Origin of the sequence: Mycoplasmoides pirum ATCC 25960 (assembly GCF_000685905.1) — a bacterium.
In the GTDB taxonomy this organism is placed as follows: Bacteria; Bacillota_I; Bacilli_A; order Mycoplasmatales; family Mycoplasmoidaceae; genus Mycoplasmoides; species Mycoplasmoides pirum.
The window spans coordinates 1-219280 of record NZ_JMKZ01000002.1 but is presented as its reverse complement, the minus strand read 5'-3'; the positions used below and the strand labels follow the sequence as shown (position 1 = coordinate 219280).

Annotated in this window: 185 protein-coding genes, 3 tRNA genes, 1 other RNA gene, 2 pseudogenes and 1 riboswitch; of the genes and pseudogenes, 169 read left to right on the top strand and 22 right to left on the bottom strand. The window is 24.4% G+C overall.

Translation table 4 applies throughout. The features are described 5' to 3' along the window. Positions 1–86: 86 nt before the first annotated feature. Together T397_RS0103605 and T397_RS0103600 are read right to left on the bottom strand one after the other, a co-directional pair. Complete coding sequence (locus T397_RS0103605) at positions 87–548, bottom strand: glycosyltransferase (protein ID WP_244874357.1); 462 nt, start codon at positions 546–548, stop codon at positions 87–89. Between the two features lie 31 nt (positions 549–579). Then, on the bottom strand, positions 580–1185 hold the full coding sequence (locus T397_RS0103600; protein WP_027124267.1) for a glycosyltransferase: 606 nt from the start codon (positions 1183–1185) through the stop codon (positions 580–582). 80 nt (positions 1186–1265) lie between these two features. On the opposite strand from T397_RS0103600, the gene T397_RS0103595 reads away from it, so the two are divergent. Further along, positions 1266–2417 (top strand): glycosyltransferase, encoded by a 1152-nt coding sequence (locus tag T397_RS0103595; RefSeq protein WP_027124266.1) that lies wholly within the window; start codon positions 1266–1268, stop codon positions 2415–2417. A 9-nt stretch (positions 2418–2426) separates the two neighbouring features. Here the strand turns inward: T397_RS0103595 and T397_RS0103590 are convergent, their stop codons facing one another. Next, entirely contained in the window at positions 2427–3455 is a 1029-nt protein-coding gene (locus T397_RS0103590) for a glycosyltransferase family A protein (RefSeq protein WP_027124265.1), read from the bottom strand. 78 nt (positions 3456–3533) lie between these two features. Here T397_RS0103590 and T397_RS0103585 point away from each other — a divergent pair, with 78 nt between their 5' ends. Next, positions 3534–4667: a glycosyltransferase family 4 protein gene (locus T397_RS0103585; protein ID WP_027124264.1), complete on the top strand. Its 1134-nt coding sequence runs from the start codon at positions 3534–3536 to the stop codon at positions 4665–4667. A 1-nt stretch (position 4668) separates the two neighbouring features. On the opposite strand, the gene T397_RS0103580 is transcribed toward T397_RS0103585, so the two are convergent. After that, the gene (locus tag T397_RS0103580; RefSeq protein WP_162150125.1) at positions 4669–5730 is read right to left on the bottom strand and encodes a glycosyltransferase family 2 protein; all 1062 of its coding nucleotides are present in this window, start codon (positions 5728–5730) and stop codon (positions 4669–4671) included. Positions 5731–5910: 180 nt separating this feature from the next. Between T397_RS0103580 and T397_RS0103575 the strand changes: the two genes are divergently transcribed. From T397_RS0103575 to mtnN, 11 genes are all read left to right on the top strand, one after another. Then, complete coding sequence (locus T397_RS0103575; protein ID WP_027124262.1) at positions 5911–7659, top strand: hypothetical protein; 1749 nt, start codon at positions 5911–5913, stop codon at positions 7657–7659. Between the two features lie 94 nt (positions 7660–7753). Then, entirely contained in the window at positions 7754–8596 is an 843-nt protein-coding gene (locus T397_RS0103570) for a DUF5378 family protein (RefSeq protein ID WP_027124261.1), read from the top strand. Between the two features lie 162 nt (positions 8597–8758). Further along, a complete protein-coding gene (locus tag T397_RS0103565; RefSeq protein WP_027124260.1) occupies positions 8759–10342 on the top strand; it encodes an IgG-blocking protein M in 1584 nt (527 codons plus the stop codon). A 175-nt stretch (positions 10343–10517) separates the two neighbouring features. Next, positions 10518–10787, top strand: a complete 270-nt coding sequence (rpsO, locus tag T397_RS0103560; protein WP_027124259.1) for a 30S ribosomal protein S15 — start codon at positions 10518–10520, stop codon at positions 10785–10787. Positions 10788–10864: 77 nt separating this feature from the next. Beyond that, entirely contained in the window at positions 10865–12649 is a 1785-nt protein-coding gene (locus T397_RS0103555; RefSeq protein ID WP_052663121.1) for a ribonuclease J, read from the top strand. A gap of 32 nt (positions 12650–12681) precedes the next feature. Then, positions 12682–14691 (top strand): FtsK/SpoIIIE domain-containing protein, encoded by a 2010-nt coding sequence (locus T397_RS0103550; RefSeq protein ID WP_027124257.1) that lies wholly within the window; start codon positions 12682–12684, stop codon positions 14689–14691. 8 nt (positions 14692–14699) lie between these two features. Continuing rightward, positions 14700–17279: a hypothetical protein gene (locus T397_RS0103545; RefSeq protein WP_027124256.1), complete on the top strand. Its 2580-nt coding sequence runs from the start codon at positions 14700–14702 to the stop codon at positions 17277–17279. A 15-nt stretch (positions 17280–17294) separates the two neighbouring features. After that, complete coding sequence (gene uvrA, locus T397_RS0103540; RefSeq protein ID WP_027124255.1) at positions 17295–20177, top strand: excinuclease ABC subunit UvrA; 2883 nt, start codon at positions 17295–17297, stop codon at positions 20175–20177. Beyond that, positions 20164–20736, top strand: a complete 573-nt coding sequence (locus tag T397_RS0103535) for an NUDIX domain-containing protein (protein ID WP_027124254.1) — start codon at positions 20164–20166, stop codon at positions 20734–20736. Before uvrA ends, T397_RS0103535 begins: the two co-directional genes overlap by 14 nt. A gap of 58 nt (positions 20737–20794) precedes the next feature. Next, entirely contained in the window at positions 20795–22156 is a 1362-nt protein-coding gene (locus tag T397_RS04110) for a DEAD/DEAH box helicase (protein WP_052663120.1), read from the top strand. Next, positions 22134–22877 carry a 5'-methylthioadenosine/S-adenosylhomocysteine nucleosidase gene (gene mtnN / locus T397_RS0103525; RefSeq protein WP_027124253.1) on the top strand — a complete coding sequence of 248 codons (744 nt, stop codon included), beginning with the start codon at positions 22134–22136 and terminating at the stop codon, positions 22875–22877. Before T397_RS04110 ends, mtnN begins: the two co-directional genes overlap by 23 nt. Here the strand turns inward: mtnN and T397_RS0103520 are convergent. After that, positions 22860–23684, bottom strand: coding sequence for a phosphotransferase (locus tag T397_RS0103520; protein WP_027124252.1), 825 nt, complete (start codon positions 23682–23684; stop codon positions 22860–22862). The genes mtnN and T397_RS0103520 overlap by 18 nt on opposite strands. A 94-nt stretch (positions 23685–23778) precedes the next feature. On the opposite strand from T397_RS0103520, the gene hisS reads away from it, so the two are divergent. The 4 genes from hisS (at position 23779) to T397_RS0103500 (ending at position 30805) form a co-directional block, all read left to right on the top strand. Continuing rightward, a complete protein-coding gene (gene hisS / locus T397_RS0103515) occupies positions 23779–25068 on the top strand; it encodes a histidine--tRNA ligase (protein ID WP_027124251.1) in 1290 nt (429 codons plus the stop codon). Further along, positions 25040–26791 carry an aspartate--tRNA ligase gene (aspS, locus tag T397_RS0103510; RefSeq protein ID WP_036448952.1) on the top strand — a complete coding sequence of 584 codons (1752 nt, stop codon included), beginning with the start codon at positions 25040–25042 and terminating at the stop codon, positions 26789–26791. Before hisS ends, aspS begins: the two co-directional genes overlap by 29 nt. Before the next feature lie 96 nt (positions 26792–26887). Further along, positions 26888–29056 carry an MFS transporter gene (locus T397_RS0103505; protein ID WP_027124249.1) on the top strand — a complete coding sequence of 723 codons (2169 nt, stop codon included), beginning with the start codon at positions 26888–26890 and terminating at the stop codon, positions 29054–29056. Between the two features lie 12 nt (positions 29057–29068). Beyond that, entirely contained in the window at positions 29069–30805 is a 1737-nt protein-coding gene (locus tag T397_RS0103500; protein ID WP_027124248.1) for an amidohydrolase, read from the top strand. 52 nt (positions 30806–30857) lie between these two features. On the opposite strand, the gene rpsT is transcribed toward T397_RS0103500, so the two are convergent. Then, a complete protein-coding gene (rpsT, locus tag T397_RS0103495; protein WP_027124247.1) occupies positions 30858–31100 on the bottom strand; it encodes a 30S ribosomal protein S20 in 243 nt (80 codons plus the stop codon). A gap of 148 nt (positions 31101–31248) precedes the next feature. Here rpsT and T397_RS04370 point away from each other — a divergent pair, with 148 nt between their 5' ends. The 5 genes from T397_RS04370 to T397_RS0103470 all read left to right on the top strand — a co-directional run bounded on the left by T397_RS04370 (position 31249) and on the right by T397_RS0103470 (position 39285). Then, entirely contained in the window at positions 31249–32352 is a 1104-nt protein-coding gene (locus tag T397_RS04370; RefSeq protein WP_155947937.1) for a DUF5385 family protein, read from the top strand. A gap of 7 nt (positions 32353–32359) precedes the next feature. Then, positions 32360–33298 (top strand): methionyl-tRNA formyltransferase, encoded by a 939-nt coding sequence (fmt, locus tag T397_RS0103485; RefSeq protein WP_027124246.1) that lies wholly within the window; start codon positions 32360–32362, stop codon positions 33296–33298. Continuing rightward, positions 33298–35574, top strand: coding sequence for a DUF2779 domain-containing protein (locus T397_RS04270; protein ID WP_027124245.1), 2277 nt, complete (start codon positions 33298–33300; stop codon positions 35572–35574). The genes fmt and T397_RS04270 overlap by 1 nt, the downstream gene beginning before the upstream one ends. A 126-nt stretch (positions 35575–35700) precedes the next feature. Beyond that, positions 35701–38814: a hypothetical protein gene (locus T397_RS0103475; protein WP_027124244.1), complete on the top strand. Its 3114-nt coding sequence runs from the start codon at positions 35701–35703 to the stop codon at positions 38812–38814. 129 nt (positions 38815–38943) lie between these two features. Next, entirely contained in the window at positions 38944–39285 is a 342-nt protein-coding gene (locus T397_RS0103470) for a hypothetical protein (RefSeq protein WP_027124243.1), read from the top strand. Here the strand turns inward: T397_RS0103470 and pip are convergent. Then, positions 39263–40222: a prolyl aminopeptidase gene (gene pip / locus T397_RS0103465; protein ID WP_027124242.1), complete on the bottom strand. Its 960-nt coding sequence runs from the start codon at positions 40220–40222 to the stop codon at positions 39263–39265. The genes T397_RS0103470 and pip overlap by 23 nt on opposite strands. Before the next feature lie 78 nt (positions 40223–40300). Here pip and T397_RS0103460 point away from each other — a divergent pair, with 78 nt between their 5' ends. From T397_RS0103460 to coaD, 13 genes are all read left to right on the top strand, one after another. Further along, positions 40301–40741 carry an OsmC family protein gene (locus T397_RS0103460; protein ID WP_027124241.1) on the top strand — a complete coding sequence of 147 codons (441 nt, stop codon included), beginning with the start codon at positions 40301–40303 and terminating at the stop codon, positions 40739–40741. Positions 40742–40757: 16 nt separating this feature from the next. Next, positions 40758–42092 carry a hypothetical protein gene (locus tag T397_RS0103455; protein WP_027124240.1) on the top strand — a complete coding sequence of 445 codons (1335 nt, stop codon included), beginning with the start codon at positions 40758–40760 and terminating at the stop codon, positions 42090–42092. Between the two features lie 155 nt (positions 42093–42247). After that, positions 42248–43222, top strand: a complete 975-nt coding sequence (locus T397_RS04095) for a glycosyltransferase family 2 protein (RefSeq protein ID WP_081794322.1) — start codon at positions 42248–42250, stop codon at positions 43220–43222. After that, complete coding sequence (gene efp / locus T397_RS0103445; RefSeq protein ID WP_027124239.1) at positions 43215–43784, top strand: elongation factor P; 570 nt, start codon at positions 43215–43217, stop codon at positions 43782–43784. The genes T397_RS04095 and efp overlap by 8 nt, the downstream gene beginning before the upstream one ends. A gap of 1 nt (position 43785) precedes the next feature. Then, positions 43786–44127, top strand: a complete 342-nt coding sequence (locus tag T397_RS0103440) for a hypothetical protein (protein WP_027124238.1) — start codon at positions 43786–43788, stop codon at positions 44125–44127. Between the two features lie 3 nt (positions 44128–44130). Next, a complete protein-coding gene (locus T397_RS0103435) occupies positions 44131–44526 on the top strand; it encodes a DUF1948 domain-containing protein (protein ID WP_027124237.1) in 396 nt (131 codons plus the stop codon). Positions 44527–44566: 40 nt separating this feature from the next. Then, on the top strand, positions 44567–45262 hold the full coding sequence (locus T397_RS0103430) for a DUF5453 family protein (RefSeq protein ID WP_027124236.1): 696 nt from the start codon (positions 44567–44569) through the stop codon (positions 45260–45262). 3 nt (positions 45263–45265) lie between these two features. After that, positions 45266–46036, top strand: a complete 771-nt coding sequence (locus tag T397_RS0103425) for a type III pantothenate kinase (protein WP_027124235.1) — start codon at positions 45266–45268, stop codon at positions 46034–46036. Positions 46037–46424: 388 nt separating this feature from the next. Beyond that, a complete protein-coding gene (locus tag T397_RS04265; protein ID WP_027124234.1) occupies positions 46425–48038 on the top strand; it encodes a leucine-rich repeat domain-containing protein in 1614 nt (537 codons plus the stop codon). A gap of 182 nt (positions 48039–48220) precedes the next feature. Continuing rightward, positions 48221–48367 (top strand): 50S ribosomal protein L33, encoded by a 147-nt coding sequence (gene rpmG, locus T397_RS04340; protein WP_081794321.1) that lies wholly within the window; start codon positions 48221–48223, stop codon positions 48365–48367. Then, entirely contained in the window at positions 48367–48768 is a 402-nt protein-coding gene (gene secE, locus T397_RS04085) for a preprotein translocase subunit SecE (RefSeq protein WP_052663119.1), read from the top strand. The genes rpmG and secE overlap by 1 nt, the downstream gene beginning before the upstream one ends. Before the next feature lie 19 nt (positions 48769–48787). Next, entirely contained in the window at positions 48788–49699 is a 912-nt protein-coding gene (gene nusG, locus T397_RS0103410) for a transcription termination/antitermination protein NusG (protein ID WP_027124233.1), read from the top strand. Continuing rightward, positions 49699–50154 (top strand): pantetheine-phosphate adenylyltransferase, encoded by a 456-nt coding sequence (gene coaD, locus T397_RS0103405; protein WP_027124232.1) that lies wholly within the window; start codon positions 49699–49701, stop codon positions 50152–50154. The genes nusG and coaD overlap by 1 nt, the downstream gene beginning before the upstream one ends. Here the strand turns inward: coaD and T397_RS0103400 are convergent. After that, positions 50147–50839 (bottom strand): MBL fold metallo-hydrolase, encoded by a 693-nt coding sequence (locus T397_RS0103400; RefSeq protein ID WP_027124231.1) that lies wholly within the window; start codon positions 50837–50839, stop codon positions 50147–50149. The two genes, coaD and T397_RS0103400, sit on opposite strands and share 8 nt — an antisense overlap. 180 nt (positions 50840–51019) lie before the next feature. Here T397_RS0103400 and asnS point away from each other — a divergent pair, with 180 nt between their 5' ends. The 5 genes from asnS to galE are packed head-to-tail and all read left to right on the top strand — an operon-like array spanning position 51020 to position 55532. Further along, positions 51020–52417 carry an asparagine--tRNA ligase gene (asnS, locus tag T397_RS0103395; RefSeq protein ID WP_052663118.1) on the top strand — a complete coding sequence of 466 codons (1398 nt, stop codon included), beginning with the start codon at positions 51020–51022 and terminating at the stop codon, positions 52415–52417. Positions 52418–52423: 6 nt separating this feature from the next. Then, positions 52424–53068: a CDP-diacylglycerol--glycerol-3-phosphate 3-phosphatidyltransferase gene (pgsA, locus tag T397_RS0103390; RefSeq protein ID WP_052663117.1), complete on the top strand. Its 645-nt coding sequence runs from the start codon at positions 52424–52426 to the stop codon at positions 53066–53068. A 54-nt stretch (positions 53069–53122) separates the two neighbouring features. After that, positions 53123–53665 (top strand): CinA family protein, encoded by a 543-nt coding sequence (locus tag T397_RS0103385; RefSeq protein WP_027124228.1) that lies wholly within the window; start codon positions 53123–53125, stop codon positions 53663–53665. 43 nt (positions 53666–53708) lie between these two features. Continuing rightward, positions 53709–54530, top strand: a complete 822-nt coding sequence (locus tag T397_RS0103380) for a hypothetical protein (protein WP_027124227.1) — start codon at positions 53709–53711, stop codon at positions 54528–54530. A gap of 15 nt (positions 54531–54545) precedes the next feature. Beyond that, on the top strand, positions 54546–55532 hold the full coding sequence (galE, locus tag T397_RS0103375) for a UDP-glucose 4-epimerase GalE (RefSeq protein WP_027124226.1): 987 nt from the start codon (positions 54546–54548) through the stop codon (positions 55530–55532). Between the two features lie 15 nt (positions 55533–55547). On the opposite strand, the gene T397_RS04080 is transcribed toward galE, so the two are convergent. Next, positions 55548–56276, bottom strand: coding sequence for a DUF1600 domain-containing protein (locus tag T397_RS04080; RefSeq protein ID WP_052663116.1), 729 nt, complete (start codon positions 56274–56276; stop codon positions 55548–55550). A 132-nt stretch (positions 56277–56408) separates the two neighbouring features. Here T397_RS04080 and upp point away from each other — a divergent pair, with 132 nt between their 5' ends. From upp to T397_RS0103170, 40 genes and pseudogenes are all read left to right on the top strand, one after another. Further along, positions 56409–57029, top strand: coding sequence for a uracil phosphoribosyltransferase (gene upp / locus T397_RS0103365; RefSeq protein ID WP_027124225.1), 621 nt, complete (start codon positions 56409–56411; stop codon positions 57027–57029). A 13-nt stretch (positions 57030–57042) separates the two neighbouring features. Further along, on the top strand, positions 57043–58266 hold the full coding sequence (locus tag T397_RS0103360) for a DUF31 family putative serine protease (RefSeq protein ID WP_027124290.1): 1224 nt from the start codon (positions 57043–57045) through the stop codon (positions 58264–58266). A gap of 81 nt (positions 58267–58347) precedes the next feature. Continuing rightward, a complete protein-coding gene (locus tag T397_RS0103355; RefSeq protein WP_027124223.1) occupies positions 58348–59697 on the top strand; it encodes a DUF5378 family protein in 1350 nt (449 codons plus the stop codon). Continuing rightward, positions 59687–60925, top strand: coding sequence for a serine hydroxymethyltransferase (gene glyA / locus T397_RS0103350; protein WP_027124222.1), 1239 nt, complete (start codon positions 59687–59689; stop codon positions 60923–60925). Before T397_RS0103355 ends, glyA begins: the two co-directional genes overlap by 11 nt. Positions 60926–61122: 197 nt before the next feature. Then, positions 61123–61425 (top strand): 30S ribosomal protein S10, encoded by a 303-nt coding sequence (gene rpsJ / locus T397_RS0103345; protein ID WP_027124221.1) that lies wholly within the window; start codon positions 61123–61125, stop codon positions 61423–61425. Between the two features lie 34 nt (positions 61426–61459). After that, positions 61460–62209: a 50S ribosomal protein L3 gene (gene rplC, locus T397_RS04365; RefSeq protein ID WP_027124220.1), complete on the top strand. Its 750-nt coding sequence runs from the start codon at positions 61460–61462 to the stop codon at positions 62207–62209. Continuing rightward, complete coding sequence (rplD, locus tag T397_RS04360) at positions 62202–62837, top strand: 50S ribosomal protein L4 (protein WP_027124219.1); 636 nt, start codon at positions 62202–62204, stop codon at positions 62835–62837. Before rplC ends, rplD begins: the two co-directional genes overlap by 8 nt. A gap of 2 nt (positions 62838–62839) precedes the next feature. Continuing rightward, a complete protein-coding gene (gene rplW / locus T397_RS0103330) occupies positions 62840–63172 on the top strand; it encodes a 50S ribosomal protein L23 (RefSeq protein ID WP_027124218.1) in 333 nt (110 codons plus the stop codon). A 6-nt stretch (positions 63173–63178) separates the two neighbouring features. Then, complete coding sequence (gene rplB, locus T397_RS0103325; protein WP_027124217.1) at positions 63179–64021, top strand: 50S ribosomal protein L2; 843 nt, start codon at positions 63179–63181, stop codon at positions 64019–64021. Positions 64022–64036: 15 nt separating this feature from the next. After that, complete coding sequence (gene rpsS / locus T397_RS0103320) at positions 64037–64300, top strand: 30S ribosomal protein S19 (RefSeq protein WP_027124216.1); 264 nt, start codon at positions 64037–64039, stop codon at positions 64298–64300. A gap of 20 nt (positions 64301–64320) precedes the next feature. After that, positions 64321–64743 carry a 50S ribosomal protein L22 gene (gene rplV / locus T397_RS0103315; protein WP_027124215.1) on the top strand — a complete coding sequence of 141 codons (423 nt, stop codon included), beginning with the start codon at positions 64321–64323 and terminating at the stop codon, positions 64741–64743. A gap of 4 nt (positions 64744–64747) precedes the next feature. Continuing rightward, positions 64748–65542, top strand: coding sequence for a 30S ribosomal protein S3 (rpsC, locus tag T397_RS04075; protein ID WP_052663115.1), 795 nt, complete (start codon positions 64748–64750; stop codon positions 65540–65542). 2 nt (positions 65543–65544) lie between these two features. Next, on the top strand, positions 65545–65961 hold the full coding sequence (rplP, locus tag T397_RS0103305; RefSeq protein WP_027124214.1) for a 50S ribosomal protein L16: 417 nt from the start codon (positions 65545–65547) through the stop codon (positions 65959–65961). A gap of 1 nt (position 65962) precedes the next feature. Continuing rightward, positions 65963–66139, top strand: a pseudogene (rpmC, locus tag T397_RS04455) (50S ribosomal protein L29); the annotation flags it as partial. Positions 66140–66460: 321 nt separating this feature from the next. Further along, positions 66461–66718 (top strand): 30S ribosomal protein S17, encoded by a 258-nt coding sequence (gene rpsQ, locus T397_RS0103295; protein ID WP_027124212.1) that lies wholly within the window; start codon positions 66461–66463, stop codon positions 66716–66718. Positions 66719–66729: 11 nt separating this feature from the next. Beyond that, the gene (gene rplN / locus T397_RS0103290) at positions 66730–67098 is read left to right on the top strand and encodes a 50S ribosomal protein L14 (RefSeq protein ID WP_027124211.1); all 369 of its coding nucleotides are present in this window, start codon (positions 66730–66732) and stop codon (positions 67096–67098) included. 13 nt (positions 67099–67111) lie between these two features. Then, positions 67112–67447, top strand: coding sequence for a 50S ribosomal protein L24 (rplX, locus tag T397_RS0103285; RefSeq protein WP_027124210.1), 336 nt, complete (start codon positions 67112–67114; stop codon positions 67445–67447). Continuing rightward, on the top strand, positions 67447–68004 hold the full coding sequence (gene rplE, locus T397_RS0103280) for a 50S ribosomal protein L5 (RefSeq protein WP_027124209.1): 558 nt from the start codon (positions 67447–67449) through the stop codon (positions 68002–68004). Before rplX ends, rplE begins: the two co-directional genes overlap by 1 nt. 3 nt (positions 68005–68007) lie before the next feature. Then, positions 68008–68193 (top strand): type Z 30S ribosomal protein S14, encoded by a 186-nt coding sequence (locus tag T397_RS0103275; RefSeq protein WP_027124208.1) that lies wholly within the window; start codon positions 68008–68010, stop codon positions 68191–68193. 15 nt (positions 68194–68208) lie between these two features. Then, positions 68209–68613, top strand: coding sequence for a 30S ribosomal protein S8 (gene rpsH / locus T397_RS0103270; RefSeq protein WP_027124207.1), 405 nt, complete (start codon positions 68209–68211; stop codon positions 68611–68613). Between the two features lie 12 nt (positions 68614–68625). Further along, entirely contained in the window at positions 68626–69183 is a 558-nt protein-coding gene (gene rplF, locus T397_RS0103265; RefSeq protein ID WP_027124206.1) for a 50S ribosomal protein L6, read from the top strand. A gap of 24 nt (positions 69184–69207) precedes the next feature. Then, complete coding sequence (gene rplR, locus T397_RS0103260; RefSeq protein ID WP_027124205.1) at positions 69208–69567, top strand: 50S ribosomal protein L18; 360 nt, start codon at positions 69208–69210, stop codon at positions 69565–69567. 15 nt (positions 69568–69582) lie between these two features. Continuing rightward, positions 69583–70179: a 30S ribosomal protein S5 gene (gene rpsE / locus T397_RS0103255; protein WP_027124204.1), complete on the top strand. Its 597-nt coding sequence runs from the start codon at positions 69583–69585 to the stop codon at positions 70177–70179. A gap of 17 nt (positions 70180–70196) precedes the next feature. Further along, positions 70197–70688: a 50S ribosomal protein L15 gene (rplO, locus tag T397_RS0103250; protein WP_027124203.1), complete on the top strand. Its 492-nt coding sequence runs from the start codon at positions 70197–70199 to the stop codon at positions 70686–70688. A gap of 8 nt (positions 70689–70696) precedes the next feature. After that, entirely contained in the window at positions 70697–72154 is a 1458-nt protein-coding gene (gene secY / locus T397_RS04070; RefSeq protein ID WP_081794319.1) for a preprotein translocase subunit SecY, read from the top strand. After that, positions 72148–72804, top strand: a complete 657-nt coding sequence (locus tag T397_RS0103240) for an adenylate kinase family protein (protein WP_036448945.1) — start codon at positions 72148–72150, stop codon at positions 72802–72804. The genes secY and T397_RS0103240 overlap by 7 nt, the downstream gene beginning before the upstream one ends. A 9-nt stretch (positions 72805–72813) precedes the next feature. Next, positions 72814–73560, top strand: coding sequence for a type I methionyl aminopeptidase (gene map / locus T397_RS0103235; RefSeq protein ID WP_027124201.1), 747 nt, complete (start codon positions 72814–72816; stop codon positions 73558–73560). Positions 73561–73566: 6 nt separating this feature from the next. Next, positions 73567–73782, top strand: coding sequence for a translation initiation factor IF-1 (infA, locus tag T397_RS0103230; RefSeq protein ID WP_027124200.1), 216 nt, complete (start codon positions 73567–73569; stop codon positions 73780–73782). A gap of 26 nt (positions 73783–73808) precedes the next feature. Beyond that, a complete protein-coding gene (gene rpmJ, locus T397_RS0103225; protein ID WP_027124199.1) occupies positions 73809–73922 on the top strand; it encodes a 50S ribosomal protein L36 in 114 nt (37 codons plus the stop codon). Positions 73923–73936: 14 nt separating this feature from the next. Next, entirely contained in the window at positions 73937–74311 is a 375-nt protein-coding gene (gene rpsM, locus T397_RS0103220) for a 30S ribosomal protein S13 (protein WP_027124198.1), read from the top strand. Positions 74312–74325: 14 nt separating this feature from the next. Further along, positions 74326–74691 (top strand): 30S ribosomal protein S11, encoded by a 366-nt coding sequence (rpsK, locus tag T397_RS0103215; RefSeq protein ID WP_027124197.1) that lies wholly within the window; start codon positions 74326–74328, stop codon positions 74689–74691. Positions 74692–74706: 15 nt separating this feature from the next. Further along, the gene (locus tag T397_RS0103210; protein WP_027124196.1) at positions 74707–75684 is read left to right on the top strand and encodes a DNA-directed RNA polymerase subunit alpha; all 978 of its coding nucleotides are present in this window, start codon (positions 74707–74709) and stop codon (positions 75682–75684) included. Positions 75685–75696: 12 nt separating this feature from the next. Beyond that, positions 75697–76056: pseudogene (rplQ, locus tag T397_RS0103205) on the top strand (50S ribosomal protein L17); the annotation flags it as partial. A 401-nt stretch (positions 76057–76457) separates the two neighbouring features. Beyond that, the gene (locus T397_RS0103200) at positions 76458–79136 is read left to right on the top strand and encodes an MG321/MPN456 family lipoprotein (RefSeq protein ID WP_027124194.1); all 2679 of its coding nucleotides are present in this window, start codon (positions 76458–76460) and stop codon (positions 79134–79136) included. An 18-nt stretch (positions 79137–79154) separates the two neighbouring features. Then, a complete protein-coding gene (locus T397_RS0103195) occupies positions 79155–80378 on the top strand; it encodes an ABC transporter permease (protein WP_027124193.1) in 1224 nt (407 codons plus the stop codon). Continuing rightward, the gene (locus tag T397_RS0103190) at positions 80371–81522 is read left to right on the top strand and encodes an ABC transporter permease (protein WP_052663114.1); all 1152 of its coding nucleotides are present in this window, start codon (positions 80371–80373) and stop codon (positions 81520–81522) included. The genes T397_RS0103195 and T397_RS0103190 overlap by 8 nt, the downstream gene beginning before the upstream one ends. Positions 81523–81524: 2 nt before the next feature. Further along, positions 81525–82814, top strand: coding sequence for an ABC transporter ATP-binding protein (locus T397_RS04065; protein WP_081794318.1), 1290 nt, complete (start codon positions 81525–81527; stop codon positions 82812–82814). A gap of 2 nt (positions 82815–82816) precedes the next feature. Then, positions 82817–85357, top strand: coding sequence for an ATP-binding cassette domain-containing protein (locus T397_RS04490; protein WP_027124191.1), 2541 nt, complete (start codon positions 82817–82819; stop codon positions 85355–85357). 67 nt (positions 85358–85424) lie between these two features. Then, positions 85425–85967, top strand: a complete 543-nt coding sequence (locus T397_RS0103175) for a hypothetical protein (protein WP_155947934.1) — start codon at positions 85425–85427, stop codon at positions 85965–85967. Positions 85968–86431: 464 nt separating this feature from the next. Continuing rightward, positions 86432–89263, top strand: a complete 2832-nt coding sequence (locus T397_RS0103170) for a cation-translocating P-type ATPase (protein WP_027124189.1) — start codon at positions 86432–86434, stop codon at positions 89261–89263. Positions 89264–89267: 4 nt separating this feature from the next. Here T397_RS0103170 and def read toward each other — a convergent pair whose 3' ends face one another. After that, complete coding sequence (gene def, locus T397_RS0103165) at positions 89268–89840, bottom strand: peptide deformylase (protein ID WP_027124188.1); 573 nt, start codon at positions 89838–89840, stop codon at positions 89268–89270. A gap of 65 nt (positions 89841–89905) precedes the next feature. Between def and gmk the strand changes: the two genes are divergently transcribed. The 6 genes from gmk (at position 89906) to T397_RS0103135 (ending at position 95442) form a co-directional block, all read left to right on the top strand. Beyond that, positions 89906–90475: a guanylate kinase gene (gene gmk, locus T397_RS0103160; RefSeq protein ID WP_238315399.1), complete on the top strand. Its 570-nt coding sequence runs from the start codon at positions 89906–89908 to the stop codon at positions 90473–90475. Between the two features lie 101 nt (positions 90476–90576). Then, positions 90577–91362, top strand: coding sequence for a PP2C family protein-serine/threonine phosphatase (locus T397_RS0103155; protein WP_027124186.1), 786 nt, complete (start codon positions 90577–90579; stop codon positions 91360–91362). Continuing rightward, positions 91352–92533 (top strand): serine/threonine-protein kinase, encoded by a 1182-nt coding sequence (locus tag T397_RS0103150; RefSeq protein ID WP_027124185.1) that lies wholly within the window; start codon positions 91352–91354, stop codon positions 92531–92533. Before T397_RS0103155 ends, T397_RS0103150 begins: the two co-directional genes overlap by 11 nt. A gap of 2 nt (positions 92534–92535) precedes the next feature. Then, positions 92536–93396 carry a ribosome small subunit-dependent GTPase A gene (gene rsgA / locus T397_RS0103145; RefSeq protein WP_027124184.1) on the top strand — a complete coding sequence of 287 codons (861 nt, stop codon included), beginning with the start codon at positions 92536–92538 and terminating at the stop codon, positions 93394–93396. A 59-nt stretch (positions 93397–93455) separates the two neighbouring features. Beyond that, positions 93456–94739 (top strand): glucose-6-phosphate isomerase, encoded by a 1284-nt coding sequence (locus tag T397_RS0103140; RefSeq protein ID WP_036448940.1) that lies wholly within the window; start codon positions 93456–93458, stop codon positions 94737–94739. Between the two features lie 4 nt (positions 94740–94743). Continuing rightward, entirely contained in the window at positions 94744–95442 is a 699-nt protein-coding gene (locus tag T397_RS0103135; protein WP_027124182.1) for a beta/alpha barrel domain-containing protein, read from the top strand. Here T397_RS0103135 and T397_RS0103130 read toward each other — a convergent pair. Continuing rightward, positions 95439–95939, bottom strand: a complete 501-nt coding sequence (locus tag T397_RS0103130) for an NAD(P)H-dependent oxidoreductase (RefSeq protein ID WP_027124181.1) — start codon at positions 95937–95939, stop codon at positions 95439–95441. The genes T397_RS0103135 and T397_RS0103130 overlap by 4 nt on opposite strands. 110 nt (positions 95940–96049) lie before the next feature. On the opposite strand from T397_RS0103130, the gene ispG reads away from it, so the two are divergent. The 5 genes from ispG (at position 96050) to T397_RS0103105 (ending at position 102056) form a co-directional block, all read left to right on the top strand. Further along, a complete protein-coding gene (gene ispG, locus T397_RS0103125) occupies positions 96050–97138 on the top strand; it encodes a flavodoxin-dependent (E)-4-hydroxy-3-methylbut-2-enyl-diphosphate synthase (RefSeq protein ID WP_036448935.1) in 1089 nt (362 codons plus the stop codon). After that, positions 97107–98960, top strand: a complete 1854-nt coding sequence (locus T397_RS0103120; RefSeq protein ID WP_027124179.1) for a M3 family metallopeptidase — start codon at positions 97107–97109, stop codon at positions 98958–98960. Before ispG ends, T397_RS0103120 begins: the two co-directional genes overlap by 32 nt. 271 nt (positions 98961–99231) lie before the next feature. Beyond that, on the top strand, positions 99232–100809 hold the full coding sequence (locus tag T397_RS04060; RefSeq protein ID WP_052663113.1) for an HDIG domain-containing metalloprotein: 1578 nt from the start codon (positions 99232–99234) through the stop codon (positions 100807–100809). Positions 100810–100823: 14 nt separating this feature from the next. Further along, on the top strand, positions 100824–101114 hold the full coding sequence (locus tag T397_RS0103110; RefSeq protein ID WP_027124178.1) for a hypothetical protein: 291 nt from the start codon (positions 100824–100826) through the stop codon (positions 101112–101114). 117 nt (positions 101115–101231) lie between these two features. Further along, positions 101232–102056, top strand: a complete 825-nt coding sequence (locus T397_RS0103105; protein ID WP_027124177.1) for a hypothetical protein — start codon at positions 101232–101234, stop codon at positions 102054–102056. Here the strand turns inward: T397_RS0103105 and T397_RS0103100 are convergent. Beyond that, positions 102049–104184, bottom strand: coding sequence for a Z1 domain-containing protein (locus tag T397_RS0103100; protein ID WP_027124176.1), 2136 nt, complete (start codon positions 104182–104184; stop codon positions 102049–102051). The two genes, T397_RS0103105 and T397_RS0103100, sit on opposite strands and share 8 nt — an antisense overlap. Positions 104185–104198: 14 nt before the next feature. Then, on the bottom strand, positions 104199–105722 hold the full coding sequence (locus tag T397_RS0103095; protein ID WP_027124175.1) for a hypothetical protein: 1524 nt from the start codon (positions 105720–105722) through the stop codon (positions 104199–104201). A gap of 202 nt (positions 105723–105924) precedes the next feature. Between T397_RS0103095 and T397_RS0103090 the strand changes: the two genes are divergently transcribed. The 3 genes from T397_RS0103090 to whiA all read left to right on the top strand — a co-directional run bounded on the left by T397_RS0103090 (position 105925) and on the right by whiA (position 108152). Continuing rightward, on the top strand, positions 105925–106155 hold the full coding sequence (locus T397_RS0103090; RefSeq protein WP_027124174.1) for a hypothetical protein: 231 nt from the start codon (positions 105925–105927) through the stop codon (positions 106153–106155). Between the two features lie 132 nt (positions 106156–106287). Beyond that, positions 106288–107226: a thioredoxin-disulfide reductase gene (gene trxB / locus T397_RS0103085; RefSeq protein ID WP_027124173.1), complete on the top strand. Its 939-nt coding sequence runs from the start codon at positions 106288–106290 to the stop codon at positions 107224–107226. A 2-nt stretch (positions 107227–107228) separates the two neighbouring features. Then, positions 107229–108152, top strand: a complete 924-nt coding sequence (gene whiA / locus T397_RS0103080; protein ID WP_027124172.1) for a DNA-binding protein WhiA — start codon at positions 107229–107231, stop codon at positions 108150–108152. Here the strand turns inward: whiA and T397_RS0103075 are convergent, their stop codons facing one another. Beyond that, complete coding sequence (locus T397_RS0103075) at positions 108153–108455, bottom strand: hypothetical protein (RefSeq protein ID WP_027124171.1); 303 nt, start codon at positions 108453–108455, stop codon at positions 108153–108155. 97 nt (positions 108456–108552) lie between these two features. On the opposite strand from T397_RS0103075, the gene secG reads away from it, so the two are divergent. From secG to T397_RS0103060, 3 genes are read left to right on the top strand one after another with little or no spacing between them, the layout of a single operon-like run. Continuing rightward, the gene (secG, locus tag T397_RS0103070) at positions 108553–108789 is read left to right on the top strand and encodes a preprotein translocase subunit SecG (RefSeq protein WP_027124170.1); all 237 of its coding nucleotides are present in this window, start codon (positions 108553–108555) and stop codon (positions 108787–108789) included. A 22-nt stretch (positions 108790–108811) separates the two neighbouring features. Beyond that, positions 108812–110962 carry a ribonuclease R gene (rnr, locus tag T397_RS0103065; protein ID WP_027124169.1) on the top strand — a complete coding sequence of 717 codons (2151 nt, stop codon included), beginning with the start codon at positions 108812–108814 and terminating at the stop codon, positions 110960–110962. A gap of 15 nt (positions 110963–110977) precedes the next feature. Further along, positions 110978–112795, top strand: coding sequence for a hypothetical protein (locus T397_RS0103060; RefSeq protein WP_027124168.1), 1818 nt, complete (start codon positions 110978–110980; stop codon positions 112793–112795). A gap of 4 nt (positions 112796–112799) precedes the next feature. Here the strand turns inward: T397_RS0103060 and T397_RS0103055 are convergent, their stop codons facing one another. Beyond that, positions 112800–114209, bottom strand: a complete 1410-nt coding sequence (locus T397_RS0103055) for an SDR family NAD(P)-dependent oxidoreductase (RefSeq protein ID WP_027124167.1) — start codon at positions 114207–114209, stop codon at positions 112800–112802. Positions 114210–114312: 103 nt separating this feature from the next. On the opposite strand from T397_RS0103055, the gene deoD reads away from it, so the two are divergent. The 7 genes from deoD to gpmI are packed head-to-tail and all read left to right on the top strand — an operon-like array spanning position 114313 to position 121353. After that, positions 114313–115029, top strand: coding sequence for a purine-nucleoside phosphorylase (gene deoD / locus T397_RS0103050; protein ID WP_027124166.1), 717 nt, complete (start codon positions 114313–114315; stop codon positions 115027–115029). A gap of 9 nt (positions 115030–115038) precedes the next feature. Further along, positions 115039–115710 carry a deoxyribose-phosphate aldolase gene (deoC, locus tag T397_RS0103045; protein WP_027124165.1) on the top strand — a complete coding sequence of 224 codons (672 nt, stop codon included), beginning with the start codon at positions 115039–115041 and terminating at the stop codon, positions 115708–115710. 16 nt (positions 115711–115726) lie between these two features. After that, a complete protein-coding gene (locus tag T397_RS0103040; protein WP_027124164.1) occupies positions 115727–116986 on the top strand; it encodes a thymidine phosphorylase in 1260 nt (419 codons plus the stop codon). A 17-nt stretch (positions 116987–117003) separates the two neighbouring features. Next, positions 117004–117405: a cytidine deaminase gene (gene cdd / locus T397_RS0103035; RefSeq protein WP_027124163.1), complete on the top strand. Its 402-nt coding sequence runs from the start codon at positions 117004–117006 to the stop codon at positions 117403–117405. Between the two features lie 18 nt (positions 117406–117423). Further along, on the top strand, positions 117424–119058 hold the full coding sequence (locus tag T397_RS0103030) for a phospho-sugar mutase (RefSeq protein ID WP_036448923.1): 1635 nt from the start codon (positions 117424–117426) through the stop codon (positions 119056–119058). 10 nt (positions 119059–119068) lie between these two features. After that, positions 119069–119818 (top strand): triose-phosphate isomerase, encoded by a 750-nt coding sequence (gene tpiA / locus T397_RS0103025; protein WP_027124161.1) that lies wholly within the window; start codon positions 119069–119071, stop codon positions 119816–119818. Between the two features lie 5 nt (positions 119819–119823). After that, the gene (gene gpmI / locus T397_RS0103020) at positions 119824–121353 is read left to right on the top strand and encodes a 2,3-bisphosphoglycerate-independent phosphoglycerate mutase (protein ID WP_027124160.1); all 1530 of its coding nucleotides are present in this window, start codon (positions 119824–119826) and stop codon (positions 121351–121353) included. A 2-nt stretch (positions 121354–121355) separates the two neighbouring features. Here the strand turns inward: gpmI and T397_RS0103015 are convergent, their stop codons facing one another. Further along, the gene (locus tag T397_RS0103015; protein WP_027124159.1) at positions 121356–121874 is read right to left on the bottom strand and encodes a hypothetical protein; all 519 of its coding nucleotides are present in this window, start codon (positions 121872–121874) and stop codon (positions 121356–121358) included. Positions 121875–121929: 55 nt separating this feature from the next. On the opposite strand from T397_RS0103015, the gene T397_RS0103010 reads away from it, so the two are divergent. Then, positions 121930–122334, top strand: coding sequence for an HIT family protein (locus T397_RS0103010; protein ID WP_027124158.1), 405 nt, complete (start codon positions 121930–121932; stop codon positions 122332–122334). On the opposite strand, the gene T397_RS0103005 is transcribed toward T397_RS0103010, so the two are convergent. After that, entirely contained in the window at positions 122331–123305 is a 975-nt protein-coding gene (locus T397_RS0103005) for an NAD(P)/FAD-dependent oxidoreductase (RefSeq protein ID WP_027124157.1), read from the bottom strand. The two genes, T397_RS0103010 and T397_RS0103005, sit on opposite strands and share 4 nt — an antisense overlap. Before the next feature lie 145 nt (positions 123306–123450). Between T397_RS0103005 and T397_RS0103000 the strand changes: the two genes are divergently transcribed. The 4 genes from T397_RS0103000 to T397_RS0102990 all read left to right on the top strand — a co-directional run bounded on the left by T397_RS0103000 (position 123451) and on the right by T397_RS0102990 (position 128739). Beyond that, positions 123451–125142 (top strand): hypothetical protein, encoded by a 1692-nt coding sequence (locus T397_RS0103000; protein ID WP_027124156.1) that lies wholly within the window; start codon positions 123451–123453, stop codon positions 125140–125142. A 27-nt stretch (positions 125143–125169) separates the two neighbouring features. After that, positions 125170–125264: signal recognition particle sRNA small type (gene ffs, locus T397_RS04325), an RNA gene on the top strand. A gap of 139 nt (positions 125265–125403) precedes the next feature. Then, the gene (locus tag T397_RS0102995; RefSeq protein ID WP_027124155.1) at positions 125404–127875 is read left to right on the top strand and encodes a hypothetical protein; all 2472 of its coding nucleotides are present in this window, start codon (positions 125404–125406) and stop codon (positions 127873–127875) included. Between the two features lie 24 nt (positions 127876–127899). After that, positions 127900–128739 carry an alpha/beta fold hydrolase gene (locus T397_RS0102990; protein ID WP_027124154.1) on the top strand — a complete coding sequence of 280 codons (840 nt, stop codon included), beginning with the start codon at positions 127900–127902 and terminating at the stop codon, positions 128737–128739. On the opposite strand, the gene T397_RS0102985 is transcribed toward T397_RS0102990, so the two are convergent. Together T397_RS0102985 and T397_RS0102980 are read right to left on the bottom strand one after the other, a co-directional pair. Then, positions 128713–129696, bottom strand: a complete 984-nt coding sequence (locus tag T397_RS0102985) for an undecaprenyl phosphate translocase family protein (protein WP_027124153.1) — start codon at positions 129694–129696, stop codon at positions 128713–128715. The two genes, T397_RS0102990 and T397_RS0102985, sit on opposite strands and share 27 nt — an antisense overlap. Continuing rightward, the gene (locus T397_RS0102980; protein ID WP_027124152.1) at positions 129686–130480 is read right to left on the bottom strand and encodes an alpha/beta fold hydrolase; all 795 of its coding nucleotides are present in this window, start codon (positions 130478–130480) and stop codon (positions 129686–129688) included. Before T397_RS0102980 ends, T397_RS0102985 begins: the two co-directional genes overlap by 11 nt. A gap of 128 nt (positions 130481–130608) precedes the next feature. Between T397_RS0102980 and T397_RS0102975 the strand changes: the two genes are divergently transcribed. From T397_RS0102975 to T397_RS04035, 29 genes are all read left to right on the top strand, one after another. Next, positions 130609–131166: a YbhB/YbcL family Raf kinase inhibitor-like protein gene (locus tag T397_RS0102975; RefSeq protein WP_027124151.1), complete on the top strand. Its 558-nt coding sequence runs from the start codon at positions 130609–130611 to the stop codon at positions 131164–131166. A 195-nt stretch (positions 131167–131361) separates the two neighbouring features. Further along, positions 131362–135570, top strand: coding sequence for a DNA-directed RNA polymerase subunit beta (gene rpoB / locus T397_RS0102970; protein ID WP_036448988.1), 4209 nt, complete (start codon positions 131362–131364; stop codon positions 135568–135570). Between the two features lie 22 nt (positions 135571–135592). Continuing rightward, entirely contained in the window at positions 135593–139456 is a 3864-nt protein-coding gene (gene rpoC, locus T397_RS0102965) for a DNA-directed RNA polymerase subunit beta' (RefSeq protein ID WP_052663111.1), read from the top strand. 1 nt (position 139457) lies between these two features. Beyond that, the gene (gene sufC, locus T397_RS0102960) at positions 139458–140282 is read left to right on the top strand and encodes a Fe-S cluster assembly ATPase SufC (protein ID WP_036448919.1); all 825 of its coding nucleotides are present in this window, start codon (positions 139458–139460) and stop codon (positions 140280–140282) included. Then, on the top strand, positions 140275–140892 hold the full coding sequence (locus tag T397_RS04055) for a SufD family Fe-S cluster assembly protein (RefSeq protein ID WP_052663110.1): 618 nt from the start codon (positions 140275–140277) through the stop codon (positions 140890–140892). Before sufC ends, T397_RS04055 begins: the two co-directional genes overlap by 8 nt. Before the next feature lie 3 nt (positions 140893–140895). After that, positions 140896–142122 (top strand): aminotransferase class V-fold PLP-dependent enzyme, encoded by a 1227-nt coding sequence (locus T397_RS0102950; RefSeq protein WP_027124147.1) that lies wholly within the window; start codon positions 140896–140898, stop codon positions 142120–142122. Continuing rightward, on the top strand, positions 142106–142558 hold the full coding sequence (locus T397_RS0102945) for an iron-sulfur cluster assembly scaffold protein (RefSeq protein WP_036448916.1): 453 nt from the start codon (positions 142106–142108) through the stop codon (positions 142556–142558). Before T397_RS0102950 ends, T397_RS0102945 begins: the two co-directional genes overlap by 17 nt. 2 nt (positions 142559–142560) lie before the next feature. Further along, positions 142561–143967, top strand: coding sequence for a Fe-S cluster assembly protein SufB (sufB, locus tag T397_RS0102940; protein WP_027124145.1), 1407 nt, complete (start codon positions 142561–142563; stop codon positions 143965–143967). Between the two features lie 369 nt (positions 143968–144336). Continuing rightward, on the top strand, positions 144337–146673 hold the full coding sequence (locus T397_RS0102935) for an EAGR box-containing protein (protein WP_027124144.1): 2337 nt from the start codon (positions 144337–144339) through the stop codon (positions 146671–146673). Between the two features lie 161 nt (positions 146674–146834). Then, a complete protein-coding gene (locus T397_RS0102930) occupies positions 146835–150533 on the top strand; it encodes a DUF3713 domain-containing protein (protein WP_027124143.1) in 3699 nt (1232 codons plus the stop codon). 24 nt (positions 150534–150557) lie between these two features. After that, the gene (locus T397_RS0102925) at positions 150558–154364 is read left to right on the top strand and encodes a DUF3713 domain-containing protein (protein WP_027124142.1); all 3807 of its coding nucleotides are present in this window, start codon (positions 150558–150560) and stop codon (positions 154362–154364) included. Positions 154365–154426: 62 nt separating this feature from the next. Beyond that, positions 154427–157516 (top strand): cation-translocating P-type ATPase, encoded by a 3090-nt coding sequence (locus tag T397_RS0102920; protein WP_052663109.1) that lies wholly within the window; start codon positions 154427–154429, stop codon positions 157514–157516. A gap of 77 nt (positions 157517–157593) precedes the next feature. Beyond that, positions 157594–159336 carry an MATE family efflux transporter gene (locus T397_RS04050; RefSeq protein ID WP_052663108.1) on the top strand — a complete coding sequence of 581 codons (1743 nt, stop codon included), beginning with the start codon at positions 157594–157596 and terminating at the stop codon, positions 159334–159336. 89 nt (positions 159337–159425) lie between these two features. Then, the gene (locus T397_RS04485; RefSeq protein WP_265736610.1) at positions 159426–159560 is read left to right on the top strand and encodes a hypothetical protein; all 135 of its coding nucleotides are present in this window, start codon (positions 159426–159428) and stop codon (positions 159558–159560) included. 30 nt (positions 159561–159590) lie between these two features. Beyond that, positions 159591–161012, top strand: coding sequence for a proline--tRNA ligase (gene proS, locus T397_RS0102905; RefSeq protein ID WP_036448913.1), 1422 nt, complete (start codon positions 159591–159593; stop codon positions 161010–161012). Between the two features lie 138 nt (positions 161013–161150). Further along, entirely contained in the window at positions 161151–162503 is a 1353-nt protein-coding gene (gene eno / locus T397_RS0102900; RefSeq protein ID WP_162150126.1) for a phosphopyruvate hydratase, read from the top strand. 232 nt (positions 162504–162735) lie between these two features. After that, on the top strand, positions 162736–164907 hold the full coding sequence (locus T397_RS04045; RefSeq protein WP_036448911.1) for a hypothetical protein: 2172 nt from the start codon (positions 162736–162738) through the stop codon (positions 164905–164907). Positions 164908–164982: 75 nt separating this feature from the next. Further along, positions 164983–166341, top strand: a complete 1359-nt coding sequence (locus tag T397_RS0102890; protein WP_027124138.1) for a DEAD/DEAH box helicase — start codon at positions 164983–164985, stop codon at positions 166339–166341. Between the two features lie 175 nt (positions 166342–166516). Continuing rightward, on the top strand, positions 166517–169564 hold the full coding sequence (locus tag T397_RS0102885) for an EAGR box-containing protein (RefSeq protein ID WP_027124137.1): 3048 nt from the start codon (positions 166517–166519) through the stop codon (positions 169562–169564). A 125-nt stretch (positions 169565–169689) separates the two neighbouring features. Further along, on the top strand, positions 169690–171339 hold the full coding sequence (locus T397_RS0102880) for an ABC transporter ATP-binding protein (RefSeq protein WP_052663107.1): 1650 nt from the start codon (positions 169690–169692) through the stop codon (positions 171337–171339). A gap of 12 nt (positions 171340–171351) precedes the next feature. Further along, positions 171352–173211: an ABC transporter permease gene (locus tag T397_RS04040; protein ID WP_052663106.1), complete on the top strand. Its 1860-nt coding sequence runs from the start codon at positions 171352–171354 to the stop codon at positions 173209–173211. A gap of 4 nt (positions 173212–173215) precedes the next feature. After that, positions 173216–174151 (top strand): ABC transporter permease, encoded by a 936-nt coding sequence (locus T397_RS0102870; RefSeq protein WP_027124135.1) that lies wholly within the window; start codon positions 173216–173218, stop codon positions 174149–174151. An 18-nt stretch (positions 174152–174169) separates the two neighbouring features. Then, positions 174170–175342 carry an acetate kinase gene (locus T397_RS0102865; protein ID WP_027124134.1) on the top strand — a complete coding sequence of 391 codons (1173 nt, stop codon included), beginning with the start codon at positions 174170–174172 and terminating at the stop codon, positions 175340–175342. Positions 175343–175353: 11 nt separating this feature from the next. Beyond that, a complete protein-coding gene (locus T397_RS0102860; protein WP_027124133.1) occupies positions 175354–176226 on the top strand; it encodes a hypothetical protein in 873 nt (290 codons plus the stop codon). Positions 176227–176252: 26 nt separating this feature from the next. Continuing rightward, complete coding sequence (locus T397_RS0102855) at positions 176253–177995, top strand: hypothetical protein (RefSeq protein ID WP_027124132.1); 1743 nt, start codon at positions 176253–176255, stop codon at positions 177993–177995. 44 nt (positions 177996–178039) lie between these two features. Next, positions 178040–181423, top strand: coding sequence for an AAA domain-containing protein (locus T397_RS0102850; RefSeq protein ID WP_027124131.1), 3384 nt, complete (start codon positions 178040–178042; stop codon positions 181421–181423). 3 nt (positions 181424–181426) lie between these two features. Next, the gene (locus tag T397_RS0102845) at positions 181427–182233 is read left to right on the top strand and encodes a hypothetical protein (RefSeq protein ID WP_027124130.1); all 807 of its coding nucleotides are present in this window, start codon (positions 181427–181429) and stop codon (positions 182231–182233) included. A gap of 199 nt (positions 182234–182432) precedes the next feature. Beyond that, positions 182433–184028, top strand: coding sequence for a BMP family lipoprotein (locus T397_RS0102840; RefSeq protein ID WP_027124129.1), 1596 nt, complete (start codon positions 182433–182435; stop codon positions 184026–184028). Between the two features lie 155 nt (positions 184029–184183). Further along, entirely contained in the window at positions 184184–185890 is a 1707-nt protein-coding gene (locus T397_RS04035; RefSeq protein WP_052663105.1) for a BMP family ABC transporter substrate-binding protein, read from the top strand. Positions 185891–185973: 83 nt separating this feature from the next. Here the strand turns inward: T397_RS04035 and T397_RS0102825 are convergent. Together T397_RS0102825 and T397_RS0102820 are read right to left on the bottom strand one after the other, a co-directional pair. Next, positions 185974–186049: transfer RNA gene (locus T397_RS0102825), tRNA-Arg, on the bottom strand. Between the two features lie 50 nt (positions 186050–186099). Then, the gene (locus T397_RS0102820; RefSeq protein ID WP_027124128.1) at positions 186100–186618 is read right to left on the bottom strand and encodes a GNAT family N-acetyltransferase; all 519 of its coding nucleotides are present in this window, start codon (positions 186616–186618) and stop codon (positions 186100–186102) included. Positions 186619–186679: 61 nt separating this feature from the next. On the opposite strand from T397_RS0102820, the gene T397_RS0102815 reads away from it, so the two are divergent. The 15 genes from T397_RS0102815 (at position 186680) to T397_RS04020 (ending at position 202318) form a co-directional block, all read left to right on the top strand. Then, on the top strand, positions 186680–187531 hold the full coding sequence (locus T397_RS0102815) for an MPN551 family DNA-binding protein (RefSeq protein WP_027124127.1): 852 nt from the start codon (positions 186680–186682) through the stop codon (positions 187529–187531). 6 nt (positions 187532–187537) lie between these two features. Next, complete coding sequence (gene thiI / locus T397_RS0102810) at positions 187538–188728, top strand: tRNA uracil 4-sulfurtransferase ThiI (protein WP_052663104.1); 1191 nt, start codon at positions 187538–187540, stop codon at positions 188726–188728. After that, a complete protein-coding gene (locus T397_RS0102805) occupies positions 188728–189705 on the top strand; it encodes a DHH family phosphoesterase (RefSeq protein ID WP_036448908.1) in 978 nt (325 codons plus the stop codon). Before thiI ends, T397_RS0102805 begins: the two co-directional genes overlap by 1 nt. 2 nt (positions 189706–189707) lie before the next feature. Continuing rightward, a complete protein-coding gene (locus T397_RS0102800; protein ID WP_081794315.1) occupies positions 189708–190517 on the top strand; it encodes a TrmH family RNA methyltransferase in 810 nt (269 codons plus the stop codon). Continuing rightward, on the top strand, positions 190511–191497 hold the full coding sequence (locus tag T397_RS0102795; protein WP_027124123.1) for an RluA family pseudouridine synthase: 987 nt from the start codon (positions 190511–190513) through the stop codon (positions 191495–191497). Before T397_RS0102800 ends, T397_RS0102795 begins: the two co-directional genes overlap by 7 nt. Positions 191498–191627: 130 nt before the next feature. Continuing rightward, positions 191628–193331 (top strand): transcription termination factor NusA, encoded by a 1704-nt coding sequence (gene nusA, locus T397_RS04030; RefSeq protein WP_052663103.1) that lies wholly within the window; start codon positions 191628–191630, stop codon positions 193329–193331. Then, complete coding sequence (locus T397_RS0102785) at positions 193321–193596, top strand: YlxR family protein (RefSeq protein WP_052663102.1); 276 nt, start codon at positions 193321–193323, stop codon at positions 193594–193596. Before nusA ends, T397_RS0102785 begins: the two co-directional genes overlap by 11 nt. A gap of 30 nt (positions 193597–193626) precedes the next feature. Beyond that, entirely contained in the window at positions 193627–195468 is a 1842-nt protein-coding gene (gene infB / locus T397_RS0102780; RefSeq protein WP_027124121.1) for a translation initiation factor IF-2, read from the top strand. Between the two features lie 6 nt (positions 195469–195474). Beyond that, on the top strand, positions 195475–195819 hold the full coding sequence (gene rbfA / locus T397_RS0102775) for a 30S ribosome-binding factor RbfA (RefSeq protein ID WP_027124120.1): 345 nt from the start codon (positions 195475–195477) through the stop codon (positions 195817–195819). Positions 195820–195828: 9 nt separating this feature from the next. Further along, positions 195829–196440, top strand: coding sequence for an MPN157 family protein (locus T397_RS0102770; protein ID WP_052663101.1), 612 nt, complete (start codon positions 195829–195831; stop codon positions 196438–196440). Positions 196441–196442: 2 nt separating this feature from the next. Further along, positions 196443–197084, top strand: a complete 642-nt coding sequence (gene truB, locus T397_RS0102765) for a tRNA pseudouridine(55) synthase TruB (protein WP_027124118.1) — start codon at positions 196443–196445, stop codon at positions 197082–197084. 6 nt (positions 197085–197090) lie between these two features. Further along, complete coding sequence (ribF, locus tag T397_RS0102760; RefSeq protein ID WP_036448906.1) at positions 197091–197900, top strand: riboflavin biosynthesis protein RibF; 810 nt, start codon at positions 197091–197093, stop codon at positions 197898–197900. A 17-nt stretch (positions 197901–197917) separates the two neighbouring features. Next, positions 197918–198559 carry a GNAT family N-acetyltransferase gene (locus tag T397_RS0102755; protein WP_027124116.1) on the top strand — a complete coding sequence of 214 codons (642 nt, stop codon included), beginning with the start codon at positions 197918–197920 and terminating at the stop codon, positions 198557–198559. Positions 198560–198666: 107 nt separating this feature from the next. Further along, complete coding sequence (locus T397_RS04025; protein ID WP_052663100.1) at positions 198667–200469, top strand: ABC transporter ATP-binding protein; 1803 nt, start codon at positions 198667–198669, stop codon at positions 200467–200469. Next, complete coding sequence (locus tag T397_RS04020) at positions 200462–202318, top strand: ABC transporter ATP-binding protein (protein WP_052663099.1); 1857 nt, start codon at positions 200462–200464, stop codon at positions 202316–202318. The genes T397_RS04025 and T397_RS04020 overlap by 8 nt, the downstream gene beginning before the upstream one ends. Here the strand turns inward: T397_RS04020 and T397_RS0102740 are convergent. Next, positions 202315–202557 carry a hypothetical protein gene (locus T397_RS0102740; protein ID WP_027124115.1) on the bottom strand — a complete coding sequence of 81 codons (243 nt, stop codon included), beginning with the start codon at positions 202555–202557 and terminating at the stop codon, positions 202315–202317. The two genes, T397_RS04020 and T397_RS0102740, sit on opposite strands and share 4 nt — an antisense overlap. 97 nt (positions 202558–202654) lie before the next feature. Here T397_RS0102740 and T397_RS04480 point away from each other — a divergent pair, with 97 nt between their 5' ends. From T397_RS04480 to T397_RS03995, 16 genes are all read left to right on the top strand, one after another. Further along, positions 202655–203098: a gluconeogenesis factor YvcK family protein gene (locus T397_RS04480; protein WP_052663098.1), complete on the top strand. Its 444-nt coding sequence runs from the start codon at positions 202655–202657 to the stop codon at positions 203096–203098. Further along, positions 203062–203628 carry a gluconeogenesis factor YvcK family protein gene (locus tag T397_RS04475; protein WP_081794313.1) on the top strand — a complete coding sequence of 189 codons (567 nt, stop codon included), beginning with the start codon at positions 203062–203064 and terminating at the stop codon, positions 203626–203628. Before T397_RS04480 ends, T397_RS04475 begins: the two co-directional genes overlap by 37 nt. A 24-nt stretch (positions 203629–203652) precedes the next feature. Next, the gene (locus tag T397_RS0102730; protein WP_027124114.1) at positions 203653–204357 is read left to right on the top strand and encodes a YebC/PmpR family DNA-binding transcriptional regulator; all 705 of its coding nucleotides are present in this window, start codon (positions 203653–203655) and stop codon (positions 204355–204357) included. A gap of 10 nt (positions 204358–204367) precedes the next feature. Next, a riboswitch (adenosylcobalamin-variant (AdoCbl-variant) riboswitch) is annotated at positions 204368–204468 on the top strand. A gap of 139 nt (positions 204469–204607) precedes the next feature. Next, positions 204608–205846 carry a hypothetical protein gene (locus tag T397_RS0102725; protein ID WP_027124113.1) on the top strand — a complete coding sequence of 413 codons (1239 nt, stop codon included), beginning with the start codon at positions 204608–204610 and terminating at the stop codon, positions 205844–205846. A 2-nt stretch (positions 205847–205848) separates the two neighbouring features. Next, on the top strand, positions 205849–206832 hold the full coding sequence (locus tag T397_RS0102720) for an iron chelate uptake ABC transporter family permease subunit (RefSeq protein ID WP_027124112.1): 984 nt from the start codon (positions 205849–205851) through the stop codon (positions 206830–206832). Beyond that, complete coding sequence (locus T397_RS0102715; protein WP_027124111.1) at positions 206825–207832, top strand: iron chelate uptake ABC transporter family permease subunit; 1008 nt, start codon at positions 206825–206827, stop codon at positions 207830–207832. The genes T397_RS0102720 and T397_RS0102715 overlap by 8 nt, the downstream gene beginning before the upstream one ends. Positions 207833–207834: 2 nt before the next feature. Then, positions 207835–208599, top strand: a complete 765-nt coding sequence (locus tag T397_RS04010) for an ABC transporter ATP-binding protein (protein ID WP_036448904.1) — start codon at positions 207835–207837, stop codon at positions 208597–208599. Between the two features lie 96 nt (positions 208600–208695). Further along, entirely contained in the window at positions 208696–209649 is a 954-nt protein-coding gene (gene hprK, locus T397_RS04005; RefSeq protein ID WP_052663096.1) for an HPr(Ser) kinase/phosphatase, read from the top strand. Further along, complete coding sequence (gene lgt / locus T397_RS04000) at positions 209650–210837, top strand: prolipoprotein diacylglyceryl transferase (protein WP_081794312.1); 1188 nt, start codon at positions 209650–209652, stop codon at positions 210835–210837. Between the two features lie 2 nt (positions 210838–210839). After that, entirely contained in the window at positions 210840–211079 is a 240-nt protein-coding gene (locus tag T397_RS0102695) for a hypothetical protein (protein ID WP_027124110.1), read from the top strand. Between the two features lie 115 nt (positions 211080–211194). Continuing rightward, positions 211195–212235, top strand: coding sequence for a ZIP family metal transporter (locus T397_RS0102690; protein WP_027124109.1), 1041 nt, complete (start codon positions 211195–211197; stop codon positions 212233–212235). A gap of 481 nt (positions 212236–212716) precedes the next feature. Beyond that, positions 212717–215854, top strand: coding sequence for a P116 family lipid acquisition surface protein (locus tag T397_RS0102680; RefSeq protein WP_027124107.1), 3138 nt, complete (start codon positions 212717–212719; stop codon positions 215852–215854). Between the two features lie 51 nt (positions 215855–215905). Further along, a tRNA-Arg gene (locus tag T397_RS0102675) sits at positions 215906–215980 on the top strand. A 2-nt stretch (positions 215981–215982) separates the two neighbouring features. Beyond that, positions 215983–216056: transfer RNA gene (locus T397_RS0102670), tRNA-Trp, on the top strand. A gap of 302 nt (positions 216057–216358) precedes the next feature. Then, positions 216359–217624: a lipoprotein 17-related variable surface protein gene (locus tag T397_RS0102665; protein ID WP_027124106.1), complete on the top strand. Its 1266-nt coding sequence runs from the start codon at positions 216359–216361 to the stop codon at positions 217622–217624. A gap of 861 nt (positions 217625–218485) precedes the next feature. Next, on the top strand, positions 218486–219280 hold a 795-nt coding region (locus T397_RS03995; RefSeq protein ID WP_036449324.1), incomplete at its 3' end, for a hypothetical protein.

Sequence of the window (219280 nt, the reverse complement as noted above, 5' to 3'; positions counted from 1 at the left end):
CTGATCTATGTTTGTATTGTAATAAGGAATAATTACTGAAAAAATATTACGTTTCATTTTTTAAATAGTTTTTAATGTTTTGTAAGTTAATTTATTAATAATTTTAATCATTTTTTCTCGAAAATTTCAAAACTTAAATTTTCCTTAGCAAATGAAATGCAATTGTTAGATAATTTTTTATATTGAGTTTCATCTAAATTTAAAATTGTGTAAATTTTATCTATTCATTCTTCGGGATTGAAATTGTTAATAATCGCTCCTCTTTCATCATTTATTAAATAACTTGCGTTCAAGTATGTATTAGAAATAATGCAAGGTACACCATTCGATAAAGCTTCAACAATAACTAGTGGGAACCCTTCGTATTTAGATGGTAATAATAAAATTTTAGCTGATTTTAAAATATTTGAAATTTCTGAATTGTTTATTTTTCCGTGCAATAATATGTTTTTATTGTTTTCTAATAAATATCTATCAGGTCCATCACCATATACATCTATCTTAATTTCTATATTTTTTAATCTTGCTATATTTGTTATTTCATTTAAAAAATTAATGTTTTTTTGGTTATTGTCTAATCTACCAATAAAAACAACTCTCTCTCTCTCTCTCTTCTAAATCACTAAAATTGGATAAATTATTTAAAGAGGTGGATATAGGAACAACATTTATTTTTTCTTTTACAATTTTGTTACTTTTTAAAAAAAATTTGTCAATTTTATTAAAAACAACAATATTAGGATATGAAAAATTATTTTTTAAATTAAAAATTTTTTTTAATCAAAATTTAAACTTGTTTTTTTCTGATAAATAAAACGGTCAATCAGAATGTTGAATTCATATATACTTAACGTTTTTCTTAAATTTTAAAACAGGAAAAATAAAATTATTTTGGATGACTACATCAATTTTATTTTGTTTAATGATTTTGTTTATATATTTATTTAATTTTAGTGTGTAAAGAAAATTATTAATTAATTTATTTTTAAAATTTATTTTATTAAAAATTTTATTTTTTATAAGTACATAATTTTTTTTTGTTATTTTTGAATCAAAATTATTTTCCGAGAATTCAAATACTTTAAAATTATTTTTAATTAATATATTGATTAGTTCTTTACAATATGTTTCAATTCCGCCAATTTTAGTGTGATTTCTTTTATTAATAATTAAAATATTTTTCATTTTTTTCTCTCTTTAAGTTTTAAATTTAAAATTTAATAGTTTATTATTTTTTACAATATGATTATAAAAACTTGTTTATCATGAAAAAAATATTAATAATAACTCACAACAATAGTAACAACATTGGTGGCATCGAAACATACACTAAAAATTTAATAAATATTTTTACCAAAAATAATTATTTTGTTTACGAAATAAATGTATATTCTGAAAAAAAAAATTTATTTTGTAGCAGCAATGGTAATTATGAATTTGTTCACACAAAATATTTTGAAAATTTAAATTTAAAAAAAGATTTAAATAATAAAAAAACTAGAAATTTATTTAAAAGATTTTTTATTTTTTTTAAATTATATTTATGTGAAATTAAAAATGCTTTTTTTATAAAAAAATTTATTCGATTACATAATATAGATATTGTTATAAACAATAATTTTTCAACACCAATTTGATTTAATAAATTTAGCAAATATATTTGAATTCAACATTTTGATTCTCAAGTTTATCTACTTTCTTTTTGAAATAAGATTTTAAGAAAATTTTTATTTATTAATAACCCTTTAAAATATCCAAATATTGTATTTTTTACCAAAAAGGATTTTGATTATTTTTTATCAAAAAAAATGATAAATAATAAAAAAACAAATTCTTTTTATATATCACCTTCAATTCCACGTGACAAAAATTTAAATTTTAAAAATTTTAATAACAAAACTCAAATAACATACATAGGTCGTTTAGAAAATAAACAAAAAAATATAAATTTTTTAAACGAAATTGTTTATTTATCTTTAAAAAAAGAAAAAAAAATTAATATTGATGTTTATGGTTCAGGTGAAGATGAATATTTAATAACAAAAAATAATTACATAAATTATCATGGTTATTTTAAAAATGATGAAATTGAAAAAATTTTAGACGAAACCAAAATTTTATTATTACCTTCAAATTTTGAAGGGTTTCCATTAGTTATTGTTGAAGCTTTATCAAATGGCGTGCCTTGCATTATTTCTAATACATACTTGAACGCAAGTTATTTAATAAATGATGAAAGAGGAGCGATTATTAACAATTTCAATCCCGAAGAATGAATAGATAAAATTTACACAATTTTAAATTTAGATGAAACTCAATATAAAAAATTATCTAACAGTTGCATTTCATTTGCTAAGGAAAATTTAAGTTTTGAAGTTTTTGAAAATAAATGATTAAATTTACTTAAAAATATTTAAAAACTAAATTTAATTTTTAAAGAGTTTGTAAATTTTTGGAAAAATAAAATCTATTCAAGGTATATACAAACACATTCAAACTATAAATTTTCTTAAAATACCGTAAATTTTGTATTTCTTAATAAATTTTTTCATTTCTTTAATTGAAGGGTGAGGAATATTGTTGTTATCACAAGACATTAATAATTTTCTATATCCTATTGTTGAAGCTCCTAATTCTATATAAATGGAAGTTCAATATTCATAACATTGTTTAGAAGTATAAATATTGTAATCAAATGATGTAAATCATTTTGTATACGAATCAATTTTTTGTATAGGATTTAGTTTTGAAGATTTATTGGATATTGAACCGGGACTATATTTTCTATATATGTAAAAAGGCTCATTAGTTACTAAACCTATTTTTTCTTTGCTTATTAAATATGAATTAAAATAAAAATCATCATATGGCAATCTTAAAGATTGTCAAAAATTAATATCATCTAATATTTTTTTCTTATAAGCATATCTCCAAACCGTAACTGGCGAGTAAGGTTTTAAATTATCATTAAAATATCAATTCATATCAAAATTTTTAATATAAGTTTTAATAGTCTTTTTTTTAATTTTGATATTTTTAATTTCTGATGTATAAACACAAGATCCATCTATACAAATTAATTCTATAGTTTTGTTATTTTTAAAATAATCATTTAATTTGTAAATTGCATTACTATCATATATTCAATCATCAGGATCCACAAATAAAATTACATCGCCTGTAGAATTATAAAAACCTGTTTTTCTAGCTAAAACAGGACCTTTATTTTCTTGATTTATTAATTTAATTATTTCTTTTTTATTAGTATTAGAATTTATTTTTTTAATTAAATTATATATTTGTTCACTATATTTATCGTCACTACCATCATTAACAACAATAATTTCTTTTAACAAACTTAAATCTTGGCAAATCAAAGATTCTAAACAAAATTTAGTTTGTTCTATATTTGTATTGTAATATGGAATAATAATTGAAAAATTATAATTATGCATAGTTAAAATTATATATTTTGGTATTAACTAATTTTAATATAATGAATATTGTTTATTTGCACTAAATCTATAAATTTTATGAGTAAAAAAATTTTAATTTTAAATTCTAAGCCGCATTTTAATCATGGAGGAATAGAAACGTATTCTACTCATTTAATAAATTTTTTTCTTGAAAAAAAATATAAAGTTTTTGAAATTAGCCAATTGCCAGAAAAAAATTTTTTAGAAGATTTTGATGAAAATTTTTATTTTATTTATCATGATTTTTATAATAAATCAAAATTAAATAAAAAAAAATATTCGTATTTTTTAACTTATTTTAAATTATTTTGAATAAGTGTAAAAGTAAATAAATTGGCAAAAAAAATCATTAAAAAATACAACATTGATGTGGTTATAGATAATAATTTTGCAACATATATAACTTTTGTAAAAAATGTAAAGTATATTTGAGTGCAACATTATGATTGAAATATAATAAGAGGAAAGAAAATAATTTCATTTTTGAGAAAAATTTTATTTGTTAAAAATAGATTGTTATATCCAAACATAGTTGTTTATTCTTCTTTTGATAAAGAGTTTTTAATTAAATATAAACTTATTAATCAAACAAAAACTAATATTTTTGATATTTTTCCTGGTTTTTTTCTCGACAACAAAAAAAATCAAAATATAGATTTATCATCAAAAACACAAGTGGCATATCTTGGTAGATTGGATGACAAACAAAAAAACATTAATTTTTTAAAAAAAATTGTTGATAAAGCTGAATTGAAAAAAATAAATATGAAGATAGATGTTTATGGGGAAGGGCCTGATAGATATTTATTAGAAAACAACAAGAACATAATTTTACATGGTTCTTATGATCGTAATAATATTGAATCTATTTTTAGAAAAATTAAAATTTTGTTATTGCCTTCAACATATGAAGGTTTAGGTTTGGTTGTGGTAGAAGCATTGATTAATGGCACACCTTGTATAATTTCAAATAGTTATTTAAATGCAGGATATTTGATAAATGATTCTAGAGGGAAATTATTAAACAAGCATGATAATGAAGATATTTGAATTGAAGAAATAGGTAAATTTTTAAATTTATCAGAAAATGAATATTTTTATTTTTTTAACAATTGTATAAATTTTTCAAAAAATAATTTAAATTTTGAAAAATTTAAAAATAATTGAATTGATTTAATAGATTCAATTTAATTTATTTGTATTTCTTTTTTAAAAAAAAGTTTAACATTTTAGGTAAAACAAAATCAAAAATTAAAATGTTTTTGCAAAATCCTAAATAAATTTTTTTCCAAAATATTTTTTTAATTAAACAATTTTTGTATTGTTTATAAAATAAATTAATATCTTTAAATGTTGGCACAATTAAATTATTTTTTTTGGCAAAATTAATTACTTTTCTAAACCCAAAATTTCATACTGTTTTTTCTATATATAAATAAACTCAAAATAATTTTGCACTGTTTGAAGTGTATATATTAAATTCTGGATTAGTTACATATCATTTTGAAAGTATTTCTATAATTTGTCTTAAATTATTTTTTTTAAGATTAGTAGTTATAGATTCTAAGTTATTTACTCTATAACAGTAGAAAACATCATTTGTTTCTAATATTGGTATGTTCATAGTAGATAAACAACCCATGAAATAAAAATCTTCATGAGGCAAATTTAAACTATATCAAATAAATTCAAATTTTAAGATGTTCCTTCTAAAAGCATATCTTCATGTTGAAATGATTTTAGACGTATGATTTTTTAATAAATAATCAGGTGTTAATATTGTTTCGTTTGAGTGTTTATTTACTTTATTAATATTTATATATTGTGTATTATTCACTTCTATATAGTCAAATGCAATAATTTCTATATTTCTTTTGTCTTTAAAATATTTATTTAATTTAAAAATTCATTTTGTATCGCAAATTCAATCATCGGAATCTACAAATAAAATTACATCCCCAATTGAAGAATTGTAACCAATTTTTCTTGCATTGGCAGGTCCAAAATTATTTGATTGATTAATTATTTTTATAAGAGTGTTTTCTACATATTTGTGTGTTGTTAGAATAATAGAATTTAATTCTTCAACCAAACGTTTAATTTGTTTTTCGTGTTCATAATCACTTCCATCATTAACAACGATTATTTCTTTTAATAAATTTAGATCTTGACATATTAAAGATTCTAAACAAAATTTGGTTTGATTTATGTTTGTGTTGCAATAAGGAATTATTATAGAAAATTTTAAATCCATTGTTATTGTTTTCATTTGTATTAAAATGTTTTTTTTCATTTTACAAAAAATTTAAAATAACAATCAAATTGATTTCATTAATCTTATTTATTATGTTAATATTCATAAAATGTAAAAATAACTTGAAATTTTACTATTAATTAAATTTTAAACATTTAGGCAAAAAACAATAAGGCTAATATGGTTTGATTTTTATCTTTCGCATTATTTATAACACCAATATTAGTTAAATTTTTTGATAATTTTAGTGGAAAATTGTTTTCAAAACCATTAAAACCAATATATGTTTTTTTAATAATTTTAAATTTTGCTATAACCTTTCTTGTATCAGCAAATTTGGCAATTTTTATGTTTTTTGTAATTTGAATTTACGGGATAACAATATCTATTTTTATTTTTTATATTTTTAGATTTTGAAAATCTTGAAAAAATGTAAAAATTACATATAATGATTTTTACAAAAAAATAAATGTTTTTTTCGCTTTAAAACAAACAATAAAGGAAATATCATCTTTATTATTTTTTACAATAATTTTCATATTAATAACTTTATTTAGTTCAGAAAAATTTGGGGACACTGGTGCATATATTAATTTATCCAATAATTTTAAAAATGGTATTTTTTCTTTTGATAGAAATGACGATAAATTAGGAAATATTTTTAGTTGAAATTCTGTCTTTGGACCATATCAATATTCAGGAGTTTATTATGCATATTCAGCATGAAGTATTTATGGCAATGTTATCCCTTATTACACATTTTTATCACCATTGATATATTGAATATTACTTTCTTGATCATTAAATGAAACAATATTATTTTTTTTCAAAAAACAATTAGGTTGATACTTTGTAATATCAATATTTACATATATATTTTCGCTATTTTTAATATTATTTAATTTTTATTGAATTTCAGCCTCAAATAATAGTCATTTTGAAATATTACTAATTCTTTTAATTTATGAAATTTTGGTTTCTTTTAGGAAAAAAATAAACATTTCTAATTTGTTTTATCCTTTAATATCACTATCATTTTTTTCTATCACAGGTTATTTATTTTATTTGCCTATAGGATTAGCAATTTTATTCATTTCTTTATATCGTTTAGATATCAAATGCTTTTTTCAAAATTTAATATTTTTATTTTTTGTAATTTTTTTATACATTTCTATGTTGAAATTTATATGATTAGGTTTTATTTTGAGCATATTGCTATTTTTATTGTTTTATTATTTATCATTTAAGTATTGATATAAAATTGAATTATTTTTAATTAATATTTTGTCTTTTTTTAAAATATATAAAATGTACGATTTTTATAATTTAAAAAGAAAAAATTCTATTTTAAATAAAAAAAGTTACTGATTTACTTTAATAATAAAAGCACTATTTTTAATTTCTTTTCTTTTGTTTGGTTTATATATAGCATTAGATAATAGTAAATATTACAATTTGTCATCTTTAAGAATTGCTTTATTGATTCTTTCTACAATCTGATTATTTTTTTGTAATAAAAAATTTAAAGATAACAATAATTGAATAAATATGGGACTATTCATATATGTTTTATGATTTATTTCAGAATTGATAGCTAAATTAAGTTCTATTTTTATAAATAATCCTTCAATTTGAAGATTTTTATATTTGAGCGGTAATTTTTGAATGACATTTATTCCTTATATTTATTTCAGTATGATTACTTTATTTATTTTACTGAAAGTTAAATATGTTAATTTGAAATTAATAGGAAAAATAAATTTGAAATCATTAAGTATTTCTATAATGATATTGTTAAATATTTCAATTTTAATAATATGTTTGTATTTAAGAATTCAAAATAATATTAATTTTAATATTTCTAATATCTATGATCTTGTTCACTTCTTTTCTTTAAATGTAAATCAAAATATTTTTAAATGAAATTAAATTGTTTTTAAATCAAAATGTTTTATTTGTTAATATAAGAAATATTAAATTTTATCACTTGGTATATCACAAATATATAAACAAAATTATTAGCATGCAATTAGGAACAATTTTATTAATATTAACAATTATTACAGGATTAGTTATTATTTTAGTTAGTCCATTTATGAAAAAAATATCTAAAAATTATTATTTATGATTGTTTTTAGGATTATTTGTGTTTTTATATGTTTTTTTTGGAAGACAAATACAATATTTGATGCCTACTTATACAAATGTAATTAGTAGTGAAAGTTTAATGCTAAGTAGATTGCTTTTATTAGATTTATGTCCATTTTATGCTATTTTTGGTTCTCTAAGTTTATTGCTTAAAAATAAAACAACTGCAAAAATTATGGCACCTTTTGGTTTATTTGGAGCAATGGTTACTATTTTTGGCCAAATTATCCATGAAGCTAATGATGTTTTAATTAATAATTATTGAAATTATATTTTTGTTGGCATTAATCCAAATCAACTATATTTCATGATGCATTATTTATCTTTTGCTTTAAGTTTAATGATTATTTGTTGAATGCGAAATTGAAATATAAAAATCTTAGGATATATGCATATTTTTGCTCTTGCTTATTTTGGATATGTTTTGATAATAGTTAGTGTATGTCCACAAATTACATCTAATACAACAGGAATTTTAGAAAATGATTGAATTAATGGCGGCGAATATGTTGGTGTAGGAATTTTTTTAGGCATTTCTACATATCCCTTAGTCATGTTTGTAGGATATTTGTTGTCATATATATCTATTGTTTTAATATATTTTATTAGATTCTTAATTGAAAAAGTTTTTATTAAATTAAATAAAAAATATGATTTTGTTGTAATTAAAAATAAATTTTTATCCAAATTTAAAATAAAAAACATTTCTAACAGTTAATATTTATATTTTAAATTAATGTAGATTTTTAATATTTTTTTGTTTTAAATTCCATATATATTTATATATATATGGATAAAATTTTTTAAGCAAAATAGATAAGTACTAGGAATTAAAAGTTTATAATGTTTAGAAATAAAGAAATTGATTTAGGAGGATATTATGACTAAAAATAAAAAAGTCTCTAAAAAATTTCTTTCTTTGTTATTGGGTGGATTAGTATTATCTGCAACAGCTGCTATAGCAATTGCAGTTCCATTAATTACAACATCTAATAACAAATCGTTATCTATAGGTGAATCTGGTGGCTCTTTTGTTAATGGTGGAATTGCAAATAATGGTCAACAAACTACTTTGTTAGGTAGAACTAACAATTTAAAGTTTAGTGCAGTTAAAAGTACAGATTCAATTTTAATTGGTAAATCAAAAACAACAAATGTTGTAAATGAAGATAATAGATACAATGAAATTGTTAAGCAAAAAACTGTTGATGGTCGAGAAGTTGATGTAAAAGTAAGTAAATCTTATAACAACAATCGTAAATATATGCCAATTTTAGCTTACAATGATGAGGGTGAACGTAATTATTATGGTTTTACTCAATCTCGTTCAGCTAATGATGTAAGATCTAGAAATTTTCCAGGTTGACAAAAGACTAATGTAAATTTGAGTGCTAAATTATATGATAACAGTTCATATGCTCAAGCAATTTCAAATGTCTACATGATTAAATTTCAAGCTTCTGAAGTATTAAAAAATTCATTATCTAAAGATAATAATTTAGTTGATACTTCTATTAATGCTTTAAATATAAGTTTTAATAGCTTTGTTAAAAAATATGGAGATAATGCTCAATCATTATTTGAAAGAATAATTAAAGAAAATAATATCTCTTATTTAATTATTACTGATGTATTTGATGATAATATTAAAAACAATTTTTTCGATTTGTCAAAATATGATCAAATTAAGAAATTAGATATTAGTGGCAGATTTACTTCAATTGATGAAATTAAATTCCCAACTAACTTATTAGAATTAAGTATTTCAAGTGAATCTGAAATTATTTCTGTGGATCCGTTACAAATTCCAATGAATGCTGCAATGATTCATGAACAAGGTTTTGGTGTTACATTTACAAATATTAATTTATCTAAACACAAAAATTTATCAACTGAAGATTTCCAAAAAGCCATTGATATAGTTTATATTCAAAGAATTAGAGAACGTGCTTTCCAAGGTAATTTCTCTGGTGGATATATCTTTAGTTGAAATTTACGTGGCACAGGAATTACCACATTAAACAATGTAACTGTTCCAAAACTTGATGATGGAACTGGTAGGTTTTATATTGCTCGTGTAGAAATTGAAACAGATGCTGGTATGATAGGTCCAAATGGTGAAATCAATGTGGTTGTTCCAGATGGAAATAAACCTTCAAATGACTCTCAAGTTACTGAATGATATGATTGAAACCAAGAAGGTTTAATGGGTGTTAAAACAGTTATTGTTAGTTCAATATCTGGAGCAAAATTGGATTTTGATACTCTAGTAAATGAAATTTTAGGTTTCACTAGAAAATATCCTAATGTAGAAATTTTTGATATTAGTTCTATTCAATTAAGTGATACTACTAAATCTTTAGATGATGTAGCTACTGCAGTTAAAAATAAATTAACTAATCCTTTTGGTGAAACTAAAGAAATTGGTTTCATAACTCATTTGGCTGTACACCCAATTAATTAATTTTTAAAACAATTAAATTTAAAAATACATTAATTTTTTTTAAAAGCAAAACTTGCACAAAGTTTTGCTTTTTTTTGTTGTTAATTTTTGAAAATTATTTATTATAATAGTAATATGTATTCAAACATATTAATTATCTAATGATTTATATCCAAAGATTTCGATAGGAGGAGTCATGGCTTTAGAAAAAAATAAAAAAGCCGAAATTATTAATAGTTATAAAACTAATGACAATGATGTTGGTAGTGTTTTTGTTCAAATTGCTGTATTAACAGAAGAAATAAAACTACTAACTGATCATTTGTTGAATAACAAAAAAGATTTTATTTCAAAGCGTGGCTTATACCGAAAAGTTTCAAAAAGAAAAAGATTGTTATCTTATTTGCAACGTCGTGATTTAGATGCTTATCGTAATCTAATTAAAAAGTTAGATTTAAGACATTAGTTTTCATATTTTGATATATACAAAGTTAAATGTACAACTTGTTTATTTAAAGTTGTGCTTTTAGAGGTAATAAAAAAGTGAATAATAACACTAATAATCACCGTCGCCCTAATCATCGTTTTCATAATAAAAATCATAATTCACAACATTTTAATAATAATGGAAAATCAAGAATTAATTTTTTTGCTTTAGGCGGTCAAGATGAACGTGGTAAAAATTGTTATGTATTAGAAATTAACGATAATATATTTATTATTAATTTTGGTGCTTTAATTCCAACAACATCTTTATTGGGTGTAAAACAATTAATTCCAGATTTTAGTTGATTAATTAAAAACAAAAATCGTATTAAAGGTTTGTTTATAGGATATCCTACACAAGATAATTTAGGTTCTTTAGAATACTTGCTAAAAGATATAGGACCTATTCCTATTTATACTAGTGTTATTGGGAAATCATTAATTGAAACTATAGCAGAGAAAAAAATTCAAAACATTTCAATAAAATCTCTAAAAATTATAGTTTTGGACAATCTAAAACCAATTAATATTTCTGGACAAAAAGTTATTCCTTTTCGTGTTTCAAGTTCAATGCCTTCTTCACTTGGTTTTGCTTTTCATACTCCCAATGGTTATGTTTTATACATTGATGATTTTGTTTTATCAAGTGATAAAAATTTGGCTTTTGAAGGAAATTTAAATGATATTTCATCTATTGTTGGTAATAATGTATTAGCTTTAGCTGTGGGTATAGGTTATGTAAATAAGAATTCAGGTTTTACATCACCAAAGCATAAGTCAAAAGAAATTTTAGACCAAATTATTAATAATGCAAATCCCGATGGTAGAATTTTTGTTTCTTGTTATGATTCAAATGCTTATACTATTTTAACTGTTGCCCAATTGGCTAAACAAAAATCTAGACCATTAATTATTTATTCTCATACTTTTATTAATATTTTTTCAACAATTGTTAGAAACAAGATATTTAACAATCGTAATTTAGTTACTTTGCCAATATCTGAAATTGATAAAACAAATAATGCGCTTATTTGCATTGCCTCTAATCCCCATCGTTTATATTCAAGATTAAGTAAAATAGCAAACGGTGAAGATGAAAAAATTCATTTTAATGACAAAGATACTTTTGTATTGATAACCCCAAGAGTAGCTGGTTATGAAGGTGTTGAAGCTAAAATTTTAGATGATATTGCAAGAAATGATGTTGATTACATAAAATTAACAAATGATGTTTTACCAATGCAAGCTTCAAATGAAGATCATAAATATTTATTGAATTTATTAAAACCAAAATATGTTATGCCCATAAGTGGTTTGTATAAAGATTTTGTTAATTATGCAACAATTGCTAAACATGTTGGTTTTACAAGTGAACAAATCAAAATTTTATATAATGGTGAAGTACTAAAATTTGTTGATGGTACACTTCAAAAAGATATTTCTGAAATATCCTTAGAATCTCGTTATGTTGATTCTTCTGGAATTCAAGATATTGATGCAAGCATATTATTTGAACGCGAACAAATGGCCGAAAATGGTGTAGCTATTGTTTTGGTTTTTTATGATCAAAAAAATCATAAGTTTAAACCTACAATAAAATGTGAACTTTATGGAATTTCAGATGAAGAAGATAAATTGAATGTTATTAAAACTAAAATTGATGAACAAGTAAATAATTTATTTAAAAATTTACAAGATGTTAAAACAAATCAAAAAGAAAAAAATATTTCAGTTAGCGAAATGCGGGATTTTAAATTAATTTTGAAAAAAACAGTAACAAAAATTTTTGAAAAAAATCTTGATAAAAGACCAATTGTATTGCCAACAGTTATTGATTTATAATATTAGTTAAATATTTATTAAGGTGTTAACTAATGCAAGTTGAAAATAATAATCAAAGCTTAAAAAATAAATTAAATATTGAATGATTAACAACTTTAGAAACAAATAAAAATATTAAAAATTTAGTTTGTCGTTTAATTATTGGTATTTTAATTATTATTGTTTCAATTTTGTCTTTTCTAAGAATTCCATATTTTGGGGAATTTCTTGATGGTGTTATATTTGATTTGTTTTTGTTTGGAACAGCTAAATACTTTGCATATGTTTTATTAATATCAATAGGAATTTTTTTATTAATTTATAAAAAAAAATTTTGACGTTTGTTTGCAAACAAAAGATTTATTCTTTTCTTTTTCTTATTAATGTCAATTTTTTCTTTAGTATTTGGAATTGTTAATTTTTTTCAAACATGAAATTCATCAATGACTATTGATCAGTTTTTTAATTTATATTTTGATAAATGAATTGCTAATGTTTGAATTAAAGGAAACTGATTTTGAGAAACGCCCATTTTTATAAATGGTGGTTTGTGATGAACAATATTTTTTTCACTAAATTCAGCAATACCTTCTTTAATATTATTTGTAATTTTGGCAATATTGATCATTTTTTTAATTTTAATTATATGCGTTAAATTAAAGGTTAAAAAAATTGAAAATCTTCGTAAGAAATGTATCATTTGACTAGGTGGCTTTTACAATAAAAACAAATTAGATGATTTCTCAAAAACAGATATTCAGCCAAATAAAAATTTAACAGAAACTAATATTAAATCAGATGATTACAATTTAACGTTTAAAAAATTTTATAAAAATGAAATAATTATTCCTAATAAGATTTCTGGTCCAATAGATAACACTATGTCATATAATACAGTTTCTAGTACACAACCTTTTAGTGTTAAATTATTATCTAAAAAATCTTTTAGTTTTTACGATGAAATTCTTGGAAAATCTGAAAATAATTTTGAAAAAAATTATGAATTTGCAAAAACAGCTATGCTTAATTTAGCAGATTTATTTTTGAAATTATCAATACCTGCAAAACCAATAAAATATCATGTAAAACCAAGTTTTATTGTTTTAGAATGACAATTAGAAAACCAAGATGATATTAATACTTTAGCTAAACACAAAATTACAATTCAAAAATCAATAAATGTTAATAAATTAGATGTTTATTTAAAAAATGAAAACGAGTTAGATTTTCAATTTCCAACACCGTTCGTAAATAAAATTCATTTTGTGGATGTTTGCAAAGATATTGACACTTATGATAAAAAATTAGAGTGTGCTATTGGAGTTGATGAATCAAATAAAAATTTATTAATTAGTTTATATAAGTATCACACTATTTTAATTTTAGGTTCTGTTGGTTCGGGCAAAGGAATGCTATTATCAAATTTAGTGCTTTCTTTGATTACAAATTATTCTACAACAGATTTGATGCTATCAATAATAGATACAAAATCAAGTCATTTATCAAAATTTGAAAATGAACCGCATTTAATGTCTTCTATTCCTAATAATGTAAATGATGCTTTTATATTATTTGATAAAATTTTATATGAATTAAAATATCGAATTAAGTTAATTAAAGATAATAATGTTGAGAGTATTAGTGAATACAATGAATTGAATACATCTAATAAATTGATTAAACCTTTAGTCATTGTATTAAATGATATTCAAGATCTTGCTAATGAAAACAAAGAATATTTATTTAAATTTATTAATACTTTAAACAATCATGCAAAAACTTTAAATTGTTATTTGATTATAGCTTCAGATGATATTAATGAAGATATTCTAAATATAAAATTTAGTTTAGGATTTGGTTTTAAATTATTATCAGATTCAGAAAAAAATATTCCACTATACAAAAATTACTTATCTAAAATGTATGGAAATGGAGATTTTGTAATGTTTGATAACAATCCACCACATTCTATAATAAATAGAGGTTTAACTTGTTACATAAATTCTACAGAATTATCCAAAATATTAGATAGTCTTAAGAGGAATAATAGTCAACCTATTTAGTTTGAATAATGTTAAATTTTGAAAATATTTTTTTATTACCTAAAGAAAACACAATTTGTGAATTACATCATTTATCTTTTGCTATATGAAAAATAGCAAAAAATTATGATGAATCATTGGTGAATAGCACCTTGTATCTAAAATTTAGTAGTTATTCAAGAAAATATATTGATAACCCTACGTCCAAAATTACTTGAACATATATATCAAAAAATTTATGAGAAAAATCAGAACGGTTTTATGGAGCTATAAATTTTAATAATTTTTGGATTTATAGTAATAAGATTACAAATCATAATAAAAAATTTTTTAATTATATCCGTGTTATAGATGATACATATTTTTTAAAATTTAAAAATCGAGATAACCACTTAATTTTAAAAGATTTAAATAATTCTTCACTTAAATATGTTAAAAAACATCAAAGTGAATTTATAAGTAAAATTTCTCGTCCCACTTTTTTTCAAAAAATAAATATTATCAATTCTCTTGTAAATGAAGTATCTAATTATTCAAATAAATGAATTAAACTTTTTTTAAAAGAGTTTAAATCTTTGAATTCAAAGATTTTTAATAATAAAGAAGTCAATGAAAAATATTTAAATTCTTTATTTAATGAAATTAATGATTTTCAAAATTCTCCTTTAGTATCAAATGATAATTTATCAAAATTTTGAATTAATATTTCTAAGGTTATTGAAAGTAAATTTCAATCTCCCATTAAAACTAATGAATATTTTCTAATGGATGAATTAAATTTTGTTAAATCTAATATAACTGCAACTAAATATGATATAAAAAACGGTTACAAAAATTTTCATTTATATAATTTTTTAAAAAAAATTTTAAAAATTAAAATTGAAAATAAAAAAAACAATTTTAAAAAAATCAATTTATCAAAAAAAATAATTAGAAATTGAAGAAAAGGGTTATTAATTGATTTAATTTATTTATATTTTAAATGTTTTTTTACATTAAAAAATAAATCTATAAATGCTTTTTATAAATTAAATAAATATAAAACAATTGATTTATTAGCTTTTTCAAAAAGATTACAAAAATTAATATATCTAAATTGTGAAGAAACAAGTAATGCAATTTCAGAAATTAAGAAATTAATTTCAAATTATTATGATCGAATTAGTAATGATTTAAAAATGGATGAACTATCTAATAAAGATCCATATTCACATAATATTTATTCAAAACTTTGAATTAAAAATAAAAAACATGTTTTTTATCAATCAATAAATATTCATTCATTAATATTAAATTTGTATTTACAAAATTCTAAAAAACATGCCATGATGATCCAAAATCAAGCATATTTAGATTATCAAGTTCAAAAAAATAAAAGCTATTTAAAACATTGTAAAATATTTAACAATAAAAATTTTGAATTTGTTAGATTTGAAAATAGTATTTTTTTTAAACAAGGATTATCTTTAATATATAAAGAATATGTAAATTTGTTAAAACATTTCATTCATCAATATTCTTTTATACAAGGAAAAACAAAATCAAGAAATAATTTCTTTTTTGTTAAAGCTCAAATTTTTGGTTTTAGTAATTTATTAAAAGATTTTAGAGATTTAGGTAATTTTTTACATAATTCTGAATGAAAAAACAGCTTATATTCATGAGCTTTATCATTAAATTTATTAATTGTTAAATATTTTAACCATTACAAAAATAGAATTTTTGATTTTTTTCAAAATGAAAAAGAACAGTTAGTTGATTTTGCACTATATGAAAAAGATTATTTAATCAAATTGAATAGATGGTTATTGCAAAATAAATTAGATTCAGAATTACATAATTTTTGTCAATTATTAAAAAAACATTTTGAAATTTCTACAAATACATATGAAAAATATGCTTGAAATGAAAATTTTAAAAATTTAAATAAAGAAGAATTAAATAAAAAATTAAATTTATTAAAATCTAGTAAAAGAAGAATTAACAAAAATATTAACATTTATAAACATAATTATAAATACAATTGAAGAGCTAAATATGTTGAACAATTAATAACAATAAATAATGGTAGAAAATTGTTAAATCAATTTGAAAAAGTAGGTAAAAATTTAATTAAAAAAATTAATATAGTAAATTTTGCAGCTAAAAAACAAAAATTAAAAAACAATGATTATTTAGATTCTAATAGCATTTATAAATTAATAATTTCAAATCTTCACATATTAAATATGTGTTATCGTTTAATTAATTCATTAAAATATCAAAAAATTTTGTGCACTAATTATCAAGCAAAAAAAATTTTATATAAATATTATGCTACAAAGCAATTAAATTCAATGCTTAAATCTTTTGAAATGAAATTTTTAATTACTTACGGAGATTACAAAAAAATAGACAATTTAGATTTTTTCAAATTATACTTGATTAAAGAGTTTTTGTATGATCCTAATTTAGTTATTATTTCAAATATAACAACAAACAATTTACATGAATATAATACAATAAAAGGATTATTGTTGAAGCAGCAAAATAAACAAAAATTTGCATTAATTTTTTTAGATAACGAATCAAAATTATCAAAAGATTTAGCTATGCAAAGATTGATATAAATTTAAGAACTATTTATGAAAAAAAATTTAAAAAATGACTATATTGTTGTTCGTGGAGCTAGAGAAAATAATTTAAAAAATATTGATATAGATATTCCAAAAAACAAATTTGTTGTAATTACAGGTTTATCAGGTTCAGGTAAATCTTCTTTAGCTTTTGACACTATTTATGCAGAAGGCCAAAGACGCTATTTAGAATCTCTTTCTTCTTATGCTAGAATGTTTTTAGGTGGAAATGAAAAACCAGATGTAGATTCAATTGATGGTTTATCTCCTTCTATTTCTATAGATCAAAAATCCACTTCTCACAATCCTCGTTCAACTGTGGGAACTGTTACTGAAATATATGATTATTTAAGAGTATTATGAGCACGTTTAGGCAAACCATATTGTCCTAATGGACATGGTTTAATTAAAATCCAAACTATCAAACAAATTCTAGATAAAATATTTAGTTTACCAGCAGAAACTAAATTGCAAATTTTAGCGCCAATTATTAAAGAACAAAAAGGCACTTTCAAAAATGAATTTGAGAAATTAAAACAAAAAGGTTTTTTAAGAGTTTATGTAGATAAAAATATTTATTCTTTAGATGAATCTATTACTCTTGATAAAAATATTAAGCATTCAATTGATGTAATTGTTGATAGAATTGTTTTAAATTATGATAATCAAACTAAAAATCGGTTAACTGATTCGATTGAAATAGCTTTAAATTTAAGTCAAGGTCAATTAAATGTTTTATATGATGACAAAATAGAATATTTTAATCAAAATCATTTATGCGATAAATGTGGTTTTAGCATGCCTGAATTAGAACCAAGATTATTTTCATTTAATTCACCAATAGGTGCATGTAACTATTGTAAAGGTTTAGGTTTTACTTATGAACCAGATCCAGAACGTTTAATGCCTGACCCATCATTATCAATTGCAGACGGCGGCATTGACTTTTTTAAAAATACTGTAAATACAACTTCATTAGATTGACAAGTTTTTCGTGAAATGTTGAAATTCTACGATATTCCTATTAATAAACCAATTTCTTCATTAACTAATAAACAAATTAAATATATTTTAAATGGGTCTGATGAACCTATTGCAATTAGAACTGTTTCATCATCAGGCAATATTCGTGAAAAATTTGAACATGTGGAAGGAATAGCTGAATTAATCAAAAGACGTCACTTAGAAACAAGTAATGAATTAGCGCGTGAATATTATTCAAAATATTTGTCAGAAACAATTTGCAAAACTTGCAAAGGCAAAAGATTATCTAATGAAGCTTTATGTGTAAAAATCAACAAAATAGATATTATTGAATTTACAAGTTTTTCAATTGGTCAAGCAATTAATTTTTTATTAAATTTAAATTTTACTGATGAAGAAATGCGAATTGCTAAATTAGCTTTAAAAGATATTATCGATCGTCTTTCATTTTTGCAAAATGTTGGATTAGAATATTTATCTTTATCTAGAAGTGCATCAACTTTATCAGGTGGTGAAAGTCAACGAATTAGATTAGCCACTCAAATTGGTTCTAAACTAACAGGAGTTTTGTATGTTTTAGATGAACCATCAATAGGTTTACATCAAAAAGATAATGATCGTTTGCTAGACACATTGAAAACTATGCGTGATTTAGGAAATACTTTAATTGTTGTTGAACATGATGAAGATACAATGATGGCAGCAGATTATTTAATTGATATTGGTCCTGGTGCTGGTGTTCATGGTGGGAAAGTTATGGCACAAGGAACGCCTGAAGAAGTTTGCAAAAATAAAAATTCTATTACGGGTTTATATTTAAGTGGAAAAGAATACATTCCTATACCCAAAAAAACAAGATCATCTACAAATAACAAAATAACAATAAAGGGCGCAAAAGGTAATAATTTAAAAAATATAGATGTTGTTTTTCCTTTAAATAAATTTATAGCTGTAACAGGTGTTTCAGGTAGCGGAAAATCAACTTTAGTTAATCAAACTTTAGTTAAAGGAATTGAAAAGCAAGTTTTTAAAAAATTTGTAAATCCCGCTCCATTTGAACTTATTAAAGGGGCACATGTAATAGATAAATTAATTGTTGTGTCACAAGATCCAATTGGTAGAACTCCACGTTCTAACCCCGCAACTTATATTTCTGTTTTTGATGATATTAGAGATGTTTTTGCAATGTTACCTGAAGCAAAAGCGCGCGGATATGATCGTAGTCGTTTTTCATTTAATGTTAAAGGTGGTAGATGTGAACGTTGTTCAGGAGATGGATTAATTAAAATTGAAATGCATTTTTTACCTGATGTATATGTGAAATGTGAAGAATGTCAAGGAAAAAAATACAATGAAGCTACTCTTGATATCAAATACAAAGGTAAATCAATTTATGATGTTTTAAAAATGACTGTAATTGAGGCATTAGAGTTTTTTAAAAATTATCCAAATATTCATCGTAAATTACAATTAATGTATGATGTTGGCTTAGATTATATTGAATTGGGTGCTAATGCAGTTTCACTTTCTGGCGGCGAAGCTCAACGTATTAAACTAGCTAAATATTTACAAAGAAAATCTAATGGAAAAACATTATATGTGTTAGATGAACCAACTACTGGATTGCATTCACATGATATTAAAAAATTGATAAATGTTTTAAATAGAATTGTTGATAACGGAGATACAGTTATTGTTATAGAACATAATTTAGATTTAATTCAAGTGGCTGATCATATTATAGATTTAGGTCCAGATGGCGGCGATCAAGGTGGACAAATTATTGTTCAAGGTTCACCAAAAGAAATAATAGCTTCCAAATCTAGCAATTCATATACAGCAAAATATTTAAAAAAACATTTACAACGTTACGAAGAAAGATTAAACAAAAATAATGTCAAAAAATAATAAATCTAAACTTTTGTTGCATACTCCTTATTTAGATTTATACAAAAGTCATTCGAATTTTTATTATGCTCAACGCAAAGGTGTAAATAGTATTGCTGTATTGTGTTTTAGAAAAAATTCAATTAAAAAACAATTAACTGAATTTTTAGTACATTTTCAAATTATGCCACAAATTGCTGAAAAAAAACATGAATACGATATGTATGCTTGTCCAATCACAGGATCTTTTGAAAATAATGAAAATCCAATAACATGTGCAATTAGAGAAGTTTATGAAGAAGGCGGCATTTTGTTATCTAAAAAGAATTTAATTGCTTCAAGTAAAATGGTTGCAACCACGCAAATGAATGAACAAATTTATCATATGATTTTTGATGTTACTGGATTAAAACAGGTTGAACCATTAACAGATGGTTCTTATTTTGAAAGTTTAGCTGAAAACAAATGAATGAATGAAAAAGAACTTGAAAAAATTATATTTAATGAAAATACAATCAAATTAAATTCTTTATCAACATGTTATTTTTTGTGAAGAAAATGTTATTCTAAAAAGTATTAAATAAATATTAATTTATGAAATGCTATAATTTTTTAACATTAAATCTATTAGGTTATTTATGAAAAATATCACATTTAAAGAATTAGGAATTAGTGATACTTTTATTTCGGAATTACAAAAAAATAAAATTATTTTTCCATCTATTGTTCAAATTGAAGCAATACCTGAAATTTTAAAAAAAAAGAATGTTGTTGTTAAAGCTCCAACAGGCTCAGGCAAAACAGTTGCTTTTATTTTGCCTACTTTAGAACATATTAAAAATAATCACGAAAATAAACCACGAGTTATTATTTTAAGTCCCACAAGAGAATTATCTGATCAAATAGACAAAACATTTCAATGATTATCTAAAAAAACTAATTTAAAAAGTTGTTTAGTAATAGGTGGAGTAAAAGAAAAATATCAAATTAATAAATTAAATGAAGGTGTTGATGTTGTAGTTGCAACACCAGGACGATTAAAAGATTTGATAGAACAGGATAAATTTGATTGTTCGAATATTCAACATTTCATTCTTGATGAAGTTGATATGATGTTGGATATGGGATTTTACAAAGATATAAGTTTTATCTATAAAAAAATGCCAACAGATTCACAAATTTCTTTTTTTTCAGCAACAATTCCAAAAAAAATTCAAGAATTAGTTTATCAATTAGTAAAAGATCCTAGTTTTATTGATGCTGACTTAAAGGTAAAAATTCCTAATATAATTTATCAAAAATTGTATTATGTTAATAATCAAGAAAAATTACAATTACTTTTATTTCTTATAACCAAAAATTTAAATAAATCTATAATGGTTTTTTGTAATAAAAAAACTCGCGCTAATTTTATTTCCTATTTTTTAAATGAATCTGGAATTAGAGCAAAATCTATTCATGGTGATAAACCACAATATGTTAGATCTAAAATTATTAATGATTTTAAAAATGGCATTTGTAATGTTTTGATAGGGACAGATTTAGCTGCTCGCGGAATTCATGTAGATAATGTTGGGTTGGTTATAAATTTTGATGTTCCTACAAATGTTGATACATATATTCATCGAATGGGAAGAACTGGAAGAGCTAATCAAAAAGGTGAATGTGTTACATTTTCATCATTTTTGGAAATAGAAAACACAAATTCAATTTTAAAAGAATTGCAAGATCAAATTGAAATTTTGAAATTTAATTTTAAAGATGTAAATTTACCAAAAAATATTACAAAAGAAATTTTGAATTCTCATCCTTCTTATGCAATACAAGCTAGAAATAAACACAATTCAAAAAATAAAAAAAATAATTTTTATTCTAAAAATGTTTATTCAAGTAAAGCTATGAGTGAAAGAGCAACAGTTAGTTCTCGCAATAAAAGCAAATTAAGAACTGCTGAAGAAAAGCTAAATAAAAAAGACAATGATTGAGAAACAAATTTATAATTTTGGATTTATTTTTGCACTTGAAGAAGAAGCAAAATCTCTTATTGATTTCTTATCTAAATTTAGTAGATCAAAAATAATTTTAAATGAAGTGAAAAGAAAATTATTTTATTTTGAATTATCAAAAGAAATTAATTTATTAAATCATAAAACTAACAAAATATATATTTTTATTTCTAGTGTTGGAAAAACAAACGCTTCAATAGCTAGCACTCATTTAATTGTTAAATATAAGATAGATATTTTAATTAATATTGGAGTTGTGGGGGTTATTGATAAATCTATTAAATTATTATCACCCATATTGATTAATTATTCTAAATATTATGATGTTGATTTAACAATATTTAATTACGAAAACAATCAATTACCAAATACTCCATCTTCTTTTCAAACAAACATGTTTTTATTAGAAAACATTAAAAACGTTTTATTGAAAAACAAAATAAAATTTTATGAAGCAAATATTGCATCAGGTGATAAGTTTATTACTAAAAAAAATATTAAATTTTTGAATTTAGTGAAATCTGGAATAAAAGTTATAGATATGGAATTAGCTAGTATAATGCACACTGCTTTTTTATATAAAATTCCAATTATTTCAGTTAAATTTGGATCTGATTATGTTTTATCACCTAATAATGATGCTGAATATAAAAAAATAATAAAAAAATATTCCAAAGAATTTCGTAAATTTATTAAATTACTTTTTTTGAATTAATTGAAAGTATTCAGTCATTAATCTTTTTGCGTTTTTTCTATATGTGATAATTTCTTTAGTTTGTTCTGCAAAAAATGTTCATTGATATGCAAAAAAAGTACAAGCAAATAAAAATTCTTTAACAACTTCATAATCTAAATTTGAAAAATATTTTTTTAATAAAGATTTCAATTTATTTATTGGATATTCAATTTCTCTTAAGAAATTACATAGATCCCAATATTCATTATTTAAAGTTGCTCATTCAAAATCAATAAATTTAACTTTTTTGTTGCTTCAAACCAAATTGGCAGGTCTTAAATCATTGTGAGATATAACTTGAGGCATTTTCTTGTACTTAAGGATTATTTCATGATATTTTTTTAATTGATTTTTTAAACCATTAAAATCACTTATTTTTTCAAATACAAAATAATCTCTATTAAATATTTGTTTGTCTATAGGAATTTTATGAATTGCTTTTAATTCTTTAGAAAAAGCTTGGATAAACAATGGAGTTCTACATATTTTAATTGATGGATTATTACCTTCAAATCATGTTTTAATTGCATTTCCATTTTTGGGATTGTAATATATAAAACCAGCATAATCTTTTAAACAATTTAATATCAAAGATTCATTATGTCTATCAATTTTGGTGTTGCCTAATCTAACTTGAAATTTTTGATTTTTATTATTAGTTATCAAAAAAGAAATATTAGTTGATGAATTTTGTAGTAATTTAATATTTTTTATTTTATTTTGATCATTGGGTATATGTGATTCAAATAAACTTATTGCACTAGTTTGTAATTTAAAATCTATCATAATTTATTTAAGAACTATTTTTTTAAATTATAAATATAAAATATTTTATTATATTTAAGAAATATAACACAAAATACAAAAGATTTTTATAAATATGCAAATTAATAGACCTAGAGGAACAAAAGATTTATTTAAAAAAGAATTGAATCAATACAATTTTGTCATTGACACTTGTAAAAATTTGGCAAAAAACTATGGTTTTGAAGAAATTATTATACCCACTTTTGAACATTCAGAATTATTTAAACGAAACAATGAAAATTCAGATATTGTTAAAAAAGAATTATATGAGTTTAAAGATCGAGGAAATCGTTCTATTGCTTTGCGCCCAGAAGGCACAGCTTCATTAATAAGATGTTTAGGTGAAAATAAATTATTAAAAACAGAACCATTACCATTAAAAATTTTTATGTATGGTTCTATGTTTAGATATGAAAGACCTCAAGATAAAAGACAACGTGAATTCCAACAATTTGATGTTGAAATTGTGGGCACTAATTCTAAATATGATGTTGTTGATGTAATTAGTTATGGCAATGAAATTATTAAAAAATTAAATTTAGCAAATCAGACAGAGTTGAAAATAAATTTTATTGGCTCTTTTGCTACTAGAACTAAATGAATTAAAGCTTTGCAAAATTATTTTAAAGATTATGTTCATGAATTAACAGAATTATCAAAAGAAAGAATTGACACAAATCCTTTGCGTATTTTAGATGACAAAATTGATAGCAAATTACCTTGTGTTATTAATGCGCCAAAAATTAATAATTTTTTATCAAGTCAAGAAAAGGCATCATTTGAAGAAACATTAAAATTGTTAGATTTATTAAATATTAATTATAAAGTTACAGACAATCTTGTTAGAGGATTGGATTATTATACAGATATAGTTTTTGAATTTGTCGATATAAAAAATGATATTACCATTATTGGCGGTGGTCAGTACGATAAATTGGTTGAAGAATTAACAGGAATTGATTTGAAAGCTATAGGATTAGCAGTCGGTGTTAATCGGTGTGCTAATATGTTAAATGATCAAATATTAGAACAAATTAGCATGAATTTAAGCAACAAAATAGTTCTTATTGGATTAGATAATGTTCCTGAAAATGAAATATTAAAATATAGTCAAATTTTAAAAAATAATGGCTGCCCCTTAATTTATTTTTCGAAAATAAAAGATATAAAAAAAGCAATTAAATTAGCAGAAAGAATAAATTATAGATTTTTAGGAATTATAGGTTTAAAAGAAAATCAAAATAAGGAAATTCAAATTAAAGATTTGTTTAATAAAAAACAAGAATTATTAAAACAAGATAATCTTCTTAAATGATGAACGGACAAATTAAATAATGAAAATTCAAAATCGAATTCAAATTAAAAATCTTGTTGATTTAAATTTAATAAATCAAATAGTTTGTGTTGCGGGATGAGTTAAAAAAATTAGAAAACTTGGTAATTTGTGTTTTATTAACTTATGAGATTGTACTGGAACAATTCAAATTGTTGATGAAAGTAATTCAGAAACATTCGATAAATTGATTAAATTAACTAGAGAATCAGTTGTTATTTTTGAAGGAATATTTCAAAAACGTAGTAATCCTAATAAAGATGTTTATCTAGGCGAATACGAAATTAAAATTAAAAATTTTGAAATCATTTCTGAATCAAAAGTTACTCCTTTAATAATTGAAGATAAAACAGATGCATTAGAAGATATTCGCTTGCAATATAGATATTTAGATTTGAGAAGACCTATAATGCAAGAAAAATTAAAATTAAGATTTAAATTTTTGCAAAATATACGAAATTTTTTAGATAGTCAAGAATTTATAGAAATAGAAACGCCCAATTTTACAAAACAAACACCGGAAGGTGCAAGAGATTATATTGTTCCAACTAGATTGGGTAAAAATAAATTTTATGCTTTACCTCAATCACCGCAAATATATAAACAATTATTAATGATTTCAGGGTTTGAAAAATATTTTCAAATTGCAAGATGTTTTCGTGATGAGGATGGTAGAAAAGATCGACAACCCGAACATACACAAATTGATTTAGAAATGTCGTTTGTTAATGAAAATATGATTCAGGATTTAATTGAAAAAATGTTTGTTTATGCTTTTGAAAAAACATTAAATATTAAATTAAGTACACCTTTTTTAAAAATGACGTATTTGGATGCAATGAAAAATTATGGTTCTGATAAACCTGATATTAGATTTGATTTAAGATTACAAGATGTAACATCACATTTTAAAAATTCTAATTTTAATGTTTTTAAATCAATAGTAGAACAAAACGGTTTTATAAATTTAATTCATTTACCAAATATAATGGTTGATTCAAAAGAGATTAAAAATTTAGAAAAAATAGCAAAAGATAATTTTGCGAACGGATTGGCATGATTAACTTATGAGAACGAAAATATTTTAAGTGGTTCAATATCCAAATTTTTTAATTTTGATTTTATTAAAAACATTACAAAACTTAATCATAAAGGAACATTATTTTTTGTAGGTCATTCAAAATTAAGTGTAGTTCAAAAATCGCTTGGAGCAATCAGAAATACTTTAAATGATTTATATAAATTAGCTAATCCAGATGAGTATGCATTTTTATGAATAGTTGATTGACCATTGTATGAATGAAATGATAAAACAAATTCTTATGAATCTGCACACAATTTATTTACTGCTCCAAAAGATAAAATAGATAATTTGAATGAAAAAAATAAAGCCAATTTGATGGCATCTTCTTATGATTTGGTTCTTAATGGATTTGAGTTAGGTAGTGGCGCAATTAGAATTCATAATCCAGTTGATCAACAAAAAATAATGAAATCTTTGAATCTTTCAGATGAAGAAATAGAAAAAAAATTTGGTTTTCTATTAAATGCATATCAATATGGAGCTCCATATCATGGTGGAATGGGATTAGGTTTAGATAGGATTATGATGATAATAACAAAAAGCGATAGTATTAGAGATGTAATCGCTTTTCCTAAAAACGCCCAAGGTATTGACTTAATGATGGAAACACCTAGCGAAATAACTGATACTAATTTATTAGATGATGTTTTTATTTCAATAAAAAAATAGTATTAATTTTAACTAAAATTTAATTTAAGGATTACAATTAATTTATATTGAGTTAAATAATTAAATTTTTTAAATTTCTTAAATTAAGTAAAAGTTATGAATTACGAAGAAAAAATAGGACAAAAAATATTTTTTGATCCTTCAAGAATATCATCAAGTGAACAAATAGTTTTGTCTAAACAATCTATAAAAAAACGAAAGTTGTGACTTTCGTTGATTATTATTGGTGGTTTTTTATTACAAATGCTGCCATACGCAATAGTTCAAAATCTTTTGCCAACTTTATCATCCATATTATTTATTAAGTGAATTGATAATAGTGCTTTTTTAGCAAATTTAATAATTTCTGTAGGGATGATTGTTGCAGCATTAGTTTCACCTTTTTTGGCAAATTGAATTAATAAAAGTAAATATTCAAAATGAATTATGATTCTTGGAGTAAGTATTTCAAGTATTGGTTTTATGCTTTTTGGTTTAGGATCAGTGATAACTAATAATGGACTAGATAATAGTACAAGTACAATATCAATAACATTAATAATTTTACTTGTATTATCCATGGCAACACAAATAGGGACAATCATATTCTCGACTCTAGGTATAAATTATTTAGTTTCCAAGTGATTTCCACAATCAAAAAAAGGAATTACATTAGGAATAATTTTTATGGGAGGAGCTGTTGGCAATATTTGAATAACACCGGTTGTTAAAGAATTATTGAGTAACCAATTTTTGAATACTCCTTATGCTATTTTTTTGTTATTTGGTTTTATTTCATTAATTGCAGGATCTATAGTGTGCTTTGTTATAGTAAAAAATCCAATTCCTATTTATGAATATAAAGATGTTGTTATTGTTAATAATGATGCGGCGAACACAAATAAAGTATCTATAGATTCAGTGACTCCTATAAGAGCTGCAAAATCTATATGATATAAATTTTTTGTAATAGGTTTTTTCTTTTTAACTGCAAGCATAGGAACTATTATTACTCAGGCGCAACAAACTGTTACAAATGGTTTACTAGAATTAAATAATGGACTTAATAGGATCAATTCTTTAAACGTTTTAACTACAATGACAATTTTATATGGTGTAGGTTGTTTATTTGGCAATTTTTTCGGTGGTTACTTAAATGATAAAATTGGCATTCAAAAATCTTTTTCATTAGGAATGTTGTTGCAATTAATTGCAGCTTTATCAATGTTATTTGCACCTCTTGCGCCAAATATTTTACCTTATGTATGAGGATTATGTGCGGGATTAGGCATTTATGTTTTCACTTCTTCTTCACAATATATGTGTGGTTATTTATTTGGTTCAAAAGAACAAACAAAACATTTAGGCATTGTTAGTTTTCCATATTTTTTAGGTTTTGGTTCATTTTTGTTGATTAACGGTTCAATAGTTGGCAAAACTGGTTTAGGTCCAAATAATGATTCTTGATTGAATGTTCATAATTTTTTAGGTCATCAAATATCAGGATTATGATCAGTAGTTTGGATTATATGTGTCGTAACTTTGTTAGTAGCTTTTGTGATGATTTTGAAATCATTAAGTGTTATGCATAAAATGGGAATTGATGGTTTGGCAAATTATGAAAATACTATTTTTCAAAAAAGATTAAATAAAAAATATGGTTTTCAATTGTGATTTACTAAAAAAATCATTGGTATTTTTTATAAAAATCCTTGAGAAAGTTTTTATTGAAAACGAGTATTAATTAAAAGTGAAAAAAATAAATTAAATTCAACTTACAACGAACTTATCAAAACTGAAAATAATTTAAAGAATGAAAAATTAATACATTTGCTTAATAAAGAAAAAGAAAAAATATCTAAATATAGTAAAAAATTAAATTATTGATCATCTGTTAAGATAGATCCTAAAATTAGCAATTATTATGAATATTTAAGTGAACAAAAACTAAAAAAATTATTAGATAAAGTTTCGAAATTAAATACTAGTAAATTAAGCAATATTCAAAAATATTATTTGAATTATTCAATAAATAAAAAAATTCTTGAATACAAAAAATTACATGATAAGAAATGAAATGAAAAAACTGAAAAAATGAACTTTTACATGAATAAAATTAATTATTTACAAGAAGAATTTAAATTATCTAAAAATAAAGAAGAAATTGATTTTCAAAAATTTAAAACTTTTTACAAAAATAGATCTGCATATTTAAATAACTTATTAATTAGTCAAATTGAATTAGATAGAAATTTTAAATTAGAACATAAAAATAATCACAAATAAGAAAGAATTAATATGATTACATTACTATTAAAAAAAATTAAAAAAAATGAAGAAATTAAAATAATAATTGCCAAAAAAATAATAACAATGAATGCTCAAAATGATTGTGTTGAAGCGGTAGTTATTCAAAAACAAAAAATTATAGGTTATGGAAATTTAACAGAATTAAAAAAGAAATTAACTGCACAAAATTTAAAATTTAAAATTGATAAATCTTTTAAAGAAAATTACATTTATCCTGGTTTTATTGAACCTCATATGCACCCGCAAATGCTTGGTTTGTATTTATTAAATTTCTTGTATATAGGATTTTATGATCGAAACGTTTTAGATAAAAAAATTTTAAAAGGGTTAACAACTATAAATGAAATAGTTGAGGTTATGAAAGGATATATTGAAGCTAATAAATTTAGTCTTAAACCTAATCAATGAATTAATTTTTGAGGTTTCGATCCACTATTGCATGATAATCAAACATTAGATCGAAAAATATTAGATCAAATTAGTACTGAAAATCCAATTTGTGTTTTGCATCAATCTGGTCATGTAATGAGTTTAAACACAAAAGCTTTAGAAATATCTGGTTATTTAAATTTAGATAAAAATAATCCTTTATTCAATAGTATTAATTTACAAAAGGATTCAAACAAAGAATTAACAGGAATAGTTTCAGAACCTGAAGCGATGTCATTTGCAATAAAATCTGGTGCAATGAGTTTTGATTCAAATTTAAATATGTTTGTTGAAGCTACAAAATTAGTTTCTAAAATTTCACAGCAAAGAGGTATTACCACAATCGCAGATAAAGGACTAGGTTTTCCATCCTTAGATCCAATTTTTTCATATGAAGCTTATCTAGAAAATCAAAAAAACAATTTACTTTTAACAAGAGTACATTTAGATATTTGATTTGGTAGTATTCAAAATTATGGTGGTTGATCAAACATTGAAAAAATGATGATTGAAAATAACAATGATTATGTTTGAATTGGGGGGCAAAAAATTATTTTAGATGGATCAATTCAAGGTTTTACTGCAAATTTAATTTCCGGTCAAAAATATGTAACTAATGAAAATAAAAATGGCACTTTGCATTTATCAGATGAACATTTAATGAAATTTATTAAAGATGCTGAATTTTTTAATATTCCTTCTCACATTCATGCAAATGGCAGTGGAGCTATAGAAAAAGTTATTGATTTAATTGAAAAACTACATCCTAATAATTCAAATAAATTTCATCATTCAATAGAACATAATCAATTAGTCACAAATCATCAATTAGCTAGAATGCATAGTAATAATATTTATTCCAATTTTTTTGTTAATCATATCTATTATTGAGGTGATGCACATGCAAAATATACTATAGGTCCAGTATTAATTCATGAAATGAACCCAACTAAATCAGCATTAATTAATGATGTTACTTTTGCATTTCATTCTGATGATCCTGTAACCCCTGCGGATCCACTATTTGCAATATGAGTAGCTGTTAATCGCAAATCATATAATAATAACGTTTATGGATTTGAACAAATTATTGATGTTAATGATGCAATTAAAGCAGTTACTATAAATGCTGCAAAACTAATAAACCAAGAAAAAAATATAGGATCAATAGATTTAAATAAATTTGCGGATTTTACAATACTAGAAAATGAAATAAATAAAACTAATAAAAACAAAATAAAAAATATAAAAATAATTGGAACAATATTGGGTGGCGAAATTCATTTAGTTAAATAAAAATTGCACTATCTTGTGCAAGATAGTGCAATATGATAACTCAAAAAAATAATTATTTCTTTTTGTTTGCAACTTTAGCAGTTTTAGATTTAGTACGATTAGCTTTAGATTTAGAAATTGTACCTTTTTTAGCTAATTTATCAGCAGTTGATTGAACTTTTGATACAGTTTTTTTGTCAGCTGTAGTTTTAGCTTGTTTTACTTGATTTTTAAGAGTTGTTTTTTCACCTTTGTGAACAGTTCTTTTTTTAGTTGACTTCTTTAAAGTCTTAGTATTTGATTTAATATTTGCCATTATTTCTATATTATGTTTAAAACATTCTCCAATAAATAAATATTATTTATGTGTATAATAATAACAAAAAAATATTTTAATTTAATTATAAAAATTATCTAATACTTATTTTTTTATCTAATTTAAGAGAAGTGAATATACAAAATTTATGGGTAATCAAAGTTCGTTATTTTCAATATTAATTCTTATCATTCCAATTGTAGCAGTAATCTACTTTTTTTCAAAACGTAAAAAGAAAAATGCTGCAAATGGATTTGATGGAACACCAAAAAAAGCTAAAAAGGATGAGGTTTGACAAACAATCAAAAAATTTCTTGCTGAAAACAATGAAAATGGAAAAGAGGTTGTTTATTCTTTTGTTGCTAAACGTCCAAATCCATTACAAGAAAAAAGAATTCGTAAAGCTTTTAATGCTGAAACTGAAGCATATATAAGAAAAAATAATTTAGATAAAAAAGCAATAAAACGTTATAAAGCATCTAGAACCAAAGAAGCTAATCGTGAACTTTATTGTATTTATTTTGTAACAAAAAATCCCAAAACACAAGAAATGGATAAACCAAGAATTTTTGAAGCAGAAGTTATTCAAAAAATGACAGGTGATAAAAAATCACCAACTAGACGCGTTATTGTTATAAATGGATTAAAAGATTTCAACACAGAATTCAAATGAATTGAACCATTAAAAAGAAGAGAAGATATTAGAATTGCAAAAATTAAAAAACAAAAAGCTGCTAAAGAAGCAAAAAGAAATGCAAAAAAATCTCGTTATGTTGATTACAATTATGAAAATTCATTTGATGAAAATTCTAGTGGTGACTCAAGAACTACAAATTTAAATGGTGTGGATAGATCAACAAAATCATTACCTCCAGGAACAAGAGAACATTCTAGTGATACTAGATCATGAAGAAACAGACGTGATACAAAATCATTGCCTCCCGGAACACAAGAATATTCTAATGATACTAGATCATGAAGAAATAGACGTGACACAAAATCATTACCTCCAGGAACAAGAGAACATTCTAGTGATACTAGATCATGAAGAAACAGACGTGATACAAAATCATTGCCTCCCGGCACAAGAGAACATAGTAATTCAGATTCAAAACGAATAAAACATGATACAAAAGCTTTACCTCCAGGAACAAGTGATTTTTCAAGAGATAACGATTTAAACAGAAATGATTCAAAAAATTTAGAAAAAACGAATAGATTTCTTCCGCCAGGAACTATAGATATTAACTAAAACATTTATGATTACAAAAATCATTTTTTTTGGATCAACAACATTAAGTTCAAATTGTTTATTAGAAATACTAAACAACAAAAATTTTGAAGTTTTAGCTATCGTATGTCAACCTGATAATCCGAAAGCAAAAAAAAATAATTTGTTTTCTGAAGTAAAAAATATTGCTTTAAAAAATAATATTATTTGTTTGCAACCTGAAAAAATAATTGACATGTGTCAATTTTTAAACAAATTAAAACCAGATATTGGTGTTTGCGTAGCATATGGGCAATTCTTGCCTAAACAGATACGTGATTTATTTGTACATGGAATTATAAATGTTCATCCATCATTATTACCAAAATATCGTGGTGGTGCCCCAATTCAACATGCTATTTGAAATAATGACAACAAAACTGGAATATCTATTATTAAATTAATTAAAGAAATGGATGCAGGACCATGTTGCTTTCAAAATGTTTTTGATATAGATAAAAATTGAACTGCAGGTGATTTAATGAATGAAGTCATCAAACAAGCTCCTAAAATTTTAGTTGATTGTTTGAACAAAATAATTTCAAATCAAATTACTTGAATTGATCAAAATGATTCAAAAAAAAGTTATGCTCCTGTTTTAACTAAAGAGCAAGAAAAAATCAATTGAAATTCTTCTGGCAAACTAATTATTCAACATATAAAAGCTTTTTCTCCAAAACCCGGAACATATAGTTATTATAAAAACAATAAAATTTTTAAATTCTTTAATGCTTTTGAAGGACAACATAAATTTGACTCAAAACCAGGAACAATTAATTTAATAGAAAAAAAATATATATGTATTCAATCAAATGATCCAAATAGTTGTGTTCATGTTTTTGAATTTTTAATTCCAGGAAAAAAGCAAACAAATATTGTAAATTATAATGGTAAATTTCCTTTTAATATTGGAGATAATTTTTTTTAATGTCATTTAAAAAATTAAATTTTGTTTCAAAAAATGATTTTGTTAATTACTTTAATAGGCCTTCATCATTTTGATACTTAAATAACGATGAAATTGAGGGTATTTTTAATTCATATAATAAAAATAATAAAGGCAAATCAATCACATTTGATGTTGAACAAGATTTAGATGAATATATTGAATTTGATCCTTTAGATATATATTTAAATTCGAATGATATTAAATTATCAAGCAACTCAAATCCTAAAATAATTGAAGGAAAAATTATTTATGAAAAATTAATTAACTTCTTAATTAATTTCTCTAAACAGTCTTTAAATATTTTTAATGTTGTTGACTTTGATGAAATGTTTCCTACAGAAAAATTTACTTTAGAAAATAAATATAAAAAAATTAAAGATTTTATTGATAAAGTTAAAGAACCAACATTATTTTTAAATCCTGTTTTCATATATAATAATGCAATAGCTAAACCAATTGCAATTGTTAGTTTTAAAAAAGATTACGAAATCTTTTTTGCTAAAAGTTCAACAGGAACAAAAAGATCAGATTTATTAAATTTTTATTTTCAAATAGAAATTACCAAACATAATATTCCATTAAAAAACGCATCTTTGTTTTTGTTTGCTAAAGAACGTAAACCAAAAGGACACATTTCTTTTAGTGTTACAAATCTTGTTTCATTAACTAAAAGTTCTAAAAGATATGATAAAAGTGATGATAAAAAATTAAATTCTAATTTTTCAAATAAAAATTTTATTGAAATTAATAATCTTATTAAAGGCAAAAAATTTTTAGATTTTGAAATGTTACTTAATGTAGATAAATTAAATAAAATTTCTTTAAAATATGTAGATTTTTTAAAAGAATATAAAAATATAGTTGATAATTTTTGAGAAATCATTAATGAAATTAATAGTACAAATATTTCAAATAATTTAGCTGTACCATTTACTTCTAAATTCGATTCATATTGAGATAAATTTTCATATCAAAAGCAAGTTAGACAAGTTTGAGGACTAGATAATGAAATTTTTTTATATTCGGGAAAAGTTATTAGTTTTGAAAAAGCATTTCAATTTGTAAATAAGTACAAAAATAATTCTCAAATTTCTTTAAATTTTTTTTTAAATTTAAAATTCTTACCTTTGCTAATTAATTTTTACAAATTTTTTTTAAATGAATTTAAGGAAAACAATTTAAATTTTTTTAATTTTGATTTATGAAGAAATAAAACTAAAGATTCGATATTCGAAATTGATTATACTTATGTAGATACTAATTCATTATCAAAAGAAAATTATTTTAATTGAACTAAAAAAGAAGCTTTATGATTTCAAATATTAAATTACCCTTTTAATAGTTATGAAAATCTTCAATATTTATTGAATGATTTGATTGATTTTCCTCATTTAAAACAAAAAAAAATATACTTTGATTTTGAGACTATAAATCCATCTATTAGAGCTATAGATAACTCATTTCCATATGCACAAATTATTACGCAATGTTCAATAATAAAAAATGATAATACCAATAAATTTGAATGTCAAAATTTAATAGTTGACCCAAGGGACATAAATTTATCTTTTTTTAAAAAAGTAGTTGATAGTTTATATGTTGACAATGCTTTTGAATATGACTATATTGTTTATAATGCATCTTTTGAAAAAAGTAGATTACTTGAATTAAAAGATTATTTACAAGATGAAGAATATAATAAAAAAATTGATGCTATAGTTGCAAATTTATATGATTTAGCAAACTGATTTAATATTAATAATCAAGTTTGACATATATGATTAAAAGATTTATATGGATATTATAGTATTAAAAATGTTTTGGAATTAATTCCACAAAAAATTTTAGATGAAACTAAAACAAAAAGTTATAAATCCTTAAATGTTCAACGCGGAGATAGAGCACAAGCTTTAACTAGTTTAAGATATTTTGAAGCAATTAGTGATAAAGAATGAAAAAAATTATCTGAAGATTTATGTCAATATTGTGAAAATGATGTAAGAGCAATGATTGCAGTAGAAAAATTTGGTTTAAATCTTATTGACAAATTTAGCAAAAAAGATTTACCTGAAAATTTAGAAATATTTTTGATTGTTTCAAACACAGATGATAATAAAGTTTTGTTATTAAAATCTTTTCTGGAAAAACTTAGTAAAAAAACTAAAAAAGAATTAAACACATTAATTGAATTGTTGACAAATGAATTAAAAAATATGGAACTAACTTTAAAAAATCAATACCTTCTTAAAAAATAATTAAGCATATTTAACAATCGCCTTTTAATTAAGAATATACTTTTTGTACAAAGTTAATTGAGAAATAAATTTAAAGCAATTAAATTTGTTAATAAAAAAGGATGACACTCTTGAAGTGTTAATTATATGAAAAATAAAAAGGGATTAATTAATTCAAATAAAGCACATATTAAAACAAAAAATAAATCAGCTTTGTTTATAACAGCTGTAAGTTTTTCGGCTATGTTAATTGGTGGAATTGGTGCTGCTATAGGTAGTATTTCAACAAACAATTCTTTAAATAATTCAATTTCACAGTTTAAAAATAATGATGTAACTAATGTTGAAAATGATGATACAAATTTTGAAAATGTTCAAATAAGAACTAACCCAATAAATGGTTTTGAATCTTTAGAACTTTATGATGAAAATAATAATTTAACTGGAAATAATTTGGTCTTAATTTCTCAACCCGGAACATCAGGTACTATTTATGGTATTGCATCAGTAGATAAAAACTACAACATAATTAGTATCTGAACAATTCCAGAAGGACCTGATTATCAACTTAATTACACAACTAATATAATTCCTGGACCTGATATTAATACATTTTTTGTCTTAGCTGGAATAAATAATATTGCACAAGCTTTAAATAAAGTATATGTAGGTTATGATCCAACTAAAACAGATTATTCAGAAGTTGTGACTGCTAATTTAGTAGATGCACCTTCTATAAAAATATTTAAATTGCATGTAGTAAATGGAATAATTACTCCGAATCAAACTGACCCTATGTATGATTTTCCATACCCTAATTTTGATGACGAACCAACATATAATGGTGGTTTAAAATTTTTTACAAAATCAGGTTTGTTTGCAAGTAATCTTCTTCAACAAACAAATTATGGTTCTAATGCAACTTTTAATAGTTTTGGTTATTTACAATATTTATTTTATGGTCAACTTTTCCAATATAAATATGCAAACACCTCAGGTGATTTAGATGAATTTGCATTAATTTCTTCATATCTTGGTTCTGACACTTCTCTAGGAAATTTATATGCTTATTACAATAACATTCACAATGCACAAGTTTCATCAATTGGGTACATAGAATATTTTTATGATGAAATATTAGTTCCAATGATTAAAGGCGCTATTTCAACTTATAAAACAACTCCTTATTTAGTAGAAGATGGTGTAACTAGAAGTTCATATAGTATCCTTAAACCTAATGGTGAAATAGCTTTAGCACCCGATGAAGATCAATTGACGATTCCAGCAGCTATGTCTTTAGCTTTTATGTTAGATTATAAACCTGATTCAGCACCACCTACTAATGATAATATTTCAATAATGTCTGGTGGTATGACACGTCCCGGACACGGATCATTGAATGTTGTTCCTGGATGATTTTTATTCAAACCAGATATTTCTAAAAATTGAGTAGGTTATGGTTTTTGATCTGTTAATAGAAATTATGCAGTAGGTAATTCAATTTGAATGACAACTGTTGGAACTTACTACAATAAATTAGAACAAAAATACTATTCATTATTGGCACGTCAAGTTTGAACAACAAATAATTCTTTTGATGCATACACAATCCATAGTTTTGACTATTTTTCTATAAATCCAACTCAATATAATAGTGCAAACATATATATATCTTATGCAGATAATAACGTTATTCCTTTTTTGGGTAGCACAATATCACGTTTGTGAGCTAAAAGTCCTTATTTAAAACTTTTAGATTTAACTAATAATGTTTTTGTGTTTACAACGAATACTAATCAAATGGGTTTAGCGATTGATTTAAAAGGTCAAATGGTTTTAACAGATTCTTATTATAATTTGAATAATTCGATGATTAAATTTGCATATGATAATGAAACTAAAATCTTGAGTGTAATTACAAATAAAAATATATATTCATTTGTTTTCAATTGAAATAACATAGTTTCTGATTCTTGAGCAACTGATATTTTATCTCGTCAATTAATAGAAAATGTAAATTATATTTACTATATTCCAACCATTCCATTATTAGAACCAAGTTATATTTTAAATCCCGGAGGTCAAGGTAAATTAAATGGATTTTTAATAAATATTAATTCTGATTTACCAGATAGTCAAATATATTCTATTCAATCTACTACTCTTAACAATTTAGGTAAAGTTATAAGCTCATTTTCTCCTAAAGAATTAGGCTATCAACCATTAAAAGATGATTCTGAATTTACACAAACTGAAAAAAATCTTTCTATATCAACAATTAGTTCAACATATAACAGTGATCAATTAAAAAACTTATTTGTTAATAGTCCACGTGTAGATGGATTGTATAGTTCAATTCAAACATCATTTGTTGTTACTAAAACTTCAGAAAATGACATATCAATTAATGAACTTATAAGATATAACAATTTGAATTTGATAGGGTTTACGATTAAAAAAACTGATTTGTCTAATGTAATTGCCAAAAATACTGCTAATGCATGAGAAGCAAATTATGAAAATGTATTTGTTATTTCAGTAGAAGCAATTGTTTGATATGTTGAACCTAATACAATTGTTAATGATCCTGTTTTAAATTCATCAACAGTAAGTGATATGAATGATATGTATGTAAATGATTTCGATGGTTTTCAAAATAAGTATTTTAATTTGATTATTCAACGTATAGATAATAAAGATCCAAACACAACATATTTACTAAGAATTTATAGTTTTAATGTGAATGCAAATTCTATTTCATTTCAAACTGTTGCTGTAATGCCACAAGGAGAAGTTGCTTTGACAATCGGTAATACTTCACAAGGAAATGGATCAATATTTAGTTATAACAATGTGTTTCCATCTAATTTGACTGATAACACAATAATGTATTTAATAATTGGTATTACTGTTGCTGTTGCTCTAATTATAATTTTAGGTTTAGCAATTGGTATACCTATGCGAAAAAATCGTAAAGCTGTTGAAAGACAATTTAAAACTTCACACAAACAAATAGATACTTTAACAGTTGCAGTAGGAAGTGTATTTAAAAAATTAAGTACAAAACTTGATAAACAACAATCAAGTTTATTGGAAAATAAATCTAGTAAAATGAAACCTTCATCAATTAAATTTAGTAAGCCTGTAGATAATATTAAGAAACCTACAACACCAAATTCCAATATTAAACCAACCTACAAAGCACCGCCCTCAAATAAATTTGATAAATCTTATCCTCCAAAAGGTCCGACTATAAAATAGATTATTAATATTTAAAAAAAATAACACGCGTACAAACGTGTTATTTTTTATTTTTATAAACATTATTTAAGTATTTAATAATGTTTAATTTATAATTAATAATAAAGAAAATATGTGAAAGTCATTTAAATGAAAATTTTAAAAAATAACATAACTATTGCTGAAAGACGAAAAACAATTTTATATTCATGAATTGTTGCAATTATTTCTTTAATTGTTTCGGCTTTCTTTTTGGGATTTGGATTTTCATATCAAATTAAATCAATTGAAATTATTGGTTTTTTATTAATTGCTTTGGCAGTTATTATTCATATAATTGATGTTGTTATGATTTTTACTTTGCCAAATCAAAAACTAGATAAAAAAGTTTACAATTTTAAAATGATTTGAGGTTTTTTATCAATCTTCTTTTTCTTTTGATTTAGCACATTAATGTTTTTAATAAAATCTAAAAAACTTTTATTAAATTAACAAATTCGTTTGTAACTTTTTTTAAAGTTTTAAAAATTTTTGGTTCACTAGAACTATGACCAGAATTTTTTACGTATATAAGTTTAGAGTTTTTCATTTTTTTATTTAATTCATATGCATTTGATGGCGGACAAATGTAATCGAATTCGCCATGAATTAATCAACATGGTTTATTTTTTATTAAATGAACATTATTTAAAATGTAATTTTCATCATCAAAAAAAGTGTTATTAATAGCATAATGACATTCCATTAATGCAATTTGATAATCATCTTTAGGATTAGAAGTAAAATTAATTTCTTTATTAAAAAATAATAAACTAGTTTCTCACTTGCTTCATTGAGTTCCAAAAATAATTTGTTCATTTTTATTTTTTGAATTTAATTTCTTGTAATATCATTCTTTAATATTTTTTTGTTTTTCTAGCGGAATATTTTTGATAAACATATTATATTTTTCAGGAAACATTTGAGCAATTCCATTAGATTCAATTAATCAATCTCAATCTTTAGGCCTTCCTAAAAAAATTCCTCTCAATATTAATCCTGTTACATTATTAAAATATTTTATTGCATAAGCTAGGCCCAAAGTTGAGCCTCAACTTCCACCAAAAACTAATCATTTTTCAATTTTTAGAAAAATTCTTAATTTATTAATATCTTCTATTAAATTTTGTGTTGTGTTATTTTTTAAAGAAAATTTTGGTTGCGATTTTCCACAACCTCTTTGATCAAATAAAGTAACACAGTATTTTTTTAAATTAAAAAACCTAGTTGAACTATAACTAAAAGAACCGCCTGGTCCGCCATGTAAATAAACAACAGGTATACCATTTGGATTACCTCATTGTTCTCAATAAATTTTATGAATATCATCAACTTTTAAATAACCTTTTTTATTAGGTTTTATTTCTTTTTTCATATTATTGTTAAACATATATTTTTCAAAATAACTAAATTTATGTTATTATAAATAATATATTTTACTTAGATAGCAATGTAAGGTACAGAAAAAATGTCAATTCATAATTATAAAAGTGAAACATTCTTATGTGAAGATGGCAGCACTTTAAATACAGAAAATAATTTTTCATTTCCAATTGATCACAAAATAATTCGTAAAAATGATGTGGAGTTAAAGGGAATGTCTCCTATTGCAGCTTGATTAAATAGTCTAGCTTCATGTCATTTGTTAATAATGAAATCTTATGCAGAAAAGCAAAATATAAAATTATTAAATGCAAAAATTGTAATTGAAAGTACTCATGAAGATGAACCATTAGATGGCTATTATGGAATAAGAAACATAACAATTCATTATTATATCCAAGCAAATAATACAACTGAAGAAATTTCAAATTTTATTAAATATACGCAAAAAAGATGCCCTGTACATTCCACAATAGAACAATTGAAGAAAACAAAATTGAATTATATTATTCATGTTATTAAATAATTTTTAAGGAAAATTTATGAGTTTAAAGCTTTTTAAAAATCATAGTTGATATGATTCTTACTCATCAACTCATGAAAATCCTAATAAAAAAGCTTTAAATTTTGCAAGAATTTATTTATCACTATCATCAATAATTAGTATAGTTTTATTGCAATTTGTTCCTAACTATAGTGAATCATTCAAAATTTTTTTAAATTTATTTTGATATCCCAGTGTAAACATTGGATTAACTACTTCAGGTTTTATAATTGGTTATGATTTTTATACAAAATACCACATATCATGAAAAAATTGAATTAAAAATTTTAAAGAATATTATTTGTCATATTACTTTTATGCATTTTTAATAATAATAGTAGGTTTGATATCTTTTGCAATAATTCAAAATACTGGAAATTTAGAGTTATATAAAAGCCAAAATTCTAATAATTTGTTATATGAAATAAATTATGGATGATCTAATAATTCTAATAATTGATATGGATTTATTTTTCTATATAGTTTAATTTCAACACAAAATTTTTATATATTGGGCACCACATTTGTAGTTACATTCTTTTTTTTCATTTTGTTAGCACCATTCATTTTTAATTTTATGAATAAAATTAAATATTCGAATTGTACTATTTTTGTTTTTGCTTTAGGTTTTATTTCTTGTTTTTTATCAACGTGAAGTAGTTTGTTTAATTCTATCCCTCAATTTCGAAATAATCTTCCATGATTTCAAAATGTAAATATGTTTACAAATTGAATTCAAATTTCTTTTTTGTTTATTTTTGGTTTTTATATTAGAAAGTACACAAAAATAATTCCTTGAAAAATAGCATTGACGATATTTATTATTTTAGTTATATCTTTTTTTTCTATAGAAACAACATTAGATTTTGTTCTTAAAGACTTAGGTAAAAATATAAACTTACCAAACAATTTTAATGTATTTTATTTGGGAGCAGGAATTTGTACAATACCAATAATAATTCTTTCATATTTATTTTTAAATATATGTGCTCAATATAAATCATATAAAATGCCTTCATCATTTGTTAATAAAATGAATGTTTTTAATGAAAAGAATCAAAAATATATTCCAGATCAATTTATGCTAGTTGGAATATCTACAAGAATGATATATGGTATTTTGTTTTTAAAAATAATTTTGAATCAAGATGTGTATATTAACAACAATGAAACATTAATTTTAGGAGAAGCTATAAATAAAAATTGATGAGGTTGATCTTTGTTGCCAACATCTATTGTTGTTACGTTAATAATTTATGGAACAACATATCTTAGAAAAAAACTATTTATTTTTTTGAAACAAATGTGCTTAAAATGTAAAAAAATTAACTAAATTATTAAAAAAATTCTATTTTTATTGGAATACTAAAAAATTTATTACTATAAGTAATAGAAAATTTGGATTACTTTCAGAAAATATTTTGTAATATAATAGTATTCACTTGTTTTTGTTTAACAAGTAGAAAAAAGTAGGTTAAGTTTAAAGAAATGAAAAATAAACAATATGACATTTCTGTAATAATTCCGACATATAATTGTCGAGATTATTTACCTATTTCATTAAACTCAATTATTAATCAAAATGTAGATATTAAAAATATTGAAATTGTTGTTGTTGATGATGGTTCTACAGATGGAACTGAAATTGTAATGCAAAGTTTTTTACAACATTTTCCTTCTAATATTTTCTTTTATAAAAAAACAAATGGTAATTGAGGTTCAGTTATCAATTATGTAAAAAATAATAATTTGGTGCATGGTAGATTAATTACCATTTTAGATGCAGATGACTATTTACACAAAGATGCTTTTAGTAAAATATTACCACATATTAATAATGACATGATTGTTTCATCATTTGATTGTTTAGAAAATGATAAAACTTATACTTTAAATCCTTTTTTTGGAAAATCAAGAAATATATTAAATAAAAAAAGATTGCGAACCCCACATAGTCAACCATTATGTAAATTTTATTCAAATGAATTATTCTATAGTTTAGATAACTTACTTGAAAATATGTGATATCAAGATTGTATACTTTATCATCAAGCTGTTTCAAAATCTAAAAGTGTATACTATGTTAGGGAATCTTTAGGTACTTGATTCTCAACAAGACCTGGTAATTCTACTACAACATCATGAACAAATGATGCAAAATTTGAAGCTTGATGTGAAACTTTAAAAAATATGTGTTTGAATGACGCTGGAATTGTAGTTTATATATATAGTTTGTTGCCTGGGTTTATTGATCGTTTAAAAGAAAAAAATCATCGTATTCATTTGCCTACAAGACCATCACATACATGATTGCCACCAGTTTTTTCTTGATTTTTTAACTGAATTTTGTATTTAAAAATTCATAAGTGAATTAAATATCCTAAAAAATATAATTTTGTTTGATTTAATAAAAAGCATAAAACTATAAATAAAACCGTAGAGGAGTTATTAATTAATGGCTAATATTATTGCAGCAAAAGATTTGCGCTCAGGTCATACAATTTTTTTTAATAATGGAATTTATCTTGTTCTTAGCAATTCTTTTAATAAAACAGCAATGCGCGAGGGCATTGTTAAATGCAAAGTAAAAAATTTACGGACAGGTGCTATCACTATAGAAGTTTTTACAGGTATGAAACTTGAACAGGCACAAGTCGATAAAAAGAAAATGTCTTTTGTCTATGGAGATAATGACAATTTAAATTTTATGGATAATGATACGTATGAACAAATTTCAATACCTGTTAAAAAATTAGAATGAGAAAAAAATTTTATTACAGAAGGTATTGAAGTTAACGTGATTGCGTATGAAGGAGAAATTCTTGGTTTAACTTTACCTGACCAAGTTACTATTGAAGTAGAATATGCTGAAGATGCTGTTCAAGGAAATAGTGTTACAAATGCAATGAAAAAAGCTAAATTAGTTACTGGATATGAATTAGATGTTCCGCAATTTATTACTACAGGCGAAAAAATTGTGGTCAATGTTGAAGAAGGAATATATGTTAGCAGAGGTCAAAAGTAATATGTTAACAAATTCACAAAACGAATTGATAAAAGAAATATCCAAAACTCCCCAAGGTTCAATTCAAATTACTTACTCTGCTTTACAAAATGCAATTTTTAATTTTGTTAATTTCATATTAAATTCAAAAAAAAATAATTCTTATACGTTGACATCAGTTGAATTTATAGAATTTCAACACAATACAAATTTTCAAGTTAATGTTTTTTTAGATTTAAAATCTAAAGTTAAGTTAAATTTTGAAATTCATAAACAAATTCAAAAAGGTGTAATTTCTTATTTGAATAATGAATTTAAAATTGAAGCATTAACTATTAATGTTATTTGCAATATGAATAATTAATTTATGAAACAAATATGAGCACAAAGAGTTGCAGTATTTGAATATATTTTTTCTTGCTTAATTAGTGAAGAATCTGATCCTAACGTAATTATTAATAATTTTAAAACATATGATAAATACAATAGATTAAACGATTGACAATTAAAAATAATTGAAAATTTTGCTTATTCTTTAAATGATTATCACAATTTAATTAAAGACAATTTAAAATCTAAATGATCTTATGAAGAATTTGATAATGTTTCTAAAGCAATTATTATGGAAGCTATTTCAGAATGAAATACGTATAAAACAGATAAAGCAATATTGATTGATCAATCATTAATTACAATTAATAAATATGCAGATAAACATTTAAAAAAAATTGTAAATGCTATTTTAGATAAAATTCTTGTTTAAAAAATACAAAAATTTATTTATTTAATTTAATATTTTAATTATGAAACGTGATTGAAGAACTCATTATGCTATAGTTTTAGCAAATTTTATTTTAGTTTTACTTACAGGAATTAATTTTGCTGTTAAAAATTTGATAATAGATCGTGTTATGCCCCCAAGCATAGACGATGGCACTATTGCTATGGACTCAATTAATTTATATTTTTTATTAATAGCACCTTTTATTTCCATTTTAATTAGTGGTTTTTTGTATTATTTAGATATCAAATATTTTTTTAAAGATTATTCATATAAAAAATTTCATTTTAATAAAAAATGAACAAAATTTTATTTATCTGGAATTTCAATTTTTTGTTTTAATTTAATTCTAATATTTGTTTTAGTGTCAATAGCTATTTATTTAGGAAACAATATTAAAATGGATTTTATAGGTAAACCAACTAATTTTGATGATGCAAAAAATGAGATTTCTAATATTGTCATGATTTTCTTATGAATAATTTTTTCTATAACTATTTTATTTAGCTTAATTAGCTTATCATTTATAAAATATGCTAGATTTAAAATAGATGTTGAATTATTACAACGTGAAAAAGGAACAATTGTAGATAAAGATAAAATAGATAATAAAAGTGTTATTATTAATTTGGATGACAATAAATCTAATTTTACAACAAATGATGATAAACCCGTAAAAGAGAAAGATAAACCTAGTGCGGGACTAACTGAAATTTAATTTATGAATTCTTTATTATCAAATGTTTTAGTTATTGATGTTGGCAATTCATATACAAAAATAGCAATTTTAAATGATAAGAAAAAAATTTTAAAAAAAATAACTTTACTTACAAAAAATATTAAATCTACTAATTATGTTAAAAAAATTATCAAAACTTATTTTAATAATAAACATTTAAGATATGGAATTTTAGGTAGTGTTGTTTTAGATAAAAATTTATTTTTTATTAATGCTTTTGAAAAAAATGAATTGAAATTGTATTTAATAAACAAAAAAACAAAATTTAATTTTGAATTTGATAAAAAAATTAAAGAAAAAGAAGTAGGCAATGATATTTTAGCTTTAGCAACATATTGTTCATATAAAGCAAAAAATGTTTTAGGTTTTTCTTTTGGAACTGCAACAGTTGCAATTTTATTAATAAATAATGTTTTTAAAGGTGCGAGTATTATTTCTGGATTAAAAATAAATGTTGAAAGTTTATTTTCTAGAACATATTTAATTAATAAAATACAATTTGATTTTAGAAAAAAAAATTTACTAGGTAATGATACAAGAACAGCTATTGAATCTGGATTATCCAATTTAAAAAATGGTTTTGTATCTTATTTATATGATTCAGTCAAATCTTTATATAAGTTTAAATGTAAAAATTTAATGTGTATTGTGTGTGGGCACGACATAAACAAGTTAAATGTTAATTTTAAATATATAAAAAATAATGATGCTATTTTGATTGGATATTTTTTAATTTTAAAAATAAACTTATAAAATTTGCTTAATTTGTATTAATTGATATAATTATTCCAATTTATGAAGTTAATTAAAATATATTCATAAAGTTTAAATTGTTTTGTTGAAAAAATGCTTTGTATTAAATTAATTAAATTACTTGAATTAAAAATAAATTAAATAAAAAACTTTAAATTCTAAAAAAGCAAACAATTAAAAGATTTGTTTTTTCAATAAATTTGATAATCATTTTATATAAGTAAATTTAAATACATTTTTATTGAGTTTTATAAGTAAAAACAAATAAAATTTTGTTTATAAATTTGGTTTTTTAATAAAAAAGTAATAAGTTCATTATTAAGTATGTTTGCTTTTTTATTTTTAAAAGTTTTTTGTTTTTTTAAATTTATTTAAAAAAGGAAAAATAATGCCAAAATTTTTAAAAAAATTATTGCCTGTTTTATTTATTGCATCATTTGTTTCAGTTTTTTCAATAGGAACAAATGTTTTAGTTAAACAATCAAATAATTCAACTAAATATTCTTTAATTAACAAAAACGATTCAAATAAAATTAATTCTGACCCTTTAAAAATAGAAAGTGATTATAGTAAAACACAATTAAATAATTCTTCATTTTTTACATTTAATGATAGCAAAGACACAATTACTGGTTTAACTGATTTAGGCAAAAAACAAAAAACATTAAGTATTCCTGAAAATGTTAAAATTATTGGCGAAAGTGTTTTTGATTGAAATAAAGTTATAAAAAATGTAATTTTAGCGCCGAACATAGAAAAAATTGATAAACTTGCTTTTAGAGGTTGTATTAATTTAAAACGTATAAATTTATTTGTAACTCATTTAAAAGAAATTGGTGACTATGCTTTTCAAGGTTGCAGTTCTTTAACATTTGTTAACTTTCCTAGTTCAATTGAAAAAATTGGATCATATGCTTTTTCCAATACTACAAATTTGCGAAATGTATACTTACAAGCAAATTCTAATATTCAGTATTCAAATAATGTTTTTGACAATTCGGGTTTGGAATCAATTGTTTTACCAGATAGTATGACAACAATACCAGAATCATTTTTAGAAGATTGTAAAATTTTGAAAACCGTTACTTTTCCGAAAAATCTTAAAAAAATAGGCCCAAGTGCTTTTCTTAATTGTAATTCTCTAATTCTTAAATTTACAAAAGATATGAAGATAGAATCATTTGGTGGTGACTCAAAAACATACAAAGGAGTAAAAAGAATTTTAGTTGATTCACAAGAACTTGTTGACAAATTGATTGTTTCAGGAGCTGAAAGAAATTCTATTGCTATTTCTAATAATGATTTGTATGTAATAGTCAATGAGAAAATGGTTGCGTTAACAGATTTAGGTAAAACAAAAGATACTATTACAATACCTAATAATATTAATTCAATAGAAGATGATGCATTTCTAGATCATTCTCCCAACTTATCTAAAGTAATAATTTACTCTGAAAAATTAATACTTCAAAACAATGCCTTAAAATCTCTTTCAGATAATGTTCAATATGATGTATATAATCAAGATGTTAAAGATGTTTTAATACAACATAATGTTAAACATGACAAAATAAATCTTTTAGTTTCAAAAGAAGAATTGGCAAAACAATCATTTAATTATAGTTTATTAGGAATTGTTTTGGGTTCAATTATTGCTTCAATCATATTGCTAGGTTTAGCTATTGGATTGCCTTTGAAAAAAATGCATAGAAAAACTAATTTGTTACATAAAAATACTCGCGAAATGTTTATTCATACAAATAAAAAAATAGATAATTTAACTGTTAGCATTGGAGCGGTGTTTAAAAAATTATCAAATAACTCCATTAAAAAACGTCCAACAATGTTAAAAGCTTCTAAACCTACAAATCCTAATGTTAAAAAAGTTGCACCCCCAACTAACTTAAAACACAACACACAAGTACAAGCTCCAATAAATAATGAACCTAAACAACCTTCTAGTTTTAAAAATACACAAAAACCAATTAATGTAAACAAATAATTTAATGAAATCAAAAAACCATTTAGCAAAAATGGTTTTTTTGATTTTTGATGACAATATATAAACATTTTAACGATAAGTAATTTTCATTATTTAAAAGTTTTAAATGTGCTATAATAATTACAAACTCATTGCTTGGCATTGGGTTTTTTTATTTTAAAACCAAAATTTAACAAAACAATATGCGTTCTAAATCAATTTTAATTTGTGAAGAATGTAACTCACGAAACTATTCAACAACCAAATCAAAATTAAAAACACAAAGACTTGAATTAAAAAAATATTGTTCAAAGTGTAATTTAAAAACCTTACACAAGGAGTCTCGCTAATGTCAAATAAAAATGATAATATCAAAGATGAACAAATTGATAATTCTGGTGTTCATGAACGTTCTCGTTTAAAACACACTGCTCTTTCTGAATATGAAGATCCAGATGTTATAAAAGTTCATAAAGAGTTAAAAGAACGTGTCAAAGAAAAAAGAAAAAAAGATAAAGAACAATCAAAATTAAATGATTTGCAATATCACAAGCATGAAAGACGTTCATTTAAATTTGTGATGAAACAATGATGATATGGAATGAATAAAGAATCGAAAAGAATTTCTTGACCATCACCTAGATATTTAATAACTAGTTTTTTAATTGTGGCATTGATAGTTTTAATATTAACAGCATTATTTTTTGGGGTTACAGAAATTTTTATTGCGTTAGGTATTTTAAATAGTTAAAGAATAGAGATTTATAAACATGTCAAAAAAAAATAAAAATATTCCAATACAGTGATTTATTACTACTTGCATAAATGGCAATGAAGATACTGTTATCAAAAATTTAAAAGCAAAAGTACAAGCAATGCATTTTGATGAATATATTGTAGATGCTAAAACTATCAAGAGACGTGAAGTTATAGAAGAAATTTTTGATGATAATAATCCCCAAAAATTACCGCCTAGAAATATGCGCAATTCTGCAAACATTTATTGAAAATTTTTAGGAGATGGTAAATATCTAAAAGTTAAAATAATAGATCGTAACAAGTTTCCTGGATACATTTATGTAAAAATGATTATGAATGACGATACATGGTTTGCTGTTCGTAATGCTCAAAATATTAGTGGTTTAGTGGGTTCATCTGGAAAAGGTGCAAAACCTATACCAATTACTTTTGATGAAGAAATGTTATTATCTGGTGAATCGTCTGACCCAGAATATAGAGCTATTGTTACACCAAATGCTATTATTGAAGTGCCTATTGATAAATTTGATGAAAACGGTAAGTTGATAGGTTTTGATAATGAGAATAATAAACCAAAAACTAAAATTCAAACTATAACAGATGTTAGCGATATCATTATTAAACCCATAGAAGATCCTACAACTGAAATAAATTCCATTTCTAAAAATTTAGATTTAAATGAAACATCTAAATTAATGCCAGAACAAAAAGTTTTAAGTAATAACGATAACATTAATTTTAATGAAAATTTTGAATTTAAAATTGGTCACACAGTTACTATATTAGTTGGAGATTATGAAAATATTGATGGTCAAATAATAGAACTTGATAACAATAAAAAAGAAGCAAAAATTTTAGTAGATTTTATGGGAAAAGAAACAACAGTTTTATTGCCCTATAATCAAATAAAATTAAAAGAATAATGTCAAAAAAAATTGCATTATTTCCAGGAAGTTTTGATCCTATACATATTGGGCACATTCATATTATTGAAAAAGCATCAAAATTATTTGATGAAGTAATAGTTTGTGTTTCTATAAATATTGATAAACAACAAAAAACATCACTTCACAAACGAAAAATTGAAGTACAAAAAATTATTAAAAGTTTAAATTTTAAAAATATAAAAGTTATTTTGTGATCAAAATATATTGTTGATGCTGCTAAAAAATATAAAGCTAAATATTTAATTTCAGGTGTTCGCAATATTAGAGACATGAAACAGCAATTATATAATGCTTCAGTAAATAAAGAATTAAATCCAGATTTAGAAACAATAGTTCTATTTAGTGATAATGTTTATAAATCGATTTCTTCTTCAGAAATAAAAAAGACTATTTTAAAACACAAAAATTTTTTTAAACAAAAAACTATTTAAAAAAATTTTTAACAAAAGGATTAATTATTTTTAAATCGTCAATTTTTGTTCATTCTTCATGACCCGGAAACATATAAAAATTTTTATTTTTAAAATTATTTATAAACTTTTTTAAACTTTGAGTCATTAATTTCTTATCTGAATATTCAAAATCAGTTCTTCCAATATCTACATCAAATATAAAATCCCCTGTAAAAACATAGTTATTTATTAAATAACACACACTTCCAGGTGTATGACCAGGTGTTTCTAAAATTTTTACATTAAAATTTTTTAATGGTAATTTCGGCATTTTTGCTTTAAAACTAACAAATTTTTTAAAAAGATTATCTTTTTCATCTAAAAACTCAAAATATTTAGTTTGATATTTTGTTTTTAATTCTAAATCTTTTTCATGAATATAAATTTTGCAATTGAAATGTTCTGCGACTTCAACACTTTGACCAACATGGTCGAAATGACCATGAGTAATTAAAATTACTATATGTTGAATTTTATTGTCTTTTAAAAACTTAATAACTTTTTTACCATTGAAACTAGGATCAATTATTATTGCTTCATTTTTATTTTTAATGATGTATGTATTATTTTTAATTTGATTATTAATTAGAACATATAAATCATCAAAAATTCATTGTTCTCTATAATCACATTTGTAAATTTCTTTTTCATCTTTTATTTTCATTGTAATTTTAGTTAATTTTTTAATTTTTATTTAATTATACTTTTTAAATTAATTAGTATGTTTTTAATGATTATTAGAAATATTTCAAAGTTAATTTATATAGTATAATTTATACAAAACATATAACAAATTTGTAAATATTTATTAAAACTCAAATAGATTGTTGGAAATTATCTTTTTATGGAAAAAAATTATATAAATCATGATAAAAAAACTACTATTGATACAAACAAAGTATTGTGAAATGAGTATCAAAATTTAAATAATATTCAAGTTAATTTAGTTGGATGAGTTAGAGCCAATCGCGAAAGTGGATCTATTGGTTTTATTTCTTTAAATGATGGTTCGACTTTAGAACATGTTCAAATAGTTTATAAAAAAGAAAATATTGAAAATTATGACGAATTAAAAAATCTTAGTTTGAGTGCTAGTATAAAAGTACAAGGGATTGTTGTTGTAACGCCTCAAGCTAAACAACCATTTGAAATTCGTGCCGAAAAAATTCAAGTATTAAAAAAATCAGATATAGATTATCCAATTCAAAAAAAGCATCATAGTAATGAGTTTTTACGTTCCATAGCTCACCTTAGAGGCCGAACAAATAAATTCTATAGCATTATGAAGATTCGTAGCGAATTAAGCAATTCAATATTTGAATTTTTCAAAAATAATGATTTTACATATATTCATTCTCCAATAATTACATCAAACGATAGTGAAGGAGCGGGTGAATTTTTTCAAGTTGATAGCCCATTTGAACATAATTTTTTTGGAAAAAAAGCTTTACTAACAGTTACAGGGCAAATGGCTGCTGAAGCATATGCTCAAGTGTATAAAAGAGTATTTACTTTTGGTCCAACGTTTCGAGCTGAAAAATCACACACAAATAGACATTTATCAGAATTTTGAATGTTAGAACCAGAAATGGCTTTCACATCATTAGATCAACTAATTAAGATAATGGAATTAATGATTAAACATTCAATTCTTTATTTAACAAATTATGCTAAAAGTGAATTGCAATATTGTAATGACAATATAAATAAAAATTTAATTTCTAATTTAAAATCTATTGTTTCAAATGATTTTGCAAAAATTGAATATAAAGAAGTAATTGAGCATTTAAAAATTGCTGTTTCAAAAGGTGTTAATTTTGAAAATAAAAACATTTATTTTGGAATGGATTTAGGAACTGAACATGAAAGATATATTTGTGAAAAGGTTTTTAATAGTCCTGTTTTTGTAATTAACTATCCAAAAGAAACAAAAGCATTTTACATGAAGCAAAATAATGATGGCATAACTGTTGCTGCAGTTGATTTATTAGTTCCGGGTGTTGGAGAATTATGTGGCGGTAGCCAACGTGAAGATAATTACCAAAAGTTAATGCAACGTTGTCGTGAGTTAAACATTGATATTTCTTCTATTCAATGATATTTAGATTTAAGAAAATATGGTTATTATGCTTCTAGTGGTTTTGGATTAGGTTTTGATCGATTAGTTATGTATTTAACTGGAATTGATAATATTCGTGATGCAATTCCATTCCCACGTGTTCACGGTCAATTAGATTTTTAGTCTTACATGAAAAAAACCAATATACCAAATTTATTAACAATATTTAGAATTATTTTATTTGTACCAATTATTTTATTAATTTCATTGCAAACAAATATTTTTTATGAATTTAATTTTTTATTTATAAATTCACAAATAAGTTTAAAAATCTCTATAGGTTTTTTTGTTGCGGGAATTTTATTTATAATTTCTTCAATTTCAGATTGACTTGATGGATATTTAGCAAGAAAATGAAATGTAATATCTGATTGAGGAAAAATGTGAGATCCTATTGCGGATAAAATTTTAATTAATTCATTGTTAATTGCTTTTGCCGCTCAAGGTATTGTGCATTTTTCTTTAGTAATTATTTTTATTGTGCGAGATATTTTAATGGATGGATTTAGAATGTTTGCATTGAATAAAAATATAATTATTTCTGCTAACATTTTTGGAAAATTAAAAACAATATTTCAAATGTTGAGTTGTATTTTATCATTGTTTTTTTTTACTTTTTCCATTAATAATAATTTAAATATTGATAAGCAACTTTGATTTTGATTAATCCAAATGTTACCTTATTGAATTGCTATTTTATTTAGTATTATTTCTTGTTGAATTTATTTTAAAAAAGTAACAAAATTAATAAATTCTAAAAACACAACTAAATAAATATAAAATATATCTATATGTTCATTTATTAAATATTAGAGATTTTTGAGTATTATGAAGGATTATAAAGATTTTATAATTGATAAATTAATTAAAAATAAATACACATTATCAACAGCAGAATCAGTTACTGGTGGAATGATTGCTTCAACATTAGTTGGAGCTCCTAATGCTTCATCTGTGTATAAAGGTGGAGTTATTACATATACATCAGAGATGAAGAAAAAATTATTAAATGTTAAAGATGCAACTATTAGAGAACACGGTGTAATATCATCAGAAGTTGCAAAAGAAATGGCAATAGGAGCAATAAAGAATTTTAATTCTGATATTTCCATAAGTGTAACAGGAATTGCTGGTCCAACTAACACCGAAAATAAACCAGTGGGTCTATATTATTTTTGTATTGTTATCATAGATCGTGCTTATGAATATGAAGGTAGAATTGAAAAAAGTGAAGTTGACAAATGATTAGCAACTTCGGGCGAATCTGAACATGAAATTAATGATTCTGTAGTCCGCAGTGTTTATCGAAAATTAATGACAATGAAAATTGTTGAGCAATTATTTAAATTACTTATTAAACAAAATGATTAATTTGAATATTGTTGAAAATATTAAAGGATTTATATAAAAAATTATGGATAAAAAAATTAAATCAATTTTTAATGATTCATCTAATAACATGTGATCTTTTGAAGATTATAAGGTTAATGATGATATCAAATTTAAAATTCTTTGTTATTTTCTAGACAAAAAAATATTGATTGGTTACATGTTTGCAAATGATCTTGTTTTTTTTGAAAAAATTATTTATCAATTGTTGCAAAATCAAAAACCAAATAATTTTGTGGATTTTTATTATATCTATGTTACTAATGAAAAAATTTTAGATGAAGTGAAAGATATTATTACTAATTTGCCACTTCCAAAAGATGACATTAAAAATATAGGTTTATTTTATTATGATTCAACTAATGATGAAGTGATTGAAATTATTCCTTCAGTTCAAAACGACAGTTATTTATATAAAAATTATATTAAACCAACAGAAATCAAAAAATTAGAAATTATCAAAAACGTTACTCAAAAAGAAAATGATTTTTTACCATCTAATTTAAATAATGTTTCTGATGATAAAAATGATTTTGAATTAAATGAATTTAAAATTGACGAAAATCCATTAATAGAATCTTTTAACGATTACAATGAATCTTTAAATGTTACTCAAGAATTATTAAATGATTTTCAAGAAAATATAACATGAGATATAGATAATTTAAGTGAATCACAATTAGTAGAGGACGAATCCTCTTTGGATAACAATGATTTACATAACGATTTACTTGAAAAATCAGATTATTTTAGAACTCTAGATGAAATTACTAAAAATTTATCTGATGAAGATGTATTAAGCGGAACAAAAGAGATATTAGATTATTTAAACGATAAAATTGATTAAAGGAATAAATACAATATGAAATATTTACTTATTGGTGGTGCTGGTTATATTGGATCAAATGTAGCTCATCTTTTAGCACAAAATAAAAAAAATCAAATTTTAGTTTTTGATGATTTATCAACAGGAACAAAAAAGGCCTTACCTAAATCTGTTAAATTTATGCAAGGTTCACAATTAGATTATAAAAAATTAACTTTAGCAGTTAAGAAAATTAAACCTGATGTGATTATGCATTTTGCTGCAAAAATAATTGTATCTGAATCAGTTTCTAAACCTTTAGAATATTACAAAAACAATGTTGGTGGATTAATAAATATTTTAGAAGTAATGAAAGAAAATAAAATAAAAAAAATTATTTTTTCTTCAACAGCAGCAGTATATGGCAATCCTGAAAAATTACCTATTTTTGAAGATGATGTTAAAAATCCAATTAATCCTTATGGTTCTAGTAAATTAACTTGTGAATTTTTATTGAAAGCTGCAGAACATGCTTATGGTATTAAATCTGTTATTTTGCGATATTTTAATGTTGCAGGCGCTAGTGATGACTATAAATTAGGTATATTTAATAAAAAAACTACTTTATTGATTCCGCGTTTAGTTATGTCTTATTTAAACAACAATGAATTTAAAATTTTTGGTAATGATTATAAGGATACTAAAGATGGAACTTGTTTGCGAGATTTTATCCATGTTGTTGATTTAGCTAATGCTCATTTATTGGCAGTTAATTATTTAAATGATATTAAAAATAAAACTATTGCTGTTAATTTAGGTTCAAACAAAGGATACACAGTTAAAGAATGTTTGACTATGTTAGAAAAAATAACTAAAAGTCCTTTAAAAAATGTAAAAATTTGTCCAAGAAGACAAGGGGATCCTTCAAAACTAATCACATCCAATATTCTAGCTAAAAAGTTTTTAAAATGAATTCCTCAAAAAACTTTAAAAGATATGATTCAATCTGATTTAATGTTTAGAACTAAAAATAAAATATTTTAATTTGATTTAGTTAAATTATTTTTTCATTTTTTTAGCAATGATTTTAGCAATAGAATAAAATCCAAACAAAGTACCTGGAAAAAATAAAAAGTACATACCAAAAATTATAGGTCAAGCAATTGATGGATTATCTTTAGTGTTTGTTGCTATGCCATATATTGAATATGTTTCATTACCATTATTAAATACAAAAGGGATAGTTGAAAGATAAATAAGATAAATTGTAGGATAAATCATTCCAAAACTTAAAATTCTTATAAATCTTCTAAGTCTTATTTTTTGCGGTTCAAAAACAAATTTTAAAATTCCACAAATGATAAAAAGCACAGGACAAATAAGATGTGTTCAAACACTTATAAAAATGTCAAGCGGATTTCCTGAATAACCATTATTTAAAAAAGTTAATATAAAGTTATATCCAAAAAATGTAAAAAATATGTAAGTTAATACACAAATTAAAAAACTATCTGTTTTTAGAAATTGATGCTTTGGCAAAAAAACATAAAAAAAACTAAAAATTAACAATAATATATTGCTTTGTCATGTAAATTTATCAATAACAATTCAAGGATTATCTGCTGGTGTATTTTGTATCAAACCAGTAATAATTTGATAAATAAACAAGCCAAAAGCAATTAGGAAAAAATAAAAAGCTCCAAAAAAAATTCATCTAGTTTTAGAAAAATTTTTAAAGTAATTTATAAAAATACTTGAATCATAACAAAATTTCTTTTTAAAAATCATAGAAATTTAAGTCCTCGTATTAAGATTTTAACTAATCAATTAATTAAAAAAGTCAATTTAAATTGTTAGAATATTATAAATATTTATATCTAAATATTTTATATACTTTGAATTTAAGGTTTTATTTTTAGCATGTATATAATTATTCAGCATCCTTTAATTAAAGACAAATTAACTAAAATGAGAGATAAAAATACAAAATCAAAAGATTTTAGAGATTTGTTAAAAGAAATTACTGCATTAATGATGTATGAAGTTGCAAAGTCATTTCCTTTAAAAAAAGTAAATATTAATACACCGATTTCAAAAACAATTGGTTATCAATTAAAAAATGATTTAGTTTTAGTTCCAATTTTAAGAGCTGGATTAGGTATGGTTGATGGGATTAGTCAAATTGTTCCAGCTGCAAAAATTGGTCATATTGGTTTATATCGAGATGAAAAAACATTAATTCCTAAGGAATATTACACAAAATTTCCCAAAAACATAAATAAAGCAGATGTATTATTGCTTGATCCTATGTTAGCTACTGGTAATTCTTTAAGCAAGGCAATTGATGCTATTAAAAAAACTAAACCAAGATCAATTCGTTATGTTGGGTTAGTTGGTAGTCCTGAAGGATTAAAAAAAATTAGTAATACACATCCTGATGTTGAAATATATTTAGCATCTTTAGATACAAAATTAAATGAAAAAGGATATATAACTCCAGGCTTGGGCGATGCAGGCGATCGCCTATTTGGAACTAAATAATTTAAAAATAATCATGAAAAAAATATTTAATATTAAAAAATGAATGTTATTAGTAATTGCTACTTTTTTTGCATTACTAGCTGTTTTAGTTTCATCGTGTTCTTTGTTTTTATTCCCTAAACCTTTTTATGATAAAAACCATTCTCACGATATTCCAACTTCTGGTTCATATAAACAAATTTACGATTTAGAATATTCATTTTTAATTATTAATTCTGATTCAAAAGCCATTTCAGGAACGGGATGATTGTTTGATTTTAAAGAAGAAAATAATAAATTAACTGCTTATTTTGGCACAAACTTACATGTTGCTGATTCTTTAAGAAATTTAGAACAATACCCAAACTTATTATGACCTCACACACAAGAATTTTATTTAGGCAAAACATTAATTAATTATCCGCCGCCACCAAAAGATTTTGATGTCACATATAAAAAATTATCTTCAATACCAAAAACGCAATTTGTAGCAACTAATTTTATGCCTAACAAAAACACAACAAATTATTATGTTGATTTTGCTGTTTTTTCAATGGAATTTTATCTTACTGATTGAGTATATACTAATTGAATTTTACAGTCTATTAATTCTTTAAAAACATTAATGGAAAATGTTCCAGAATCATCATATGTTGATAAACTTTTTAAGAAAATAAATTATTCAAGATTAAGTAGTGATCAAGCATTTATAGCTGGTTACCCTTATTATGATTCAGTCAAATCACAATTTTTGGATAATAAATATCCTATTTCTGGTGGTTCTAAATGAACTCTTAATCAGCCACCTGGAATTTCATCTTTTGAAAAGGGTCAAGATTTTGATTATAAAAGATTAGCATATCAATATGGTTTTCCTGTTGATAATAATGGTTTTTATGCCCCGAATAATTTAAATTGATCTTTAACATATCACAACGAAAAATTTTTTCAAAATAGTCGTGGATATGTGATTAATAATTCAAATTTAGCTGGCGGTTCATCAGGAAGTTTGATTATGAATCAAAATAAAGAAATAGTAGGTATATATTTTGGGACATTTAGTTATAAAGATCCATCAACAAATGTTGAACAAGAATCCCCGTTCGGTTTAGGTCAACCATTAAGATTTAATGATTCAATAAATAATATTAGTTATGATTTGATAGCTGGTGATAGTTCAATATCAAATTCTTATAAGACATCTTTAAACAACACTATTACTTGAATGTTTAATGATCAGTACATGAAGAACAACTAATTTTTTCATTTGTATTTATTAAAAACGTGTGATAACATTTAATAATAAAATTAATAACCCATAAAATATAAATTAAATTGTATGCATTGATCAGTACATGAAGAACAACTTGAAGGGCGAATTATATTAGGTGCATTTATTACAGTTGCACTTATTGGTTTGGTTTTGTTTATAACTCATATCAAAAGAAATCATAAACAAAAAAACTGATTCATACCTATAGGTTTAAAAACACCTTTATATCAAAGTAGATATCATTTATGAAAAAGTGATTACCCAATATGAATGGTATTGTCTATATTAGCACTTATTTATTGATTTGGGGGTTACTTAGTTGTTAATTTAATTCAACTAGCTCAATTTAATCAAGCAATGTCTCTTGCACAATCTCATGGCGGAATTGTTTATGAATGAGATCCAAATAAAATTATTTTAAATGGCGATCACGGAGCATTTAATGCAAAATTTGCAGATGGTTCTGAATTACCAAATGGTGCTACGACATTAATGCCATTTGTAATGAAACAAACAAACGTTACATTCTATTTATTTAATGTAATGAATAATACTATTTGTGGAACAAATATGGAAAATTTTAATACTCCATTTTTAGCATTACCAAATCCTTTGGATCCTTTTTTATTAAATACAATAAAAGGCATCAAAGTTTTGAATTTTAAAGATAAAGCCGCACCAGATTTTGTTAATACTGTTCTTAATGGATTAGATTCCCAAAATTTTCAATATATTAATAGTCAAATGACATTATGAGTTCATTCGTTTGTTTATAGCAATATTCTTTTCACGCCCCTTTGTCAATTTTTATCATTTGCTTTCCCGTTATCAATAGCTTTGTCTTATAAGAAAGATGTCGCTTCCTTATTTGCGCCTTGAGCTTTTTTAGGAGGGTCTATTACAATTTATGGTGGAATTGTTGCCGATGAAAATATTCATGCAACATGACAATTAATTTTCTTTGATCAACAATTGTTTTTTGGATATCATGCGTTTTTAATGATAGGTGGCTTATCATGAATGTTTTATTGTAATCGTTGTAACCTACTTCGCTTTTTCTATACATATGTTTTGATAGCATCATATGTTGCATATGTTTGAATTGTTACAAGAGTATTTAATGTTCATTATTTCACAACCGGTTTAACTAGATTAGATTATTCAATCGGTGGATCATATATTATTGTTTCTTTAATTCTAGAATATACAAATATTGTTTTTCCCGGAAATGCTGCAATTATGATTTTTGTATTTACATCAATAATTAATATTGTTATTATAATTAAAAATTGAATTCACACTAAATTTTGAAAAAAACGAATTGAAAATTATGATGAAACTTTTGTAAATGATGTTAAATTTGTTTTTAATTTTGTTTCTAGAAAAATACAAAAATGGGTAAAACATGGTAAGTAAAGAATTAACTAAATTGTTAAATAAAGAATTGAAACGTCAGCAATCTCACATTGAATTAATTGCTTCAGAAAATTTTGTATCTGAAGATGTATTAAAAGTAATGGGTTCAATTTTAACAAATAAATATGCAGAAGGTTTTCCTGGGAAAAGATATTATGCTGGTTGTGAATTTATTGACCAAATAGAATCATTAGCTATTGAAACATTAAAAAAAATATTTAATGCTAAATATGCAGATGTTCAACCAGCATCTGGTTCTATAGCAAATGCAATTGTTTATTTAGCTTTATTAAAACCCAATGATAAAGTTTTAGCAATGGGTTTAAATGAGGGTGGACATTTAACTCATGGATCTAATGTTAATTTTTCAGGAAAAATTTATAATTTCCATCACTATGGAGTTAATCCAAAAACTCAAACTTTAGATTACGATGCAATTTTAGAACAAGCAATAAAAATAAAACCCAAATTAATTGTTTGTGGTGCATCAAATTATTCTAGAAAAATTGATTTTAAAAAATTTTCTGAAATTGCAAAAAAAGTTAATGCATATTTAATGGCTGATGTTGCACATATTGCGGGTTTAATTGTTGCCAAAGAACATATGAATCCCTTGCCTTATTGTGATGTTGTAACTTCAACTACTCATAAAACATTAAGAGGACCTAGAGGCGGAATAATTATGAGTAATAATGAAGCAATATTCTCTAAATTAAAATCTGCTTCATTTCCTGGTACACAAGGCGGTCCTTTAGAACATATTATTGCTGCAAAATTAGTAGCATTTCAAGAAGCAAGTAAACCTGCATTCAAAACTTATATTAAACAAGTTGTAAAAAATTCTAAAACATTTGCTGAAGTATTTAAATCAAATGGTTACAATGTTGTTGCAAATGGAACTGACAATCATTTATTATCAATTGATGTTTTCAAAAAAAATAAAATTACAGGCGACCAAGTTGAAAATTGATTAATGGAAGCTAGTATTATTGTTAATAAGAATACTATACCATATGATACAAACACTCCTAACAAACCATCTGGTATTAGATTAGGAACTGCAGCTATGACAACTCGTGGTTTTAAAGAAAAAGATTTTGCTGAAATAGCCAATTGAATTATTGAAATAATTAATAGTAATGGAAACATGAAAATTATTAATAAAATCAAAAAATTGGTTGCATTAAAAATTAAAAAATTTCCTATCTATCAAAAATTAAAATATTAAATTTATTATTTTTTTAATCTCTATTAAATAATGTTAATTTTTGTTTGTTAATGAACAGAATTAACATATTTTTTTTGTTTTGTAATTTTTATGTTAAAATCTTACAGCATTTGTGTTTTTTATTTTTTGATACACCAATAGCAGTTGTTAAAAAAATAAGTCAAAATTTTATTAATTAAAAATAGGGGCTAAAATGTATGCAAGAACTACGCATAAAATTAAATTCATATGATAGCCGCCTTTTAGACCGTTCTACAAAAAAAATTATTGAAATTGTAAAAGAAACTGGTTCTAAAATAAGTGGCCCTGTTCCGCTGCCAACTAAAAAGTTAGTTGTAACTATTATTCGTTCTCCCCATGTTGACAAATCATCACGAGAACAATTTGAACGTCGTACTCATAGAAGATTAATTATTTTAAAAGACATTAATAAACAAACACTTGAAAATTTAAAAAGAATTAAATTGCCAGCAGGTGTTGAATTACGAATTAGTAATTAGATATTAAGTGTTTTAAATTTAATGGAGATAATCTATGAAAGGTATTTTTGGTACTAAAATAGGAATGACTCAAATTTTTGAAAAAAATGGTCGATTAATTCCTGTAACAATTCTTCATGTTGAAGAAAATCAAGTTGTGTCTATAAAAACAAAAGAAAAAGATGGATATGATGCAACTTTATTAGGTTTTAAAAAAGTGGATGCAAAAAAATTAAATAATCCTCAAAAAGGTTTATTTAAAAAAACAAACGTAGAACCTAGAAAAGTATTGCAAGAAATTCGGGGAATGACTGGATATTCAATTGGACAAGTTTTAAAAGTTGATGAATTATTTCAACAAGGACAATGTATTGATGTTCAAGGAACAACTAAAGGTCATGGTTTCACTGGAGCTATTAAGCGTTGAAATTTTAAGATCGGTCCTTTAGGTCATGGTGCTGGTTATCCTCATCGTTTTCAAGGTTCAGTTCAAACAGGTCGTGGTGGCTCACAAGCACAACGCGTTTTTAAAGGTAAAAAAATGTCTGGACATTATGGTCATGATATTTGCACAATTCAAAATCTATCAATTGTTGCTTTTAAACCTGAAGAAAATTTAGTTTTGGTTAGTGGTGCTGTTCCTGGTCCATCAGGACAAATGGTTAGAATCACAATTTCTAAAAAACATCCTAATAAGATTTATACATATGATATAGCAAATATAAGTAGTGAAAAAACTAAATCTAATTCTAAAGTAGAAGAAGTTAATTCAAATTCATCAGCGGAGGAAAATGTCAATGAGTAAAATTCAAATATTTGATATCAATGGTGCTCCAACTAGTGAAATTGAAATTAATGAAAAATTAATTGTAAATAAAGAATACACTCAAGCTATTTTTGATTCAGTTATTGCTGAAAGATCTAGTCGTCGCCAAGGAACTCATTCAACATTACAAAAAGGCGAAGTTAGTGGTGGTGGTAAAAAACCATATCAACAAAAACATACAGGTAGAGCACGTCAAGGTTCGATTCGTAATCCTCATTATGTTGGTGGTGGTATTGTTTTTGGACCAAAACCAAATCGAAATTATTTGCTTAAAGTAAATAAAAAAGTTAGTCAATTAGCTTTTTGTTCTGCTCTAACTCAACAATTAAATAAAAATTTAATTAAAGGTTTATCAGATGATGTAAATCCAGATTCATATTCTTCAAAAGCATTAAATAATTTAATTAATAAAATAACTGGGTTAAATGGTTCAAAAGTTTTAGTTGTTTTGGGAAACGAAAATAAGATTTTATCTAAATCATCATCTAATTTAAAAAATGTTACATTAAAAAAATGAAATCAAGTATCAACTGAAGATATGCTTAATGCTCGAATGGTAATTGTTCAACCTAGCGCTTTAAGTCAATGAGCAGAAAGGATGAATTAGTTATGGATTTAACAACAGTTTTAATTAAGCCAATATTAACTGAAAAAACTTATTTTGAATCTTTAGGAAATAAGAAAAAATATTCATTTCAAATTGATTTAAGAGCTAATAAAACTTTAGTAAAGCAAGCATTTACTACAATTTATGGCGTTACACCATTAAGTGTTAATATTAAAATTCGAAAATCTGTAAAAACCAAAACAGGAACTGCAAAACCTGGTTATACGAAAACTAAGAAAATAGCAATCATAACTTTGCCACCAGGGATTGAAATTTTAGTTACAGGCGAAAAACCTGAAGCTGAAAAAAATGCAAAGACTAATTCAAAGGAATAGTTTATTATGCCAGTAAAAAAAATAGTTAACCGTTCTAATAGTGGTATTCATCATGCTACGGTAATTGATTACAAATCTCATTTAACAACTAATAAACCTGAGAAATCTTTATTAACAAAAAAATCTAAACATAGTGGTCGAAATAATCAAGGAAAAATTACAGTTCGACACCATGGTGGTGGACATAAACGAAAATATAGAATAATTGATTTTAAACGCAATTTGTATGACAACAAAATTGGAACAATTAAAACAATAGAATATGATCCAAACCGTACTGCATTCATTAGTTTAGTAACTTATGAAAACGGAGCTAAAACTTATATTATTACTCCAAATGATATCAAATTAGGAGATAAAATTGTCTCAAGTGAAAAAGCAGTAGATATCATTCCAGGGAATTGTATGCCTCTTGAATACATTCCTGAAGGTACAATGGTTCATAATATTGAATTTACTCCAAAGCGTGGAGGACAAGTTGCAAGAAGCGCTGGTTCATATGGACAAATCTTAGGTTCTGATGAAACAGGGAAATACATTATTTTGAAACTTAACTCAGGTGAAATGCGTAAATTTTTAAAACAATGTCGAGCAACTATAGGTATTGTTTCTAATCCAGATCATAATTTAGTTGTTATTGGTAAAGCTGGACGTAATCGCCACCGAGGAATTAGACCAACAGTTCGTGGTTCAGCTATGAACCCTAATGATCACCCACATGGTGGTGGTGAAGGACGTAGTCCAGTTGGTCGTGATGCCCCACGAACACCATGAGGTAAAAGACACATGGGTGTAAAAACTCGCAATAATAAAAAATCTTCAAGTAATTTAATCATTCGTAACAAATAGTAAAAAAGGAAAATTATGTCTCGTAGTTCTAAAAAAGGTGCATTTGTTGAAGCAAGTTTATTAAAAAAAGTTGTAGCTATGAATGCTAGTGAAAAGAAAAAACCAATCAAAACTTGATCACGCCGTAGCACAATTTTTCCTGAATTTGTTGGAAATACATTTAGTGTTCACAATGGTAAAAATTTTATTAATGTATATGTTACAGAAGATATGGTTGGTCATAAATTGGGTGAATTTGCACCAACACGTTCATTCAAACAACACACATCTAATCGTTAGAAATTGAAAGGTAAAATACAATGATTGCAAAAGCGAAACAAAATCGAGTTCGTATTTCTCCACAAAAAGCACGTTTAGTTTGCCAATTAATAGCTAACAAACCTATTAATGAAGCACAAACTATTTTGAGCAACACAGACAAAAAGGGTGCGCGTATTCTATTAAAATTATTAAATGGTGTAATTAGTAATGCCACTAATAATCATGCAATGAAAGCTGATCAATTGTATGTTTTTGAAGCATTAGCTAATCAAGGACCAGTTATTAAAAGAACATTACCCCGTGCCAAAGGAAGTGCTGATGTGATAAGAAAACGTTCAACAAATTTTGTCTTAACACTTTCTGATGATAAAAATGAAAGAAAAGTTTTAGTTAATAAACAAAAAGAAAAAGTTGCAAAACGCACTGCTGGACAAAAACAAGCAAAAGGAGCACAAAAGTAAGATTATGGGTCAAAAAGTAAATTCAAACGGTTTACGTTATGGTATTAATAAAAATTGACAATCACGTTGAGTTGCTAAAAATAATGAGCAATGTGGTGATTGATTAATTCAAGATGAAAAAATTCGTAAATTTTTATTGACTAAATATCATGATGCTCACATTAGTAATATTGAAATAGAACGCACGCAAAAAACTATAGATGTCTTTGTTTATGCAACTCAAGTAGTTTTAGTTGTTGGAAATAAAGGTTCATCAATTCAATATATTGTTAAAGAAATTAATAAGATTGTTGGTCGCAATATAAAAGTTGATGTAACAGTGAGTGAAATTGGTAACCCCGCTTTATCTGCTCGTTTAATTGCTAGAGAAATTGCTGATAATATTCAAAATCGTGTTCCTTTACGTTCAGCAATGCGCATGGCCTTAAAGAAAGTTTTATCAGCTGGTGGTTTAGGAATTAAAGTCTTAGTATCAGGTCGTTTGAATGGTGCTGAAATTGCTCGCGATAAAATGTATATTGAAGGTAATGTACCTTTATCAACATTGAGAGCAGATATTGATTATTCATTAGAAGAAGCTCATATGTCATATGGTGTAATTGGTGTTAAAGTTTGAATTAATCGCGGCGAAATTTTTGGCAAAGATTTAAAACGTAAATCAACACATTTACAACGCAATAATAAAACTAGTGGAAGCAATAACAAAAAAACTAAATCCAATTATAAATCAGAAAGATCTCAAGTTATCGAATCTTCAGATATTTTGGGTGATCCTATTTCAAAAAAGGATGATAAATAATTATGTTACAACCAAAACGAACAAAATATCGTAAGCCTCACAATGTTAGTTATGAGGGTAATGCCAAAGGTAATACATATGTTGCTTTTGGTGAATATGGATTAATGGCTACATCAGGTTCATGAATTGATACAAGATCAATTGAATCAGCTCGTATTGCTATTAGTAAATACATTGGAAAAACAGGTAAAATGTGAATTCGTATTTTTCCACATATGTCAAAAACTAAAAAACCTTTAGAAGTTCGTATGGGTTCTGGTAAAGGTAGTCCAGAATTTTGAGTTGCAGTTGTTAAAAAAGGAACAGTAATGTTTGAAATAGCTGGCTTACCTGTTGAACAAATGAAAGAAGCTTTAACGCGAGCTGGACATAAATTACCTGTAACATGAAAAATTGTTTCACGTGAAGGAGCGCAATAATATGAATAAAGAATTACGTGCTAAAACTGATCAAGAATTAATTGATTTAGTAATTCGTTTAAAAGGACAATTATTGCAATATCGTTTTAAACAAGCTCATGGTGAATTAGAAAAACATCATTTAATCAAACAAACTAAAAGATTATTAGCAAGAATTTATACTATCCTTACTGAACGTCAAGTTAAAGTTAATATAGCAACCAAATTAAATAGTTTATCAATAAATCAAAATAAAGAAACTAAAGATTCAGCTAAAGAAGCTAAAATTAAAATGCAAAAAGAAAAAGCAGAAAAAGCTAAAAAATCACTAAAACAACGTGAAGAAAATAAAAAGAAAGTTGCTGCAATTCAAGCTGAAAAACCAAAAACTGAAAAACCTAAAAAAGTTGTTAAGAAAACAACAAAAGCAAAGCTTAAAACTAAACTTAAAGCAAAACCTAAATCTAAAAAAACAACAAATAAATTATCTTCAAGAACACGTAGGAAAGGTGCTTAGACAATGGAAAGAAATCGTCGTAAAACTTTAATTGGAAAAGTTGTTAGTGACAAAATGAAACTAACAGCAACAGTTGAAGTTGAATTAAAAACTAAGCATCCTTTGTATCACAAATTAGTAATTAAACATAAACGTTACCATGCACATAATGATTTAGCTGAACCAGCAAAAGTTGGTGATCGAGTAGAAATTATGGAAACTCGTCCTTTATCAGCAACAAAGCGATGAAGAATTAGCAATATTGTGGAACGTGCTAAATAGGAGAAATAGTTATGGTTCAATTTATGAGTCGTTTAAATGTTGCTGATAATAGTGGGGCACGTGAAGTAGGAATTATTAAAGTATTAGGCGGATCACGTCGTCGTTATGCAAGCATAGGTGATATTGTAGTTGTTTCAGTAAAAAATGCAATCCCTACTGGAATGGTACGTAAAGGGCAAGTTGTAAAAGCTGTTATTGTTAGAACAGTTAAAGGAAATCAACGTGCAGATGGAACTCATGTAAGTTTTGATGACAATGCATGCGTAATCATTAAAGATGATTTAAGTCCAAGAGGAACACGGGTATTTGGTCCAGTTGCCCGCGAATTAAGAGAAAAAGGTTTTGTCAAAATTACTTCATTAGCTACTGAAGTTGTTTAGAAAGGAAATAGCAATGCAACGAATTAGAAAAGGCGATCAAGTTATTGTTATTAGTGGCAAAAATCGCGGTGCAGCAGGTATTGTTTTAAAAATTTTAAACAAAAAAGATGCAGCAATTGTTGAAGGCTTGAATAAGGTTAAAAAACACCAAAAAGGTGATGACCGAGGAACTAAAAAAAGCGAAATTGTAGAGCAAGAAGCACCGATTAAATTATGCCAATTAGCATTAATTGATACAAAAGAAAAAAAACAAGCACCAACTAAAGTTAAATATATTATTGATTCAAAAACAAATAAAAAAATCCGCGTATCACGAAAAACACAAAACCCATTGGGTGGTGGTAAATAATGGCAAGTCAATTACAAGAAAAGTATTTAAAAGAAATTCGCCCTGAATTACAAAAAAAATTTAATTTATCTTCAGTAATGCAAATTCCAAAAATTGAAAAAATTGTAATCAATATGGGAATTGGTGATGCAGTTAAAGATGCAAAATTACTTGAATCAGGTGTTAAAGAATTAACTCTAATTACAGGACAAAAACCAGCTATTACTAAAGCAAAAAATTCAATTGCTACTTTTAAATTAAGAATGGGTCAATCAATTGGATGTAAAGTAACTTTACGTGGTGAAAGAATGTGATCTTTTTTGGAACGATTAATTAATATTGCATTACCACGTGTTCGTGACTTTAGGGGTCTATCTCCAAAGAGTATTGATAATGGTGGCAACTATACAATTGGAATTAAAGAGCAAATTGTTTTTCCAGAAATTGTGTATGATGACATCAAAAAAGTTCGTGGATTTGATGTTACATTAGTTACATCTACAAAAGATAAAGCTCAAGCATTGCAATTATTAAGATTATTAGGATTACCACTAATTAAACCAAAGGAACAACAATAATTTATGGCAAAAACAGCATTAAAACAAAAACAATTAAGACATCCAAAATTTGCTGTCCGTGCGTATACACGATGTAAACGTTGCGGACGCCCAAAAGCTGTATATCGTAAATTCGGTGTTTGTCGTTTATGCTTTAGAGATTTAGCATATGCTGGTGTAATTCCAGGAATTAAAAAGGCGTCATGATAGGAAAGGAGATTTGTAATGTCACATATTGATCCAATTGCTGATTTATTAACAAAAATTAATAATGCAAATAGAGCAAAAATTGAAGATGTAAAATTGCAATCTTCCAAGCTTAAAATAGCAATTCTTGAAATTTTAGTTAAAGAAGGTTATTTAAAGCATTATGAATTGTTTGAAAATAAAAACAAAACTAAAGCTTTTGTTAAAGTTAAATTAAAATTTGATGAAAATAGAATTGCTACAATTCATGGTGTTAGACAAATTTCTAAACCTGGTTTAAGAGTATATGTTCCTTATGAAAAATTACCAAAAGTTTTGAATGGTTTAGGAATTGCTATTATCTCTACTAGTGAAGGACTAATGACTGATAAATTAGCAAGATCTAAAAAAATTGGCGGCGAAGTTCTCGCTTATATTTGATAGGAGGTAACATTAATGTCTCGAATTGGCAACCGCATTATTCCTGTTCCTAATGGAGTAAATATTACTTTAGCAAACAATGTAATTAATGTTAAAGGTCCGTTAGGGCAACTTGATATTAAATTACCTGAAAAAACTAATTTATTACAAGTTAAAGTTGAAAACAACACTGCTCAAGTAACAAGAACTAATGAATTAAAACAAACTAAAATGCTTCATGGAACTTATAATGCCTTATTAAGAAATGCAATTATTGGAGTAACAGAAGGATTTACAAAACAACTTCAATTAGTTGGTGTTGGATATAAAGCAAATTTAAAAGATCCTACTACTTTGAATTTAGCTTTAGGTTATTCACATCCTATCGATATAAAAATTCCTAAAGAATTGAAAGTAACTGTTGACAAAAATACTTTAATTAATATCACAGGTGTAGATAAACAATTAGTTGGTGAATTTGCAATTCAAATTCGAAAATGACGATTACCTGAACCTTATAAAGGTAAAGGTGTGTTGTATGTTGGTGAACAAATTATCCGTAAAGCAGGTAAGACTGCAGAAGGTAAAAAATAATAAGGGTTGAAAGGTAAAAATATTATGAAACAAATTAATATGAATCGTTCAGCACGTCGCCAAATGCGACACAAAAGAATTACAACTAGAATTCGCCGAATTGATAATGGTAAAATTGTTTTGATTGTTGTTAAATCAAATTTACATATAACTGTGCAAGCTTGAGACTACAATCAAAACAAAGTTATTGCATCAGCGTCATCAAAATCAATGAAATTAAAAAACGGCAACAAAGAAAACGCTACATTAGTAGGTAGAGAAATAGCTAAAAAGTTATTAGAAAAAAATATTTCAGAAGTTGGCTTTGATTGTGGTGGTTCTAAATACCATGGCAGAATTGCTGCATTAGCTGATGGGGCACGCGAAGCTGGACTTAAATTTTAATCTAGGAAATTTTTCATGAATAACAATACAGAATTAACAACAAAAGAAGAACAATTGGCTGAAAAACTTGAACATAAAGTTAGTAAAAAAACTAATGATGAGAGAAATCGTCGTAAAGTTAATCGTAATAAACCAAAATCAGAATTTGAAGAGAGAATTGTAAAAATTAATCGAATTTCCAAAACAACTAAAGGTGGCCGCAATATGCGTTTTAGCGCATTAGTTGTAATTGGAAATCGCCGTGGTAAAGTTGGTTTTGGAATTGCAAAAGCTCTTGAAGTTCCAAATGCAATTAAAAAAGCATTAAGAGCTGCTGAAAAAAATGTTCACGAAGTACACATTAATAAACATGGAACAATCTTTCATGAAATAGTAGGACGTTCTGGGGCTGCTCGAGTTTTACTAAAACCAGCTCCATCAGGAACAGGAATTATTGCTGGTGGACCAATTCGGGCTATCATTGAATTGGCAGGTTATACAGACATATATACAAAAAATTTAGGTAAGAATACACCTGTCAATATGATTAGCGCAACTTTAAATGGCATAATCAAACAATTAACTCCAAAAGAAATTGCAAGATTACGTGATAAAAGCTTGAAAGAACTATAGAAAGTAAATAAAATATTATGGAATTACATGAACTAAAAAGTACACCTAAATCAAGAAACCATCGTGCTAAAGTAGTTGGACGTGGTCATGGTTCAGGTTTAGGTAAAACAAGTGGTCGTGGTCAAAAAGGTCAAAAGGCTCGTAAATCAGGACACACAAGACCAGGTTTTGAAGGTGGACAAACTCCTTTATATCGTCGTTTACCAAAATTTGGTTTTAGCACTTACAACTTTAAACCGAATTACCAAAATGTTAGTTTGCAAAATTTAGTGAATATTTCACAGGATAAATACACTCGTGAAGATTTTGTACGTTTAAATTGAGTTAATAATAAATCTAAAGATCCAATTAAATTAATTGGTGATGCAAATGTATCTAAACCAATTACTGTTGAAGTACAAAAAGTATCTAAAAATGCTAAATCAAAAATTGAAGCAGCTGGTGGAAATGTTGTTATTATTGATTTATCAACAGCTTTGAAAAAATACAAGAACTCTTTAAGCAAATAAGGTAAAAAATGACAACCTCTATTAAGAAAAAATCATTTGGACAAAAAGCACTTACGTTATTAAGAAACAAGAATTTTATGACTTCTGTTTTAGTAACGTTATTTTTGGTTTTGCTTTTTAGAGTAATTTCAACAATTCCTTTACCGGGAATTAAAATTAATCAATCATCATCAAGTTCATCCTCAACGAATGACTTTTTTTCATTATTTAATTTATTAGGTGGCGGTGGTTTAAGTCAATTGTCATTATTTGCAATTGGAGTAAGCCCATATATTACAAGTCAAATCATTATGCAATTATTATCTACGGATTTGATCCCACCTTTATCAAGATTGGCTAAAAGTGGAGAAATTGGTCGTCGACGTATTGAAGTAATTACAAGAATTATTACTTTACCTTTTGCAATAGTTCAAGCTTTTGCAATCATTGAATTATCTAGTAACGGTGGTGCTTTTAGTTTAGAACAACCTGATGTTGCACATAAAGCTTTTTATATTGTCACAATGACTGCTGGTACTTATATTTCTATTTTTATTGGAGATATTATTTCAAAACGTGGTGTTGGTAATGGTGTAACTTTACTAATTTTAAGTGGAATTTTATCTCAATTACCAGCAGGCTTTGTAACTGTATTTAATGTTATTACAGGTTTAGTAATCACAACAAATCCTGTGTTAACATCAATTATTACTTTTAGCGTTTATGTTTTAGGATTTATTGTTTTATTGCTAGCAACAACATTTATTAATATTTCAATTCGTAAAATTCCAATACAACAAACAGGACAAGGGATGACTGAAGATTTAAATGCTTTACCTTATTTACCGATTAAAATTAATTCTGCTGGGGTAATACCAGTTATTTTTGCTTCTTCTATTATGTCAATTCCAATTACTATTGCTCAATTTACACCACAAGGTGAAGCGCGATGATTTGTTGAAGATTATTTATCTTTATCAACTCCGGTTGGAATTACTCTATATGGAATTTTGATTATTTTGTTTACCTTTTTTTATAGTTATATCCAAATTAATCCAGAACAATTATCAAAAAACTTTGAAAAAAGTCACCGTTTTATACCCGGTATTCGTCCGGGATATGAAACTGAGAAACACATAGCAAGAGTCTTGATGCGTACAAATTTTATAGGCGCACCCTTTTTAGCAATAATTGCAGTTATTCCATATGTTATTTCAGCTACAATGGGAATTCCTAATACTTTAAGTTTAGGTGGAACTGGAATTGTAATTATGGTTGCAGCAAGTTTAGAATTATACAATTCATTGAAATCTTCAGCTACAACTACAAACTATCAACAAATGCGTCAACAACTTACTGAATCAATTGTTAATTACACAGCGTTACAAAATGATCTTAAATTAGCAAATAATGAATCAAGTTTACCTAATAATAATGTTAATGAAAATGACCAAACTCCGAAAGATGAAGTAAGTGAATTATGATAAAGAAAAGTAAAATTGTTTTTTTAGGTGCACCAGGAACAGGAAAAGGTACTATTTCTCAATTTTTAAAAGATGAATACAACTTTATTCATTTATCAACGGGAAATATGTTTCGTTCAATGATTCAAAGTAAAACGCCATTAGGTGATAAGTTAAATTCTTATATTCAAGAAGGAAAGTATGTCCCTAATGATATCACTAATGAAGTTATTAAAAGTGCTTTAGGTACTACTCAAGAACAAGATATTAACCGTTTTCTAATTCTTGATGGTTATCCAAGAACATTAGAACAAGCACAATATTTAGATACTTTAATTGATATTGATGCAGCAATTTTATTAGAACCCAATGATTTAGAAGCAATTATTGAACGTTTAGTAAATCGATTAGTTTGTCCAACCTGTGAAAGGGTGTTTAATAATAAAGATTTTGATTCATCAGCATCAAATAAATTATGCCCCAATGACCAAACTCTGTTAATTTCTCGAAAAGATGATGATAGAAATGTCATTACTAATCGAATTACTGAATATCAAAATTCAATTGAAGATGTAATTAATTTTTACAAAAAGAAAAACATTTTATATAAAATAAATGCAAACTTAATGCCAGACTTAATTCGAGAAGAAATTTTAAAAATTCTTAAAGGATAAATTAATTGAATGGTTTATATTAAGAATGCTCAAGAAATTGAGGGTATTAAGAAAGCATGTAACATTTTCAAAAAAGTGCGTGATTTATGTTTGCAAAAAAATTTTGTTGGTTGAAGTTTAAAAGAAATTGATGAATTTACTAAGTCAATAATTGAAGCTGAAAATGCATCTTGCATTTATCATGGGTACCAAGGTTTTCCTGGTTACAATTGTATGTCTAAAAATGAAGTTATTATTCACGGCATTGGTACCCATGACAATAAATTTGAAGCAAAAGATAAATTAACTTTAGATATTGGAATTCAATTTGAAAATTATATATGTGATGCTGCTTTTACTATTTTAGGACCGTTGGCATCTATTGAATATCAAAAAATATCAAAAATAACTTTGCAAGCAATTTTTGAAGCAACTAAAGTGATTAAACCAGGAAATTATGTTGGCGACATTTCGAATGCAATACAAACTTATGTTCATCAGCATGGCTATCATTTATTAAAAAATTATGGTGGCCATGGTTGCGGAATAAAAATTCATGAAGATCCTTTGATCTTAAATTATGGAGAACCCAAAACTGGATTTAAATTAAAACCAGGAATGATTATTTGCATTGAACCAATGCTTTTAGAAAAAAATAACGAGGTTCATTTAGGTCAAGATAATTGATCAGTAATTAGTAATATTTCACAAATGACTTGTCATTGAGAACATATGATTTTAATTAATGAAACAGGTTGTGAAATTTTAACACAATAGGAGTATATTTCTTTGAAAGATAATATCAGTATTAAAGGTGTAGTTAAAGAAACTTTAAAAGGTGATAAGTTTAAAGTTTTACTTGAAAATGGAATGAATGTAGAAGCACACGTATCGGGTAAAATACGTATGAATAAAATTCGAATTTTACCAGGTGATACTGTAGAAGTTGAGTTTAGTCCTTATGACTTAACACGTGGCCGCATTATTTATCGACTTTAATACCTTAATAGAAAGGTAAATTAATTATGAAAGTTAGATCATCAGTAAAACCAATTTGCAAAGATTGCAAAATTATTAAAAGACACGGATGTATTCGTGTTATTTGTAAAATTCCAAAACATAAACAAAGACAAGGATAGAAAGGTTATAAGATATGGCTCGAATTTTAGGTGTAGATATTCCTAATAATAAACGAGTAGAGATAGCATTAACTTATATTTATGGTATCGGCTTATCTCGCTCTCAAGAAATTTTAAAAAAATCAAATATTGACAAAAATAAAAGAGTTAAAGATTTAAGTGATGAAGAATTAGCAACTATTCGTAATTTAGCAAGCGAATATATGCTTGAAGGTGATTTAAGACGTGAAGTTGCATTTAATATAAAACGTTTAATGGAAATTGGAGCATGAAGAGGATTGCGTCATCGTCGTGGATTACCAGTTCGTGGTCAACGCACTAAGTCAAATGCAAGAACTCGTAAAGGTCCAAGAAAAACTGTTGCAAACAAGAAAATTGAGTCTAAGTAGGAGAGTAATATTATATGGCAAAAAAGAAACGTTTATCTTTTACTAATGGTGTTGCTCACATTCATGCTTCTTCTAACAATACAATAATTTCTATTGCAGATGAAAAAGGTAATGTTATTACTTGAGCATCAAGTGGGACAATTGGATTAAAAGGTACAAAGAAAAAAACACCTTATTCTGCAGGTGTTGCAGCTGAATCTGCTGCAAAAGAAGCTGTTGAAATGGGTTTAACAACAGTTAAAGTTAGAGTTAATGGTGTTGGTCGTGGTAAAGAAGTAGCAATTCGTAGTTTACAAACAGCTGGATTAGCGATAACAGAAATTAATGATGTTACTCCAATTCCACATAATGGATGTCGTCCACCTAAAAAACCACGATAGTATAGGAGTCAGAAAATGGAACACTTTTTAAAATATGAAATTAACGTTGTAAAAGAAGATGCTACAAAAAATTATGGTTGCTATAGCATTCAACCATTACAAAGTGGTTTTGGAATTACTATTGGTAATGCATTAAGAAGAATTATTTTATCTAATATTCCAGGCGCTAGTGTTTTTGCGGTTAAAGTTAATGATGTAACAAGAGAATTTCAATCAATTCCAAATGTAGTTGAAGATATGACTCAAATTATCCTTAATTTGAAAAATTTAATTATTTCAATTAATGAAAATATTGTTAGCGATGAAAAATTAGCTGAAACAACTTTGGAAAGATGACCTACTTTGAAAATTAATCTTTCACGTGCTGGTGTAGTAACTGCTGCTGATATTGAATGTCCAGTGGGTTTTGAAATCATTAATAAAAATTTACATATTTGTACTTTAACATCTGATAAGAAGTTTAATATGGAAATTTATGCTACTCGTGGTCGTGGATTCAAAACATTTAATGAAAATCGTGATTTAATAAATACAATTTCTGTTATTCCGATTGATTCTAATTTTTCACCAATTGTAAAAGTAAGTTATGCTGTTGAAGAAGTTAAATTATCTAAACAATCAACAAGTGATCGTTTAGTATTAGAAGTAGCAACAAATGGAACAATTTCTGCAGGTGATGCAATTGCTTTAGCATCTAAAATTTTAGTAGCACACCTTAATCCACTAATTGATATTAATCAATCATTACATGAATTGCAAGTAATGCGTGAAAAAAATGAAGAATTGAGAAATCAAACATTGTCTATTCCAATTGAAAATTTAGATTTAACTGTTCGTTCATATAATTGTTTAAAACGTCATGGTATTCAAACAATTCAAGAATTAACTGAAAAACCTAGAGCAGAAATTGAAAAAATTCGTAATTTGGGTAAAAAATCTTTACGTGAAATTAATAAAAAATTATTAGAATACGGACTAAAATTGAAAGGGTAAGGAGAATTATTTGTGTCTTATATAAATAAGCGTGGTAAAACTACTGCAACTCGAGTAATGATTATTCGTCAACAAGTTAGTGATATGATTGCTTATCATCAAATTAAAACAACAATCACTAAAGCTAAAGAAACACAAAAACGTATCGAAAAAATTATTACTTGAGCTAAAAATGATACGATTGCCAATCGCCGTTTGGCAAATCGTTGGTTAGTTGATAATCAAAAAATTAACACTAATGATGCAATCAAGTATTTATTTGAAAAAATTGGTCCAGCTTTCAGCAAAAGATCTGGTGGATATACAAGAGTTTTAAAGTTAGGCAAAAGACAAGGCGATGCTACTGAAATGGCGATTTTACAATTTGTAGATAAAATTCCAGAATTTAAACCAAAGCAAAAGGCATCTACGAACAATAAAAAAGAAACAAAAAAAGCTCCAATTGTTACAAAGTAAAAATTTTTTCATTTAAAAATAAAATCATGGATTCAACCATGATTTTTTATTAATAAAACCTTTTAAAAAAAATAATACATAGAGTAAATATTTACTAATTAAATTTAGGTATTTTTTTAAAAAAAATTTAAATTACAAAATACCGCTCTTATGCTTTATAATATAACTTATAGTATTCATAAACTTTGTAGCAATTCAAGTGCCACAAAGTTTGCTATTAATTATTTGATAATGTTGTAATTTTTTTTCTAAATCTAAAGGATAAAAAAATGATCCATAAGAAACCCAGAAGGTTAATTAGAAGAACATCGGCATTAATGGCAATGGGTATATCTTCAATTGTCTTGATGACATATTTAAGTTCGTGTTCAGCACTAAATACTGTAGAAACTTTTGTATTTTCAAATGCAACTAATTATTTAGAATCTCAAAGTAGTCCTTTAAATCCAACATTTTCTAATTCTCCACTTGATAATTATGCTTTGAGTACATCATTAGGTTTATTGACATATGAAACTACTGGTCAATTTAAATTTAATGACAAAGGTGAACGAATTGAATCAACAAAAGAAACATTAAAATTAGAGGCTGCAACTAAATTAGAAGCATACTCAACTACAATTGATTCAAATAACCAAAAAATTGACACTTTGATTGGTACTATTGAAAAAGGTACAGATGTTTTAGCGAACGAAAAATACAATGATATAGTTTCAAAAGCAAATAAATTTGTTTTTACTATTAATACAAATATTTGTTGAGTTGATTCAAATGGTCAAGTTCAACAAAAATTATCTGGAAAAGATTTTGAGCGTGGACTAGAAACATATATATTAGGTAGTGCTATTGGTTATCAACGTAATGGTTATTTCATCAACCAAATTGGTTTAGATGTTAAAGATACTGTTGGTTATGATAACATGCCAAGCATTACTGATCCTAGTTATGATATAAATAATTTTCGAAATACTGATGATAAATTTACTCTTTATCTAAATCAACCTTATCCATACATTTTATCTATTTTATCGAAGACATATTTTTCTCCAGTACCTTACACAAATGAATATGTTAAAAACATTAAAATTAATGATAACAAAAGACCGATAGCTTGAACTCAAAATGGTTCTAAAATAACAATGGATGCTTCAAATACTGATTTCAAAAATATTTATGGTTCAGGTTCGCCAACTGATGTTTTAAATAATTCTTGATTTGCAGGCCCATATTATTTTTCAACTTTCACAAATAGTCAAATTCTAGCAATTATGAATGAAAAATATTTTGATGCAACACAGGGTTATTGAGATCCAAGTAACGGTCAGAAAATTAAACGTTATATTTTAAACTATGGTTCAGGAAATGCAGAAGTTTTTTACAATCGTTTTATTGCAAATCAAGAATCTTGAATAAATGTTGTGCCAGAAAGTAAAAGAACTGAAGCAGTATTGAATTATACAAATGAGGTTTATGAAACAGGTGTTTCACAAATAAATCAGTCTAATTATATTGCATATACACCAAGACCATACATCGTTAATGGACAAGATTTAGTACCAAACAATAATGTTAGTGATGGTGCTGCAAAAATTATTTATAATTCTAATTCAAAAGAATCAATTGTTTTTCGTGCAGCTTTATCTGGTTTGATTAATCACTATGCTTTATCAAAATTGAATTTACCATCATCAGGTGATTTCCAATTATCATCTGTTCCATATGGAGTTTTTCATTTTGGTGATGATATTGCAAATAAAATTGGAAATAACAATGAATATTATAAAGCAATTTCAGATGATAAATTAACTGGTGGTTTGCCAAGAACATATTCAGATTATAAAAATGGTGATGTTGATCAAAACTTCTTATTTAAAGATGATAAATCTTCATTTACTATTCCATACTATTCATATATAAACAACAATTATCAACAAGAAAATTTAACTATAAATAAATCTGAATTTATTAAAACGTTAAAAGCTGCTGGAGCAACAAATAATCAACCAATTAAATTTCAATATAAGTATAGCGAAAGCACTGTATCTACAGAGTATAAAAATTATTTGAATGCATTAGCAAGAGCTATTGAAGCTTTAGGAACAAATGGGAATGAAAAACTTATTTCATTTGAATTAGTACCTCGTGGTGGTACAAACCCATCAGCAACAGATTGATTTAATTCTCAAGCTAGTTCATTAGGTTATAGTTTATGATCACCAGATTACAATGCTGTAGGTACATGATTGGAAGCTAGTTCATTATTAAATAGTGATGGTTCCCCAAGTACAAATATATATTCTTCATTTCCAAATGTTTTTAAAACATTAGTTATTGCTTTAAAAGATTTAAATGCTACATATAATTCATCTACAAATCAATTTGCAATTCCTGAATCAGTTGATCCGACACCAACCCCACCATCTAATTCTGAAAATGATGAATCAATTTTTTATAGTCAATTTACAACAAAAAAAACTAGTTTAAAAAATAAAATTGGCGACGCTCAAACATCTATATTTAATAACGATCCTTGGGTTCCTGCTGAAATTTGACCAAACAAAACATATTCAGAAAAAGGTATGGAATTTGTAAATTTCTTATTAAAAAATAATATTTTTGATGGAAACAATATTAATAATTTATTACAAAACGCAAATGAACTATCCAAATTAGATCAAGAACTTTTAAATCAAAAATATGTTGCACCCCAAAGTGTTCAAGATTTAATTCCATGATCAAAATACTTTAAATCCAAAAATAATAATTCTAATGAAACTAATGCAGACTCTTATGGTAATTTTTTAGGGATTTTTGCAGGTGAATCAGATCAAAATGCAATTTGATTAACACAAACCATTGATCGTGCTTTTAATTATGTGCCAAGAACTGAAAATGGTTTAAATGAAGCTGTATTAAATTTAGTAAATCAACATTTTAAAGTGCGTGTTAGCGGTGTAACTGCAATTAATATTCGAGATTTTGAATATCTTGCTTAGAAAGGAGTAATATAAATTATGTTCAGATATGTGATTAAAAGAATAATATTTGCACTTTTTGCATTATTTATCTTATTAACTATTATTTTCTTTCTAATGTCTTTATTGCCTATTATTCCATTACAAAGAAATCCAAGAGAAACTGAAGAACAATATCAGCAAGCACTTGAAGCAGCTGGTTTGACTAAGCCATTGATTCAAAGATATTTTGATTATTGGGGAAATTTATTTCATGGTAATTTAGGTTTAATATATGGTAAATCAACAACAATCCAACAAGAAGTTTTTCCGAGATTGCCAAATACAATGTATATTGCTTTAATTGCTTATGTTTTATCAATCATAATTGGTTTCACATTTGGTTTTATTGCTGCAATTTATCGTGGTAAATGACAAGATACAGCCGTAAACATTTTATCTGTTATATTTATATCTGTTCCATCATTTGTAATTGGAATTATGTTATTAAAATTAGCAGGTGTCATTGGATTACCATTAAAGTTTTTAAATTTTGGAGATGCAAATTGAGATTTTTCTAATTTTATAAAATCATCAATTATGCCAATCTTATCGCTTACTTTTGGTTTGGCATCAACATTAACTTATTATGTTCGCAATGAAGTTGTGGATATTTTAAATCAAGATTATATTAAAACTGCAAGATCAAAAGGAGTAGGAACTTTTGGAATTTTATTTAAGCATGTTTTTAGAAATGCTTTAATTCCAGCATTATCAATTTTGGGTCCAAGTTTATTAGTTTCTATTAGTGGTTCAATTGTTTTAGAACAAATGTATGGTGTGTCAGGTATTGCAACAGTTTTAGTTAATTCAATACAAACAAATCAAGTTAATATTGTTATGTTTCAAGCACTATTCTTATCTAGTTTATATTTTTTGATTTCAATTATATTAGATGTTATTTACACTTTAATCGATCCAAGAATAAAATTATCTGTAGAAAATAATACTTCATGATTGACAAATCTTATTTCTTATGAAAAAAGAATTCGTTGACATCAAAAATTGAACAAAGTATCTAATGATTCTTATCAAGTTATTTTAGATAATTCTGATTTTCATAATTATTTAATGACAAATAATATTATTAATTACAAAAATAAAACAGTTCTTGTTGAAGATTTCTGTTATGAAAAATTTTCAATTAAAAAAGATATTAATTATTTAGTTTTAAATAAAAATATCTTCAAAGTTAGAAAGGAGGTTACAAAAGTAAATGAATAATTCAAATGAAAGAAAAATATCACAATCTATTGAAATAAATGACGAAAGTTTTAAATTTGTTGATATTTATCGTTTAAATCGTGTAGATCAAATTGTTGGGAAACCTAGCCATTATTCTATTGAAATTTTGCGACGTTTTTTTAAAAATAAATGAGCTACAGGTTTGTTATTTTTATTATTAATAATAATTTTTACTGCAATTATTGCTCCCTTAGTTTCACCATATGATCCTTATATTCCTATTAGTAATGCTGGTTCATTGGGATCTAACTTACCTCCAAGATTATCACTAAATGATTATCCAGAAGTAGTTATTGCTGGCAAACAATATTTGATTGATCAGTATATGAATTTACCTAAAGGTTTTCTTGTAAAATTTGAACCAATATCAGATTTACCTGGTTGATTTAGAATAACTATTTCACCATACCATTTAGACTCCTTAAAAGACAAAATTTCAATTCTAGGAACTGATGGTGGTGGAATTGATATTTGAACAAAATTATGAACATCTGTAGGAATTTCATTGGGAATTGCTTTAGCAATTGCAGTTTCTGCCACTTTAATTGGTGTAATTTATGGTTCAATAGCTGGAAGCTTTGCTGGAAGAACTGTAGACATTGTTATGATGCGAATTGTTGATATTATTACAGGAGTTCCTACATTAGTTTGATTAATTATCTTAGGTGCTGTTATAACAGGTTCATCATCTGGAACAATATCAAATGTGTCAATAATTCCTGCTTTAATATTTGTAAGTTGAATGTCACCAGCGAATGCTACTAGAACTTATATTTTAAAAAATAAAGATGCTGAATACATTCAAGCAACAAGAAGTTTAGGCGGTAGCCAAACTAGAATTATTTTTATGCATATGATTCCTGTTGTGATGGGGCGTCTAGCTGTTATTTTTGTTAACTTAATTCCTTTAGCTATTTTTTATGAAGCTTCTTTGGTATTTATAGGTTTGAAATCATCAACTGAATTAGGATTAGGTATCATGTTAAATGATGCTTGACAAGTTACAAATAGTGCTTTGATTGCTGCGCCAATTGTTACATTTTCCTTAATTACAATTTCAGCCCAAATTATTGCAAATGCATTAAATGACTCAATTGACCCTAGAATTATAGGAAGAAACTAATTATGAACTTTGATAAAAATTTATTTGTTGTTGATTCAAATAAAAAATTACAAAAAGATGAAATTTTAAAAATCGATAATTTAAAAGTTAACTTCAAGATAAAAGATGGCATTTTGCAAGCAGTTCGTGGCGTAAGTTTAACTGTTCGTCGTGGACAAATTGTTGGAATTGTAGGTGAATCAGGTAGTGGTAAATCAGTTTGTGTAAAATCTTTAATTGGTTTTAATGATAATGCAACTATTGAAGCTGATTCGTTAAACTTGTGCGATATTGATTTAACTAAATTAAAAAAACGTTCTTGAACTTTTATTAGAGGTAGTTATGTATCTTATATTCCACAAGATCCATTGATGTCTTTAAATCCAACAAAAAAAATAGGTAGTCAAGTTGCAGAAGCTGTTTTAGTTTCTGAACATCGCAAATTTATTCAACAAAAAAAATTACTATCTAAAAAAGATCCTGAATATATTAACAAACTTAATTCTTATAAAAAAGCATACAAAGAAGCAAAAAAACCTGAAAATGTTAAGAAAAAAGTTATAGAAATTTTAAATTTTATAGGAATTAAAGATTCTGAATCAAGAATGCATTCTTATCCACATGAATTTTCTGGGGGAATGCGTCAGAGAATTGTTATAGCTATTGCAGTAGCAACTAGACCAGATTTAATTATTGCTGATGAACCAACAACTGCATTGGACGTAACTATACAAGCAAAAGTTTTAGATTTGATTAAAAAACTTCGTGATGAATTTAATATTACGATTATTTTTATATCTCATAATATAGCATTAGTTGCTAATTTTTGTGATTATATATATGTGATGTATGCTGGTAAAATTCTTGAACAAGGAAAAACAGAAGAAATTTTTTTAAACCCTCAACACCCTTATACTTGAGCATTAATTTCTTCTATTCCTAATGAAAATGCTAAAAATGAAAAATTAATTGCAATTCCTGGAACACCACCAAATTTAGTATCTCCACCAAAAGGTGATGCATTTGCTTCTAGAAATCGTTACGCTATGAAAATAGATTTTGAGTATGAACCTCCTTTATTCGATATTACAAATACTCATAAAGCTGCAACATGATTATTACATCCAGATTCACCAAAAATTGATATTCCCGAAGAAGTTCAAATGAAAATTGAACAATCTCGTTCATCATTTAAACTATATATAGAAAAAAAGAAAACTGAAGAAACTCAAAGATTAAATAATGCAACTAATAATCTTACAAATAATTCAAATGACGATATTTCTTTAGAAAATAATAAACAAGGTAATTAACAATGAATAGTTCAAATAATTTATCAAACAAAAGTAGTAGATTATTTCTTGAAGTTGAAAATCTTAACATGTTGTTCAAAATTAGAGGAACATTGTTTCAAGCTTTAAATAACATTAGTTTTAAAGTTAATAAAGGTGATTTTTTTGGAATAATCGGCGAATCAGGAAGTGGAAAATCAACAACTGGAAAATGTATTATTAGATTAAACCAACCTACTGGCGGAAGAATAGAAGTTGACAATCATTTATTATCTAATAAACGTTTAAGCAGAAGAACTAATAAATGATTAAGAAAAAACGTTCAAATGATTTTTCAAGATCCAATGGCTTCTTTAAATCCAACTAAAAATATCTTGCAAATTATTTCTGAACCTTTAATTATTAGCAAAATTATTTACAAAAATACATATGATTATTTTTTAAAAATAAATAAAGTTTCTCAATATTTTCATTACAATTTCATTGTTAAACAAGCAGAATTAAGTTATGAATTTAAACAAAATTATTTAAAAAAATTCACAAATATTATTTCTAGCTTTAACATGAAGCTAAAAAAAACAATTGATGAAAATAAATATAAATCTTATAATGACCAACACAATCTTTTGTTATCACATTATGATGATTTAGTAAATGAAGTGCAAAATTTAGTAAGTTCAATTTATGATTATGTTGATAGTTATAAACAAATTATTCAAAATAATTTTATAAATTACGATGAAAAAAAATTTGAAAAAGTAGATTTAGATTTAGACAATTCTAAAAAGAATTTAAATTTGAGAAAAAAAGAACTTAAATATTCTCTAGATGGTTTAAACAAATTAAATGAAATTAAACAAATTAAATCAGAAATCAAAAATTTAAAAATTCAAATGGATGAAACATATAAACATAAAAATTATGGTTATATTAAAAGTTGAGAATCAACAGTTTTAAGTAAAATTAAATTCTTGAAGCAAAATGTAAGATCATCAAAAAATTTTGTAGATGAAATTTATTTTCAACTTAATTTAGTTTTGTCAAAACATACTTTAAGTTTTGTTAAATTATTAAAAAATAATATTTATTTAGATGAAAATTATATTACAACTACTATTAATAATGTTAATGAATATTTAACAAATTTATATAGTCCATTGATAGATTATTACATTGGTAAAAACCAATCATTTGACAATACACTAAATGTTCAAGAAAAATTATTAATTATTAAAAATTTAAAGGCAGTTTTAAATTTTGCAAGATTTAATTATTTAACTTTTAAAAATAATCAAAGTTTATCTTATCAAGAATATATTTTTAATATTGATAAAATTTTTGATAACAATTTAAAAAATGAAGAAATATATACTTTGTTATCTTCGCATGATTATTTTAATAAATTTGAAAAAATAATTAAAGAATTAAATTCTATTGTTAATTCGAGCAAAAATATTAGTTCTGAAACATTTAAAGTTTTTAATACACAAATAAAAAATAAAAAAAATATTTTAATTGAAATGAATGCTGAATATAAAAAGGAAATAAAAAAACATCATTTTGATTTGCAAAAACATAAACGAGATGTTTATTTTGATAATGTAACATTAGCAAAAAATGATTTAAAAAATGCTGAAAAAGAAAGAAAATCAAAAATAGATTTTTTCTTAAACAATTATTGAATTAAATTTGTTGATAAAAACAAAGAAAATTTAAAAAATTTAAAAAAATTAAATTTGGAATTAAAGAAAGAATTTATAGAATTTAAACAATTATTTAAATACACAACTAACCATTTAAAACATATTGCTCATAAAGAAAAGAAAAAATTTGTTTCTAATGTTGTTGGTGAATTTAAATTAAGGATTAAAACTTTGAATGCAATTCATTTTGAATATAAAACTGCAACTAAAGAAACATGATACTATAAACAACTTTATACATGAAAACCATGATTTACATGATTTTTATATTTTGTTTTTGTTCACTTGATTAAACGAGATAGTGTATACAAAGCATTAGAAAGTGTGGGCTTGAAACGCGAACATGCTTATAGATATCCGCATGAATTTTCGGGTGGTCAACGACAAAGAATAGTTATTGCAAGAGCTCTTATAACTGAACCTAAATTAATTATTGCTGATGAACCTATTTCTGCTTTAGATGTTTCAATTCAAGCACAAATAATTAATATTCTTAAAGAATTAGCTGAAAAAAATCAAATTACTGTTTTATTTATTGCCCATGATCTTTCAATGGTTAATTATGTATGTAATCGTGCGATTATCATGCATCAAGGGAGAATTCTAGAACAAGGTAATGTAGATTCTATTTTTAGCAATCCAATTCATCCATATACTAAATCACTAATCAGAGCCACACCTAAATTATCTAGGGTGCATGTCAATTTATCATCATTTGATGAAAAATTAAATTATGAAAAAGATTGAAGTTTAACAAATCAACCTAAATTTATTCAAATTAATAATTCTAATGATCATTTCGTTTTTGGAACTTCAAGTCAAGTGGAAGAATGAACAAAACAAAATTGAAGCATTGATTAATTTTTATAAACTTTTAAAGGACAAATTTTTCTCAAAAAAATGTGATACTTTTTTCGGGGGAAATAATATGAAAAATCAAGTTTATAAAGTGCCTAAAAATAAATCAGAATTGTTAAAACAATATTATAAGTATGTTTGTTCTATATTAAAAAATTCAAGTTATAAATATCGATATAGACCTGTTTTATTTGAAAAAGAAGATTTAAATACAATTGCATATTTATTTTTAATAAAAATATGAAAAAGAGCTTTAGCGAGAAAAGATATTATTAATTTTAAATGTTATTTGTTCATATCTGTAATTAATGAATTCAAATACTGTATTAAAAAATATTCATTACCATGTGAAAATCAAATTTCTTTTAATGAAAAAGTTCATACTATTTCTAGTAATAATTCACCTGATAAATATGTTAAATATATTCAATATATTGATTCATTTAAAGAATTTTGCAAAAATCTTAATTCAAATGAAGCTGAAGCAATATTTGAGATTTTAAAATGTAAAAATAAAATTGAAGAAATAGCTATTGAAAAAAAATTAAAGCCTTATCAATTAAGATATTTATGAAATAAATCTAAAAATTTTGCAAAAGGAATAAATAATTAATTTTTTTAATTTATTATATTATTGTGATTTGTTTCACTAGTTAGTAGTTAATTTATTTTGGTTAAATTGGTGCATTTGCTTAAATAAAATAAATTGGTTTTTAGTTTATTTTGTTTGTTTTAAAGTAAATGGATACAAATTTATTAATCAAAATAGATTAAAATAAGTTTATTATTAATTGTTCTAATATCTAAAAACAGAGTTAAAACAAAGTAATAAACAGTTAATATTTTAGTTTATCAAGATTATTATTTTTCTCAATTTAATGGTTGTGTAAATTATATTACTAATTAAATTATTTAAAATACTTTCTATTTGTTAGAAAGTATTGTTTTGGGCAGAATCTATTTGTTATTGATTCTGCCTTTTATTTTTATTTATTTGATATTTTAGTAAAAATGTTTTAAAATTTCTTATCATTTTCCTTTTACGAAATTAAATGGTTATGATTATTTAGGAAATATATGTCGCAAAAATCTATAAATGTAGATCAACTCAATGAAGAAAAAATAGAGAATTTATTAAACACAGATATAAATAGGGGTTTATCTTCTATTGAGGCAAATGAAAGATTAAAAAAATTTGGTAAAAATCTTTTGCCAGAAAAAAAAGAAATTAATTTTTTCATTCTTTTAATTAAACAATTTAAAGATTTAATGATGCTAATTTTGATGGGAGCTATTATAGCGTCATTTGTTGTTGCTATAATAAGCGGAGTTAATAATAGTTGAAATTTTGATGAAAACTTAATAATTGAATTTGTTCAACCTTTTATAATTATTTTAGTTGTAATCACTAATGCTTTATTAGGAGCTTTTCAAGAACGCAAATCAGAACGTGCAATTAAATCCCTAAAAAAATTAAGCATTCTTAATTCAAAAGTTATTAGAGATGGAAAATTAATTTCAATTTCATCATCAAATTTAGTTGTTGGAGATGTTTTAGTTTTAGAGGCTGGTGATCAAGTAGGCGCTGATGCTAAATTAGTTTTAGATTCAAATTTAAAAGTAATTGAATCTGCTTTAACGGGCGAATCTCTTCCTATTTTAAAAGATTCTAAAGCGTTAGTTAATGAATCTATGCCTATTGGTGATCAATTAAATAAAGTTTTTAGTAGTTGCTCTGTGGTTTCGGGTAGTGGAACTGCAATAGTGTATGCTACAGGTAAAAATACTCAAATCGGAAACATTGCTAAATTATTAAATGAAGAAAAAATTGCTTTAACACCATTACAAATGAAATTAAACAAATTATCTTCAATTTTTGGTTATGTTGGCATTGGATTATTTGTATTAACTTTTATTATTCAAATAGCAATTTTAGGTTTTGCTAACATTAGCAATACTTGATCAATTGCTTTAGTTGGTTCCATATCATTAGCAGTAGCTGCTATTCCTGAAGGTTTATCTGCATTTACAACAGTGATTCTTTCATTAGGAATTAGAAATATGGCAAAGCAGCAAGCATTAATTAAAAATTTATCTGCTGTTGAGACTCTTGGTAGTACTGCGGTCATATGTACTGACAAAACTGGAACACTAACTGAAAATAAAATACAAGTTGTTAATATTTGAACTCAAGAAGATGGCGAGCTTTTAGATAATCCTAAATCATCGCATCTTAATTTAATAGAAAAATCTATTCTTTGTACTGATGCATCAATTAATATTAAAGATGGTAATTATGAATATGTTGGTGATCCCACAGAAACAGCTTTAATTTTTTACGGAATGAACAATAAACTTGATAAGAAAGAATTAATTGAAAAATACCCAAGACTTAAAGTTATTCCATTTGATTCAAAAACTAAAACGATGACTGTTGTAAATGCATTTAATGATAAAAATATAGTAATTGTTAAAGGTGCGCCGGAAATTATTTTAGATCAATGTATCAACGTTGATAAAGAAACGATTAATAAAATTATTCAAAATTTTTCTAAACAAGCTTATAGAACTTTAGCTATAGCATTTAAAACAATTGTTCCATCAAATACTGATGAATTACTTGAAAATGATTTGAAAAATGATTTAAATTTTTTAGGTGTAGTAGCAATGATAGATCCGCCTAGAACAGAAATAAAATCATCAATTCAAGAATGCTGACATGCTGGAATAAAACCAGTAATGATAACTGGGGATCATATTGATACTGCTATTTCAATTGCAAAAGATATTGGAATAATGCGTTCAGATAGTTTAGCAATTGACGGTCCATCTTTGAATACATTATCAGATGATCAGCTAAAAAATAACATAGAAAAATATTCGGTTTTTGCACGTGTAAATCCATCCGATAAATTGCGTATTGTTAAAGCTTGACAGTCAAATGATCAAGTTGTTGCAATGACGGGCGATGGAGTTAATGATGCTCCGGCATTAAAAGCTGCAGACATTGGATGTGCAATGGGAATTACAGGCACAGATGTTTCTAAAGATGCTTCAGATATGATTTTGATGGATGATAATTTTACAACTATTATTTCATCTGTAAAAAACGGAAGAAGAATTTATCATTCTATCCGTAAAGTAGTTCAAAATTTATTAATAAGTAGCATAGCAGAAATATTAGTAGTATTTTTTGGACTAATAGTTTTAGGAACTATTTATCAATCCCAAATTAAATTATATGACCCAAATTTTGAAATTCTTAGTGCTTTGCAATTATTATGAGTTAATTTATTAGTTCACGGCGTTCCAGGTGTAGCTTTAGGTATACAACAATCAAATGTTAATGTTATGAATAAAAGACCTTTTAGCAAATATGAAAGTATTTTTGCTAGACGAATGGGAATTGATTTGATTTGGCAAGGATTTTTAATTGGTTTTTTATCTTTGTTGGCTTATAGTTTAGGTATTGAATATGCATTAAATTCAAATAATGTTGAAATTGCAAAACAATTTAATTTGTTTGGTTCATCTGCTAGTTTTTTAGTGATAGGTATTGCGGCTTCTATTCATGCATTAAATTTAATGAATGAAAAATCAATATTGAAATCTAATGTTGTTTTTTATAAATTAATATATTTGTCTGTTTTATTTAGTGTAAGCATGATTTTATTAGTTGCATTTATTCCTCAAATTGCACCAATATTTAATATGACTAGCATGATTTTTGATTATCCTATACTAATAGGTTATGGTATTGGTTTTGCATTAATTCCAACTTTTTTAATTGAAATGCAAAAATTTGTTTTAAATTTATTAAACAAGAAAAAAACAGATCAAATTTTAATTAATGATTTCCAAATGATTCCAAGACCTAAATCTATTTTTAAAAATTTTTTATCTAAATAATTTTTTAAATTTTTTCTCATTCATTGTTTGCGTATTCAGGATTTATAGGATTTATCCGATCATAATAAAGTTTACCTTCTAAATGATCATATTCATGTTGTAAACACATGCTTAAAAGACCTTTTGCTTCAATAATTATTTCTTTTTGTTGAAAATAATCAAAACCTTTAATTTTTATTTTCGAATTGCGAATGACAAAACCTTTTTTATCTTTAGGTACGCTTAAACATCCTTCTCCATGTGATAAATATGCTTTAGCAGCTGATAAACTTACAATTTCGGGATTAATTAAAAAATATTTATGTTCAATATGATTTTCATCATTTAAATGAATGTAAAACATTCTTTTTTTGTAACCAATTTGATTTGCAGCAATTCCAATTCCTGGACGAATGTTAAATTTTTTTGCATTGCCTTTATAACTTTCGTCAACATAAGCAATCATTTTATTAATATTATCTATATCAATTTTATTTAGTGGAAAATTAATTTTTTCACATTTAATTCTCATTGAATTATCTTTATCAATAGTTAATCATTCTTGTGTTGGTTTATAATCCATAAATTTATCTTTCATCTTAATTGATATAATTATATTCAAACTCTAAAAATATTATTTTAATTTTATCAAATATGCAAATTATGAAAGGTTTTATTATTTTAATTTCAGGTCCAAGCGGTGTTGGCAAAGGAACAATTATTGAAAAATTGATGAAATATCCTGAATTAAAATTAGTTTATAGTATTTCTGCAACAACACGGAACAAACGAATTGGTGAAATCGATGGTAAACATTATTTTTTTAAATCTCATGATGAGTTTGAAAAAATGATAAAAAATAATGAATTATTAGAATATGCAAAATATGTAAATAATTATTATGGAACTCCAATGAGTCAAGTTGAGAGCATTTTAAATTCTGGCAATAATTTATTGCTTGAAATTGAGTATCAAGGTGTTATTCAAGTTCTTAAAAAAATACCTGAATCAATAAGTATTTTTATAACTCCGCCTTCGTTTAAAGAATTATATAATCGTTTAAAAAATCGTGGTTCTGAAACAATTGAACTTATTGATCAAAGAATAGACCAAGCTAAAAAGGAATTATGTATTTCCAAAAAAATTTATAAATATGTAATTGTTAATGATATTTTAGAAGAAACAGTTAAAGAAATTTATAATATTCTTGCAAAAGAAATCAATATAAAATAATGACAATAAATATTTATAATATATAAAATTTAAATTTTAACAATTAATATTTCACATTTATATACAAAAATATTTTATTTAATTAAGGAGTTTGTAACTGCATGCAAGATAATTTTTTTGGTTCAGCATCTGATGTTGGCATTGTTCGTAAAGAAAATCAAGATGCAGTTTTTGTTGGAACAAACTCTTATAATAATTTAGTTGCAATAGTGTGTGACGGATTAGGTGGCTATAAAGGTGGAGCAATAGCTTCAAATATTGTTTGTAATCTTTTTAAAGAAGAATTTTTAAATACAAATTTTGATGGAAGATCTAAAAAATTTGTAGAGGATTGATTTTCACAGGCTTGCTATAAATCCCGTAATTTAATTAAAAATTATATTGAAGAAAATAATGAAGAATCTGATTTAAATCAAATGGCTACAACCATTGTTTTAACATTAATTGCAAATAAAAAAATATACACTTTTTGAGTTGGTGATTCTAGAGCTTATCTTGTAAATACAAAAAAAGAAACATGGCAAATTACCTTAGATCATAATCTTTATAATATGTTAAAAATGGCGAAAGCAACCGAAGAAACATTTAAAAAACATGCTAGCGAATTGTTGGCATTAACAAATATTATTTCTAAAGATATTGAAAATGAACAAACTTTTGGAGTATCTATTCATGAACCCAAACCAGATGAAAAATATTTATTGTTATCATCAGATGGTTTTTATAATTTTGTAAAGTCTGAAGATTTTTTTGATCAAATAGATAAAAATTCAAATGATATGACTCAGGCTTCTAAATATTTAATTAATTTAGCAATGAGTAATATGAGTAATGATAATGTAACAGTTGCACTTGTTAATTTAACAGAGGTTTTGCATGCAAAATAAATCGAATAAAGTCGATTTATTATTACCTGGAGATTTAATTCTTGGTAAATATAAGATTATTAAACCTTTATCAAAAGGGGGAATGGATTCTTATATTTATTCTGGAATTAACATTTCTTTAGATACAAATCTATCAACTGATTTTGAATTGGCAAAAGTTGTGGTTAAAGTTGTACAACGTATTCCAACTATGAAAGAACACAATTGAACTAAGTTTTTGGAAGAATTAGTAACAGCAAGTAGAGTACAACATACTAATTTAGTTCAAACATATGATGTAATTCAACAGCATATGGAAGTAACTAGAAATAATGAAACTATTATTTTAAATGATGTAGCTGTCATCATTATGGAAAATATAAATGGTCCATCCTTACGTCAATTATTAAATAGCAAGGGTTATTTAAGTGTTGATGAAGCTATGTATTATTTTAAAAAAATTGTTTTAGGCACTAGAAGATTACATACATATTCACATATGATTATTCACCGCGATTTAAAGCCTGAAAATATTTTGTTATCCAAAGATTTAAGAGAAATTAAAATATTAGATTTTGGAATTTCTTCATCTGTTATTGTGCAAGATTTAGATTTTAAAGCTATTACTGATGAACAATCATTATTTGGTACTGTAGAATATATGTCTCCAGACAATTTAGATTTTGAGATAAATTCAAAAACAGGAAAAAAAGTTAGAAAACCTCCAACACCACAACTAGATTTTTATTCATTAGGTGTAATTTTATTTGAAATGTTAACTGGCGAAAAACCATTTGTTAAAAATTTAAAAGATGATAAAGCGACAATTAAAAAAGCAAGATCATATGATATCCCCGTTATGCAAGGTATTAGATATGATATTCCTAATAGTATTGAAAATATAGTTTTTAAATGTATTGCGTCAAAACGTGAAGATTTGCATTTAAGGTACTTAAATTGTGATGAATTATTAAATGATGTAAATTCATATAATGATTCAAATAGAATTAATGAGCCTTTATTAAAACCAGTAACATCAAGAATATTGGAACGCGAAGATAGTTTTAATCCTCAATTTAGTAAAAGTAAAGAATCATTTAGATATAGTAGAACATCTTTTATATTAATATCTTCTGTTGTAATTATTTTTTTAATTGCAATTATTATTTCTGCAATTCTTTTATTTAAATAATTATGAAAGCAATAATTTTAAAAATAAATGCAAATCAAATTGTTGTTTGATATAAAAATGAAAAATATGAGGTATTTGCACCAGGAAAATGAAAAAAAAATTTAATTTTACGTCCAGGTGATAAAGTTGAATTAATCCTTAAAAATAATGAATATCAAATAAATACATTTTTTAAAAGAAAAAATTGTTTGGACAAACCAAAAGTTGCTAATATTGATAATATAGTTATTGTTCAATCTTATGTTATGCCAAATATTAATTGAAATCAATTACTTAAAACATTATTTTTTTATGAATATCATTTAAATATAAAACCAATTGTTGTTATTACAAAAACAGATATAGTTAATTTAAATTCAAGTGATCAGCATTATTTAGATGATTTAAAAAAACAAGATTATTTAATTTTTGTAAAAAATAATGAAAACGATTTTAATAATTTTCTTTTAAAATTGTCAAATAAAATTACTTCTTTTGTTGGCCAAAGTGGTGTAGGAAAATCAACATTAATCAACGATATAAACCCTAATTTTTTAAGATTAACAAATGAAATTTCTAAAAAATTGAAAAGAGGAAAAAACACCACAACTCAAACAGAATTGTTACCCTTCAATGGAGGTTTTTTAGTTGATACTCCAGGATATTCAAAATTTTCAAACAATTTAGATGAAAGACAATTAAGTATTGCTTCTAATTTATTTAAAATTTTAAAATTGAAATGTAAATTTCAAGATTGCTTACACATTAATGAATTAAATTGCGCGATAAAAAATGCAGTAAATAATTCGTTAATTCCAAAATGACAATATGATATTTATGTTCATTTGCAAAAACAATTAAAAAAAAATAATTTTTTGAATTAATATAATAAATGTTAAGTATACGCAATTAATTATTTTTAATACCCTTGAAGGATATATAAATGACATTAAAATTTAATCCTAAATTAGTCAAAACTATTTCTAATAAAGAAATTCAAAACCAATACAAATTAAAGATTTCTAAAATTCATAAAAGTATTGTTGATAAAACATGCTTAGGTAATGAAATGTTGGGTTGATATGATTATCCGAATGATAGTTGTTTGAGTTTATTAAAAAATATTAAAAATTTGGCAAATCAATGAAAAAAGTTAAAAATTAATGAAGTTGTTATTGCTGGAATAGGTGGTTCTTATACTGGCATCAAAGCTATTCTTCAATTTGTGTGCAATTCAAGAAGAACTAAAAATATTAATTTCACTTTTTTTGATTCTTTATCTACTAATAATTTAACTTATATAAAAAATTTGAAAAATAAAAATTGAGCTATTATTGTTATTAGTAAATCTGGCGGAACTCTAGAAACTTCAATAAATTTTAGAATTTTAAGAGAAGAATTAAAGAAAAAATATAAAAATAAGCATAATGAAAGAATTGTTGCAATCACTGATCCCAATCATGGTGCTTTAAATAAATTGTGCAAAAAACACAATTATAAAATGTTAGCAATTTATCCTAATATAGGTGGTAGATTTTCTACTATAACTCCTGTTGGATTATTTCCGGCAGCTTTAGTAAATATTGATATTGATGAAATAATACGTGGTGCAAAACAAGCAAAAAATGATTTAAAATCAGATGATTTAAATAAAAATAGCGCTTATTTATATGCAGCATATAGACATTACCTTTATAAAATATGCCATTATGATGTAGAGAATGTTATGGTTTATGAAGAAAATTTAGAATATTTGTGCATTCAACATAGACAATTATTTGGAGAAACGGAAGGAAAAAATAAAGATTCTTTATATCCAACATATTCTATTTGCACAACAGATTTACATTCTATGGGACAATTACTTCAAGAAGGCAAACAAATATTTTTTGAGACAGTTATTAAAATTAATAAACCATTTCAGAATATTAATATTCAAAAATCTTCATTTGAAAATGATGATCAACTTGATTATTTATCAAATAAATCATTACATGAAATTAATTATTTAGTTTGTGAAGCTGTTAAAAAAGCGCATTCTAATGTTGGGATAAATATTTTAGAAATTATTTTAGATGATATGTCTGAATATACATTTGGATATGTTTATTTTTGATTATCTTTAGCAACTACAATGTCTGGTTTATTGCTAGGACATAATCCTTTTAATCAACCAGGAGTTCAAGCATATAAAAATTTAATGTTTAAGATGTTAGGTAAAAAATAATTTTATGCATTATAAATTTAATAACCAAAAGGTTTTATCTTTTTCTATCTTACCATTAATTGATAAGTTTGATTTAAATTATTTAAAAACACTTAAACATATTGGTTTAACAAATATCCATTATGATGTAATGGATGAATTTACAAATACAAGAGGATTTGACACTTCTCATTTAGACAGCTTACATGCATTGGGATTCAAAGTAAATGTTCATTTTATGGTTTCTAATATTTCTTCAAAATTAGTAGAATTTATAGAATATCCATTTTTAGGAATTTGCTTTCATGTGGAAGCATTAAAAAATATTAATGATGGATTAGAATATATTAAATTTATTAAAAATCACAATAAGAGAGCTGGTATTGCTTTTAAATTTGATACTGATTTTTCAAAATATTTAGATTTAATAAAAATGGTAGACTATATAACTTTAATGTCTGTTGTTCCTGGAAAAGGTGGTCAAATATATAATTCGATAGTAGAAAAAAATGTTAAAACTTTAGAAAAACTATGTTTAGTTAATAATATTGATTTTCCAGAAATTGAATTTGATGGCGGAATTACTAATGTGGAAATTCAAAAATTATGGGCAAACGGAAATATTTTTGTTTCTGGTTCATGATTTAACAATTTAAATTTAGAAGAGAAGAAAAAAATTATTAATTTGGTTTCTTCTAATAATTTTTGAAACCCATTTAACTAATTTTTTATATTATTAATAATTTTATTTATTTCAAAATCAATGTTTTTTAAATTTGAATAGGACCCTATTCCATAAGTCCCAATAATTTTTGCACCACTATACGTTAATAAATTACTTGATATTTTTCTAACAGTTTCTCCACCAGATTTTCCAGGTGAAACAGAAACTATAAATAGTTTTTGATTTTGAAAATAATTACCTTTTTTAAAATTTAAATCTCTACTTAATCAATCAAAGATATTTTTTAAAAAACTTGGCAAATATCCATTGTGCTCAGGTGTAAGCAATATTATTTTTTCATAATTAATTATCTTTTTTTCTAATTCTTTAATTTTTACAGGGATTCCTTTTTCTTCATTTTCTAAACTATATATAGGTACATCAAAATCTTTTAATGAAATTAAATCATAATTAGTTTTATTTTGTAATTTTTTTGCTACTTCATAATTAATAGATTTATATGAATTACTTCCCACAAGAATTAAATTTTTTGTCATTTTCTTACCTACCAGATATTTTTATTTTATATGATTAAAATATTTTGTCTTTGTTATTACATATTTAAATTTTGTTTTTATAATATTTTTTAGTGAGTTAGTATAAAACAATGTCTAAAATTACTACAAGATTAAATACAAAACAAGTAAAAGTAAAAAACTTAAAACTAGGTGGTCAAAATAAAATTTTGTTGCAATCAATGACAATTGCAAAAACTAAAAATATAAAAGCATGTCTCAAAGAAATTAATAATCTTTATAAAGAAGGTGCTGAATTAGTTAGAGTTGCTATATTTGATGATGCAGATGCTAAAGCAATTAAAGAAATAATAAAATTGGCTCCTTGTCCTATCATTGCAGATATTCATTTCAATCCCTATTACGCTATAGCTGCATTAAAAGCGGGCATAGCAAAAATAAGATTAAATCCAGGAAATATTAATGATAAAAAAATGTTGATAGAAATTGCTAAATTAGCAAATAAAAAAGAAATACCTATCAGAGTTGGAGTAAATTCAGGAAGTTTGCCAATAGATTTAATGAATAAATATGGCGTAACTGCGAAAGCCATGAATATAGCCGCGCAGCGATATGTGAAAATGTTAAATAATGTAGGATTTGATAATATAGTTATTTCGTTAAAAACATCAACGCCGCTGTTGTCTATTGAAGCGTATGAAATGGGTTCAAAAATATTTAAATATCCAATGCACTTAGGAATTACAGAAGCAGGAACTATATTAAATGGTGCTATTAAATCTGTTGCGGGATTAACACCGTTAATATTAAAAGGAATTGGAGATACGATGCGTATCTCTTTAGCAACAAATCCAATAGAAGAAATTAAAGTTGGTAAAAGATTATTAAATTCTTTAGGTCTTTATGAAAATTTAGTTAATGTTGTTGCTTGCCCTACATGTGGTAGATTAAATTTTAATATGTTTCCAGTGGTTGATGAAATTGAAAATTATGTTAAAGAAATGAATTTTCCTTTGAGAATTTCAATATTGGGTTGTACAGTCAATGGACCAGGCGAAGCAAAAGAAGCGGATATAGGAATTGCGGGTGGAGCAGGCAAAGGTATTATTTTTAAAAAAGGTGTAGTTTTTAAATCTGTAAAAGAATCTGAGTTAGTTTCGGAATTAAAAAAATTGATTGATGAAGAATATGAAAAATTTATTAAAAAGCAAAAAAAATAATTTTAATTTGAATTGAGATTTAGAAGACATTTTAGAAGGAAAAAGTTTAGATGAATTATTTAATCTGTGATACAAATCTCAAACAAAATTAGTTGAATTATACAACAACGGAAATTGCTATAAAACTGAAAAAAATTTTGCAAAATATTTAGCATTTGATTTAAAAGCTTCTAAACTTTCAAATAGAATTTCAAATTACATTTCAAATAAATTAAGTGAAAATTCATTAGATCAAAAAATTAGAGCATGAGAACAGAAATTGATAAATGTTAGTCAAAAATTTGATTGTGTTTTTTCAAATGAATATAATCAAATTTTTAAAAATAAAAAACAAATTGAAAAGTATTTAAAAAAACCTAAATATTTTCAATATAAAAGAATATTTAATTTAATTTTTAAATTTGAAAAAAATTTATTGCCAGAAAAAATTGAAACTTTATTAAATTTTTTTAGTAATGGAATTATGGACTTTTCTGGAATTTATCAAATTTTAAGTTCAGCAGAAATAAAATATGATAATGCTATAAATAAAAATAATAAACAAATAAAAATCCAAAATGAGACACAGGGCTATTTATTATTGAAAAAACCAGATCCAAAAATAAGAAAATCAGCTTGATATTCTTTGAAAAATGCTTATCTAGCACACAAAAATTTAATTACAAAATTGTTGTATTATAACTATTTATCGTTAAATTTGTTTTCAAAAATTAATAATTTTAAAAATTTAATTGAGGCTCAAAATAAATCTGATGAAATAGATGAAAATTTTACAAATTTAATATTTAAAAACATTAAAAAATATTCTGAAATTTATAACAAATATTCTATTATTAGTAATAAGGCATTAAAAATTAAATACAAATTATCAAAAGTTAATCCTTGAGATAGAGAATTAGAATTATTTAGAGTTAACAACTACTACTCTATTGAAAAAGCTAAAAATATAGTCATTAATGCGTTAAAATGTTTGGGAAATGAATATATTCAAAATATTAAAAAAATTTTTAATGAAAATTGAATATCGTGATTGCCAAAACATAATAAACAACTAGGAGCTTATTCAATTGGCGAAATTTATGGTTTGAAAAAATTTTATATTTTTTTAAATTATGATTATACGTTAGATTCTGTTTATTCATTGATTCATGAATTAGGTCATTCTTGTCACTCGATTTATTTAACAAAAAAACAAAAAATTTATTGTGAAACTGATACTTTTTCAGCAGAAATAGCTTCATTGGTGAATGAAACATTATTAAGTTTGTACTTAATTAATAAAAATAAAAATAATTTAAAATTTGTTGCAAATGTTTATGAACAAATAATTTCTAATTTTTTTAATACAACTTTATTTCAAATTATCTTATATGATTTTGAACTTCAATTTGTTAAGGAAATAAACAAAAATAAATCTATATCATCAGAATTTTTGTTCGAAATGTATTTGAAATCATTTGTTAGTTGTGGCATTTTAAAAAAAGAAAAAATAAATTCTTTTCAAAAAAAGAAAAATTTTAAATCTTTAGCACACATATTAAAAATTGATCATTTTTATACTGGAACATTTTATGTTTATAAATACTCTATTTCTCAAATTGTTGCATTAAATATAGCTATAAAAATTTTTAATGGTGATTCTAAAACTTTAAAAAAATATTTTAATTTTTTATCTTTAGGAACATCATTATCTCCGCTAGAAATAATTCAATCATTAGAAATAAATATATACGACTCAGAACCATGAGAATTTGCTTTTTCATACATAAATAATTTAATTAATGAATATAAAATCATTTTAAAAAAATTAAATTTACAGTAAAATTTTTATATATTTTTACTTTTTTATTTAATTAATTTGAAAATTTAAAAAATAAAAATATTTTTGTTGTTTTAAAATTTTAAAAATTATAATAATATTAGTAAGTGGTTATTTGCTTAGCCATGTGTATGTATATTAATTCAATTTATAAATTTTATTAGCTTTTAAGTTATTAATTTTTTGTTCTATATATTTAGTAATAATTTGATATTAATCATTTTTTAGATTTGATATCTATTTATTTCGTTTTTAATAAATAAAGTTTAAGAATATGTTGTCAATAAAAGAACCAATAATTTTCTATTTAATATTAGCAATTTCAATTATTATTGTTGTATTGCTATTTTTAATTATTATTTTTGCTATTTATTTAAAAAAGCAAAATCACAAGGATAATTTCAAAAAAGAAAAAAAAATAAAAATTAAAAAAAACAAAAAACATTTTTCCAAATCAAATCAAAATTTTGATGTAGAAAATAATTTGATAAAAAACGAAAATGAAATAAAAGAATTAAATTTTTTAAATAATTTTAAAAATGAATCTTTTTATCAATTAAACAAATATATTGAGGATATAAAAGATATGAAAACAAATTTATTGCATCTTCAACAAAAATATATTGATGCAATAAAAAAAACAGAATTGATAATGGAAGAAGAAAATTTAAAACTTTCGAAATTAACAAATTTATCAATAGATGATGCAAAAAATCTTTTATTAAACAATGTTTATAAAAAAATTAGAACTAATTTGAATGAAATTTATTTGAATGAAAAAAATAATTTTGATAATGATATAAATTTACATGCACAAAATTTATTGATAAATGCTATGGAGGTAATGGCAGAAAAAACAATTACTCAGCGTTCTCTTACTACTATTCCAATAAAAGATGAAAATTTAAAAGGGAAAATAATAGGAAAACACGGAAGAAATAAACACTTGTTTGAATCATTAACAGGAACTGATATTATTGTGGAAAAAAATGCAGAGGTTACAATTTCTTCGCCAAATCCTATAAGAAGAGAAATTGCAGTTAATTTATTTAATGCTATGATAGAATCAAAAGTTATTGATCCTGGCAAATTAGAAAATTTGTATGTTTTAGTAAAAAACGATTTTGAAAATAGATTATACGATTTTGGAAAAAAAGTTTTGGAAACCAAATTAAAAATATTTGATGTTGATCCAAGAATTTATCCATATGTTGGTCGCTTAAAATATCGAACAAGCTATGGTCAAAATGTTTTAGATCATTGCATTGAAGCAGCTAAATATGCTGAAATAATTGCAAAAGAAATTAAAATTGATTCTGAAAAAGCAAAAAGAGCAGCATTTTTTCATGACATAGGAAAAGCAATAGATTTTGATGAAAATTATGATCATGTAGAATCGGGATTAAAAATTGCTAAAATATGTTATTTGCCTGAATATATTTATAATGCTATAGAATCTCATCACAATCAGATCGAACCAAATAATATTTATGCAGCTTTAGTAAAAGTTGTTGATACTTTGTCAGCTGCCAGACCGGGAGCAAGAATAGATTCATTAAACGATTTCATTAAACGAGTAAATCATCTTGAAGAAACATGCAAATCTATAAGTGGCGTTAAAGAAGCATATGCAGTACAATCAGGTCGAACATTGCGTATTATTATTGAACCAGATATTGTACCCGAGAATACTTTAGATATATTACAATATGAAATTAAACAAGCTATAGAAAATGATGATTTACTTAATAAGCATCAATTAAAAATCATACTAATACGAGAAAAAAGATTTGAATTTTTTGCAAATAGAAAAACGAATATAAATAATGCTTTTGAATCAAAGGAAATTTAAATTAATTTTTTAGTATGTTTTTTAATATTATTTTGCCTTGAATTTTTTTATTAATAACTTTAATTATTTGTTTTATTCCTAGTAGTAAATTAAAAAGAAATTTAATTTTATTTTTTTTAGGATTTCAAATTCTTTTTTGTATTATTGCAATTTCGATATTTGCAAGTAATATTGCGTCTTTTGACTCAAATAATTCTATTATTTATTATTCATCTATTGTTGGAATAGTTGTTTCAATATTATTTATTTTTATTTCAATATGAAGACGTTGATCAATAGCAAAAGAAACAATTTTTGGAAATTAAATTCATATTTTTGTTTTATTTTCATAAAAAACAACTATTAAAATATTTTTATAAATTTTCAAAAAATTAATTTATTTTTATAATTAGTTCTTAATTATTTTATGTTTTGGTAGATTTATGAATAATAATTCGAATTTTGAAGAAAAATTTTGAAAAGATTTGTCAAATAATACAGAAAATAAAACAAATTATAATTTGAAATCTAAAACAATTAATGTTTTAAATGAGTTTGATGATTCGCATGATATAAAAGAAAATGCAAAATTACTTTTTAGTTCGTTTAATGAAAATGAATCAACAAATTTTAATTTTGATAATGAATTAAATTTTTTTGAAAATAAAAAAAATTTTGAAAAAATTCAAAATGAAATAGATGTAATAAACAAAAAAGAAAAAAAAGAATTTTCTAATCATAAAACTCATTTTGAGTTTAATAATTTAGATCAAAATGATAAAAATAGTTTTACATTAGATTTAAATAAAACAAATGATGATTTTTTGGTTAACAATAAAACAAATAATTTTTCTAATTCAATTGAACACAATATTCTTTCAAAAGATGTTGAATATGCAAATTCTAAAAATATAAATATTGATTCAAAAACAAAAGAACATTTACTTCCAATTAATATGACTGAAATTGTTAACAACATTAATCAATTAAATGAAAATGATTTTAGTAATAATTTAAACAGTTATGCAAGTGAAAAAAAATTAACTACAAATTCAATTATTAATCCACCATTGATAAAACCTAAACAATTTGATTCTTCTCAAAATTCAAAAGAATTTTTAGCTAATAATATTTCTTCAATAAATTTACAAACAAATAATAAAAAAGATGACAAGAAAAAAAATTTATTTGATTTAAAATATATTTTTTTCATTATTGCTTGATTATCAATTCTTTCTTTGTTAATAGCAATTCTGATTGTTAAATAATAAATTTAGTCGATTCACTTGATACATAATTTGTAGATATCTTATTTGGCAATATCATTGCAATAAATTTTTGTAATCTATGTGTTGACTCAACATATACATTATGAATTTGAAAAATAATATTATTTGAAAATTCTTCAACCTTATTTCAATCTTTATCTCCAACATATTTATTTCCTAAATTATTTTTGGGTTGAAATAATTCAATACTTCCATCACTATATATCATTCTTTTTCGAATTTTTGATATTGCCAAATTATTATCCATAATAGCAATAGTAATTTTATTGTTAAATTTAGGTAAAATTTCTTGATGAAAAATTTTTCAATTATTAATTGAAATGTTCAATGCCATTGCTATTTGTTTTTCATCTGCGGGTAAATTAAATATTTTGTTGAATTGATTAATATCAATGTTGTGAAGCATTCTAAATATATTTCCAGATCCAACCTGAATATCACTAATAAATTGATTATTTGCTACTTTATCGAAAATATCTTCAGAATATCTTCTTTCTTCAGATGTTCTATTTAAATTATTTTTTGCATAATATCTATTAAAAATAATTCGATTATGTTTTACTTTGTGTGTAGCAATTAAATCATCACTAGAAATTAATAATTTTTTTTCTAATTTACTAAAAGGTAAATGATTTTTTTCTGCATCTATTAAAATATTTCATAAATTATTGTCATGTTTTAAAATTTGATCTTTAAAATTTTGAAACAAATGTTTTAACATAAAAATTCTCATTAAATGAGCATATTTTTTTCTATATCCAAATCATCTTCCTCTTTGAAGTGCAGTATCTATTGCTATGGCATCTTCGGCTCTATTTGTAATATATGTAGTTAATAAATTTTGAAAAGTAACTCCTCTTTCAATCATTGCAGAACCTACTACAATATTATTTGGAGTGTCTTTGTATAAAGGATCATCGATTTCTGAATTAACAACATTTATAGATGTATATTGAAGGTGTTTAATAAACAATTTCATAAATAAATTAGTTCATTCAAATGATGGTTTATATGAATAAAAAACATCTTTAATAGTTTTAATAATTTTTTCGCTTTCACTTGAATCTTCAATTCTTAAAAAACGTTCTAATGATTTTTTGTATGAATTAATTTTATCTGCAATCATATTGTGTCTTAATATTTCTTTGGCAGTATGAACTAGCATTGCAGTTTTTTGAATTTTTTTATTTTCAATGTGAAATAAGCATGCTGCAACTAAATAATGAATAATTGCCAATTTAAATGATTCGGGAGTTGACTCTCTTTCATTTTCAATTGCCTGTTTTTCATCATCTGAAACTTCTACTATATATTTTTCATAATCTCTGCCAAAAAACTCATTAATTCCCATATATGTTTCTCCGGGATCAATTGTGAATATATAATCTGGTTTTATAGCATCATGATGAGAAAGCAAAATATGAGCTTGTGGAGTTGCTGTCACAGATATGAATGTTGCATTTTGTTTAAATGTTTCTATCATTTTTCTAATAGAACGATATGTAAAAGATTCCAATGATTTATCTTCAGATGTATTAAATGATGCTAAATCACCTTCATCATCAATTATTAAAAATTTTGTTTTATAAAAAATTGGTGCTGATAACAACTCAATTAATTTTTCAATTTGTTGATTTTTCAAACTTACAAAAATAGTTTTTTTTCTATTTAATATTGATTTGTGTAATTCGTCTATAAATGTTTTATTATCTTTACTAGCGATAATTTCTTTTATTTGATATACATTAACACCAGTTGAAAAATCATCCTTTGTAAAAGTTTTTTTCAATCTATCAAAAGTTTGTTTATTTAAAACATTATCACGACCTGATAAAACAATGGCAATATCATAATCTTTATTAAAAGCTTGAGAAATACATGCAGAAAAAGTACTTGTTTTACCAGATTGAACTTTTCCAACCAAAAGAGCTTTTAAACCTTTTGGACTATTACCTAAAGTTTCAATAATATCCTTTGCTTTCATTTGAATTTTTGCAATTGATTCGTTGTCCATTCCGGATAATTTGCAATATTCAATAAAATGTTCTTGATGATTGGAATTATTAAATTGAGAAATTAGTTGTTTAATATCTGTGTTAATATCCATAAATAAAAAATAAATTAATTTCCTTTGCGTAAATAGTTATCAATTAAAAATTTCAATTCATCCACACCAGCACCTTCGATTATTGCTCTTTCTTCAGCCATAACATAATATATAACAAATTCGGTAAACGTGTTATATGCTTTTTTACTGCTTAAGACAATTGGTTTTAAAAAAGGATGTTCTTGATTAAAATAAACAATTATCAAACCATCATTACCATATTTTTTCTTTATTCAACACCCACTAGTTTCTCTATTATTTGATGCGACTAACTGAATTTTGTATTCTTTTCCATATTCATCTTTTATTGAATATACATTTGTTTCTTTTTTGTTTTTTCTAACGGTTTCAACTTTCAAATCAATAATTGCTTTAGTCGATCTAATAGAATCTTCAATATTTTCATCATCATTGTAATTTGAATATTCAATAGTTTTTGACGTTAAAATATTCATTGTTTCTTCATATTCTGTGTTAACTTTAGATGTAATAGTTTTATTTTTGCTTGTTTCGCCTTGTTTACCAATTATATTAGTTAAAAGATTTACAATTTCCTTATATTCATCTTCATTAATAACAAAATTATCACCAGTAATACTAACTGGAATGTTACTAAATTCTAGTTCTCCATAAATGCAACTATATTCAATATCAGTTAATGCACCAAAAATTTCTTTTGGTTTTAAACTTGTATTAGTTAATGCGCCTTTAACTAATTTATTTGCATGAAAACAATAAATTCCAGAATTATTTGGATCAGGAGTTTCTAAAATTCCTACAAAACCTTTAATTCCAATAGTGTAATTAAATAAATTGATTTTTTCGTCTATGGAAATATGATTTTCATTATCTTTATCAACAAATAATTTTGGTCTTTGTATAGGTTTTAAAGATGTTGCTTTTCTATATGTATCAATTTCAATAGGATTTTTTATATCAGCACAATCATAAAAAATATTATCTTTGCGATAAACAGCCTTAAATTCTATTTTTTTTAAATTTACATATTTCTGAAAAATCTTGTTGACTTGATTAATTATTTCACTAAATTCTTTTATATTTCATTTTTTATTAATTTTGATTTGAAATAAAGATCCACTACCAAATTTTGTTCTTGAAATAAATTCTTTTGCGCCATAACTTTTTAATGGATCAATTGTTAATTGATTTTGATCATTGTTAAAAACGATTTGATAAGTTTCTGAATCTTCAATTTTTTTAGAATAAATTTTTGCACCATTACTAATTCACTGTAAAGCTCTTAATCATTGTTTTCAACCTTTTGTGGTAATTGATTCAAATTGAATTAATTGTTCTAATTCATTTTTTGAATATCCAACACCATTATCAAATATTAATAATTTTTCATTATCAATAGTCGAATCATAAATCATATAAATTGTTAATTGATTTGTATCTAAATCATTTTCATTAAAAAAATGAAAAATGCTTGGATCTATCAGATGTGAAATAGCATATGCAGGCGAATATGGAATGTCCTTGCATAATTCTGTTCATAGTTTATTAGATGTTTGCATATTTTTCTCCATAAAATAGGAATTTATTGGATTTGAAATTAAGATTTGTTAATACTATTTTATTTATATTTTTCATTTTAAGTATATTCATTTTTATTTTATTTTTATATAATATACCAACCAATTAGCAAATTTAATTAACTATCAAATTTATTTATTGTTAATTTTTGCTTATAAATTATTTGTGGAGAGATACTTTAACATGGCTAAAAAAATTAAAATCAGAACAAACGATAAAATTACACTTGTTGGATTATTATGTTCATTCATTTTCGGATTGTTAATAGGTGGTATTGTATACATAGTAATTAAAGCCTTAAATTTAAAAAATATTTTATGAGTGATTGTATTTATGTTTTTACCACCAGTTATAGGAGCAATTATTTTCTTCTTATCAAGAGCTAAAATGGTTAAAGTAAAAACTCCAGAATAAATTAATAATTAGGTTATGATTTTAAATCATAACCTTTTTTATATTATTTAGTAATTAAGCATATTTATTATCTATTTTATTTTTTAAAGTAAAATACTTTAATAGATTTTAGTCAATATTTTGGAGCATTTTATGTATACAATTTCAGATAACAAAGATTTATATGATCTTGTAATAATTGGTGCTGGACCAGCAGGTATTACCGCTGGTATTTACGCAGCTCGAGCAAATATAAAATTATGTTTGGTTGAAGGTGGAGCACCTGGTGGAAAAATGCTAAAAACTGGTGTAATTGAAAATTATCCAGGTGTTTTATCTAAAACAGGACCTGATTTAAGTTTAGAAATGTTTAATCAATTATCTAAATTAAATGTTTATATTGAGTATAATTCTGTAGTTTCAATAGAAAAGAAAGATGAATTTTTTTTAATTTTTTTACCAACTAAAACTATTTTTGCAAAATCTATAATTATTGCTACAGGATCAAATGAAAGAGCTATGAATACTCCAAATGAATCCAAATTTTATAACAAAGGAATTAGTTATTGTGCAATTTGTGATGGTTCTTTATACAAAAATAAACCAGTTGCAGTTGTGGGTGGAGGCAATGCTGCTATTGATGAATCCATTTATTTAGCCGGCATAGCGAGCAAAGTATATCTTGTCCACCGTAGAGATGAATTTAGAGCAGATAGTTACACTGTAGATATATTAAAAAAATATCCAAATGTTGAATTTTTGTTATCTTATGTACCACACGAAGTTATAGGTGAAAATAAAGTTAATTCATTTGTAATAAAATCAGTTAAGGACGATTCACTAAAAACATTATCTGTTGATTGTATTTTTCCATACATTGGAGCAATTCCTGCAACAAAATTTATTAATAATTTTGATATTAAAGATGAAGCGGGTTTCATTAAAGTAAATGAACAAATGGAAACATGTGTTCCTGGTCTTTATGCAGCAGGAGATTGTATAGCTAAAAAATATCGTCAAATTTCAACAGCAATAAATGATGGAACAATAGCAGCATTAAATGTTAAAGAATATTTAACTAAATTAAATTAATTATGCCTATTACATATAGTGAACTTGTTAAAAATGAAATATGTCATTTAAATTTAAATAATAAAGAATCAAAATTTTTTTTAAAATCTTTTTTTATTAATAATTTAATAACAAAAAATTTGAATGGGCAAGAAGTTTGAATTCTTAAAACACATTTTTCATTTATAGCAAGATTTGTTATCACAATTACTAAAAAACTTTATGATTTAAAAAGTTGAAAAATTCATATAAGTGAATTAAAAAATAACAATTCTAGAAGAGAATATCAAATAATTTTTATTGGAAATTTTCAACAAATTATTTCTGATTTAGGATTAAATGAAAAAACAAATTTTGAAAATAATTCTTCGCTAGCTAAAGCATTTTTAATGGGTGCATTTTTAAGTGGCGGAAGTATTAATTCACCCCAAAAATCTAATTATCATTTGGAAATTCAATCTTTTGATAAAAATTATTTAAAAGACATCGCTGCTTTGTTTCTTGAATTTAAAATAAGTAAAAAAAACAATATATATAAAAGACGAAACAAATATATTATTTATATAAAAAAATCTGAAACGATCGCTGATATTTTGAAATTTATTGGTTTAACTGAATCTTTATTTAAATTTGAAGATACTAGAATTGAACGTGATTTTTTTAACAACATGAGACGTCTTAATAATTTTGATGTTTCTAATTTACAAAAAATTTCAAAATCATCTAGTGAAATTATCAATATGATTAAAAAAATAAAATTGGCTAATAAATATCAAAATTTACCTGAAAATATAAAAATGTATTGTGAAATGAGATTAAAATATAAAGAAATTTCTTTAAATGAAATAGCAATTAAAATGTCAGAAAAATTAAAAAAAAATGTTTCAAAAAGCAATGTTTGGCATTTAACTAATAAAATTAAAGAATTGTATAAATCTATAAATTAATTATTTAAGTAAATACACATCAAATCCTTTACTTTTTAAAAAATGATATTCATATTTTAAATCTTTTCAATATCCATTAATTAAAATTTTCTTTTTTTTATTTAATTTTGTTTCTGTTAACTCTTTCATAGAAAAAGGGTTTAAGGTAATACTAAACATTAAACTTAAATTTTTGACATTGTTTTTTCAATAAAAATCAATAATTTGATATTTTCAATTTTTTTGATATTTTTCAATATTTTTCATTTTTTTAAATTTAAATGCATTTCTAGGAATTAATAATATTTCAATTCATCTGTTCATAATAATTAACAAATCTTAAATGATATAAAAATTGATTAAATAATTAGATATTATAATAAAATCATACAAAGCATAAAAAATGATTAAAGTGTATTTTATGAATGCAATCCAAATAATAATGTTCATTATGTCTATAATTTCATTAATTATAGGTTTATTGTTATCAAATTCAGGAAGTACTGGTGGTCTTGCGTCACTTTCGGGACAAGATTTAGAAATTTTTAAAAAAACAAAAGATCGAGGTTTGATTAAAGTTTTACAAATAGTAATGTTTGTAATAATGATTTTGTTTTTAATTCTAGGCTTGGTTTTTCATTTTACTCAGCAACAATAAATTATTAGGAATTTAATTAATTATGAATTTAGAACCAATAGAACAACAAATATTAGAAATAATTAAAAAAGAAAATGGTCGTCCAGTTCCTCCAGGAATTATGGTTAGATTATTAGAAGAAAATTATGGAACAAAAGGTAAGCAAAAAATTTATCAAACAATTGATAAATTAATTGCTTCTGGTTTGTTAAGACAATTAAGCAAAAATAATAAATTAGTTTTGGGCTATGAAAATGCCCCAATACTTTTTGATCAAGCTCAAGAAGGAACAATATCAATTGGATCTAAAAATTGTGGATTTATTCGTTTGGATAATGACGAAAGAGCAACATATTTTGTTCATTCATTAAATTTAAAAGGAGCGCTAAATGGCGATAGAGTAAAATTTGCTCCACTAGATAAAAATGAATTACGTGATTTAAAAGATGCTGCTGTTATAGAAGTCATTTCAAGAAATAAAAAAAGATATGTAGGTAAATATACATTTGATGGAAATAAATATTTTGTTTATCCAGATGATTCTAAAATGTATTTGACAGTTACTCTAGATAAAGAATATAAAGAACTTAAAGAAAATGACAAAATTTTATTCGAATTAAAAGAAATATCTTCAGAAACTAATAAAGCAACTGCTACACTTGTTAAAAAAATTGGTGGTGAAAAAGATTTAGGTATTGATATCAAATCTATTGTGTACGATTTAAACATTGAATATGATTTTAGTCCAAATGCAATTGTTGAATCTGAAAATTTATCTTTGGATATAAATCATCCTCGAAACAAAATTCGTAAAGATTTAACTGATTTGGATATTATTACAATCGATCCTGCCACATCAAAAGATTTAGATGATGCAATATATGTTAAAAAACTAGAAAATAAAAATTTTAAATTAATTGTTGCTATTGCAGATGTTTCACATTATGTTGAATTCAATTCTGAATTAGATAAAGATGCTTTTTCGCGTTCCACATCAGTTTATTTTATTAATCAAGTAATTCCTATGTTGCCAGAAAAATTATCAAATGATTTGTGTTCGTTGAATCCTAATGAAAACAAAATGGCATTAATAAGTGAAGTTGAAATTAATCCACAAGGTCAAGTTGTTGATAATTTAACATATCCTGCGATTATTAACAGTAAGCGACGATTTAGTTATGATGAAGTTAATGATTTTTTTGATAATAAAAATGATTTAAAAAATGATTCAAATTCAATTAAATTGATGTTAAAAGATGCTAAAGAATTGGCACAAATTTTAAGAAAAGAGAAACGTGAACGCGGATTTATTGAATTTGAAATGCCAGAACCAATTATTGTAGTTGATGAAATGTATGATCCAATAGATGTTTTAACAAAACAACATGGCGAAGCTCAAATGATGATTGAAGATTTTATGGTTTGTGCAAATGAATCAATTACTCAAATAGCAAACAAAAACAAAATCCCATTTATTTATCGTGTTCATCCGAAACCTAGTCAAAGAAAATTGAAAATTTTTGCTCAAGAAGCAAAACATTTGGAATTTAAAATATCTGAAAATTTTTTAGATATTAAATCAAATACAATTTCGGGTTGATTAAACAACAATAAAAATAATCCAAATTTACCAATTGTTAATATTTTATTATTAAGAATGATGGCTAAGGCTTTCTATAGTACTGATAATACTTATCATTTTGGTTTAGGAAGCCAACATTACACTCATTTTACTTCCCCTATTAGAAGATATGCTGATTTGATTGTCCATCGTTTATTATGAATGTTTTTGTATGATAGAGAAAATTATACAGAACCACAACGCCAAGCATTAAAAAACAAATTGAGAGAAATTTGTGATTTGATTAACTTGAATGAAACTCGTGCTGTTACTTGTGAAAGAACAATTAATAGTCATATGTTTTGTTTATACATGTCTAAAAAAATTGGCGAAGTATATGAAGGCTTTGTTTCTTTTGTAACAAATTATGGAATGTTTGTTGAATTAGAAAATACAATTAACGGATTAGTTCGTGTAATTAACATGACTGATGATTTCTATACATATAATGAAAATGATTCAGCACTAATTGGCCGCGAAAAAGGCAGAAAATTTACAATTGGTGATAAGGTAAAAGTAAAAGTTGTTCAAATTGATTTGCATGCTCGTCAAATTCATTTTTCATTAGTTTAATTTTGTTAAAAGTACATGCTAGATACAGGTTTTTTAATAAGTTGTATTGTTAACTTGTTTATTGGATTAATTTTCTTTTTGTTTTTTTTGTATGTTTCTTTAAGAATAGATAAAATCCCAATAATTAGAAATATAATAAATACAAAAATAGGTTATTATTTTGTTTATTTTGTTTTTGGTTTTATAGTAGGTTTAATTTCATTATTTCTTAATTTGATAAAAATTAGTTTGAATAATTATTATATAGTTGTTGGTGATATACCATTAATTGTTTTATCTATTTTTTATATAACTCCGTTTGCTTTTATTGGTTCAACAATTTCATATTTTTCATTTTCGATATTATTTAATTATCAGAATCAAAACAATTTATTATTAGTAATTTATTCATTTATTTTTTATTTATTTTTATGTTTGATTGTTACTTTTTTACACATAATAAATAAAAAAAAATTTTTATATTTTATTTTAATTAGCATTCCTATAATTGCTTTTAGTTTAATTTTTGCAGTAACTTTTATTCCAAATGAAATTATTAATTTAGCATATGTGCTACCCTGAATAAATTTAATTTATTTGTTAATTTATTATTTATTTTCAATTCCATTAATAAATTATATAGGTAAAACTAAACAACTTTCACAAGCAATTCAATTTGATAAAAATGATTTTGTTTTATCTAGTTACACTAATGATTTTCTATGAAAAAAAATAACAAATAATAAAATCCAATATGGAATTATGATTTTGTTTAGTATTGCTAGTTATAAAGAAAAAAACAAAAAAATTAATGAATTAATTGCAAAAATGATTAAATCAAAAATTAATTTATTATTAAAAAATGATAAACCCAATTGATTTTTAAGTCCTTCTAATTATTATGGTGTGTTTATTCCTTTATCAAAGGAAGAAAGTAAGAGAATTAATTTAAATCAAATATATAGTGGAAACAATTTAAAAAGAAGAAGCACTAATGATTTATTTTATTCATACGAGTTAATGTTTAAAAGTGTGCCTAAAAAAATTAAATATAAAAATGATGAATACTCAATTGAAATAAAAACAGCCGGGATTATTTATGGAATCCATTCTACTGACTTTAATAAAATGATTTCATTATCTGAAATTTTAATTAAGCAATATGATTTACTAAAAAAATCAAATATTGTTCAAGTTTTTGATCCAGTAGAATTTAAATTATTTGAATCTGATGCAAACATATACAAAAACCTTTCACAAAAAATTCCTTTAAATGAAATTAATTCTTATTGAGATGAATTCATAAGTTTAAAAGAATCAAATATAAAATTTTATTCTTCTAATTTTTGTTGACTATCAAAACTTTTATTAAATAAAAATAATATTTTAGCAAGTTTACAAGATTCTAATATTAACGATGCTTTAATTAGATTTTTTGCAATGAAAAGTATTAATGCATTTACAAATGAAAATTTACATAAGAATAAAAAAAATTATTTAATAATTGATTATTCTTTAAATTTATTCAAAAATGATGAATTTAATTCAAAGAGTTTTTTATCAAAAATAAATCAACATAATCTAATAACAAATAATTTAATTATTAATATTTTTATAAATGATTTTTCAAAAGATGCAACACTAAATACTTCCGCTATTCACAATATTAATTTTTTGAAATCTCAAGGTATTAAATTTGCTTTATCTACTAATGTGAAAAATAAAAATATTTTTTTAAAAAAAATAAATTTTGATTATTATATTGCTAATAAATTAAATAATAATAAACCTTTAATAAATAAATTATTTTATCAATCAATAGAAAATCATATTGAAATTATATATCCAAAATAACTTTTTATTTTTTATTTACACCATATAATTTGTTAATTATTTTTTCTGTTGTAACATGACAAATTTTTTTAGATAAGAAAAATACTAATTTATATTTGCCCACAGTAAATCGAATTGGAATTTTATGTTTGTGCAAATATTTATACATAGTTTTTGCTATTAATTTAGGGTTATGTCCTTTAGATTCATCATATTCCATTTTTTTAATAGATTTATTTATTCGTTCTTCATATCTAGTATTTTTGTCTTTTGAAGAAATTACTCTATTTTTGCTGAAATTAGATTTTGTGTCACCAGGCATTAATGTTGAAATATAAATATTTTTAGAATTTAAATCTCTCATAATAATTTCAGAATATGTATCAATCATTGCCTTAGTTAATGAATATGCTGATTGAAAAGGAATAGTAAAAATTCCAGCCATTGAACCAATATTAATGATAGTTCCTTCACTTTGAGACAGTATAGGTTGTAAAGTGCGAATTAAATTTAGAGCGCCTATTACATTTAATTTATACATTTGTTCAAATTCGTTATTTTCTAAATTTTCAAGAGAAGAACCTATTCCATATCCACTATTATTGACTAGTAAATGAATTTTCTTTTCTTTTTTAAGTATTTCATTAACGGTTTTTTCAATATCATTCGAGTTTTTTAAATCACAAGTTATATAAATAATTCCATGATGAATTCCAAAGTTTCTTGATAATGAATAAACTTTTCAATTTTTGTTTATCAGATATTTACCAATTTCCAATCCTATTCCACCTGAAGCGCCTGTAACTATTGCAACTTTTTTACTATCGTTATTTCAATTTATAACTTTATTATGTTGAACTTTTGATCTTGTAACAATTTCATTATTTAATTCTTGTTTTGTAATATTTGTAAATAATGCTTTATTCTTATTTTGAAAAAAATTAATTATATTACTAGCATAATTTCAAAAAGAATGGTTTGAATTTTTGAAAATCATACCTAGTTCAATTCCATAAATTTTTGATTCAATGAACAAACCTTCATAATATTTTCAAATATAATTGTTGATTATAATTTCTATAGGATCGTTATTTTCTGATGAATTTGTAATATAAAGAATCTTAATTTCTTTATTTTGATTCAATTGCAAAATGTTTTGATGTACTTTGTTAAATTTTTCAATTCATTTGAAAATAATATCTAAATTTTCTTCATTTAAAAGATCTATGTTTGAATTATATTTAATTTTAGGTTTTTTTAAATAAAGGATAATTTGATTTTTATCATTAGTTCTTAAATTATTTTTAAATTCACTTCAATCTATATCATTTTCATTTGCTAAATTTTTATATTCAAATTCATTTTTAGCAAAAATAGATTTAATTTCTTTTTCTAATAATAAATCTTCTATTGCTATAAGGATTTTTGGATTCATATTTGTCCTTTATAAATTTATCACATTTAATATTGTAAAAAATCTTATAATTTAAATTGGTTTAATTTTAAATAAATATTTTATTTTGTAAGGACATTTGTTTATGACACCTCATATAGAATCAAAAATTAATGATATTGCGAAAGTAGTTTTAATGCCCGGCGATCCATTGCGTGCTAAATGAATTGCTGAAAATTTTTTAGAAGATTTTGTTTGTATCAATACAGTTAGAAATGTTTTAGGATATACTGGAACATATAAAAACAAAAAAGTTACTGTTATGGCTAGTGGTATGGGTATTCCATCAATTGGAATATATTCATATGAATTAATGCATTTTTATAAAGTTAATTCAATTATTAGAATTGGTTCATGTGGTATTGTTACTAAACGATTAAAAATTGGTGATGTAATAATAGCAGATAAAGCATATAGTGAATCTACTTATCCTAAAATGATAGGTGTTAAAGCGAACAACAAAATATTATCGGCTAGTCCACAATTAGTTAAATTAGCAAAAAAAATTGCCAATGCAAATAATATAAATGCTTCAATTGAAACAATTGTATCTGAAGATGCTTTCTATCAAGATAAATATAAACCTGAAACAATTTATAAAAAACATAAAGCTGTAGCTGTAGAAATGGAAGCATTTGGTTTATATGCAAATGCTATTAAAGAAAAGAAAAAAGCTTTAACATTACTAACTGTTAGTGATTCTTTAATCACAAAAGAATCTTTATCTTCTTTAGAAAGACAAACAACATTTAACACTATGGTTAAACTTGCTTTAGAAATGGCTTGTGAATTACAAAAATAAATTAAGGTGTTAACAATTATGAATTACAATAGCTTATTTGATCACACATTATTGCGTGCTGATGCTTCTGTAGAAGAAATTAAACAACTTTGTGATGAAGCAGTAAAGTTTAATTTTTTTTCAGTTTGTGTTAATCCATCATATGTACCTTATGTAAAAGAACAATTACATAATTCAAGTGTCAAAATTTGCACAGTAGTTGGTTTTCCATTAGGACAAACATCTACAAAACAAAAAGTATATGAAACCAAAATAGCTATCAAGGAAGGCGCGGATGAAATAGATATGGTTTTAAATATATCTGAATTTAAAGAAAATTGCGCCTGTGTAGTTAACGAAATTAGAAAAATAAAAAAAGTATGCAAGAAAAAAATATTAAAAGTTATTGTTGAAACAGCATTATTAAGTGAGAATGAAATTGAAAAAGCAACTTTAGTTGTTATTGATGGAGGAGCGGATTTTATAAAAACATCAACAGGTTTTTCTTCTCGAGGCGCTTCAATCAAAGATATTGAAATAATGAAAAACGTTATTGAAAAAAATAATAGCAAATTAAAAATTAAAGCATCTGGTGGAATAAAAACATTAACGTTTGTTGAGGAATTAATAAAAGCTGGTGCCGAAAGAATTGGTTCTTCAAAAAGTGTAGAAATAATAAAAGAAACATTAAATAAAAATTAAATTTAAAACAAAATTTATGAATATTATAGAAATTATTGAATTAAAAAAAAATAAAAAAAAATTGTCTCAAGATCAAATTAATTTTTGTATTTCAGGATTAGTAAACAAATCAATTCCAGATTATCAAATTAGTGCATTGTTAATGGCTATATGATTTAACGGATTAGATGATAATGAATTATATTTTTTAACAAAAGCAATGATTGATTCGGGAAAAATTTATAAATTTCATCCCGAGTATAAAAAAATTTTAATAGACAAACATTCTACAGGTGGCATAGGCGATAAAGTAAGTATTGCTTTAGCGCCAATATTAGTTTCTTTTGATTTAGGTGTTGCAAAATTATCTGGCCGAGGATTAGGTTTTACTGGCGGGACTATAGATAAGTTAGAATCTATTAATGTAAATACTGATATTGATTTAAAAAATTCTAAAAAAATATTAAATATAGCAAACATGTTTATTGTGGGACAAACAAATGATATTGTTCCTGCTGATAAATTATTATATGCGTTACGTGATGTAACAGGAACAGTTGATTCTTTGCCTTTAATAGCAGCATCAATTTTATCTAAAAAATTTGCTTTAGAGTCGGATTACATTTTTATTGATATTAAATATGGTCAAGGAGCATTTTGTCATGATATAGAAACAGCAAAAAAATTAAGTAATATCATGAAAAATTTAGCTAAAAAATTTAAACGAAAAGTTTATTTTGTTTTAAGTGATATGAATGAAGTATTAGGGAATACTGTGGGTAATGCAATTGAAGTAAAAGAGGCCATAGATTTTTTAAAAAATAATTCTGATGTTGGAACAGATTTTAAAAAATTAATGTTTGATTTAGTAACTTTAATTCTTTTGAAAACTAAAAAATGCAAAACAAAAAAAGAAGCTAAAGAAAAAATAAATTATGTTTTAGAAAACAAAATAGCATTTAATAATTTTTGTAACTGAATTGAATTGCAAAATGGAAATATTGCAAAAATTAAAAATGATACTTTTTTCAAACCTAAATATTGAACTAATATAGCAGCATGGAAATCAGGAAAAATTTCATACAAAAGTATCATAGAATTAGCTGAAATAGGAGTTGATTTGGGTTCTGGTAGAAGAAAAAAAGAAGATAAAATAGATTTTCAAGCCGGAATTTATTTACATGCTAAATCAAATGAAAAAATTAAAATAAAAGATAAAATATTAACATTATATTCTTCTAAACCAATAAAGCAAGATCTAATTGATAAAGCTAAAAAAATAATAAAAATTTCTTAATTTATAAGGTAACGATAATGAAAGAAAAAGATATTTATTTTCAAAAACTTAATGAATTAATAAGTAACGCATATGTTCCATATTCGAATTTTAGAGTTAGTTGTTTATTATTAACTGATGGAGGATGATTCGCTGGAGTTAATATAGAAAATTCTGCATATTCACCAACTATATGTGCCGAGCGTAGTGCTGTTTCATCTATGATTACATCGGGTTTTAAACAAATTTTTAAAGTATATATTTTGACTGACACGATTGTTAAAGATATTGGAACTCCTTGTGGGGTTTGTCGTCAAGTTTTAAGTGAATTTGCAAAACCCGAAACACCTATAATTACTTATAATCTTCAAGGTGAAAAATCTTTTTATACTCTCGAGCAATTATTACCGTTTGCTTTTAATAAAGATGCATTAAAATAAAAAGGACACACACATATTATGAATAATGAAATTGTTAAAAAATGATTATCTAGTGATAATGTTCCACAAACAGATAAAGATATTATTTCTAAAATGAAAAATGAAGAGTTAGAATTAGCTTTCTCTAATGCGCCGTTATCGTTTGGCACAGCTGGTATAAGAGCTAAAATGGCTCCTGGCACTCAATTTTTAAATAAAATTACATACTATCAAATGGCAACAGGATATGGAAAATTTTTAAAAAATAAATTTTCTAATCAGAATATTAGCGTGATTGTTGCTCATGATAATCGTAATAATGGTATTGATTTTTCTATTGATGTAACTAATATCTTAACTTCGCTAGGAATTAGAGTTTATTTGTTTGAAAATAATCAACTTACTTCTACGCCAATTGTTTCGTATGCTATAAGAAAATTAAATGCACAAGGAGCAGTTATTGTTACTGCTAGTCATAATCCTAAAGAAGATAATGGCTTTAAAATCTATAATGAAACAGGTGCTCAAGTTTTGCCTGATGATGGTTTAAAAGTTGTTGAATTAATGCCTAATGTAATTGAAATGATAGATTTAAAAGTGACTAATGATGATTCATTAATTACATATTTAAATGAAGATATTTTTAGACAATATTATGAAGATTGTAAACAAGCATTAATTAAAACTAATATCAATGAATCTAAAGAATTTTCAATAGTTTTTAGTGGTCAACATGGTACTGCATGTAAAAGATTACCTGAATTTCTTAAACTACTAGGTTATAAAAACATAATTTTAGTTGAAGAACAATGTATTTTTGATGGGAATTTTTCTAATACTCCAACACCAAATCCAGAAAATCGTGCAGCGTGAGATTTGTCAATAGAGTATGCAGATAAAAACAATGCAAATGTGATTATTCAAGTTGATCCTGATGCTGATAGATTTGCCCTTGGTGTTCGCTATAAAAATTCTTGACGTTTTTTAAGTGGAAATCAAATGGGCATTATTTACACAGATTACATACTTAAAAACAAAACATTTACCAAAAAACCATATATTGTTTCTTCATACGTATCAACAAATTTAATTGATCGTATTATCAAAGAATATCATGGAGAAGTTTATCGAGTTGGAACTGGTTTTAAATGAGTTGGAGATAAAATTAATAAAATCAAAGATTCAGAAGAATTTGTTGTTGGATTTGAAGAAGCTGTTGGCGCTTTAAATTCAACAATAAACAGAGACAAAGATGCATATCAAGCAGCTGCATTGGCATTAGAAATATACAATGAATGTTTAAAAAACAACATTAATATTATTGATCATTTAGAAAAAAATATTTATGGAAAATATGGAATTATTCATAATGACACTATTTCATTTACTTTTGTGGAAAATAATTGAAAAGAATTAGTAAAAAATCGTTTAGATAAAATTTTAAAATATAGTGAAAAAACAATAGGAAATAGAACTATTACTTCTATAAAATATAATGAAGTTGGTGGTTGTTATGATTGAATATTAGATGGAGATTCTTGACTACGTTTTAGAATGTCTGGAACAGAACCTAAATTTAAAGTTTATTATAATTTATATGGCGAAAACTTAAATGCACTTAGTCAAGAAGCTAAAACAATAAATGATCAAATTAAAACATTATTAAATTTATAAGAGTTATTGTATGAAAAAAAGAATTATTATTGGTAATTGGAAAACAAATAAAACTCAAAAAGAAGTTAAAGAATTTTTTAAAATTTTAAATGCTTCACTTAAAAACAAAAATATTTGTTGCACATTTGGGGTAGCTCCTGTAGCAATTCATTTAGAATTAGCAAAATCATTAGCACCAAAACAAATGATTATTGCTGCACAAGATGCTAATTATATTTCTTCAGGAGCATTCACTGGCACTATAAGTTGATCACAATTAAAAGATATTAAAATTAAGTATGTAATTGTTGGACATTCAGAACGAAGAATGTACTATAATGAAACAGACGATATAGTAAATAAAAAAGTTAAAAATTTACTTGAAAATAAAATGATTCCAATATTATGTATTGGGGAAAATATAGAAGAATTTAATAACAAAAAAACATATCAAGTTTGTGCAACTCAATTAAAAAAAGCTTTATTGAATGTTCCTATAGAATTATTAAGTAATTTAATTGTTGCATATGAACCAATTTGAGCAATCGGGACAGGCAAAACAGCTACGGTAGATATTGCTCAAAACACAATTAAGAAAATTAGACAAGAAATTGAAAAAATTGCAAATTCTAATATAGCTAAAAAAGTTAAAATTCTATATGGTGGTTCTGTTAAACCTGACAATATTGAGTCATTAATGAAACAACCAGACATTGATGGAGCATTAGTGGGTGGCGCTTCATTGTTGGCAAAAGATTATTTAAAACTATTAGGTAAATAGATGTTATGAACAATCAAGTATTATTAATGATTTTAGATGGATATGGAATTTCTAAAAATAAAGTAGGAAATGCAGTATTAAACGCAAAAACTCCAAATTTAGATAAATTACAAACAAAATATCCTTGCATTAACATTAAAGCCTCAGGAGAGGCTGTTGGATTGCCAAAAAATCAAATAGGTAATTCAGAAGTAGGTCATTTACACATAGGTGCTGGTAGAGTTATTTATACTGGTTTATCTTTAATCAATAAATCAATTGCTAATAAAACATTCAATAAAAATAAAGCATTAACAAGTGCTATTAATCATGCAAAGAAAAACAAATCAACTTTTCATGTAATGGGTTTGTATTCTTCTGGTGGTGTTCATAGTTTATTAAATCATATTTTGGCAATTTTAGAAGTTGCCAATAAAAATAAACTTAAAACTGTGTTACATATTTTTGCAGATGGTCGAGATGTTCCACCACAAACAATATACAAAGAATTGAAAAAAACTTTACCTTTATTAAAAAAATTAAATGTAAAGATTGGAACAATTTCTGGTCGATATTATGCTATGGATCGTGATAAACGATGAGATCGAATTGATAAAGCATATGATGCAATAGTTTTAGGAAAAGCTAATACATTTAATGAACCTTTAACTTACATTAAAGAGCAATATTCTAAAAAAATTAATGATGAATTTATAGAACCAGCTATTAATGCTCAAGAACCAATTAAAAATATTACAGTTCAAAATAATGATTCTATATTTTTTGCAAATTTTAGACCAGATCGTGCTCGACAACTTTCACATTATTTATTTGGTTCAAAATATTATGATGTCAAAGCAAAAATAAAACGTAAAAATTTATTTTTGGTTACAATGATGCAATATGAAGGAATTGTGCCTTCAGCAATTGCCTTTCCCCAAATAGATTACAAAAATACTTTGGGTGAAGTTTTAGCTAAAAATAAAAAGAAACAATTAAGAATTGCTGAAACTGAAAAATATGCACACGTTACTTTTTTCTTTGACGGCGGTAAAGAAATAGATTATCCATTAGAAACTAAAATTTTAATTCCTTCAAATAAAAAAGTTGCAACATATGATCTTGCGCCAGAAATGTCATGTAAAGAAATTACAGATAAATTAATTAGTGAAATTGGCAAACACGATTTAATAGTTTTAAATTATGCAAATCCTGACATGGTTGGTCACACAGGAAAATATGAAGCTACTATTAAAGCTTTAGAAAATTTAGATCTACAAATAGGAAAATTAATTAAAATTTGTGAAGAAAAAAATGTAACTTTATTTTTTACAGCAGATCATGGAAATGCAGAAACTATGTTAGATAATAAAAAACAACCTGTAACAAAACATACAGCTAATTTAGTTCCTTTTGCTTGCACAGATAAAAAAGTTCAATTCTTAAATAATAAAAATAATTCTTTATCAAATGTTGCTCCAACAATTTTGAGTTATTTAAATATTAAAATTCCTAAAGAAATGACTGCAAAATCTATTTTGAAAATTAAAAAATAAATTTATTTGATAAAAACAAAACATAATTCAATAATAATTGATATTAATAATCCAAATCCTTGAAAAGAAAAAGATATTCAAAAAATTTTCTTACTTTGTTTTGAACGTTCATTAATGAATTTTTGATAATCTTCAATTGAAACAACATTATTTGAAGCAAAATTGTAATTAACTAAATTTTTATGTTTTCGTTTGCTTTTGAATGTTATTTTGTCTTTAATTTGCTTTATTGCAAATTTTGATCCAGTTCCAAAATTTTGTCTAGCAATTAATCACAAACAATTAAGACTAAATCCTATGACAAAAATTGCTAAAAGAGCATCATATCAATTGATTGTTAATTGATATCATTTTTGATTTATTCCAATTAAAACTATTATTAAAATTATGATTTCAACAATTATTATTGAAAACATAGGAAAATAACCTTTTGGATATTTGAATTGAGTTATATCTCTTTTTTTGTTGTTGGTAGAGTTATTACCATAATAATTACTACCTTCACGTAACGAGTTGTTCATGTTTTTATTCTATATTATTAATTTAAAATTAAATTATATTTGAAGGATATAAATTATGTTAGAAAATTGTGTTTTTTGCAAAATTATAAATAAAGAAATAGAAGCAAAAATTTTAGATGAAAATGAATTTGCTATTGCTTTTTTAGATGTAAATCCAACAGCTAATGGACACACGATAGTAATTCCGAAACAACATTTTAAAGATTTGTCTAGTACAAATGAAATATTTTTAAATGGAGTTTTTAATTTAGTGAAATCTGTTAGTAAAAAATTAAAAAATTCCAAGTTAGATCCTTGAGGTATTAATTATTTATCAAATGAAGGTAATATTGCGGGACAAGAAGTATTTCACTTTCATGTGCATGTTATACCAAAATATGCAGCTGGAGAAGGATTTGGTTTTAAAACAAATAAAATAAATTTACAACCTATTGATGAAATATACAAAGATATTAATTAATCTTTTGTAATATAATCTTGGTTGTATGGATTAATTTTGTCATAAATATGTTTAATAGCTATAACACCTTCGCTAATCCCAACAATCATTAAGTTTGGTCTCCCTTTATAGTAAGTGGATGCACCAATTGCATAAATATTAGGTTCATTTGTTTGTTGGTTTTTGTCAACCAAGTATTTGATTCCTAAACGATTAATTTTTATAAATGGATCTACTTTTGGTTTGATTTGTTTCAATCCATATTGAACAATAATTTTGTCATAATTAATTTTGCTAATTTTTTTATTTGTATTTGATTTAATATAAATAAATTTTTTATCAATTGATTCAATCTCAAAATCTAAATATTCATTAACTTTGTTAATTTTTAATTCATTAACATATTTAGCATTTGCACGATACATAGGTTTTCTATGTATTATTGATACATTTTTAGGTTTTTGACTTTCAGCTAGTTGACTAGCTCATTCAACAGCACTATCACCACCGCCTAAAACAACAAGATTTAAATTTTTATAGTTATCAAAATGTTCCACATAATAATGAATATTTTTTTGATTAACTTTTTCTTTTATTAGTTCAGGATTTATTAAATTTGGAACTAATGTGCCATTTCCTGTGGAAATAATTATTGCTTTTGTTTTAATAGTTTTTTTGTTAGATAACTTTAAAGAAATTAAATTATTTTTTAAATGTTTATATTTGATTACATTTGTATTTAACAAATATTTAATTTGATTTTTTATAGATTTTTGTTGATTTAGAAGATTTTCAACAATTATTTCACCTGTTGTAACTAAATGACCCGGAAAATCATAAACTTTTTTATGACCATATAATTGTCTTGGTTGCCCACCTAAAATATCACTAGATTCTACAACTAAAACATTCATTCCTTTTAAAGCGGCATAAGTTGCAGAATAAATGCCACTTGGACCTGCGCCAACAATAACTATGTCAAAATTGTTCATTTTATAATCATTTATTATTTGTATTTGATAATTCTATATTTTTATGATTATTATATAATTATGTTAAGTTTAAATTAATACAATAAAAAAGTATTTAGTTTGTTTCAATTTAAAAAATAGTAGTAAGGATATTAAATAATAAGTTATGGATTTTCAAAATACTAAACAATACGACATTTTTGACGACGATATAAATTTTGAAAATCATGATGATTTGGCAAATTTAGAACAAGACAAAAAATATGTGGAAATTTTTGATAATGAAAAATTGGATCAATCAATTAAATTATTTTTAGATTGTTATCCAAATGCTGAAGAATATGAAATAATTGATTTCATAGCTAGAACAAGAAGAGCATTTGTTAAAGCTAAACGAAAAAACATATCAGACGAAATTTGATTAGATAAGTTAAAAAAACATATAGTAACATTTAAGTTTGCCGCTCCTTTGCAACGCGAAATAGAAAAGTTGATGATGAATCAAGAATTAGTTGCAATGCAAATTGAACAAACTAAAATGGCTAAAGAAAAAGCCCGTTTAGAAAAAGAAAAAATTGATTTTCTATTAGAACAAAATAATTTATTAAAAACAGGTAAATCTTCAATTTATCCTAATTTAACTACTATTAATAAATTAGAAGTTCTTAAAAAAGATATTGAAAAACGTTATCAAAATGAATTGCGTGAAATGCAATCTAAACAAAAAGATGATATGCAAAATGTCATTGATTCAGAAGTTGAACGAATTCGTGATGAATTTAATCAAAGATATAATCAATGAAGTCAATTTTATGAAATGTTTAAACAAAAATATTTAAATCTTCAAAATTTTAGCATTAAAATGCGTGAAGAATTAAACGATAAAAATAATGAATCATATGATTTAAAATTAAAAATAAATCAATTAATTAATGAACTTAAAAATCAAGAAAATCAAATTGAAATTTTAACAACTGAATTAGATAAACGTTCTCAAGCAATTGAAAATTTTAGAGTTCGCCAACCAGAAATAATTAAAGAAAATGTTGAACGTGAACTTGAAGAAAGAATGATTTCTCAAACAAATAAATTAAATTCTATTTTGCTAGAAAAAGAAAAATTTTTAATTGATGAAATTGAAAATCGTCGCAACCAGGTTGAACAAATTTTAGAAGAAAAACAAAAAGAATATGATGAAATGGTAGCAACTACTAAAGAAGCTGAAACATTATTGAAAATAAATAACGATGAATTAGATAAAGTTAGATCTAATTATGATAAAGTAGTTCAAGATAACGAATTATTAACAAGCGAAATTGAATCATATAAAACTCGTTATAAAAAATTAAGTGAAATTTTAACAAAATTGCAATCTGAGAATAGTGATTTAGAAAAACTAAATAAACTTTTAGTTAAAAAATATAACGATTCTGAATATTATGAAATAACTAATCAAAAATTAACTGAAGAAATTTCACAAATTTCTAAAAATCAAAAAAATCTTATGAATCTTATAAATGAAAATAAAATTTCAGATGTTAAAGCTATTGATTCGTTTAAAGAAATAACTAAAAAAATTGAAAATATAGATTCTAAAATGGATGCTTTAAAACTTAAAGAAAAACAAAATAAAAATAACAATTTATCAAATTCATTTGTGAACATTGATGAAGATGAGGATATTTTATCTAAATCTATTAAAGAACTTGAAGAAGAAGATGATTATTTTGAAGATGTAAAAATCAAAACTTCTTCATCAATCAAATCAAAAAAAAGTAATAATAAATCAGACAAAAATGATAAAAATGATTCAGATGAAGATGACTTGTTTATAGATAAATTAATTAACATTGAATAATTTTTTTTAATTTAATTTATTGTAAAATATAATTGTCATCACAACAATGGTTGCGAACCATGTCAGGCTAGAAATAGAGCAGCATTAAGCATCTACCATTGTGTGTGATGACTTTTATTTTGTATTGCATATTATTTATTTTATAATGTATTAAAATATATATTTGTTATATGGTATTACAAGCGTTAAGTACTTTGTTTTGTGTTTTGTAAATTTTAAGTTAATTTATTTTGACATAAAACATCTTTCATGAGGAATTTTATGAAGACTAATAATTTTTCTAAAAACAAAAAAATTGATGATTCTTTTAATGATTTAGAATCATTTTATTCTGTAAAAAGAAATAATAGTACTAACGTTTTTTCAATTATCAATAATACAATCTTAAATGAAGAAAAAGAAGAAAAAAATATGAATACATTAGATTCTTTTTATATACCAGTAGATGATGAAAAAACTCATAAAATATTTGATGATGTAATTTCATATCAAAATAAAGTCGTAGAGAAAAAAAATAAAAACAAATTGAATAATAATATCACTGATGAAATTTTAGGTTTAGATTTGCCTAATGATGATATTTTTGTTAAAGATGTTATAGAATCTTACGAAGAATCATTTACATCTCCAAAAGAAAAAAGTAATAGCAAAAATGAAGATAGAAAATTATTAACCTTAACAGATGAATTAGATGCGCCCAATTTAAAAAATGAATCATTCACTGAATTTGTTTCAACTAAGATTGTTAAAGAAGATAATCCTATTATTAATGATGATGATCGTTTTAATTCTTTCAAAGAATCTTTAGAAAGCGCACATGCAAATCAAGATGAATTACATAAGTCAATTCAAATTGCCTTGAATGATGTAAAAAAGCATCGTGATTTAGATTTGATAGTTGATAATCAAGAAATTGTTGAAAATAATAATAACAATGATCCTTCAAAAACAATTCATATTGAATCAGATAATAATTTTGATTCTGATGATGATGATGATGAAAAAGAACCTACTATCAATCATTTAAATGAAAGTGCAACTTATGCAATTAATTTTAAAGCAAAGGATGATGATTTCTTTTTTATTGATAACACAAATAATTCTCGAAAATTTTCTGATCATTTAACAAGTCTTCAAAATGTAGAAAATACTTCTAATGTAATTGAGAATTCTATTTCTGAAGAACGCGTTAAAGAATTGGTACAAGAACAAATTCAAGAAGAAATTTCAAAAATTCAAAAAACACAAAAAATTTATGAAGATATTGAAAATGAATTTAACGATTCTCAAAATAAAATTTTAGAAGCCCAAACTAAAATGATTGAAAAAGCTAGAGAAGAATTAATTTCAGAACGTCAAAAAATTTTAGAAGAAGCAGAAAATGAAAGAGAACAATTATTATCTGCTGCTAAAAATGAAATTGAATTAGAACGTGAACGATTAAAATTTGAACAAGAACAATATAAACAATTAAAAAATCAATTAGAAGATCGCATTCAAGAAAATAAAGAATTTGTTGAAAAACAACGTTTAGCTCTGTTGGAAGCTGCTCAAAAAGAAAAAGAAAGATTATTGAATAATGCTCGCATTCAAAAAGAAAATTTATCAAATGATGTTTTGAATGAAATTAAAGATGCTATTGATGATTTGCGTAATCAACAACAAAGTAATCAAACAAAAAAAATTGAAATTCATCAAGAACCAATTTTAGAAAAACCAAATGAAACTAGTGAAGAATATAAAAAAATATTTAATGAATTATCAAACAAATTAGATGATATTCAAAAGAATATTACAATTGCAATTAAGCAAGAAGAAAAAGAAGAAGAAGAGATTGATCCAGAAATGGAAGCAATTAATGCAAATCGTTCTTATACTGAAAAAATAATTGATGATATAGAGAGTGATGATTATAATAATGAAGAAATTATACCAATCCCTACTATTCCATTAGAATTTTCTAAAGAAATAAATATTAATAGTTCACAACAATTACAAAATCCACAACAACCACAAGAATTGAAAACTATTGAAATAACTAATGATGTTGATGTAATGCGAAAAGCATTAAAAAATAGTTCTAATAATACTGATTTTGATTTTGATGAAAAACGTAAAGCTTACGAAAATGAAAAAATTAAAGAAGAAATTAAAAGAGAAATTCTTCAAGAAATGTCATTATTGACAAAGGATGCTGTAGGATTAAATACAACAATTCCCGCAATTGATTTTAATAACGAAAATGATGATGGAGTAACATCTAGTATTCAAAATACAACTGAAATTGAAGAAATTAAAGATGTAACTTTACATTCAAGCAATAAAGTTCCTGAATTAGTGAATCGTAATTATAAACAAAACGCCAATTTTGCAACAAAAATGTATGATTTTGACTTATTTGATGATTTAAATATGGAACGTTTTGAATTTACTACTCCAACTAAAAAAATAGATTCTCCTAGCAAGATAACTACTTTCCCTATCGACATTACAAATGAAATTTTATCATCTCAATTTTCTAGACCTGATTTAGCATCTGTTCTTTCTACACCTATTACATCAAATAAATTAGATTCAATTCTTAAAGAACCTGAAAATGATGAAAAACCAAAATCAGAATTGCGAAGAGCAAGATTAGCACTAAATAAAAAACGTCAAGATAATTTATCTTCTTCTGAACTTATTAAATCAATTGCAAAAGAAATTAAGAAAAAATCGAGCTTAAAAAAATAATTACATTAAGGAGATTCCGATTTAATGGAATTAAAATCTAGTAAATCTCAAACAAATATTTCTGCTAATGATGAAAATGATTTACTGATTAATTTATCTAATATAAAACCATATTATCAATGAGGATGAAAATCAAAACCTATTGTTATTTTTATTCATGGTTTTTCAAGTAATTATGAATCACATGCACGTATATTTAAAAAATTTCGTTTTAGTGGTTACAAATATTATTCATTTAATCTTCCTGGACATGGAGACAACTTGTCACATGATGAAACTGAAATGAAAGTTTCAAAATATGCAAGTTTAGTATCAGAATTTATATTTCAAAATAAATTGGAAAATATTGCTTTAATTGGTCATTCAATGGGTGGGGCAATTGCTGTTATGGTTAATTCATTAATTCCAAATTTAATAAGTCATTTAATATTAGAAGATCCATTAAATAGAAAAGCTTTCGTCATAAATTCTAATCGTATTAAACAAACTATTGTCGGTCCAAAATTAGATGAAAATAATAAAAATATAAGTTTGTTTAAATGAATAAAAAATATTAAATCCAGAAAAAAAGAATATAAAAATTTGTTTAAAGATATTCTTTCATTAAACACTACAAAAAATATTGATATAGCTTATCAAAAAATTGAAAATAAACCGACTTTATTAATGTTTGGTAAAAACGATTTAATTATTCCGCCCAAAAAATCTATTGATTATATTGCTGAAAATGCTAAAAATTTGAAAGTTTGCATTTTTGAAAATTCTGGTCATTCACCACATTTAGATGAACCTGAACTATATTATTTTCAAATTATTAATTTTTTAAAAAATAACAAATTAAATAAAAAGAGTTCTAAATCTTAAATTATGTTTTCTTTTGTATAAATATATAAACAAAATGTTTATCAATATACCTAGTAATATTGCTATAGAAATTAAAATAATATGAATAACATTTGTTGAATTGTTTCAAGTTTGTTTTGGTGTTACTAGTAAAATAGCTACAAATGACGAACAAACCATGCCGAATGCAAATGAATAAAATTGTTTGTAATATTTTTTAATCATTCATGATGAAAAAACAACTGAAAGTATTATGCCAATAAATGCAACTAACACAAATAAAATTAAAAACAAGATATTTAAATTTTGAAATAAATTTTCAATTGAATCAGTTAACAAATAATTTATTGTTCAATATTCATTAAATAAATATGTAATCATGCTACCACTAATACCTGGTATTATCATGCAAAAACCCGCAAATAAAGCAGCAAAAAAAAATAAAAATATTTGATCAATATTATTTTTAAAAATATCAATTATTTGAGTACCAGGTTCAAATGATACAGGATTATTAAGATTTAATAAAAATATTATCAAAGATATTGAAATAATAATTATTATTCCAATAAGAAATGATATTAGTGATTTTCAATTTTCTTTTTTTGTAATTTTGGGTTTGTTAACTATAATATAGATTGGAATACAAAATAAAGCAAATGAACTAAACAAAATAGTTATAAAATCTTGATAACCTGCTATCTTAATATATTTTAAAGCAAAACTTAAACCTATAAAAGTTATCAATCAAAAAACAACAAAAGGCATTAATCATAAAAAATGTGTTAATCGTTTAGAATTATTTTCGGGCTTTAAAACACCTTTAGAATTTAAAATTAATTTATCGTATATTCCCAATAATGTTAATGTTGTTCCCCCGCTATATCCTGGAATAATATCACTTAATCCCATACAAAAACCGTATGTAGATCTTTTTATTAATTCAAAACAATTTGATTTAATATTTTTATCTTTCATTGTTTTTATTTAAAAACCCATCTATTAATTTTAAAAATTCAAATTTTTGTTCACTATATATGGCGTGACCAGATTTTGCAACTATAAATAATTTTAAATGATTATTGTTCATATTACTTAAATGTTTTAGCATTAAATTTGTTGGTAGAATTCCATCCTTTTCTCCCAAAATAACCAAACTAGGTTTTTTAATATTTTTAAATCCATTATCGAATAATGTGGTGTTATATATAACAGTTTCTTTTTTAAAGTTGTTAGCAAAAATTTTAAATTTTTCAATGCATCTTTTATATTCAGATTCAATTACATAATTTAATCTAGAACCAAAAGTTTTTATAGGATCAAAATACATTTGTTCAATAATAAATTTAGTATCATTAATATTATTTGGTATTAGTTTTTTAATAACTTCTAAATTTTCTAACATTACACTATTTGCTGGTGCTTCAAAAATATTTAATTTAATTCGCTCAGGAATTAATTGATTTAGTGCAGCAATAATACCGCCACCTAATGAATGTCCAAATAATATTAAATTTTTTAAGTTTAAATCTTCAATATATTTTTTAACTAAATTAATACAATAAGAAACTTTTATTTCTTCAATATTGTTTAATTTACTATTTCCGTGACCGGGTAAATTAATGGCATAAATATCATAATCCTTGTAATAATTAAAAAATGAATTTTTCATTTGAAAATTACCCATAAAACTATGTAAATAAAAAAATGTTCCTTTTGAATTAAAAGTTTTTTTTTCAAATTTTTCAATGTTTGTTAGCATTTATATTTGCACCTTAGCATTTTAATTTTTACCAATTAAACTAAATTAATTTCTAAATTATTGTTAAAACATTTTAAAATCATATTAACTTAATATAATTTAAAAATAAAATTAATATAGATTATAAAATGAATAAATTCTTTATAAATATTCCAGATGTTGACAAAGATAACTTTTTAAGTGATAAGTATGGTGGAAATGCATCGAATGATTTATTAATAGATGGTTTGTCTCATTTATCACCGGAAATATCTTGATCACCAGTTGATGGTGCCAAATCCTATGCTTTGGAATTTATAGATTATGATTCTTCATCTGCTTGTGGTTTAGTTTTTGTTCATTGGGTAGTTGCTAATATTAATAAAACTAAATTAGAATTTAATGCTTCATTAAAAGATAAAACAATTCTTCAGGGTGTTAATAGTTGCACTGATGGTCACTACAAAAATTTGAGTTTATCAGACGAAGAAAAGAAAATAGTAAATTTGAAAAATAGTAATTATGTTGGACCTTGTCCGCCGAATTCTGATCATTTATATACTTTTAGAGTCTACGCATTAGATATTGAAAAATTAAATTTAGTTCAACCATATTTTATAGGTGATTTGCATTTTTTGATGCAAAATCACATCATTTCTGAAGCTAGATTGGATATAAAATATAAACATGTTAAACCAAAAAAATAAAACAAAAAAAATAAAAAAAATAAAATAAATGTTATTTTATTTCATATTTGCTATATAATATTTTAGCATTTTTATATATATAAAAAAATTTTAAGAGTAAAACCAAATCATTTTTTTAGCAAGATGATAGGTTTATTTTTTGTTTTATTCTTATACCCTATCAGGAGTCCCAAAGTGGCAAAATCTAGTTTCAAAATGCGAGAGTATTCGCCAAAGGTTATTAGACGTGACTATACAAAAGTTCAAAGTAACTTTGTTCCACCAAACTTACCATCATTGCAAGTTAACGCATATAAAAAATTTCTAGAAGTTGAATTGCAAAAAATTATTTCATCATTTTTCCCTATTGTTTCTCCGAATGGAAAATTTTCTGTTGAGTTTAATGGTATTGTTTTTTCTGATCCAGAATTATCAGAAAAACAAGCACGTATAGAATCAAAAACTTATGAAGCAAGTTTATATGCTGATTTATCATTAGTTGATCACGAAACAGGAAATGTAAAAAAAGCTAATAAAAAAGTTAAGAAATCTTCAAAATCTAAAGATGTTTCTGAAAATGGAATATTCTTTTCTAAAATACCTTTAATGACGCAAAAAGGTACTTTTTTAGTTAATGGTATTGATAAGTTTGTTATTTCACAAATTGCCCGTTCTCCTGGAGCATATATTTTAAGTAAATCTCAAGTTAAGTTATCTAATAGTCGTAAACGTAATCAAGAAGGTTATGTTTGTGAAATTTTACCAGCAAAAGGTACTTTCATGTTGGTATATATTGCTAAGAATAAAGATTTTGTTCAAGCAGTAATTCGTGATGTTACAGGTGAATCTGCAAAAGTATTTTCAATTACAACTATTCTTAAAGCATTTGGTTTATCTGAAAGTGAAATTCTTCGTGTTTTTAAAAACAATGAGTACATTGTTAGAACATTAGAATCTGAAAACTATAATCATAAGTACATTTTACGTGATAATGAAATTGTTTCAATGCTTAAAGATTTATCTTCAGAAAAAGAAGATGGAAAATCTTCACGCGGCTTACCTATTGATCTTTATTTGAAAGATTTGGTTTCAGAATACTATCAAAAAAATAAAAACTTTGAAACTTTTATTAATGAAAATAAAATTAATGTTAATAAAATTCCTAGTGAATTTCTTTCAAAATACAATGAATTAAAAAATGAAATTGATCAAATAATTGAAAAAATTATTTGTGAAAAAGCTGCTAAAAACGTTATTCATGAATTATCAATATCTGCTAAAAGTTTAGATATTAGTCATGATGATTCATTAAAACCAACATATCAATTATTGATGTGACAACATTTTTTCCAAAAAAGATATTATGATTTAAGTTTACCTGGTCGATATAAATTTGTTAGAAAATTAAGAATTTCAGAACGCCTATATCAAAGAACGTTAGCTGAAGATTTATTAGATAAAAACAAAAAAATTGTTTTACCAAAAGGTACTTTAATATTAAAACCCGAAATAGACATTATTAAAAAAATGTCTCGTGATAAGAAATTAGATATTATTCAAGATTTATCAATTGTTAATTCTGATGTTAATAAAGGTCAAATGCAAGAAAAACATCATTATGAAATTGTTTCTATTTACACAAATAATGAATTGCGTGATAAAGTAACTCCAATTATTGGTATAGATGGTTCTGATGATAGTATTGAAACTTTAAAAATAACTGATTTGTTATCAATTATTTCTTACATTATTAATTTACCTTACAATGTTGGTAACTATGATGATATTGATCATTTAGGTAATAAACGTCTTAAATTAATTAATGAACTTTTATATAGCAGAATTCAAACTGGTATGGCTAGAATGGAACGCTATATTAGAGAAAAATTAGCAATTGCTGATGGTACTAACAAAAATGTTGAAGTTAATGAAGAAACAGGAGAATTTGTTGAAACTGATAAGCAAAAAACTCGTTTAACAATTAAATCTGTTGTTAATTCTAAACCATTCCAATTAGTTATTCGTGATTTCTTTAATACTCATCAATTAACTCAATTTCTAGATCAACAAAATCCTTTGTCTGAATTAACAAATAAACGTAGAATTTCAGCAATGGGACCTGGGGGTATTTCAAGAGAAGACCCTAACTTGGATATTCGTGATGTTCACTATTCACACTATGGAAGAATTTGTCCAATTGAAACTCCTGAAGGTATGAACATTGGTTTAATTATGTCATTGGCATTTTATGCAACTATTGATAATAATGGATTTTTAATGTCACCTTATAGAAAAGTTAAAAATGGAAAAATTACTGATGAAGTTGAATATTTAACAGCTTTACGTGAGGATGAATATATTATTGCTGGTTCATCAGCATCAATGAAAGTAAGCGCTGATGGTTCAATTGGTGATGATCAAGTAATTGCACGTTACCGTTCTTCACAAGAGTTATATAATCCAAAATTAGTTGATTATATAGATGTTGCGCCAAGACAAGTTGTATCTATTGCTGCTGGTCTAATACCATTTTTAGAAAATGATGACTCTGCACGTGCATTAATGGGTGCAAACATGCAACGTCAAGCAACTCCTTTATTAAAACCATATGCACCAACAGTTGGTACAGGTGTTGAATACAAAATTGCTCATGACTCAGGAATGGCAATAATTGCTGAAAATTCAGGTAAAGTTGTAAGTGTCAATAGTGATAAAATTGTTATTAAAAATGATGATGGTAAGTTAGATAATTATTCATTAGTTAAATTTGAAAAATCTAACCAAAACACATGCTACAATCACACTCCTATTGTTGAAGTAAATCAAAAAATTAATGCTGGTCAAGTAGTTGCTGATGGTCCATCTATGAAGAATGGAGAATTAGCATTAGGTCAAAATGTTTTAGTTGCTTTTACAACATGACGTGGATACAATTACGAAGATGCTATTATTATTTCTGATAGATTATTTAGAGAAGATGTATATACATCAATAACAATTAATGAATATTCTGTTCAATGTGTTAGAACACGTAATGGTGATGAAGAAATTACTCGAGATATTCCAAACATTAGTGAAAATGCAAAACGATACCTTGATGAAGATGGAATAATTATGGTTGGTGCTGAAGTTAAAGAAGGTGATATTTTAGTAGGTAAAATTTCGCCAAAAGGTCAAGTAGATTTAAGCGTTGAAGAAAAATTACTACAAGCTATTTTTGGTGAAAAAACAAAAAATATTCGCGAATCTTCATTAAAAGTTCCAAATGGTGGTGATGGAATTGTTGCTGCTGTTAGAAGATTTAGTATTGCTAAAAATGATGAACTTGATGATGATGTAATTGAATTAGTAAAAGTTTATATTGTTCAAAAAAGAAAAATACAAATTGGAGATAAGATTGCTGGTCGCCACGGAAACAAAGGGATTGTATCCAAAATTGTTCCAGTAGAAGATATGCCGCATTTAGAAGATGGCACTCCAGTTGATATTATGTTAAACCCATTAGGTGTTCCAAGTCGGATGAACATTGGACAAATTTTTGAAATACACTTAGGTTTAGCAGCGCGCGAACTTGCTAAAAAAGAATTAATTCAAGCTACTTTTGAACCAAAAGGTGATGAATATATTTCTGAATTATTTGGTTTAAATTTAAGAAGTGCAAAAACATTAATTCAAAATTTTAAATCACATTTAAAAGAACGTAAAATTAGTAACGCTATTGATGCTAAGAATAAAGTTAAAACTATTGATATTGATATTACTTTACGTCAATCAGGACTAAGTTATGATGATTTAGCTTATAAGATTGCTACTCCTGTTTTCGAAGGTGTTAATATGGGCGATCTTAAAGACATTATGAAAGAAGCAAATATTGATACAAATAAGAACTTTGGTAAATTTAAATTAATTGACGGAAGAACTGGTGAAGCATTTGAAAAACCTATTACTGTTGGTGTAATGTATATGCTTAAACTAGATCACATGGTTGATGATAAAATTCACTCTCGAGCAGTTGGACCATATTCTAAAATTACCCAACAACCATTGGGTGGTAAATCACAAAATGGTGGCCAACGTTTTGGGGAAATGGAAGTTTGAGCTTTACAAGCATATGGTGCTGCGCATAATTTACGTGAATTGTTAACTATTAAATCAGATGATGTTCGTGGACGTAATCAAACTTATAATGCAATTATTAAAGGAAAAGAAATTCCAGCACCCGGAATTCCAGAATCATTTAAATTGTTAACAAAAGAATTACAAGGTTTAGGTTTAGCTGTAAATATTATTTACGATGATAATTCAGTTGATGATATTAATTCATATACAGTTGTTAATGATTCAGCAGAAGACGAAGAAGACGAAGTATTTGTTAGATCAATGACAGATAGTTTCTCACTTGATGATCAAGATGATAAATATTAATTAGGTTTAGGTTAAAAATATTATGAATCAAATTTCACAAAAAAATTCTAAAAATAATAATAACAAACAACAACCTCGCACTAAAAGAATTAAAGGTTTGCAAATTTGTATTGCTTCTCCTGAAGTAATTCGTGAATGATCACATGGTGAAGTAACTAAACCTGAAACAATTAATTACAAATCATTAAAACCTGAACCTAAAGGTTTATTTGATGAAGCAATTTTTGGTCCAGTTAAAGATTATGAATGTGCTTGTGGTAAATACAAAAAAATCAAACATCGTGGTAAAGTTTGTGAAAAATGTAATGTTGAAATAACAGAATCAATTGTTCGTCGTGAACGAATGGGGCACATTGAATTAGCTAGCCCTGTCGCTCATATTTGAATGGTTAAAGAATTACCTTCACCATCAAAAATTTCTTTAGTTTTAGATATATCATATAAAGAAGTAGAACAAGTTGTTTATTTCATTAACTATATTGTTTTAGATGCTGGTAATAACAAAATTTTTAAATTTAAAGAAGTAGTTGATTTATCTGGAAAAGGTTCTAAAACAGCTCGTGGTAAATTAAGAAAAGTATTACGTGAAATTTTTGGCATGGTTAAAAAAGATTCTATTGATTATAAACGTGCCAAAATGTATTATGAACGTTTATATGATTCAAATTTACCATTTTCAATTGATGAAGTTAGTTCCTTTATTCAAAAACACACAGGAATTCGTTTAGGTATTGGAGCTGAAGCAATTTTAGAATTATTAGAAAAAATTGACTTAACATCTGAATACAATAAAAATAACAACGAACTTAAAAAACAAAATAATCTTAATCCGCAACGCGTTAAGAAAATTTTGCGTCGTTTAGAAACGATTAAATGATTTAAAGAATCTGGAAACCATCCAAAAAATATGGTGATGAAAGTTATTCCAGTTACTCCACCTGATACGCGTCCAATTATTCAATTAGATGGAGCTAGATTTACAACTAGTGATATTAACAATTTTTATCGTCGTATTATCATACGTAATGAACGTTTAAAAAAAGTAATTGCATTAAAAGCACCATCCATTATCTTGAATAACGAAAAACGTATGTTGCAAGAAGTAGTAGATGCCTTGTTTGATAATTCTTCACGTAAAAAACCTATTTCAGCTAAAGACAAACGTCCATTAAAATCATTGACTGACCGTTTAAAAGGAAAACAAGGTTTGTTCCGTCAAAATTTATTAGGAAAACGTGTTGATTACTCTGGTCGTTCAGTAATTATTGTAGGTCCTGAATTAAAGATGTATGAAGTTGGAATTCCAGCTACAATGATTTTGAAATTATTTAAACCGTTTATTATTCGTGAATTAATTAAGCGTTATGATGAAAATGGTATTGAAATTAAACCTATTGCTACTAATATTAAAGTAGCTGAACAAATGATCAAAGATCAAAGTGATCACATTTGAGATATAGTTAATCGTGTAATCAAAGAACGTCCAGTATTATTAAATCGTGCACCAACATTACACCGTTTGGGTATTCAAGCTTTTGAGCCTAAAATTATTGAAGGTAAAGCTATTCAATTACATCCATTAGTAACAACTGCATTTAATGCTGACTTTGATGGTGACCAAATGGCTGTTCATGTACCAATTAGTAAAGAAGCAGTTGCAGAAGCTCGCTCAATTATGTTGGCATCATGACATATTTTGGGACCAAAAGATGGTAAACCTGTTGTAACACCAACTCAAGATATGGTTTTAGGAATTTACTATTTAACAACAGAAAATCATAATCAAAAAAATGAAGGTTCAATTTTCTGTTCAGTTCGCGAAATGTTAAATGCTTATGATAATAATTTAGTTCATGCTCATAGTATTATTGGAATTTCAACAAAAGCTTTCCCAAAGAAAAATTTTCCTGCCGAAGGAACTTTAATTACAACTGTTGGTAAGGTTATTTTAAATGCAATTTTACCTGAAGACATGATATATCTTGATAATCCAAGTGATTTTAAATCTACAAATTCAATTTTAGTTGTTCCTCCTGGACAAGATCCTAAAAAAGCTATTGCTAGTCGCAAAATTAATAAAGCTTTCGATAAAAAAGCATTATCAAAAATTATTGACATTTTATACAAAGATTATTCATTAGTAGTAGTTGCACCAACTTTAGATAAAATTAAAAGTTTAGGTTTTAAATATTCAACACTTTCTTCAACAACTGTATCTGTATTTGATATTCCATCATATGATAAAAAATGAGAGTATTTCACAGAAGTTGATGCAAAAATCGCTGAATTAAAACGTCAATATCAAAAAGGTTTATTAACTGATGATGAACGCTATGTTCGTGTTGTTAGTTTATGAACTAAAGTAAAAGATCGAGTGTCAAGTGATATTAAAACTTTAATTGAAGAAGATCGATTTAGAGATAATTCAATTGTTGTTATGGCTGATTCTGGTGCTCGGGGTAATATTTCTAACTTTACTCAATTATTCGGGATGCGGGGATTGATGAGTAAATCATATAACTATGATCAAAAACAACAAAGTAAAATTACTCGCGATACAATTGAAGTTCCAATTAAACATTCATTTATTGAAGGTTTAACAATTAATGAATACTTTAATTCATCTTATGGTGCTCGTAAAGGGATTACTGATACGGCTATGAAAACTTCTAAGTCAGGTTACATGACTAGAAAATTAGTTGATGCAACACAAGAAGTAATTATTAATGATACTGATTGTAAAACTACTCATGGAATAGTTGTTGAACCTATTATTGAAACACAAACAAAAGGTTTGTATGAATCAATAGCTGATCGAATTGTTCATCGTTTTTCTATTGATCCAATTTTACATCCTAAAACTAAAAAAGTTATTGTTCCTGCAGACACAATGATTACACCAGATTTGGCTAATGAAGTTTTAGAAGCCAAAGTTGAAAAAGCTTTAGTACGCTCTCCTTTATATTGCGAAACTTTACGCGGTTTATGTCAAAAATGTTTTGGTAATGATTTAACAACAAATGAAATAGTTGGTTTAGGCACAGCAATTGGTGTAATTGCTGCACAATCAATTGGTGAACCAGGTACTCAATTGACAATGCGTACTTTCCATACTGGTGGTGTTTCAACTGAAACAAACTTGGCGCAAGGTTTTGAAAGATTAAAACAAATTTTTGATGTTGTAACTCCTAAAGATTGAGAAAGAGCAATTATTGCTGAAAATGTTGGTGTTGTTAAATCTATAATAACAACAGCAAATGGTAAAGATATCACTATTGAAAATAAATATGATTCACGAACTTATTCAGTTGGAATAGACGTAGTTATTCGTGTAAAAACAGGTGACCATGTTAATCCTGGAGATAAAATTACTGAAGGTTCTATTGATATTAAAACTTTATTGAGAATTGCTGGTATCGATGCTGTACGTCAATATATGATTCGCGAAGTTCAAAAAGTTTATCGTATTCAAGGTATTGAAATTTCAGATAAATATGTTGAAACAATTATTCGTCAATTAACAAACAAAATGCAAATTACTGATCCAGGAAATTCAAATTATTTTATTGGTCAACTTGTAGATATTAATCAATTACGTGAGGTTAATAGTAAATTAATTATCAGCGGCAAACAACCAGCAATTGCTGTTAGTCAAGTGTTTGGATTAGAGGATGCACCAAGCAAAACTGGTTCCTTCTTATCAGCAGCGTCTTTCCAAGATACAAAGAAAATTTTGACAGACGCAGCTGTACGTAGCCAAATTGATTATTTAGTTGGCCTGAAAGAAAACGTAATCTTAGGTAATTTAATTCCAGCTGGAACTGGATTTATGACTTCTGAAGATATTATTAATTTAGGAAAAGAAGCTCACGAGTCTGAATACTAATATGCTATTAAACATTAAAAATCTTAGTGTAAGTATTGGTCCAAAAAAAATTTTATCAAAAGTTAATGCAACAGTTAATCGTGGAGATATTGTTGCTATTATGGGTCCTAATGGCCACGGTAAATCTACATTACTTAAATCAATTATGGGTCATTATTCAATTAAGATTACTAGAGGCACTATTAGTTTTAAAAAACAAGTTTTAAATAAACTAAAAACTGATGAAATTGCTCGTTTGGGATTATTTCTAGCAACTCAAAATCCTGAAGAAATTCCTGGTGTATCTAATGTTGATTTTTTAAAAGCAGCATTAAATGCACATGCAAAAAAATCAATTGGTTTAGCTGATATATTTCATAATATTCAAAAAAATTTATCGAATTTAAAAATGCCAACAGAATTGTTGAAACGCGCTGTAAATGAAGGTTTTTCTGGTGGCGAAAAGAAAAAAAATGAAATTTTGCAATTATCAGTAATTAATCCAGAATGTGCTTTATTAGATGAAATCGATTCAGGATTAGATATCGATGCTTTGAAAATTATTACAAAACAATTAAAAACTTGAGTTAAAAATGATCCATCTAAAACTCTATTGATTGTTTCCCATTATGAACGATTGTTTAAATATTTAAAACCAAATAAAGTTTTTTTAGTAATTAATGGAACAATTGTTAAACAAGGTGGCTATGAATTAGTTAATAAAATTGATCGTGAAGGTTATGATTGAGTTAAAAAAGAATTAAACATCAATTTAAAACATGAACTTAATTCTGATAAAAAAGATTTTATTTTAGAAGATACTTTGAAAAACAATTACAATGACTAAAGAAATTTTTTTAGATTTTAGTGACGTTAAAAACAATTTTGATTATCTTGTTAAAGAAAATGAAAATTTAACTTTACATTTATTAGATATTTATAACAAAAATACTGATAATAAAATTTTAATTAAACTTAAAGAAAATTCGTCTGTAAAAGTTTTACTTTCATCGTTTGCTAAAAAAAATATTACTAAAAATTTTTTGATAAATTTTGAACATCTTGAAGATAATGCTAAAAGCACATTTAATAGTTATCTAATAGCTTCACATTTGTCCAAAATTAAGGTTAAAATTGTAAGTGATATTAAACCAAAAACTACTAATAGCAAAACATCTCAAGAAATTAAAGGAGTTTTATTATCAAATAGTTCTTTAATTCATGGGGAACCACAATTAATAATTGATGACAATAATGTAAAAGCAAAACATGCTATGGCAATAGGAAAAATAAATCCTAATCAAATTTTTTATTTAATGTCTCGAGGCATTAGTGAAAAGGTTGCAATTCAATTAATATTGATGGGTTTTTTTAATACAACTTTAAGCATTATTAAAGATAAAAAAATTTGAAACTTGTATAATATAAAAATTAAAAAATTATTTAGTGGTAAATAAAAATTGTTAAATTTTAAAAAAATTCGTGATCAATTTCGATGATTTAAAAATAATCCTAATCTAATATATTTTGATAGTGGCGCAACATCTTTAAAGCCAAATTCTGTATTGGATGCAATGCAATCATATTATGAAAAATATTCAACTAATTCGCATAATACAGATAGTTCATTTGCTAATTTATTAAATCAAGAAATTATGTTAGCTAGAAAAACGATAGCTAATTTTTTAAATGCAAACCCAGATGAAATAATTTTTACTTCAGGAGCAACAGAATCCTTAAATCTTTTTGCGTTTGGTTTAAAACATTTACTTAAACCAACGGATGAGATTGTTGTTCCAGATTTAGAACATGCATCAAATATTTTGCCATGAATTGCAATTGCAAAAGATACTAATGCTAAATTAATTCATATAGTTGAAAAAGATTTTCTTTACTGAACTGACAATTTACTAAATAAAATAAATGAGAATACTAAAATTGTAAGTTTTTCAAGTATTTCTAATGTTTTTGGTTCCATAGTTGATCCTCTTGAATTAATAAAAAAAATTAAAAAAATTAATCCTAATGTTTTAATAATAGTTGATGCAACTCAAGAAGTTCAACATCACCAAATAGATTTAAATAATAGTTTAATTGATTGTTTGGCATTCTCTGTTCATAAAATGTTTGGACCAACTGGGGTTGGAATAGCATACATTAAAAAAACTTTACAATCTAATTTAAATCCTTTAAAGTATGGCGGGGGTATGTATTTGGATTATGATCCCGAAAATTTAGATATCAAGTTCTTAAACACAGTTGAAAAATATGAAGGTGGAACTCAAAATATTGCTGGAATATTAGGAACAAAAGCAGCTATTGATTTTATTAATAATCTTGGGTTATCTAACATCTCTGAATATGAATTAAAATTGACCAAATATTTAATTTCAAAACTTAAAGAAATACCAAATTTAGAAATAATTAATGAAAATTCTAATACAAGTGTTATTTCATTTAATATTAAAAATGTTAATCCCCAAGATATTGCATATTATTTAGGTACGAAAAATATTATTGTACGTTCAGGAGTTTCTTGTGTAAATATGATTAAACATCGAAATAAGAATTCTAGTGGATATGTAAGAATAACTTTATCAATTTACAATAGTGTAGAAGAAATTGATGTTTTAATTAAAACATTAAAAGAATTTAATATAGGTGAAAGTCTTGTCGGCTTGGTATAATGACGACAATTATCGTCGAACTTTTTTAGTTGATCGGTATTCAAATCCACAATATTTGATTAATGAATCTGAATTTAATAAATTAAAGTCTAAATATGCAATGTTACAGGCTGTTTCAAGATCTTGTAGTGATAATTTTGATATTTATTTATATATTAAAGATGAAATTATCCAAGATGCAAAATTTATAGGTGAAGGTTGTGTTATTTCTTTAACTAGTACTGATATTTTATTAGAATGTTTAATAAATAAAACGATAAAAGAAGCATCTAATTTGTTAGTTAATTATCTAGAATTAGTATGTAATGGTAAACAACCTAAAAATGATTTTCCTGAATTATTATTTTTATTTAATCAAATTTATAAACAATCAAATCGTATTATTTGCGCATCTAATGTTGCAGAACGCATCAATATTTATCTAAAAGGACTTTAATAATGAGTGTTTCTAAAAGAGATTTCAAGAAAAAATATCAATTTGGTTTTAATGATGGAGATATTTCATTATTCAAAACTAAACAAGGGATTTCTGAAAAAATAGTTCGCGAAATATCAAAATTTAAAAATGAACCTAAGTGAATGCTGGATATTAGATTAAAAGCATTAAAAATTTTTCTTAAAATGCCTAATCCTAATTTTGGTCCTGATTTATCATTTATTAATTATGATGAAGCTATTATGTATTCTAAGCCAACAAAAGAAAGAAAAAACAATTCATGAGATAAAATTCCTAAAAAAATTAAAGAAACTTTTAAAAAACTTGGAATACATGAAGCAGAAGCAAAATTTTTAAATGGTGTTTCGACACAATACGATTCTGAAACTGTTTATCAAAATGTTCAAAAAGAATTAAACGATTTAGGAGTTATATTTACAGACACAGATACAGCATTAAAAATGTATCCTGAACTTTTTCAAAAGTATTTTGCAAAATTAGTTCAAATGAATGACAATAAATTTGCTGCGCTAAATACCGCGTTTTGATCTGGTGGTTCTTTTGTGTATGTTCCTAAAAATGTTGTTGTTCCAAAACCATTACAAGCATATTTTAGAATTAATGGAAAACGAGTTGGTCAATTTGAAAGAACAATCATTATTGTTGATGAGGGCGCTAAATGTCATTATGTCGAAGGATGTACTGCACCTGTTTATGTAGAAGATAATTTGCATTGTGCTGTTGTTGAAGTTTTCGCACATAAAAATTCAACGGTAAGATATACAACAATTCAGAATTGATCAAATAATGTTATTAATTTAGTAACAAAGCGATCCATTGCTTATGAGAACGCTAAGATGTCTTGAATTGATGGCAATATTGGTTCTAAATTAAATATGAAATATCCATCAACTATTTTAGCCGGAAGATATGCAACTTCAGAATGTATTTCAATAGCTATTGCTAATAATGTAGGAATTATTCAAGATGCTGGTGCAAAAATGATTCATTTAGCACCAGACACTAAATCTAAAATTGTTTCTAAATCTGTTTCTGTGAATGGTGGAAATACTTGTTATCGTGGATTTGTTCAAATTGGTCCACATGCTTTGAATTCTTCTAGTAAAGTTGAATGTGATACATTATTAATGGATAAAATTTCAAGAACTGATACATTACCTGTAGAAATTATTCAGAATAAAGAATCGCAATTAGAACATGAAGCAAAAGTATCCAATATAAGTGAAGAACAATTGTTTTATATGATGAGTCGTGGTATTCCGCAAGATGTTGCTGAAAATTTAATTTTAATGGGTTTTTTAGAACCTTTTGCAAAAGAATTACCAATGGAATATGCTATTGAATTAAATAAGTTACTTGCAATGGATATGACAGGTTCAGTAGGATAAATATTAAAAAAGTATAACCTTAAATGTCTTAATGATTAATACAAATATCTTTATTGAAAATAATATAGAGAGAAACTATTATTCAAATTGCAATTATTTTAATTATGAAAATTATTTAAATTTATAAAAACATAAACTAAATTAAATTTTAGTAAATTAATAAAATACAAAATTTTCAATATTCCGTTTAGTTAATTTTTATTTTTAAATTATCTAATTAAAAAAAACAACAATAAGCAAAGCTGTCAAATTGATTTTAAAAGTACTATAGTTAAAATTACTTTATAAAAAACATAAAATTTATTAGTATAATTATTTAGAATTTTAATATATGCATTTATTGAAAACCACATAGATTGGATTTTAAAAGTGGCAAAAAAGAAAAAAACAGATACTAATTCACAAGAAATAACAGGTGAACAAAATCCTGAAGCAATCTTTGGTGATATTGGTTTAGAACCAACAGCAAATTCAAATGATGATGAACTGCCTAGTGATGGTTCTATTCAAATAGCATATGATGCTGATGGAAATGGTTATTACATTTCATACGATTCTGAAAATAATCAATATTACGATCCATATAGTGGAGATATTTTGGATATATCAGCATTGTATGATGCAGAAGGCAATAATTTTGTTTTTCAAACAGATGGTTCTTCTGGTGAATATTGAGAACAATTTGTTGGAGTAGAAGGTTATGGGCATTATGATGAAAATAATAACTGACAATGATCAGGTTATTTTGATGATGACAATAATTGACATTTAAATGAAGAACAAAATGTAGAAGAATCTATCATTGAACAACCAACTCCAGTAGTTGAAGAAGTTCAACAATCCCAAGAACCAATTCAACAAGAACAAATTGCTTTTGAACAACCAACTCCAGTAGTTGAAGAAGTTCAACAATCCCAAGAACCAATTCAACAAGAACAAATTTCTTTTGAACAACCAACTCCAGTAATTGAAGAAGTTCAACAATACCAAGAACCAATTCAACAAGAACAAATTTCTTTTGAACAACCAACTCTAGTTAATGAAGTTCAACCTCAAGAAATATCATATAACCAAGTTGTTAACCAACAAGAAGAAATAGAACAACAAAATAAATTCATAAATAGTCAAAATGAAGTAATTAATCCAGAATTCAATATTAATGAACCACAATTTGATAGCGTATATAATGTTGTTTCAAATAATGCTGAAACTCAAATTATCAATCAAAATGAATTAGAAAATTCAAATTTCTCTAATTTAAATCAAATTCAACCTTCTGTTCAAGATAATTCTTCATTAATCAATAATGTTGTATATTCTAATGACCAATTTGTTCCAAATACAACTACATTAACTCCTGATTTAATTTCAACGCCTGATGAACCAGTTACTATTAAAGAACGTGAATTAGGAGTTGGTGTTCAATATACTACAGAAGTATTATTATCACTTCCAAATGAAATTAATAATCAATCTGTTGAAACGTCAAACAATCTTAATGATTTTGTACCTTCATCAATAGATTCAAATAATTTATCAATTTCTTCATCTAATTATTTAGATAATTCCAATGTTGAAAAAAATAATATTAATACATATGATAATAATATTGAAATACCAAATAACTCTATATTAGAAAAAACATTTGATTATAATTATGACAATTTAAAGGGTGATTCTATTATGACTAACAATATGAATATTGATTTACCACTATCAAATAGTAGTAACTTGAACGATTATGAAACAACTAAAGAAGTTCCAAAACAATCATTATTAGATGATGATTATATTTCACAACCAGAAAAAGGTTACAATGATTTATTAGCTGAAATTATATCTGGACAAAATCCTGTTGATATTTCAGAAAACGATTTATTTGATTCTGAAAATTATGATGAAACAATTAAATTATCGTTATCTAAGATGTTTGATTTCTTAGGAAAATCACGACAAAAATCTGCTAATATTTATAAACGAATTTCACAAGATTTAAAATATGAAATTAATTCTTTAACTCGTAATTCTGAAAAATTAAGAATTGAATATAAAGAAAATGAACATCAAATTGCTTGTAAAAAGGCTGAATTGATGCGTGCATTGGCTGATGGTAATACTCAATCCGCTAGTGGTAAAGATTTTGATAATTTACAACATCTTCAAGATTACAATGGACATTTGATTTATTCTATCAAAGAAAATGATCAACGTTTACGTATACTTCAAACTAATTTAAATAATGTAAGAAACTGTTATGAAAAGCGTATGCTACGTATTCAAAATGATATTACCAAAATTCAACGTCTAGTTACAAATTTACACCCTGGAAATAGAAGTTTACACTTATTAGAATCCAATTTTAATTCAATTAGACGTGCTCAAGATCAATATCAAAATATGTTAAGTAATTTTGATTTAGTTAATTTTGATTCATTAAGTTCTAATGGTAAAGATTTGATTCCATCATTTAATAATAAATATTCTAAAAAATCTAATTTATTTGATACTAATGAATTCAATATGTTTGATACAAATGAATTTACAAACACTTCAGGAATTACAAATTTTTCAAATTTATTAGATGATGATTTTTCTAGATTTAATACAACATCAAATATGTTTACAGATGAGTTTGAATCACTAAAACCTGATAGAACTTCTGATTTAGATAGTTTATTAAATGATGATTTTTTAACTAAGTTTTAAAATTGTTAATTAAAAATATAAAAATAAAATATTTATTAGATTTTCTTAAAAATTTAGGAAAATCTTTTATTTGTAAATAGAATAATCATATATTGTATAATCTTTTATATTTTATTTTGTCAAATTTGATAAATAAATTAATCTTTTAAGGTGAATTTAAATTGAAAAAAATAAGTTTGCGAAAGTATAAACGTAAATCAATTTGATTGTTAAGCATTAGTGCTATTGCTTTTGCTACTGTTTTGTTATCTAGTTGTTCAGCGATTCCTACAGATTCAAATGTTAAATCACTATTTAAACCCGGAAACCAATTTGGTGATAACGAAGTAGGATTAAATGTTAAAGATTTAACTAGTCAAGTGTTAACTGATGATAGTGCATTTGTTGCTTTTATGGATTCAGTTATGGGTAATGTTTTGTTATCTTTTTATAAAAATAATCCTTTGAAACAATTATCTGATAAGTACGATGATTGAGTTAAAGAGGTTGATAAATCTTGAGACAATGAAGTTCAAACATATCGTGATCAACATCGTAATAACTATCTTTTAAATTTACAAATAGGTCCATTAGATTCAAATGGCGGAACTGAAGCTTCTTGGAAACAAACAGAATTAGCTAAAAAAGCTTTATTAGAGTTTCAAAATTCTATTTTTGCAACTGATTTTTTAAATTATACAAATGATAATGGTCATGTTGTAACTCAAGTTAGTAGAGATGATTTACTAAAACAAAACAATTGATCTAAATTAAAATATACAAATCAACACACTGATTCAAAATATATTTCAAATCCTACAAATGCAGTTGATAATATAAACAATAACAATCAGATGTTTGCTGATATTCAAGATTTTTTAGCAACTCAATGAGTTAAACAAGAAAATCCAAATTTATTATCACGTGTTGTATTAACTAATGAAACACCTAAAGTTGGTTTTTCTAATATTTTTAATGATAAAGTAAACCCATCAATTTCACCTTCTTATGAGTTTCAAGTATTTAATCCATATAGTGACAATCCAGCAAAATCTCCTGCTGGATTGTGGAATTTGTTAGTAGGCGGGAATAATGGTCTAAATAAATTTTTAGATACTAGTAATGGTACTATTGACATTCCAACTGAATACTCTATGGATTCTGGTGGAAAATTATTAATGAATGCATTTGATATGTTTGATACATATGACGCATTATTTTCCTCTGCATATGTTAATCAATATTTAAATTTGGCTATTGATGGATATGCAACGACTAATTTAGGTCAGCCACAAGAAATTAATTCTCAAGAAAATATTATGAATGCTTTTTTGAGAAAAAAAGATAGTAATGACAAAGAATCAATGTATACATCATTAGACTTTGCTAGAGAAAAGGAATCTAATGATACTCGCACATTTTTTTCTGATAATGCAAAAAACATAAGTAATGGTCAATATAAAAATTATTCTTTATTAGAATCAACAGATGAAGCACAAAAAACTTATATTTATGATATTGCAACTCAAAAATTAACATCATCAATTAATTCTAATGCATCTAAAAATGATACAGTTGTAAATCAATTTTTATTATCTCGTGGTTCTGATGGTGTTCATATAATGGGAATTGATGGTGGTAAGTATTATATTACATCTCAATCATTAAATAATGGTAATGGAAATACAAATTCAACTACAAATAAATCAATTCGTGATATTGAAAAACAAAAACAATTCTTATTGTTTAGATCTTTATTTAAAAAACTAAATTACAATGAAAAAAATAAAGATTACTCATTCAATTCAACTACACAAATTCAAACTTTATTTAATACCAAGCCTTCATTATTCATATATGAAGCATTTGAGAATGATTTAAATAATGGTAATGGTTTTTTATCTTTAGCATCCAATAAAAATTTAAAAGATGCTTTTGAAAATGTTTATAACAAAATTAAAGATTATGTTTCTGCAATGCAACAAAACACAGTTTTAACTAAAATTGAAACTGCAATAAAAGGGATGCGAGATAAATTTACTGAACGTGGTGAAAAGTATACAGAAAATGATAAACAAAATGTTAGTGCCAATAATGGAATAGCTGGAAGAATACCAAATGTTCAAGCTAATGACGGTTCAATTCCTTCATTAGAATATTATTATCAAAATTTGGCATATGAAAATGGTATTCTTGATTCAACTAACAGTGCTTTTTCATTACCAAAATCTAATGATTTTTCTACAAATCCTACTGGAACAAGAAGTTATTTTGTAAATTTAAGAAATACTTTAAATAATAAAATTTCAACATCAGCTAAAAATTTGGCAGAATCATTAAACTTAACTGTTCAAACTGCACCAACATATTCGCAAATAGTTTTATTAAAAAGTAATGCCGATGATTTTTTTACATTGCCTATTAATCTAGCAATTAATGCTGGTATTTCTTCTACAAATGTTACTAATTTAGTTAAATCAAAATATTTTCAAAATAATAGTTCATTTAGTAATTTTTATGATTTTACAACAGGTAAAATTAAAACTTCAGGTATTTTTTCATCAATTGCTTCTAAAATTCAAAATATAACAAATTATTTTTATGCTGAAAATATTTTAAATAGCTCTAATGCAAATAAAATAAGTTATGGAACTATTAATACAAAAACTACAAATGGTAATTCTGATAGCGATAAATTTAGTAGTTATAACAATATTTTGAATAATGTTTTAGAACAAGAAAATTTTGCAAAAAATTTAAATAGTGATGAGGCTATTAAATATTTCACTTATTTATACACTTTTGAATGATTGTTAAGAGATAATTTAGCTAACTTTAAATCAATTTTAAATTCACAAATTCAAACTGGAACTAGTGCTTTAGTTTCATGAACTGTTCCAATTTCTGCAAATCCAAAAACTGCACTTTCATCATCAAACAATCCAATAACTAAATTTCCCGATAATCCTTATTATTTCTGAGGCGCACCTACAAATTGAATGAATTCAGTTAATTCTCCTGCAATTCCTGAAAAATCTAATAATTTAAATTACCCATATAGTGCAACATTTACTTCAGCAACTACAGGTAATTCTACAACATATTCAGATATGAAATTTGGTTTTATAGGTTTATCTGTTCAAGGTGATAAAAAAACAAATGAAGCATTAGATAATGTTTTGTATTCCCAATTTGCTAAATCACCTGAAGTTCCAACTACATCGAATGGTAGCGGCAACAACATTCCTACAGGCTCTTTATTTGCATATGGTTCATCACGCGATAGTGTTGTAAAATATATTCAAAACAATTTAAATACTAATAGAGATTTAGATACATTTATTAATTTTTTAGTTGAGAATATTGGTGTAGAAATTTCAGAACCATCATTAAGTCCAAACAACACAGATATTTCAACTAAAAATGCAGCGTTAGTTACATTAATGAATGATAATTCTAAAATACCAGATAAAGCATTTAATCGTTATACAGGATATATAGGTCATAAAAAATCAACTACTGATATAGCTGCATCTGAACCTGTCCTTTCAAATGATTTTACACAATTGTTACCTACATACATGAGTCAAATCAACATTGATGATGTTCAAAATTTAGGAACAAACAATTGAATGGGAACATCATCAAATATTACTGCAAAAAACGACACTAATTCTTCTGGAAGATTAGGATTATCAATTGATGAATTTTTAGCTGTAGTTGCAATTCAAGCTTTAGATTCTGGATCTCAATCTAGTGCAATAACTAATTTAATTAATACTAATATTAATGCAGATAAATCTGTAGGAAGAACAAAAATTGGAGATAAGCGTTTATTAGATGCATTAACATCACGTTGAGGATTACCAATTAACATCTAATAAGATTACCAAAAGGAATTTATTATGAAAAAACACATTTCTAAAAAAACAAAAATAATTAGTTTAAGTGCTTCTTTAACAATTGCAGGAATTGTTGGTATCATAGTTACAAGTTGTGGACCTAGTGCCCAAGTTGTAAATCAATTGTTTCCAGCTTCAAGCAGCATTGGATTTGGTAATTTTTCAACAAACACAACAAACGAAATTGTAACTAGATCTTTAATGGAAACATCTGGTTTTGAAGCTTTTTTAAATTCCAAATTAGCTGATGTTTTAGAATCATGATACAAAAATAACGGTAATCCTTCAGTTCGTAGTAGATATCAAAATTTTGTTGACGTAGTTGACGATGATTATAAAAAGTTAATTAAAGATTTGAAAGAATCACAAGGTAATGATTATTTAGTTGAATTGCAAAAAAATTATTTTGATCAAAATGGCGGAACAGAAGCAAGTTATAAAAAAGCTAAATTAAATGAAAAAATTTTTAATGATTTCACTAGTCAAATTTTTAATAACTTATTTTTAAATTATGTTGGTTCAGATCAAAAAGTTCAAAATCCTACTATAGATCAATTAAGAAATTCAGCAAATTGAAATAACATTAAATTTACAAATAATGTTAACGGATATGTTTCTGACAATTTGGCTGATATCAATAATGTAAATCAAACATATGCACAAATTCAAAATGAAATTTTTAGTCAATGAGTTCAGCAAGAAAATCCTAATCTTTTATCAATAGTTTCATTTAACAATGGAAAACCAAAAAATAATGGATTAGATTTAATTTTTAATAAAGATATTATTGGTACTGATAATTTAACTGAATCTTATCAATTCCAAGTTATGGAGAATAATTTAGATCAACCAGCAAACACTAACGGTTCTGCTGGTTATAAACATGTTGTTTCTGGATCAACACAAGTTACTTCTACAAATGGTAATACTACTACTACTACTAAAACAGGTTTAGATCAATTTGTTGGTTCAAATGGTGAAATTGACTTTGGCAAACAATATACTCAAGGTGAATCAACTAAGCAATTAATGACATCTAGTGATTTATTTTCATCAGATGATGCAACTATTCCTGCAGGTTTTATTCAACAATATTTGAGTCTAATCAATGATACAGATAGAGATGATGTTGGATCTACAGTGTTGTCAGGTTCTTCTTCTTCTTCTTCTCAAGATAAAGATTTTAATGTAATGAATAATTTTATTTTACAAACAACAACAACAACTACTCCTCCTAGTTCTGGATCAAACAGCGTAGCAATTGGCGTTGCGAAAGATGAAAAAAATAATTCTAATGATCCGAAAGATAGTTCATATTCTTATATAGATACATCATTTACAAATGTTAATACAACTATTAACGATACTTTTTATGAATCTTATAAACAATTAGCTAATTCAAATAACACTGGTTATGGTTTGTTTAGCGTCATCAAGCCTACTACTACTACTACTACTAACACTGATAATAGTAAATATTTCATTTTAATTAGAACATCTAAGGGTGTTAATTTAATGGGAATAGATGGTGGCTCTTATTATTTAAATCAAACATCAAGTAATAACAATGTTAATAATTCTAATTCAAAGCGTGATATAGCAAAACAAGAAACATTTTTAAAATTTAGAGCTATGCTAGCAAATGTTTTACCGTCAAGTAGTACTCTTTCATATACTTTTAATTTAAAAGATTCATTAAGTAATTGATTTAATAAAAATAAAGCTCAAATTTTATTTTCTGTTTTAAGCAATGCATTAGATAAAAAAGGTACATTTGCAACCAACACACAAACAACTGGAAAAGAAACAACAACAATTGATAATTTTTTTGATTTATCTACTAATCAACAATTTAAAACTGATTTCCAAAATTTAAAAACAAAAATTAATGACTATGTAACTAGTTATTCAACTTATCAACAAGCTCTTGCACTACAAAACAATGTTAATAGTTTAAATGACAAGTTAAATTCTTGAGCTAAAACTTATTCAGATTTTGAAGCCAATTTTACTCCAGAAAAAGTTGGAATTGCTGCAAGATTACCATATGTTAGACAAATGGATGGAAATTATTTTGGTTTAAATAAATATTTCATTAATGAAGGTAATTTTGATAATAGTTCGTCATCTGGTTCAAAAGCAACTCCAACACAAACTGATTCTTTAAAAACAATTAGAGATAATACACGTGCTAAATTGCAAGATTTTAAAGCTAAAACATCAACTTTAGTTACAGATTTAAAATTAACTGTTCAAGATAAATCAAAAACAGAATATGCACAAGTGTTATTTGTGAATTCAAATGATAGCACTTATGATTTAGCTTTAAATCAATCATTACAATCTAATATTTCAAATTCTGCGATTACAAATAATATAAAAGATGCTTATTTCCAAAACAATCAAAATTTTAAAAATATTTATAATGCTGTAGAAACTACAACTACAAATTCTTCAAATGTAGATGCTAATAATCTTGTTTATGGGATTGATAATGCAACTTTAAAATCTATTGTTGATCGATATTATTGAATGCCACAATGATATTCTTCTTCAGTTAGATATTCATTTGGTAATTTTACAGATCAAGATTCGTTAGACAAAATTGTAAGTTCTTTCAAAGATATTCAATTTGATAAAAATTGATTAACTGATAGTTCAATTAGTTATTACACATGATTATATACATTAGATTGATTATTAAGAGATAATTTGGTTAATTTTAAAAACATTTTAACACAAGCTATTCTTGAAGGAACAGATGCAGCAATTGCTTGAACAATGCATGCAGATCCAAGTAAATTTGTTAATGGTGCAAATAATTCTTCTCCTGTTGATCCAATTACTGAATTTTCAACAAATCCTAATTTTTTACAAGGTAGCAATGCTAATTGATACAATGTAATAAATTCAACCACTAATAAGAAAACACGTTCTGTACCCCCAACTGTTGATACATTTAACGATACTTCTAATCCATACTATTACACTAAAACTGAAATTTCTTCTAATGGGCAAACAGGCAGTACTACTAAAACTACAACTAACTTATATGGATTCAATGGAATTATTTTTGATGGTACACCAGGAATTGATTCAAATGTATTATCTCAATTATTTACAAATTATGGAACTACAGGAACTAATGGTTCATTAAGTTCATTTAGTTCAAAAGATAATTTATCTAAATATTTAGAAAGAATTAATACTTTGTCTGAATTAGATAAACTTGCTGCAACTCTTGAAAATCGCGCAAACATAAATTTAAGTCAATATTATCAAACAGATTTAAATGGAAATCCTGTACTTTCATTTAGTCAAAAGAAAAATTTATTAAAAGAAAAAATAGATGCATTGAATGGTTCTTCAAATTCTTATTTCACAAAATTTGCTGGATTTATTGGTAATAAAAAAGTAGAAGCACCTTTGGCAACAACAAGTGTAAATGATCGAGCAACTAAAGTTCAATCTTCTGATCCGGTAATTGAAAGTGGTAATAATCGTTTAACAAGAATTGCTGCATATGCAATGCAAATTAATTATGAAGATGTATCAAAAATTGGTGGAGAAGGTTGAGTTACTGCAAACGATTCTAATGGTACTACTAATGAAAAACGATTAGGTTTAGATTTAGATACTTTCTTATCTATTGTTGCTTTCCAAGCTTCTGATAGTTCAACACAAGGGCTAGCTATTAATAATTTGATAAATGAAAACAAAGTCAATAATGAACAAACTAAATTTACTACAGGTGACAAGCGTTTGTTTGATTCACTAGGTGTAGCTTGATTAAATCGTCCAAGAAGATAATTAAGTAAATAAATACTCAAAAAATCGTTTTTTGTTAAAATTTATTCACGAGGGCTTTTCTTGTGGATGATAAATTAAATAATATAGAAAAAAATGATTTAGATTCATCTTTGGAAAACAAAGAAGAATCTAAATTTTCTATTATTCATGTCAATGATGATGTTTTGAAAAAAGCTGAATCTGAAGATATTTTGGATGAACTAGTTGTTGAAGGTACAATCGATAATTTATTATTGACATCTGATGCAAAAGATATTCAAGAAGAAATTGTTAATGATTCTAAGTATGAAGGCTTAACTTCTGAAAAAGTTGATTTGGCTATAAAAAAATATGGATTAAACAAACTTCCTGAAAAAAAGAAAAAAAGTGTTTTTTATATTTTTTTTAAACAATTAAAAGATATTATGATTCTTTTGTTGGCAATTGCAACTTTGGCATCTTTTATTGTTTTCATAGTTGAAGGTGTTGAATTGAAATGGGATTTCAACAATAACAATCTTATAATTTCTTTAATTGAACCATTCATTATTTTAATTGTTATTTTAATGTATGTAATTCTAGGCGGCGTGCAAGAATTACAATCATTAAAAGCTATTAATTCATTAAAAAAATTATCGACTAATTATGCAACAGTTATTAGAGATAACAATATTGTCAAAATCAATGCTGAAAATTTAGTACCTGGTGATTTAATGTTATTAGAAGCAGGAGATAAAATTAATGCTGATGCTATTTTACTTGAATCATTTAATTTATCTTGTATTGAATCTATTTTAACGGGCGAATCTTTAGCAGTAAATAAAAATGCAAATGCTATTGTTTCTGATGATGCATATTTAGGCGACCAAATAAATAAAGTTTTTTCAGGTTGTATTGTAACTAATGGTCAAGCAAAATGTAAAGTTATCGCTACAGGCTCATATACTCAAATTGGTAGAATTGCAAATTTAATTGATAGTCAAAAAGTTTTTATGACACCATTGCAATTGAAATTAAATCGTTTGGGCCACATATTTGGATATTCGGGTTTGGTTTTATTTGTTGTAGTATTTTTAATTCAAATTTTTATTTTAGGAATTAATAATATTGCAACTACATGAAATATTGCTTTAGCTACATCAATATCATTAGCAGTTGCTGCTATTCCTGAAGGTTTAGGGGCTTTTACAACAATTATTTTGTCATTGGGTATCAAAAGAATGGCAAGTCAAAATGCTTTAATTAAAAAAGTTTCTTCTGTAGAAACCTTAGGTAGTACTTCAGTTATATGTACTGATAAAACAGGAACATTAACATTAAATAAAATGACTTTGACTGGTGTTTGAGATTATCAAAATAAAAAAGAATTAGATTTAGATAAATCTAATTTAAATTTAAATAATTTATTACGTGATTTTATTCTGTGTAGTAATAGTTATGTAACAACTAAAGATAACAAAGATCTTGAAGTCGGCGATCCTACTGAATTAGCAATTATTAATTATGCTAGACAACATAATTTAAATAAATTAGAACTAGATAAAAAATTTGCAAGAATTTATGCAATTCCATTTGATTCTGATCGCAAATTAATGACATCTATAAACGAAATTGATGGTAAAAAAATTGCTATTGTCAAGGGTGCTCCTGATATATTAATTAATAAATGCAAAAATGTTGATTTAAATGCTGTTAAAGAACAAATGCAATTATGAACTTCTAAAGCTTATCGTGTTCTAGGATTAGCAATAAAAGATGTTACGCATTTAGATAAAAAATACGATGAGTCTTCTTTAGAAAATGACTTAACTTTTGTTGGTTTGTTTGCAATGTATGATCCCCCACGTCCAGAAGTTAAAGAAGCTATTAAAGAATGTATTGGTGCAGGAATAAAAACTGTTATGATTACAGGAGATAATTTAGATTCTGCTAAAGCTATTGCAAAAGAAATTGGTATTCTTAAAATTGATAGTGAAGCAATATCTGGAGAAGAATTAAGTAAATTAACTGATGAAGAATTACAAACAAACGTTGTAAACTATAGTGTTTATGCACGTGCTACACCGTCAGATAAATTAAGAATTGTTAAAGCTTGACAAGCTAATGATCAAGTTGTTGCTATGACTGGTGATGGGGTAAATGATGCACCTTCATTAAAAGCGGCTGATATAGGTTGTGCTATGGGAATAACAGGAACAGATGTTTCTAAAGAAGCTTCTGACATGATTATTATGGACGACAACTTTAAAACTATTGTTTCTTCAGTTAGCAATGGTCGAAAAGTTTATCAAACAATTAAATTAGTTATTCAAAATGTTCTATTATCCAGTGTTGCTGAAGTTATGGTTATGTTTTTAGGGGTATTAATTTTTAAATATGCTTTTTCAAGTTCTTTACAAATATTTGACCAATCAACTGGAACGTGAAGTTCATCTGTAGATTTGCATATTTTTGGAGCTACCCAATTATTAGTAATTAATTTAATAACAGATGGATTTCCAGCAATTGCACTTGGTATACAAGGAACGCAAGAAAATTTAATGTTTCGTAGGCCTTACAGCAAATACGAAAGTATTTTTGCAAGAAGAATGGGCTTTAATTTATTGTGACAAGGTTGTTTGTTTGGATTGATTACAATGATAGCTTTTGCTTTAGGCACATTATATTCTAGAGACCATTGATTTGGAAACACAATGAATGGACTTGATCCAATAACAAATCAAATTATTCCAGGTAGCAATGGATTATATGCTTTAGGTTTTAATGATTTATACGCTGGTTCTGCTACTGCGTTCATAGCATTATCTATTGGAATAAGTATTCATGCCTTAAGTTTAATGTCATCTAAATCATTGTTTAAATGCAACGTTAAAGATTATTACATTGTTTATAGTGCTGTTTTAATTAGTATCTTATTTGTTATTATTTTTGCATTTGTACCCCCAATTGCATTTGCATTAAAAATTCCTACTAATTTAGTTTCACAAGGTGGGTTTTTAATTGGTATAGGTTTTGTTTTAGCTTTAGTTCCATGAATTGTTTTAGAGTTGTATAAACTAATTTATGCAGTAATTCAAAAAGAAGTTTTGACTACTTCAACTATTACAACATTTGAATTAATTCAAAAACCTAAATTAAAAACTAAGAGATATTTTAAAAATAAACAGATTTAGTAAATTTTTTAAGTATTTTAGAAAATAAATGATAAAAATATAAGTTGTTAAATTTTTAAATTTAAGTATATATTTATATGAATTCAACTAAATCAAATAATTTATCATCTAATGAAATATCAATTGATAGCAAACAAACTTTAAACCCAAAAGTAAAAAAAATTTTACATAAAGATTTATTTGAAAATAAAAATGTTTTTAAATTACTTTTAAGGTTTGTTTTACCTGCATTACTTGTAACTTTTTTTCAAGCAATGTATATTTTTTCTGATCAAATTATGATGGTTAAGTTTATTCCTTTTTCTAGTAACTTAAATCCGAATGGATTAACATTAGAAAAATTATTTCCTGAAGATATATTAGTACCATATTTGCAACAAGCTAAAGATAATGCAATTACTCCAACTGACTTGGTTCGTTCAGCAATATCAATAAGCGCACCAATTACTTTAATTTTGACTGCAACAACACTATTAGTTAGTATGGGTGTAGCAGTTTCTTTTGCAAAATCTCTAGCAAAACAAAATGCTCAAGAAATCGAAGAAGTTTGATCAACAGGATTTATTGCAAATGCTATTTTAGGGTTATTTGTTTCTTTTTTTATTTTAGGCATTTCACCTTTATGATTATCATCAAGTGCAAAAGGAACTTTTGCATCGAGTCATGATAATCCAATAATTGAGAAATTTAATTTATATGCCCAAAATGTTCAAGTGGATTTGGCACAAGGATACGTTTACATTCTTTGTGGATTCAATATTTTTCAGATTATGAGTCAAATGTATTATTTTTTGGCTCAAAGTGAAGGACGACAATTATTTATTTCAATTGTTCCAACATTTTGTAATGTTTTAAATATTATTTTAGATTATATCTTAATTGTTTTTGCATCATTAGCATTGATGGGTTCTGCATTGGCTACAGCTATTGGATGAATGGTTAATTTTATAGCTTATGTTGAATATAATTTAATTTTGACGAAAAAAAATCAAACCAATTTAATTTTAAAGAATTTAAGATTCAAATTATATAAATGAAAATTGTTTAATATTATCATTTTAATTGGAGTTGCTTCTTTTTTAAGAAATGCAAGTGCTAGTTTTTCTAATTCAATGTTTCAAACTTATTTAGTCAACATGACAAATAGTAGTGGTTATGCTATAACACACGATACTTCACCTAATATTTTTCAATCATATTTTGGAAGTGTTACACCAATAAGCAATTTAGCTATCCAATCTGTATGAGGTTTGATCCAAGGCGGAAGAACTGTTGCTTCTTACAAATATGGAAAAGAAGATTACAATGCAATTAAAAAAATTTACTGGTATGTTCTTTTAATTGCAATTGTATATGGTGTTATTATTTATTCCTTGTTTGCTTTTGCTTTAAGTGATGTTTTTTTAATAAATTTATTTGATGTTCAAACAAATAATTTAGAGTACACAACATATTTATTGAGAATTACAATGTTGCAAGCTGTTTTTTTAGCTTTAGGTACAACAGGACAACTTTATTTTCAATCAACTCAAAGAATTTCTTTTTCTTGATTTGTTGCTATATTACAAAATATAATTTTATTTATTCCACTTTTATTTATTTTTCAAAGTGCAAGTAATGCTATTGCGACAAATAACCCTACTTTAGCATCTTCTGAAACTGCAATGAATTGTTTTATTTGATTGCTCCCAACATGTACAATTTTAGCTAGTAGCATTAATATTGTTGTTAGTTTAATTCATATGTATACAAGAATGGGCAAATATGAAAATGAAATTAAACAAAATTTAAGAAAACCTTCTAAATTAATGCAACGTTAGTTTTTAATTTATATTTAAATTTTATTTAACAATTAAAGATAATGTTTATATAATTGTTAATACAAATTAATAATTAATAAGTATTTTAAATGTCAAATCAACAAGAAATTAATAATAAAAACAATAAAACTAAGAAAATTCGTCTTTGAATTAGTATTACCATTCTAGTAGTAATTATTGCAATTTCCATAGCTGCAATTATAGCTACTAGCATTCCAAAATAAATTTTGTTTGATACAAATGAATGATATATTATGAAAAAAAATTATGAAATTGTTAGTCAACAAACTTCATTAAGTGATTGATATACTAGTGTTGTTGAAAAAGCAGAATTAATTCACTATAGTTCAATTAAAGGTTTTATGAGTTTTCTTCCTCGAGGTTGAGGAATATGAGAACAAATTCAAAAACAACTTAATTTATTCTTTAAAGAATTAAATATTGTTAATGTAGCGTTACCAAGTTTATTTCCTTATAGTGATTTATTATTAGAAGCAAATCATGTTGAAGGATTTAAACCAGAACTATTTTTAATTCAATCTAAAGGTTATGAAAATTTACAAGAACCTTATGTTTTACGCCCAACTTCTGAAGTAGCATTTTGTAAATTGTGAAGTGAAATTTTACAAAATTATAATCAATTACCTTTGTTATATAATCAATGATGTAGTGTTTTTAGAGTTGAAAAAAACACTAGACCATTTTTGCGAAATAGCGAGTTTTATTGACAAGAAATGCATGGTGCATTTATAGATGAAAAATCTTGTAAATTAATGGTTGATAAAGTTCATAATGTGTATAAAAAATTAATTAATGAAATTTTGATGATACCAACATTAAATGGTCTTAAAAGTCCTAATGAAAGATTTGCGGGTGCAATAACAACACATACATTAGAAACTATTATGCCAGATGGTCAGGCATTGCAATCTGCAACTACTCACAATCTAGGTCAAAATTTTTCAAAAGCTTTTAATATTAAATTTCAAAATTCAAATAATACTTATGATTTAGTTCACACTATGTCAGCGGGATTATCAACAAGAATTATTGGTGCTTTAATTATGAGTCATGGAGATGATAATGGATTAGTTTTACCATTTAAAGTTGCTCCAGTTCAAATTGTTATTTTAACTTTGATGGCAAATAAAAATCCTCAAATTATAGAAAAAGCTAATGAAATATTAAATTCTCTAAAAGATTGTTATAGAGTTCAAATCGATTCTTCAAATAATTCTATTGGTTTTAAAATTAATCAACAAGAAATATATGGAACACCAGTGGTAATAATATTAGGACCAAATGATTTAAAAAATAATGAAGTTGTAATCAAATGAAGAAATAATGTAAAAAAAATTTCATTAAAAATAAATGAAGTAAAATCACATATTGACGAAAATATAAGTTCTTATGATCAAAACTTATATGATAAAGTTTTAATTCGTTATGAAAATCAAATTACTAAAGTTTATGATTTTGAATCTTTTAAAAAAGAATTAAATAATCAAAAAGTTTTATTGGCTCCTTGAAATGGTTCTGATAATGATGAACAAGAAATCAAAAAAATGACAGGTGCAACAATTCGTTGCATTGTAGATTTGCCTATAAATAATGAAATTTGTGTCTTTACAAAACAGCCCGCAAAATCATGAGTATATTTTGCTAGAGCATATTAACAACTAATTTATTAATTAAAATTAATAGCAAAATATTATAATTTTTAAAGTAATTTATTCTTTTAATTTTATCTATTTAAATAAAACATTGATGAGGATTTTATTATGATTGCAACAAAATCTAAAAAAAGTAATTCTATGCAAATTGTTAAAATTTTTGCATACCAAGTTTTTGATTCACGTGGTTTTCCAACTGTTGCTTGTGATGTTACATTAGCTAGTGGAGCAACAGGCAAAGCAATGGTGCCTTCAGGTGCTTCAACAGGTGAAAAAGAAGCATTAGAATTGCGCGATGGAGATAAAACAAAGTATTTTGGTAAAGGTGTAAATAAAGCTATAAATAATGTTAATAAATTAATAGCTCCAAAATTAGTTAAAAAATTCAATGCTGACCAACAAACATTGATTGATAAAGCGATGTTAGAAATTGATAAAACACAAAACAAATCTAAATTAGGTGCAAATGCAATTTTGGCTGTTTCATTAGCGACTGCAAAAGCTGCTGCGAATCAATTAAAAATGCCTTTATATTTATACATAGCTAAAAAAGTTGCTAAAGTACCTACTAATAAATTTGTATTACCTGTTCCAATGTTGAATGTTATTAATGGTGGCGCACATGCTGATAATACAATTGACTTTCAAGAATTTATGTTTATGCCTTTAGGAGCTAAAACATTACAAGAATCTTTGAAAATTGCAAGCGAATGTTTCCACAGTTTACAATCAATTTTAAAATCAAAAAAATTTAACACTAACAAAGGTGATGAAGGTGGTTTTGCACCTAATCTTAAATCAGCTGAAGATGCATTAAATTTAATGGTTGAAGCTGTAACAAAAGCTGGTTACAAACCGGGTTCAGATGTAAGTTTTGCTTTAGATGTAGCAGCTAGTGAATTTTATGATCTAGAATCTAAAAAATATATTTTCAAAAAAGCATTAAAAGCAGGTGTTTTGAGTCAACAAAAAGCTACTTTGTCAACAAGAGAAATGATTAATTATTTAAAAGATCTTGTTAAAAAATATCCTATTGTATCAATTGAAGATGGTTTAAGTGAACATGATTGAGAAGGTATGGCTTTATTAACAAAAGAAATTGGTAAATCTGTTCAAATAGTAGGTGACGACACTTATTGTACTAATCCTACATTAACTCAAGATGGTATTAAAAATAAAACAACAAATGCAATTTTGATTAAGTTAAATCAAATTGGTTCATTAACTGAAACTATTCAAACTATTAAATTAGCTCAAAAAGCAAATTGAGCAGCAGTTGTTTCTCACCGATCTGGAGAAACAGAAGACACAACTATTGCTGATTTAGCTGTTGGAATGCAAACTGGTCAAATTAAAACTGGTTCAATGTCTCGTTCTGAAAGAATTGCAAAATATAATAGATTAATTGAGATTGAAATTGAATTAAACAAGTTTGCAAAATATGAAGGATGAAACACTTTCAAAAATATTAAACCTGTTTATAAGAAAAAATAATCACTAATTATTTTTTAAAAATAAATATTTGTTTTTAAATTACAAATTTGTAGTTGTTATTTAACTATGAATTTGTTTTTTATTTACAAAATTGGACAATTATGATATTATTTTAAAAATTTTGTTTTGATTTTTTAAAATAAAATTGTTGCTTGCAAGTTTAACTTAAATATTAATAAATTTTTAAATAGCTAATTAAAAAATACTAAATTTCTTAAATTACTTAAATCTTATGAATAAAAATATAAAAAAATCTATTTTTGCTTTTTTGATTTCCGCTTTTCTTTTATTAAATTTGTTGTTAGTTCCTTTACTATCAAAAAGGCTTTGAAATTCTAATTTGAATTCTTTTGATCAAAATATTGTCAAAAATGAAAAATCTCAAATTATTAATAACAAACTCATAAATATAGAAACAAATATTTCAAACCACCCTGATGCTAGAGGTGGTACATTGTTTTTATTAAAAAAACTTGAAAATGCCACTAAATTAGATATTACTAATTTTGATAAATTATTAAACGTTTCGGTTTCTAATGATACAAATGCTTTTGATTTTAAATTAAACAATGAATCTATAATTTTATATGGTGTAAAAAATGGTTCAGGAAATTTAATAATTAAAGCTAGCAACGCTAATGAGTTAAAAATTCCAATAAGTGTAGCAAAAGTTATACCATCAAATATTTTAGGTGTATCAAGAGGTATTATTGCTACAACATCAGGTGTATATAACTACAAAAAAGAAAAATTAGGAAATTCAGATTTTAATTTTTTAACAAAAGATGATTTGTATGCAATATCAGATTATTTTGTTGTAACAAAGTATGGCATATATGCTTATGATAATACGCCAATTGCAAAAGATTATTGATTAAAATTGACTAAAGATGATTTCATTATGGCTAATGGAACAATTTTAGTTCTAAAAGAAGGAATATATAGTGTATCTGGCAAAAAGGTTGATTCAAACTATATTGGAAACGAAATTTCCAAAGAGAATATTTTAGCTGCTTCTGAATGTTTTTTAGTCTTTAAAAAATGCATTATCATCTATACAAGTAGTGATAGATTTCAAGTTTACCCCTTAACTAAAGAATTAACTAATAATGATATTTTAGGAATATCAGATTATATTTTGGCAACAACTAATAATATTTATACTTATACATTAGGACAAACAGTTTTTGATTTAAGTGTTTGAAATAAAAGTGAATATATTGATATTTCAGCTAATTATATTGTAACAACTAAAGGTGTTTATTTTTCTGATGGAAAAAAATTAAAGATATCTAAAAATGCCAATAGTGATATTAATGATGAATATATCAATAATCTTTCAAAAAAAGATGTTTTAATGATTCAAGATACTTATCTTGTAACTTTAAAAGGTGTGATAAATATTGATGGAGAAATTTATTTAACTAATATGAATTTCACACAAGAGAATATCATTTCAGGATCAAACAATTTTTTAGTTACAACTAAAGGCACCTTTAATGATTATAGACAATTTGTAAAAGTTTGATCTCCATCTTCACAAAATGATACATGAACTTCTGATAATGTTTATTGTGTTACAGAAAGAGTTTTGTTAACTAAATATGCTGTATACTTAAGTTATGGTGGTATACAATCAGGTAGTCCCACATACCGAATTCAAAAATTTGATTCGCCATTAGAAAAAATCAATTTTTATCAAGCATCAAATTGAAATGTTCTATTGACAGAAGGAGTTCATTCTGTAGAAAATTTTTTTCCTATAGATAATTCAATTATCAAACCGAATGAATTTATCATGAAAACTCATGCAGATTCTATTTACAATCCAAATGTTACATATCCTGAATATTATTCATATAAATTTTATACAATCATGAAAAAAATCCATAATTCTAATTTTTATGCCACTACAAAAGGAATATTTAGTGGTTATGATAATGGAGAACTTGAAATTGATTTTAAAAATCCTAATAAACTTGATATTCAAGGGAAAGTATTACCTAAAAATCATTTATCAAACATTGCTTTAATAAGTATTGTTGTTGGAGTTGCAACTGCTACAATTTTAATTTTAGGTTTAGGAATTGGTATACCAGTTAACAAGAATCGTAAATTAAACAAATTGACTATTAAAAAAATGGATACTCTTACTTTTGCTATTGGCGCAGTATTTAAAAAATTAATAAGCGATTCTAAAAAGAATAGACCTGCAATGATAGTTCAAAAGAAGAAACCTGTAAAAATTAATGATTCTATTAAAAAACCTTTAATTCATAGTGCGAACAACAAAAATTTAAATTCGTTAAATAAACAAAAATCTTTAAATTCAACACTTAAAAAACCTATTTCTTATAAATCTCCTATAAAAAATCAAAATGGTAAATTAGTTGAACTTAAATAAATTTTAGTTCGAAGTAAATTTAAATATTAAAATTTGAATATTAATTTTTATTAAAAGATTGTATTCAAAATAAATATGAATTTTCAAATTTACATTCAATCAACATTAAATGAAATGGGGATTAAAAAATTAACTCCCATACAAGAAAAAGTTATTCCGCTTTTATTAAAAAATAAAAATGTTATTGCTATTTCGCAAACTGGAACAGGAAAAACATTAGCTTACTTGTTGCCCATTCTTGAAAAAATTAATTTAAATATAAATGAAATTCAAGCTATTATAATTAGCCCAACTAGAGAATTGGCAACACAAATCAAAAACGTTCTTTCCAATTTTTCAAAATATGATTCTCGACTAAAAACACATCTTTTGGCTGGGGGATACAATTCAAATGATACAAAAAATAAAATTGAAAAAAACACAGGTCAAATTTTAGTTGCCACCCCTCACAAATTACTTGATTTGTTAAAAAAAGGGTTAAATTTATATAAATTTTTAAAATACATTGTTTATGATGAAGCGGACATGTTTATTGATAATTCATTTTTAAACGAATATATTCAATTAAGAAAACGGTTACAAAATTATCATGCTACTGAAATTGTATTAAGTGCTACATTACATCAAGATGTGATATCAAAGTTTAAAAAAATAATAGATAATCCGAACATTATTAATGTCACAAAATCTATATGAGTAAATGAAAAAGTAAAACATTTTTTGGTTACAAGCAAAAGCAATAATAAATTTGATAACCTCGAAGTTATTATTAATCAAATTAAACCTTATTTATGTTTAATATTTGTGAATAATTATAAAGATATTGAATTTATTCAACAATGATTTACAAACCATGGTATCCAAACTATTGCTTTACATGGTAAATTGTTGCCTTCAGAAAGAAAGCAAGCATTTAAAAAAATTAATAGTTTAAAAGCAACATATGTAATTACAACTGATTTAGCATCACGCGGTATTGATATTGATGGTGTTTCACATGTAATTTCTTGAAATTTACCTCAAGATGATATTTGATATATTCATAGATCTGGAAGAACTAGTCGTTCAAAATATTTAGGTGAATCATATGTTATGTATGATTTTAAAGATGAATTTCAATTGAAACGCTTATCAAAAAAAGGGATTATTTGAATTCCATTAAAAATCAATAAACAAAACGAACTAGTTCGTCATACTATTGCTTATAAAAGCACTCAAAATAAAAATCATCATAATGAACAATATTCAAAATTAATTAAAAAGATCCATAATCAATCAAAAAATAAAAAAGTTCAACCCAATCATAAAAAGAAAGTAAAAATAAAAGTTCACAAAATTAAACAAAAAATAAAACGTGCTGTAATAGATAAAAAAGTTAAAGAAAATTTAATAAAAAAGTATAAAAAGGTAAAAAATTTAAGTGAACAAAAATAGATAAATTTTTTCAATGTTTTGATTACATATGCTTTTTTAATTTTTTTTAAAATTTAAATATTATAATTATTAAACAATATATATAAATTGATTATGATTTATTTTCATAATTTTTTGTGTAAAAAATATTTGATTTTTTGTTTTAGTATTAAGGGATAGATACAAACTTTAGTATATGAAATTTAATAATAACAAATCTAAAAAAAATAATGATGCTGGAATATCTGAAAAAAATAATTTAGATTCGTCATCAAGTTATCAGAATTATCTTAAGAATAAAATAAAGTTTGAATCTTCTAATATTTCAGGTAAAAATTCAACTTTAAAAAAATTAAAATTGAATACTCCAATATTTGATACATCTAATCCAATAAATTACACAAAAGAAATTACACAAAATAATTATCAAAAGCATTTTCAAAAATTATCAAATAATTCAATTGTTCCTGATGTTCCAATTAATTTACCAGCTTCTACTAAATTTATACAATTTTCTACTTCTGAGATAGATGATAATATGAACACAAATAACAAAAAACAAAATAGTTTTAATTCAAATGATTTAAATAGCAATTTTAAAAATAACAATATTGCACAACAAAATTTATCATTTCAACAACAATTACAACAACAAATGCAATTTGCTAATCAATTGCAATTAATGCAATATCGTGCATTTTTGATGAATCAACAAAATCAATTTTGACAACAACAAATGCTAGCCCAATCTAGTAATCCTATGTTTGCATATTCTCAAATGATGCAACAAAATGCTAATCAAAATTCATTAATAACTCTAGAACAAAAACAACAAGGAGATTCTCTTGTCAATTTGGTTAGTCAAGTTAGTAAGTTGATGAATAGTTTTCAAAATCAAATGGCAATGCAAAATGATATTTTAAGTCGCCAACAAAAGCAAGTTATTCAACAACAAGAAATTATTAACAAATTGCATGATCGTTTGTTAAAAGATGATTATATAGCTTTAGATAATAAAAAAAATAGGGGTAATTTAAGTGATGCAGATGAAGAATATTTAGAACCATCTGACACTTTAAATATTTCAGAAAATGATTTTAATCTTGTAGAAAACCCTATAACTTCAAATTTACCAAATTTAAATAATTTACAAAATTCAATTGTGCCAGCATTTGATAATTCTGTAAATAAAAATTTAAATGAATATTCTAATTTAACAAATGAAAATTTACTTACAAACCAAATTAATAGTTCTAATTTAAATTTTTCAAATTTATTTTCCCAACAAGAAAGAAATCAAAATTCATCAATAGCAAATGAAATTATTGCTGGAGAAAATCTTAGAAAAAATAAAATAAATGAAATAAAAAATGATTTAGAAGAAGTAGATGAATTTTTAGAATTAGCTAAATCTAATCCGGCTCAACGTTTTTGAGAAGCACTTGTAGGTAAACCTAAGTATGGTTTTTACAATAATAAAGTTTGACATTGATTAGGATATTTTGATCGTTTAGCGAAATGACATCCTTATTCAAGTGCAAGTGAAATGCCAACTTTGCCTATTATTCACACAGGTTTAATTAAACAAAATTCTACTGATAGCACTTTTTGAAAAAGATTAATCGATAATCCTGAATATGGACATCGTGAAGAAGGTATTTGAATTTGAGATGGAGTATTTGATCAAAATTGTAATTGAATTCCTGATCCAACTTCAGATAAGTATGTTATTAATAATTATTCAAGATTAATTGTTAAATCTGAATCATTACCTAATTCGCAATTGCCTGTTAAAAAAATTGACTCATCTAAAGTTGAAAACATTTTAGATTCTTATAACCCATTGGATTTTGTTGGAAATGAATTTTATGGTTATTATGATGATAATAAAAAATGAGTTTGAACTGCAGAACCAGGTAGTTTAGAAAAACAAAATATTACTAAATCTAATGTAGCGCCAACAATTGCAATTAAAGATAATTTAAATGCTTCTTTGAATGATGTTGCTACAAACAATAATTTTTCTAAAGAACCTGAATTATTAATTGAATTACCTAAAAATATTGAAAATAAAAATAAAGAACAATTAAATCAAGAAGAAGTTTCTAATATCAAAGAAACTACAATACAATCTCAAACAAAAGAAATTGTTAATCCTGTCAAAACAGTCGAAAAACAACAAGTTGTTGTTAACCAAATCCCAACACCAACTCAAATAATTGAAAATACAAAACCTTCTGAAGAACCTAAAATTTTATTAGAAGATAATTTAGTTGTAGATGAACAAATAGAAAATATTCAATCTGAACCTTTGACTGAAACTTTAGATATACAAGTTGAAGAAAATGATCAAATTGAAATAGAAGAACCACAAATTGAATCTATTACTAATGATATTAAAGAAGAAGTTAGTGAACAACCAGAAAAACAAAATGAAGATTCTATAATTTCTGAAAACAATAATGATGAAAGTGTTACTAAAAAATCAATAGATGAATCTATTGATCGAGATGAAACAAAAAATGATGAATCATCAGCAACTATTGAAAATTTAGAAGAAGATTCTAAAAAAAAAGAACCAAACGCATCAATTGATTTGGAAAATGAAAAAAATAGCCAAGCAAATAATCAAGAAAAAACAGAAAAAACAATTTTAGAAGAAGAAATTTTTTCTCAAGAGTTAGAAAATAATATTTCATTTGATGAAGCTCCAAAAGTTGAAGAATCTATTAATAAAGAACCTACAACTCAAATAAAGATTGAGGAAACACAAGTAGTTCAACAAAAAACTGAAACAAAAAAACCTGAATTTTGAGAACAATTTGTTGGAAATCTTGATTATGGTTATTATGATGGTTCTGGTTCTTGATGTTGATCTGGTTATTTTGATGACGAAGATAATTGAGTTCCTACTCCTAATTTTGAGCAAGCTCCTGAATCAGTTATTTATGCAGATTCAGAAGGTAATATTGATTTCAATAAATATGTAGGTAATTTAAATTTTGGTTATTATGATGCAGACAAAAACTGAGATTGATATGCTGGGGATTATGATGAAAACGGCAATTGAATTGTTGACGAATCAGATCCTGATTCTAATAAATCTGATAGCGTTGATCTTAGTTTTGGCAATAAGGAAGCTGATGAATTTGATGCTGATGCTTGATTATCACAATTTTCTTCTGAAGATGCAGATAGAATATTTGGTGATGATAACTCCACAGAAGAAAAAAAAGATATATAAATTTAACTTTTACTAAAAAAAATACTCATATTTGAGTATTTTTTTTAATTAAAATTTGTATAAAAAGTTTTTTTATTGTAATATCAAAATATAAAGTGTTTGATTTAAAAAGGTTATTAATCTTTATGGATTCTAATTCACTACAAATTGATCATAATAAATATGCATTTGAAATGATTAATATTCATAAATCGTTTAATAATGGAAGAATCAAAGCTAACATCGGAATTAATTTGTTGGTTGAAAAAAATTCTATTCATGCAATAATTGGGGAAAATGGTGCAGGAAAATCAACATTAATGTCAATTTTGTTTGGATTGTATGAACAAGATGAAGGTGATATATACATAGGGGGACAGAAAGTTAAATTTAGTTCTTCTAAAGATGCTGCTAAATATAACATTGGTATGGTTCACCAACATTTCAAATTGATTGATAATTATTCAATTATAGATAATGTTATTTTAGGTTCAGAAGATAAAAATGAATTTGGTTTCTTAACTAGAACTAAAGCGAAAAAAAAATTGAATGAATTAATTTCTAAATATGGATTTAATTTAAATTTGAATCAAAAAGTTTCAACTTTAACTGTTGGGCAACAGCAAAAAGTTGAAATTTTAAAAGTGTTATATCGTGATTCAAATATTTTGATATTTGATGAACCGACAGCAGTTTTATCTGATGATGAAATTAAATCTTTTTTGAATATTTTAAAAATTTTTAAAGAGAGCGGAAAAACTATTGTTCTAATTAGCCATAAATTGCATGAAATAAAAGAAATTGCAGATAAAGCAACAGTTATTAGAAAAGGAGAATATGTTGATACAATAGACGTTAAAAACACTTCTATTGAGTTAATGGCTGAACTAATGGTTGGAAGAAAAATTGTTGAAACTAAAAATAACGGTTTAGTTTCATCAGATGTAAAAATTTTAGAAGTTAAAGATTTAGATTTAAATTATGTTCCACCATTTGAATTTTTTTTCAATTCATTAGAACAAAAAATTCATAAATTCTTATTTAAATTAAAAAATTTTTTTACAAATAAAAAAATGAACATAGAAGAAGAAAAAAATGTTCATAACACAGTAAGTAAAAATAGTTTTTTTGTAAGGTCTGGAGAAATTTTTGCAATTGCTGGTGTAGAAGGAAATGGTCAAACTGAAATAGCTGAATATATTTCGGGTTTAAAAATATCTAAGCCAGGCAACATTCTTTTTTTAGGAAAAGACATTTCAAAATTATCTATTAATAAACGAATTGATATGGGTATAAGTCATGTTCCTGAAGATCGTCATAAACATGGTTTAACATTAGATCAATCTTGTAGAAGAAATGCTGTTAATAATTTAATTTCTAAAAAACCATTTAGTCAATTAGGAATTATTGTTGAATTTGAAATTAGTCAATATGCAGATCAAATTATTGAAAAATTTGATGTTCGCGGAACTGCAAATGGTTCAGCGAAAGCAAGATCTTTATCTGGAGGAAATCAGCAAAAATTAATTGTCGGAAGAGAAATGACTAAAGACCATAAATTATTATTAATGGTTCAACCAATTAGAGGTTTAGATGTTGGGGCAATTGAATATATTCATAAGTGTGCTTTAGAAGAAAAAAATAAGGGCAATGCTGTTATTTTAATATCATATGAATTAGATGAAATTTTATCATTAGCTGACACAATTGCTGTAATGAGTCGTAATAATATAGTTGGCATTGGATCACGAGCAGAAATGACACGCCAAAAAATTGGTGAATTGATTGCTAAATAGGAATTATAAAATATGCAACAAAACAAATATTTTAAAAAAGAAAATATCTGAAACATTTGAACTGATAAATACTTATTTAAATCTTCACAAATTTCAACAAGACGTAGAATTTTATCTGTAATCTTTTTTATTATTATAGGTTTGTTGTTATCGTTAATTATTATCTCTAGTTTAGGTATTAGAACTCAAAATTTCTTTTTAATATTTACTAATTTATTTAAATCAACAGGTAATACACAAAATTTTATTTATCAAATTGCAATATACACTTTAGCTGGTTTGGCATTTTCATTTGCTATGAATGTTGGTATTTTTAATATTGGTATATCAGGCCAAATGATGGCTGGTGCATCTACTGCATTTTTGATTATTAATGCAATACCAACTGATTTAACTTCTAAAGTTGGGCAAGGCGGACAAATAATAACTGTATTATTATGTATTATTGGAGCAACTGCTGTTGCTTTAACAACTGGATTGCTAAAAATATATTTAAAAGTAAATGAAGTTGTTAGTGCAATTTTATTAAATTGAATTGTTTTGTTTATTGTTGGTTATTTAATTTACAATTTTGATTTAGATGAAAAGGCTTTAAATAATGGTAGTTATTTTCAATCTAATCCACTGCCGCCAGGGTTTTCTTTTTTAATTCCATCAAATGGTTCTAGTAATTTTATTTTAGGCAGTGGATGATTATGATCTATTGTTTTTACAGTCATAACAATATTAGTAATTTGATTTTTGATGAAATTTACAGTTTTCGGACATAAATTAAAAACAACTGGTTTATCATCAACATCAGCAAAGTATTTCGGATATAATGAAAATGTACTACAATTAAGTTCATTTGCAATTTCAGGAGTTATTGCAGGAATTTTGGGTGCTGTTGTTTATACAGGACAATCAAATTATTTAAATTTTAATACCTCTGGAGGATTCGCTTTAAATGCAACCCCCCCTGAAGGTTTTAATGGAATTGCAATTGGTTTAATAGCTTTAAACAATCCGATTGCTATTTTTATAATTTCAATTTTATTTTCATTCATTAATGTTGGTGCTGCACCGGCAGGATTACCTTCTTCAACAATTTCATTAGTTACTGGAATTATGATGTACATAATTGCTATATATCAATTATCTTTATATTTAAAACCGTGAAGATGATATTATTTATCAAAATATGGAAAAATAAATAGTGAAAATTATTTAAATTTTGAAAATTATATGGGCTCTAACGTCGAAAGATATTATTTCAATATTGCAAAACAAAAAAATGAAATAGTGAATAAAAAACTTTTTGGAGATTCTTTAGAAAAAAAATCTAAATGAAATACATGAATTTTGAAAATATATTACAAGTGATTAGGAATATACTTTTTAAAAAATGAAAACAATGAGTTTATATATAAACTTAAAAAACAAGAAATTTATAAAGAATATTTTGAAAGAAAAAAAGAAATTAAAAAAGAATTTAATTATTCTTGTGCTTATAACTTTATTATTGAATACACACAAAAAATTGATAACAATAAGATTCCATCAATATCTTCTTGAAACAAAGATAAAAAAAGAATAAAAGAATGAACATTAAAAAATTTAAACCCCGATATATTAAAACAATTAGAAAAACACACGATTTCAATCGATTCTAAAATCAAACAAAATGCAATAATTCAATTGATTAATATTTGAAATAACCAAATTCTTAATAACAAAACTGCTAATTTTAAAAATTGAAAACTAGATTTGGAAAAAATGAATAAATATTTATTGTCCATCGATGATATTGAAGTCAGAAATATGTTGTTAAATAAAATTGAAGAATTAAAAGAAAATATAAATAAATTGTCTATATCAAAGAAAGGATCATAAAAATATGCAATTATTAAACGTTTGATTGATTTTAGGTCCTGCCTTAGTTTTAGCAATCATTAGTGGATATTTATCTGAACGAGTAGGAATTGTTAATATAGCCATAAATGGAATGATGACATTTGGTGCTTTGTTTTTTATGATGTTTTCAATAATATTTAAAAATGTTATTGGAAATGATGGTTCATCATATCAATGAACTTTTTTGGCAAGTTTTTTAATTTCTTCATTGCTTTCAACGCTTGTCGGTATTTTGTTTGCATTTGCTACTGTTAAATTAAAAGCTGACCATGTTATTGCAGGAACTGGTATTAATTTATTAGCTACAGGTATAGGATTAGTTATTAACGATCGTGCTATGCCATTGTTTAAAATTCCTACATTATCTAATCAATATAATCCAAAAACAAATTTAGGTATCAACCCCGGAAATGACTTAAGATTGGAATCATTAATTTGTTTTTTAATAGGTATTTTGGTTATAGCAATAATTTATATTGTTATGAATTATACAAAGTTAGGTTTAAGATATAGATCTTGTGGTGAAAATCCTAATGCTGCTGATGCACAAGGTCTTAATGTTTATAAATATCAATGATTAGGTTTAATGTTTGTTGGATTTATAGCTGGTTTGTCAGGCTCTTTTTTTGCATTTTCAATTTCAGGTCAAGGATTTACTGGAGATGTTGATGGCTTAGGATTTATGGCATTAGCCTTAATGATTGTTAGTTCATGAAAAATTCTTCCATCAATATTTTTAGGATTAATTTTTGCTTTATTGTTAACTTATACTAAACAAGCCAATTTACCAAATATTTCAGATGGATTCTTGTTAAAGATGATTCCATTTATATTAACTTTATTAGTTATGGTTTTATTTGGAAGATTTATAAAAGGGCCAAAAGCTGCAGGCACTCATTTTGACAAAGGTTTAAGATAATTACGTTAGGTAAAAAATATGGATAAAATTTTAGTTTTAAATGCCGGTTCAAGTTCAATTAAATTTCAATTATTTGATACATCAATGAAATTATTGTCTAAAGGTTTGTGTGAACGAATTTTTATTGATGGCGTTTTCGAAATGACTGTAGTAGATTCAAATGAAAAAATTAAAAAAGAAGTTGATTTACCAAATCATAAATCTGCATTGCAATGTATTTTAGATCATCTAATTAGTTTAAATATTATTAAAGATTTTAATGAAATTATTGGTGCTGGTCATCGAATTGTACAAGGTGCTAATTATTTTAAAGATTCTGTATTAATTGATGAAGAAAAATTAAATAAGATATATGAATTCGCAAAATTAGCTCCTTTACATAATAAACATGAAGCTGATGTTGTTAGTGATTTATCGAAATTAATACCTGGTTGCAAAAATGTTGCTGTTTTTGATACAACTTTTCATATGACTATTCCAGAAAAAAATTATAAATACGCTATTCCACAAGAATGAGAAAAAGAATTGCTAGTACGTCGCTATGGTGCGCATGGGACTTCTTTTCATTATATAACTGAAAAAATGCAAAAATTTTTAGATAAAAAAGATTTAAATTTAATTATTTGTCATTTAGGTAATGGGGCATCAATTTGTGCAGTTAAAAATGGCAAATCATATAATACATCAATGGGATTCACACCATTAGAAGGTTTAATAATGGGGACTAGATCTGGAGATATTGATCCTGCAGTTATTGATTATTTATGTCAACAATTAAATAGTTCACCAAATGAAATTACGAACAGTTTAAACAAAAAATCAGGTTTATTTGCATTAACTGGTAGTTCAGATATGCGTGATGTATTTAAAGATTCTGAAAAAAATAAAATTGCTATTGACATGTATGCTCAAAGAGTAGCTAATTATGTTGTTACTTATGCCAATCAATTAGAAGGAAAAATTGATGGAATAATTTTTACTGCTGGAGTTGGTGAAAACGCATTTAAAATAATTGAAAAAATATTAGAATCGTTACCATTGTTAAATCTAAATTTTGATAAAAACATTTTAAGTGATTTGTCATATGGTGATATAAAACAATTTAATAATCATGATTCAAAATATAATTTATATCAAATCAGAACAAACGAAGAGTTAATGATCGTTAAAAACGTTTTACGTTTTTTATAAACGTTTAAATAATGAAGTTTATTATTTGTTCTAAAAATTTTGATATTTATTTTAATAAATGAGTGTCTTTTGCTGAAAAAAACCCAGATTTAAATTTTATTTTTATTAATGATTCTGGTGATTCAGGTTTTTTGATAAAAGATAAATTACACTTAAAAAATGTTTTAGCTATTGATAATAAGAATAATATTGGTAAAGTTAAATCATTTTTGAATTTAATTATTGATAATAAAATAAATGATTGATTGTTTATGGTTGATGATAAAGATGAATTGTTATTAAATTCAAATGAATTAATAGAATTAAGTCAAAGTTCATTAGATAAAAATTTTGTTTATGTTGCTGACAATTTAGTTGATATTAATTCAAATAAAATTATAGGTGATAATTTTATTGATAATCATAAATCATTAAGTTATTTTTATTTTAAAAAAGGCAAAATTGGTGATAAATTTTTATTAATAAATTCAGAAATAATTTTAAATAATGAACTTTGATATAAAACTTTTTTAAACTTTGAAAATCAAGTTTTTGAAACTGCTTTATTATCTAAGTATTATGATTTACCTACAAACAAAATTAAACCTGTTATTTGTCATAAATATACAAAAGAAGGAATTTCAAATAATAATTTAAATGTTAAATTGGATAATGCACAATATTATGTTTGAGAATCTCACTTTATATTAAATAAAAAACCTTCTTTTAAAATTGTTATTGTTAAATTATTTATTTTATGGTGATTGCGCAAAAACAATAACAAAATATCTAATTTATCATTGTTGAATAAAATAATTTATTGTTGTTTAAAATTTAGTTTTGTTTTTTGAATAATAAGAAAAATTTACATCAAAAAATTAAATCAAGTTATCAATTCTAAATAATTTATAATTTTTCAAATTTTATCGTTATGTCAGAATATAAAATTGCACTTAAAAATACTTATATAAGTTTCATTGTTAATATTATTTCATTAGTAGTTTCTTTTTTAACTGCTTATATTACAAATCAATTTTTAGGCACTTCTAATTATGGATTTCTTAATATTGCAACTGCAATGATTCCTTATGTGACATTAATTTTAGGAACCATAAATACAATAACTGTTTATCGTTTATATGAACCGTTATCAAAAAAAAATTATGTTCTTGCAAATGAATTGATGCAAAGATCATTATATGAATATCGTACTAGAGGATCAATTGCATTTATTTCTTTGTTAATTTTAGCACTTGTTTATCCATTTGCAATAAATATTGGCAATACTACAGATGGCTGAATTAGCACTTGTATAATTTTGGCAGCTGGGTTTTCAAGTTTTTTTTCATTTTTATTTTCGCCTATTTATCAACAAGTTCTATCTGTTGAGCGCAAAGGTTATTTGTTACAAATTTTTGATTTAATAGGAAAAATTTTTTTTAATGCTATTTTTATAGGAATTGTAGTAGCAAATCATACTTATAATTTTATAGGCGAAAATAAATGATTATTAATTTTATCTGCATTTTCAGCTAATTTAGTTGGCTCTTTTGGAATTATTGTCGCATTTGTTTTGAGAAAAAAATTTGTTCCTTGATTTGTGCCAAAAATGTCTAAAAAGAATCTTGGTGACAACTCAATTAGACGTCAAATCATTGCAGATGCATTTATTTCGCAATTTATAACAAATACCTCTTTTTTCATTTTTGGTATTTATGGTTTTTTTTCAAGTCCTGAAATTGCTGCTACATTAGCTGGAATTTTTGCAAATTATTTTGTAATTAAAAATTCGATATCTTCTATTATGTCTATAATTGCTGGAACACCATCCATGTCATATGCAAGAATTTTTCATACCGAAAATAAAGAATATGTTAAATTTGCATATAAAACCTATGATTATTTTTGTTTTATTTTAGCTATGATTGCAATGTTGTATGTAATGTTTTGTTCTCCATATTTAATTTCATTTATTGTGAATGATACTACAACAAATGCTAATTCATTTTTACCACAAGTACAACCAATTGGTTGACCAACACCAAATGATTTGTTAAATAATTCTTTTAATTTATGAATAGGTTTATTAGTTAGTATTAGTTGTTTTATTGAATTATCGAGAAGTGCTCCCGAAAATAATAAAAGTATAACGGGAGAATACAAATGAAAATTTAAGTTTGCTTTAGTTGAAGCTATAATAAATGTTAGCTTATCAATTATAAATACAATAATTGCTTTTTATTTTCCAAAATTATTAAATGGGTTGTATTTAATTTTTGGACTAATTTTATCTAATGTTTTAGCAGTTGGATTTAGATATATTATTTTAAAAATATCAGTAATTAAATATTTTTATGAAGATAAAAGAGAAAGACGAAAAGAAATATTAAATTTTATTTTTTTAGAACTTATTTTGGTTTTAGTTATAGGAATTGTTTTTTCAGGCGTTACTTCTGCGATATTCATTAACAAACAAATTCATTTATCTTTAAATGGAGAAAGTATATTAATTTTGTTTTTAATTTTTCTTATTTCTTCAAGTGTTGTTCTAATAATTACAACTATTTTAATAATATTGAATTCTTCTTTTAAAAATGTAACTACTTTAAAATTAAAAGAATTTTATGCTTTTATAAAATTAAAATTAAGAAAAAAGTCTAAAATTCAAACTTAAAAATTTATATAATATTTTATCTAGTAAAAAATAGGAATAAAAATATGGCTGCTGATTGATCATGATTAAAAAATCGTTTAGTTTCTGCGAAAACAAAATCTAATAGTTTTTGATTGCCAACACTTTCGCAAACTGTTATTGATATAGGTGAATTATTAAAATGTGCTTCAAACATTTATGATCATTCAATTAATGGAATTATTAATTTTATTAACACTAATAATGTGATTGAAATAGATTTGAAACGTTTAAGTGATATTCCTGAAGCAGAAAGTTTTAGACGTTTTGGAACAACCGAAGACTTATTTAAAATTTTTCAAAATGAATTTTCACATTTATATAAATTGTTAAAAAAACAAATGCGAGAATTTGGAGATAGTAGTTTATTTATAGGATTACCTTTAATTGAAGGAATTAATGAATTTGGTGATTTTTACCGTGCTCCATTATTGTATATTCAAGTTGAAATGGAACCTGTAAATAGATTCCAAAAAATTAATTTAATAATTAATCATAGTGAATTTATATTGAATCCAACTATACTAGGAGTTGAAGTCAATAAAAGAAGCATATTGTTTCAAAATAAATATGATCAATCTACTTTGGATATTCAACAAGCTTTAAATGTTTTTAAAGATTTGAACATTATATTTAAAATGCCTTTAACAAATGAAGTTATTCCATTTGAAAAAAAAGGAAAACCAGAATTTTTAGAAGCAAATAAAAATCAATCTTATAATGCTCTAGTTAACAATGTTTTATTAGGTATATTTGATGTAAAAGGTGACAAATTATTTCAAGATTTTACAACAATAATGAGTAAAGATCCTAATGCAATAGATGAAGTTTTTGCTAACAAAAGAGATTTATTATTTGATCATAAAGCATTTAATAATAATTTTAAAGTTGGAGAAATTGCTTTAATTAGCAATATCGATATTTACCAACAACTATCTATTAAACACGCATTAATGGGTGATGTTGTTATTGAAGGTCCACCAGGTACTGGAAAATCAGAAACTATATTAAACATTTTAGCTAATATTGCATTAAATAATAAAACTGCACTTTTTGTAAGTGAAAAAACTACTGCTATGGATGTGGTTTACAATCGTTTAGGTAAATTGAAACATATAGCACTTTATGTTCCTAATTTAATTGAAGAAAAAAGAAAATTTTATCAACAATTTGTAGAATATGAAAATTATTTTGAAAAAGAATATCGTCCAGAATTGTTAAATTATTCTCGTTCTAATTTTGATAGTTCTTTAATAAATGAAGGTTATGAAAAAAATAATAAAATTCATAATATTTATAATTTAAAAATTAATTCAGGTAAACATGAATATGATTTATTTGATATGTTGCTTAATTTTTCTGTTTTAGATACTAAAAATATAACAGTAAAAGATGCAAAAGAATTTGATGATTGAATTTCTCAACATTCTGATTATCAATGATTAGCTAAGCATAATGAATATTTAACTTTAGAAGAAGAAATTATTAAAGATTGAAAAATAGAAAATTTTAACAAATTTTTAAATATTTATTCTCATGATGTCACAGATTGAAAATGAGAATATTTAATTAGTCAATATTTAAAATCTGGAATTATTGAACTTCCTAAAATTAAAAATCCTTTTTTTAAAGCAAAAAACAACATTAAAGTTTTGTATAAAAAATTAAAAAATCAAATTGAAAAATATTTAGTTTTAAAAAATTATAGTTCTAAGTCAAAAGCTAACACAATTCAATGAGTAATAACAAACAATGTTAATCGAGAAAGTTCTAGATTCTTTTATTCTTGATATATGCAAACTTGTAGTGCAAGTCAGTTAAAAGATTTGTTATTCTTGCAAAACGATATTGACAAACATTCAATAAAATTTGAAGAAGAAACCCAAAAATTTATTAATAATTGTAAAGATGAATTACATGCATTAATAATTAAGAAATTTTATAACATTTATCAAACTGACAAATCAACATTGTTAGAAATGTGTAGACATGGAAGAAATTCTAATTTAAAAGACATTTCATGATGATTTAAAATGTATTCAAATCTTTTGAAACAATTATATCCAATACACATTATGTCTTTTGAAACTGCTTCTATTTTGCTTGAAAATAATAAAAATCTTTATGATTATGTGATAATAGATGAAGCAAGCCAAGTTTTCTTAGAACGAGCTTTACCAGCATTATACCGTGCATCAAAATATGTTGTTGCTGGTGATACAAAACAATTACGACCTTCTAATTTCTTTCAATCTCGAGCTAATTATAATGATGATTCATTTGATGAATTGGATAGTGATAATATTATTGAAACAAATGAAGCAGTTAATGCTGTTAGTTTAATTCACTTTTTAAAAGAACGTGCTAGAATTAGCACAATGTTGCGTTATCATTATCGATCAGATTTTAGTAATTTAATTGCTTTTACAAACAATCATATATATGGAAATGAATTAATTTTTATGGATAAAGCAATAAAATCTAATCAAACTTTTATTGTTCATAATATTACTAATGGTCGTTGACAAAGCAATCGAAATTTTGAAGAAGCACAAGCTTTAGTAAATCGAATACGTGATTTAACTAGAACAGAAGATTATGATAAAAGTTTAGGTGTTATTACATTTAACAAAACTCAAACGGAATTGATAGAAAATTTAATGGATAAAATGAATGATCCATTTGTTAATGAATGACGAGATCGTTATAACGAAAATGATGAATATATTGGTCTTTTTGTTAAAAATGTAGAAAATGTCCAAGGTGATGAGAGAGATATTATATTATTCTCATTAGGTTATGATAAATCTGTTAGTAATTATGGTCCAATTAGTAAAGCAGAAGGTGAAAACCGTTTAAATGTTGCCATAACTAGAGCTAAGCATCGTATTGAATTATTTAAAACTAATATGGCTAGTGAATATAATGGTTGATCAAGCAAAATTCCGGGTACACGATTATTAGTAGAATATTTAGATTATTGTGAAAAACAAAATTTGATATCTAAAGAAGATCCTGAATCAGGTAATGTTGTTACTGCATCCATTCAACATTTAGATAGTAACTTTAATAAAGAATACATTTTACATTCTGTAAATAAGCAATTAAAACAAATATTTGGAAAATATTTTGAAATTAATCAAAATGTTGTTGAAGGGCAATATATATTTGATTTTGTGTTTTACCGTAATGGTGTTCCTATATTAGCAATTGATATAGATACTCCTAAATTTGATTCATTAAGTCAATTTTATGAAAGATTTTTATACAAAAATATTTTTATGAAAAAACGTGGTTGAAATCATTTTAGAATTTGAACTTCTGAATGAATTATTTCTATAAAAAACGTTTTGTTAAATTTACAAAAAAAATTATCAACTATTTGTGAATTCGAAAATAATAAAAATTAAACTATGAAAATATATGCGTTTTGATACGGTGATAAAGAAAAAAAAGAAGAACTAGAAAAAAAATTTAATGAATTAAATGCAATTGTTGGATTTAATCATAAATTTATTTTAGGTCCAACAACTGAAGAACATGAATATTTATTAAAAACATTTGAGTATTATAAAAAATCTTGTTTAGCAAAAAAATATTCATATATGGCTGATATTTATCGTTTTTGAAAATTATCTAAAAATTTTGGAATGTATATGGATGCTTTAATTGGTGTTAATAAAAGTAAAATCAAAAATTTTTTAGATGAATTAGAAAAAAACCACAAATCTTTTGTATTAAAAGAAGATAAATATTATGTTCATTCTTGTTTGTTTTATATTGCTGATTATGAAACACAAAAAGTTTGTTTGGAAACTATTAATAGATATAAAAAATATATCAATATAAAAAATATTGATTACTTTGAATTAGGACCTTTGCAATTTACACAATCATTTAAAGAATTGAATCTTTTTGTTCCGGGATTTAAATTTACTCAAAATGATTTTTTTGATTTTTTACCTTTAACTTTTATCGATAAAGAAAAAGAAGATAATATTTTTTATTATTCATTTCAAGCTAGTTGAAAAAAAAGAAATTCTAACATTGATTTAAAATGAAAAAAAGCTTTTTCTAATTATTATAAAAATAAACATAAATCATTTTTAGTTGGTTTGTACGGGTATTTATTTTGACATAATAGAGTTTTTTTAAAAGTTCTATTATTCTTGTATAGTTTGAAAGCTTTTTATAGATTTAAATCTCTAGAGATAAAATAATTAATTTATTTTATGTAATTTATATATAATTGTTAGCAATAATTTTGAACATTCAAAAATGTAAGAAATGTAAAAATTGGGGTTTAATAATAAAAATAATGAGTTATTTTAAATGAAATAATAAATTTGCTTGTAAAAAAAATCTAAAAAATTTTTAAAAATTTTTGGTTTTTTTGGGTTAGTTGCTATCTTTGTTAGTTTGTCTGTTTTTACAACCTCTTGTTCAGTAATTTATCGAAGTGTTGCTCAAATTGTTGTTTCAGATGATAGTTCTACTTTAGCAGATCAATCTTTTAGTGAATCTACTTATGATGGTTTAAAATCTTTTTATGAAAATGACGTAAAATTACCAAATATACCTGATGCAAATAGTCCAGATATTGTAGAAGGTAATGGTATTTGAAAACGTCCCGGAAAAAATGATATTGAAAGAATTAATACATATGAAAACATTATAAATGATGGTAGCAATATTGTAATTGCATCTGGATATAATCATCAAAATGCATTGCAATTGATTACAAATGTTAATGATAATAATTACCAAAATAAATTTGGAAATACAGGTTTTATTTTTGTTGATGGTGCTATGAATACAAACTATAAAATTAGTGACACTCAAACAATAACTTGCAATCCCAAAAATGTTGCAAGTATTTCAAATCGTGCAGATAATGGTTCTTTTTTAGCCGGTCTTGCAACTTCAGTTTATTTAAATCAAAATTGAAAATCTTTTGTTGATGATTTGTCTAAAGTTCCTGAAAAAATTTCAGTAAGTAGTTTTGTTGGATTAGCAATCCCTACAACAGTCTCATTATTAAATGGTTTTAGATTAGGAATAATGTATTGAAATAAAATAGCCAATTTAATTACAATTGATGGAAATAATTCAGGGATCCCGATTGAATTTATTTCACCTGGCAATTCATTTAATATTAATGAATTTACTTCTGGTAGTTTTTTAGCAAATGAACAAAAAGCTACAACTATTTCAAATTCATTAATTGCTAAAGGTGTAAGAGCAATATTTCCAATTGCAGGTCCGCAAACTAAATTAGTTGTTAATTCAATAACAGCATCAAGCAAAAATGTTGCTGTAATCGGTGTTGATAGCGCTCAAGAAAATATTTCAGATTTACAATCGTTTATGCCTCATCCAAATGGAGCAGTTCAAAAAGTTATTCCTTTCTCTTCAATTAAAGATTTAAAAACTAGCGTTCACGGTGTATTAAGTGCAATTAGATCTGGTGAAAATAAAGGTTTAACTGATGATGAACCTGGATACTCAGGTTTTGGATACAACAATATTGCTGATTTAAGTAATGGTGGAGTTGGTGTTTCTCCCGCTGGTTTATCTTACTTAATTGATCCATTATTTTTTGCAAATATACAACCCGATCTAGACAATAATGCTTCAACTATTACTCCAACAACAAATGATAATTTTCAAATTTATGATTTATCGACAACAACAAGTAAATGAAGTTTGTCTAAATTACTAGAAACAAATGAAAATGATAAAGACAAAAAAAATATTATTAGTAATTATCAAAAATTATTAAATAATCAAATAAAAATAAAATATAAAAACGAATCTAATGAAATTGATTGAACAATTACTGGAAATGAATTAAGTTCTAAATCCGATTCACATTGTCCAATTTTTGTTGCAGATAAAGAAAATATTATTAATTATGATATTAACAAAGCATTTGGTGGAACTAAAACAAAATTAATAGCCAATGGTTCATTATTATCAGGTAAAAATTGAAAATATAGCTTTCAAATAGATTAATAATAAAGTATTTTTATTAAACATATCATCTATCACTTTTATTGTTTTTTTAAGCATTAAAAATAAATTTTATTTGTTCATATGTATAATTAAAGTTGTTAGTTTATTTATTTAGCTAACTAAAAATTCTAATAGCGAGAAGGGATTGCTTTGGTATGGATAATAAAAATTCAAGAAGTAATTTGAGTAAGCCCATAAAAAATAATAAGAAAAGAACTGTTTTTAAAATTTCAGCCTTTAGTGGTTTAGCATTGTCGGGAGTAGTTGTAGCCACTATAGTTACTGCTTGTTCTGGTGTCCAATTTAAAAGTACAGCTCAAGTAGTAGTATCTGATTCATCATCGGTTTTAGCTGATCAATCATTTAGTGAATCGACATACGATGGATTGAGAGATTTTTATAAAGCGTTAGGTCAAAATGCTCCAGATGCAAATAGTCCTGACATTGTAGAAGGAAATGGTATTTGGAAAAAACCTGGAAGTAATGATGATTCAAGAATTAATACATATGAAAATGTTAAAAATGATGGAAGTAATATTGTAATAGCAACAGGTTTTAATCAACAAAATGCATTGCAAATATTAACTGATCAAAGTTCACAATATTACAACACACTTAAAGACACTGGATTTATTTTTGTAGATGGCGCTATGAGCACATCGTATGGAAATAATAAGACATCAAATCCAACAAATGTAGCAAGTATTGCATATCGTGCAGATAACGGTTCATTCTTAGTTGGTTTAGCAACAGCTGTTTATCTAAATCAAAATTGAAGTTCCTTTTATTCTGCAAGACCAGATACAATAGGTGCTAGTGGTTTTGTTGGTATTCCATTACCATCAACTGTATCTTTGTTAAATGGATATAGACAAGGATTAATTTATTGAAATAAAATTGCTCCTATGATTCAATTAGAAGATGGTAGTAATGGAATTCCAATTAAATGAATTTCACAAAGTGATGATCGTTCAATTAATAGTTATTCAAGTGGTAGTTTTGATTTAAATTCTCAAGCAGCTATTACATTAATGGATAAATTAATCACAAATGGTGCAAAAGCAATTTTCCCAATAGCTGGTCCACAAACTCGCATTGCTGTTAATTCAGTAACTCAAAAAGGTGAAAATGTTGCAATTATTGGTGTTGATACAGCACAAGAAAATATTACTAGTTTACAAAAATCAATGCCTAAACCAACTAATACAGTTAAAAATGTTATTCCTTTTTCTTCATTGAAAAATTTAAAAATAAGTGTTCATGGTGTGCTTGATGCTATTAAATCTGGTCAAAATAAAGGATTAACAGAAGATCAACCAGGATATTCTGGATTTGGATACAACAATGTTGCTGATTTAAATAATGATGGAGTAGGAATTTCAGATGCTGGATTACCATATTTAATTGATCCTTTATTCTTTACTGAAAATCCAACTGGTTCTACAACAGGTAAAATAGACGGAACACAAGTTACTGTAAATAACAAACAATATCAACAATATGATTTGTCATCATCAACTACAACAAAATGAAAATTATCTGATATTAAAAAAGGTCAAGATGTGTTGAATCGTCCAACTGATGGTGACAAAATGAATAATTATGAAAAATTATTAAAAGATAAGATTTTAATTAAATATTCTAATGATACTACTCACACTAATGGTTACAATTGAACAATAAAAGGTGATGAATTAAGTGATACAAATTCTTTAGATTTGACTAATTTACCTGCCATAACAGGGGATAATGGTAAATATACTGTACAAGCTGCATTTGGTGGTGAAAAAACTGTAAAAATATATACTGGTGATAATCCGCTTGATGGCACAAAGTGAAATTATGGAATATCAATTATTTAATAATTAACAAAAAACTATAAAAATAGCATATAAATAAAAATTGCACATTGAACTAAATTTCAATGTGCTTTTTTGTTTTTTAATGGCGCGCCCAATAAGATTTGAACTCATAACCTTCTGGTCCGAAGCCAGACGCTCTATCCATTGAGCTATGGGCGCACATATTTAATATTATAAATAATAAATCTTTTAATTATTCTTGAATAAAATTAAATTTGTTTTGCGAATGTTAATAATCCAAGTTTTTGATCATTTTTTCTAATTCAATATTGAGTTTCTTTAAAACCCAATTTAATTGCTAAATTAATTGAAGCAATATTTTTTGGATCTGCAACAATAATAACTCAATTTATATTTAAACTTTTTGCAATTGAGCATATAAAATTAATAATTGTAGACATAATATTTTTTAATCTAAATCTATAGTCTAATCAATAACCTATTTCAATTTCACTTCAATTTGTTGTTTTTCTAATTTGGAAATCTCCTATTAAAGTTTCTTCTCAAAAAATTTCAAAAGTTCATTCTAAGTTTGCAGATCAATTTTTTAATTTATCTTCAATATAAAATAATGACTCTTCGTCTGTAAATTTTAGTGTTTTAATTCAAGTTAAAAATGGTAAATAATTTTTATTAAATTTTCTACTTTCAGTAATTTGTGAAGCATATTCAAATCTAATTTTACGTAATGAAATAAATTCAGTTACTTGATAATATTCTTTAAACATTAAAAATTTGTTCAACCATTTTGTATTTAATTAAAGAATATTATAATAAAATTGATTCATTATGCCATTTATTAAAGAATATAATAAAGATTTTTATTTTAAAGATAATTCTTTACAACTATCCGAAAATTTTTTTAAAGAAAATTCATCTAAATTTAAAAAAATTACCGGAAGTAGATTTTATAATGTTTTAGGTTTAAACAAATATAGTTCTCCTGTTCAAACTTGAGCAACAATGGTTAATATTTATAAAGAGGAAATGGATCCTATGTTATCAAGAGCTGGTAATATAATTGAACCTAAAATTAGAGATTATGCTAGTAAACATTTAAAGATCAATTTTATTTCATATGAGCCATATAAAATTAATTGAGATGCATTTCCTGAAAATTCGATATTTGGTGGTATTCCAGATGGTGAACCAATAGATGAACAAGGTAATTTGCTTTATCCACAAAAACCCATGCTTGAGATTAAGACTAGTTCTATAGATCGCTTGTCATATAAAAAAATTAACAATCAAATGCAAATGCTTTTAAATTCTAATGGATTTCCAATTGTTAAAAAAGCTAATGCAAAACGTGATGAATGATTTAATGATGATGGCAAAATGGATATTAAAAATGAATATAAAATTCAATTGTCATTATATTTATATTTGCGTAATATTGAAAAAGGTATTTTTGCTGTTTGCTTTTTAAAACCTGAAGATTATGTTAATCCAGAACTTTGTGATATTAATCAACGAGAAATTAGATTTGTTGAAATGCAAGTTAAAAGAGAAAAAATATCTCCATTTATCGAAAAAGGAACTGCATGATACAAAAGTCATATACTAACTGGAATAAGCCCAAAATTAACAGCCTTAGATTTAGAATGATTAAAAGAAAATAATATTGAAATTAAAAACTAGTAATTTATGGATAATTTGCATTTAGAACACATTTTAATTGTTAGATATGGAGAATTAACATTAAAAAGGAAAAATCGTGCCAATTTTGTTAATTTTTTGCACGAAAATGTCAAAATTGTTTTGTCCAATTTTTCATATGAATCAAAAATTAAATTTGATCATATAGAAATAAGTAATTTTTCTTCCAAAAACTTAAAAGATATAGTTTTTTTATTAAAAAAAATTCCAGGAATTAGTGTCATTAATATTGGATATAAAATTTCTAGAGATTTAGATTTATTAAATGAATGTGTCTTACTTAGTTTAGACAAAAATAAAACTTTTAAATTAGAGTGCTTACGAAAAGATAAGTCATATAGTTTAAATTCAATTGAAATTATTAAAAAAGTTTCAACTTTTGTTTTAAAAAGTAATCCAGATTTAAAAGTTGATTTACATAATCCAATTAATAAAATACATATAGAAGTTAATAAATCTTATTTTTTAGTTTTTGTCAAAAAAATTAATGGAACTAAAGGCCTACCAGTTGGTTCTAGTGGAAAAGTTTTGGTTTTATTATCTGGTGGTATTGATAGTCCTGTTGCTGCCTATAATTTAATGTGTCGAGGAATGCATGTGGATTTTTTAACATTTATAACTCCGCCTCACACAAAAGAAGCTGCCTTAGAAAAAACTAAACAATTATCTAAAATCATTACTTTAAATGGTTTATTGTGTGATTCAAAATTATATGTGTCTAATTTTACGCCAATTATTAAGGAATTAAATCATATAAAACCTGAAAGTTACAAAATAACAATGTTACGTCGTTATTTTTTAAAACAAGCAAATATTTTAGTAAAAACACATAAATATGATGCTATTGCCACTGGTGAGTCTTTAGGCCAAGTAGCTTCACAAACTATTAACAGTTTAAAAAACATATCAAATGCTACACCAAATTTATTAATTTTACGTCCTTTAATTGGAATGGACAAGATGAGTATTATTGATATAGCCAAAAAAATTAACACTTATGAAACATCTATTTTACCGTATGATGATGCTTGTTCATTATTTGTGCCAAAAAATCCTACTACATCTCCGAAATTGGAAATTATAGATAAAATTGAACAACAATTTAATTACATTGATATACTTATTAATAAACTAACTGAAAAGAATTTAATGATTTTTAGTGTAAAGGAGTTCTTATAATGCAAGATCAAGAACTTAAAATTGAAAGTCATATTTTAAATTTGGTAAAAGAATTTCAAAATTTTACTTTATATGTTCATGAACGACCTGATTTTGATGCTCTAGGTTCAGCATATGCTTTCAAAGAATTTTTAAAAGAATATTTTCCTGATAAAAAAGCTTATGTAATGGGAACATATAAATTAGATAGTTCATTTGGTGCAAATGTTTTTCCATTTGAAAAAGAAGAAGTTGATAATGAATTTTTAAAATCATCTTTAGCTATTGTTTTTGATACTGCTAATTCAGATCGTGTTTTAACAGGGAAACATGTTGAAGCAAAAAAAATTATTCGTTTTGATCATCATCCAAAAATTGAAGATATTGGTGATATTGATTGAGTTGATCCAACTTTTTCATCAACAGCAGAAATGGTTGGAACTTTTTTAAAATTATTAAATTACAAATTAACACCTATTATGGCTAAATATATATATTCTGGAATTCTTACAGATACTGGAAGATTTTTGTATTTGTCATCAAGTCCAAATACGTTTAGAATAACAGCTGATTTATTACAAACCGGATTTAATCGTTCAGAAATTCATGATATTGTATACAACAAATCAATTTCAGAACATAAATATTATTTTTATACATTAAACCATGCAAAAGTAACCCCCAATGGATTAGCATATGTTTTGCTACCTAAAAATTCCCACAAACGTTTTGGCATAAGTTATCCAATGACAATGGTTCATGCATTAAATAATATAAAGAATGTTTATATTTGAATAGCACTTTATTATGATAATGAATCCGGAAAATGAAAAGGTTCAATAAGAAGTAGAGATATTCCTATTAATCATTTTGCTTCAATGTTTAATGGTGGTGGACATAAATTTGCTTCAGGGTTTAGTTTAGATAACAAAAAGGATTTTAAAAAAATTATCAATTTGTTAGATAGTTATCTAAAATCATTAAAAAATTCAAAATAATTATGTTGAAATTTCATCAAATAAATTCATTTACAAATCCCATTTTTAAGGATTTAATTATTTTTGTTAAACAAGGAGTTAATAAAAATTTTAATGATTTGTTTTGTGTTGCTGGATTCAAAAATAATTTAGTTGCACTACAACAAAATTATGAACCTAATACAATTTTTGTTTCTACTGAAATAGATATAAAAACATTGAATAAAATAAAATCATTAACTAAAAAATGAAAAATTCGTTGAATTCAATTAAATAAACAATTGATTAATCGTTTGAATGAAATAGGAAATGGTAATGATTTTTTTGTTTATTATCCAAAATCTCATTTTTCAAAACAATCATTTTCTTTAAATAATAATTCAAATTATGTATTATGTGATCACATTCAAAATCCTGAAAATTTAGGATCTATTATTCGCAATGGCGCAGCATTTAATATTGATGGATTATTTATTTGAGAATCCGTCAATGTTTATAATCCTAAAGTTATTCGTTCTAGTGCAGGCAATATTTTTAATATATCTTTGTCAATTATTGAAAATATTGAAATTTTTTTAAATGCATTAAAATCTAAAAACATTAAATTGATTGGATTGCAAAATATTTTAGATGCAAAACCAGTTAATGATTTATCAAATGAAGAAATATTAGGAAATGTTTTTGTTTTAGGAAACGAAGGACACGGAATTGATAAGTTGTTACTAAAAAATTTAAATGCAAGTTATAAAATTAATATTAATAGTAATGTAGAATCATTAAATGTTGCAGCAACTAGTGCAATTATCTTTTATGAAATAAATAGAAAATGTTAAAAAAAATTATTGTATCTGAAAAAGATGGAATACAAAGAATTGAAAATTATTTACTTAAATGTTTTCCTAATTTATCGCGTTCACAAATTTTTAAATTTATTAGATTAAAAGAAATAAAAGTTAATCAGGTAAAGATCAAAGAAGGTTTTAAAATTAAACCTAATGATGTTATTGAAATTTGATTACCTAAAAATTTAAATTCTGACAACAAAAATAACAAATTTAAATTTAAAGAATTTGACGCTAAAAATTTATTTCAAATTATTTATGAAGATAATAACATTTTAATTATTGATAAACCTGTAGGAATAGCTTGTCAACCTGCTAACAATAATAAAAAACCTTCTATTCAAGAGTTGTTATTAAATTATTTATATAAATCAAATCAATGAAATGATAAACAAATATTTACCCCTAGTATTTGTAATAGATTGGATACAAATACAACAGGAATAGTATTAGCAGCAAAAAATGGTTTGGCTTTGCAAGAATTAAATGAAATTTTTAAAAAAAGAAAAATTAAAAAATTTTATAAATGCTTAGTATTTGGTATGCTTCCATTTAAAGAAAAAACTGAAACAGCATATTTGTTAAAAAAAACTCAAAATAATATTGTTCAAGTTTTTTCAAAAAAAATTAATGATGATTATTTAACGATTATTACAAAATATACAGTTTTAGAAGAATTTAAAAAACAAAATTTTTCTCTTTTAGATGTTCAATTAATTACAGGAAGAACTCATCAAATTAGATCACATTTCAAGTATCTTGGACATCCTGTTGTTGGTGATCATAAATATGGATTAAAAGAATATCATGAACAAAACAAAAAATATAAATTTCAAGCACTGCATGCATATAAAATTCAATTTGATTATTTAGATAAAATTGCATTTCCTTGTTTAAACTATTTAAGTCAATTAATTTTTTATTCTAAAAACAGTCCTTGATTTTTAAATAACAATAAAGAACAAATATAATAAATATTTTTATATTTATTTGTTTTTAAAAACATGTTATAATATCTACGGTTATAATTTAAGTTTAATATAAGGGGAGTGGCAACACTTCCCTTTAACATTTATTTGTAGGTTATAAAAGGTTAATAAAATGAATTCTGCTGTTTTTCAATCTCAATTTTTAGAAGCAATAACTGAATTAGCAAATACTAAAAAATTATCTTCAGATGAAGTAATTGATATATTGAGTGATTCAATTAAAAAAGCTTTTATGCGTGAAGATCCTGAAATTGTTATTGATGTTCAAGTTGATTTAAAATTAGGTACTCTTAAAATTAATAAAGTTTTAAAAGTAATTGAAACAGAAACTGAAGATTTTGATGATATTAACGAAATAGTTTTAGATGAAGCAAAAAAAACTATGCCGAATGTTAAAGTAGGTGATTTGTTTTTTAAAGAAGTATCTCTATTAAACAAAAATGATATTTCTAAACAAATGGTTCAATATGTTTTGCAACTTTTCAAACAAAGAATTGCTGAATTAACTAATAAATCAATTGTAAGTGAATGAATTGATAAAGTTGGAACTTTAATATATGCTGAAGTTGAAAAAAAAGATGAAAGAAACAATGCATATATCATTAATTTAGAAACAACTAGTGGTTATTTGCAAAGATCTGAAACTATTCGTGGTGAAAATTTACAATTAGGTAAAAAGTATTGATTTGTAATTAAAGCTGTAAAAGAACAATCAAGAGGTTGACCTATCCTTTTATCTCGTGCTGATGAGAGATTATTAGAATATTTGATGACTTCTAATATTCCAGAACTTGAAGATAAAACAATTGAAATTAAAAAAATAGCTCGTGCTGCAGGTCAAAAATCAAAAGTAGCTGTTATTTCAAATAAACAAGGATTTGATCCTATTGGTGCTATTGTTGGTTTCAATGGTGATAAGATTAAATCTATTTCTTCTCAAATAGGAAATGAATTAATAGATATTTTAATTTGAAGTGAAAATTATGAACAATTAGTAGTTAATGCTATAGCACCAGTTAAAGTAGTTGGCATTAATATTGTAGAAGACAGTGAGCGCGAAAAAAGTATGGAAGTTTTTGTTGATGATGAATCATTACCAAATGTTATTGGACGCGCTGGAATCAATGTTAAGTTATTAGCTAAACTTTCAGGTTGAAATATAGATGTTAAATCTATTAGTCAAGCAAAAGAAGAAAATATTGAAATTAAACCTACGACATATGTTCCTGAAAGTAATTCAGTAACATTAAATTTATTCTCCAATAATAGATTTAATAATTCAAAAGATAACCGCAACAATAGTAGAAGACAAAATTATAATAGCCAAAGAAATACATTTAAAAACTCTATTTCTAATCAATCACTAGAAGATTTAGTTTCATTTTCAACTAAACAAAATACTAGTAATGACATTGTAGTAGATTTAGAATCACCTGTAGAAGAAAAAACTAAAAAATCTAAAAATAAATCCAAGATTAATTTATCTCAAATTACTGAATTATCACCCACAAATATTGAAAATCTTTCATCTATAAATGAAAATCAAAAAAATGAAAAAAATGATATTGCTGGTGTTAAACCAAAAACAAATGATGAAATTCAAAATTTAATTGAAACAGTTGATTTTTCTAAAGAACCAAAACGACAAATTAAAGAAATTAAATTACCTACTGAAATTAAAGAAAAAGAAAATAGTAATTCAAATAAAAAGAAAAATAAACGAACAATTATTGATGATTTTTCAATGCTTGATTCAGATTCTGAAAACACAAGCACAAAAGATGTAATCTTGATTGATGAAGATGATGAAGAATAGTGTTTTAAGTTATAGAATGTGTGTTGTAACTAAAAAACATTTTCTAAAAAAAGAATTAATTAGAATTGTTTTAAAACCTAACAAAGAACAAGTTTTAGTAGATTGAAATCAAAGCGAATTAGGTCGAGGATTGTATTTGCAAAAAAATAAAGAAATTATTGAAAAATTTTTTAATAAAAAAATAATTACTAAAATTTTTAAAATAAATTTGAGCAATGCAAATTATGAATTTTTAAAAAATGAATTAAGTAATATCAAAATATAAATTTTACACATTTTAAAAGGAATTGGCTATATGAAAAAAAATAATTATTCAAAAAAATATAAAAATAACAAATTTGATTCTCGTGGCCGAATTTCTATTAATGATCAATTAAAGAGTGTAAACGTAGGAATTCAAAATGGTGTTTTTGTTTATACTGCACCTTTAACTTTAGAAGAATTTGCGAAACAAATTAATCAAAGTGTTTCGACAATTATTAAGTATTTTTTTGTTAAAGGTAAAATTGTCAATTTTAGTACTTTATTATCAATTGAACAAATTGGTGAATTATGTTTAGAATTTAATTTGGATTTTAAAATTGAAACTGAAGTCACAAAAGAAAATGTTTTAGATAAAATTAAATTTGATGATGATCCATCAAAATTAAAACCTAGACCCCCAATTGTAACAATTATGGGACATGTAGATCATGGAAAAACTAGTTTGTTAGATGTAATTAGAAAAACTAATGTTGTTGCTTCTGAGCATGGTGGTATTACTCAACATATTGGTGCATATCAAGCAAGTTTAAATAATAGATTAATTACTTTTATTGACACACCAGGTCATGAAGCATTTACAGATATGCGAGCTCGCGGTGCTAATTTAACAGATATTGTAGTTTTGGTAGTAGCTGCAGATGATGGTATCAAACCGCAAACTGAAGAAGCTATAGATCATGCTAAAAATGCTAAAGTTCCAATAATAGTTTTTATTAATAAAATGGATAAACCTGAAGCAAATCCAGATCGTGTTATGCAGCAATTAACAAAATATGATTTAATTCCAGAATCATGAGGCGGCAACACTATTGTTGTTCAAGGCTCAGCTTATACAAAAGATGGAATTTTAGAGTTATTACAAAGCATTATTTTATTAGCTGATATAAACGAATATAAAGCTAATTTTGATTCTCAAGCATATGGAATAGTAATTGAAGCTAATTTGTCTCAAGGTTTAGGTCCATTGGCATCTGTCATTGTAAAAAGAGGTAGCCTAAAAGTGGGTGATTATATAACTTTAGGAGCAGCTTATGGAAAAGTTAGAACAATGCAAGATGAATATGGAAAAGATGTTGAAATTGCTACACCATCAAAACCAGTCAAAATTTCAGGTTTTGATATTGTTCCTGAAGTTGGTGAAAAATTTGTTGTTCTTTCATCTGAGCAAGAAGTTAAATCTGTTGCTGAATCATATAAACAAAAAATTCAAAGACAAAAATATCAAGATTTGTTAAAAACTGAACAAATTTCTAGTAGTGATTTAAAAAATCTTGATGTTATTTTAAAAACTGATGCCCAAGGTTCTTTAGAAGCAATAAAACAAGCAATTAATGGTATTGATGTTGATGGAGCTGTTGTTAATATTATTCGTGCTGCTACAGGATCAGTTAGTGAAAATGATGTTAAATTAGCTCAAGCATCTAATGCTGTTATTTTAGGATTTAATATTTCATGTACAAAAATTATTAAAGAAATGTTAGATAATGCAAAAATTTCATTTAGAAATTACAACATTATTTATAATATGTTATCAGATATTAAATCTTTATTAAAAGGTCAATTAGATCCAATTTATGAAGATAATGAAATAGGTGAAGCGGAAGTAAGAGAAATTTGAAAACATAGCAAAGTAGGAACAATTGCTGGTTGCTATGTTATAAATGGTAAAATTAAAAGAAATGCAAATTGTAGAGTAGTTCGCGATGGATCAATTATTTATCGTTCGAAAATTAATTCTTTAAAAAGTTTTAATGATAATGTAAATGAAGTTTTAATGGATCATGAATGTGGATTGACTATTGAAAATTTTAATGATGTTAAAAAAAATGATTTAATTCAAGTTTATGAAGTAATTAAAAAAGAACAAGATTAAATTAATATGTCAAATTACAAACGAGAACGATTAGAAAATCAAATTGGTACAATAATAAGTAATACAATTCTTACAACCATTGAAAACCCAATTGTTAAACAAGGAGTTGTAACATATGTTAAACTTAGTGCTGATTTGGGTGTTGCAAAAATTTTTTTAGATTGTTTGGATCGTAAAAAAATAAATAATGTTAAAAATGCTTTTAGTTTAGCTTCTGGTATTTTTAAAACTGCTTTAAGCAAACAATTAAAAATTAGAAAGGTTCCCCATCTTATATTTGAAATTGATAAGTCTATTGACGAAGCAATAAAAATTGATCAAATATTATCTGAAATCAAAGCAAAAGGTTAATTTATTTTTATGGAAAACATTAATGATAATCAAATTGAACAAAAATTAGGCATTAAAGTTGTTGATGCTAATCTTGATCCAAATTTAGTTGAAAATGATTTATTTGATAAAGAAACTTCAATTGATTTAGGTTCAAAACCTAATAAAAAAACTAAAATCAAGAATAAAAAAAATAAAAAACAACAAAATAAAATTAATAAATTTGGTAGATATGTTACTTTAAACTTGAATCAAAAAGATAAACTTAAAAAAGAATGATATATCGTTCTTGGTATAAGTATATTGATGATAGTGTTTTTTTCAACTTTATTAGGTTTTACTCAATATTTTGTAGGTTTATCTGGATCATCTGTTCCTGCAATTACAAATGTAAATAACTTAAATAATGTTATGCGTATTATGTCTATTATTTCTATTGTTTTGTTAGCATTACCATATTTATATTTAGGAGCTGCATTTTTTTCAGGAATTAATCAAATTCATAAATCTAAATCAGTTCACATAATGATTTGATTTACATTTATTATTAATGGATTATTATTACTTATTTGTTCAATTATATTAATTGTTGCCTATGCTGGTTTAGATCCATCTGTTTTGCAACAAGCTTTTAATCATTAATAATGAATTTTCAAAATTCTGTAATTAATTTTTATAAACCTTCTGGTGTTGGCTCGACAGAATTTTTAAATATATTGAAAAAGAAATTTAATTGAAAAAAAGCTGGTTTTGCTGGAACTTTAGACCCTATGGCTAGTGGTGTTTTATTAATTGGAGTTAACGAATCAACTAAATTACTTAAAAATTTGTCTAATTTGAATAAGCAATATTATGTAGAAATTTTATTTGGAGTTGAAACTGATACCGGAGATATTACAGGTAAAATAATAAAAGAAAGTTCTAATTTATTTTTTGATAAAGATGAAATCATTTCCAAATTAAAAAATTTTGTTGATAATCAATATTTACAAATACCACCTAAATTTTCAGCAATTAATGTAAATGGAGTTAGAGCTTATAAATTAGCAAGAAATAATATTGAGTTCAATTTGAAACCTAGAGAAGTTAAACTATATAATTGAAAAGTTATTGATTTTAAATTGCCAATTTTAAGTTTGATGGTTGATGTATCTAAAGGTTTTTACATAAGACAACTTGCTATAGATTTAGCATTAGAATTGAATACATTTGCAACATGTAAAAAAATTTTGAGAACTAAATGTGGGGATTATAATTTAAAAAACTCTTTGTTTTTATCAATTTAATTAATTATGGCAAAAGATTTAATTTTGGGTTTTTTTGATGGTTTACATCATGGACATAAATTATTGTTTGAAAAATCGAAAGATTTTCTTTTTGACGTTTTAACATTTAAAAATATTCCAAGTAAAAAAAATAATTTTTTGTATTCAGAACAAGAAAGATTTAATCAGTTGAAAAAGATGAAAACAAATAAAATTTATTTATTAGATTTAAATTTTCAAAATATGAGTGCATTAGAATTTTGTAATAATTTTTTACTTAAAAAATTTAGTGAATATCGAATTATAGTTGGTAGTGATTATCTTTTTGGTCGCGATAAACAAAATGTTGAATTTTTACAAAAAAATTTTAAAAATGTTTTAATTGTTAATCGTTCCAATATTTCAACCACATTAATAAAAAAATTAATTAAAAATAATAATTTCTTTGAAGCTAACAAATTACTTTTAGAACCATATTATCGTGTTGGAAAAGTAATTAAAGGGAAACAAATAGCAACATCATTAGGTTTTCCAACAGCTAATATTGAATGTGATAAAAATTTGATTGAATTAAACGAAGGTTCTTATATAGTTCAATGCGTTGTTGATAATTTAACATATCAAGGTGTTGGATTTGTTGGAAATAGTAAATCTTTTAAAGAATCTAAAAAATATATTGAAGTTAATATCTTTAATTTCAATAAAAACATTTATGACAATGAGATAAAAATAATTTTTTATAAATTTATTAGACCAAATGAATTTTTTTCAAATATTATTGATTTGAAACAAGCAATTGAACTAGATATTAACACTGCTAAAAATTATTTTAATTAAAATTTAAAAGGTTTTTTATGAACGAAATTATTGTTAGAGATTATTTAGATAAAGATTTTGAAGAAGTAAAAAAACTATTGAATAATATTTTTCGTTTAAATGAAAGAAATTTTCCAAAACAATATATAAATGATTTTTTAACTATATCAGCTAAAAAATTTATTTCAGATAGTTCTATTAAAAAATTAGCAATTATGAATAATGAAGTTGCTGGTTTAGCTTTTTTTGATAATTTAATTCAAACAAAATTAAATAATGATTCATATATTAAAAAATTTAATTATATGCGTTCAAATTTAAACAACGAAAACGAAATATATGATTTTGAATTGCAAATGGCTGTAATTAAAAATATTGATAATTTAATTGATGAATTAAAATCTAATAAAATGCTTCAAAATATTCCTGAACTAAAACTTTTATCAGTTAATCCCAAATTTAAAGGTAGAAATATTGCAAAAAATTTAATTAATTATGTTTGTAATAAATTTAATTTTAAATCATTTTGATTAGTAACAGATAGTAATTGTAATTGAAAGTATTATGAAAAACAAAACTATAAATTGATAAAAAAGAAATTAATTTTAGATGCCAAAAATGAACCATATAAAAGTTATGAAAACGAATTGCATGAAATAATGATTTTTTTGTGTGAATAAATTTTAAAAAAAGTGTTAAAATTTAGTATCTAAATTTTGTATGTTTTATAAACATTCAGTAATATTTTTAATAGAAAATTAATATTTAAGGGATATTGAAAAAAAGTATGTGAAAACTTTTAAAGTTTCAAAGTGCTAAATACTGAACTATAACTATATTTGCTAGTATTTTAACTTTTATTCAAGTTATAACTGATTTAGTTATGCCAGCTATTTTCACTGCTATGACACCTATAATCGGAGCCTCTGATGATAATATAGGTTATATTCTTTCGCATGTTCCTTTTTTAGTATGAACACTTCAATTCACTTCTAGAACTGAAGCTTTAACTATTTTAGGTTCATCAATGGGTGCATGTGCATTATTTGGTTTATTAACTGGTTTTTTAGGAGCTTATTTAGCTTCTAAATCAGCTGTAAATATAGCTGCAATGATTAGATCAAATTTATTTTTACAAATTCAAAAATTATCTTCTTCTAATCTGGATAAATTTGGTACGTCTAGTTTACTTATTAGATTAACTAATGATATAGCGTTAATTCAAAATATGTCATTTACAGTTATAAGAATCATGATTCGAGGACCATTTTTATTTGTTGGGGGTTTAATTTTTTCAATAATGACAGATGGTGATCTTTCTATTTCATTAGCTGTTTGAATACCATTGATGATTATAGCGATGATGGTTGCTATCAAAAAAGCATCGCCATTGTTTGGAACAATTCAAAAAACAGTAGATGCTTTAAATGTTCAATCTCGTGAAAATATTTTAGGTGTGCGTGTTATAAAATCTTATAATCTTGAATCTACACAAAGAGATAAATTTAATGAAGTAAATAATCGCTGAAATTTTTATACTACAAAAGCATTTAAAATTTTATCTGGATTACAACCTATTATTTTATTGATTGCTAATTTAGCTTCTTTGATAATTTTATTAATAGCAAAATATCCACCACATCCAATAGATTCAACTTTAGAGTTGGGCAAATTACAATCTATTCTTGGTTATCAAGGATATATTATTATGGGTATTACTATAAGTACAATGGTTTTATTTAATTTTGTACAATCACGAGCTTCAGTGAAAAGAGTTAACGAAGTTCTAAATGACATTCCAAATATAAAAGTAAACTCTAGTGGTTTAGATCTTGTTGATGGTTCAATTGTTTTTGAAAATGTTAATTTTAAATATAATCCTAATTCTTCTGAAAACATTTTAAATAATATTAATTTTTCAATTAATTCAGGTGAAACAATAGGGATTATTGGATCAACAGGTTCTGGAAAATCATCAATAATTAATTTAATGGCAAGGATTTATGAACCTACAACAGGTAATATTATTGTTGGTAAAAGAAATATAAAAGATATTGATACATATAATTTACACAATTCTGTTGGTTATGTTTTTCAAGAAAATATTTTATTTGCAGGAACAATAAAATCAAATTTATTGTTTGGTAATGATAAAGCAACAAATGAAGAAATCGATGAAGCGTTAGAAATCGCTTGTGCTAAACCATTTATCAATAATTTTGTTGATGGAATTAATCATATTGTTGAACAACGAGGAAAAAATTTATCAGGTGGTCAAAAACAACGTGTTTCAATTGCAAGAACAATATTGAGAAAACCTAGAATTCTTGTTTTAGATGATTCAACTAGCGCATTAGACGCAATCACTGATCAAAATTTACGTAGAAATATTAAAGAAAAACTTAAAGGTTTGACTACTATAATAATTGCTCAGAAAATTTTATCAATAAAAGATTCAGATAAAATTTTAGTTGTTGATAAAGGAGAAATTGTTGGACAAGGAACACATAGTGAATTAATTAAAAATTGTGATGTATACAAACAAATAGCAGTTTCACAAATGAGTGAGGAGGAATTAGCAAATGCATAATGCAAAAGTTTTAAGTACTGATTCTAAATTGCAACCCTTTAAATTAATTAAACGTATATTAAAAGAAATGGAAGCTAAAAAATCGGTTTGATTTATTAGTTTAACTTTTGCTCTATTATCATCAGCAATTTTAGCTTTTTCTTCCTTTTTTTTGGGGTATGCGATTTCTGCTTTAATAACTCCAAATGTTACTAATCCAGACGGATTGAATACAGCTTTAGCTAATTTAGATCCAGTTGTTTTAGTTGTTGTGGTAATTGGTTCATTATTGCTTATGTATGTTTCTACATCTGGTATGCAATATGTGCAAAATGTAATTATGGTAAAAATCAGTCAAACTGCTTGTGCTAGATTACGATGAGATGCTTATTGTAAATTGCAAAAAATGCCAGTTTCTTATTTTGATACACATTCAAGTGGTGATTTAATGAGTCGTTTATCTAATGATATTGATAATGTTAGTCAAGCATTAGTACAATCAGGCGCCCAATTGATTCAAGGTGTTAGTACATTATTTTTTGTATTCATAATTTTGATGATTTTAAATTCTGCAATCACATTAATTATTGTTCCAATTTTGTTTTTAATGTTATCGATTGGTTTTTGATTTACTAAAAAAGCACAACCATATTTTATTAAACAACAAGATCGAATAGGTGATTTAAATGGTTATATGGAAGAAATGATTTCAGGCCATAAAATTGTAATGTTGTTGAATCGTCAAAATGAAGTATACGAAAAATTTCAAATATACAATCAAGCAATTGTTCCGAATGCTGTTTCCGCTCAAACTTTATCAGTATTAATTTTTCCTTGGTTTGGTTTTGCTGCTAATTTAGTTTTTTTAGCTTTTGCTTTAATGTCTGGATTTTTAAGTTCTGATTTCAATAGTTGAGGTGTTAGTGATGTTACGTCATTTACTTTTTTAGCATCTTACTTTAATTTATTACGTTCTTTCACTAACCCTATTAATCAATCATTATCAATTATTAATTTAATTCAAGCAGGTTTGGCTGGTGCACAACGTTCATTTACAATTTTAGATTTAGTTCCACCAGAAGATAAACCAAATGCAAAATCATTAAATGATGTTAAAGGGTATGTAAAATTTGATCATGTAAATTTTGGTTATCGCCCAAATACTTTAAATTTAAAGAATGCAAATATTGAAGCCAAACCAGGTGAAATGATTGCTATTGTAGGCCCAACAGGAGCAGGAAAAACTACAATTATTAATTTGTTAACTAAATTCTATAACTATAATGATGGAAAAATTACTATTGATGATAGTGAAATTTCTAATGTAATTGAAACTAGTTGAAGAGATAATATTTCTATTGTTTTACAAGATACTTACTTATTTACAAGTACTATTAAAGAAAACATTAGATATGGTAATTTAAATGCAACTGATGAAGAAATTATCGAAGTTGCTAAAATTGCTAATGCTCATGATTTTATTATGCAATTAAAAGATGGTTATGACACAATTGTTGAATCTAATGGTCGTAATTTTTCTCAAGGCCAAAGACAATTGTTAGCAATTGCAAGAGCTATTGTTAGAAATTCACCTATATTATTATTGGATGAAGCGACATCTTCTGTAGATACAAGAACAGAAGTAAAAATTCAAAAAGCATTAGATACTTTAATGAAAGGAAAAACTTCTTTCGTCATTGCTCATAGATTATCAACAATTAAAAATGCTAACAAGATTTTAGTTGTAAATAGTGGAGAAATTGTAGAACAAGGTTCACATGATGAATTATTGAAACTTAATGGTTTCTATGCTAATTTATACAATTCACAATTTAAAAAAGGAGTTGGTGGTGAATTTGAATTAGATTAATTTTTAATTTCTTTTTTGTCACCAATAATTTTTTTATTAATTTTGCTAAACCACAAGGCTATTCAAATTATTCCAGATGGAACAATTAAGATTGTTCCAACAATAAATAATCCTAAGATTGCATTATATGTTACAGAACTAACTGCCAAAATTGATGTAACAATGAAACAGATAATTCCAATTGCTAACATCCAAAAAACAGTTAACTTTAAAACTTCTATTTTATTGTATTTTCTCATAAAGTACTTCTTATTTTTTTATTTTCACTTTAATTTTAATACAATTTAAAATTGTATATAACTATTTGCTTAATTACTTATTACAAGAGAAACAAATATGAAAGAATTTGTTGTTTTTGGTGGCGGAACTGGAATGAGTTCAATTCTTAAAGGAATTAAGAACATTCCAGACATTAACATTTCAGCTATTGTTACAGTTGCAGATGATGGTGGTTCAACAGCTCTTATGCGTAAAGAATTTAATATTCCAGCAATTGGAGATATTCGACAAATATTAACTTCATTATCACCAAATGAAGATTTATTAAAACAATTAATTCAATATCGTTTTTTAACATCCAATAAAGTTAAAAAATCAATATTCAATAATCAATCCTTAGGAAATATTATTATTTCTGCTTTAATTCAAATTGAAAAAAATTTTTATAAAGGCATTGAATCCTTAAGTGAAATTTTAAATGTTAAAGGATCAATTTATCCAATAACAGATTATCCTCATATTAAATTACAAGCCACATATACAGATGGAACAAAAAAATAGGAGAACATAAAATTCCTAATTACAAAAAAAGAATCGATTCTATTAAGTATGTAAATAGTTCTAGTATAAAAACAAATCCAAAAGTTTTTAAAAAAATTGCAAATGCTGATTATATTGTAATTTCTACAGGTTCACTTTATACTTCTATTATTCCTAATTTAATTGCTCCAGGAATTAAAGAAGCAATTATTAAAAATAATAAAGCAAAAGTAATATATGTTGCGAATATCATGACACAAAACGGTGAAACTCATGATATGTCTTTGTATGATCATGTTATTGCTATTGAAAAACATTTATCTAAAAATATTATTCAAACAATAATTGCTCATAAAGGAAAAATTAATAAAAATAATTTAAAATCTTATTCAAAACAGAAATGTTTTCCAATTTTAATAGATGAAAATAATTCATATTTAAAAAACAAATTATTTTTAACTAATTTAGTTGATAATCATGATAAAAAATATATACGACATGATCCAAAAAAATTAGAAAAAATTTTTATGAATTTTTTAAATAAATCTTAAATTTATTTTTCAAGGAATTTAAACATGCCACGTAAACATTTAATTGCAAGTCAAACTAACAAAAAACAACAAGATAATGCAAGACTATGACAAAAATTAGCAAAAGAAATAAAAGCTGCAGCTAAAGTTGGAGGAACAAATCCTGAAGCGAATCCTAGATTAAAAGCAGCAATCGATCGAGCTTTACAAGCAAATTTATCTCGTGATTCAATTAATAAAAATATTAATGGCGCAAATAAAGATAATGTTAATTTAATTGAAGTTGAATATGAAATATATGGACCAAATGGTTTAGGTATTATTGTTCATGCTTTAACTGATAACACTAATAGAATAATTAGCAATTTAAATGGATATATAAGTAAATTAAAAGGTAATTTAGCTAAGCCTAATAGTGTAAAGATTAATTTTGAACAACGCGGAATTATTTTGATAAATAAAAATGATTATTCTGAAGAACAATTATTTGAATTACTATTTGATGATAATGTTATTGATTTGCAAAGTGATGAAGAAGGTTTTGAAATAATAGTTTCACCAAATTCTTATTATGTAGTTAAAAATAAATTAACTGAAGCAGGATTCAATATTAGTTATAGTCATTTAAAACTAGAACCACTTTCAGAAATTGAATTAAACGATGAAGAAAAAGAACGATTTAATCGATTTGTTGATTCATGTGATAATGATGATGATATTCAATGAATTGTTTCTAATATTGCAAATTAATATGTTAAAATTTATTCAATCAATTTAGGGGAACTCCGGTGCGAATCCGGGACAGTGCCAGCTACGGTGTATTGTTTAATGATAACAATGAGTCCGAATACCTATTATGATGCTGGGTCACATCTAAAGTTTATTTTTAGTTAAACACTAAATTTTTATTATTTATATGTTGACCTTGAATTATTAAATTAATTCAAGGTTTTTTTATACCCTTAATTGATTATTTTTAATTTTTATGAGGTAATAAAATATGAAGAGTAAGTTAAAATTTACACTTTCTTCAATTAGTTTTTTAATCTTAACAACTACGTCTATAGTTGCATATAGTTGTGCTGTAGCACACAGTCAAAAATATAATGTGGTTTCTTTGGATTCAAGTTTATCAGGAAATATGGCTGCAATAGGTTTTAAACCAATGAGTCAAAATTTATACAATAATCAAACTAAAATTCCTCCTTACATTCAACAATTAAATATTCCTACAGAATATGGTAATCAACCTACTGCAAGTAATGCTGAATTTTGGTTAAATCAATCACCCGAAATTATGTATGGATATGCATATTCAAAACCAAGTAATTTAGAACTTTATGGAATAAAAAATTATTTATCAGATCAAGATTTTTATAATACTAATCAAATTGAATCGTTAAAAGATCGAGTTGATCAAACTGCTACTCAACAAAATAAAGATAAAACATGAAATTGAAATGAAAAATTAAAATTTTTAGCTAATGAATTAAATTCAAAAATTAAAAATTTAGATGGTAGTTCTTTATTTAATGATGTTAACAGCTATATTTCAAATTTATTAAATAAATTTAATGAAAAAATTAAAATTTTTAAAGAAGCTGTAATGACTCAAAATAATTTTTCTAATTCAAAACCAACTATTAGTTTTTGGGGTTCTAATTTTGGACCTAATTTTGTTTCTGATTTATCAAAATATGAAGAATATGGACCAAACATCAATTTTCCTTCATGGTTGTTTGATACAAATAATTCATTAGGTTTTGATGTTGCTATTCCACAAAAAAATCAATCTGATAATTCAAACAATAATGAAAATTTTAAATTAAGAATATTTCAATATGGAGGATTTAACACTGTTGGATGATGATTATCTACAGGTGAATATAGTGCAAAAGCTGTTCAAGAAGGATTTAAGAATTCAAGTGATTATGTAGTGGTTGTTGTGAATTCATCATCTTCAATAGATATTAATGATTCAAATGTTTTACAAACTATAAAAAATAATTTTCAACCAATCCTTAAAACATCGTCTAAAATTTCTCCAGATAAAAACATTATTGTAGTTGATGATTCATTTACTATTGCCCCATATGATATTTTAGGTATGGAATATTCTATTAATTTACTTGCAAAAAAAATTTTAAGTGAAGAAAAAGCGAATGAAATAAATGAAAAAATAATATTTGATTCATCTTTGATTAAAACATTAAATAAAGAGAATTTTTTGTTTAATTAGTTATGGAAACATTTAAAAAAAGCAAACTTAAATATTTTTTAATTTGTTTATTATTTTGCTTAATTGCTATTAGCTTAATTTTAATTGGTTTTTCAATTACAACTAATGGTTCTTTAATTTTTTTAAATTCTATTAATTCAGAAAATAGAATAGATTATCTCAGTATCGGATTGGGAATAATTGGTTGTATCATAGTTGCGATATCATTAAATTTTGCTGGTGAAGCTTCACAATCACTAACAAGAAATATTTTAGCTTCCCCATTTACTTTGGGATTAACACCTATCATGACTTTAAGCTATTTGATTAGTAGTTTGACTAATAATTTTCCAATTTGAGCCATTGGATTATTATCTTTATGTATTATGTTTATATTTAATATTTTACCTACTTTTTATATATCAATTAGTAAATTTAAACATAATCAAAATATTGTTATTTTATATGGATTATCTTTATCCATTTTAATAAGTTCTTTAATAACATTATTATCTTTTTTTTCAAAAGATCAAAGTTTTAATGTTTTGGGTTGGATGATTATTGAGGTAATTACGTTTAGTGAATCTAAATTCATTTATGGTTCATTATTTTTTGTAATTGGCGCAATAATATTCTTATTGAATATTAAAAAAATACATATTATAGAACATGCATATTTCAAAGCATCAACTTTAAATATAAATTTCGCATTATTAAATATGATTTCATTATTAGCAATTAGTCTTATGTGTATAGGAGGATTTATTGCTTATGCTCCATTCACATTATTAGGTTTTGCAATACCTTATATTACAAAAAAACACATTATTAACAATTATGATGTTAGATGGTCATTATTACCTAGTACATTACTTAGTCTAATAGTTACTTTGTTAGCATTTATTGTTAATTGCTATTTGCAAACTTATATTGATGTTGTAACAATTATAATTATGCTTCCATTTGTAATTTGTATGTTTATTAGCAAAAGAAATTATTATGAATAAATCAAAAATATTAAATAAACAGTCTACATTTATTTTTATTTTTAGTGTCATTTCACTAATTCTTGTTTTATTTTTATTTTTTTTTGATTCTTCAAGTTTTGCTTTGAACATACCTTCTGGTTTGAATGCAAATAAAATTTGATTAATTAGATCTCAAATAGTTTTTAAAATTATTATTAGCGCATCTGCAATTGGACTTGGTAATTATTTAATTCAATTATTTACAAAAAATCAATTTTCTGATGTTTCTATAATTGGAATAAATACATTTCAACAATTAGCTATTTCATTGTTTATTTTATTTGCTACAAATTTTTTTTTAAATTATGAACAATCTTATATATTTAGTTTTATTTACACAGGAATTGCTATTTTTTCAAGTATCATTTTTTATTTTGTTTCCTTAAAAACTAATTTAACTTCAAAATCTATTTTGATTTATGGAATTTTTTTAAATGTAATAGTTACAGCAATTTCCTATTTTCTTCTAACATCAAATGCAATTAATCAAGATATTATTAAAATTAGATTTAATTATTATCAAACTAAAGTTTTTGGAGGAATCAAATTATCAAATGATCTAAGCAATATTTATGTTTCAATTATTATTTTTAGTATTTGTCTCATATTTTCATTTTATTTGCGTCTTAAAATATTAGCTCAATGTTCATTATTGTCTAAAACTACTACATTGGGATTTAATAATAAAAAATTAAGTTTTTTTCTTATTTTGTTAGTTAGTATATTGGCTTCGGTTGTTTTTAGCTTAATTGGAATAATTGGTTTTATAGGCGCTAGTGTTTCATTTGTTGCAAATAAAATGTTCTCTTACTTTAAATACAATATTATTGGTTCTATGTTGATTGCAATTATTTTGTTGCTGTTGTCTCAATATATTCAAATTAGTATTTCACATTTTGCATCCTCAATATCTTTAACAACAATTGCCGGTTTTGTTGGTTGTCTAATTTTTATTGTTTTTTTGTTTTGGAAAAAGTAATTATGAAGAATATAAAAATAAATATTTCTTATTTAAAAATGTATTCATTTTTTGAATTAAAAAATATTAATTTAGAAATTAAAAAAAATTCAATTTGTTCTTGAATCGGAAATAATGGTTCAGGAAAAACAACATTAATTAATCTTTTAATAAAAAATTACAAATGTGAAAATAATATGATTTTTATAGATGATTTAGATATAAACAAATTTTCTTATAAAAATCTATCAAAATTTATTTCATATGTTCCACAAATAAATTCAATATATCCAGAATTATCAGTATGAGATTTTGTTTGTATTGGTAGATTACCATATACAAATTTTTTAGGTTTTTTAAAAAAAGAAGATAAAAAAATTATTAATGAAATTTTAGAAACATTAAATATTTTAGATTTAAAGGATAGAAAAATTGGTAGTTTGTCAGGTGGGCAAAAACAAAAAGTTATCATTGCAAATGCATTAGTTCAAGAAACGCCAATTATCATTCTTGATGAACCATTAAATCATCTTGATGTTGAAGCTCAAGATGAAATTATTAAATTGATATTAGAATTAAAAAACAAGTTATTTAAAACTATTATTGTTGTTTTACACAACTTTGAAATTGCTGCAAATATTTCAGATTATATTGCTTGTTTTTTTCAAGGTTCTATACCTTTATATGGAACGCCGAAAGAAGTTATAACTTCTGAAAATATTAAAAAATATTTTGGGGTGAATAGAACTATTTATATTGAAAACAACAAATTTAGAATATTTGATTAATTACTTAATAATTTTCTTAATTATATTTTATTAAGTAATTTATATATAATCATTCATAGGTAATTTTTTTAATATAGTTTTGGTAAATATTATCACGTGATTTCAGTTTTAGATGTAATTAAATATTTTGAAATAAATTTAAAATTAATTGATGGTTTTAAAAATACAACTAATTTAATTTTGAAACCCGGATTAAATCGTTTGGGATTTGAATTATCAGGAATTTTTTTAGATCAAAAAATTAAAAATATTGTTGTGTTCGGCAATCGTGAATATCTTTATTTAAATAGTCTTAGCGTTAAAGAAAGAAATTATAGATTAAAAGAAATTTTTAAATTAGCTCCTCCTATGATTCTTTTAACTAAATCATTTAAAGAAACTGATTTTCTAATTCAAAATAACAAAACATATCAAATACCCATTATTAAGAGTGATATGTTTTCTAATGATATTTCATCATCTGTTGGATCATTTATTTCAGAAAATCTTGCTACTTACGAAACAACTCATGGTGTTTTATTAGAAGTTTATGGTGAAGGTGTTTTATTAATTGGCGAATCAGGAATAGGTAAATCTGAAATAGCAATGGAAATGATTAAAAAAAATCATTTATTTATTGCTGACGATGCAGTAGATTTAACTAGAATAGGCGGAGTAGTTTTAGGAAAATCTAATAAAATAGCAAAAAATTTTATTGAAATAAGAGGTTTAGGAATTTTAAATATATCTAAAATGTTTGGTATTGAAAAAATAAAATTATCAACATCTGTATCAGTGGTAATTGAATTAATTCCAATAAACACTAAAAATTTTGAATTTAAAAGATTAAATGAAGATAATTTAACAGAAATAATATGCGGTATAAAAATTCCTAAATATGTTTTACCAATTTCTCCAGGAAGAAAAGTAAGTGATTTAATTGAAAGTGTTGTTATTGATTTAAAATTAAAACGTGAAGGTTATGACTCAACAAAAGATTTTTTAAAACAGCATCGAACTCTTTCGCAATCTAACACTAAAGTTAAACAAATAAAAAAAGGTAGTAAATAAATGCTTAATATTGTTCCATTTCAAAGTCAAAAACCAAATGCACCAGCATTTATGATTGGTGATTTTCAAGTTCAATGATATGGAATATTTTTTGCATTAGGTATTCTTTTTGCAATTTTTTTTATTATAGCTAAGTTAAGATTTTATTATAAAGTTGAAGACACGCCCTTTTATATTTTTATTTTTATATCAATTCCAACTATGATTTTAGGTGCTAGATCTTGATCATTCATTATTGGGGATTCTAAAATTGGGCAAACTCCATTTTTTGATTTTGCAAATGGATTTGCAGGACTCGCAATTCAAGGTGCTGTAATTTTAACTTCTATAATAGGCTTAATTTGATTTGGATGTATCTTAAGAAGTCCTAAATATTTTATTAATACAAACAATACAATTATTAAGAATGGAAATATAATTAAAGAAATAATTCCACGTAAAATTAGTATGTGAGTTATTGCTGACACAATTCTCCCAGCTATTTTGATTGGTCAAGCAATAGGTCGTTGAGGTAATTTTTTTAACCATGAAGTTTATGGCGGCATTGTTCAAGAAGCTACAAGTAATGGAGGTGTTTATCAAGCTATTACAACAGGTCCGGCATTTACTCAATGAGGTTTTTTAAAATCTTTTATGCCAGATGTTTGAAAAAATATGTGAATTCAAACAGGAAATATTGTCGCATTTAGGGCACCAATTTTTTTAATTGAATCTTTTATGAATACCATAGTTTTCATTATTTTATTTTTTGGTATAGAAAATATAAAAGGTTATCGAGCTGGCACGTTAGCTTTTTCTTATTTTTTATCAACTGGAATTATTCGATTAATCATTGAAATTTTTAGAGATTCAACATTTAAGTTTGAAACATCAATTATTACATCATCAGTTTTTATTTCTTTTGGATTTATAGGAATTATTTGTTCTTATTTAGTTTTTGTTAAATTACGTAAATATCGTTGTATTTATTTTTTGGTAACAAAAGTATGAATTCATTTAGCAACTTCATTTGTTTATTTAATTAATTTTTTCAAAAAAACTTTTAATAAAAAAATAATAAATAAATTGAAATATAAAGATTACTTTGATTTTTTTGATAAAAAAAGAAGATATTCTTATACAAGAAATTTTTGAGATCAATATTATTATAATGACAATGTTGTTTTAAAACCATTTCAGGTAAATTAATTATGAATAATGAAAAAATAAATAATGATGAATTGCTTAATCAAAATGAAAATGAATCTAAGATGTCTGATGTAGAAAAATCAATAGTTGATTTAGCAGAAAAACAAGTTGTTTCAAAATACAATAATAAGTTTTTTAAACATTTAAAAAAATTTAATTTTTTGTATATAAATATTTTAATTTGATCTTTATTGATAATAGTTATTGGAATTTGTATAGCAGCAGGTTTAAAGCTAATTTAAATGTTTTTTTGTTTTTTTGTTATTTATAAAAATTATAAATAAGATATTTTATGTTATACTTGTTTTATCAATTAACAACATTAAAAATTATTTATAAAAACTTAAGGATAACAAAATGCATAATTTATTATCGCCCTTAACAATTAAAACCGGAAATCAATGAGCTGATTTCAATATTAATTCCTTAATATTGTCATTAATAATTATTTTAATTCCAATTATTATTGCTTTCATTATTCCGTTATTCGAACGAAAAAAACAAAAAATTAGATCTACTTTATATTTATATGCTTTTACTATTGGTTTTTTTGTTGTTTTAGGTTTATTTGGAGAAATTAGTGAAGGAAAAGAACTTGCAGTTGATGCTGCTAATCATATTGATCAAAATAATTTTTGGTTATCTTTTGGTTATCAAATTTTAGTTTTAGTTATTGGTGGAATAATTGGATTATTTGGTGCATTAGGATTTAAGTATTTGGTTAATAAAAAATTAGGAAAATACAATTCTAATTTTCCAATTGAAAAACATTCAGAACATCCTGCATTTCATAATCATCCACATGCTCACGATTTATTAATTAACAGAAACAAAAATGATACTAAATCAAAAACGACTGCATTATATTTGGTTTTATCGCACAGATTTGCTGCTGGATTGTTTTTGGGTTATATAATTAATCAAATTGTTTCTAATAATTACACAACTACTCAAAATTCAATTGTAGAAACAATCATAAATAATAGTTACAATTTGAATTTAAAGCATGGCGCAGTTTCTAATGAAGGTGGAATTAATTTAGCATTCTTTATTGGTTTTTTCTTACATTTGATTCCCGAAGAAGCAATTATTTATTACAGACAAAGAGAAATGGGAATAAAACGAAGTAAATCAATTTTGAATTCAATATTAATGATTTTAATTTTAGTTCCTTTCATATTCTTGGGGGCCAATATAGGAACATTTGTTTCTGATTTATGATGATTAAATGGAATTATTCATGTTATTGTAGGTGTTTTATTTGTTTTTACTGCATTAGTTGAGTTTTTTCCTGAAGTTATTCAAGAAGCTAAGACACAAAAAAAATGATATTTAACAATTACTTGAATGATAATTGGAATAATTGTTTGTTTTATTTTAGTTTCTTTTGGTGGTTAACTTAGGTTATAATAAGATTATTTAAATATAATGTTTTTAAATAATAATGAAAAATATTAATTTAACTTTAAATCCATTAAATATTTTATTTGCTTTTTTAATTTATATTAAAAAAGCATTTCAAGATACAATATTTAATATAAATTTAAAATTGTTAACAACTAAAAATAAACATTTTTATCGTTTAATTAAAATTTATAAATATTTAATATTTTCAAGTTTATATTTTTGTATTTACTGATTAAGTTTTATTTTTAGAATATTAACATTTTTTGAATGATTAATATTTCAATTTAAATTACCAAAAATTTTTTATAAAAATAATTTATTTAAATTATTTAATAAACCATTGTTTAATTTTTGATTAGATTTATTCATAATTTACATAATTTCCCAAATTCTTTTGTTTTTTATAAAAATAATTTATTTTAATTTTTGATAAAATTTTCCATTTTTTAATTTTAAAAAAATGGAGTCAAATATGAAAAAAATTATAAATTGATCAATAGGAATTTTGTCACTTATTGGTTTGACGACAGTTTTGCCAATAACAATTATTAAAACTTTAACTAGCAATAGTGCTAAACTAAACATCACTGAAGAAAACAACAACAATAAAAATGAAAAACCAAAAAAAATAAATAATTTTTACCCTGATTTTTTAAAAAATATTACTTTTGCAAAATTAAAAGTAATTAATGGTAAATCATTGATTCACGATTTGGATAAAAATATAAAAAATAATGATTTATCTATAGGTTTTAATTCAATTAGAACTAAGTTAAATTTAATTTTGAATGAACATATTAGTCAATATGGATATATGTATTTATTAAATGACATAAAACAATATATTTATGATATTTGAGAAAACAATAAGAATTATTTTTCTTTTGTTGATGCAAAAATACCAACAATTAAAAATATTTCTAAAAACAAAATGGATGTAAATATTTTTGGAAGTTTTGTTTTAAAAAATAAAACTAAAGAAAAACAAAAATTAGTAGATAATGAAAATAAATTTTTATTTAATTTGAGATCGATAAATCCTAATGAAAAAGTAACAATAAATTTTTCTAATTATTTAAATTTTGATAATGATAAAGATAAACAAAATGCAATCATTCCTATTTTAAATAATCTGCATAATAAAATTTATTTAAATTGGTTTGTGCCTAATTTTCAAATGAATTTTGAATTTGAAAATGAAAAATTTGAAACATCATTTAAACAATTTGTTTTTAATAAAAATATTTCCTATACAAATATTAATTTTGTAAAAACTAAATTAGCATATGACCCATATACTTCTAAAAATAATATTGTAGGAAAAAATAAAAAATTTAATATTGATTTAATAAATAAAAATCAAGTTAAAAATGATTTAAATTTACATGTAAAAGGTAAATTAAATTTTTATGTATCTATTTCTCAATCAATGTCTAAACTATTAAGGACAATTATTGATTTACAAAATTCATCTAAAAATTATTTGATAGCTGATGTTATTACAAAAAATGCTAAAAATATTTCAGAAAATTTAAGTTTAATTTATCCCGAATTTAACAATTTAATAAGTAATAAAACTTCAATAAAAGAATTTATTTATGATTTATTAACTAATTATTCGCAAACGAAAATTAATTCAAATGATTTTTATGATTTGTTATATAAACATAGATATATTTTATTTAATTTTTTTAATAAATTATTTTCAGAATTAAATGAAAAAGAATTAGATATAAGTGAAATATTTAATGAAATTAATTCAGGAAAACAATTCTTTGATTTGCTTTCAAATCTAGTAAAACAAGCTAATTTGGTATTAACAGGAAAAAATTATAAACCTTTGTTAAATCTATTAAATTCTTTAACTGAATCTAAAGATGTATATTTGTTTGATTTTTTAAGCAAAAAAGAAAATGCAACAAATTTAATAGATACCTTAATAAATATAGAAAATATGGAATTAGATTTAAAAAATAATAAAAGCATTGAATTTATAAAAGAATATCGCGTTTTTCTTATTAAATTAATTTCATCATCAAAAAATTGAATTTCAGAGATAACATATAATTTGCTTGAAGATGGAATAGATTCTGATGGAAAAGTTTTAAAAAAAGCTATGTTAATGAATATTCTTAAAATGGTAGGATTTAATTTTAATTTATTGTTAAATTCTAATAATTTTGAAAAAATATTTGAAATTTTAATATTAAATAATAATTCTATAGAACCTAACGAAAAAACCTTTGAAAATGTTTTGAATTTATTAAATCAAATTTCATTTTTTTTGCAAAATATAAATTTAAATAAAATAAAAATAATAAATAAAGAAGAAGAAAATAATTTTAATATTGAATATTCAGAAAATGGAAATGATTTATTAGTTAAAAATTTAAATGAATCTTTTGATTTAAAAATTAATAATTTTGAAATACCCGTTTCATTAATTAATGCTTTTTTAAATTTTTTACCTTCTAATTCTTTGAAAGAAACTTTAGATAAATTTTTAGATGATAAGACATTGGATTTTATTAGAAATAAAAGTTATGATCAAATTAAAGAATATATTACAAAAAAATTTTCTTGAGTTCCTTCATGACTAATTGATTTAAATAAATTGTCACAAAATATTGCTTATGGTGAAAATGGTAAAAATGGTATTGTAGATCAAATGTTATCTAATATAAAAAACAATTTAAATCCAAAAGCATCATTAAAAACATTATTTCAAGAAATTTTATTTGGTTCATTTGAATTTGATTCAACTAAACCTTGAATAAATATAAATGGTATATTGAAAATTAAATATTCTGGAAATAATTTATATGTTTTACCAACATACAATTATGATTTTTTTAAAAATTTAAAAATGAATTATCAAATTATAGGTGCAACATTAACAATTGATTCTAAAAATTTAGCTAATCAAATTCAGATAAATGATCAATCAAATAAATTAAATATTAATCATGTAATACCAACATATCAATTAAGTAATCAACTCCATAATTCGTTTATAAATTTTAGTAAAAATTTTATAAATGATATGGTTAATAGAAATTACAATCTTTTATCAAATATTTATTTAGAACCAATTGAAAATAAAAATAAATTTATGTTAAATTTAAATAATGAAAAAGAAGTAATTGATCCTTATTTGTATCTAAATAATTATGATTTTAAATATAGTGATTTACTTGATGAAAATCAAATTTCTCAAACAAAATTAAAAATTTTTAACAAAAGTTGAAATTGAAATAATCAATATCCATCTATAGATAATGATTCAATAAATTTTATTAACCATTTAATTAATCTTAATGATGTATTTTATGAAAAACAACTGAAATATATTGTAAATACAATTTCACTTTTTGGAATTAGACAATCATCTTTTAATTTAAAAATTTTTGAAAATGTTTATGTTGGAAATCCATTAATTAAAAAAATACCTATTCCATTTAAAATAAATTTTTTGTTTGAGCTAAGAGCTATTCAAAAAATAATAATTTTTCCTTATCCTATATTTGACAAAACAAATAATAAATTTGTAAATTCAATTCATTTGAATTTATCTACTTTTATTTCTGATTTAAAATATTCAATTTTATAAATATATATTTGTTTAATTTAACTAATAATTTTGTATATTAAATATACATTATTCCCTTTAGTGTAATGGATAACACAATTGTTTCCTAAACAATTAATATAGGTTCGAATCCTATAAGGGAAGCCATTAGGGGTGTAGTTCAATGGTAGAACAATAGTCTCCAAAACTACTAATGAGGGTTCGATTCCTTTCACCCCTGCCAAATATTAGGATGGTGGAATGGTAGACACACAAACTTGATGTTTGTATTTTATTTGTATTGGTTCAAGTCCAATTCCTAATGCTATTTAATTAATCACTATATTTTTATGGCAAAATAAAATTTTGTTTATTTAGTTGTTAGTGAACACATAATAAAAAAATACATGATGTTTATTAAATTATGTATTTTTGTTATTAAAAAAATTGTCGTTTTTTTTTTTTTTTTTAGAATATTTTAAATTTTTTATACTTCGCATGTTTTAACTATAATGTAGTTACCATGTAAAAAATGTCGAGAAAAAAATGAAAAAAAGATTAAATTTAATAAAAAAATTATTACTAACATTAGGTGTAATTTCAACTGCTGCATTAACAACAACTATTCTAGCTAGTTGTTCTGATAATTCAGTATCAGTAAATGAAATGATTGAAGAAATTAAAAAAACAGATATTAAATCAATATTTAATGAATTGCAAACCGAAATTAATAAATTAAATTTTTCAAAATTACCAACAGAATATCAATCTACGCTTAAAACTAAAGCAACAAATTTATTAAAATCTAAAAATTTTACTTTAGATGATAATTCTTTGACATTAATTCCAAATGATGATAAAGGAACTATAAGAATTTCATATAATATTTCAAAAGATAACTTGAAAAATATTGAAGGTGAAGAAACACTTGATGGTCTTAAAACAAATTCAATTTTAAAAGAAGAATTAATAAAAGAAATTAATACCATATTTCAAAATTTTGATAATTCCTTTAGCAAAAACAAATTACCAAGTTTATTAGAAAACGAAGTTAAAACACAAATAATTAAACTTCTTGAAGAGCAAAATTTCATTGTAAAAAATTTTAAAATTGTTTCTAATGATAATGAAGGGGAAATTACAATTACATATAGTGTTTCAAAAAATAATTTTGAAATATCTAATCTTTCAAGAGTAATTCCTAAATTTAAAACAATCAATGAATTGACAAATCAATTTAAAATTGAGATAGATCGAAAAATCCAAGAAATAAGCAATAATATTTCTAATAAATCCACAATATTGGCATCATCCGAACTTGATAATGTCAAACAGAAAATAAATAATTTTTTTAGCACAGAACAATTCAATGTAACAGATGATGATTTGTTAGTTGTGCCAAACGATGGAAATGGTGAATTAATCATCATTTATATTGCTTCAAAAGAAGGAGTCACTATCAGCAATGAAAATGATCCTAAAATAATATCTGGATTCAAGACGAATGAAAGTGTAAAAAATGATTTTCAAACTAAGATTGATAATAAAATAGAAGAAATAGAAAATAGCATTAATAAGGCATCTACTTTACCATCAACAGAAATTCAAAATATTATTGGAAAAATAAGTAATTTTTTTGAAACTGAAAATTTTTACATTTATGATTTGATAATTAATTCCGATAATGACGCAGGGACAATAACAATTGAATATGTTGTTGCAAAAGATAATATTATTTTAAACAATACAAATAATCCAAAAATAATAAGCGGTTTACTTACATCAACAAATTCAAAAAAACCAATTTGATAAAGAAATAGATGACGGAATTAGTCGAATAGATGAATCAACAGAAAACAAATCATCTTATCTCCCTTCATTAAAAACAGCAGAAATTGAAAAAAATTGAAAGAATTTTTAAATAATAATCAATTCAATATTAAATCATTGGTAGTTAAATCAATTGATAGTAGCGGATATATAGAAATTTTCTATAATGTTACAAAACAAGACATAAAAGTTAATCGAAGTGAAAATAACGCTAGACAGCTTAAAGGTTTTAAAATAGCCTAAAGATTTTTTAAATTAATTTGTTTTGAAGTTGAAATAATCTATATAAAAAATAGTTTTAAAAAATAAAAAAGTAAATATCTTTTTTCTTGATGTCAAGAATATAAATAATTTTTTAAATTATTTATTTAAATATATTTAATTAGTAAATATAATTTTTTTCATGTCGCAAGAATCAAAAATATTTTTGCATCCCTTTATTAATATAATAAAAATTCAAAATCAAATTTGAAAATTAAAAAACTTCTACCATACAAAAATATATAGAATATTAATTTATTGATTAAAATAATAAATTATGATAATAAAATTAAGATTATCAAAAATAATGAAAATAAAAATTTAAATTATATATAATTCAACTTAATAAAGTATTTAATTTGTTATTAATTAAATTAAATAAAAAGAATGTTACAAAAATAAAAAAGGCGCTTGCTTTTTTTATTTTTTTTCATATAATGACTCAAAATATAAATAATTATTAAATTATTTATTAGTTGTATTTATTATTTGTATTTAGTAAATAAATATGTAAATTTGCTAAATATATGCTTTATTGTAATCAATGTTTTTGAGTATTTTAAAAATAGTAGAGAATATAAAATGAAAAAGAAAAAAATATGAAAGAGAAACTATTTGTTATTTGGTTTGGGTTTAGGTTTAATAATTACAAGTGTGATTTCAACAACATTTTTAAACAAAAATAATTCTATTTTAAAAAATCAAAATCAATTAGCAACAAATAATAATATTGATAATTCAATAAATTTATTTTCAACAGAAGACGATATTAGAAATTTTGTGCATGCTAAATTTGAAGAAATTCAAAAACAAATAGATTTGAATAATCGCAAAACATATGCTAGACATGCCGTAGAACCCATTAATTCATATTTAAATGATTTTTTTATAAAAAATGAATTTACAGTTAATAAATTAAGGTCTTATGTTGATGATTATAGTGGAACTCTTTCATTAGCTTATTCTGTTTCTAAACAAAATTTTACTCTTTCAGAAGAATATAATTTTTATAATTTCTGTATTCGTGAAACTTACAAACAGATTGGCGAAAAATTGGATAAAAAATTAAATGAAATACAAGAACAAATTTCATTGAATGGTAATTCTGTTTATGCATCTGATGCAAAAGAACCATTAGAACTATTTATAAGAGATTTCATTAATAATCAAAATAATAATTGAGTACTTCAAAATCTTCCCATAACTATTGATGATAGTAAGGGAAAAATAACATTTGATTTTGCTATTTTTAAAAAAGGTGCTAACAATGATGATTTAACTTATTGGGGTACTAGAACTTTTACAGGTTTCAAAATAAAAAGCACACAAAATGATATTTTAAATCAAATATCAGCAAAATTTATTGAAATTCAAAAT